Annotated in this window: 224 protein-coding genes (2 of these 224 running past the window's edge); 116 read left to right on the plus strand and 108 right to left on the minus strand. The window is 57.0% G+C overall.

The features are described 5' to 3' along the window. The 3 genes from Q0915_RS19160 to Q0915_RS19170 form a co-directional block, all read right to left on the minus strand. Positions 1–372 carry the 5' portion of a class III extradiol ring-cleavage dioxygenase gene (locus Q0915_RS19160; protein WP_299477303.1) on the minus strand. It extends 417 nt beyond the left edge of the window, so only the first 372 of its 789 coding nucleotides appear in the window; it begins with the start codon at positions 370–372; its stop codon lies off the left edge, out of view. A gap of 177 nt (positions 373–549) precedes the next feature. Next, a complete protein-coding gene (locus tag Q0915_RS19165; RefSeq protein ID WP_299477305.1) occupies positions 550–1,131 on the minus strand; it encodes an OmpA family protein in 582 nt (193 codons plus the stop codon). A 19-nt stretch (positions 1,132–1,150) separates the two neighbouring features. Then, positions 1,151–1,570 carry a hypothetical protein gene (locus tag Q0915_RS19170; RefSeq protein ID WP_299477308.1) on the minus strand — a complete coding sequence of 140 codons (420 nt, stop codon included), beginning with the start codon at positions 1,568–1,570 and terminating at the stop codon, positions 1,151–1,153. Positions 1,571–1,742: 172 nt separating this feature from the next. Here Q0915_RS19170 and dut point away from each other — a divergent pair, with 172 nt between their 5' ends. The 3 genes from dut to cysK all read left to right on the plus strand — a co-directional run bounded on the left by dut (position 1,743) and on the right by cysK (position 3,959). Next, positions 1,743–2,192, plus strand: a complete 450-nt coding sequence (dut, locus tag Q0915_RS19175; protein ID WP_299477311.1) for a dUTP diphosphatase — start codon at positions 1,743–1,745, stop codon at positions 2,190–2,192. Positions 2,193–2,203: 11 nt separating this feature from the next. Next, positions 2,204–2,863, plus strand: coding sequence for an HAD family hydrolase (locus Q0915_RS19180; RefSeq protein ID WP_299477314.1), 660 nt, complete (start codon positions 2,204–2,206; stop codon positions 2,861–2,863). A gap of 136 nt (positions 2,864–2,999) precedes the next feature. Next, the gene (cysK, locus tag Q0915_RS19185) at positions 3,000–3,959 is read left to right on the plus strand and encodes a cysteine synthase A (protein ID WP_299477317.1); all 960 of its coding nucleotides are present in this window, start codon (positions 3,000–3,002) and stop codon (positions 3,957–3,959) included. A 79-nt stretch (positions 3,960–4,038) separates the two neighbouring features. On the opposite strand, the gene Q0915_RS19190 is transcribed toward cysK, so the two are convergent. From Q0915_RS19190 to Q0915_RS19215, 6 genes are all read right to left on the minus strand, one after another. After that, on the minus strand, positions 4,039–5,838 hold the full coding sequence (locus Q0915_RS19190) for an NAD(P)/FAD-dependent oxidoreductase (protein ID WP_299477320.1): 1,800 nt from the start codon (positions 5,836–5,838) through the stop codon (positions 4,039–4,041). Positions 5,839–6,003: 165 nt separating this feature from the next. Continuing rightward, positions 6,004–7,752, minus strand: coding sequence for a sigma-54-dependent Fis family transcriptional regulator (locus Q0915_RS19195; protein WP_299477323.1), 1,749 nt, complete (start codon positions 7,750–7,752; stop codon positions 6,004–6,006). Positions 7,753–7,917: 165 nt separating this feature from the next. Further along, entirely contained in the window at positions 7,918–8,517 is a 600-nt protein-coding gene (locus tag Q0915_RS19200) for a GNAT family N-acetyltransferase (protein WP_299477326.1), read from the minus strand. Positions 8,518–8,528: 11 nt separating this feature from the next. Continuing rightward, complete coding sequence (locus Q0915_RS19205) at positions 8,529–8,846, minus strand: heavy metal-binding domain-containing protein (protein ID WP_299477329.1); 318 nt, start codon at positions 8,844–8,846, stop codon at positions 8,529–8,531. A gap of 122 nt (positions 8,847–8,968) precedes the next feature. Continuing rightward, the gene (locus tag Q0915_RS19210; RefSeq protein WP_299477332.1) at positions 8,969–12,442 is read right to left on the minus strand and encodes a hypothetical protein; all 3,474 of its coding nucleotides are present in this window, start codon (positions 12,440–12,442) and stop codon (positions 8,969–8,971) included. Positions 12,443–12,588: 146 nt separating this feature from the next. Further along, entirely contained in the window at positions 12,589–14,115 is a 1,527-nt protein-coding gene (locus tag Q0915_RS19215) for a YifB family Mg chelatase-like AAA ATPase (protein WP_299477335.1), read from the minus strand. A 68-nt stretch (positions 14,116–14,183) separates the two neighbouring features. On the opposite strand from Q0915_RS19215, the gene Q0915_RS19220 reads away from it, so the two are divergent. Then, the gene (locus tag Q0915_RS19220; RefSeq protein WP_299477338.1) at positions 14,184–14,753 is read left to right on the plus strand and encodes a hypothetical protein; all 570 of its coding nucleotides are present in this window, start codon (positions 14,184–14,186) and stop codon (positions 14,751–14,753) included. A 73-nt stretch (positions 14,754–14,826) separates the two neighbouring features. Here Q0915_RS19220 and Q0915_RS19225 read toward each other — a convergent pair whose 3' ends face one another. The 3 genes from Q0915_RS19225 to Q0915_RS19235 form a co-directional block, all read right to left on the minus strand. Then, a complete protein-coding gene (locus Q0915_RS19225) occupies positions 14,827–15,060 on the minus strand; it encodes a hypothetical protein (protein WP_299544391.1) in 234 nt (77 codons plus the stop codon). A gap of 111 nt (positions 15,061–15,171) precedes the next feature. Continuing rightward, positions 15,172–16,368, minus strand: coding sequence for an MFS transporter (locus tag Q0915_RS19230; protein ID WP_299477344.1), 1,197 nt, complete (start codon positions 16,366–16,368; stop codon positions 15,172–15,174). After that, positions 16,328–17,362: an L-histidine N(alpha)-methyltransferase gene (locus Q0915_RS19235; protein WP_299477347.1), complete on the minus strand. Its 1,035-nt coding sequence runs from the start codon at positions 17,360–17,362 to the stop codon at positions 16,328–16,330. The genes Q0915_RS19230 and Q0915_RS19235 overlap by 41 nt, the downstream gene beginning before the upstream one ends. 164 nt (positions 17,363–17,526) lie before the next feature. Here Q0915_RS19235 and Q0915_RS19240 point away from each other — a divergent pair, with 164 nt between their 5' ends. Beyond that, on the plus strand, positions 17,527–18,435 hold the full coding sequence (locus tag Q0915_RS19240) for a LysR family transcriptional regulator (RefSeq protein ID WP_299477350.1): 909 nt from the start codon (positions 17,527–17,529) through the stop codon (positions 18,433–18,435). A gap of 127 nt (positions 18,436–18,562) precedes the next feature. Next, on the plus strand, positions 18,563–19,384 hold the full coding sequence (locus tag Q0915_RS19245) for a cyclase family protein (RefSeq protein ID WP_299477353.1): 822 nt from the start codon (positions 18,563–18,565) through the stop codon (positions 19,382–19,384). 636 nt (positions 19,385–20,020) lie between these two features. On the opposite strand, the gene polA is transcribed toward Q0915_RS19245, so the two are convergent. The 4 genes from polA to Q0915_RS19265 form a co-directional block, all read right to left on the minus strand. Further along, positions 20,021–22,999 carry a DNA polymerase I gene (gene polA, locus Q0915_RS19250; RefSeq protein WP_299477356.1) on the minus strand — a complete coding sequence of 993 codons (2,979 nt, stop codon included), beginning with the start codon at positions 22,997–22,999 and terminating at the stop codon, positions 20,021–20,023. A 75-nt stretch (positions 23,000–23,074) separates the two neighbouring features. Further along, the gene (locus Q0915_RS19255) at positions 23,075–23,542 is read right to left on the minus strand and encodes a RidA family protein (protein WP_299477359.1); all 468 of its coding nucleotides are present in this window, start codon (positions 23,540–23,542) and stop codon (positions 23,075–23,077) included. Between the two features lie 125 nt (positions 23,543–23,667). Beyond that, a complete protein-coding gene (locus tag Q0915_RS19260) occupies positions 23,668–24,699 on the minus strand; it encodes an acyltransferase family protein (protein ID WP_299479096.1) in 1,032 nt (343 codons plus the stop codon). Between the two features lie 214 nt (positions 24,700–24,913). Then, the gene (locus Q0915_RS19265; protein ID WP_299477362.1) at positions 24,914–25,435 is read right to left on the minus strand and encodes an FxsA family protein; all 522 of its coding nucleotides are present in this window, start codon (positions 25,433–25,435) and stop codon (positions 24,914–24,916) included. Between the two features lie 257 nt (positions 25,436–25,692). On the opposite strand from Q0915_RS19265, the gene Q0915_RS19270 reads away from it, so the two are divergent. The 4 genes from Q0915_RS19270 (at position 25,693) to Q0915_RS19285 (ending at position 28,593) form a co-directional block, all read left to right on the plus strand. After that, on the plus strand, positions 25,693–26,415 hold the full coding sequence (locus tag Q0915_RS19270) for a Tim44/TimA family putative adaptor protein (protein WP_299477365.1): 723 nt from the start codon (positions 25,693–25,695) through the stop codon (positions 26,413–26,415). 107 nt (positions 26,416–26,522) lie between these two features. Continuing rightward, on the plus strand, positions 26,523–27,644 hold the full coding sequence (locus tag Q0915_RS19275; protein ID WP_299477368.1) for an MltA domain-containing protein: 1,122 nt from the start codon (positions 26,523–26,525) through the stop codon (positions 27,642–27,644). Between the two features lie 3 nt (positions 27,645–27,647). Continuing rightward, positions 27,648–28,217, plus strand: coding sequence for a Smr/MutS family protein (locus tag Q0915_RS19280; RefSeq protein ID WP_299477371.1), 570 nt, complete (start codon positions 27,648–27,650; stop codon positions 28,215–28,217). A gap of 4 nt (positions 28,218–28,221) precedes the next feature. Further along, positions 28,222–28,593: a helix-turn-helix transcriptional regulator gene (locus Q0915_RS19285; protein WP_299477374.1), complete on the plus strand. Its 372-nt coding sequence runs from the start codon at positions 28,222–28,224 to the stop codon at positions 28,591–28,593. Positions 28,594–28,666: 73 nt separating this feature from the next. Here the strand turns inward: Q0915_RS19285 and Q0915_RS19290 are convergent, their stop codons facing one another. The 3 genes from Q0915_RS19290 to Q0915_RS19300 are packed head-to-tail and all read right to left on the minus strand — an operon-like array spanning position 28,667 to position 31,349. Beyond that, positions 28,667–29,230, minus strand: coding sequence for a hypothetical protein (locus tag Q0915_RS19290; protein WP_299477377.1), 564 nt, complete (start codon positions 29,228–29,230; stop codon positions 28,667–28,669). Between the two features lies 1 nt (position 29,231). Beyond that, on the minus strand, positions 29,232–30,170 hold the full coding sequence (locus tag Q0915_RS19295) for a hypothetical protein (RefSeq protein WP_299477380.1): 939 nt from the start codon (positions 30,168–30,170) through the stop codon (positions 29,232–29,234). A gap of 3 nt (positions 30,171–30,173) precedes the next feature. Then, a complete protein-coding gene (locus Q0915_RS19300; RefSeq protein WP_299477383.1) occupies positions 30,174–31,349 on the minus strand; it encodes an ATP-binding protein in 1,176 nt (391 codons plus the stop codon). A gap of 248 nt (positions 31,350–31,597) precedes the next feature. On the opposite strand from Q0915_RS19300, the gene Q0915_RS19305 reads away from it, so the two are divergent. From Q0915_RS19305 to Q0915_RS19330, 6 genes are all read left to right on the plus strand, one after another. Next, complete coding sequence (locus Q0915_RS19305; RefSeq protein WP_299479099.1) at positions 31,598–34,432, plus strand: [protein-PII] uridylyltransferase; 2,835 nt, start codon at positions 31,598–31,600, stop codon at positions 34,430–34,432. A gap of 32 nt (positions 34,433–34,464) precedes the next feature. Further along, positions 34,465–36,027, plus strand: a complete 1,563-nt coding sequence (gene murJ, locus Q0915_RS19310; RefSeq protein WP_299477385.1) for a murein biosynthesis integral membrane protein MurJ — start codon at positions 34,465–34,467, stop codon at positions 36,025–36,027. Positions 36,028–36,148: 121 nt separating this feature from the next. Beyond that, complete coding sequence (trpS, locus tag Q0915_RS19315; RefSeq protein ID WP_299477388.1) at positions 36,149–37,228, plus strand: tryptophan--tRNA ligase; 1,080 nt, start codon at positions 36,149–36,151, stop codon at positions 37,226–37,228. A 217-nt stretch (positions 37,229–37,445) separates the two neighbouring features. Then, complete coding sequence (locus Q0915_RS19320; protein WP_299477391.1) at positions 37,446–39,845, plus strand: PAS domain-containing hybrid sensor histidine kinase/response regulator; 2,400 nt, start codon at positions 37,446–37,448, stop codon at positions 39,843–39,845. 311 nt (positions 39,846–40,156) lie between these two features. Next, the gene (locus tag Q0915_RS19325; RefSeq protein WP_299479102.1) at positions 40,157–41,095 is read left to right on the plus strand and encodes a GNAT family N-acetyltransferase; all 939 of its coding nucleotides are present in this window, start codon (positions 40,157–40,159) and stop codon (positions 41,093–41,095) included. 164 nt (positions 41,096–41,259) lie between these two features. Beyond that, the gene (locus tag Q0915_RS19330) at positions 41,260–43,524 is read left to right on the plus strand and encodes a PBP1A family penicillin-binding protein (RefSeq protein ID WP_299477394.1); all 2,265 of its coding nucleotides are present in this window, start codon (positions 41,260–41,262) and stop codon (positions 43,522–43,524) included. Positions 43,525–43,537: 13 nt separating this feature from the next. Here the strand turns inward: Q0915_RS19330 and Q0915_RS19335 are convergent, their stop codons facing one another. From Q0915_RS19335 to rph, 8 genes are all read right to left on the minus strand, one after another. Beyond that, the gene (locus Q0915_RS19335; RefSeq protein WP_299477396.1) at positions 43,538–44,086 is read right to left on the minus strand and encodes an AAA family ATPase; all 549 of its coding nucleotides are present in this window, start codon (positions 44,084–44,086) and stop codon (positions 43,538–43,540) included. A gap of 26 nt (positions 44,087–44,112) precedes the next feature. Then, positions 44,113–44,550: a hypothetical protein gene (locus Q0915_RS19340; protein ID WP_299477399.1), complete on the minus strand. Its 438-nt coding sequence runs from the start codon at positions 44,548–44,550 to the stop codon at positions 44,113–44,115. Between the two features lie 88 nt (positions 44,551–44,638). Next, complete coding sequence (locus tag Q0915_RS19345) at positions 44,639–45,376, minus strand: SprT family zinc-dependent metalloprotease (protein ID WP_299477402.1); 738 nt, start codon at positions 45,374–45,376, stop codon at positions 44,639–44,641. 134 nt (positions 45,377–45,510) lie between these two features. Continuing rightward, the gene (locus Q0915_RS19350) at positions 45,511–45,945 is read right to left on the minus strand and encodes a DUF2852 domain-containing protein (protein ID WP_299477405.1); all 435 of its coding nucleotides are present in this window, start codon (positions 45,943–45,945) and stop codon (positions 45,511–45,513) included. A gap of 275 nt (positions 45,946–46,220) precedes the next feature. Further along, entirely contained in the window at positions 46,221–47,795 is a 1,575-nt protein-coding gene (gene phaZ, locus Q0915_RS19355) for a polyhydroxyalkanoate depolymerase (protein WP_299477408.1), read from the minus strand. A 282-nt stretch (positions 47,796–48,077) separates the two neighbouring features. Then, complete coding sequence (gene hemW, locus Q0915_RS19360; protein WP_299477411.1) at positions 48,078–49,241, minus strand: radical SAM family heme chaperone HemW; 1,164 nt, start codon at positions 49,239–49,241, stop codon at positions 48,078–48,080. 5 nt (positions 49,242–49,246) lie between these two features. Next, a complete protein-coding gene (rdgB, locus tag Q0915_RS19365) occupies positions 49,247–49,885 on the minus strand; it encodes an RdgB/HAM1 family non-canonical purine NTP pyrophosphatase (protein WP_299477414.1) in 639 nt (212 codons plus the stop codon). A 12-nt stretch (positions 49,886–49,897) separates the two neighbouring features. Continuing rightward, positions 49,898–50,611 carry a ribonuclease PH gene (gene rph, locus Q0915_RS19370; RefSeq protein WP_299477417.1) on the minus strand — a complete coding sequence of 238 codons (714 nt, stop codon included), beginning with the start codon at positions 50,609–50,611 and terminating at the stop codon, positions 49,898–49,900. 167 nt (positions 50,612–50,778) lie between these two features. Here rph and hrcA point away from each other — a divergent pair, with 167 nt between their 5' ends. From hrcA to Q0915_RS19385, 3 genes are read left to right on the plus strand one after another with little or no spacing between them, the layout of a single operon-like run. Continuing rightward, positions 50,779–51,864, plus strand: coding sequence for a heat-inducible transcriptional repressor HrcA (gene hrcA / locus Q0915_RS19375; protein WP_299479105.1), 1,086 nt, complete (start codon positions 50,779–50,781; stop codon positions 51,862–51,864). A 55-nt stretch (positions 51,865–51,919) separates the two neighbouring features. After that, positions 51,920–52,723, plus strand: a complete 804-nt coding sequence (locus Q0915_RS19380) for a molybdopterin-synthase adenylyltransferase MoeB (RefSeq protein WP_299477420.1) — start codon at positions 51,920–51,922, stop codon at positions 52,721–52,723. Between the two features lie 54 nt (positions 52,724–52,777). Next, complete coding sequence (locus Q0915_RS19385) at positions 52,778–53,188, plus strand: carboxymuconolactone decarboxylase family protein (RefSeq protein WP_299477423.1); 411 nt, start codon at positions 52,778–52,780, stop codon at positions 53,186–53,188. 88 nt (positions 53,189–53,276) lie between these two features. Here Q0915_RS19385 and secB read toward each other — a convergent pair whose 3' ends face one another. Continuing rightward, positions 53,277–53,777 carry a protein-export chaperone SecB gene (gene secB, locus Q0915_RS19390; RefSeq protein ID WP_299477426.1) on the minus strand — a complete coding sequence of 167 codons (501 nt, stop codon included), beginning with the start codon at positions 53,775–53,777 and terminating at the stop codon, positions 53,277–53,279. A gap of 234 nt (positions 53,778–54,011) precedes the next feature. Between secB and Q0915_RS19395 the strand changes: the two genes are divergently transcribed. The 4 genes from Q0915_RS19395 (at position 54,012) to Q0915_RS19410 (ending at position 59,793) form a co-directional block, all read left to right on the plus strand. Then, positions 54,012–55,337, plus strand: coding sequence for an ActS/PrrB/RegB family redox-sensitive histidine kinase (locus Q0915_RS19395; RefSeq protein WP_299477429.1), 1,326 nt, complete (start codon positions 54,012–54,014; stop codon positions 55,335–55,337). A gap of 99 nt (positions 55,338–55,436) precedes the next feature. Beyond that, a complete protein-coding gene (locus Q0915_RS19400; protein WP_299477434.1) occupies positions 55,437–55,994 on the plus strand; it encodes an ActR/PrrA/RegA family redox response regulator transcription factor in 558 nt (185 codons plus the stop codon). Between the two features lie 102 nt (positions 55,995–56,096). Beyond that, positions 56,097–57,932, plus strand: a complete 1,836-nt coding sequence (locus Q0915_RS19405) for a hypothetical protein (RefSeq protein ID WP_299477437.1) — start codon at positions 56,097–56,099, stop codon at positions 57,930–57,932. Between the two features lie 172 nt (positions 57,933–58,104). After that, positions 58,105–59,793: a cache domain-containing protein gene (locus Q0915_RS19410; protein WP_299477440.1), complete on the plus strand. Its 1,689-nt coding sequence runs from the start codon at positions 58,105–58,107 to the stop codon at positions 59,791–59,793. A 59-nt stretch (positions 59,794–59,852) separates the two neighbouring features. Here the strand turns inward: Q0915_RS19410 and coaA are convergent, their stop codons facing one another. The 8 genes from coaA to hisB all read right to left on the minus strand — a co-directional run bounded on the left by coaA (position 59,853) and on the right by hisB (position 64,857). Continuing rightward, positions 59,853–60,818, minus strand: coding sequence for a type I pantothenate kinase (coaA, locus tag Q0915_RS19415; RefSeq protein WP_299477443.1), 966 nt, complete (start codon positions 60,816–60,818; stop codon positions 59,853–59,855). A gap of 39 nt (positions 60,819–60,857) precedes the next feature. After that, a complete protein-coding gene (locus Q0915_RS19420) occupies positions 60,858–61,181 on the minus strand; it encodes a phosphoribosyl-ATP diphosphatase (RefSeq protein WP_299477445.1) in 324 nt (107 codons plus the stop codon). Between the two features lie 24 nt (positions 61,182–61,205). Next, positions 61,206–61,985 (minus strand): imidazole glycerol phosphate synthase subunit HisF, encoded by a 780-nt coding sequence (gene hisF, locus Q0915_RS19425; RefSeq protein WP_299477447.1) that lies wholly within the window; start codon positions 61,983–61,985, stop codon positions 61,206–61,208. Beyond that, positions 61,982–62,725, minus strand: coding sequence for a 1-(5-phosphoribosyl)-5-[(5-phosphoribosylamino)methylideneamino]imidazole-4-carboxamide isomerase (gene hisA / locus Q0915_RS19430; protein ID WP_299477449.1), 744 nt, complete (start codon positions 62,723–62,725; stop codon positions 61,982–61,984). The genes hisF and hisA overlap by 4 nt, the downstream gene beginning before the upstream one ends. A 5-nt stretch (positions 62,726–62,730) precedes the next feature. Continuing rightward, on the minus strand, positions 62,731–63,018 hold the full coding sequence (locus tag Q0915_RS19435) for a DUF1330 domain-containing protein (RefSeq protein WP_299477451.1): 288 nt from the start codon (positions 63,016–63,018) through the stop codon (positions 62,731–62,733). Positions 63,019–63,094: 76 nt separating this feature from the next. Further along, positions 63,095–63,748, minus strand: a complete 654-nt coding sequence (hisH, locus tag Q0915_RS19440; protein ID WP_299477453.1) for an imidazole glycerol phosphate synthase subunit HisH — start codon at positions 63,746–63,748, stop codon at positions 63,095–63,097. Beyond that, a complete protein-coding gene (locus tag Q0915_RS19445) occupies positions 63,745–64,248 on the minus strand; it encodes a DUF2628 domain-containing protein (RefSeq protein WP_299477455.1) in 504 nt (167 codons plus the stop codon). Before Q0915_RS19445 ends, hisH begins: the two co-directional genes overlap by 4 nt. A 15-nt stretch (positions 64,249–64,263) precedes the next feature. Further along, positions 64,264–64,857: an imidazoleglycerol-phosphate dehydratase HisB gene (gene hisB / locus Q0915_RS19450; protein WP_299477457.1), complete on the minus strand. Its 594-nt coding sequence runs from the start codon at positions 64,855–64,857 to the stop codon at positions 64,264–64,266. 181 nt (positions 64,858–65,038) lie between these two features. Between hisB and Q0915_RS19455 the strand changes: the two genes are divergently transcribed. Both Q0915_RS19455 and pyrF read left to right on the plus strand, forming a co-directional pair. Beyond that, a complete protein-coding gene (locus tag Q0915_RS19455; protein WP_299477460.1) occupies positions 65,039–65,887 on the plus strand; it encodes an SDR family NAD(P)-dependent oxidoreductase in 849 nt (282 codons plus the stop codon). A gap of 69 nt (positions 65,888–65,956) precedes the next feature. Continuing rightward, entirely contained in the window at positions 65,957–66,685 is a 729-nt protein-coding gene (pyrF, locus tag Q0915_RS19460) for an orotidine-5'-phosphate decarboxylase (protein ID WP_299477463.1), read from the plus strand. Between the two features lie 100 nt (positions 66,686–66,785). On the opposite strand, the gene Q0915_RS19465 is transcribed toward pyrF, so the two are convergent. Further along, positions 66,786–67,871, minus strand: a complete 1,086-nt coding sequence (locus Q0915_RS19465) for an ornithine cyclodeaminase (RefSeq protein ID WP_299477466.1) — start codon at positions 67,869–67,871, stop codon at positions 66,786–66,788. A gap of 113 nt (positions 67,872–67,984) precedes the next feature. After that, entirely contained in the window at positions 67,985–68,926 is a 942-nt protein-coding gene (gene rocF / locus Q0915_RS19470; protein ID WP_299477469.1) for an arginase, read from the minus strand. A 127-nt stretch (positions 68,927–69,053) separates the two neighbouring features. Here rocF and Q0915_RS19475 point away from each other — a divergent pair, with 127 nt between their 5' ends. Together Q0915_RS19475 and Q0915_RS19480 are read left to right on the plus strand one after the other, a co-directional pair. Beyond that, positions 69,054–69,497 (plus strand): Lrp/AsnC family transcriptional regulator, encoded by a 444-nt coding sequence (locus Q0915_RS19475; RefSeq protein ID WP_299477472.1) that lies wholly within the window; start codon positions 69,054–69,056, stop codon positions 69,495–69,497. 83 nt (positions 69,498–69,580) lie between these two features. After that, positions 69,581–70,498, plus strand: coding sequence for a bifunctional helix-turn-helix domain-containing protein/methylated-DNA--[protein]-cysteine S-methyltransferase (locus Q0915_RS19480; RefSeq protein WP_299477475.1), 918 nt, complete (start codon positions 69,581–69,583; stop codon positions 70,496–70,498). Between the two features lie 190 nt (positions 70,499–70,688). Here the strand turns inward: Q0915_RS19480 and Q0915_RS19485 are convergent, their stop codons facing one another. The 6 genes from Q0915_RS19485 to Q0915_RS19510 all read right to left on the minus strand — a co-directional run bounded on the left by Q0915_RS19485 (position 70,689) and on the right by Q0915_RS19510 (position 76,043). Next, positions 70,689–71,051, minus strand: coding sequence for an endonuclease domain-containing protein (locus Q0915_RS19485; protein WP_299477478.1), 363 nt, complete (start codon positions 71,049–71,051; stop codon positions 70,689–70,691). A gap of 11 nt (positions 71,052–71,062) precedes the next feature. Then, the gene (locus tag Q0915_RS19490; protein ID WP_299477481.1) at positions 71,063–72,325 is read right to left on the minus strand and encodes a hypothetical protein; all 1,263 of its coding nucleotides are present in this window, start codon (positions 72,323–72,325) and stop codon (positions 71,063–71,065) included. A gap of 34 nt (positions 72,326–72,359) precedes the next feature. Next, positions 72,360–73,676, minus strand: coding sequence for a folylpolyglutamate synthase/dihydrofolate synthase family protein (locus tag Q0915_RS19495; RefSeq protein WP_299479108.1), 1,317 nt, complete (start codon positions 73,674–73,676; stop codon positions 72,360–72,362). A 148-nt stretch (positions 73,677–73,824) separates the two neighbouring features. Continuing rightward, entirely contained in the window at positions 73,825–74,799 is a 975-nt protein-coding gene (gene accD / locus Q0915_RS19500; protein ID WP_299477484.1) for an acetyl-CoA carboxylase, carboxyltransferase subunit beta, read from the minus strand. 81 nt (positions 74,800–74,880) lie between these two features. Then, a complete protein-coding gene (gene trpA, locus Q0915_RS19505) occupies positions 74,881–75,714 on the minus strand; it encodes a tryptophan synthase subunit alpha (RefSeq protein WP_299477487.1) in 834 nt (277 codons plus the stop codon). A gap of 158 nt (positions 75,715–75,872) precedes the next feature. Continuing rightward, positions 75,873–76,043, minus strand: coding sequence for a hypothetical protein (locus Q0915_RS19510; protein WP_299477490.1), 171 nt, complete (start codon positions 76,041–76,043; stop codon positions 75,873–75,875). Between the two features lie 263 nt (positions 76,044–76,306). On the opposite strand from Q0915_RS19510, the gene Q0915_RS19515 reads away from it, so the two are divergent. Continuing rightward, on the plus strand, positions 76,307–76,543 hold the full coding sequence (locus Q0915_RS19515; RefSeq protein WP_299477493.1) for a hypothetical protein: 237 nt from the start codon (positions 76,307–76,309) through the stop codon (positions 76,541–76,543). Between the two features lie 142 nt (positions 76,544–76,685). On the opposite strand, the gene trpB is transcribed toward Q0915_RS19515, so the two are convergent. Both trpB and Q0915_RS19525 read right to left on the minus strand, forming a co-directional pair. Next, positions 76,686–77,891, minus strand: coding sequence for a tryptophan synthase subunit beta (gene trpB / locus Q0915_RS19520; RefSeq protein WP_299479111.1), 1,206 nt, complete (start codon positions 77,889–77,891; stop codon positions 76,686–76,688). 41 nt (positions 77,892–77,932) lie between these two features. Next, positions 77,933–78,577 carry a phosphoribosylanthranilate isomerase gene (locus tag Q0915_RS19525; protein ID WP_299477496.1) on the minus strand — a complete coding sequence of 215 codons (645 nt, stop codon included), beginning with the start codon at positions 78,575–78,577 and terminating at the stop codon, positions 77,933–77,935. Between the two features lie 152 nt (positions 78,578–78,729). On the opposite strand from Q0915_RS19525, the gene Q0915_RS19530 reads away from it, so the two are divergent. Continuing rightward, positions 78,730–79,506 (plus strand): alpha/beta hydrolase, encoded by a 777-nt coding sequence (locus Q0915_RS19530; protein WP_299477499.1) that lies wholly within the window; start codon positions 78,730–78,732, stop codon positions 79,504–79,506. A 262-nt stretch (positions 79,507–79,768) separates the two neighbouring features. On the opposite strand, the gene Q0915_RS19535 is transcribed toward Q0915_RS19530, so the two are convergent. Further along, positions 79,769–80,056: a GIY-YIG nuclease family protein gene (locus Q0915_RS19535; protein WP_299477502.1), complete on the minus strand. Its 288-nt coding sequence runs from the start codon at positions 80,054–80,056 to the stop codon at positions 79,769–79,771. Positions 80,057–80,218: 162 nt separating this feature from the next. After that, positions 80,219–82,501, minus strand: coding sequence for an NADP-dependent malic enzyme (locus tag Q0915_RS19540; RefSeq protein ID WP_299477505.1), 2,283 nt, complete (start codon positions 82,499–82,501; stop codon positions 80,219–80,221). A 135-nt stretch (positions 82,502–82,636) separates the two neighbouring features. On the opposite strand from Q0915_RS19540, the gene mutS reads away from it, so the two are divergent. The 3 genes from mutS (at position 82,637) to Q0915_RS19555 (ending at position 87,193) form a co-directional block, all read left to right on the plus strand. Then, positions 82,637–85,357, plus strand: coding sequence for a DNA mismatch repair protein MutS (gene mutS, locus Q0915_RS19545; RefSeq protein WP_299477508.1), 2,721 nt, complete (start codon positions 82,637–82,639; stop codon positions 85,355–85,357). 83 nt (positions 85,358–85,440) lie between these two features. Then, a complete protein-coding gene (locus tag Q0915_RS19550; protein ID WP_299477510.1) occupies positions 85,441–86,628 on the plus strand; it encodes an MFS transporter in 1,188 nt (395 codons plus the stop codon). A gap of 55 nt (positions 86,629–86,683) precedes the next feature. After that, positions 86,684–87,193, plus strand: a complete 510-nt coding sequence (locus Q0915_RS19555; protein ID WP_299477513.1) for a hypothetical protein — start codon at positions 86,684–86,686, stop codon at positions 87,191–87,193. Positions 87,194–87,234: 41 nt separating this feature from the next. On the opposite strand, the gene Q0915_RS19560 is transcribed toward Q0915_RS19555, so the two are convergent. Next, a complete protein-coding gene (locus tag Q0915_RS19560; protein ID WP_299477516.1) occupies positions 87,235–87,747 on the minus strand; it encodes a DUF2244 domain-containing protein in 513 nt (170 codons plus the stop codon). A 22-nt stretch (positions 87,748–87,769) separates the two neighbouring features. On the opposite strand from Q0915_RS19560, the gene nth reads away from it, so the two are divergent. Together nth and Q0915_RS19570 are read left to right on the plus strand one after the other, a co-directional pair. Next, positions 87,770–88,585, plus strand: coding sequence for an endonuclease III (gene nth / locus Q0915_RS19565; protein ID WP_299477518.1), 816 nt, complete (start codon positions 87,770–87,772; stop codon positions 88,583–88,585). Next, complete coding sequence (locus tag Q0915_RS19570) at positions 88,582–89,118, plus strand: GNAT family N-acetyltransferase (RefSeq protein WP_299477522.1); 537 nt, start codon at positions 88,582–88,584, stop codon at positions 89,116–89,118. The genes nth and Q0915_RS19570 overlap by 4 nt, the downstream gene beginning before the upstream one ends. 20 nt (positions 89,119–89,138) lie before the next feature. Here the strand turns inward: Q0915_RS19570 and irrA are convergent, their stop codons facing one another. After that, positions 89,139–89,570 carry an iron response transcriptional regulator IrrA gene (irrA, locus tag Q0915_RS19575; RefSeq protein ID WP_299477525.1) on the minus strand — a complete coding sequence of 144 codons (432 nt, stop codon included), beginning with the start codon at positions 89,568–89,570 and terminating at the stop codon, positions 89,139–89,141. Between the two features lie 339 nt (positions 89,571–89,909). On the opposite strand from irrA, the gene fabA reads away from it, so the two are divergent. The 3 genes from fabA (at position 89,910) to fabI (ending at position 92,588) form a co-directional block, all read left to right on the plus strand. Continuing rightward, entirely contained in the window at positions 89,910–90,416 is a 507-nt protein-coding gene (fabA, locus tag Q0915_RS19580) for a 3-hydroxyacyl-[acyl-carrier-protein] dehydratase FabA (RefSeq protein WP_299477528.1), read from the plus strand. 125 nt (positions 90,417–90,541) lie between these two features. Further along, positions 90,542–91,765: a beta-ketoacyl-ACP synthase I gene (gene fabB / locus Q0915_RS19585; RefSeq protein ID WP_299477531.1), complete on the plus strand. Its 1,224-nt coding sequence runs from the start codon at positions 90,542–90,544 to the stop codon at positions 91,763–91,765. Positions 91,766–91,775: 10 nt separating this feature from the next. Next, positions 91,776–92,588 (plus strand): enoyl-ACP reductase FabI, encoded by an 813-nt coding sequence (gene fabI, locus Q0915_RS19590; RefSeq protein ID WP_299477534.1) that lies wholly within the window; start codon positions 91,776–91,778, stop codon positions 92,586–92,588. Positions 92,589–92,916: 328 nt separating this feature from the next. On the opposite strand, the gene Q0915_RS19595 is transcribed toward fabI, so the two are convergent. Together Q0915_RS19595 and Q0915_RS19600 are read right to left on the minus strand one after the other, a co-directional pair. After that, positions 92,917–93,303 carry a hypothetical protein gene (locus tag Q0915_RS19595; protein ID WP_299477537.1) on the minus strand — a complete coding sequence of 129 codons (387 nt, stop codon included), beginning with the start codon at positions 93,301–93,303 and terminating at the stop codon, positions 92,917–92,919. Between the two features lie 85 nt (positions 93,304–93,388). Next, complete coding sequence (locus Q0915_RS19600) at positions 93,389–93,886, minus strand: SH3 domain-containing protein (RefSeq protein WP_299479114.1); 498 nt, start codon at positions 93,884–93,886, stop codon at positions 93,389–93,391. Positions 93,887–94,174: 288 nt separating this feature from the next. Between Q0915_RS19600 and Q0915_RS19605 the strand changes: the two genes are divergently transcribed. Both Q0915_RS19605 and Q0915_RS19610 read left to right on the plus strand, forming a co-directional pair. Then, entirely contained in the window at positions 94,175–95,161 is a 987-nt protein-coding gene (locus Q0915_RS19605; protein WP_299477540.1) for a D-glycerate dehydrogenase, read from the plus strand. A gap of 18 nt (positions 95,162–95,179) precedes the next feature. Next, positions 95,180–96,061: an aminoglycoside phosphotransferase family protein gene (locus Q0915_RS19610; protein ID WP_299544395.1), complete on the plus strand. Its 882-nt coding sequence runs from the start codon at positions 95,180–95,182 to the stop codon at positions 96,059–96,061. Between the two features lie 50 nt (positions 96,062–96,111). Here the strand turns inward: Q0915_RS19610 and Q0915_RS19615 are convergent, their stop codons facing one another. Together Q0915_RS19615 and Q0915_RS19620 are read right to left on the minus strand one after the other, a co-directional pair. Beyond that, the gene (locus Q0915_RS19615) at positions 96,112–96,429 is read right to left on the minus strand and encodes a hypothetical protein (protein WP_299477546.1); all 318 of its coding nucleotides are present in this window, start codon (positions 96,427–96,429) and stop codon (positions 96,112–96,114) included. A 61-nt stretch (positions 96,430–96,490) separates the two neighbouring features. Then, entirely contained in the window at positions 96,491–97,030 is a 540-nt protein-coding gene (locus tag Q0915_RS19620) for a DOMON domain-containing protein (protein WP_299477549.1), read from the minus strand. A 91-nt stretch (positions 97,031–97,121) separates the two neighbouring features. Between Q0915_RS19620 and Q0915_RS19625 the strand changes: the two genes are divergently transcribed. Then, entirely contained in the window at positions 97,122–97,556 is a 435-nt protein-coding gene (locus tag Q0915_RS19625; protein WP_299477552.1) for a MarR family transcriptional regulator, read from the plus strand. Between the two features lie 40 nt (positions 97,557–97,596). On the opposite strand, the gene dnaQ is transcribed toward Q0915_RS19625, so the two are convergent. From dnaQ to Q0915_RS19650, 5 genes are all read right to left on the minus strand, one after another. Then, positions 97,597–98,310, minus strand: a complete 714-nt coding sequence (gene dnaQ / locus Q0915_RS19630) for a DNA polymerase III subunit epsilon (protein WP_299477555.1) — start codon at positions 98,308–98,310, stop codon at positions 97,597–97,599. A gap of 88 nt (positions 98,311–98,398) precedes the next feature. Beyond that, positions 98,399–98,986, minus strand: a complete 588-nt coding sequence (gene coaE / locus Q0915_RS19635; RefSeq protein WP_299477558.1) for a dephospho-CoA kinase — start codon at positions 98,984–98,986, stop codon at positions 98,399–98,401. Continuing rightward, positions 98,983–99,831, minus strand: coding sequence for a shikimate dehydrogenase (locus Q0915_RS19640; protein ID WP_299477561.1), 849 nt, complete (start codon positions 99,829–99,831; stop codon positions 98,983–98,985). Before Q0915_RS19640 ends, coaE begins: the two co-directional genes overlap by 4 nt. Then, positions 99,828–100,421 carry a Maf-like protein gene (locus Q0915_RS19645; protein ID WP_299477564.1) on the minus strand — a complete coding sequence of 198 codons (594 nt, stop codon included), beginning with the start codon at positions 100,419–100,421 and terminating at the stop codon, positions 99,828–99,830. The genes Q0915_RS19640 and Q0915_RS19645 overlap by 4 nt, the downstream gene beginning before the upstream one ends. A 31-nt stretch (positions 100,422–100,452) precedes the next feature. Continuing rightward, the gene (locus tag Q0915_RS19650; protein WP_299477567.1) at positions 100,453–101,295 is read right to left on the minus strand and encodes a pyruvate, water dikinase regulatory protein; all 843 of its coding nucleotides are present in this window, start codon (positions 101,293–101,295) and stop codon (positions 100,453–100,455) included. A gap of 425 nt (positions 101,296–101,720) precedes the next feature. Here Q0915_RS19650 and hemE point away from each other — a divergent pair, with 425 nt between their 5' ends. The 9 genes from hemE (at position 101,721) to Q0915_RS19695 (ending at position 111,971) form a co-directional block, all read left to right on the plus strand. After that, complete coding sequence (hemE, locus tag Q0915_RS19655) at positions 101,721–102,749, plus strand: uroporphyrinogen decarboxylase (RefSeq protein WP_299477570.1); 1,029 nt, start codon at positions 101,721–101,723, stop codon at positions 102,747–102,749. Positions 102,750–102,756: 7 nt separating this feature from the next. After that, on the plus strand, positions 102,757–103,185 hold the full coding sequence (hemJ, locus tag Q0915_RS19660) for a protoporphyrinogen oxidase HemJ (RefSeq protein ID WP_299477572.1): 429 nt from the start codon (positions 102,757–102,759) through the stop codon (positions 103,183–103,185). A 300-nt stretch (positions 103,186–103,485) separates the two neighbouring features. Further along, positions 103,486–104,751, plus strand: coding sequence for a transcription termination factor Rho (rho, locus tag Q0915_RS19665; RefSeq protein WP_299477575.1), 1,266 nt, complete (start codon positions 103,486–103,488; stop codon positions 104,749–104,751). 129 nt (positions 104,752–104,880) lie between these two features. Then, positions 104,881–105,453, plus strand: coding sequence for a GNAT family N-acetyltransferase (locus Q0915_RS19670; protein WP_299477578.1), 573 nt, complete (start codon positions 104,881–104,883; stop codon positions 105,451–105,453). Between the two features lie 475 nt (positions 105,454–105,928). Continuing rightward, on the plus strand, positions 105,929–107,278 hold the full coding sequence (gene mnmE, locus Q0915_RS19675; protein WP_299477581.1) for a tRNA uridine-5-carboxymethylaminomethyl(34) synthesis GTPase MnmE: 1,350 nt from the start codon (positions 105,929–105,931) through the stop codon (positions 107,276–107,278). Positions 107,279–107,569: 291 nt separating this feature from the next. Beyond that, positions 107,570–109,456 (plus strand): tRNA uridine-5-carboxymethylaminomethyl(34) synthesis enzyme MnmG, encoded by a 1,887-nt coding sequence (mnmG, locus tag Q0915_RS19680; RefSeq protein WP_299477584.1) that lies wholly within the window; start codon positions 107,570–107,572, stop codon positions 109,454–109,456. Beyond that, positions 109,456–110,112: a 16S rRNA (guanine(527)-N(7))-methyltransferase RsmG gene (gene rsmG, locus Q0915_RS19685; protein ID WP_299477587.1), complete on the plus strand. Its 657-nt coding sequence runs from the start codon at positions 109,456–109,458 to the stop codon at positions 110,110–110,112. The genes mnmG and rsmG overlap by 1 nt, the downstream gene beginning before the upstream one ends. Before the next feature lie 20 nt (positions 110,113–110,132). Beyond that, positions 110,133–110,957 (plus strand): ParA family protein, encoded by an 825-nt coding sequence (locus Q0915_RS19690; protein ID WP_299477590.1) that lies wholly within the window; start codon positions 110,133–110,135, stop codon positions 110,955–110,957. Positions 110,958–111,065: 108 nt separating this feature from the next. Further along, on the plus strand, positions 111,066–111,971 hold the full coding sequence (locus Q0915_RS19695; protein WP_299477593.1) for a ParB/RepB/Spo0J family partition protein: 906 nt from the start codon (positions 111,066–111,068) through the stop codon (positions 111,969–111,971). A gap of 177 nt (positions 111,972–112,148) precedes the next feature. On the opposite strand, the gene Q0915_RS19700 is transcribed toward Q0915_RS19695, so the two are convergent. From Q0915_RS19700 to leuS, 4 genes are all read right to left on the minus strand, one after another. Beyond that, positions 112,149–112,574, minus strand: coding sequence for a hypothetical protein (locus tag Q0915_RS19700; protein WP_299477596.1), 426 nt, complete (start codon positions 112,572–112,574; stop codon positions 112,149–112,151). Between the two features lie 174 nt (positions 112,575–112,748). Further along, positions 112,749–113,789 carry a DNA polymerase III subunit delta gene (gene holA / locus Q0915_RS19705; RefSeq protein WP_299477599.1) on the minus strand — a complete coding sequence of 347 codons (1,041 nt, stop codon included), beginning with the start codon at positions 113,787–113,789 and terminating at the stop codon, positions 112,749–112,751. Positions 113,790–113,813: 24 nt separating this feature from the next. After that, positions 113,814–114,392 (minus strand): hypothetical protein, encoded by a 579-nt coding sequence (locus Q0915_RS19710; RefSeq protein ID WP_299477602.1) that lies wholly within the window; start codon positions 114,390–114,392, stop codon positions 113,814–113,816. After that, positions 114,379–117,000: a leucine--tRNA ligase gene (gene leuS, locus Q0915_RS19715; RefSeq protein WP_299477605.1), complete on the minus strand. Its 2,622-nt coding sequence runs from the start codon at positions 116,998–117,000 to the stop codon at positions 114,379–114,381. Before leuS ends, Q0915_RS19710 begins: the two co-directional genes overlap by 14 nt. A 290-nt stretch (positions 117,001–117,290) precedes the next feature. Here leuS and Q0915_RS19720 point away from each other — a divergent pair, with 290 nt between their 5' ends. The 10 genes from Q0915_RS19720 to rimM all read left to right on the plus strand — a co-directional run bounded on the left by Q0915_RS19720 (position 117,291) and on the right by rimM (position 125,820). Further along, a complete protein-coding gene (locus Q0915_RS19720) occupies positions 117,291–117,962 on the plus strand; it encodes a YggS family pyridoxal phosphate-dependent enzyme (protein ID WP_299477608.1) in 672 nt (223 codons plus the stop codon). A gap of 438 nt (positions 117,963–118,400) precedes the next feature. Beyond that, positions 118,401–118,631, plus strand: a complete 231-nt coding sequence (locus Q0915_RS19725; RefSeq protein WP_299477611.1) for a hypothetical protein — start codon at positions 118,401–118,403, stop codon at positions 118,629–118,631. A gap of 288 nt (positions 118,632–118,919) precedes the next feature. After that, positions 118,920–119,912 carry a TRAP transporter substrate-binding protein DctP gene (gene dctP / locus Q0915_RS19730; protein ID WP_299477614.1) on the plus strand — a complete coding sequence of 331 codons (993 nt, stop codon included), beginning with the start codon at positions 118,920–118,922 and terminating at the stop codon, positions 119,910–119,912. A 98-nt stretch (positions 119,913–120,010) separates the two neighbouring features. Next, on the plus strand, positions 120,011–120,505 hold the full coding sequence (locus tag Q0915_RS19735) for a TRAP transporter small permease (RefSeq protein WP_299477617.1): 495 nt from the start codon (positions 120,011–120,013) through the stop codon (positions 120,503–120,505). Beyond that, a complete protein-coding gene (locus tag Q0915_RS19740; protein WP_299477620.1) occupies positions 120,502–121,776 on the plus strand; it encodes a TRAP transporter large permease subunit in 1,275 nt (424 codons plus the stop codon). The genes Q0915_RS19735 and Q0915_RS19740 overlap by 4 nt, the downstream gene beginning before the upstream one ends. A 20-nt stretch (positions 121,777–121,796) precedes the next feature. Continuing rightward, positions 121,797–122,669, plus strand: coding sequence for an isocitrate lyase/PEP mutase family protein (locus Q0915_RS19745; protein WP_299477623.1), 873 nt, complete (start codon positions 121,797–121,799; stop codon positions 122,667–122,669). Positions 122,670–122,937: 268 nt separating this feature from the next. Continuing rightward, positions 122,938–124,473 carry a signal recognition particle protein gene (gene ffh, locus Q0915_RS19750; protein WP_299477627.1) on the plus strand — a complete coding sequence of 512 codons (1,536 nt, stop codon included), beginning with the start codon at positions 122,938–122,940 and terminating at the stop codon, positions 124,471–124,473. Next, the gene (locus Q0915_RS19755) at positions 124,470–124,793 is read left to right on the plus strand and encodes a chorismate mutase (protein WP_299477630.1); all 324 of its coding nucleotides are present in this window, start codon (positions 124,470–124,472) and stop codon (positions 124,791–124,793) included. The genes ffh and Q0915_RS19755 overlap by 4 nt, the downstream gene beginning before the upstream one ends. 19 nt (positions 124,794–124,812) lie before the next feature. Beyond that, on the plus strand, positions 124,813–125,214 hold the full coding sequence (gene rpsP / locus Q0915_RS19760) for a 30S ribosomal protein S16 (protein ID WP_299477633.1): 402 nt from the start codon (positions 124,813–124,815) through the stop codon (positions 125,212–125,214). 48 nt (positions 125,215–125,262) lie between these two features. Beyond that, positions 125,263–125,820 (plus strand): ribosome maturation factor RimM, encoded by a 558-nt coding sequence (gene rimM, locus Q0915_RS19765; RefSeq protein WP_299477636.1) that lies wholly within the window; start codon positions 125,263–125,265, stop codon positions 125,818–125,820. On the opposite strand, the gene Q0915_RS19770 is transcribed toward rimM, so the two are convergent. Next, on the minus strand, positions 125,766–126,287 hold the full coding sequence (locus Q0915_RS19770; protein WP_299477638.1) for an antibiotic resistance protein VanZ: 522 nt from the start codon (positions 126,285–126,287) through the stop codon (positions 125,766–125,768). The genes rimM and Q0915_RS19770 overlap by 55 nt on opposite strands. A gap of 123 nt (positions 126,288–126,410) precedes the next feature. Between Q0915_RS19770 and trmD the strand changes: the two genes are divergently transcribed. Then, the gene (gene trmD, locus Q0915_RS19775) at positions 126,411–127,121 is read left to right on the plus strand and encodes a tRNA (guanosine(37)-N1)-methyltransferase TrmD (RefSeq protein WP_299477640.1); all 711 of its coding nucleotides are present in this window, start codon (positions 126,411–126,413) and stop codon (positions 127,119–127,121) included. Here trmD and Q0915_RS19780 read toward each other — a convergent pair. Beyond that, positions 127,118–128,263 (minus strand): helix-turn-helix transcriptional regulator, encoded by a 1,146-nt coding sequence (locus Q0915_RS19780; protein WP_299477642.1) that lies wholly within the window; start codon positions 128,261–128,263, stop codon positions 127,118–127,120. The genes trmD and Q0915_RS19780 overlap by 4 nt on opposite strands. A 565-nt stretch (positions 128,264–128,828) precedes the next feature. Between Q0915_RS19780 and rplS the strand changes: the two genes are divergently transcribed. From rplS to Q0915_RS19800, 4 genes are all read left to right on the plus strand, one after another. Beyond that, positions 128,829–129,299, plus strand: a complete 471-nt coding sequence (gene rplS / locus Q0915_RS19785) for a 50S ribosomal protein L19 (protein ID WP_299477645.1) — start codon at positions 128,829–128,831, stop codon at positions 129,297–129,299. A 247-nt stretch (positions 129,300–129,546) separates the two neighbouring features. Beyond that, positions 129,547–130,959, plus strand: a complete 1,413-nt coding sequence (gene leuC, locus Q0915_RS19790) for a 3-isopropylmalate dehydratase large subunit (RefSeq protein ID WP_299477648.1) — start codon at positions 129,547–129,549, stop codon at positions 130,957–130,959. Positions 130,960–131,256: 297 nt separating this feature from the next. Next, positions 131,257–131,814, plus strand: a complete 558-nt coding sequence (locus Q0915_RS19795) for an HNH endonuclease (protein ID WP_299477651.1) — start codon at positions 131,257–131,259, stop codon at positions 131,812–131,814. Between the two features lie 165 nt (positions 131,815–131,979). Beyond that, on the plus strand, positions 131,980–133,341 hold the full coding sequence (locus Q0915_RS19800; RefSeq protein ID WP_299477654.1) for a pilus assembly protein TadG-related protein: 1,362 nt from the start codon (positions 131,980–131,982) through the stop codon (positions 133,339–133,341). A gap of 62 nt (positions 133,342–133,403) precedes the next feature. Here Q0915_RS19800 and acs read toward each other — a convergent pair whose 3' ends face one another. The 12 genes from acs to Q0915_RS19860 all read right to left on the minus strand — a co-directional run bounded on the left by acs (position 133,404) and on the right by Q0915_RS19860 (position 142,515). Continuing rightward, complete coding sequence (acs, locus tag Q0915_RS19805) at positions 133,404–135,341, minus strand: acetate--CoA ligase (protein WP_299477657.1); 1,938 nt, start codon at positions 135,339–135,341, stop codon at positions 133,404–133,406. 198 nt (positions 135,342–135,539) lie between these two features. Continuing rightward, entirely contained in the window at positions 135,540–135,941 is a 402-nt protein-coding gene (locus Q0915_RS19810) for a DUF1761 domain-containing protein (RefSeq protein WP_299477660.1), read from the minus strand. A gap of 86 nt (positions 135,942–136,027) precedes the next feature. Beyond that, positions 136,028–136,654: an urease accessory protein UreG gene (ureG, locus tag Q0915_RS19815; protein WP_299477663.1), complete on the minus strand. Its 627-nt coding sequence runs from the start codon at positions 136,652–136,654 to the stop codon at positions 136,028–136,030. Then, complete coding sequence (locus Q0915_RS19820; RefSeq protein ID WP_299477666.1) at positions 136,651–137,400, minus strand: urease accessory protein UreF; 750 nt, start codon at positions 137,398–137,400, stop codon at positions 136,651–136,653. Before Q0915_RS19820 ends, ureG begins: the two co-directional genes overlap by 4 nt. Further along, entirely contained in the window at positions 137,354–137,839 is a 486-nt protein-coding gene (locus Q0915_RS19825) for an urease accessory protein UreE (protein ID WP_299477669.1), read from the minus strand. Before Q0915_RS19825 ends, Q0915_RS19820 begins: the two co-directional genes overlap by 47 nt. Continuing rightward, positions 137,839–138,441 carry a glutathione S-transferase family protein gene (locus Q0915_RS19830; protein ID WP_299477672.1) on the minus strand — a complete coding sequence of 201 codons (603 nt, stop codon included), beginning with the start codon at positions 138,439–138,441 and terminating at the stop codon, positions 137,839–137,841. Before Q0915_RS19830 ends, Q0915_RS19825 begins: the two co-directional genes overlap by 1 nt. Before the next feature lie 32 nt (positions 138,442–138,473). Further along, positions 138,474–140,186, minus strand: coding sequence for an urease subunit alpha (ureC, locus tag Q0915_RS19835; RefSeq protein ID WP_299477675.1), 1,713 nt, complete (start codon positions 140,184–140,186; stop codon positions 138,474–138,476). An 18-nt stretch (positions 140,187–140,204) separates the two neighbouring features. Then, positions 140,205–140,615 (minus strand): lysozyme inhibitor LprI family protein, encoded by a 411-nt coding sequence (locus tag Q0915_RS19840; RefSeq protein WP_299477678.1) that lies wholly within the window; start codon positions 140,613–140,615, stop codon positions 140,205–140,207. Next, positions 140,615–141,040, minus strand: a complete 426-nt coding sequence (locus tag Q0915_RS19845) for a lysozyme inhibitor LprI family protein (RefSeq protein ID WP_299477681.1) — start codon at positions 141,038–141,040, stop codon at positions 140,615–140,617. Before Q0915_RS19845 ends, Q0915_RS19840 begins: the two co-directional genes overlap by 1 nt. After that, positions 141,037–141,342, minus strand: a complete 306-nt coding sequence (locus Q0915_RS19850; protein ID WP_299477684.1) for an urease subunit beta — start codon at positions 141,340–141,342, stop codon at positions 141,037–141,039. The genes Q0915_RS19845 and Q0915_RS19850 overlap by 4 nt, the downstream gene beginning before the upstream one ends. Before the next feature lie 33 nt (positions 141,343–141,375). Next, complete coding sequence (locus Q0915_RS19855) at positions 141,376–141,678, minus strand: urease subunit gamma (protein ID WP_299477687.1); 303 nt, start codon at positions 141,676–141,678, stop codon at positions 141,376–141,378. 15 nt (positions 141,679–141,693) lie between these two features. Beyond that, positions 141,694–142,515: an urease accessory protein UreD gene (locus Q0915_RS19860; RefSeq protein ID WP_299477690.1), complete on the minus strand. Its 822-nt coding sequence runs from the start codon at positions 142,513–142,515 to the stop codon at positions 141,694–141,696. A 487-nt stretch (positions 142,516–143,002) separates the two neighbouring features. Here Q0915_RS19860 and Q0915_RS19865 point away from each other — a divergent pair, with 487 nt between their 5' ends. Then, positions 143,003–144,319 carry a D-alanyl-D-alanine carboxypeptidase family protein gene (locus Q0915_RS19865; RefSeq protein ID WP_299477693.1) on the plus strand — a complete coding sequence of 439 codons (1,317 nt, stop codon included), beginning with the start codon at positions 143,003–143,005 and terminating at the stop codon, positions 144,317–144,319. A 188-nt stretch (positions 144,320–144,507) separates the two neighbouring features. Next, positions 144,508–144,798: a hypothetical protein gene (locus Q0915_RS19870; RefSeq protein WP_299477696.1), complete on the plus strand. Its 291-nt coding sequence runs from the start codon at positions 144,508–144,510 to the stop codon at positions 144,796–144,798. Here Q0915_RS19870 and map read toward each other — a convergent pair. Then, positions 144,795–145,562 carry a type I methionyl aminopeptidase gene (gene map, locus Q0915_RS19875; RefSeq protein ID WP_299477699.1) on the minus strand — a complete coding sequence of 256 codons (768 nt, stop codon included), beginning with the start codon at positions 145,560–145,562 and terminating at the stop codon, positions 144,795–144,797. The two genes, Q0915_RS19870 and map, sit on opposite strands and share 4 nt — an antisense overlap. 1 nt (position 145,563) lies before the next feature. Beyond that, positions 145,564–145,770, minus strand: a complete 207-nt coding sequence (locus Q0915_RS19880) for a ParD-like family protein (RefSeq protein ID WP_299477702.1) — start codon at positions 145,768–145,770, stop codon at positions 145,564–145,566. A gap of 214 nt (positions 145,771–145,984) precedes the next feature. Between Q0915_RS19880 and Q0915_RS19885 the strand changes: the two genes are divergently transcribed. Both Q0915_RS19885 and Q0915_RS19890 read left to right on the plus strand, forming a co-directional pair. Beyond that, positions 145,985–147,169, plus strand: a complete 1,185-nt coding sequence (locus Q0915_RS19885) for a GTP-binding protein (RefSeq protein ID WP_299477705.1) — start codon at positions 145,985–145,987, stop codon at positions 147,167–147,169. Between the two features lie 37 nt (positions 147,170–147,206). Beyond that, positions 147,207–147,734, plus strand: a complete 528-nt coding sequence (locus Q0915_RS19890) for a DUF6653 family protein (protein ID WP_299477708.1) — start codon at positions 147,207–147,209, stop codon at positions 147,732–147,734. Positions 147,735–147,757: 23 nt separating this feature from the next. On the opposite strand, the gene tesB is transcribed toward Q0915_RS19890, so the two are convergent. Then, the gene (tesB, locus tag Q0915_RS19895; protein WP_299477711.1) at positions 147,758–148,624 is read right to left on the minus strand and encodes an acyl-CoA thioesterase II; all 867 of its coding nucleotides are present in this window, start codon (positions 148,622–148,624) and stop codon (positions 147,758–147,760) included. Positions 148,625–148,755: 131 nt separating this feature from the next. On the opposite strand from tesB, the gene Q0915_RS19900 reads away from it, so the two are divergent. The 5 genes from Q0915_RS19900 to Q0915_RS19920 all read left to right on the plus strand — a co-directional run bounded on the left by Q0915_RS19900 (position 148,756) and on the right by Q0915_RS19920 (position 152,514). Continuing rightward, a complete protein-coding gene (locus Q0915_RS19900) occupies positions 148,756–149,994 on the plus strand; it encodes a ubiquinone biosynthesis hydroxylase (RefSeq protein WP_299477714.1) in 1,239 nt (412 codons plus the stop codon). 67 nt (positions 149,995–150,061) lie between these two features. Continuing rightward, positions 150,062–150,934 carry an SDR family NAD(P)-dependent oxidoreductase gene (locus tag Q0915_RS19905; RefSeq protein WP_299477717.1) on the plus strand — a complete coding sequence of 291 codons (873 nt, stop codon included), beginning with the start codon at positions 150,062–150,064 and terminating at the stop codon, positions 150,932–150,934. A gap of 45 nt (positions 150,935–150,979) precedes the next feature. Beyond that, a complete protein-coding gene (locus tag Q0915_RS19910; RefSeq protein WP_299477720.1) occupies positions 150,980–151,177 on the plus strand; it encodes a twin transmembrane helix small protein in 198 nt (65 codons plus the stop codon). A gap of 33 nt (positions 151,178–151,210) precedes the next feature. Beyond that, positions 151,211–151,786: a cob(I)yrinic acid a,c-diamide adenosyltransferase gene (locus Q0915_RS19915; protein ID WP_299477723.1), complete on the plus strand. Its 576-nt coding sequence runs from the start codon at positions 151,211–151,213 to the stop codon at positions 151,784–151,786. A gap of 35 nt (positions 151,787–151,821) precedes the next feature. Continuing rightward, on the plus strand, positions 151,822–152,514 hold the full coding sequence (locus tag Q0915_RS19920; RefSeq protein ID WP_299477726.1) for a rhomboid family intramembrane serine protease: 693 nt from the start codon (positions 151,822–151,824) through the stop codon (positions 152,512–152,514). A gap of 5 nt (positions 152,515–152,519) precedes the next feature. On the opposite strand, the gene Q0915_RS19925 is transcribed toward Q0915_RS19920, so the two are convergent. Both Q0915_RS19925 and Q0915_RS19930 read right to left on the minus strand, forming a co-directional pair. Continuing rightward, positions 152,520–152,831 carry an RT0821/Lpp0805 family surface protein gene (locus tag Q0915_RS19925; RefSeq protein ID WP_299479116.1) on the minus strand — a complete coding sequence of 104 codons (312 nt, stop codon included), beginning with the start codon at positions 152,829–152,831 and terminating at the stop codon, positions 152,520–152,522. Between the two features lie 202 nt (positions 152,832–153,033). Further along, positions 153,034–153,258: a hypothetical protein gene (locus Q0915_RS19930; protein ID WP_299477729.1), complete on the minus strand. Its 225-nt coding sequence runs from the start codon at positions 153,256–153,258 to the stop codon at positions 153,034–153,036. 368 nt (positions 153,259–153,626) lie between these two features. On the opposite strand from Q0915_RS19930, the gene Q0915_RS19935 reads away from it, so the two are divergent. The 9 genes from Q0915_RS19935 (at position 153,627) to Q0915_RS19975 (ending at position 160,440) form a co-directional block, all read left to right on the plus strand. Next, positions 153,627–154,142 (plus strand): sigma-70 family RNA polymerase sigma factor, encoded by a 516-nt coding sequence (locus Q0915_RS19935; protein WP_299479119.1) that lies wholly within the window; start codon positions 153,627–153,629, stop codon positions 154,140–154,142. Continuing rightward, positions 154,139–154,843: a hypothetical protein gene (locus Q0915_RS19940; RefSeq protein WP_299477732.1), complete on the plus strand. Its 705-nt coding sequence runs from the start codon at positions 154,139–154,141 to the stop codon at positions 154,841–154,843. Before Q0915_RS19935 ends, Q0915_RS19940 begins: the two co-directional genes overlap by 4 nt. Positions 154,844–155,118: 275 nt before the next feature. Further along, positions 155,119–155,868, plus strand: a complete 750-nt coding sequence (locus Q0915_RS19945) for an electron transfer flavoprotein subunit beta/FixA family protein (protein ID WP_299477735.1) — start codon at positions 155,119–155,121, stop codon at positions 155,866–155,868. Between the two features lie 24 nt (positions 155,869–155,892). Continuing rightward, entirely contained in the window at positions 155,893–156,825 is a 933-nt protein-coding gene (locus tag Q0915_RS19950; protein ID WP_299477738.1) for an FAD-binding protein, read from the plus strand. 137 nt (positions 156,826–156,962) lie between these two features. Continuing rightward, positions 156,963–157,844: a 3-hydroxybutyryl-CoA dehydrogenase gene (locus tag Q0915_RS19955; RefSeq protein WP_299477741.1), complete on the plus strand. Its 882-nt coding sequence runs from the start codon at positions 156,963–156,965 to the stop codon at positions 157,842–157,844. 41 nt (positions 157,845–157,885) lie between these two features. Next, a complete protein-coding gene (locus Q0915_RS19960; protein WP_366525302.1) occupies positions 157,886–159,352 on the plus strand; it encodes an AMP-binding protein in 1,467 nt (488 codons plus the stop codon). An 83-nt stretch (positions 159,353–159,435) separates the two neighbouring features. Beyond that, positions 159,436–159,639: a hypothetical protein gene (locus Q0915_RS19965; protein ID WP_299477746.1), complete on the plus strand. Its 204-nt coding sequence runs from the start codon at positions 159,436–159,438 to the stop codon at positions 159,637–159,639. A gap of 300 nt (positions 159,640–159,939) precedes the next feature. Next, positions 159,940–160,200 (plus strand): hypothetical protein, encoded by a 261-nt coding sequence (locus Q0915_RS19970; protein WP_299477749.1) that lies wholly within the window; start codon positions 159,940–159,942, stop codon positions 160,198–160,200. Positions 160,201–160,233: 33 nt separating this feature from the next. Continuing rightward, entirely contained in the window at positions 160,234–160,440 is a 207-nt protein-coding gene (locus Q0915_RS19975; RefSeq protein ID WP_299477752.1) for a hypothetical protein, read from the plus strand. 175 nt (positions 160,441–160,615) lie between these two features. Here the strand turns inward: Q0915_RS19975 and Q0915_RS19980 are convergent, their stop codons facing one another. Next, complete coding sequence (locus Q0915_RS19980; RefSeq protein WP_299477754.1) at positions 160,616–161,278, minus strand: TlpA disulfide reductase family protein; 663 nt, start codon at positions 161,276–161,278, stop codon at positions 160,616–160,618. Between the two features lie 41 nt (positions 161,279–161,319). Here Q0915_RS19980 and argH point away from each other — a divergent pair, with 41 nt between their 5' ends. The 4 genes from argH to Q0915_RS20000 all read left to right on the plus strand — a co-directional run bounded on the left by argH (position 161,320) and on the right by Q0915_RS20000 (position 167,093). Then, positions 161,320–162,705 (plus strand): argininosuccinate lyase, encoded by a 1,386-nt coding sequence (gene argH / locus Q0915_RS19985; RefSeq protein WP_299477756.1) that lies wholly within the window; start codon positions 161,320–161,322, stop codon positions 162,703–162,705. Between the two features lie 108 nt (positions 162,706–162,813). Then, positions 162,814–163,029 carry a lipoprotein gene (locus tag Q0915_RS19990; protein ID WP_299477758.1) on the plus strand — a complete coding sequence of 72 codons (216 nt, stop codon included), beginning with the start codon at positions 162,814–162,816 and terminating at the stop codon, positions 163,027–163,029. A gap of 71 nt (positions 163,030–163,100) precedes the next feature. Next, the gene (gene lysA, locus Q0915_RS19995; RefSeq protein ID WP_299477760.1) at positions 163,101–164,375 is read left to right on the plus strand and encodes a diaminopimelate decarboxylase; all 1,275 of its coding nucleotides are present in this window, start codon (positions 163,101–163,103) and stop codon (positions 164,373–164,375) included. Between the two features lie 132 nt (positions 164,376–164,507). Next, complete coding sequence (locus Q0915_RS20000) at positions 164,508–167,093, plus strand: TIGR02302 family protein (protein WP_299477762.1); 2,586 nt, start codon at positions 164,508–164,510, stop codon at positions 167,091–167,093. A gap of 122 nt (positions 167,094–167,215) precedes the next feature. Here Q0915_RS20000 and Q0915_RS20005 read toward each other — a convergent pair whose 3' ends face one another. From Q0915_RS20005 to Q0915_RS20020, 4 genes are all read right to left on the minus strand, one after another. After that, positions 167,216–167,821, minus strand: a complete 606-nt coding sequence (locus Q0915_RS20005) for a VPLPA-CTERM sorting domain-containing protein (protein WP_299477764.1) — start codon at positions 167,819–167,821, stop codon at positions 167,216–167,218. 315 nt (positions 167,822–168,136) lie between these two features. Next, complete coding sequence (locus tag Q0915_RS20010) at positions 168,137–168,559, minus strand: nuclear transport factor 2 family protein (RefSeq protein WP_299477766.1); 423 nt, start codon at positions 168,557–168,559, stop codon at positions 168,137–168,139. A gap of 56 nt (positions 168,560–168,615) precedes the next feature. Beyond that, positions 168,616–169,053: a hypothetical protein gene (locus tag Q0915_RS20015; RefSeq protein WP_299477769.1), complete on the minus strand. Its 438-nt coding sequence runs from the start codon at positions 169,051–169,053 to the stop codon at positions 168,616–168,618. Between the two features lie 10 nt (positions 169,054–169,063). Next, on the minus strand, positions 169,064–169,459 hold the full coding sequence (locus tag Q0915_RS20020; RefSeq protein ID WP_299477772.1) for a nuclear transport factor 2 family protein: 396 nt from the start codon (positions 169,457–169,459) through the stop codon (positions 169,064–169,066). A 108-nt stretch (positions 169,460–169,567) separates the two neighbouring features. On the opposite strand from Q0915_RS20020, the gene Q0915_RS20025 reads away from it, so the two are divergent. After that, complete coding sequence (locus Q0915_RS20025; protein ID WP_299477775.1) at positions 169,568–170,473, plus strand: LysR family transcriptional regulator; 906 nt, start codon at positions 169,568–169,570, stop codon at positions 170,471–170,473. 131 nt (positions 170,474–170,604) lie between these two features. Here the strand turns inward: Q0915_RS20025 and Q0915_RS20030 are convergent, their stop codons facing one another. Continuing rightward, positions 170,605–171,582 carry a LacI family DNA-binding transcriptional regulator gene (locus Q0915_RS20030; RefSeq protein WP_299477778.1) on the minus strand — a complete coding sequence of 326 codons (978 nt, stop codon included), beginning with the start codon at positions 171,580–171,582 and terminating at the stop codon, positions 170,605–170,607. 179 nt (positions 171,583–171,761) lie between these two features. Between Q0915_RS20030 and Q0915_RS20035 the strand changes: the two genes are divergently transcribed. From Q0915_RS20035 to Q0915_RS20055, 5 genes are all read left to right on the plus strand, one after another. Further along, positions 171,762–173,000 carry an FAD-dependent monooxygenase gene (locus Q0915_RS20035; protein WP_299477781.1) on the plus strand — a complete coding sequence of 413 codons (1,239 nt, stop codon included), beginning with the start codon at positions 171,762–171,764 and terminating at the stop codon, positions 172,998–173,000. Between the two features lie 26 nt (positions 173,001–173,026). Beyond that, positions 173,027–174,115: a sn-glycerol-3-phosphate ABC transporter ATP-binding protein UgpC gene (gene ugpC, locus Q0915_RS20040; protein ID WP_299477783.1), complete on the plus strand. Its 1,089-nt coding sequence runs from the start codon at positions 173,027–173,029 to the stop codon at positions 174,113–174,115. A 64-nt stretch (positions 174,116–174,179) separates the two neighbouring features. Continuing rightward, a complete protein-coding gene (locus Q0915_RS20045; protein ID WP_299477786.1) occupies positions 174,180–175,499 on the plus strand; it encodes a sugar ABC transporter substrate-binding protein in 1,320 nt (439 codons plus the stop codon). Positions 175,500–175,571: 72 nt separating this feature from the next. Continuing rightward, positions 175,572–176,489, plus strand: coding sequence for a sugar ABC transporter permease (locus Q0915_RS20050; protein ID WP_299477789.1), 918 nt, complete (start codon positions 175,572–175,574; stop codon positions 176,487–176,489). 10 nt (positions 176,490–176,499) lie between these two features. Beyond that, the gene (locus Q0915_RS20055; protein WP_299477792.1) at positions 176,500–177,327 is read left to right on the plus strand and encodes a carbohydrate ABC transporter permease; all 828 of its coding nucleotides are present in this window, start codon (positions 176,500–176,502) and stop codon (positions 177,325–177,327) included. A gap of 180 nt (positions 177,328–177,507) precedes the next feature. Here the strand turns inward: Q0915_RS20055 and Q0915_RS20060 are convergent, their stop codons facing one another. From Q0915_RS20060 to Q0915_RS20070, 3 genes are read right to left on the minus strand one after another with little or no spacing between them, the layout of a single operon-like run. Then, positions 177,508–177,903 (minus strand): response regulator, encoded by a 396-nt coding sequence (locus Q0915_RS20060; RefSeq protein ID WP_299477795.1) that lies wholly within the window; start codon positions 177,901–177,903, stop codon positions 177,508–177,510. 2 nt (positions 177,904–177,905) lie between these two features. Beyond that, complete coding sequence (gene hpt / locus Q0915_RS20065; protein WP_299477798.1) at positions 177,906–178,472, minus strand: hypoxanthine phosphoribosyltransferase; 567 nt, start codon at positions 178,470–178,472, stop codon at positions 177,906–177,908. 2 nt (positions 178,473–178,474) lie between these two features. After that, complete coding sequence (locus Q0915_RS20070) at positions 178,475–179,449, minus strand: zinc-ribbon domain-containing protein (protein WP_299477801.1); 975 nt, start codon at positions 179,447–179,449, stop codon at positions 178,475–178,477. A gap of 195 nt (positions 179,450–179,644) precedes the next feature. On the opposite strand from Q0915_RS20070, the gene ftsE reads away from it, so the two are divergent. The 4 genes from ftsE (at position 179,645) to Q0915_RS20090 (ending at position 183,015) form a co-directional block, all read left to right on the plus strand. Then, the gene (ftsE, locus tag Q0915_RS20075; RefSeq protein ID WP_299477804.1) at positions 179,645–180,304 is read left to right on the plus strand and encodes a cell division ATP-binding protein FtsE; all 660 of its coding nucleotides are present in this window, start codon (positions 179,645–179,647) and stop codon (positions 180,302–180,304) included. A gap of 96 nt (positions 180,305–180,400) precedes the next feature. Next, positions 180,401–181,399, plus strand: coding sequence for an ABC transporter permease (locus Q0915_RS20080; RefSeq protein WP_366525303.1), 999 nt, complete (start codon positions 180,401–180,403; stop codon positions 181,397–181,399). 208 nt (positions 181,400–181,607) lie between these two features. After that, positions 181,608–182,180: a YdcF family protein gene (locus tag Q0915_RS20085; RefSeq protein ID WP_299477810.1), complete on the plus strand. Its 573-nt coding sequence runs from the start codon at positions 181,608–181,610 to the stop codon at positions 182,178–182,180. 58 nt (positions 182,181–182,238) lie between these two features. Next, a complete protein-coding gene (locus Q0915_RS20090) occupies positions 182,239–183,015 on the plus strand; it encodes a 1-acyl-sn-glycerol-3-phosphate acyltransferase (RefSeq protein ID WP_299477813.1) in 777 nt (258 codons plus the stop codon). A gap of 15 nt (positions 183,016–183,030) precedes the next feature. Here Q0915_RS20090 and Q0915_RS20095 read toward each other — a convergent pair whose 3' ends face one another. Beyond that, on the minus strand, positions 183,031–183,552 hold the full coding sequence (locus tag Q0915_RS20095) for a gamma-glutamylcyclotransferase (RefSeq protein ID WP_299477816.1): 522 nt from the start codon (positions 183,550–183,552) through the stop codon (positions 183,031–183,033). A 112-nt stretch (positions 183,553–183,664) separates the two neighbouring features. Here Q0915_RS20095 and Q0915_RS20100 point away from each other — a divergent pair, with 112 nt between their 5' ends. Next, positions 183,665–184,714, plus strand: a complete 1,050-nt coding sequence (locus Q0915_RS20100; RefSeq protein ID WP_299477819.1) for a DUF2125 domain-containing protein — start codon at positions 183,665–183,667, stop codon at positions 184,712–184,714. Positions 184,715–184,768: 54 nt separating this feature from the next. Here the strand turns inward: Q0915_RS20100 and Q0915_RS20105 are convergent, their stop codons facing one another. Further along, positions 184,769–185,230, minus strand: coding sequence for a GNAT family N-acetyltransferase (locus tag Q0915_RS20105; RefSeq protein ID WP_299477822.1), 462 nt, complete (start codon positions 185,228–185,230; stop codon positions 184,769–184,771). A 164-nt stretch (positions 185,231–185,394) separates the two neighbouring features. Between Q0915_RS20105 and Q0915_RS20110 the strand changes: the two genes are divergently transcribed. The 3 genes from Q0915_RS20110 (at position 185,395) to Q0915_RS20120 (ending at position 187,493) form a co-directional block, all read left to right on the plus strand. Next, positions 185,395–186,294, plus strand: a complete 900-nt coding sequence (locus tag Q0915_RS20110; RefSeq protein ID WP_299477825.1) for a DMT family transporter — start codon at positions 185,395–185,397, stop codon at positions 186,292–186,294. Between the two features lie 98 nt (positions 186,295–186,392). Continuing rightward, on the plus strand, positions 186,393–187,277 hold the full coding sequence (locus Q0915_RS20115; protein WP_299477828.1) for a CoA ester lyase: 885 nt from the start codon (positions 186,393–186,395) through the stop codon (positions 187,275–187,277). A 12-nt stretch (positions 187,278–187,289) separates the two neighbouring features. Further along, positions 187,290–187,493: a DUF1737 domain-containing protein gene (locus Q0915_RS20120; RefSeq protein ID WP_299477831.1), complete on the plus strand. Its 204-nt coding sequence runs from the start codon at positions 187,290–187,292 to the stop codon at positions 187,491–187,493. Between the two features lie 79 nt (positions 187,494–187,572). Here the strand turns inward: Q0915_RS20120 and Q0915_RS20125 are convergent, their stop codons facing one another. The 5 genes from Q0915_RS20125 to Q0915_RS20145 all read right to left on the minus strand — a co-directional run bounded on the left by Q0915_RS20125 (position 187,573) and on the right by Q0915_RS20145 (position 194,375). Beyond that, a complete protein-coding gene (locus Q0915_RS20125; RefSeq protein WP_299477834.1) occupies positions 187,573–188,346 on the minus strand; it encodes a sulfotransferase in 774 nt (257 codons plus the stop codon). Positions 188,347–188,656: 310 nt separating this feature from the next. After that, the gene (locus Q0915_RS20130; protein WP_299477837.1) at positions 188,657–189,628 is read right to left on the minus strand and encodes an ATP-grasp domain-containing protein; all 972 of its coding nucleotides are present in this window, start codon (positions 189,626–189,628) and stop codon (positions 188,657–188,659) included. Positions 189,629–189,642: 14 nt separating this feature from the next. Then, the gene (locus Q0915_RS20135) at positions 189,643–190,296 is read right to left on the minus strand and encodes an outer membrane lipoprotein carrier protein LolA (protein WP_299477840.1); all 654 of its coding nucleotides are present in this window, start codon (positions 190,294–190,296) and stop codon (positions 189,643–189,645) included. Positions 190,297–190,380: 84 nt separating this feature from the next. Beyond that, positions 190,381–193,155: a DNA translocase FtsK gene (locus tag Q0915_RS20140; protein ID WP_299477843.1), complete on the minus strand. Its 2,775-nt coding sequence runs from the start codon at positions 193,153–193,155 to the stop codon at positions 190,381–190,383. After that, on the minus strand, positions 193,152–194,375 hold the full coding sequence (locus Q0915_RS20145; protein WP_299477846.1) for an aminotransferase class I/II-fold pyridoxal phosphate-dependent enzyme: 1,224 nt from the start codon (positions 194,373–194,375) through the stop codon (positions 193,152–193,154). Before Q0915_RS20145 ends, Q0915_RS20140 begins: the two co-directional genes overlap by 4 nt. Before the next feature lie 170 nt (positions 194,376–194,545). On the opposite strand from Q0915_RS20145, the gene Q0915_RS20150 reads away from it, so the two are divergent. Further along, positions 194,546–195,205, plus strand: coding sequence for an SGNH/GDSL hydrolase family protein (locus Q0915_RS20150; RefSeq protein WP_299477848.1), 660 nt, complete (start codon positions 194,546–194,548; stop codon positions 195,203–195,205). Position 195,206: 1 nt separating this feature from the next. Here Q0915_RS20150 and Q0915_RS20155 read toward each other — a convergent pair whose 3' ends face one another. The 3 genes from Q0915_RS20155 to Q0915_RS20165 all read right to left on the minus strand — a co-directional run bounded on the left by Q0915_RS20155 (position 195,207) and on the right by Q0915_RS20165 (position 197,436). Beyond that, positions 195,207–195,719 (minus strand): hypothetical protein, encoded by a 513-nt coding sequence (locus tag Q0915_RS20155; protein WP_299477850.1) that lies wholly within the window; start codon positions 195,717–195,719, stop codon positions 195,207–195,209. 23 nt (positions 195,720–195,742) lie between these two features. After that, entirely contained in the window at positions 195,743–196,006 is a 264-nt protein-coding gene (locus tag Q0915_RS20160) for a DUF1674 domain-containing protein (RefSeq protein ID WP_299477852.1), read from the minus strand. Positions 196,007–196,185: 179 nt separating this feature from the next. After that, positions 196,186–197,436 (minus strand): glycosyltransferase family 87 protein, encoded by a 1,251-nt coding sequence (locus Q0915_RS20165; RefSeq protein ID WP_299477854.1) that lies wholly within the window; start codon positions 197,434–197,436, stop codon positions 196,186–196,188. A gap of 368 nt (positions 197,437–197,804) precedes the next feature. Between Q0915_RS20165 and htpX the strand changes: the two genes are divergently transcribed. The 6 genes from htpX (at position 197,805) to Q0915_RS20195 (ending at position 207,705) form a co-directional block, all read left to right on the plus strand. After that, positions 197,805–198,767, plus strand: coding sequence for a zinc metalloprotease HtpX (htpX, locus tag Q0915_RS20170; protein WP_299477856.1), 963 nt, complete (start codon positions 197,805–197,807; stop codon positions 198,765–198,767). Positions 198,768–198,907: 140 nt separating this feature from the next. Continuing rightward, positions 198,908–200,284, plus strand: a complete 1,377-nt coding sequence (locus Q0915_RS20175) for a transcription antitermination factor NusB (protein ID WP_299477858.1) — start codon at positions 198,908–198,910, stop codon at positions 200,282–200,284. A gap of 147 nt (positions 200,285–200,431) precedes the next feature. Beyond that, positions 200,432–202,189 (plus strand): heparinase II/III family protein, encoded by a 1,758-nt coding sequence (locus Q0915_RS20180; RefSeq protein ID WP_366525304.1) that lies wholly within the window; start codon positions 200,432–200,434, stop codon positions 202,187–202,189. Positions 202,190–202,508: 319 nt separating this feature from the next. After that, complete coding sequence (locus Q0915_RS20185; protein ID WP_299477860.1) at positions 202,509–203,174, plus strand: VPLPA-CTERM sorting domain-containing protein; 666 nt, start codon at positions 202,509–202,511, stop codon at positions 203,172–203,174. A 621-nt stretch (positions 203,175–203,795) separates the two neighbouring features. After that, positions 203,796–205,412: a bifunctional phosphoribosylaminoimidazolecarboxamide formyltransferase/IMP cyclohydrolase gene (gene purH / locus Q0915_RS20190; RefSeq protein ID WP_299477862.1), complete on the plus strand. Its 1,617-nt coding sequence runs from the start codon at positions 203,796–203,798 to the stop codon at positions 205,410–205,412. A 181-nt stretch (positions 205,413–205,593) separates the two neighbouring features. Beyond that, positions 205,594–207,705, plus strand: a complete 2,112-nt coding sequence (locus Q0915_RS20195; protein ID WP_299477864.1) for a methyl-accepting chemotaxis protein — start codon at positions 205,594–205,596, stop codon at positions 207,703–207,705. A gap of 20 nt (positions 207,706–207,725) precedes the next feature. Here the strand turns inward: Q0915_RS20195 and Q0915_RS20200 are convergent, their stop codons facing one another. Next, positions 207,726–209,120: an MFS transporter gene (locus Q0915_RS20200; RefSeq protein ID WP_299477866.1), complete on the minus strand. Its 1,395-nt coding sequence runs from the start codon at positions 209,118–209,120 to the stop codon at positions 207,726–207,728. A 77-nt stretch (positions 209,121–209,197) separates the two neighbouring features. Continuing rightward, a complete protein-coding gene (locus Q0915_RS20205) occupies positions 209,198–214,009 on the minus strand; it encodes an NAD-glutamate dehydrogenase (protein WP_299477868.1) in 4,812 nt (1,603 codons plus the stop codon). Positions 214,010–214,104: 95 nt separating this feature from the next. Here Q0915_RS20205 and Q0915_RS20210 point away from each other — a divergent pair, with 95 nt between their 5' ends. From Q0915_RS20210 to Q0915_RS20225, 4 genes are all read left to right on the plus strand, one after another. Continuing rightward, positions 214,105–214,671 carry a peroxidase-related enzyme gene (locus Q0915_RS20210; RefSeq protein WP_299477870.1) on the plus strand — a complete coding sequence of 189 codons (567 nt, stop codon included), beginning with the start codon at positions 214,105–214,107 and terminating at the stop codon, positions 214,669–214,671. Positions 214,672–214,760: 89 nt separating this feature from the next. After that, positions 214,761–215,711 carry an N-acetyl-gamma-glutamyl-phosphate reductase gene (gene argC, locus Q0915_RS20215; protein ID WP_299477872.1) on the plus strand — a complete coding sequence of 317 codons (951 nt, stop codon included), beginning with the start codon at positions 214,761–214,763 and terminating at the stop codon, positions 215,709–215,711. 53 nt (positions 215,712–215,764) lie between these two features. Next, positions 215,765–216,370 (plus strand): 3-isopropylmalate dehydratase small subunit, encoded by a 606-nt coding sequence (leuD, locus tag Q0915_RS20220; RefSeq protein ID WP_299477874.1) that lies wholly within the window; start codon positions 215,765–215,767, stop codon positions 216,368–216,370. Between the two features lie 377 nt (positions 216,371–216,747). Continuing rightward, complete coding sequence (locus tag Q0915_RS20225) at positions 216,748–218,598, plus strand: EAL domain-containing protein (protein ID WP_299477875.1); 1,851 nt, start codon at positions 216,748–216,750, stop codon at positions 218,596–218,598. Between the two features lie 66 nt (positions 218,599–218,664). On the opposite strand, the gene Q0915_RS20230 is transcribed toward Q0915_RS20225, so the two are convergent. The 5 genes from Q0915_RS20230 to Q0915_RS20250 all read right to left on the minus strand — a co-directional run bounded on the left by Q0915_RS20230 (position 218,665) and on the right by Q0915_RS20250 (position 223,490). Further along, entirely contained in the window at positions 218,665–219,531 is an 867-nt protein-coding gene (locus Q0915_RS20230; protein WP_299477877.1) for a formyltransferase family protein, read from the minus strand. Continuing rightward, on the minus strand, positions 219,524–220,651 hold the full coding sequence (locus Q0915_RS20235) for an SIS domain-containing protein (protein WP_299477879.1): 1,128 nt from the start codon (positions 220,649–220,651) through the stop codon (positions 219,524–219,526). The genes Q0915_RS20230 and Q0915_RS20235 overlap by 8 nt, the downstream gene beginning before the upstream one ends. Before the next feature lie 220 nt (positions 220,652–220,871). Beyond that, a complete protein-coding gene (locus Q0915_RS20240; protein ID WP_299477880.1) occupies positions 220,872–222,191 on the minus strand; it encodes an FAD-dependent oxidoreductase in 1,320 nt (439 codons plus the stop codon). Positions 222,192–222,274: 83 nt separating this feature from the next. Beyond that, on the minus strand, positions 222,275–222,781 hold the full coding sequence (locus Q0915_RS20245) for a cyclic nucleotide-binding domain-containing protein (protein WP_299477882.1): 507 nt from the start codon (positions 222,779–222,781) through the stop codon (positions 222,275–222,277). A 25-nt stretch (positions 222,782–222,806) separates the two neighbouring features. Next, complete coding sequence (locus Q0915_RS20250; RefSeq protein WP_299477884.1) at positions 222,807–223,490, minus strand: response regulator transcription factor; 684 nt, start codon at positions 223,488–223,490, stop codon at positions 222,807–222,809. A gap of 229 nt (positions 223,491–223,719) precedes the next feature. On the opposite strand from Q0915_RS20250, the gene Q0915_RS20255 reads away from it, so the two are divergent. The 5 genes from Q0915_RS20255 to ftsY all read left to right on the plus strand — a co-directional run. Beyond that, complete coding sequence (locus Q0915_RS20255; RefSeq protein WP_299477885.1) at positions 223,720–224,223, plus strand: L,D-transpeptidase family protein; 504 nt, start codon at positions 223,720–223,722, stop codon at positions 224,221–224,223. A gap of 76 nt (positions 224,224–224,299) precedes the next feature. After that, positions 224,300–225,193, plus strand: coding sequence for a neutral zinc metallopeptidase (locus Q0915_RS20260; RefSeq protein WP_299477886.1), 894 nt, complete (start codon positions 224,300–224,302; stop codon positions 225,191–225,193). A gap of 139 nt (positions 225,194–225,332) precedes the next feature. Then, positions 225,333–226,241 carry a diaminopimelate epimerase gene (dapF, locus tag Q0915_RS20265; RefSeq protein WP_299477888.1) on the plus strand — a complete coding sequence of 303 codons (909 nt, stop codon included), beginning with the start codon at positions 225,333–225,335 and terminating at the stop codon, positions 226,239–226,241. After that, positions 226,238–227,506, plus strand: coding sequence for a tRNA (N(6)-L-threonylcarbamoyladenosine(37)-C(2))-methylthiotransferase MtaB (gene mtaB / locus Q0915_RS20270; RefSeq protein ID WP_299477891.1), 1,269 nt, complete (start codon positions 226,238–226,240; stop codon positions 227,504–227,506). Before dapF ends, mtaB begins: the two co-directional genes overlap by 4 nt. Positions 227,507–227,535: 29 nt before the next feature. Further along, positions 227,536–228,342, plus strand: partial view of a signal recognition particle-docking protein FtsY gene (ftsY, locus tag Q0915_RS20275; protein ID WP_299477894.1) — the 5' portion only. Its footprint extends 519 nt past the window's final position; only the first 807 of its 1,326 coding nucleotides appear in the window; it begins with the start codon at positions 227,536–227,538; its stop codon lies off the right edge, out of view.

Consider the following 228,342-nt stretch of genomic DNA (forward strand, 5'->3'; position numbering starts at 1 on the left):
GGCGAGAGAAAGCGGCACCCACGCGCCGTGATCCAGGCCCCATTTACTGTCGAGTTCAACATCATAACCGGCGGCTTCCAGGTGTTTTGCAGCCTCGTCAACCTGGTCCTCGACCGCGTTGGCGGGATAGGAAATGTCGTAGAGTTCGGCGGGAAATCCCCGGAAATCATGATAGGTGCGCAGCGGGCCCGGTGCTGAAAGTTTCAGGCCATCCGTTTCCCAGTGGGCGGAAAGGATCAAGATGCCTTTTGGCTGATTTGCGTCATTCCCAAAGGATTTCAGAAAGCGGCTTGCGTCCGTGTCCGCCAGTGCCAGGGTCGGCGCGCCGTGGGCAAAAAAGACGGGTTGGATAGGGTCCTGGGCTGCTGTCATCGGTTCTCTACTTCACTCAACTGGCTTCCTGACTTCCAAGATAAGCCTGCTTTGGTGAACGAGAAGGTCACTTTTCGAAGAAGGGCTGTTCCGGATTCAGGAACAATCACACCTTCAAATAAATGCGCCGCTCCCGGGTTCATGAGAGCGGCACCGTATTTTGTACAGCGATCAGACTTAACGGTAGCCCACATTTATGAGCTGAACGCGCCGATTGATCCCCGAATCCGGCTTGGCTGGATCCCTGAGCTGTTCTTCGCCGAGGCCTACCGCCTGAAGATATTCGCCGGGAACCTGAAAAGTGGTCACCAGCGCTTCACGCACCGACTGGGCCCGCTTGATTGAAAGCTCGAGATTGTAATCGCGCGGGCCTGTCGCGTCGGTATGGCCGACGATGAAGAAAGTCTGCCCCTGGAGGTAGGGCGTGTGCAGGGCATCAGCGATCAGACCCACGGTTTCGTAGGATTCCGGCTTGATGCGGGCAGAGTTCAGATCAAACGTGATTTCGACATTGAACTGTCGCAGCGATGCAAGCTTGTCCCAAAGTGGGAGATTGGCTGGCGCATTCGCTCCGGGATATTTCTGGATGTTCTCAAAGGCTGCTTTTTGCAGTTCATCCGCGCTGACATCGACTTCCTGTTGAGCCCCTTGCAGCGAATTGATGATTTCGTTGCGGCTGAGTTTGGTCTGCGCAGACACACCAGACACGGTAACGGCAACGAAGGCAGCCGAAAGACCGGCGAGCAGATACTTTTTCATGATAGTCCCCCGGGAAACGTTAGCGGTATCCGGCCAGATCAATGGCGGTGTTGCATTTTTTGCCGACGGAAGGCTGCGCCTTCAGAAGGCAGCGCAGAACATGACCGGCACCCGGTTTCACGCCTTTGCAATATTGGGCTGCATCCCGCTGGCAGATCTTGGGGGCAGCGGCCTGCGCCGCAAGGCGTTCCTGAATGAGCGTAACCACAACTGCGCGGTCGGCATTGCATTTCTGGGAAACCTTGGCCTGGTTCTGGTCCAGGCACTTGCCGATACCATTGTTCGCCAGGGTCGCGGACTTGCAGTAGGTTTCTATGTCCTTGCCGCAACTTGCCGACAGGATCTTGATAGCCTCGGCAAAGCCCACTGTCTGCGCAAGAGCTGCTGGAGCCGTCGCCAGCAAGATACCCGTTGCGAATGCGAAAATCATGCGTCTCATGTTGCAAATCTCCCAACCAAGGCAACATTACGATGGGGCAGAGTGTTTCAGGAGCTCGCCTAAACTTCAAGGTGTTCGCAGAAAAATATATGAAGAAAAACAAACCCTTGCCAATCTTGACAAGTGCTGCCGAATATCGTCCCTCGTCTCAATTCAAAGTGGGGATCTACAGATGCGCGTAACACTGGAACTGAAACGCCTCGATCACGGCAGAGACCTGCCATTGCCCGCCTATCAATCGGACCTCGCAGCGGGGCTGGACCTTGTTGCGGCCGTCGCAGCGCCCGTCACGCTCGCGCCCGGCGCACGTGCCCTTGTTCCAACGGGATTGTCGATGGCCCTGCCGGCAGGTTTTGAAGCACAAATCCGGCCCCGATCCGGTCTCGCAGCCAAGCACGGTATCACCGTTTTGAATACTCCTGGAACAGTGGACGCGGACTACAGAGGAGAGGTGAAGGTCATCCTGATCAACCTTGGCGACGCTCCCTTTGAAATCGTTCGGGGCGAACGGATCGCGCAGATGGTTATCGCCCCTGTTCTGCAGGCGGCACTCGAAGAGGTTGACGAACTGTCTGACACGGCGCGCGGCAGTGGCGGGTTCGGTTCGACTGGGCGCGGTTAAAGGAATTCCGGATGGACCCAAGTCTTATCATTTTTGATTGCGACGGCGTTCTCGTCGATACAGAACGGCTGACAAACCAAACGATGGCATCGCTCGTCACTGACCTGGGCTTTCCGATGACAGGCCCGGAATGCCAGCAGCGCTTCATGGGGCGCCCCCTCGAGACTATCCAGGACATGATCGAGAAGCTGGTCGGCAAGACGTTGCCTGACGACTGGCCGGATCAGGTGCGAAAGCGCGATCTGGAGAGCTTCAAGGCCGGGGTCTCGCAGATACCCGGCGTTGCCGGTGTGCTGGATTATCTCGATACCAGGGGAACGCCGTATTGCGTCGGCTCGTCCGGCAAATACGAAAAAATGCATGCGACACTCGGCAGCTCCGGTCTCCTGGCGCGACTGGAAGACAAACTCTTTTCTTCGCAGGATTGCGAAAAAGGCAAACCCGCACCGGACGTTTTTCTGCTGGCAGCGCGCACAATGGGCAAGGCGCCGGAAGACTGCGCAGTCGTCGAAGACAGCCTTCCAGGCGTTCTGGCGGGAAGGGCGGCCGGAATGCGCGTTTTCGCATTTGTCCACGACCCCGCCTGTGACCGGACCGCGCTGCGGGGTGCGGGCGCAGTGCTCTTCGAGCATATGGAAGATCTGCCCGGCTTGCTCTTTTCCAACCCGTGAAGACTTTCTGCGAGACGATTTTACGCCTAGAGTTTCGCGGGATGAAAGCGCCCGGGGCACTTCAACGGACGGATTGAGGTGCCCTGGAAGAGATGACGCCGCAAAACCGGTGTCCGAGAAATCAGGGAGAGATGCCATGACAATGAAGACGAGCGGCCGGGGAAAAATCTATTCTTCCATTACCGAAACGATTGGCGACACACCGATTGTCCGGCTCGACAGGCTCGCCCAGACCCATGGCGTCAGGGGAAATCTTCTGGCCAAACTTGAATTCTTCAATCCGATCGCAAGCGTCAAGGACCGCATTGGCGTCGCCATGATCGAGGCAATGGAGCGGGACGGCAAGATCGCACCAGGAAAATCGACGCTTGTGGAGCCGACATCAGGCAATACCGGTATTGCCCTGGCCTTTGTTGCGGCTGCGAAAGGTTATCGCCTCATCCTGGTCATGCCGGAAACCATGTCGGTCGAGCGCAGAAAGATGCTGCTGATCCTTGGCGCAGAACTGGAGCTGACCGATGGCGCCAAAGGCATGAAGGGCGCAATTGCGCGCGCCGAGGAACTCGTGAGCGAGATCGATGGAGCGGTGATCCCGCAACAATTCGAAAATCCGGCAAATCCGGAAATTCACCGCAACACGACGGCGGAAGAAATCTGGAACGATACCAGCGGTGCCATCGACGTCTTCGTCTCCGGTATCGGCACCGGAGGGACAATCACAGGCGTTTCCCAAGTGCTCAAGCAGCGTAAACCGGATCTGCATGTGGTCGCCGTAGAGCCGACCGACAGCCCGATCCTGTCCGGCGGCGAGCCCGGACCTCACAAGATCCAGGGCATCGGCGCGGGCTTTGTACCCGGCGTTCTGGACACCGAGGTTTTCGATGAAGTCGCAACGGTCTCCAACGACGATGCCTTTGCCATGGCCCGGGAAGTCGCAAAGATGGAAGGCTTGCCCGTCGGCATCTCGTCCGGTGCTGCCCTCACCGCTGCGATCAGGGTCGGCCAGCGCGACGGCATGGACGGCAAGAATATCGTGGTGATTATCCCCTCTTTTGCGGAACGCTACCTGTCGACAGCCCTGTTCGAAGGACTTTGAGGCGTAGCATCCGCACTGCGCCCGAACGCGCAAAAACGAGGGGCGATTGCCCCTCGCTTTCCAATACCTCTCTTTCACATCACGACAGGTGATAGACCTCCTGAAGGCCATAGACAGGCGTTTCCAGTCCTTCCATCCGTGCTTTCAACTGCAGCGACAGGAATTGCGAATAGTGGCGCGACTGGTGGAGATTGCCGCCGTGGAACCATAGGGCATCCTGCTGGGTCGGCTTCCACATATTGCGCTGTTCGCCTTCCCACGGGCCCGGATCTTTGGTGGTGTCTGACCCCAGACCCCAGACCTTGCCGACTCTGTCGGCCTTTTCCTGTCCCATGAGATCGGCAACCCAGCCGTTCATCGAGCCATACCCTGTCGCATAGACGATGACGTCAGCTTCCAGTTTGGACCCGTCGTCAAGGACAACGCCGTCTTCGACCACTTCGGTCACCTGCCCCCGTTTCAACTTGATTTCACCGTCGATTATGAGCTGGCTCGCTCCGATATCGATGTAATACCCTGAACCCCGGCGCAGATATTTCATGAAGAGGCCGCTGTCGTCGTCGCCCCAGTCCAGCCAGAACCCGGCCTTTTCCAGTCCCTCGTAAAAATCCGCGTCCCGCTTTTTCATTTCAGCATAAGCCGGTATCTGGAATTCGTGCAGAATGCGGTAGGGCAGCGAGGCGAAGATCAGGTCGGCTTTTTCCGTTGTCATTCCGGCGCGTACAGCTTCTTCGGAGTAAAGCGCGCCCAGCCCGACATCCATCAGCGTGTCGGAGCGGACGATGTGCGTCGATGACCGCTGGACCATTGTCACGTCGACATCACTCTCCCAAAGCGCGGCGCAAATGTCGTGTGCCGAGTTGTTGGAACCGACGACAACGGCTTTTTTGCCGCGATAGGCGTCGGGTCCGGGATGCTTCGACGAATGATGCTGGTCACCGCGGAAGGTTTCCATGCCCGGGAACTGCGGCACATTCGCCTTGCCCGACATCCCGGTCGCCATCACAAGCTGCTTTGGCCGAAGCGTGATTTCCTCGCCGTTTCGTTCAACAACGATGGCCCATTCCTTCGTGGCCTCGTCATAGCTTGCCGACTTGGCGACGGTTTCGGTCCAATAATTCAGCTCCATCACCTTCGTATACATTTCCAGCCAGTCACCAATCTTGTCCTTAGGGCTGAAGATCGGCCAGTTTTCCGGAAACTTGATGTAGGGCAGGTGGTCGTACCAGACCGGGTCATGCAGGCAGAGCGACTTGTAGCGGTTGCGCCAGCTGTCTCCGGGGCGACCGTTCTTTTCGATTATGATGGTCGGAACGCCGAGTTGGCGCAGACGGGCTCCAAGGGCGATGCCGCCTTGGCCGCCACCAATGATCACGCAGTAGGGCTGGACCGTATGTCCCAGTTCCGCGTCTTCACGCTCGCGCTCTTCCTTCCAGGTCGGCCTGTGTTTGCCGGCACCGTGCTTGGCGCCCAACGGCCTCTGGAACCCTTTGGGCTCCTCATGACCCTTCAGTTCGACCATTGTCGTCAAGAGGGTCCAGATCTTGTCATCCTTCAAGCGAATCAGACCGAAACAACGCGCAAGCTTCGTCTCGAACTGGATCCAGGCCGTAATGATGCCGCCTTCCTCGGTCGGAACCTCGCCTTCGGCCAAAGTCCAGTTGCTGGGCGCAATCGTGCTCAGCTGCCGGGTAAGCATATCCCGGACCTGTTCCTTTCCCTCGACTGTCTTGATGTTCCATGTGAAGGCGACCAGGTCGCGCCAATAACAGTCGTCCTGAAAAAGGTTGACGGCTTCTTCGACGTTGCCGCCTTCCAGGGCGTCGCCGAAAGTCTTCAAAAAGGTCTCGGTCTTATGGACCAAAGGTGTATCGAGCATTCTTTTCCTCCCGTTTCATACCGGGGAGGATTGCAGAGAAGTCGGCCGGTTCGCCATGTCGTGCGTGTTGATTGATTAAGTAAAGCCGAAGAATCGTCTTCATCTGTTGCGCACGCAACAAAGTGCAACGCCGCATCGCAGGTCAAAATACGCGCAAAAGCACTGTCAGCGTCTGTTCGACAGACCGGCCTTTCGCATGCGGCGCAGGATTGTGGACCGATTGACACCAAGCCGCCGAGCGACGAGGGACATGTTCCAGTCACAGGCATCAAGCAACGCTTCAAGATCCTGTTCCGGCGGCTGCTCCACCGGTCCCGACACCACCGGCTGGGGCAGGTCCGGTAAATCGATGACATCGCCGTCGACAAGCGCCATGGCAATCTCCAGCGCCGTCGACAATTCGCGGATGTTGCCCGGCCAATGCCGCCCGTTCAATTCGGCGCGGGCTGCCGGTGACAGGCGATAGTCCCTGGGAGATCGTCTGAGCAGGCGTTCAACGAGCCAGTCAAAATCCTTCCTGTGCCGAAGTGGCGGGATGGAAATCATCGATCCGGCCAGCCTGAAGTACAGTTCCGGTCTAAGGCCTTGCAAATCAACCGGTTTGGCGGGGTCCTGTCGCATCGATGCGACTACTCGCAGGTCGCTTCGCGCCTCGAGCAGCGCAAGGAGGAGCGACTGACTTTCGTCATCCAGATCCTCGATACCACGCAAAAACAGGGTCCCTGCGCCCGCCTCTGCGATCGCGTCGACCTTTTCCTTTTTCAGCGCGGCGCAAAAGAGCGTGTGAAAGGCACGGTTGGCCGGTCCGAGCACATGAATTGCTCTTGCAAGATATTCCTTGCCGGTTCCGGTTTCGCCAACCAGCAGGATCGGCACCTGTGTCGCGGCCAACCGGTCCACCTTTGCGGCCAGCTGCGCCAGAACCGGATCCGGACCGCAGAAACCGCGCAAGGGCCCGGACAAAGCACCCGTGGTCTGCGGGCGCGGCCCTCTCGGAGTTTGCGGAGCGATCGCGTGACCGTAGAGACCGCGTCCATCCCGCAGGCGCAACACACGTTCTTCCGGCGGGCGTCCACGCATGAGATCGGGCATATCGTCGATGCTCATATCCATATGCTGGTCGATGCGCGTTCCGATGAGGTCGGCTGCATCCATTGCCCCAAAGCAGGTCAAGGCGCCTCGTGTCATGCCCGTGATGTGCCCGCTTTCGTCCAGCGCGACGGCAGCCTCGGGATCAACTTCCAGGAACTCCGCCGACGTTGAAAAGCGCAGAACCCATTCCCGGCGCTTCATGGCCATGAGATTTGCCATCTCAACGCGCCGCGCAGACGCCTTCACCAGGTTCATTGCCAGGTTCTGGCTTGACTTGGGGCTGGGTGAGCGCAGCAGGGAGACATCCAGAACGGCCGCGAGATTGCCACTCGTGTCGAAAATCGGTGCAGAGGTGCATGACAGCGGCGTGTGCGACAGCCCGAAGTGATCACCCTGGTGAATGGTGACCGCTTCGCCGGTCACGATACAGGACCCGACCCCGCAGGTTCCGGCCAGGTCTTCCGACCAGTCGGATCCGAGATAAAGCCCTGCCTGGCGCAGCTCTTCTTGAAATCTGGGGTCACCGAAAAAATCGACACTTATGCCTTTCGCGTCCGCCAGGATCAGGACGTAGTTTTGCCCCGCGACCTGCTTGAAGAGCGTTTGCAGGCCCGACCGGGCAGTCGCGATCAACCGTTCGGATTGTTCCTGATGCTCCCGGAGCCGCTGCTCCGTCACGATATGTGCCGGTTCTGGCCGCGTCGGATCCATGCCATAGGTCTGGACGCATCGCCGCCAGCTTTCGGAGACAAGTTCATCCCTGCCGGTTTCGTGTCCCCTCAGGACCCGGTCGATTTCGCTGACGTGTTCTGTGTCGCGCATGCCATCCTCCCGGGCAAAGCGCCTTAACGATAGACCGAGAGTGCGTAGATTCACAATGTCAGGGCGATTTTGGCGACAACTTTCGCTCGGAAGGGAGCTTACCGTCGTCTTCGGAATGACCGGCAGTACAAGTTTCCGGACCGGGCCTTCATACCTGCCAGACAGTCAAAGAGAACCCGAAATGATTTTCTCCATGCGGGTCGCCGACGAGAAATTGAAGACATGTCCAAGCAAACCGGTTTGCTCCACCGACACAGGTTCGAAACCCATGCGTTCGTAGAGCGACTTTGCTCTTGTGTTTTTGTCTATGACGTCGAGCCGGACACGTTTCAAACCGCGCTCTGCGGCCAATTCGAAAATGCTCTTCAGCAGAGCTTTGCCGATTCCCTGCCCGCGAGCAGATTCGCTTACAAAAATGCCGTCCATCAACAGACATCCGGGCTCAGTCTTGCGGTCGAGCAATTCAAGCAACAGGCCGCGCCAAAACCCTCCAAAGGGGCCATATGCGGCGCGAAGATCCGCGAATTCGCCGCCGGCAAACGCCCCTGCATCTGTCTTGAACCCGACAAGCCCCAATAGCGTTCCGTCCGGTGCGGTCGCGGAAATCGCGTAGTCCGGATCCAGGACGGCCTTGAGAAAGCCAAGCGCCTTTTCTTCCGGCCCAAGGACATTTTCAAGCTTCCCTCGAAACGCCGACCAGAAAAGCCTGGCCGCGGCGTCCCTTTGGCTTTCTGGAAAACCTGCTTTCAAGCTGAAGCCGGACACGCGCGCAGCAACTAGCGAAGCACGACCGCAGTGCCGGTTGCGCTGACCATGAGCATCGACCCGTTCTGGCCGACGGTTTCGTAATCCAGATCGACACCGATGACTGCGTTCCCGCCCAATGCCTGGGCTTGTTGGCACATTTCCTCGATTGCGATCTTGCGCGCCTTGGCCAGTTCTTCCTCATAGGCACCTGAACGGCCCCCGACAATATCGCGGATCCCGGCAAAAAGGTCCTTGAACAGGTTGGCGCCCAGGATAGCTTCGCCCGTCACCAGACCCCTGTAGTCGATATCCTTGCCCTGGACCGTGTTCGTCGTCGTCACCAGCATGCCGGTTTCCTTCAATTCAATGCAAATCAGATTAAGCCCGACATTTTTGCCTGATTAGAAGGGCGCTTTAAAGTGCGGAGTGCTGATTAGCGTCGTCTTTCCAACGCGACATGATGGATGAGCTATTCCCGCTTCCCCGTCACCCATTCAATTACAGAGAGGAACGGCTGCGCGATGGCGACCGCGCTTGCGACGGACGCATAGCCAAGCGTGGATTTGAGCCCGTAAATATCGACAAGACCGGACAGGCCGACACCCTGTTTGCGGAGCGACCCGCCGTCGAAAACCACGGTGCCGAGCGCGAGCAGGAACAGCACGATCGGAAGGACCCTCGCAAGCACTTCCAGACCGTTCACATTTCCGCCGCCGGTGGTGGCCCAATACAGAAGATGCGCACCCGTGATGACAAAACAAAAGGCGAGAGCTTTGACAAACCCGTCGCTGCCACGAATACGGTGGAATGTGTAACCGAACAGGAACCCGGCAACCGCCCAAAGCGTGAATGCGTTCAAGAATCGCGATGCAAAAGACAGGAACGGGGACGTTTCGCTGCTGGTTGCCAGGATATTGTATCCCGGATCGGTCAACACCCATTTCAGGAACGCAAGGACGCCTTGCGGGTTGTCGATCGTGCTTATCGAAGGGGCCAGCGGCAGAGCAAGTTGCATCACGAACGCAACAACAAGGCCGTAGAGCGCTCCCAAATAAGCATTTTCCAGCGGCGTGTCGCGCGGACCAAAATCAAGCACCCAGGCTTTCGCCTCTTCCGGAAGCATGCCAAGCGCCTCGCTGGCCTCACGTTTGCGCCAGGCCACCCGGTTGTTGCGGACCCGGTAGTCGAAATCGGAGATCTTGCCCGATGTAAGTTCCTTGCGCGCCGTTTCTGAAAGTTGGGCGCATAGCCGCATTTCCTTGCGATAGTCGAGCAGCTTTTTCGCGATGTCTGTCGGTCTGGACTCAATCAGCTTGTCGAATTGCGACGGGTTCAGCAAAAGCAGATTGAACGCAAACCAGCCCAGGACCATCAGGGGGACGATGCTGATCGGATTGAGCTGCCAAACGGCGACATAACCCGAAAACGCGGCTGCACACACAAGGAAGGTCACTGCCGGCGGGTTGAACGGATTGTCCGGCAGGACCCGCTTTCGATTGACGGACCAAAGGACCGAATATCCCGCCAGAAGCGCAATAACGGGGCCGTATTTCTGGAATGTGCCCATGAGCTGGTTGATTGCGCTGTTGAGCTGATACTGATCCAGCGATCCACGAGTTGCGAGCGGTGCAACAATGAAGATGGCCAGCAAGATGAGAGTTGGCCAGCGGAAAGAATGCTTGAACCAGCTTTCGCACTTACCCGGCAGGAGTACCTCGGCGATGCTCGCAAAGCCGTCAAGAATGAGGACGACCAGCACAAAGAGCATGATGTAAGGCGAGTATAGATCCCCGACCGCGACCAGCCAGCTGAACCCGGAAAACAAGAGGTTGTGTGTGTTTCGGTTCCATATCTCAACAAGTGCGACGCCCTGGTTCAGAAGATCGAACATGGGCGGCAGCAGGATCAGGAAGAAGATCAGCAAGGCCGTCCGAAACACACCCTTGCTGCTGCGGCGTGTGATGCTTCGTTGCACCAACCAGACCGTCATCCAGGACAACGCCAGGACACAAAACGACCAGTCCAGCACAGCGGCGATGAGCTTGAGCATGTAGGCCGGTGGACTTGCCAGAATGTCGGCGAATTGAGGAAATTGCATCAACCAGTTGAAAACCTGATGACTTAATCCAAGGTCCCGCAACCCACTTTGGTCACTGAGCAGATAGATACCGACTGCAATCAGCACCAGGGTCAGAACTCCGGCGATTATTTTGCGAACCACCGCCGGCGCAAGCAGGTTTCCATCCACGTTCATGAGCGCGGGCCGCATGAGAACCACTACCATCAGCGCAACAGGTGCCGCGAGGTTCTGCCCGAGAGCGCGATAGAAGGCCAGATCGGTCAACACGACATCCAGGCCTGACAAATCAAGCAGCCAGCGCGCGGTTTCCGTCATCACAGGCTGGACTGCGTAGGCAATCCCGAAAATCATGAGCGCATTCAGCCCGGCCTTGGCGCGAAGAGAGAGCGTTCTGTCGATCGATGCCGTTTCCGGTTGCGATACGACATAGCGCATCAGTGCGACAGGCAACACCGCCGCAAGGGCCCACATCAACCACAAGATACTTCCGGGCATCAGCTGAAACAGAGTTGTGGCATCCGCAAAAACGGAAATGGACGTAGCCGACGTTTCTGAGCGAAGCGCGTTTTCCGCTTCCCCGGTCCGGAACGGACCGAAGACGTGCAGGGACGTGACACCTCCGCCCAATGCGCCTGCCCAGCTCCGGCTTTGAGAGACGATCGCCGCTTCGGTCTTCCCGTAAATGTCCATATTGGCGCCGAAACCGTGCAAATCGAGCCGGTCTCCGGGCAAATGGGGAAAGCTTGCACCGCCATTCCCGCTCAGGCTGAACAGGGCTTCGTCAACGCTATAGCTCGTGGACAGGTAACTGCAGCCTGGTAACTGATCCTCCTGGCCAGCGGCTCCTTCCCTGACCTCTGCCGTCTTGTGTGTGCTTAGATAATCGACGTGATCATGGCGGCCAACCTGTGTCTGAAACAGGCGCGCCACCCAAATTTCACCAGACAGGAAGCGGCCCCTGGCGCGCATGGACGGCGCGCTGAGATAATGCTCCGCAGGCAAACAGGCTGACGCATCGACCCTTATCGTTCCCGTACCGGGGTCATTTGTTGCAACAAGCCGGCGAAAGAACGCCGGACGCCGTGTTCCATGCGCCGCGATCTGGACCGTTTCCGTTCCACCGGGCATTTCATAAAGCGCAAGGCCGGCAAGGTGGTCCCGATGATAGACATGCGTGTCATCCGCCGCGAAGACTTCGTTTGGGTCGAATGGCGAAAAGGGGGGAATGGCCGCCAGCCCAACCTCGCGCCCGTCCGGCAACGCCCAGGACCCAAGAGGGTGCGTTGCCTGCTCGCTCGCCGGCCCCGGGACAGCCATGGTGCTGAGTTCGACACGGCGCGGAGCAGCCCCAAAGAGTGGATTTCCGATTTCCCGGTGGTCCTGGCGAAGATCAAACGCCGCGTGCGAACTCAGCGAGCCGAACGGGAGCCAGAGACGGCTTTCATTCGTCGATACATGAACGACGTTGTGAAGCGGCTGCATTGGTACGTCATGAAACCTGACCAGCCGCGTGTGACTCTTGCGAACGGCAACTCTTTGATTGTTGACGAAAAGATGGACAGTTTTTCCCGGCGTGACAGCGACAATGAACGTCATGCGCTCATAACATTCCGTTGCCCTTTCGGGTGGAAGATAGGCCGACGTCACAAACAAAGGGCCGACATCGCTGCCAACGCTTCTCGCAACACGGCCACGGCACCGGTCCTCCGTTGCGACGATAATCGGTGCTTCCGCCCTAAGACCGATCAGCGTCTGAGCACGCCGGAAAATGGCCGTGTGCACTTCGAACAGGACAAGCAGAAGGACCGACGCCAAGACGGGCATGATCAAAGGGACAATATTCCGGCGCAATGCATGCAACATGTTTCGGCCTTTCGGCGCGCATGTTTTAAAAAACTCAATTAGCTAACGTTCGGTAAGGTTGCAGCAGAACGCAAGGAAAATCAACGTTGAGCACTGGCTAGCAGCTGCAGCAACTTTTAATTGTTTATCGGGTTGCGCTCATTTCACTAGGCTGCTTTTCGGGAAATGTCCTGTCCGCGGTAACTCAATGCTTCGGCGAGATGAATGCGGCCGACCCTGTCTTGCGCATCGAGATCTGCGAGCGTGCGCGCAAGCTTCAGAACACGGTGGTAGCCACGTGCGCTCAAACGCAGCTTCTCGGCGGCATCGCGCAAAAAGACCAGGCCCAGTTCATCCGGTTGAGCCATCGTTTCCACGACCGACGCCGGAGCCTGTGCGTTGGTGCGGCAGACAATACCAAGATCAAAGAAGCGCTTTTCCTGAATGCGGCGTGCATCCGCGACCCGCGCGGCAACCGCAGCCGATGGTTCGGATTCAGCCGGACCAATCAAATCGGACGCTGTGACGGCCGGTACATCGATCCTGAGATCGATGCGGTCCAGGAATGGTCCGGAAACACGGGCCTGGTATTCGCTGACACAGCGCTCTCCCCGGCGGCAGACATGACCGGGCTCACCCGCATGACCGCAGCGGCACGGGTTCATTGCGGCAATCAACTGGATGCGCGCGGGATAGGTGACGCGGTGGTTTGCGCGTGCAATCACGGCCTCACCCGTTTCCAGCGGCTGCCGAAGGCTGTCGAGAACCTGCGGATTAAACTCCGGCAACTCGTCAAGAAACAGAACGCCATTATGCGCCAGCGAGACTTCGCCCGGCCTGGCACGAAACCCCCCGCCCACCAGAGCCGCCATGGAAGCCGAATGATGCGGTGCCCGGAACGGGCGGCTGTCTGTCAGCTTGCCTTCCGCCAGTTCCCCGGCAAGCGAGGCAATCATGGAGACTTCAAGCAATTCGCGCGGCGTGAGTGGCGGCAATATGGACGGCAACCGGCTGGCCAGCATTGATTTTCCAGAGCCAGGCGGGCCGGTCATCAGCAGATTGTGACCACCGGCGGCAGCAATTTCGAGCGCGCGCCGCGCGGTTTCCTGTCCCTTGACCTCTGATAGATCGGGCAGCTGTCCGCCGGTTCCCTGCAGCTTGGCCGCCGGACGCGAAAGCACCTGTGTACCTTTGAAATGATTGGCAAGCTGGATGAGAGAGCGGGGCGCGAGGATATCCATGTCCCGGTCTGCCCAAGCCGCTTCGCTACCGCTTGCTTCCGGACAGATCAGCCCTTTACCGAGAGCGTTGGCGCCCATTGCCGCCGGAAGTACGCCCGCGACCGACGCCAAAGTGCCGTCCAGTCCGAGCTCACCCAGCACGACATATCCATCCAGGAACTCACCCGGAATGGCACCGATCGCAGCCATGACGCCGAGGGCGATCGGCAGGTCGTAATGCGATCCTTCCTTAGGCAGGTCTGCCGGTGCAAGATTGACGGTGACACGTTTGGCCGGAAGGGCGAGGCCGGACGCCGACAGCGCCGCCCGGACCCTTTCGCGGCTTTCGGCAACCGCCTTGTCGGGAAGGCCGACGATCGTAAAAGCGACCATGCCCGGTCCGACGTGTACCTGCACATCAACCGGAACGGCTTCAATTCCCTGAAAGGCAACAGTCGTTACCCGGCTGACCATGTCCCAATCCTCTACCCAGAGCTGTATTCTGACCGAAGCATAGGCAAGCGGGAGAATCAAGAACAAAAATGGAACAGCTGGCCAGGCGACGCGCGTTGATCCAGATTCAACTGGCTTTTGTGCGCGCTTCTTCCGCTGCCGACGTCTCGCAGGGGCATCCCGAGCGCCGGATACAACAGATCCTTCGTGGCCAAGGGCAAGCTCTGGGTAAAAAACAATGTGACACAGCTCACAACTGTGCGGGAATCGCCCCACACCAAGCATTCGCGGTGACATCCGTCACAGAAAACTCCGCGGCGCGAAGCCATGTCTATTGCACGACATCAAGGACAACAGGAGTAATCGAAATGCCACATTTTAAAACCTGGAACGACGGAATTTACCACGTAAACGCTGCGGAAGAGACCGTTCAACAAAACGGCCGTCCCGGCCAACTCGACGCGATCATGGACAACCTGAACGACGACCTCCGTGACGTTTTGGATGAATATTTTGACGAAGACGGTGACGACCAGTCCTGGGACCTGAGCGACGACGATTCATTCGATATGGAAGATATCGATGCGGTCCTGGACGCCGACATCGACGCAATTGCCGGCCTGGAAATGGGCGAATTTCAGGATGATTTCGCTTTTTGATCTGCCGCACATGAAAAATCGATGGGCACGCCGTTGAACCGGCAACGGTTGTTTGCCCGTGCGGTGCCGATTTTCAAGAAGCGTAGATGCGCACCGTGCCGCCGGTTCCTGAATAGCCGGTTGCACCCGCAAGAACCTGATCCAGATAGAGCGGCATCTGGAAATTTTCGCTGGTGGTCAGGCCATTTGCCTCCAACCACTCAGAAACAAGCTCAATCATTTTATCCGGGTCTTTTTCAAACATCGCCCGGCAGAGTTCCGTATCGAGCTGGAGTTCATCATCATTCGTTTTATTGGTAACGATCATAAGCACATCACATCGCAGAATACAATCATAGCGTGCTATTATGATGCCTGCTATCTCAGCGAAAGGCCAGCACATTGCAGTTATGTGCACCAGCGCCACCATAATTCGGTGTTATGGCTGAGCAGCTGGAACACCACGCTCCTTCGGACTGAACAGCGCAAGCCCGCAGCACAAAAGTCCCGAAACAACGAACAGCATCGGATGGCCCATCACCGGGATCGTGAATCCGCCCAGTACAGGCCCGACCCCCTGACCGAGCGAGATCAGAAAGAAGGTGAGGCCGAACCCGATAGACGGCGCTTCCCTGAAAATGCGCATGCTCCACATGCCGAAAAGCGCGGTCATCACGATGAAACCGGATCCGAAAAACGCCGAGGAAATGTAAATCCCGTGCGGAATTTCGATCAGATACGGCAGCGTGGCAACCGCGGAACCGACGACGAGCGCCAAAATCCAGTAAGTCCTTTGCAAGCCCCACCTGTTTACCAGGCCGCCTGCGAAGCAGCCGGTGACACCGGCGACGCCAAGCACGATCCAGAACAGGATCGCATCGTTCGACTGTCCAGTGAGCATCCACAGCAATTCAACGGCGTACGTCCAATAGACTGCGGAGAAAATTCCGAACAGGAACGCGGCAACAAACAGTGGCCTTGCGGCCCGTTGAAGCAGAAATCTCGGCGAAATGGCCGCCTTCGCATTGGCAGGCCGTGGACTGTGTCGCGGCAATGTCCAGTAATTCCAGAAGGTTATCGTCAGAGCAAGGCTTGCAAACAAAAGCCAGGCAAGGCGCCAGTCCCCACCGGCAAAAAGCGCCAGCGGACCTGCAAAGGCGACACCGAAACCTGTGCCGGAATTGATCCAGGCATAGATGGTGTTCTGACGGCTGGGTTCGGTATGTCTGACGATCACATCGGAAAAGGGAGGATACGCAAGACCGGGGCTGGTTCCGGCCAGGAACACACCGAAAGCCAGGGTCCAGGCGTCCGGAGCAACAGCAATCGTCGCCATACCCGATGCGGCGGCAAGACCGCCCAGCAAAATCGGGAGCCTCGGTCCGAACCAGGTCGACAATCCGGATCCGAGAAACGTCGCCATCAGGTAGCCGGCATACGACAGTCCCGCGATCAAACCGATCGTTTCAGTGGACAGGCCGAACTCCTGCCGGAACTCCGGGAGAAACAGGCCAAAACAGTATCTGGCCAGTCCATATGTCGCGGCAACGATCGCCAGTCCCGCCGCCGTCAGGCCACGGGCTCGCATCACATTTTCATACCCGGCGGGAGAGCTGGAAGTGAAGTGTCTCGTCATCGGTAAAGGTCTCGCCGGTAATCTCGAAATATCCGCCATGCTCTCTGTAATGACGATATTGTGTATGCGTGAGTTTCAGGCAGAAGTTGGATACGTGCAAGTTTCTTCCGTTGATTGTGCTCGAAAACTCTTCCCCAAGGACAGCGACATGCGTCATTTCGTTCTCACGAAACGGCACTGGCAGCAGAAAAAACCGGTTGAGCGTCGGGACGGAACTGTCGACATTTTGCTCAAAAGCAATCCTAGAAAACCGGCGCATGGCAGGGTGGGCATAAAAATATGGAATACGTCCCAGGTGCCTTGATGCGTATAGCTGGCTTTCGGACAGGAGCAGATCCCCAGGCCTTGCGATATTGCGCAACCAGTCATTGACGACGAACGGGTCGTCATTTCCTTCCTGGAAGCCAAGCATCGTGATGACTGCCGCCGGTGCGCCGTCCTCGACCACATTGCTCAGCCGGAACTCCTCAAAGGAACACGTCACGAACTCAAGCGGAAGATCCGGGAAACCAGCTTTAAGCGACTGGCGCATATGGGCGACCGACATCGGGTTGATGTCGACCGCGATGTAGCGGTCGATCACGACACCCAGATTGCGAAGTGTTTTCAAGATGAATCGGGTCTTGGTCGGTTCAGGTCCAAGTTCAACGTAAATCAGCGGTTTTCCAGCGAATTCCGATGCGATTTGGGCGCAGCTGCGGCACAGCGCGTCCTTGAAAGACGTACCGTCATCGCTCAAGCGGCCAAGCGTATCCGATTCAACTCCGGCCTCGTTCAACTGGCGCATGAGCTGGAACACCTCGTCCAGATGTCCCGTTGCGCGTGTCTCTTTTCCGGTATTCGTATATTTGACGCGATTGTCCTGCGTAACGATCCGATCAAGGCTGAACTCCGTATGGGAGGCAATGGCCCAATGCACCCTGGATTGCAGCGACGACGCGGGCGATGTCGCCACATCGAGATCAGGCTTGTCGACTTTGAACGCGAGAGTCATGACGGATACCCGTTTTGGTGAGAGGAATTCCCGAATTACGGGATTTTGACCCATACATAAAATTTATAATTGAAGAACTTCATAATAGAACGTTATGCTCCGGCCCAAGAGGAGATGCTGGCCGGGGCCCAGACCGGACCAGGACACAGGCGGGATGACGCACCATGACCATCGGCCGTTTCAATATTGAGTTGCTCGAAGCCTTCGTTGCCGTTGCGGAAGCGGGAAACGTCACGCATGCGGGCGGCAAGCTGAACCGAACACAGCCCTGCGTAAGCACGCAGCTCCGGCGCCTTGAAGAGCGGGTCGGCAAGCCGCTCATCGAGCGGACCGCACGCACCATGAACCTCACGCCTGCCGGACGCATACTTTATCAGCATGCAACGGAAATCCTGAAGTCGCACGAAGAAGCCCGGTTGAGACTGTCTGCACCGGAATTGACGGGTACGGTTCATGTCGGTTTGCCCGAATGGTTCGCGACTGGCCAGCTGCAATCCATTTTTTGCAATTTCGTGCGCATTCACCCGAACGTCAAACTTGAAATGACGGTCGCGGACAGCGCGACATTGCACGACATGCTGTCGGCCAACGAGATCAATCTCGCGATCGCCCTCGTAACCCCTGCCAAGCCGGAACCGGCCGGTGTCGTTGAGGAACAACTGCACTGGGCCGTCAGTGATGCCTGCACGCTGAGCGATCCGCTGCCGCTGATCCTGTTTCCCGAACCCTGCCCCTTCCGTGAAATCGCGTTCCGGGCGCTCGCAAGTGCGGGACGCCAATGGTACGAGCGGATCACAACAACGAGCGTTGCCGCGGCACAGGTGGCCGTTACCTCCGGCGCCGGTATCTGCTGTCTGCCGTCCGGCGCCATACTGGAAGGTTTCAAGCTCCTGAAGGATCAGGACGGGTTTCCATCGCTTCCCGCAACGCAGCTCGCCATTTATACGCCCTCCAAGGCCCAGTCGCCGATCGTCGATTACCTGGAAGAGCATTTGAGCGAACTGCTGCGCAACGCCATTGCGCCGCGCTCGGCACTTGCCGGCAAAAACCAGCCGGATTTACGGGTCGTCTGAGGCCGAAAGCTCCACGCCTTGAGCGCGAGATGAACCCTGCCAACATGGCATTGATAGAAATTTTGACTGGTAATTTTAACGGGCAGCATGCAGCATTTCCCCGGGTTAACTGTCGGAAGGATCTGTCATGTGTGATTTGTGCGTCATCAATTCCGTGAAAAACCGCATGTTGTCGCGGCGGGACTTTTTCAGGGCATCCGCTGTGAGCGCCGGTGTTGCGGCGGCCGTGGCAACCACAGGCGCGATGCCGGCCATGGCGCAGGCACCAGCTCAGATCACGGATATGACCCATGAGCTTTACGAGACCTTTCCGACCTATGGCGGTGACCAGCAGTTCTTCAAGGAAAAGATCTTCGATTTCGCCAAGGACGGTTTCAATCTCTACAACCTGACCATCAACGAACACACCGGCACGCATATGGACGCGCCGCTGCACTTTTCCGAGGACGGGCAGTCCGTCGCGGAAATCCCGGTCGAAAACCTCGTCGCACCGCTCTGCATAGTGGATATCAAGTCAAAAGCGACCGAGGACGCCGATGCGCAGGTTACGCCGGACGACCTGAAGGCCTGGATCGCCGCCAATGGCGACATTCCGGAAGGGGCCTGCGTCGCCATGAATTCCGGATGGGGCGTGCAGGTTCCGACCGACAAGTTCCGCAACGCCGATGAAAACGGAGTGATGCATTTCCCGGGCTTTCACCTGGAAGCCGCGCAAATGCTGATGGAAGAGGCCAACGTCGTCGGTCTTGCCGTCGACACGCTGTCCCTCGACTTTGGCCCGTCGCCTGATTTCGCGGTCCACTATGCCTGGCTGCCGAGCAACCGCTGGGGCATCGAATGCATCGCCAATCTCGATGCACTTCCGGCGAAGGGCGCGACGTTGATCGTCGGGGCGCCAAAATTCCAGGGTGGCACCGGGGGGCCGTCCCGCGTGATGGCGATGGTTTGAGCTTTTACCCTGCGCTGTCCCGGGCTCGACCCGGGACCTGGGCACATTGGAGTTCAACGTGGCTTGGGCGATCTCCGCTCACGCCGCGACGAGTGTTCGCAACAGTTTTTTTCTTGTCATTCCTGCGAAAGCAGGAAACCAGTAAACGCATGTCCTGCTGCCTAACGCACACAGGGAGTACTGGATCCCGGCCTTGCGCTTCGCGCCAGCCGGGATGACAACTTTCTGAGCCCTTAGCTTGCGAAGATGGCCTTGACCCCGGACCAGGTCCGGGACGGCGTTTTTGTTCACGCACCGCGTCCCATCCGAGAGCGACGTGCGACGTTGTAATGAGTGTGCAATTGGAGATGGTCCGCGGCCTGACCTGAGACCTAGGCATGTTGGAGTGTGCCACGGTTCAGGCGATCTCCGCTCACGCCGCGCCGAGTGCTCGTAACTGGATTTTTCTTGCCCTTCCTGCGAATGCAGTAATCCAGTAAACGCATGTCCTGCTGCCTAACGCACACAGGGAGTACTGGATCCCGGCCTTGCGCTTCGCGCCAGCCGGGATGACAACTTTCTGAGCCTTTATACCAAGTAGCCTTGGCCCCGGATCAGGTCCGGGGCGGCGCGTGCATGTGTGAGCTGCCGCTTTCGCTAGTGCGCCTCGTCCCAGTTATCCGCGGCACGGGCGTCCACTTTCAGCGGAACAGACATTTTCAGCACCGGATCGCAGGCGTTTTCCATCACGTCGCGGATCACAGGAAGCGTATCTTCGACCTGGGCATCGGGCACTTCGAAGATCAGTTCGTCGTGAACCTGAAGCAGCATCTGCGCGTCAAGCCTGGCTTCTGAAAGCCGGTCTTCCATGCGCACCATGGCGCGGCGCAGGATGTCGGCGGCAGAGCCCTGGATCGGCGCGTTGATGGCCGCGCGCTCGTAGAAGGAACGCATGTTGGGGTTCTTGGTATTGACCTCCGGATAATGCGCCTTGCGGCCGAAGATCGTGTTGACGTAACCGTCCGCGTGCACCTTCTTCTTGGTCGCTTCCATATAGTCGCGAATGCCCGGGAAGCGTTCGAAATACGTCTTGATGTAATCACCTGCCTCGCCGCGCGAGATGCCGAGCTGGTTGGCAAGGCCGAAGGCCGAAATGCCGTAGATGATGCCGAAATTGATGGCCTTGGCCTGACGGCGGACCATTGGATCCATGCCTTCGATCGGCGTTCCGAACATCTCGCTTGCCGTCATGGCGTGAATGTCGAGCCCGTCTTCGAACGCCTTTTTCAGCTGCGGGATGTCGGCCATATGCGCAAGAACTCGCAACTCGATCTGGCTGTAATCGGCCGAGACAAGCTTGTGCCCTTTGGTCGATACAAAGGCCTGCCGGATCTTGCGGCCTTCCTCGGTGCGCACCGGGATGTTCTGAAGGTTCGGTTCGGAAGACGACAGGCGCCCTGTCGTTGTCGCCGCAAGCGCGTAGGACGTGTGAACACGGCCAGTTTCCGGGTTGATGTAACCGGGCAGCGCGTCCGAATAGGTGGATTTCAGCTTGGAGAGCTGACGCCAGGCGACGATCTTCGACGGCAATTCATGACCTTCTGCTGCCAGATCCTCCAATACCTGAGCCGAAGTCGACCACGCGCCGGTCTTGGTTTTCTTGCCGCCGGGCAGCGCCATCTTGCCAAAGAGAATGTCACCAAGCTGCTTGGGCGATCCGATATTGAAGTTTTCGCCGGCCAGCTCGTAAATTTCCGATTCCAAGCCCGCCATGCCTTGCGCAAAATCGCCGGAGAGCCGCGACAGCATCTGCCGGTCGACGGATATCCCACGTTTTTCCATGCGCGCCAGGACGGGCACCATGGGCCGTTCGAGCGTCTCATAAACGGTTGCCATCCGATCACTGGCGAGGCGCGGCTTCAGGATCAGCCAGAGGCGCAGCGTCACGTCCGCATCCTCGGCGGCATAAGCGGTCGCCTTGTCGATCGGAACCTTGTCGAAGGTGATCATCGACTTGCCGGATCCGCAGACTTCCTTGAACGGGATCGGCTTGTGCCCGAGCCAGCGCTCGGAAAGCTCGTCCATGCCGTTGCCGCCCTTGCCCGCATCAACGGTATAGGAAAGCTGCATGGTGTCGTCATAGGGGCTGATGTCGATACCGTAGCGGGTCATCACCAGCCAGTCGTATTTGAGATTCTGCGCGATCTTCAAGACAGCCCTGTCCTCAAGCATCGGCTTGAGAACCTCCAGCGCCTCTTTCAACGGGATCTGGTCCGGCAGCAAACCGCCGCCGCCAAGAAGATCGCCTTCGCCGTCCACATGGGAGAGCGGCACGTAGCAGGCCGTGCCCGGCTCACACGATAGCGACAGGCCAACCAGGTCCGCCTGCATGGCGTCAAGCGACGTGGTTTCGGTGTCGAAAGCGACATAACCCTTCTCGAAGGCAATTTCGCACCATTCCTTCAGGCGTTCGACGGTCGTCACCGTCTCATATGCGCTTGAATCAATCGGGATTGCCTTGACGCTTTCCACACGCGCGTCGGCGACGGTCTGCGGCACCATCATGCCATCCGTGCCGGCCGCATCACCCGTCGCAGCCGTTCCCGTTCCAGCGGAGCTTTCCACGCGCTCGACCATCCGGCCCTTCTGATCGGGAACGTCCCAGCCGGGCACCTCGAAATCGGTCGGCTCGACATTGGCCACTTCGGCCCCGGTCTCTTCCGCCACACGCTTGGTCAGCGTGTTGAAGCCCATGGCCTTCAGAAACCCGACAGCCTTCGGGCCGTTAACATTCGTCACCGTCAGATGCGCAACGGGAACCTCGACCGGCACGTCCTGCTTGAGTGTGACCAGCTCTTTCGACACGCGCGCCTGATCGGCGAATTCAATGAGGTTTTCACGCCGTTTATTCTGCTTGATGGTTTCGGCCTGAGCGAGCAGCGATTCGAGGTCTCCGAATTCGTTGATCAGAAGCGCCGCGGTTTTCAATCCGATGCCCGGGACACCCGGGACATTGTCGACGCTGTCCCCGGCGAGCGACTGAACCTCAATGACCTTGTCGGGCCCGACGCCGAATTTTTCAAAGACTTCCGGTTCGCCGAAAACCTTGTTTTTCATCGTGTCGATCATGCCGACATTCGGTCCGATCAGCTGCATCAGGTCCTTGTCACCGGACACAATCGTGACCTGCGCACCCATGTCGGCTGCCTGACGGGCATAGGTTGCGATCAGGTCGTCGGCCTCAAAGCCTTCCTGCTCGATACACGGTACGGAGAATGCCCGGGTCGCCTCCCGGATCAGGCCGAATTGCGGAACAAGATCCTCCGGCGGTTCCGGACGGTTCGCCTTGTATTCGGGATAGATGCTGTTCCGGAACGTCTTCGAGGAGTGATCGAAGATCACCGCGAAATGTGTCGGTTCGTCACCCTCTTCCGGCGTCAGTCCTTCCTGCAAAAGCTTCCAGAGCATGTTGCAGAAGCCTGAGACAGCACCCACGGGAAGACCGTCGGGCTTGCGTGTCAGCGGAGGCAGCGCGTGATAGGCGCGGAAGATAAAGGTGGAGCCATCGACCAGAATGAGGTGGTCGTCGGCCGTGAGGGAGGAGGAGGAATCTTGCGTCGACATGGCGCGGATCATGCCCCGAGTAGGTCGGTGAGGGAAGAAGTAAATTATGCCCTTCGCAAGAAGGGAACCTGGATCGGGCCGCGACTGCTATTCACGAAATCGGAAGACCGCCTCGACTTCCACGCTGGCGTTGGACGGCAGGCTGCTGCTGCCGACCGCAAAGCGAACGTGATTTGCCTTTTCCCGCCCCAAAACCTCGGTCATCAGATCCGAAGCGCCGTTGACCACTTTGGGATGTTGGGCAAAGTCGGGTGCCGCATTCACAAATGCGCCAAGCTTGATAAGCCTTTCTATGCGCTCGAGATCCCCAAGAGCCGCCTTTGCGCGTGCCAGCAGATTTATGGCGCAGTAGCGGGCCGCTTCGTACCCATGCTCCAGGGATTGCTCGCTGCCAACTTTCCCGGTGATTGGCTTACCTTGCAAGTCCGCCGAAATCTGACCCGAAATGTACAGCAAAGACCCATCGGCCAGATAAGGTGCAAAGTTTCCAAGGGCAGGAGGGGCTGGTGGCAGCTCGATTCCCAAGCGTGCCAGGCTGGCTTCAATTTCGCTCATTTTTCTGAATATCCGACAAGGGGCAGGGACCGGAGGACCGAACTCCCCCGATGTCACGCACCCTACCCGCCGGCGCGTTTCCAGAAAAGCCCCCAGAGGTCTTCAGACGCCTCCAGGCAGACTTGTCACTCAGCTGCCTGCGGCTGATTTTTCCGGCCAAAGGTTCCGCCGAGATAAGCCCACTCCGGCCGTTTGAACAGGAACCAGCCCAGATTGGTCTTGCGGATCATCCAGAAGAGGATCATCGGGCTGACACAGGCAACGATCGTCACGATCAGGGAAGCCGTCCCGATATCGAGAACGCCGAGTTTCAACAGGACGACGCGCGTGACACCCATCGGGAAGAAAAACGCGAGATAGATGACGATGGAACTCTCGCCGAAATGGCGCAGGAAATTCATCTGGCCGGCTCTGACGATCAGGGCGCTGGTCAGGATGATTGCGCCTGCACCGGCGGCCCCAAGCGCAAGTGCGATCCCCGGCAGGTGCGCCCAGCCGAGATAGACAAGGCCGCCGTTCACGATCCCCCAGCCGATGAGGTAAGCGAGGCTGACATTGATGCGAGCGCGCGCCCAGTCAGCGAGCTTGAAGATCTGCGGCGCAAAGATGTAGCCGGCATAAAAATAGACGAAACGCGACGCGAACTCGTCGACAAGCAGCCAGCCGGTATGAATCGGGGCTATCTGCAGAAGCGCACCGGCCGCCAGCATTACCTGCCAGGGGACACGATAATCGTGCGCCAGTTTGCAGACGAGGAAGAAGACCGGCAGCATGTAGATGAACCAAAGGGTGCCAAAGGGCTGAACGAAGCTGAGGATATAGAATTCCAGCGTGCCGGCAGCCCCGAGATCCCCCATGAACACCGGCGCCTTGACCGCAAACTGGATCGTCATCCACAGCACGTAAAAGTAAGCAAAATGAACGACCTTGCGGTCGAGATAGAGTTTCCAGTCGCGCGTGATGACGTTGGAGAGGAACAGACCGGAGATCAGAAAGAAGTCCGGCATCCGGAATGGAGCGGCGAACGCGACAATGGTGTGCATCCAGCCGGTTCCACCAGCGGCGGCCTCCACACCCAGCACCGAATGCATCATCACGACGAAAATGATGCAGATGCCCTTGGCCGTATCGACCCAGTCAACGCGCCCGGCATTCATGGTTCGCACCTTTCGCTCCACGCGGCTTTCACCGCAGAATAAGCGTCAGGCGTAACCTCAACTGGTAAATATTACGCATACAGCCACTGTCACGTTTTAGTGACCTTGCTAATTCCGCTTCAGGGCAATGCTGCCTGAGTTTGCAGAGTTGGATCGTACCGGAGTTATCTGCGGTATCGAGCCTGTTATTTCGCGCAAACCAAACGACGGTGCCTCAAGGTTTTGCGTCGTCGGCCCCGTCGCGCCACGGGCTGATTTTCGGTTGGCCGCTGGTTGGTGCACCTGCTGAGCCGGCCTCATCCTTTTCCGACCAGTCGCCCTGATCGAGATCGACAACATGCTCATCGGACGGGTTGCGGGCCGCGCCGCCCTGTACGATCACGACGTTCGAGCGGGCTATGATAAAGTTCGCGAGCGCCGCGCGGACAGGCGGAATAAATAGCAAAAGACCGATAGCGTCTGTCACAAATCCCGGAATAAGCAGAAAAATGCTCGCCAGAACGATCATTGCGCCCTGCATCACCTCGTTGCCCGGCGCACGCCCGGCGTCGAGCTCGCTCTGCATGCGCATGAGCAGCGACAGACCCTGCTGGCGCAACATGATCGTGCCGGCCATAGCCGTGATGACGGTCAGGAGTATGGTCGGCAGTATACCAATCATATCGCCGACCCAGATGAAAACCGCGATTTCAATCAGGGGCAGCAATATGATGGCGGCAATGATATAAAGTCCCACGGGACCTCCATCGTCTGATAAGCTGTTTCGTCACAACTAGGGTATCGACCTATAACCTAGACATTCGCTCACAAAAATGCGAGCAGGCGCTTGCAGGAAAGATAATCATTGCAAAAATTTCAGTCTTGCTCTCGGGTCTGGATGCTGGTTCAAGAAGCCCCTAAATAAGGTGGTGACTGATATCGAGTGCGGACAGTACGCAGCTGAACATGCAAAAGGCGGCTTCAATTGCCTCCAAAGGGTAGCCGGAACGTAAGATGAATGAAATTTTCGACCCACTAAACCTCGTCCTCATGGGGCTCGCAGTGTTTATTCTGTTCAGACTGAGATCCGTCCTCGGCAAACGGACCGGCAATGAACGACCGCCGTTCGATCCCTATTCCAAGCCTGAACAGCCAAATGAGCAGGCCAATGGGCAGGACAACGTGATCCCGCTTCCAAACCAGACAGACCAGCCGACGGATACCGTCGCTGAGCAACCACATGGCGGCGACGTGGTGATCGACAAGGTTGCGCCGGAAGGGTCCGCGCTTAACAGCGCACTGAAGCAGATCCTGTCAGTCGACCGCAGTTTTGAACCCGAGGAATTCCTCGGCGGTGCGCGCGCCGCCTACGAAATGATCGTGATGGCATTTGCCGACGGCGACAAGAAAGCGCTCAATAACCTTCTGTCTCCGGAAGTCTACGAAGGCTTCGTGTCTGCCATTGAGGACCGCGAAAAGAGGGGCGAAACGATCGAGTCGACCTTTGTCGGCATCGACAAGTCGGAAATCGTCGAAGCGGCGCTGAAAGGCACGATCGCCCAGGTTACCGTCAAGATCCACAGCCAGCTGATCTCCGCCACCCGCGACAAGGCTGGTGAAGTCGTCGATGGCGACCCGGCGAAGGTTACGGAAGTGGTCGATATCTGGACTTTCGCACGCGACACCAACACGCGTGACCCGAACTGGAAACTGGTTGCAACTGAATCCGCCGAGTGACAATGCATCGGACGGATCGGAGAACGGCGGGGCCGTTCCTTCGTCAGTTTCCCACCCGACTGAGAGGCGCGGTTCTGGCCGCGCCGCTTTTCTTTGCAGGAGCCACCATGGCCATGCCGCAAAGCCCGGTTGTTCCAGACCACTTCCATAAAACCGATTTTTCCGAGCTGTCCGGCTGGATCGAAGACGATCAGCTCGGTGCCTTGAACGCTTTCCTCCGGTTTTGCGGTCATTCCAGCTCAGACATTCTGTCCGGCGCACTCGGCTACGGTCCCTCAAGCGTCGCAAATCTCTGCAAAACAGCGCAAGCATTGCCGATCCGGACAGCCGCAGACGCGAGGCGCTTCCTGGAAAGCAGGTTCACACCCTACCGTGTCGAGTCTTCCGGCTTCGTCACCGGCTACTTCGAACCAGAGGTTCCGGCATCGCGCACGCGCACGGATCACTTCGCGACACCTCTGCACCGGAAACCGGCCGGGCTTGAAGCCGTCAGCGCAGACAACAAGCCCAAAGACTGGCCGGATGATCTCAGCCACGGCAGGCGGCAAAGCAATACCCTCGTCAAAATGCCGGACCGGGCGGCGATCATGGACGGTGCAATCGATCACGAACAGCTGGAGCTTGTCTGGCTCGCAGACCCGATCGACGCCTATTTCATCCATGTTCAGGGATCGGCGCGGTTGCGTCTCACCGACGGCTCCGTGATGCGCGTCGGATATGCCGGCAAGTCCGGACATCCCTACACAGGCATCGGACGGCTTCTGGTCAAACGGGGCGAGGGCACACCGGAAGACTTCACGATGTCGGGCCTTCGGACCTGGCTATCGGCAAATCCGCATCAGCGGGACAGTCTCTTCAAGGAAAACCGGTCCTACATTTTTTTCCGCGAAGTTCACGAAACCACCCCTAAACAGGGTCCTGTAGGTGCTGCGGGATTGCCGCTGGTTCCAGGACGGAGCCTCGCCGTCGATCATGAGCAACTGCCATATGGTGCTCTCATATTCGTCAATGCCGGTTTCGAATCGCCTGAGACCGGAACGAAATCATTTGCGAGGCTCATGGTCGCGGACGATACGGGCTCCGCTATCAAGGGTCCTGCGCGCGGGGATATCTTTGTCGGATCCGGAGCACAGGCCGGTGAAATCGCCGGCGACATCCGCCACAAGGCAGCATTCACCATCCTGGTTCCGAACGAGCCTGCCCCGGGGCGAGAGACGGTGACAGACTGATTGATGACGAAGAGGGGCAAAAAAGGCAGCCTGTCACCTGAAGACAGGGAATTGTGGGGCAAGGTCGCGAAAACACTGACGCCGCTGCATCCGGAGCGGCTTGCGAACCTTGAAGCGGATGAGCCTGCGCCGGCAGAGCCTAAAACCGCGAAACCGGCAAAGCCGCCGCAGACGGCAACCGCCATAAAGGCGCCGGCTGCAGTGAAGAAACCACCTTCCCTGCCGCCGCTTCACCAGCTTGAAACCAAATACCGCCGGAAGATCGTCAAAGGCGTGAGGGCGATTGACGCCCGCATCGATCTGCACGGACTGACACAGCATCAGGCCCATGACCGGCTGCGCGGTTTTCTCTACCAGGCACAGGCGCGCAGTCACAAAGTCGTGCTGGTGATTACGGGAAAAGGCAGCGCCATGGAGCGCGCCTATATGGACGAACGCGGTATTTTGCGCAGAATGGTTCCCCAATGGCTGACGATGCCGGATCTTCGTCCGGTCGTCCTTGGGTATGAGGAGGCACATGCCAGCCACGGTGGGGCGGGGGCGCTCTACGTCCGGATACGAAAAAGAAGGTAGAACCGTGACACCGCTTGGAGCAAAAATTCGGGAACTTAGGTCAAAACGGGGCGTATCGCTGAAAGAAATGGCGGCAGCTCTTTCGGTTTCGAGCGCTTATCTGTCAGCGCTGGAACACGGCAAACGCGGTAAACCGACATGGTTTCTCGTCCAGCGGATCATCACTTATTTCAACGTGATCTGGGACGAAGCGGAAGAAATCCAGCGGCTGGCGGAACTGTCGGATCCCCGGATCACGATCGACACGGCAGGCATGCATCCAAAGGCAACGGAACTCGCCAATCAACTGTCGCTGAAGATCAACGTATTGTCCGAGGACTCCCTTCACGCCCTGCTGCACCAGCTTCGCGTGGCCGCAGCAAAGGACGATGTGTGAACGACTCGTCGATATTACGTAGTTTGCGCACAAATACGGCTCACAATTGAGTGGATCCAACGCTCTCCAACGCTTAGCAATCTGCTGAGGCTGGCTCCAACCGGCTGCCGATGCGGGAAAAGTACCGGGAAACAAGGACGTAAGTCACCCGGTTGTGTATGTTCGCCCGCGGCACAACATCGAAAGCCCAGTCGTTGCTTCGCAAATTGCGACCGAATTCCGAATTGACAATCAAATAGTGGTTTTCCGGAACCTTGATCAATGCCTTGTCACCAAATTGCGCTCGGGCGGCGACAAGCCAATCTTCCTTTGCAACAAATGTTCGTTCGTCGATCGCGTATCCATTGATACCTAGCGAAAAGGCTTGGCCTTCGGTGGCACTGACTTTGCGGATAAAGTTACGTTTGGGTTCGGTTCCGCTGAAGGTCACCATATCTCCGACGCAGACGGTCCAGGCAGCTTGTCTTGCATAGATCGTTTTGGTTTCCAATCCTTCGATAGTCCTGGCAAAACTCGTCGGAAGCGGATTGAACACATGTTGAAGGGCCGCGAGTACGGCAAGAAGGATAAGCCAGGGAATGACGCCCATCCAGGTCTGCCGGTCGATGTTTGGCCAACTGGTTGGTAATAGCTGCATTTTAGTATCTCTTCAGCTTTACTTCTTTCTTGCGCTCGTAAACAAACTTAAAATAATCTGGATATTGAATGAAGAAGTATGAAAACAAAAATCCATAAAATAAGTACCGACCATTCAACAATTCAAAATTCAAAAATATATTTATAATTTTTATAATAAAAATATGTGCCTCGAATCCGACAATACCTACGAATAGCATAAAGGGCACGGCTAGAAGCAGTCCAAAGTATGAATTTGCTAAATTGACAAGCATCACAACTGCATTCAGAAGATAGAACTGTGGCATATAGTATATGTAGCTCACAGCAATGAGAGCCCGCATATGCCTATCACCCGGCGAGAGTCTTAGCGCGAGATGTGCGAATTTCCGCGCCGTTGCCAACTTCCCCAGCTGCAAGCTGTTCTGAGCAAGTGTTTTGTTGAGCTCAAAGTTATCAGGATAAAACGGATGAGCATCTACCATATACTGCTGGGCACGGAATACATTGCACGTTTTATGGTAGAACAATCCGAGATTCAGTTTTTCCTCCGGGTCGAGATCATTATCACCCAAGTTTTCCAGATACTTGCTTAACTTCTGTGTCTTTCCACGCAAAGCATCCAAGCAAAACTGCATGTTTTCGATGCGGCCATAATGGTCCGGAAAATCTGCCTTGAATTTCTCAAGGACCTTTTTTGCTTCACGCTTTCGCCGCAGATGTGCGAGTGCGTCGAACTCCCACTCCCGCAGAATCACGTTTTCCGGATGCTGTCGAAGAACATCTCTGCAGATGCGAAGTGCTTCCTTGTAATTCTCCGCCTCCGATTCAATCTTGATCCGCAAGTTCCAGCAGCTGATATCGTCCGGCTTCTTTTCCAGGATCTCGTTGACGAGACGCCGGGCCCCATCGAAGTTTTTGGCTTCAAGCAAGGCTCGAGCTGTGTTGAGTGAATAGGCCACAGCTCACCTCGCATATTTTTTCAGGAAGACAGACAGATCGTCATACATGCCGCTCGAATTTGCATATTCCGCAAAATTTCGAGCCTGACCCAGCCATTCACCAACGGAGGACTTAACCTCCTGAGACGCTTCCTGGAAGTGCGCGGTTGACAAGGGAACAAGCGCCTCGACGGACGGGCTTTCTTCAATGGCAATATCGACCGCAGTGTCGACCAGGGCACTGAGATCAGCGCCTGAAAATCCTGTGCAACTTTCGATAATCCGCTCGATATCCAGGCTTTCGGAAACAGGCCGGTCTTTCAGAAGGCCATCCAGAATGAACTTTCGGGCGACCCGGTCCGGAGGCGGTACGAACAGCGTCCGGTCAAAGCGCCCCGGGCGTCGGAAGGCGGAATCGATCGACCAGGGCACATTGGTCGCCCCAAGAAAAAGAACGCCTTCATTGTCGCTAAAACCATCCATTTCGGTCAGCAACGCAGAGACCGTGGTATTGACCCTGGCACTGCTTTCAAACTGACGTTTTTGTGCCAGTGCTTCGATCTCATCAAAAAACAGGACAACCGGACGAGATGCTCGTGCCTCCTGAAAGATCTGCGCAATCCTCTTCTCGGCATTCCCGACATACTGGTCGAGAACGTCCGCCGCGCGAACATTTTGAAATGTCGCTTTGCATTCAAACGCAAGGGCACGCGCGAGCATGGTCTTGCCGCAACCGGGTGGGCCGTACATCAACACGCCACCACCGGCCTTTCGTTTGAACCGGTCGAACAACGCCTTCTTGTTCTGAAAGGGATTTATGATTTTGCGGCGCACTTGTTTCTTGACATTTTCGAGCCCGCCGATGTCGTCGAATGTGATGCTGACAGATGGATCCGAGACCGGAACAGAGGAACGATCCATGGGAATGACGTTGTCCGAAAGCTTCGGCGCCGGCACTTTGTGCCAACCTTCAGCCAACTCCAATGCATCCGCCTTTCTCAAAAGGGTGGCAGCCCTTGCTCTCAATTCCGCGTTTGAAACCAGACCCGGCTCAATCTGGCCGAGCCCATCAACGATGACGCTGCTGTCCGGAGCCTGTTCCAGTAAAACCAGTACGGCCCGCATCGCGCCATCGTTCGACCCGTTTTGAGCGACAAGGTCGATAAGCGATTGAATATCTTCAGGAATATCTCGCTGCAACTGGCTTCACCTCACTTGGCGAGAACGATACAGCACTCGCGAAGAATCCAACCCGGTTTTGATGTCGAGACCTTCTTAGAGCGATTTAGTAAAAAGAAACTTCAACTTAAGAGCGAAATGCAACGTTTGTTTTTTACGTGCCTCAATGACGACACTCAGATTTCCGTGTCCTTCCGGCGCGATCCCTATATAACCGCATCTGACCGCCGCCCGAGACGAATGACTTTTTGACGGACTTTCAAACACTCATGCACCCAAGCGAAGAAGATCTTGCCGGACTGATCGATTCTGACGACCTGCGGTCCCGTCTGAAAGCACTAACCGCCGACAGCGAGGGCGACGGGTCGGACAGCAAGATCAGGGCAAAGGTTCTTGGGCTGTTGAAGTCTGAGGTCAAATCCGCGCGCGACCGCGTGAAAGACAAACTGGACGAAGACGGCGGCGGGCTGCTCTGCGCGGCCCGGCTGTCACATGTTCAGGACGAGTTGATCCGCGTGATTTACGATTTTGCGGTTCAACATGTCTATCGGGTCAAGAACCCGTCAGCGGCAGAACGCATGTCGGTTGCCGCAGTTGGCGGGTACGGACGCGGAACACTTGCCCCGGGATCCGACATCGATCTCCTGTTCATCCTGCCTTACAAGCAGACCCCGTGGGGCGAGCAGGTGGTCGAATACATCCTCTATATGCTCTGGGACCTTGGCTTCAAGGTGGGTCATGCAACGCGCAATCTCGACGAGTGCATCCGGCTGGCAAAAGCGGACATGACGATCCGGACAGCTGTTCTTGAAGCGCGGTATATCTGGGGTGACGTTGAGCTTTTTGAGAGCCTTGTCAAACGCTTCGATTCCGACGTCATGAGCGGAACAAGCTCTGAATTCATCGCTGCAAAGCTGCTTGAACGCGACGAAAGGCACCGGCGCCAAGGAACGTCGCGCTACCTTGTGGAGCCCAACATCAAGGAAGGAAAGGGAGGCCTTCGGGACCTCAACACGCTTTTCTGGATTGCCAAATATCACTACCGGGTCGACCGTCAGTCCGAGCTCGTCAAGAAGGGTGTTCTCACACGGTCCGAATACGCAAGGTTCGTCAAATCAGAGGACTTCCTGTGGGCCGTGCGCTGTCATCTGCACTTTCTCACCGGGCGTCCGGAAGAACGCCTGGCGTTTGAATTCCAGCGCGAGATCGCGATCCGCCTCGGCTATACGCAGCATCCCGGCATGCGCGACGTCGAGCGCTTCATGAAGCATTATTTCCTTGTCGCAAAAGATGTCGGCGATCTCACGCGCATCATCTGCGCGGCGCTGGAGGAAGAACACGTCAAGGAACCCCGGGGCAAGGGGTTTTCCGGGATGATGCGGCGCCTACGCAGCGGGCGCATGACAGACAGCGTAAAACCGGTCAAGGGGGCCCCGGGTTTCGTTGTCGAGAACAATCGGCTCAATGTTACCAACGACAGGGTTTTCGAGAGCGATCCTGCCAACCTGCTTCGCGTGTTCCAGCTGGCTGACAAACACGACTACAATCTGCACCCAAGGCTGACGCGGCTGATCAGGCACTCGCTCAAACTTGTCGACAGCGACCTTCGAAACGATCCGGAGGCCAACCGACTGTTTCTGTCGATCCTGACGTCACGCAATGTTCCGGAAAAGATCCTGCGCAAGATGAACGAAACCGGCCTGCTCGGGCGGTTCGTGCCGGATTTCGGCAAAGTCGTCGCGATGATGCAGTTCAACATGTATCATCACTATACGGTCGATGAGCATCTCATCCGTTCGATTGGCGTGCTGGCGGAAATCGAACGCGGCAATTCCGGCGAAGATCATCCGCTTTCCACCGATCTGATCCTGCAGCTGCAAAACCGGAAAGTCCTTTATGTCACCATGTTCCTTCACGACATCGCGAAGGGACGCCCTGAGGATCATTCCATTGCCGGTGCAAAGGTCGCCCGCAAGGTCTGTCCCCGCCTTGGCTTGAACGATGCGGAGACAGAAACGGTCGCCTGGCTGATTGAGCATCATCTCGACATGAGCACCATCGCCCAGTCGCGCGATCTCAACGACCGCAAGACAATTACCGATTTTGCAAACACGGTTCAGTCGCTCGAACGCCTCAAGATGCTTCTTATCCTGACCGTTGCGGACATCCGGGCGGTGGGGCCAGGCGTTTTCAATGGTTGGAAAGGCCAGTTGCTGCGGACCCTCTATTACGCCACCGAGCCTCATTTGTCCGGCGGGCATTCAAAAATGTCCCACAAGGAGACGATCGAGGCGGCCAAGTCCGAGCTTGTGTCCAAACTCGAGCACTGGACCAAAAAGGACCGCAACGCCTATCTCAAGCGGCACTATGCAGCCTACTGGCTGCGCACCGAACCGGAGCGTTTGCTCACGCATGCCGAATTGCTGCACAAGGCGGACAAAGGCGACAAGCGGCTTGCTTTCGACGTCATTCCGCGTGCATTCGAGGGCGTTACCGAACTCAACATCATGGCGCCCGATCATCCGCGGCTTCTGTCGACCATTGCCGGAGCGTGTTTTTCGACGGGCGCAAACATTGTCGACGCGCAAATCGACACCACGACGGACGGCTTTGCCATTGATACGATTTTCATCGGCCGGGAACTTCCAGACGATGACGACGAGCGCCGGCGCGGAGAACGGATCACGCGACTGATCCGCACGACCCTGCGCGGCGATGAGCGTCTCCCGGAACCCGTGACGAAGAAAAACACGATGAAAAGCCGCGTCAAGGCGTTCAAGGTGGCGACCGAGATCCTAGTCAACAATTCCCTGTCGGACGACTACACGGTGCTGGAAATCTCCGGGCTCGACAGACCGGGTCTGCTTTACGATCTGACCAGGTCCATTGCGACACTCAACCTGAATATCGGTTCGGCCCATATTTCGACCTTCGGTGAAAAAGCCGTCGATGTATTTTATGTGACAGACCTGACCGGGCAGAAGATTTCCAATATCGGCCGCCAGGAAATCATCCGGGAACGCCTCGCAGATGCTGTCAAAGGCCGTCTGGAACTCGATCCGGCAGCGCCTGTGTCACGAAAAGTCCAGCGTCAGGCCTCTTGAATAGCCGGAAATTCGCACGGAGCCATTCCTGAATGAACCTTGTCCGCAACTTCACGACCGTCGGTGGTGCGACGATGCTAAGCCGGTTGCTTGGCTTCGTGCGGGACGTTCTGCTGGCAGCCGCGGTCGGGACGGGGCCTGTCGCCGATGCCTTTGCCGTTGCTTTCCGGCTGCCGAACCTGTTCCGGCGACTGTTCGCGGAAGGCGCCTTCAACTCGGCGTTCATTCCGCTGTTCGGGCGTGCTGTCGAGGAAGAGGGCGAGGAAGGCGCACGGCGCTTCGCAGGTGAAATCGGATCTGCGCTGCTGTTCTGCCTGCTGGTCCTGACCGCAATAGCGCAGATTTTCATGCCTTTTGTCGTTTGGGGTCTGGCGCCCGGGTTCGGTGCGGATGCCACCAAGTTCGACTTGACCGTGCTGATGGCGCGCATTGCGTTTCCTTATCTCGTCTTCATGTCGATGCTGGCCTTTGTCGCCGGCATCCTGAACACCTATCAACGCTTCGCCGCCGCCGCGTTCGCGCCTGTCATGCTGAACGTCGTGATGAGCATCGTGCTCGGCTCTGTCCTGCTGACTGGCGTGGAAGACAACGATACGCTCGGCATCATCCTGGCCACCGGCGTCACACTAGGCGGTATCGTCCAGTTGCTCGTCGTCATCATTGACCTCAAACGGCTTGGCTTTCGCATCCCGGTGTTTCGGCCGAGATATACAAAATCGGCGAAGCGCCTGCTTGTCCTCGGTATCCCGGGCATCATCGCGGGAGGGGTCACGCAGCTGAATATTGCCGTTGGAACGATCATCGCATCCTTGCAGGATGGCGCCAACGCGATGCTCTATTTCGCCGACCGTCTCTATCAGCTGCCCCTCGGTGTGATCGGGATTGCAATCGGGGTCGTTCTCCTGCCCAGTCTCACGCGGCAACTCCGGGCCGGCGAATTCAACGCCTACCAGACAAGTCTCAATCGGGCGCTCGAGATCTCGTTGGTCCTGACCCTTCCGGCTGCTGTTGCCCTTGCCGTCGTGCCGCATGAGATCGTTTCGGTCCTGTTCCAGCGGGTCCGTTTCGACCAAGCAGCTGTCGATGGCACGGCCGCTGCCCTGCTGGCGTTCTCATTCGGCCTGCCCGCCTTTGTCCTGAACAAGGTGTTTTCACCGGGCTATTTTGCCCGCGAGGACACCAAGACGCCGATGAAATTCGCCGCCGTCGGCATGGCTGTGAACGTGTGCCTGTCCATTGCCCTGTTTCCTGTTTTCAAGCATGTCGGGATTGCGCTGGCCACCACGCTGGCGGGATGGGTCAATTCAGGCCTCTTGATCGTTGTCTTATGGAAGCGCGGCCATTTCGTTCCCGATTTTGCACTCTTGCGCAGACTGGCCCTGGTTCTGGTGGCGAGCCTGCTCATGGGACTTACCATTCATTTTGCGGCTCTTTTCCTTGATCCCTACCTCACCAGCGGCTGGCTTGCCGTCCGTGCGGCGAGCCTTGCAGCGCTCGTCTTCACAGGCATCGCCGCATTCGTCTTTTTTGCCCAGGTCAGCGGCGGCGCGGATCTTCTCGGCATGGTGAGAACGTTGACACGGCGCAACACCTGAAGACGAAACACGGTTTCGAAGTGATTTGCGCTTGCATAGGCGCATATCCGGGCTTACACCCGGCGCGCCCAAACAGTCACAGCGCCCTTCCAACCGGCCGCACCAAATAAAGGGATCATGTATGACGGAGTTCCAGCCCCGTGTCTTTTCCGGCGTTCAGCCGACCGGCAATCTCCACCTTGGCAATTATCTGGGCGCGGTTTCGCGCTGGGTGCCGCTGCAGGACCAGATGCCGACGATCTTCTGTGTCGTGGACAGCCATGCCATTACCGCCGGGTTTCCAGACCCGAACGAGCTGAGCGAAGCAACCCGCGAAGTAACGGCTGCCTATATGGCCGCCGGCATCGATCCGAAGAAATCGATCATATTCAATCAATCGCAGGTGCGCGAGCACGCCGAACTTGCTTGGATTTTCAATTGCGTGGCCCGTATCGGCTGGCTCAACCGCATGACGCAGTTCAAGGAAAAGGCCGGAAAGAACAAGGAAAACGCCTCCGTCGGGCTGTTTGCTTATCCGAACCTGATGGCTGCGGACATCCTTGCCTATCGTGCAACGCATGTCCCGGTGGGTGACGACCAGAAACAGCATCTGGAGCTGACCCGCGACATTGCCGCAAAGTTCAACAATGACTTCGGCGACCGTATCAAGGATCTCGGGATCGGCGTGCCCAATCCGACACCGTCAAACGAGCTGCCCGAGCAACTCTACTTCCCCTTGACGGAGCCGATGATTGCCGGACCTGCCACGCGGATCATGTCGCTGCGGGACGGGACGAAAAAGATGTCGAAATCTGATCCGTCTGACCTGTCGCGCATCAACCTTACCGACGACGCGGACACAATCGCGAAAAAGGTCAGGAAGGCAAAAACCGATCCGGACGCGCTTCCGAGCGAAGTGGACGGCCTCAGCGAACGTCCGGAAGCCGACAATCTCGTCGGGATTTTTGCCGCGCTTCAAGGCACATCGAAGGAAGATGTGCTGAAGGACTTCGGCGGTCAGCAGTTTTCTGCCTTCAAGCCCGCCCTGTCTGAGCTTGCGGTTACGAAACTGTCTCCAATGACAGACGAAATGCGCCGCCTGATGGACGACAAGACCCAGATCGACACCGTCCTGAAAGAGGGTGCCGAAAAGGCTTCGGCCATTGCAGAGCCGGTCCTGAAAGACGTTCGCCGTATCATCGGATTTCTGGACGTCAGGTAACAAAATGCTTCGCCCTTGACCGCTATCAGGGCGAAGCAAACTTATGCACCTTATTGTCATTCCTGTTTTTTCGAACATTCGGGAGCACCTTTGCGGTCCGCTTCCGGAGGCCGCAGCACCGATGCTGAAGTTGCCGCACTGATCGCCTTCGTGAAACGGTTTCTAAAAGTTTAAGCGGCACTCTCTCCCCGTCAGGACCTTGCGGAGAGTAGCACCAGTGGCCAGTCAGAAGGGCGATCGCGCCACCGCGGAACAAAACAGCGGCGAATCGCATGCGCATAAGCAAACAGATCTGAGCTTTCAGGAAACAGCGCCTGCGCATGGTACAGGACATTCCACGGGAGAGGTAAACGACGCGGCAGGTCCTGATGTCGGACCCGGGCGCCGCGCAACTGACAAACCTGTCTCCGCGCCGAAGAAAACCTTGCAGCATCTGGCGGTTTTCGGGCTCGCCGTCGGTCTGCTGGCGGGTCTTTATCTCGTTTCCACGGACGGCCTGAACCGCTTCCTTGGTGTCGGTCTTGCCTTCTTTGCGGGCGGCCTTGCAGTCTGGCGCCTCCTGGCGGATGACCTCCATCGTTCGGTGGCGGCGCATCAGGTGAAGGACGAAAAGATCCGGCGTCTGATGGCGCGGATCGAGGAACTGGAAGACCGGGCCTGGGAACTTGGCGAATCGGACGAACGCCATGCAAGCATCCTTGCAACGCTCGGCGATGTTGTTGTCCGGCGCGACGCGGACGGCGTGATTACCTATGTCAATTCTGCTGCCGAAGATGTTTTCGGGCACTCCCACGAATTGCGCCCAGGCAATGCCCTGCAGCTGCCGACAGTCAGCAGAGATGATCCGCTGATGTCGGGAACCTCGCCGCAGGACGTGGCCCAGGCGAGCACCGGTTTCCAGGATCTGCACATCCTGACCGCCCAGGGCCCGCGCTGGTTCTCACGCATCGATGTCCCGGTCCGCGATACGACAACCGATCGGCAACTGGTGCAGACCGTTCTTCGGGACGTCACCGAGCGACGCATGATCGAGGAAGAACTGCTGGCTGCCCGGCATACGGCGGAGAGCTCGAATGAAGCGAAATCGCGTTTTCTCGCGACTGTGAGCCACGAAATCCGGACACCGCTCAACGGCATACTCGGAATGGCTTCCCTTTTGAGGGACACCCGGCTGACGAAGGAGCAGGGCGCCTATATCGATGCACTGGAAACCTCCGGTGAGACATTGCTGCTGTTGATCGACGAGGTTCTCGACTTCTCGAAGGTGGAAGCCGGAAAGCTCGACATTTATGCAGCACCGGTGAAGGTCGGAGCGCTGGCGGAAAGCGTTGTCGAACTGCTCGCCCCAAAAGCACATGCCAAAGGGCTCGAGATTGCAGCAATGGTCGACCCCGGTCTGCCGGACGAGATCACGCTTGATGCAACCCGTGTCCGCCAGATCCTCTTCAATCTGATTGGAAATGGCGTCAAATTCACTGACGAAGGCGGCGTTTCCGTAAAACTGACCGGGCGTGCTCAGGTCGCGGGTGGCAGTGTCCTGGAAATCGACGTTCGTGATACCGGCATCGGATTTGACGAGAGCGAGGCTGAACGCCTGTTCCGGGAGTTCGAGCAGGTAGACCACGGCCCTGCACGCAAGTTTGGTGGAACGGGACTAGGGCTCGCGATCGCACAGCGGCTCGCCCGCCTCATGGGCGGCTCGATTGCCGCGCGGCCGGGGTCTGAAGGTGGTGGCCATTTCACGGTTTGCCTGCCGATACCGGAGATCCTGTCGGGCAGTGCCGACCCGCGGCTCGCGTTGCTTGAGGACAAGACCATCGTCTTCATCAGCAACAGCCGGATCGAATGTCCGCTCCTTTGCGAACGGTTGATACAGCACAACGCCAAGGTGTCGGTGGAAGCGCCAGGCAGTGACAATCTGGATCACGCACTTGCCAAGGCGGATCTCCTTGTTGTCGACAACGCCGCACTGTCGGACAGCGGCGGCTGGCTGGCATCGGCCAGGCTTGCAGGATGCGATGCTCCGGCGGTCGTTCTGATTTCGCCAGCCGAACGCGATCGTCTCGACCATCTTCGCTCCGCCGGATATGCCGCCTACCTGATCCGGCCGGTCAGGATCGAAACCCTGATTCAGATCTTTTCCGGACTGTTTGGCGGTGCCATCGATGAACTTTCCTGGGATGCGGGTGCGCGGCCGGTCGAAAGCGGCGATGCCGCCCGACGCGCCAATGCACCGGCGCGGCCGCTGCGCCTGCTTGTCGCCGAGGACAACGACATCAATCGTCTCCTCGGCGAAGCGATGCTGCGTAAACTCGGCCACATCCCGAAGATGGTCGTGGACGGCGAAAGCGCGGTCGAAGAAGCGTCAGCCGGCACCTACGATGCCATCCTGATGGACTTGCATATGCCGGGCCTCGACGGATTCGAGGCAATTCGGAAAATTCGCGAGGATGAAACAGCGAAAGGACGGCCGTCCGTGCCGGTGCTGATTGTCACAGCGGACGTCATGCAGGATGCCCGCGACAAGGCCGCTGACGTAGGCGCCGCAGGCTATCTGACAAAGCCGCTTTCGGTCGAATCGATCTCGCAGGCGCTCGAATCAATCGGCCGCAACTGACACCGAGGCGACGTCGACAGGGCCGAAGACATAACCTTCCGGCCTTTTCGGATCTTTCGGCGAAAAGACTAAGCACTTCAGCAAATTTCACAAATTCCAAAGACTACGGTAAACTTGAGCTGTTCGGCAAAAGGAAGAAGCCCAATGTCATCCAGCTGTCGGAATAGTGTGTTCTACGGCAAGATCTATATACGCTGGCCACAACCGGGGCACGTGCTCCGGCAATGGCAAAAAGAACGGTGAAACAGGCGGAAACCTGTGAAACCGCACGGGGTGCCCCGTAAGGAATGCAAGAGGGTGGAATGTCCATAATGCGGCAAGGCCTTTTTTCTCCGAGAAAACTGGTGCGAAGGTTTACACCGGCGATGCGAACAAGCGTTGCCGCCACAAATACCGCACGCCCGGGTCCCCCCGTCCACACTCCGGTCAAGACCGGTGAAACCCTTGGCCGGATCGGTTCCCTCGAAGTGCGCATGGCCCGGAACTTCAAGGAAGTCAAAAAGGCGCAGCGGCTTCGCTACGAAGTTTTCTACGAGGAAATGTCCGCTACAGCCGACACGCATACGATTGCGACGCGTCGCGATGCAGATCCGTTCGATGCCTATTGCGATCACCTGCTCGTCGTCGATCATGCATCTCTCAAGCGCAACAAGCTCGGCCGGCTGAAGCCCGAGATCGTCGGAACGTACAGGCTCTTGCGTCAGGACGTGGCCGAACAGCACAGCGGCTTCTATACATCCGGCGAATACAATATCCGGCAGATCATCGAAACCAACCCCGGCAAACGCTTTTTGGAACTCGGACGGTCTTGCGTACTCAAGCCCTACCGCAACAAGAAAACCGTCGAGTTGTTGTGGCACGGCATCTGGTCCTATGTTTTGCGGCACAACATCGACGTAATGCTCGGATGCGCTTCAATCGAAGGCACCAATCCGGATGTCCTGGCACAGCAACTGTCTTTCCTGCACCACAACGCACGGGCACCGGAACAATGGCGGGTCCGGGCGGTCAAAGACCGGTATGTTGAAATGAACAGGATTCCGGCAGACCAGATTAATGCCAAAGCCGCACTCCGGGCCTTGCCGCCGCTTGTAAAAGGCTACCTGCGTCTTGGGGCATTCATTGGTGACGGCGCGGTGGTGGACCATCAATTCGGAACCACGGATGTGCTCATCATCATGCCCGTGTCCGAACTCAACACGCGCTACGTCAACTATTACGGTGCGGATGCCAGCAGGTACTCCAGCTGACCCTCCCCATTTTGTGCCCGGAAGGGCACAAGATCCCGGATTTGCGCAGATCTTTTGGCGTCTGAAACAGACCCGAGTCTTAACGCCCCCTTAAATTGCCGCATTCTAAGATCATCCCCGGGGGTTCCGGCATGTGCCGGCACAGATGACGGGACGGATGATCAATGGCGCCTCGGGCGAAACGCCAGCCACGGATTGAACCGACATTCGGAGAAGACAGCAGCAGCCTGCTGGACCTGCGGCTTGGGCCCCAGGATCGGACCTCCGCGCCCGCATCGAAGTCCGGTTCGAAATCCAAAGCTGGAAAAGCGGGCGGACGCAAAAAACCGTCGGCAAAAAAACGTGCGAAGACCCAGTCCGGAAAAACGCGAGCCAGTGCCGGTAATCGACGCGGTGGACGATCCGGTGCCAAGCGGCGCAGCAGGAAGCGCAGAACGAGACTTAAAGTTCCTGCTGCCGTCGGGCGCATTTTCAAGCGCGGTGTCTATTGGAGCGCGGTCGCTGGCATTTGGGGCGTTATCGCCGTCGTCTGTGTGATTGGCTACTATGCCGCCTATCTGCCGCCGACCTCTGAATGGCAGGTTCCGGCGCGGCCACCCAATGTCAAAATTGTCGCCATCAACGGCGACCTCCTGGCAAACAGGGGCGATACAGGCGGTGAAGCCGTCCGGCTGGAGCAACTGCCGCCCTATCTGCCCAATGCTGTCATTGCCATCGAGGACCGCCGTTTTCGCTCTCACTTCGGCATCGATCCGATTGGCCTCATGCGCGCCGCTTACACGAACGTGACTTCCGGCCGCGTTTCGCAAGGCGGTTCAACCCTCACGCAGCAGCTTGCCAAGAACCTGTTTCTTCAGCCTGACAGAACGATCAAGCGCAAAATACAAGAGCTTGTACTCGCGTTCTGGCTCGAGGCGGAATATTCGAAAGACGAAATCCTCGAAATGTATCTGAACCGTGTTTACCTCGGTTCGGGCGCCTATGGCGTCGACGCGGCGGCACGGCGTTATTTCGGGAAATCCGCGCGTCTCCTGACCGTGGCGGAAGCGGCCACGATCGCCGGTCTGCTCAAGGCACCATCGCGCTATTCACCCGCGCGCAATCCGGACCTGGCAGAAGACCGGGCACAACTCGTTCTGTCCGCAATGCATGAAGAAGGCTACATCAATTCAGGCGAAGCCAAAAACGCGATAGCGGCCCCTGCCAAGGCAATTCGGCGTTACACAACAGCCAGCGAAAACTACGTTGCCGACTACGTCATGGATGTGCTGCCTCATTTTGTCGGCTTGATCGAAGGCGACATCATCGTGGACACGACGATAGATCCCGCCATGCAGCAGGCCGCAGAGGGCGCTTTACGGTCTGCGCTTTCTGAAAACCGTCAGAAACTGGGTGTATCCCAAGGCGCAATAGTTACTCTGGACACGGCGGGGGCCATCAAGGCGTTGGTCGGAGGTGCGGATTACGCAAAGAGCCAGTTCAACCGGGCAGCTTATGCCAAACGGCAGCCAGGGTCGGCCTTCAAGCCCTTTGTTTATCTTGCCGCACTTGAAAACGGCATGACGCCCCAAACGGTCCGGCAGGACCAGCCGATCTCCATCAAGGGCTGGTCCCCGCAGAACTACACGAAAGAACACTATGGTCCGGTCACCTTGACCCGGTCGTTGAGCATGTCGCTCAACACCGTCGCCGCACGGCTTGCTCAGGAAGTTGGAACCGGCACCGTTGCCAACACGGCCAAGCGCCTCGGCATTACGTCCGACATGAACAGGAACCCTTCGATGGCACTCGGAACGTCGGAAGTCACGCCGCTAGAGATTGCATCCGCTTATGTTCCGTTTTCCAATGGCGGCTACGGCGTGCTTCCGCATGTGATCCGCCGGATCAAGACTGTTGACGGCAAAACGCTGTATTCCAGGTCCGGCGACGGACGCGGAAGGGTCGTTCAGCGGCGCAATGTCGGCGACATGAACCTGATGATGTCGGAAACGCTTTTGAGCGGGACAGGCCGCAAGGCGCGCCTCGACAGCGGCCGGCCGGCCGGCGGCAAAACCGGCACCAGCCAGGATTTCCGCGATGCCTGGTTCATCGGCTACACCGGAAATCTCACGACAGCGGTCTGGTTCGGCAATGACAACAATTCGCCGACCAAAAAAGCAACTGGCGGCAGCCTGCCGGCAGCGACCTGGAAAGCGGTGATGGATGCCGCGCATCAGGGATTGCCGGTTGCCGATCTGCCTGGTGTTCCGAATGTTCCGGTCAATGTCTCGGCACCGCGCAAACCGCAGTCACAGCAGCAAACCAACGTAAGCTCAGGACGCAACCCGATTCCGCCCGGCTCGATCGGCGGGGGTGGGGGAAGTAACGAGAGCACCGGAGAGCGCCGCGGACCTTTGAACCTGTTGAGGAACATTTTCGGCGGCGGCTAGTTTTCGACGCCGCTTATCGTTTCGACCTCAGTTCCTCAATCCAGCTTGCAATGCGGGTTGCTGATTCTTCGGCTGAAAGAAGCGTGGTGTTCAACAGCAGCAGATTTGGAACGTCCAATCCCGCCAGCGGCTTTGCCTGCTCCTGATTTCGTCTTGCCATTTCGGGGTCGCGAGGTTTGCGATGCCCGTCGCGCGCAGGCGAGCAGATCCGTTTTATGTTTTCGTCGAGATCGCAAGAGACATGCACAACACAAAATGGTGGCCGTTCTCTTCCGAGGGCCCAGAGGCGATCCCATTCCAGGTCCCCCCAATCGCTGTCACCCGCGATCACCGTCGTCAAAACGACCGGAACATCTTCTGGCAGCTCAAGTATCAGATCATGTGCAATGGCCTCGATTTTTTCGACTGTTTCCCGGAATTTTGGCGATTTGAACTCTGTCAAAGCAAAAGCGACATTGTACACTGAGTGAATATCGAGCAACCGCCCACCAAGTTTCTCGGCCAATAATCTGCCGATCGTCAATTTCCCTACGCCTGGATAGCCATTCAGAACGACAATCATTCAGCGGAAATCCTCGAAGCGATAGATCAACAGTCGTGGCTGTAGGTAAATACAAGCGTATCGGATGTGAACCGGCCTGTCGGACGGCACTGATTGTAGACTTCGCGCGTGCCGCTGACTGTGACCTGCAGCTGATCACCGCGCACAGGTCCTTCGACGTAATATTCCAAAGGCGTGCCGGGACAGAATTTCGAGAAAACGCGCGCCGTGCCTGCGTACCAGTTGCCGTTCTTGACGCCGTTGAACAGAAGCGTACCGCGTTGAACACCTGCCTGCCGCAGCACATCACGCGGGATCTCATAGGACAACCAGCGCTGATTACCCTGCGCCTGCAGGCGCATGATCGATCCGTTGTGGTTCCAGCAACTGTCCGCAAATGCCGAGCCAGCAAGCGGCCCGGTGAGTCCTGAGGCAAATAGCACCAGACCCGTCAGAATCCCACTTTTCAGACAGAAATCACGCATGGTTCGCCTCCCGAATTTCTTGACCCAAGGGAACCATATTCTGAAAACGTTGCCCATCCTTTTCTCAGGCCGGGCAACACCCTCGATGTTAGCCGAAGCCGTGAAGATAAAGGCCGTTCTCCTTGAGCCATCGGCGCGCGGAAGGCGTCTGCGGCGCGAGTTGTTCGCACAATCTCCAGAAACGATTGGAATGGTTCATTTCCTTCAGATGCGCAACTTCATGCGCAGCGACGTAGTCGAGAATTTCAGATGGCGCCAGGATCAGGCGCCATGAAAAAGACAGGCGGCCGTTGGACGCGCAGGATCCCCAGCGGCTTTTGGTATCGCGAATGCTGATTGCAGCAATTTTCTTTCCGATCCTGCCGGCATGATAATTTGCGCGTGCATCAAGATCCTTGCGCGCCTCATTCTTGAGCCAGGACGTCACCTTCCGCGGAATATGATCATCGGCGCCCGGCACCAGAAGTGCAGGTTCTCCGTCTTCCGAAAAGCCAGTTGTCACCAGCCCGCGCAATTTTCCCGTGCGCAGGATGATGTGATCTTCACCCCTTAGCGGAACCCGGTCGCCAGGACCGAAAGCGACATGCGCCGGTCGATCCTGCAAACGTTCGATCAGCCAATCGATATGCTGCCGCGCAAACCGCTCGGCTCTGGACACATCTCCGCCCTTGGGAACGGTCAGTACGGGTCCGGAACGATCTGCCGGCAAACGCAGAAGATACCGCTGTGCGCGCGGATTTGCACGCAACCGGATGCGAACCGCCTTCGTTTCTGTCTCAATCTCGATATGGTCTGGCAACTGTTGTTTGCCGCGGCGCAAAAGCATGGAGCAGGGTCCGGTCGAATCACTTGTGACCAGTTTAGGAAAATTCTCGTTAAGATAAAAATGACGAAAGCGGCGCTGGGTCAGCGCCGCTCTCGGTCAGGCCGTCCGGGACGGGTCTGGGAGGAAGGACCCGCTTAAGAGGGTGCGGCTTCGCCGCCACCGCTTGTGCGACCCCGGTTGGCCTTAGCCATGAAGCGATCGAATTCTTCCTGATCGCGTGCCCGGCGCAGTTCGCGCAGGAAGTCATCGAAATCGGCCCGCATCGCATCGAGCTTCGCGCGTTCTTCTTCAAGCCGCTTCAGCTCGCGTTCGCGGTAATCGTCGAACGCCACGTTTCCGGTCCGGGCATAGGCAGTGGTGTTTGACATCTGATCGAATGCTCCCTTCAGCTGGCTTCCGCGCCAATGGTCCTTGGCGTCGCGCGCCATACCCTCGAAACGATCACCCCACAAAATGTAGGCAAGCATGGCCAGTCCAAGTGGCCAGAACACCACAAACCCCAGCACCATCAGGCCGATCGTGACAGGCGTCCATGCAGGTTTAATCATGCAACTTTTGGTCGTCGTCATCATCCTATCCATTTAAGACATCCACGATTATCAGGTGGGCATTCCAAGCGATGGCTTCAAGGATTTGTGATGTCCAACACAGATGCAAAGACCACGGTCCTGTTTTGACAGTTTGCCGCACCTTCAAGATAACGCACTGATTTTATTGAGTGTTTAAACAAAAAATCGGATCATGATTTTCCCATGATCCGATTTGCAGATTTGTTTGATTTTTTGAGCGAATTGCCCAATCAGGCCGCGGATGGCGAGGTTCAACCGCGGCTTTCAGAGCGACTTCAGCCGACTGTTTCAGACAGCTGCCGCGCCTGCTCGATCCAGTTGTCGCGCGCAATCCTGCCACGAAAATCCAACTTTCCGTCGAGCGCTTCGATCTGATCCCCGGTCAAAGACGCAATCTGCCAGAAATGGAAGATCCCTGCCTCGTTCAGGGTTGATTCCAGTTTCGGACCGACCCCGCTGATCTCCTTGAGGTCATCGGCAGCGCCGTCAGGCTTCGCGAGCAGGATCTCCGCCAGTGAACCGGCGGCCGGTTTGGATTTTCGTGCCGGTTTGGGTGCCGCTTTCGGCTTCGCCGGTGCTGCCGGCTTCGCCACGGTCTTGACCGCTGGAGACTTGGGTCCAGCGCTCCTGTTGGACCGGATGAAGTCCATGACACGCGGTGCGATCTCCGCACGCCAGCGCGATCCGTTGAAGACGCCGTAGTGACCGACATTCGGCTGCTCGTAATGCGCCTTCATTTCGTCCGGCAAACTGGTGCAAAGGGCGTGAGCGGCCTGGGTCTGCCCCCGACCGGTGATGTCATCCTTCTCACCTTCGACGGTCAGGAGAGCTGTCCGCGTGATCTTGCTGCAATCGACAATCCGGCCATTGTGTTCCATCGTGCCTTCCGGCAACGCGTGCCTGATGAACACCGTTTCGACGGTCTGCAGATAGAACTCCGCCGTCAGGTCCATGACAGCCAGATATTCGTCGTAGAACTCCCGGTGCTTTTCAGCATTGTCTCCGTCACCTTCGACAAGGTGCTGGAAGAACTCCCGATGCGCGGTGACGTGCCTGTCGAGGTTCATGCTCATGAATCCGGACAGCTGAAGGAAGCCCGGATAAACATCGCGCATGAAACCGGGATGCGGGAACGGCACCTTCATGACAACGTTGTTCCTGAACCATTCGATCCCCTTTGAAACGGCCAGATCGTTGACAGCAGTCGGCGCGACCCGCGTGTCGATCGGCCCACCCATCAACGTCATCGTGGACGGTACATAGGGATCCTCACGGTCTTCCATGACGGCAACAGCCGCCAATACCGGCACCGAAGGCTGGCAGACGCCAAGGACATGTGCATCCGGTCCCAGGAAATGCAGCATCGAAATGATGTAGTCGATGTAGTCGTCGAGATCGAATTTACCTTCCTGGATCGGCACCATGCGCGCATCAATCCAGTCGGTGATGTAGACATCCGCATTTGGCATCAAAGCCTCGACCGTGCCCCTGAGAAGGGTCGCGTAGTGGCCGGACATCGGCGAAACGATCAGAACTTTCGGATCGTTGCGATGCGAAGTAACACCACGCTCAAAGCGGATCAGGTCGCAGAAAGGACGGCTCCAGACAACATTCTCGCGAACCGGGACGCGCACGCCTCCGACAGTCGTCTCCTTCAAGCCGAATTCGGGCTTGCCGTAGCGCCGCGTCGTGCGTTCCAACACTTCACAACCGGCAGCAATCTGGCGTCCGAAACTTGTGTGTGTCCAAGGATTAAGCGGGTTCTGGAAATAGAGCCTGGTCATGTCGGCAACCGCTCTGAACGGCGCCATGGCTGCATGGTTCAGCTCATAAAGATGATAAAATGGCAAAGGCGCGTCTCCTTGATTTACGAAGCCGCCGCCTGCCCCCTTGACGAAACTTGAATACATTTTTTTCGCGGCCCGCTTGTTATTGCACCATCTATTGCATCGCAGCAGGATAGCCACCCGGCAAGCCACCTGCAATACTGCTATTTGCTATGCAATTCAGGGCTTAAGCTGCCAAGCTGGCTGCATATCTCGTTTTGGCATCAAATCTGTTTGCGCCGCACAAGACAGATAGGGCATTTAAATCAAGTTGGTAGAATTATTTTCCCGGATCATATGCACCTGTCAGGCTGCAAGGTCCGCGACGACCGCATCGAGGACGAAAAACCCTTCTCTGGTCGCACGAATACGGTTATCCCCGAGTTCTTCCACCATTCCGTGTTCCAAAAGCGCCTTGAGGCGGCGCGGGTCGACGGACCGATGCGCATAAGCTTCATACCGGTTCAAATCAATTCCCTCCGCCAGGCGCAGGCCCATCAGAAGAAATTCATCGCCCTGTTCCTCTTCGTTCAAACCTGAATTTTCAATCAGGCCGTGTCCCCGGCTTTCAACATGATCGAGCCAGGTCTCCGGGTGACGCTCGGTGGAGGTTGCCAAACGGTTTGCACCCACGACAATCCGTCCATGTGCGCCTGGTCCCACGCCGACATAGTCGCCGTATCGCCAGTAAACCAGATTGTGCCGGCATTCTGCGCCAGGACGGGCGTGATTGGAAACTTCGTAAGCCGGCAGGCCCGCCTGCGTGGTTATTTCCTGTGTAAGCGCAAAAAACTCTGCACCCAGCTCGGGCTCGGGTGTCCGGAGCTTCCCTGCCTTATGCAGTGCAAAGAACGGCGTCCCTTCCTCGATCGTGAGCTGATAGAGCGAGAGGTGGTCCGCGGCCAGGGAAAGTGCTTCGGAAAGCTCACCGGCCCACGTATCCGGTGTCTGGTCTGGACGTGCATATATGAGATCGAATGAAAGCCGCGGGAAGGTGGCCCGGGCCGTCTCAATGGCCGAACGCGCGGTTGCTGCATCGTGCAATCGACCCAGAAGTCTCAGATCCTTGTCATTGAGAGACTGCACACCAAGGGAAACACGGTTCACCCCGGCGGCGCGATAGCCCCTGAACCGATCGGCCTCAACCGATGACGGATTTGCTTCCAGGCTGATTTCAACATCACTGTCGACCGCCCAACGGTCCGAAATTGCTTTCAGAACACGCTCTACCGTCGCCGGATCCATCAGAGACGGGGTGCCCCCGCCCAGAAAAATCGACTGAACGGTTTTGCCGCCCGTCAGATCGGCAAAATAGGACAATTCACGTTCGAACGCCGCTGCAAAGCGCTCCTGATCGACAGGCTGGTGGCGCACATGCGAATTGAAGTCGCAATAAGGGCACTTGGCCGCGCAGAACGGCCAATGAATGTAAATACCGAAACCACCGTCGGTCAGCCCTTGTGTCGTCACGTCGGCTATCCTTCCAGACATCCTTCTGAAAACAGTTCGAATGCCCGGGCGCGGTGTGAAAGAGGTTCCGAACCACGCGCCATGCCATGTTTTTCTTCAGATGACATTTCACCGAACGTGCGATCATGTCCGTCGGGCTGGAACATGGGATCGTATCCGAACCCGAGGTCGCCGCGTGGCGGCCAAACCACGTCGCCATGCACTTCGCCGCGGAAGAACTCCTGGTGCCCATCGGGCCAGGCAAGGCAGAGAACGGCGACAAAATAGCCGCGCCGGCTTACCTCTCCGCCGGACGCCTGCGTTTGCAGCTTCTCTTCGATGGTGCGCATGGCCATCGAAAAGTCCTTCTCCGGACCTGCCCAGCGCGCGGAATAGATTCCGGGATCACCATCGAGCGCGTCAACGCAAAATCCGCTGTCGTCGGCGAGAGACGGCAGGCTCGAAGCTTCCGCAGCCGCACAAGCCTTTATTGCCGCGTTTGCCTCGAAGGTAAGACCGTTTTCTTCCGGTTCGGGCAGGTCCAGCTCTGCAGCGGAGACGACCTCGAACCCGTAGGGAGAAAGCAACTCGTTGATTTCACGAATTTTTCCCTTGTTGTGACTTGCAACAACCAGTTTGCCTGGCTCGAGTTTCCGGTGGCTCATGCCGCTGGCTCCCTAGAGTATGGCCATCTTCTGAAGATCGACGAGCCGGGTAATTCCGGCCTTTGCAAGACCAAGCAGCTGGCCGAATTCCTCTTCCGAAAAGGGCGCTCCCTCGGCGGTGCCCTGGATCTCCACGATGCCGCCGGAGCCGGTCATGACAAAGTTTGCATCCGTTTCGGCGGTGCTGTCTTCGGCATAGTCCAGATCGAGCACCGGCATTCCCTCGTAGATACCGCAGGAAATGGCCGCAATATGATCCTTGAGGACTTCCTTGGTGACCATGTCGCGCGCGCGCATCCACTCAATACAATCGCGCAAAGCGACCCAGGCACCTGTGATGGATGCCGTACGCGTGCCGCCATCAGCCTGGATGACGTCGCAGTCCACGGAAATCTGGACTTCGCCAAGGGCTTCCAGATCGACGACCGCGCGCAGCGAGCGTCCGATCAGGCGTTGAATTTCCTGTGTCCGGCCCGACTGCTTGCCGGCGCTCGCCTCGCGGCGCATGCGGTCGCCCGTCGCGCGTGGCAACATGCCGTATTCCGCCGTCACCCAGCCACGGTTCTGTCCACGCAGCCACGGCGGCACTCTTTCCTCGACGCTTGCCGTGCAAAGAACGTGGGTGTCACCAAATTTGACGAGGCAAGACCCCTCCGCGTGTTTGGACACACTGCGCTCCAGGGTGACTGCCCGGAGTTCATCGGCTGCGCGTTTTGACGGACGCATGAATAATCCTTTCGACCTTCGCCTGAGACGACAAGTTCCTTGGGAAACGGGTGTCTGCCCGCAAATCTCCTGCGCCTTGTAGACCTCAAATTCATCCAAGGTAAAGGGCCTGCTTCACGCCGGACCTATTTTGCGCCTATATCTTGGGTGTAAGACCAAATGACCCGATCCATGAACCGGATCCTGCCAACGGAGACCGCGCCTTGAGCCTCAGCGACCTCGACAAGAGATCACGCGAGATTTTCCGCTCGATCGTCGAAAGTTATCTTGAGACAGGGGAACCTGTCGGGTCGCGGAATGTTTCACGCAATCTGTCGATGTCGCTCTCGCCAGCCTCGGTGCGAAACGTCATGTCGGATCTGGAGCATCTGGGTCTCCTTCATTCTCCGCATACAAGCGCCGGCCGCCTGCCAACCGAAATCGGGCTGCGGTTTTTCGTAGACGCACTGCTCGAAGTCGGCGATCTCACCGAGGCCGAGAGGCGTGAGATAGAGGTCCAGGTACGGGCATCCAATGAGGCCCATTCAACGGAACAGGTGCTGACTGAGGCCAGCCAGATGCTGTCCGGTCTTTCCATGGGCGCCGGCGTGGTTCTGACGCACAAAAGCGACACACGGTTGAAGCACATCGAATTCGTTCGCATCGAACCGCAAAAAGCCCTCGTCATTCTGGTCAGCGAAGACGGATCGGTCGAGAACAGGGTCGTCGATCTGCCGTCAAACCTGCCGTCATCCGCACTTGTCGAAGCAACGAACTATCTCAATGCCCAGATCCAGGGGCGCACGCTGTCGGACATAAGATCGGAACTGGAACGGGTTCGAGATGCGGACCAGGCAGAGCTCGATCAGCTGAGTCAGAAAGTTATCAGTGCCGGGCTCGCCGTGTGGGGTGGCGACAATCCCAGCGATCCGGGAACCCTGATCGTGCGGGGGCGCTCAAATCTCCTGACCGACCTCGACGCGGTTGAGGATCTGGAGCGGATCCGGCTTCTGTTCGACGACCTTGAGAACAAGAAGGACCTCATTCAGCTGCTCGGCCTCGCCGAAAAGGGAGATGGCGTGCGCATCTTCATCGGTTCGGAAAACAATCTGTTTTCGCTCTCCGGTTCTTCGCTGGTGGTTTCTCCCTACCGGGACGCCAATCAGCGCATTGTCGGCGTCCTCGGCGTCATCGGCCCGACTCGGCTGAACTACGCCCGCGTTATCCCGATGGTCGATTACACGGCGCGTCTTGTGAGCAAGATTTTAAAATAACAGCGCCCCAACAACTGCAGCAAAGTCACTCCAGTATTCACTCGCAGGATCCACCATGCTTTCCCAGGCTGAACTCGAACGGTACGCCCGCCACATCGTCATGCAGGAGATTGGCGGCGCCGGCCAGCAGAAGCTTAAAAATGCCCGTGTATTGGTGATTGGTGCCGGTGGCCTCGGAGCGCCGGTTCTGCAATATCTTGCGGCAGCCGGGGTCGGAACACTCGGGATCGTCGACGACGACGCGGTGTCGCTGTCCAACCTTCAACGGCAGGTCATTCACGATACGGACAAACTGGGGGAACCCAAAGTCGCCAGTGCCGCGGAAGCGATCGCCCGGCTCAATCCCAATGTCGCCGTTGAGCCGCACCCCACCCGGATTGCCGGTCACAACGCGCTGGCACTGATCTCTGACTACGACCTGGTGGTTGACGGCTCGGACAATTTCGAAACGCGCTATCTCGTATCCGACGCCTGTTTCTTTGCCAAGAAACCCCTTGTGACCGCTGCAGTCGGCCAGTTTGACGGGTCGATCACGACCTTAAAACCTTTCGAGAAAAACGCAGACGGCGAGTTGAACCCAACCTACCGCTGCCTGTTCCCGCGCAAGCCGCGCGCAGGCCTGCTACCGACATGTGCGGAAGCCGGCGTCCTGGGCGCGCTGACAGGTATTGTCGGCACCATGCAGGCCATGGAGGTGATCAAGGAGATCACCGGAACGGGCGAAGGACTGGTCGGAAGAATGGTCATGTTTGATGCGCGCAGCTTTCGGATGGAAACCATTCGCTACAAACGCTCGGCGAAAAATCCGCTGAATGGCGACGACCCCAGGAACTGGGCGTCCCTGCTGGAAGACGCTTAGAGCCGGCATTCGACCGATGGCGGAACAGACAGAAAAACCACACGAGGAGATACCATGGCAACGGTGAGGCTGATGACGGATGCCGAGGCTGACGCGATTCCTGCGGTCAAGGCCGTCTTCGACGATATTCGCGAAACACGCGGAACCAATTTCATCAACAATATCTGGCGCGCACTCGCTCGGGATCCGGAAACACTGAAGAGAACCTGGAGCCAGGTTAAATCGGTCATGGCAGTACCCGGCGCCCTTGATCCAAAGACGCGGGAGATGATCTACATCGCCGTATCGGCCGCCAATGCCTGCAGCTACTGCGTCCATTCACACACGGCTGCGGCGCGCGCCAAGGGCATGACCGACGCTGAACACGGCGAGTTGCTGCAGATTATCGGCCTTGCCTCAATGACAAATGCGCTGGTGACATCCCTTCAGGTTCCGGTAGACCCGGAATTCGAAGCCACTCAGTGAGCCGGAAATCTTCGCCTAAGAGCCATTCAGCAAAAAACCCGCACGGCAGAATTCGCGCGGGTTTCTGGAATTTCAGCACTTGTGAAATTCAGTTCGGCTTCTGCTCGCCCTCGGGCTGCTGCGCTGCCTGCTGGGCCATATTCTGACGGTAGAGCTGCGCGAAATCGATCGGATCCAGCATCAGAGGCGGGAATCCGCCGTTGCGGGTCGCTTCGGACAGGATGTTGCGCGCGAACGGGAAGATCATGCGCGGGCATTCGATCATGACGAACGGATGCATGTGCTCCTGCGGAACGCCCGTGATCTTGAACAGGCCGGAATAAACCAGTTCGACATTGAACATGACCATGTCCGGGCGTTCTGCCTTGGCTGTCAGTGTGAGGATGACCTCGAATTGATCGTCACCCATCTGCTGCGCACCGACATTGACGTTGATATCGAGCTTGGGTTGTTCGCCCTGCGCCAGGGACCGCGGCGCATTCGGGTTTTCAAACGACAGATCCTTGATGTACTGACCCAGGATATGCATGCCAGGTGCAGCAGCACCTTCTGTCTGCGGCTGCGCGCCGCCGTCATTCGTGTCGGTCATCGTGTTTCATTCCGTTTCGCGGTGCTGATCTGAGAGAAAGAGGTCAGTGCTGAACCGGACAGGATTGGCCCTCCACATGCGCCAATCCAGTCCAGTCCCGCACCATTATCCCTCCGGCTGGCCGCCGGCCCGCGTGAACCGGACAACCTCTTCTGCGGCTGGCTAACATCTCAAAACGGCGCGCACAAGTGCTATGGCCTTGTCAGCCGCCGGAATCCGATTCAAAAGATGCTTATGACGGAAGAGCCTGCCTCCAACATCAACCTGCCTCACAGGCAACTGAAACTCGACACGCTGGTCAGGCTCCGCTGGCTTGCGGTAGGCGGGCAGTCCGCTGCGCTGCTCATTGTTCATGTCGGGTTGGGTTATACGCTTCCTGCCGGACCGGCGTTCGCCATGGTGGCCCTGTCAGCCTGGGTCAACATTTTCCTGAAAATGCGCTGGCCATCCGCGATGCGCCTTTCCGAAAGGGCTGCGACACTTCAGCTGGCCTACGATATCCTGCAGATGAGTGGCCTTCTGTACCTCACAGGCGGCCTCGGCAATCCTTTCGCGTTTCTTCTCATGGCGCCCGTCATGGTTTCCGCAACCGGGCTGTCCGCGCGCTACACCTTTCTGCTCGGCGTGCTGGCAACCTTTTGCGCGAGCGTCCTGGCCGTTTTCCACCTGCCGCTGCCCTGGCCCGACACGGAAGATTTCAGGCTACCGGTGATCTATTCGGCCGGCATTTGGATTGCGCTGGTGCTGACACTCGGTTTCATGGCCGTCTACGCATTCCGGGTCGCGGAGGAAGCGCGGCAGCTGGCAGACGCACTGACCGCCACGGAACTGGTGCTCGCGCGGGAGCAGCATCTCAATGCCTTGGACGGACTGGCGACTGCTGCCGCTCACGAACTCGGGACCCCGCTTGCGACAATTTATCTTGCCGCAAAGGAATTGAGAGATGAATTCGAAGACGGTGACTACCGCGGTGAAGATATCGAGCTGATCCGTTCACAGGCTGAAAGGTGCCGCGAAATCCTGAAGCAGCTGACCAGTCTTTCGAGCGAGGAAGACCAGACGTATCAGCGCATGCCCGTTGCGCAGCTTCTGGAAGATGTCATCGACCCGCATCGGGGAACCGGTGTCGCCATTCATTCATCGATCGGCGGCAATGGCCCAGAACCTGTTGGAACACGAAACGCAGCGATCCGTTACGGTCTGGGCAATCTTGTTGAAAATGCTGTCGATTTTGCAAAGTCCAGAGTCGATGTCTCAGCTCAATGGGACGATGCCGCCCTGTCTATATCGATCCGGGACGACGGTCCGGGATTTTCCATCGACATTCTTGGAAAGATCGGCGATCCGTATGTCTCCGTGCGCAGTGGCAGATCGCCGCAAGGCAGCACCGGCGGAGGTCTCGGATTGGGCATCTTCATTGCCAAAACGCTGCTGGAACGCACTGGGGCGAAGCTACAGCTGGAGAACCAGGCGCCGCCTGGCAATGGCGCCCATATCCGCGTCAGCTGGCCGCGTTCAACATTCGAAGGCCGTGTTGGAGTGGACGAAACACCAATTTAGCCCCATAACGACAATAAAAGAGGATCAATCGACAGGTCGTTGTTCAACAAGACTCATCTGACCTGCACATAAAGACGTAAGATTTATCGGTAACGAGCCATGACGGACCATATGACATCTATAAATGGATCCGGAGACATGAGTCTTCTGATCGTCGACGACGACAAACCGTTTCAGCAACGCCTGGCGCGCGCAATGGAAAAGCGCGGTTTTGCGACTGAAACAGCGGACGGCGTTCAGGATGCGGCACTCAAGATCGCAAGAACAGCCCCGGCATATGCAATTGTCGATATGCGTCTGGAAGACGGTAACGGCCTCGATGTTATTGAAAAAATAAGACAAAAACGACCGGATGCCCGCGCGATCGTTCTGACCGGCTATGGCAATATCGCCACGGCTGTAACAGCGGTGAAACTTGGCGCGATCGACTATCTGGCCAAACCTGCCGATCCCGACGACATCGTTGCAGCGCTCGCACGCAAGCCGGAAGACAAGGCACAGCCGCCGGAAAACCCCATGTCCGCGGACAGAGTGCGATGGGAACACATTCAACGCGTCTACGAATTGTGCGACCGGAATGTGTCCGAAACCGCGCGCCGTCTCAACATGCACCGCCGCACATTGCAGCGTATTCTTGCGAAAAGGGCGCCACGCTGACCATCAGATGTGGTGAAACCGAATGCGGGGTTGCCCTTTCGACGCCACTTTGCCTAAGTAATCATCGATAAAAGTTACTTTTTGCTCCGATGGAGATCGTTCATGCGGCTTGCTGCTGCTCGCAGTTTTAATACGCCTGTTACCAAAACACGCCTGCTGGCGGCCTGCAGTATCGTATTCCTGACCTGCGGCACGAGCGCTCACGGGCAATCCGTCCCGGAAACGGTGCGCATCAACGTGCAGCCGGCGGAACCGGGAATACGCTCCATCGCGCTCGACAAGAAGTACCGGCCTATCATCAGCCGGGACGGCAATGGCGTCGTGATCGACACGATCGGCAGCGAGGATAAGCTGCCACCGTGCGACGTCAAACTCGAAGTTACTCTGGAAAACAGCCGCATTCTTCACCGGGACGCAAATCTGTGCAGCGGCGATACGCTTGTTGTGGATGTCACAAGCGATGGCAAGCCGGGCGCAACTGCCCGCATTGTCGGAACTTCGTCGGGTGTTTCGGCCGGACCCGTCGCCAGCGCACCAGCTGCAACGACGGCACCGCAAACGACGACAGCCGAGACCGAGACCCCGCAAACCGGCCAGGCCGACACACCGTCGATCACCGAAATCACGCCACCGCCCGACAATGGCGGCCTCGAACCGCTGGAAACGGTCGATACGCCGATTTCAACTGGCGATCCGAACGGCACCGAGACCGCAAGTCTCCCGCAAGACCAGATTGGGACCGAAACAGTGGCGACGCCTTCGGTCGGCGGCGCAAACGCATCTCCCGTCCTCGTTGCGCCGGCCAATGGCAGAGCCTGGGTTGCCGAACCCGGCAGTCAGCCCGGTTCCCCATCCGCGCTTCTGCACACCGTTCCGCAGACTGATGACAGAGATTTCCGCGCAGATTGCACCACGCAGTCCGGTTTCGCGAAAATCACGTTCCAGCAAGCACCGGCAGGACTTCAGGAAGGAATGCCTCAGGCCATCCGCGTGACGGCCGGTGACTATTCTGCAACCTTCAACGCATTCGGGTCATCGAATGCCAATGAAGCCGGTGTCTCTCTTCCCGAGGTCAATATCGAAATGACCGACCCGCTCTGGGAAGCCATGATCCGGCAGTCGGAGCTTTCCATTTCGGTCGAAGGACTTCCGGCCTATCCAGTTTCGCTCAATGGCAGTGCGAATCCGGTGCGCCTGTTTGTTGCGACTTGCGCATTGCCTCAGCAGATCGTCGGTGACGATCCATTTGGTGCCGGTGGACAGGAGGCCAATTCCGACCTTTCCTGCAACGAGCTTGGCCGCGTGCGCTCCGTGGAAGCAGTCCGCCCGGGCCAGATCGTGTTTCGCAACGCGAGCACTCAGCCGGTCGAAGTGCACTGGGTGGATTATCGCGGCGGCGAACGTCCCTATGCGCGTCTCGAACCTGGCCAGGTCCTGGATCAGCAGACCTACTTTTCCCACGCATGGACCGTACGTGGCGCGAGCGGTGAGTGCCGGGGTATCTACGTGACGCAAGCCCCATATCGTGAAGTCGTCATCAGCGGACAAGCGGGCTTCGGCGGCAACGGCGCAGGCGGTCTTGGCGTCCCCGCCGGGCAGGGCGGCGGCTTTCAGGGCGAGCAATTCGGCAACGGTTCCGGCCCCATTCCGCCGGGCAGCATTGGTGACACCAATCAACCGGGATTTCAGCAGCAGGCGGCCAGGACAAATGTTGCCGATTACCTTTGCACGGCCGGCATCGACCTGAATGTCGTGTTCTCGCCGGACGGCGCGACCGCGACGGTTGCCGAAATGGGATACGGCGCCGTTACTTTGCAGCGGTTCGGAAGCCCAAATACCTTCCACTATGAAGGACAGGGCCACATCCTGAAGGGTCAGCTACAGAATGCTACCTGGACGCGTCCCGGTCTGCGTGATGTGTTCTGCGCCCGAAGATAGATCGCGGGTATTTCTCTCAATATTACAAAATACTTACGCAGTTTTCGCAAGTGCGCACAGCCGAACCAATGCGTTTCAAAGGTTTCGTGTCAAATACCCAGGAATCTTAAGGCTTTGGTCAACTATTTCGGGACTTATTTCCTCAACGCAATCCGAGAGGAATCACCCCGCCATGTCTTTCGCACGCTGGCCCATCACCTGGAAAATCAGTCTGCCCATTGCGACCATTCTTGCAGTCACTGCAGCTATCTGCGTGATCAGTCTCAATAGCCTCTATTCGGCCATGTTCGATGAACGCATGGCGAAAATCGAGGAAATGTCGAATGGCGCAGTTGCTATTGCAGCCCACTATCAGAGCCTGGAAGAAAACGGCACGCTGACGCGTGACGAGGCGCAGGCGGCAGCCAAGGCTGCAATCGGCGCTATTCGCTATGAAGGCGACAACTACGTCTACGTTTACGACTATAAGGGCACCAACTTGGTCCACCCCAAGACGGCGCTCAATGGTACCAACATGATCGGCTTCACCGACAAGACGGGGGTGAAGATCGTTCAGGAGCTAATTAAGAAAGCACAAGATGGCGGCGACGTTCTGCTTTACTACTGGCCCCGTGCGAACAGTGAGATTGCGATCGCAAAATATGGCTGGGGTGCAGGCTTCTCTCCTTGGAACTGGATGGTGGGAACCGGCGTATACGTTGACGATCTGGAAGCTGCCTATTGGAGCGCGGCCACGACAATTATCGCGCTTGCGATTGCTGGTGCTTTTGTTGCGATCTTCATTGCAGTCATCGCTGTTCGGCAGACCGTCGGCCCACTTCGGTCGCTGACCGCAGACATGAGCACACTTGCAGACGGCGATACCGATATTGAAATACTCGGCACCGACCGGGGCGACGAAATCGGTCAAATGGCTTCTGCGATGGAAGTCTTTGTGCAGAACGAAACCAAGCGCCGTGCGCTTGAAGACCAGCAAAACGCTGCGCAGGAGGATGCGGCCCGCAATGGTGCAGAAATCCAGAACCTGAGCGGTGAATTCGATCGCCAGATCATGGATATGCTGAACATCATCGACGGCTCCGTTCAAAACCTACAGTCCGCATCCAGCGACATGACCGGCGTTGCCGCCCAGACGACCGAGCAAAGCGGTCTTGTTTCCAATGCATCGTCGCAGGCCTCACACAATGTGGAGACCGTTGCGGCAGCTGCGGAAGAACTGTCCGCGTCGGTCAACGAGATCCGCAGACAGGTCCAGTCCTCAAGCGAGATTGCCGCCAAGGCGGCCGGGGAAGCTGAATCGACCAACCAACGCATGAGCGGCCTGTCCGAATCGGCAAGCCGGATCGGCGAAGTCGTCACGCTCATCCAGGCAATCGCCGAACAGACCAATCTCCTGGCGCTCAACGCGACGATCGAGGCAGCCCGCGCTGGCGAGGCCGGCAAGGGCTTTGCGGTCGTTGCCGCGGAGGTCAAGGAGCTCGCCAACCAGACCTCCAATGCCACGGAAGAAATCTCGAGCCAGATTTCCGCCATCCAGGAAGAAACCGGTCATGCGGCCAGCGCGATTTCCTCGGTGACGGAGATCATCACCAACATGAACGAAATTGCGTCTTCGATCGCAGCCTCGATCGACGAGCAGGGCGCCGCAACGCAGGAGATTGCGACCAACGCCACCGAGGCGTCTCGCAGCACGGTGGAAGTAACCACCAACATCGAAAGCGTCGCATCCGCCGCGGAAAACACGCGCGATACTGCGGAGAAGGTTGATGCCTCGGCTCAGGAACTGCGTGAAAACGCCGTCCAGCTGCGTGGGCAGGTCGCGACCTTCCTCGACGAGGTCAACAAGCGCTCCGTCGCCTAAAACACCTTTGAAAACAAAAAATAGAACAAAGCCTGCGGTCACTTCGGCCGCAGGCTTTTTCACACTTTGCGCAAGGCAACCTTTGAAATCCGGTGGCTCGCATTCTTGGAGAGGATCAGATCAGCGCGCGGCCGGGTCGGCAGGATGTTTTCGCGCAGATTCACGAGGTTGATGTCGTTCCAGATCCGCGTTGCGGTCTCAACGGCTTCTTCATCGTTGATGCGCGAGTATTTGTGAAAGTAGGACCCGGGATCGCGGAATGCCGTTTCTCTCAGTTGCATGAAGCGATCAACATACCACTTGCTCAGCAGATCCTCATCCGCATCGATATAGACGGAAAAGTCAAAGAAATCAGAGACAAAGGGTACCGCGCGCCCGTCCTTGGGCAGTTCGCGGGTCTGCAGAACATTCAGGCCTTCGACAATCAGGATATCCGGCTTGTCGACGGTGACCGTATGGCCCGGCATGACGTCATAGTAAAAGTGCGAGTAGACAGGCGCCCGAACGTTACGTCTTCCAGCCTTGATGTCCGACAGGAACTTGAGCAACCGGGGCCGGTCGAAGCTCTCCGGAAACCCTTTCTTGGACATCAGGCCCTCGGCCTCAAGGATGGCATTGGGATGGAGAAATCCGTCCGTTGTGATCAGATCGACCTTCGGGCTTGCCGGCCAGCGGGCCAGAAGCTCGCGCAGCACGCGTGATGTCGTCGATTTTCCGACGGAAACAGACCCGGCAACGCCAATAATGAAAGGCGTCTTGCCGTCCCGGTGACCGAGAAAGTTCTGCGTTGCCTGGTGAATGCTTATCGTTGCCTCGGCATAGAAGGCCAACAGACGGGAGAGAGGCAGATAAATCGTCTCCACCTGCTGCATGGAGACCGGCGCGTTCAAGCCCTGAAGCTGCTCGACCTCATGCTCATCGAGTGTCATTGGCGTGTCGGCGCGCAGGCGAGACCACTGGCGTTCTGTGAACACCCGGTAGGGGGACAAATCCATGTCCAGAGCCGTTGCGACTTTCTGATCCATCGTCTCGCAGTTCCCGCTGCGGTGCCTTGCGGCAGACAATCACTCCTGTGGCCGGGAGGCCTTTTCCTCAAGTCCGGTCTGTCCCGTCCGTTTGCCCAATTCCGCCATGACGTCCGCCAACGGAACTTTGGATACATTCAGAACCACCAACAAATGATAAAGCACATCGGCAGCTTCCGCCGTCAATTCTTCCCGGTCTTCCCTCACAGCCGCAATCGCCGCCTCGACCGCTTCCTCCCCCAGTTTCTGGGCGCATTTGGCTACGCCCTTATTTACAAGTTTGCGTGTGTAGGACTTTTCATCGTCGCTCTTCGCACGTGCAGCAACTATGGCATCCAGAGCGTCGAGTGTGAACTTGGTCATTTGGCTAGAGCCCTGTTCGCAGATTCAGGCATCGAGGCGCATGGGAACGCCCGCATCGTCCATGTATCTTTTGGTTTCCTGGATGGTGTATTCGCCGAAATGGAAGATCGACGCTGCCAAAACCGCAGTCGCATGGCCGTCACGCACGCCCTCGACCATATGATCCAGTGTTCCAACGCCGCCGGACGCGATCACCGGCACGGGCACGGCATCGGCAATCGCCCGCGTGAGTGCGATGTTGTAGCCTGACTTGGTGCCGTCCCGATCCATGGACGTCACCAGGAGCTCACCGGCACCGAGCTCGACCACTTTTTTCGCAAATTCTATGGCGTCAATACCGGTCGGAGCGCGCCCGCCATGGGTGAAGATTTCGAATTTCTCGGGCTCGCCCGGATTGTTGACCTGCTTGGCATCAATGGAAACGACGATGCACTGGGCACCGAATTTTTCCGCCGCCTTGCGGACGAAATCCGGGTTTTTGACTGCCGCCGTGTTGATCGAAACCTTGTCTGCTCCGGCAATCAGAAGTTTGCGGATGTCTTCCACCGTCCTGACGCCGCCACCGACCGTCACCGGCATGAAGCAGGCTTCCGCCGTGCGCCGGACGACATCGTAGATCGTGTCCCGGCCTTCATGGCTCGCCGTGATATCGAGAAAGCAGAGTTCATCGGCACCGGCGGCATCATATGCCTTCGCGGCTTCCACAGGATCGCCTGCATCGACCAAATCGACAAAGTTGACGCCTTTGACGACACGGCCGTCCTTCACATCGAGGCAGGGGATGACACGGGCTTTCAAGGTCATGATGCTTTTTTCCTGGCACTCAGGATCAGGTCCATCGCTTCTTTCGGGTCGAGGCGCCCGTCGTAAAGCGCGCGGCCGGAGATCGCGCCTTCCAGAATGGCGCAGTCGGGCTCCAGAAGCCGGTGAATGTCGTCAATCGAGGCGAGACCGCCCGAGGCGATCACGGGAATGGTAACCGACCGAGCCAGCTCCAGGGTCGACGGAATATTCAGCCCCTTCAGGATCCCGTCCCGGTCGATATCGGTGTAAATGATCGCCGACACGCCGGCATCCTCGAACCGTTTTGCCAGATCCACTGCCGTCAGCTCGGAGGTCTCCGCCCAGCCCTCAACAGCGACATGGCCGCCTTTGGCGTCGATGCCAACAGCAACCCTGCCCGGAAACTTGCGGCAGGCTTCCTTGACGAGATCCGGGTCGCGCACGGCGACGGTCCCGAGAATGACCCGCGTGATGCCTCTTGAAAGCCAAGTTTCGATATGATCGAGCGTCCTGATCCCACCGCCCAGCTGAACCGGGTTTTTCGTCGAAGCCAGAATGGCATCAACAGCCGCACCGTTGACGCTCTCGCCGGCGAAAGCCCCATTGAGGTCAACCACGTGCAGCCACTCGAACCCCTGGGTTTCAAAGGCTTTTGCCTGAGCCCCCGGATCGTCGTTGAAAACGGTTGCCTGTTCCATATCGCCAAGCTTCAAGCGCACGCACTGGCCATCCTTCAGATCGATGGCGGGAAAGAGGATCATTCTCGTTACAGTCCTTCCACGATGACGATTTCGCCATCGGCAACTTTCTGGCGGATTTTTACCGCCTGCTGGTATTCGGGCGAGTTATAGCAATCGACCGCATGTTGGAAGCTTGGAAATTCAATCACGACGTTCCGTGCCCGTCCCGGACCCTCGATGGCATCGGTCTTACCGCCGCGCGCGAGGAAATTGGCGCCGAACCGCTCAAAGGCCGGCTTCGCCGTTTCGACATATTGCGGGTAGTTTTCCGGGTCGTGCACATCCACGCGCGCTATCCAGTATCCCTTGCTCACACGTTCTCTCCCGTTTGATTTCAAGTTCACTTGACGATGACCGCGTTGCCTTAAGCGGCGTACGCCTCACGTTTCTCTAGGGCGTCCAGTCCAGAAAATTTGCGATCAGGCCGAGGCCCAGCCGCTGGCTTTTTTCCGGGTGGAACTGAGTACCGATCATATTGTCCTTGGCGACCATGGCCGTGAAGGTTCCCGCATAGCCGAAGCTTGCGAGACGATCCGCCTCTTGGGTGCATGCAAAGTGGTAGGAATGCACAAAATAGGCGTGCAATCCGTCCGGACCCGTTGCCAGTCCCTTGAAGACCGGATGGCTTTCAGAGCGAACGTCGACAGTGTTCCAGCCCATGTGAGGGATCTTCAAAGAGGGGTCCGTCGGTTTCATCTCCGAAACGTCGCCCTCGATCCAGCCGAGTCCTTCGACGGTCTCAAATTCCAGACCGCGCGTTGCCATCAGCTGCATCCCGACACAAATGCCAAAGAAGGGCTTGCCCTGAACGCGAACGGTTTCATGAAGCGCATCCGGCATGCCGTCGACAGCCCACAGGCCGCGCTTGCAATCGGCGAAGGCCCCAACGCCCGGCAAGACAACCCGGTCGGCCTTCAGCACACGATCCGGGTCGGAAGTGACGATGACATCCGGCACGTGGGCATGGGCGCGGGCCGCACGCTCGAATGCCTTTTCCGCCGAGCGCAGATTGCCCGACCCATAGTCGATAATTGCGATTGTCATTGACGCGTCTCCGGCCCGAGGGTCAGGCCAACCACCTGTTCGCTGCCGATCCGCGGCACGATAGGATTACGGGCAGGAACCGGCTGATACGCCTGCTCAGGTTCAGCCGAAACCATCAAACCGGCTTCCTTATTCAAAAACCGAAGTTCCGCCTCGGCGGGATTTTCACCGTCAACGATCCCAATCACACGCCAGCCCTTGCGTTCAAGAGACCATCGGCGCAATGCCTGCGCCTCGAAGCCGAACAGCAGTGACACCGCTAACGCAGCTATACCCATAGCTTGCGAACCCAACGCGAACGCCAAGAGTTCAATTACCAGCGTGAGCGCCAGATAGCCGAGTAAAACCAGCCACATGCGATGTACCAGCAGCCAGATGAACGAAAAGATGAAAGCCAGCACCGAGAACCTGTCCGGGACGAACAGGAGACGATCGCTTTCACGTGGATCACCCGCCAGATCGTCAAATTCGGGTGGAGCCATGACAACGTAGGTACTCATACGCCAATCCGTTTTCTAGCCGCCCAGCTGGCCCTTCGTCGTGGGAACGCGGTCCGCCTGGCGCGGATCGATTTCGATGGCCTTGCGCAAAGTGCGGGCAACAGCCTTGAAGCAGGTTTCCGCGATATGATGGCAGTTAGACCCGTAAAGATTGGCAATATGAAGAGTGATGCCGGCATTCATGGCGAACGCGCGGAAAAATTCCTCAAACAGCTCGGTGTCGAAGTCTCCGACCTTGTCACGATCGAACGTCACGTCCCAGACCAGAAACGGTCGGCCCGACACATCCAGTGCACACCGCGTCAACGCTTCATCCATGGCAAGATGCGTGTCGGCATAGCGGGTGATGCCTGCCATGTCGCCCAGCGCCTTTGAAATTGCCTGGCCGAGCGCGATACCGGTATCTTCGACCGTGTGGTGAAAATCGATATGGGTGTCGCCCTCGGCGCGCACCTTCATGTCGATCAGCGAATGGCGCGACAGTTGTTCCAGCATGTGATCGAAAAAACCGACACCTGTTTGAACGTCATAGCTGCCCGTTCCGTCGAGATTTATGTCAACGGAGATGCGGGTTTCCTTGGTGTCGCGCGATACACTCGCTGTGCGCATTAGCTGCTGTCCTTGCTTTTAAGTGCGGAACCGGCGGTGTTGTAGCAGCCTGAACCGACTAATGAAATAGCGACGTGCAAGCAGAGCTTTGCGAGACCGCTCGACAAACGTGCCGATTTCGCCGACTTTTTGGTCTGATACAATGTTCGGTCCCAAAAGTTCGGTTTCAGGAGGCGCATTCATGTTCAAGGAAGCTGTTGCAGAAGGTGGCCTTGCGGTCGTGACCGGAGCCGCAAGCGGCGTCGGTCTTGCCGCGGCCACCCGTTTCGCCGAAGCGGGGCTTGGGATTATCCTGGCAGATCTGCCCGGACAGAAGCTGGACGCGGCAACAGAGGACGTTCGCAAGGCCGCGAATCCGAACGCCGCCGTGATCGCCGTTCCAACCGATGTCAGCGACATGGAACAGGTTGAACAGCTGGCGGAGACCGTGTTCAGAACCGGACCTGTTGCAGTTCTCATGAACAATGCCGGCATCGGCACGTCATCGAAGTGCTGGGAAAACTACGACGCCTGGACACGCATGATGGACGTCAATTTCTTCGGCGTGCTCAGGGGCGTTCAGGCGTTTACGCCGCGCATGATCGAGGCAGGACGCCCGTCGGTCATCATCAACACAGGATCCAAGCAGGGCATCACGACCCCGCCCGGCAACCCCGGCTACAACGCGACCAAGGCGGCCGTGAAAGTGCTGAGCGAGCAGCTTGCACATGAACTGCGGGAGGCAGGCGCACCGATTTCCGTACACCTCTTCGTGCCCGGCTTTACCTACACCGGCATGATTTCGTCTTTCCTGCCGGAAAAACCGGCAGCAGCCTGGACCAGCGAACAGACCGTTGACCACTTCATCGAGCGCATGACGACAGGCGACTTCTATATCCTTTGCCCTGACAATGATGTCGACAGCACACGCGACAAGCGCCGCGCCGAATGGGCTGTTGGAGACATCATCGAAAACCGGCCGCCTCTCTCCCGCTGGCATCCCGACTACAAAGAGGCCTTCGCGGAATTTGAGAATACCGGAAAGACGTAGTCTGGTCTTCCGACAACCGGAATGGTATGGACGGGGCGCTTTCCCCCTGTCCTGAAAGGAGCCCGCTCCATGCCGACCAGCCCGTTCGCCCCGAAGACCGCGCTTGATCGTTTGATGCTTCCCGTCGATGTCCCGACCCTCAAGGAAGCGGAAAAGCTTGTCAGCCAGACCGAGGGAAAGGTCGGTGTCTACAAGATCGGCATGGAACTGCAATTTGCCGGCGGACTCGAGTTTGCGCGAGATCTGGCGGCGAGTGGCAAGAAGATCTTTCTCGACGTCAAACTCAACGACATTGACAACACCATTACCAAGGCCGTGCAAAACGTTGCCAAGATGGGCATGACCTTCATGACGCTGCACGCCTATCCAAAGACCATGCGCGCCGCTGTCCGCGGACTGATGGAAGAGGGCAATCCGGACCTCTGCCTGCTTGGCGTCACGGTGCTGACGTCCATGGACGAGGACGATCTGGTGGCTGCAGGGTATCGCGGACCGGTTGCCGATCTGGTCGAAGCGCGTGCACGCGATGCGCGTGAAGCCGGAATGGGCGGCATTGTCTGCGCGGCGACGGAGGCCGAAAAGCTGAGGCCGATCCTGGGCGGAGACCTTGTTATCGTCACACCCGGAATTCGCCCGGCAGGGAGCGCAGCCGACGATCAGCGCCGGGTTATGACCCCGGCAGACGCAATTCAAGCCGGCAGCGATTACCTCGTCGTCGGGCGGCCGATCAGCAAGGCCGACGACCCGGGTGCTGCAGCAGATGCAGTGGTCGAGGAAATTACGGCGGCGCTACAGTAGTCTCTGATCCGACGATTGGACCTATCCCTGACGGCCGTACCCACAAAGAAAAAGCCACCGCAATCGCGGTGGCAAGTCAGGAAACGCGGTCTTTATTTTGTCATGCCGCTTGATTGTCGCCGGCAGCGGAGGACCGCAACACCATCCCGTAGAGGTCACGCGGATCGTCCGGATCTGCCAGCAGGTCCAGCTTCTCGAAATGGCCGGTCTTAGGCAGAAGATCGCGCACGTAGCGAAGCGCCGCGAAATCCTCGATTGCGAAACCGACGCTGTCGAAGAGGGTGATCTGGTTGTCTGAAGTCCGGCCGGGCGCCTTGTCCGCATAAACCTGCCAAAGCTCGGTCACCGGATGGTCTTCGGGCAGTTGCTGAAGCTCGCCTTCGATGCGCGTCTGCTCCGGGAGTTCAACAAAGATGTCGGAACGCAGGAGAATATCCTTGTGCAATTCCGTCTTGCCGGGACAATCGCCGCCGATCGCATTGATGTGAACGCCCGAGCCAACCATGTTGTCGGTCAGGATCGTTGCGTATTTCTTGTCGGCGGTCACCGTTGTAATGACCTGCGCGCCTTCGATGGCATCTTCAGGCGTCTTGCAGATGGTCACGTTCAGTCCGGAATTGGCCATGTTCCGCGCCAGCCGGATGCTGGCTTCCGGATCGATGTCAAATGCCCGGATCTCGGTTATTCCGAGCATTTCCTTGAAAGCCAGGCATTGGAAATCGGATTGGGCGCCATTGCCGATGATCGCCATCGTCTTCGATCCCTTCGGCGCAAGATATTTCGCTGCCAGAGCCGACGTTGCGGCGGTGCGCAGGGCCGTCAGGATCGTCATTTCGGTGAAAAGAACCGGATATCCGGTGGAAAGCTCCGAGAGCACGCCAAATCCGGTCACGGTCTGCAGACCGTCGCGAAAATTCTGCGGGTGTCCGTTGACGTATTTGAAGCCAAAGATCTCGCCGTCGCTGGTCGGCATGAGTTCGATCACACCTTGCGGAGCGTGCGCCGGAATGCGCGGTTTCTTGTCGAAGCTTTCCCAGCGCAGGAAGTCCTGTTCGATATAGTCAGCGATCCCGACAAGCGCCTTCTCCACGCCAATTGCGCGGATGTTGCGCATCATGTTGTCGACACTGACGAAGGGCACATAGGCCAATTCCGATGGCTTTGGATTGTGGTTCGCGGCGGTCATTTTATCTTCCTCCAGATCAACGGACGTTCAACTGGAACCGATTGAACATCCAAAAGTTGATCGATTCCAAAGTGATAGAGCATCTTCGTGTGTTCTCTTGAACACACGACGCTCTAGAAGCTTCGTGTCGGACGGTCGAAGACACGGCGCCCGAACAGGCTGCCTGTCAGGTCGACCATCAGGCGGGCGGTTTTTCCGCGGTCATCGAGAAACGGGTTCAGTTCGACAAGATCGAGCGAGGTCACCAGACCGCTGTCATGCAGCATTTCCATCACCAGGTGGGCTTCGCGGAAGGTCGCCCCGCCCGGTACGGTGGTTCCGACCGCAGGTGCGATTTCCGGATCCAGGAAATCGACGTCGAGGCTGACATGCAGCAGGCCGTTTACGGCTCTCACCCGGTCGAGGAACGGTTTCAGAAGCGATCCTATACCCTCTTCGTCAATCCGGCGCATGTCGCTGACACCAACACCTTGGCTGAGCAGCATCTCGCGCTCGGCGGTATCGATGGAGCGGACCCCAAGAATTTCGACATTTTCCGGACTAAGAGGGTGTTGAAGCGGTTCGCCAAGCAGACCGTCGAATCCGGGCAGGCCACAGGCGAATGCCAGTGGAGTACCATGGAGATTGCCGCTGTCTGTGCTGTCGAATGTATGAAAGTCGGAGTGCGCATCGAGCCACAGAATAAACAGCGGTCGGCCGCGTTCCGCTGCAGCGCGCGCGTGACCGGAGACTGTGCCTGCCGCCATCGCGTGGTCGCCGCCGAGGTAAATCGGGAAAACCGACTGCAGCCCGAGTTCGTGGGATTTGGCGTGAAGCGCCCGCGTCCAGCCGGCATAAGACCGGAAGTTCTTCAAAACGGAGTTTGGCGCCTGGAGCGCGCCAACGTCAGCACGTTGAAGGTTGCCATGGTCCAGAACGTCGTGGCCCAACGCTTTCAACTGCTCCAAAAGACCTGCCGTACGAAACGCATCGGGGCCCATCAGACAGCCTTTCTGGCCCGCTCCGTCATCAACCGGTGCGCCGACAAGCACGATTTTTTTTCTGGCAACGTTCACGGCTCACTCCATATGCTTTCGATCCGGCAAATGTGGGCAATGCCAGCGGCGGAGTAAATCCCGTGACTTGATCAAATGAGCAGTCTGTTTTATCAAATTGATATGCAAGGCTATTCAAAATGATAAAATGGACGATCTAGATCTTCGACTCATCTCGCTACTTCGTCACGATGGCCGCCGTTCGGTGTCCGATCTGGCAAGTGATCTGAAGGTGTCCCGCGCGACAGTCCGCTCCCGTATGGAAAAGCTTCAGGCAACGGGCGAAATCCTCGGCTACACCGCCGTCTTGCGCGATGATTGGCGTGATTTGCCGATCCGTGCCGTGACACTGCTTGTTGTCGACGGACACAATACGGACCCGGTGATCCGCGCCTTGGGAGCCATGACGGAAGTCCGCGCCATTCATTCGACCAACGGCAAATGGGACCTTGTTCTCGATGTCGCGACACGGGACCTTGCCGCCTTCGACGATGCGCTCAATCGCATTCGGCTGATCGAAGGCATCACTGGTTCGGAAACCAATTTGCTGCTCAACACGCGAAAGGGGCCGGCGGTCATGCCGAACCGATAGATCCTGAGCCTCGCAAAACGGGTCGCTCTTTTGCCGGACGCTTCCTAAAGTAAGATCGAAACCGAACAAGCGATGAGTTCGACATGACCAAGGCAATCGATCTTTCCAGCCTCACACCGAAACCGGAACCGATCTCGGTCGGCAAAGAAGCCGCTGAAAACTATGCTGTCGTTCGCCAGACCCTCAAGCGGATCACCGAAGACTGGCGCGAACAACCGACGCTCGAGCAGCTCGCCAAAGAAGCGGATCTGCAACCGATCCAGCTGCAGCGTGTTTTCTCGCGCTGGGCGGGCCTGACGCCCAAACAGTTCTTGCAGGCGATCACACTGGATCATGCCAAGGCGCTCCTGCGCGATTCCGCCAGCGTCCTTGACGCGTCTTACGAAGTCGGCCTGTCAGGGTCTTCCCGCCTGCATGATCTGTTCGTGACCCATGAAGCCATGACGCCCGGCGACTATCGAGCCCGGGGCGAAGGCCTGAAAATCGCCTATGGTTTCCATCCCTCGCCGTTCGGGCAGGTCCTGATCATGGCTACCGACAAGGGCCTCGCCGGTCTCGGTTTCGCCGATCCGGGGGAAGAACAAGCGGCCTTGGCTGATATGTGCGAGCGCTGGCCGTCAGCAAGCTACAGCCATGACCAGGATGCGACCGCTTCATATGCGAAGCGTGTCTTCGACCCCGCCAGGTGGCAAGAGGACCAGCCGCTCAATGTCGTCATGATCGGAACGGATTTCGAAATCAGGGTCTGGCAGACCCTGTTGAAGATTCCGATGGGTCAGGCGACGACCTACTCGGACGTTGCAGCGTCGATCGGCAAACCGAAGGCCTCGCGTGCCGTTGGATCCGCCGTCGGGCGCAATCCGATCTCGTTTGTTGTGCCGTGCCACAGGGTTTTGGCCAAGGGCGGCAAGATCGGCGGCTATCACTGGGGCCTCACCCGCAAGCGCGCGATCCTCGGCTGGGAAACCGGACTGGCAGGGCCGGTTCTGGAGTGTGTTTAGGCGAGCGAATTACCAGAAGGCTGGAACCCCCACCCCTAACCCCTCCCCACAAGGGGGAGGGGGATTAACCTCGACATGCGGCGCTGCCAGTCACTTGCTGAAACCCTCTTTGTTCAAATGTGTCGTATTGAATGGCAGAGCGTTGTCCCCCTCCCCCTTGTGGGGAGGGGTTAGGGGTGGGGGTACTTGCTTACTCCAGATCGAGTCTTCGTCTGATATCCAGCACAACGCCTTCAAGATTCTCAGAAACCTGTGCAGACGAATAGCGTACCACTTCAAAACCTTCAGAGCTAAGCCACGCATCTCGCTCTCTATCGTGATCTATTTGATCTGTCAGCGAATGCACATCTCCGTCAATTTCAACAATGATTTTGCGCGAGAAGATGGCGAAATCGGCGACATATGATCCAATTGGTGCTTGTCTTCGAACATGAACTCCTTCTGTTTTGAGTTCACGCAAAACGCGCCAAAGTCTCTTTTCGCCTTGCGTCTGGTTGAGCCTCAGACCATGGGCCAGGCGCCGAGTTCTTTCGCTGATTCGTGTCGGTGACAAGACATACCCACTTAGTGAACCGGCCCTTTCGGCATCGGATAGTTTCCGGTGATTTCCCAGCCGAAGGATGCGATGCGTTCGGCGGCGAGGGGCGTCAGGTCGCCGGTTATGAGGAAGTCGACACCTGAAGGCGGGAACGGCAACCCGGCCATGCCCTCGTGGATTGACGAGAAGGTGCGCGCAACGGTCTGGGTCCAGGCGACCATGTCGAGCGGCAGCACAACGGCTGCCAGACCGTCGCGCCTGATCGCGACCGGAATGCCGTTCACTTCCCGGATCTGTCCCAATCCGGAGATTGTCCGATTGTAGGTTTCCAGAAGGACAATGCGGCGCAGCTGGAAATAGGCGATGTCCCTGCTTTCGGCATCCGCCACCTTGGCTGCAACAAGATCAAGGTCCTGAACGCTCGGCATGGCCTGGAGCTGATAGGCCATGATGACTTTTTCCGACGCCGTATAGAACGGGTTCGCGGCAACTTTTGAAATTGTCTCTTCTGTCACACCGGCGTTTCGGAAAGCCGCCGCGGTGCGGTCTCCCAGTTCTGCCGGCGTGCTGTCGACAATCACGGTCCGGAAGCTGTCCGCCTGACGCGCCGCAGAAACGATCATGCCACCCGGCAACAGGGCGGTGATTGCCGTGACGGTCCAGCTTCCCGCTGTTGTCACGCTCGCCGTTTCGTTCAGTTTTTCAGATAAAGGTGCGTAGAAGGTATAGGGATCGACCCCAAGTTCCACGGCGAGTTCCCTTTCGGCCCGGGCCTGACCGGTAATAGCTTTGGCCAGATCCGCGGGCGAGCCGCCTTTTCCCGATACCGCTTCCTCAACGCCCTTGGTCAACCGGCCGAACATGCGGCCAACGCCCGACACGGTGCTCTTGGCGGTTCCGACCGGATCGGTCACGGTGCTTTCGACGAAATCGACGGGTTTCTTGGCAGCTTCCTTGAGACCATCCAGAAAACTGGCGTCGTTCTTCAGGCTTTCGAGCGCGACCAGGACCCTGATTTCCGCAAGACGTAACTTGAGAAGGCCGTCCCCTTCAATCTGTTCAATGCCTTGTTCCGTCTGCAATTGATAGATCCGCAGAAAGCCGTCGCTGCGGACCGGAGACAGGACGGCGTAGCCCGGACCGTTTTCCTTGCCCTGCAGAACAACCGCAGGATCCTGCTCGGGAGGCGTTTCGTATTGTTCTGAAAGGGCCCTCGCCGGGTGAATGCCAAGAGCGACGCCCAGCATGACGCCGGCAAGAACGGCACTGGATTTAGAGAACACGTGCATCCAACAGATCTCCTTTCGGGGTCCCGGCAGGATATCAGTCCGGAGCAGATCCGTTCCGCGCCAGGGCTTCGCCCGCGAGATAAAGCGAACCGCAGATCAGGATCCGGGGCGGTTCGCCGTCCTTTTTAGAACAAGCTGCCACATCCGCAAGCGCGGCGTCCAGTGATTGAAAGGGCGTTGCTTCCAACCCGGCACACCTTGCAAGATCCGCGAGCTCTTCCGGCGACCTGGCGGTTGTGGTCGAAGATATGGGTACCGTGCCCACGTGACGGACCAGACCATGGAAAGGCCGGAAGAAGCCGACGGGATCCTTGGTCGTAAGCATCCCGGCCACAACGTAAAGCGGGCGCGGCGAACGCTCCTCCTGTTCGCCCATGAACTGGGCAACGGAAACACCCGCACCGGGATTGTGGCCACCGTCAACCCAGACCTCGGCCCCTTGAGGGCACAGGTCCAGCAAAGGGCCGCTCATGATTGGCTGCAGGCGCCCGGGCCAATTGACGGACCTCAGGCCCAGCGCGATCATGTTCTCATCCGGCAGCAGTCCCGCTGCCTTGAGGGTTGCGATTGCAAGACCCGCATTGTCCAACTGATGCCCACCGCCCAGAACCGGCAACGGCAAATCGATGAGCCCGTCATCGTCCTGAAATGCCATGCGCCCCTGATCAGATTGCGCCACGAAATCCTGACCCAGGATCTTGAGCGCAGCACGAAGCCGCGCTGCACGCCGTATGATCGGAGGAAGAGCGTCTTCGGGTTGAGCGGCGGAGATCACCGGTATGCCAGCTTTGATGATACCGGCTTTTTCCTGGGCGATCGCCGCAATGTCGTCTCCCAGAAATTTTTCGTGATCCATCGAAATCGGCGTGATTACCGTGGCGACCGGATCTTCGACAACGTTGGTCGCATCAAGCCGGCCTCCAAGACCGACCTCCAGGAGGAGAACATCTGCGGGGTGCTCGGAATAAATCAGAAAGGCAGCCGCAGTGGTAATCTCAAAAAATGTGATTTCTTCCCCGCCGTTGGCCTCTTCACAGCGATGTAGAGCATCGTACAGGACGGGATCCGAGACGAAGGCCCCGTCTGTGCCAAGCCGGATGCGTTCGTTGAACGACACAAGATGCGGTGATGTGTAAACGTGGCAGCGCTTTCCGGAGGCTTCCAGAATGGCGCGCATCGTCGCCGTGACCGAACCCTTGCCGTTGGTCCCGGCCACATGGATCACCGGCGGAAGCCTGTGCTCCGGATTGCCCAGCGCATCCAGCAAACGGTGCATCCGTCCGAGGGAGAGGTCAATCTCCTTCGGGTGTAGCGCAAGCAGCCGATCCAGAATTTTAGTTATCTGATCCAGAGTGCCCTCCGAAGGGTCCTATATCCGGTTTTGCTCTTTACGGCCTTTAGGGGAAGGCTGTCGGCTTGACAAGCGGACCCGTTCGTTTTGTCGGAATATGCCGCTTTCGCGACACTATCAGGGAAATTCGGCGCTCCAGTCCAAGAGGTCAGCTGGCGGGTTCGGCTTCCCGGGCGTCCTTGTCTTCCTTGGGCGTCTCCTCAGCTGCTTCCTCTGCAGCTGTCTCTTCGACGGCCTCTTCGGGCTCCGCAGCCTCGAGTTTTGGGAGCTCCACTTCGCGCTTCATCAGGATACCGCAAATACGCGCGATTGTTTCCTTCAGTTCCTGACGCGAGACCACCATATCGATCATACCGTGATCCAGCAGGTATTCGGCGGTCTGAAAATCTTCCGGCAGCTTTTCGCGCACGGTCTGCTCGATGACGCGCCGCCCGGCGAACCCGATCTGCGCACCCGGTTCGGCAATGTGAACGTCTCCCAGCATCGCATAGGAGGCAGATACGCCTCCAGTCGTCGGATTGGTCAGAACAACGATATAGGGAAGGCCGGCCTCGCGAAGCATCTGCACACCCACCGTTGTGCGCGGCATCTGCATGAGCGAGAGAATGCCTTCCTGCATGCGCGCCCCGCCGGAGGCGACGAACATGACGAAAGGCGTGCCGTCTTCAGCTGCTTTCATCATTCCCGCGAGAATCGCTTCACCGGCGGCCATTCCCAGCGACCCTGCGATGAAATCGAAATTCTGAACGGCAATGGTCATGTCCATGCCGTTGACCTTGCCCTGGGCGACGATCACGGCTTCGTCTTCGCCGGACTTGGATCTCGCCTCTTTCAACCTGTCCGTATAACGCTTGGAATCGCGGAACTTGTGGGGATCCGCCTGAACCTCGGGAGTTTCGACTTTTGTGTAGTTACCATCGTCGAAAAAAGCCTCGACGCGCTTGCGGGCAGGCATGCGCATGTGGTGGCCCGAATTCGGTACGACCCAGAGATTGGCTTCCAGATCCCGATGAAACACCATTTCACCGGTTTCAGGATCCTTGATCCATAGATTTTCCGGGACTTCGCGCTTTTTCCAAAGGTCGCGAATCTTGGGGCGTACGATAGAGTTGATCCAGTTCACGTCACGCGCGTCCGTTTACTTGAGTAATGACTAGGCGAAGATATGGGGTTCGCCTGAAATCCTTCAATTTGATCGGCCCAATCAATTTGAGCGGGCGCGTTTGCAGCCCGCAGCCAGATCGGCGACAACATCGACAACCGCCTGAACGGTGCCTTCCGTTGCCTTGCCCGCCTCGTCCAGGCTGTCGCGAATTGCATTCACAAGGACGGAGCCAACGACAACGCCATCAGCGTCCTTGCCAATGACCGCTGCCTGGTCTGCGGTCTTGACGCCAAATCCGACAGCAACGGGGAGCTCGGTGTGCCCCTTTATTCGGTTGACGGCAGCCGTGACCTGGCCGGTATCGGCAATATTCGCGCCGGTAATACCGGTGACCGAAACGTAATAAACGAAACCGGAAGTGTTGGCCAGAACGGCCGGAAGACGTTTGTCGTCGGTCGTTGGCGTTGCCAGACGAATAAAATTCAGACCGGCCTCGAGCGCTGGAATACAGAGTTCGTCATCGGCTTCCGCCGGTATGTCCACGATGATAAATCCATCGACACCGGCTTCTTTGGCCACGTGGACGAACTTCTTCGGGTCACGCACGTAAATGGGATTGTAGTAGCCCATGAGGATAATGGGCGTGTCGTCGTCCTGCTCGCGGAACCTGCGCACCATGTCCAGCGTCTTGTCCATGGTCTGACCGGCCGCGAGGGCCCGCTGGTTGCCGAGCTGGATCGGAACGCCTTCCGCCATCGGGTCTGAAAAGGGCATGCCGAGCTCAATGACGTCGGCGCCTGCTCCGGGCAAAGCGTTGAGGACCGCCTGGGACGTATCCAGATCGGGGTCGCCTGCCGTCACAAAGGTGATCAAGGCGGGCCGGCCCGCCTCCGCACAAGCCTTGAAGCGGCGATCGATACGCGTTTCCGTCATGCAGCTTTTCCCCTGCCGCTTTCACGCGGCCCGTTTGCTCATTTCAATCACAGAGCGGTGTAGGGGAGCGGGCAAGCCCATGTCAATCAAGAACATGGCAATTGCGCAATAAGCTTAAATCCGAACGAAAACCTGAGCAGGTGCCCGGGTTTGCTTGCTTAGCGCTTATTGAAGTGCTTGTTGAATGCATAGCTGGAAATCTCGGTACGGTCGAGGCCAAGCTGTGCAAGTTCGGTTGAATTCATCCGGTTCAGGCGTTCAAACTCGTTCGCTGCGCGGCGAGCAGAGCGGATGTCGCGGACAAAACCTGTCAGAAGATCGATGTTCATTTCGTTTCCTTTCGTCCTGGTCGAACAGCGGAGCACCGCCATTCATGTCCTGCAGCGAACATAGACATTGCTGCACTGCAAACAACACACAAGAATGCAATGCAGCACCCCCATTACCGAATGGCTGCGTGTCCGCTGTCCTCCTGAAGCGGCTTATAAAAATGCATAGCTGGCTTAACTGACTTGCAGAAAATGCAGGTTCAAATGTGCACAAAGTGCGCTTATCTTGACCGAGATGAAATCAAAAAGATAAGGAGCTGAAAATGGCCCATTCTCTGTTCGAACCGGCTCCCACTCCGCTTCGGGAACTGATCTGGCAACGGGTCAGGGCATTCAACCTTGGAGGAAATCAAGACGCATCCGGCGACGCCGGGGCGGAGGCACAGACCGATCCGGCACTGCTGCAACAATCCGCGCAGCTCGATGCACGTGGCAGGCTGGCTCTTCTGGAAGCCGTGCTCACATCCAAACCCATCAAAAACAAAACCGCGCGTCTCTGACGCGCGGCTAAAGCATTTAGTGAATAGGCTGGGTCACCTGTCGCTGCCCGAAATCACGGATTTCAAAGCGAAAGGTGACGAGTTTTGTTTCAAGATTTTCCCGAAACGCTATTTCACAGTCCCTCGTGCGATTTGGCACAGGTTACATTTCGAAACCAAGCATCTGCCCGACGGCGAAAACGTCCTTGTCGCCGCGGCCGCACAGGTTCATGACAAGGATCTGGTCCTTGTCCATCTGCGGTGCCAGCTTGACGACATGGGCCAGAGCATGGGCGGGTTCCAGTGCCGGAATGATCCCCTCGACACGTGTCAGCATCTGGAACGCATCCAGCGCTTCATTGTCCATGATAGGGACATATTCAACCCGGCCGATTTCCTTCAGCCAGGAATGTTCCGGACCGATGCCGGGATAGTCCAATCCTGCGGAGATCGAGTGTCCCTCGAAAATCTGGCCGTCGTCATCCTGAAGGAGATAGGTTCGGTTGCCGTGCAGGACACCGGGCTTTCCAGCCGTCAGGGACGCGCAGTGTTCTTCGCCGACCAAGCCGCGACCGCCCGCTTCGACGCCGTAGATCTTAACGTCCTTGTCATCGAGAAATGGATGAAACAGACCGATTGCATTGGATCCGCCGCCGACGGCTGCCACAAGCGCATCCGGCAGACGTCCTTCAGCTTCCAGCATCTGCTCCCGCAATTCCTTGCCGATCACCGACTGGAAATCGCGCACCATTTCCGGATAGGGATGCGGGCCTGCTGCGGTTCCGATCAGGTAATAGGTATCTTCGACATTGGTGACCCAGTCGCGGAGCGCCTCGTTCATGGCGTCTTTCAAGGTGCCGGCACCAGCCGTCACCGGAACGATCTCAGCGCCGAGCAGTTTCATGCGGAAGACGTTCGGTTTCTGGCGCTCGACATCGGTTGCGCCCATGTAAACAACGCATGGAAGACCAAACCGCGCACACACCGTTGCCGTTGCAACGCCGTGTTGCCCAGCGCCTGTCTCTGCAATAATGCGGGTCTTGCCCATCCGCTTGGCAAGCAGGATCTGACCGAGGCAATTGTTGATCTTGTGTGAACCCGTGTGGTTCAGCTCGTCGCGTTTGAAATAGATCTTCGCGCCGCCCAGCTCTTCCGTCAGACGTTCTGCAAAATAAAGCGGTGAGGGCCGTCCGGTGTAGTGCTTGTTCAGGGTCTCGATCTCGGCGTGGAACGCCGGATCGTTCTTGGCATCCTTGTAGTGCTGCTCCAGATCGAGGATCAGCGGCATCAGGGTTTCGGCGACATAGCGGCCGCCGAATATCCCGAAGTGTCCACGATCGTCCGGACCCGTCCGGATGCTGTTCGCCATATCGTTCACGCGTTTACTCCTTACACCGGATCGTCCGGAAATCAGGCGCTTTTGGCCGCCGCCACAAAAGCGCGAATTAAGTCGCTGTCCTTGACGCCTTTCTCGCGCTCAACGCCGGACGAAACGTCGACCGCAGAAACGCCGCTCTGGCGAATTGCGTCGCCTACATTTGCCGGGTCAAGACCGCCCGACAGGAGGAAAGGCTTCTTAAGATCCAGGTCCTTCAGCAATGTCCAGTCGTAGGAGACCCCGTTTCCGCCGGGAAGCTCCGAATCCTTCGGCGGTTTTGCGTCAAACAGGATCCAGTCTGCAACAATAGAGTAGAATTCGGCGCGTTCCAGATCCTCCGGCGCCTCGACCGAAAGGGCCTTCATGACCTTGGTCCCCTGCATCACCTTTGCTGCAGCCAGAGCTTCCGGGGCTTCCGAGCCGTGAAACTGGATAATGTCGGGTTCGACAAGTTCCCGGATCCGCGACAATCCGTCCGGATCCATGTTTACTGTCACCGCAACAATCTCCGCCTTGCCGCGCGCCATGTCAGCCAGCTTGCAGGCCTTGCTCAAAGACACGTGCCGCGGGCTCTTGGGAAAAAACATCAGGCCAACCATATCCGCACCAGCGTCAAGCGCGGCTTCCATGGTCTCCTCGGTCGACAGACCGCAGATTTTGACTTGAATATCAGACATGGGATCGAGGTATCGCTGCTGTTGAGCGGTTTGTCAAAAGGGGATTTCAGGCTTATTGCCTCGCGTAAGCGCGTTAGGCGACGGCTCGGACCGGATCAAACTGGTTTCAGGTCCGGGCCGCCGTGCGCAGTAACAACCGAGAGCTGACATTCATGCTTCACTACAGCCAGTCCGGCGAGCGCGAACAAGCAACCATCGTTTTTCTTCACGCAGCCGGTTTTGACGGGCGGATCTGGAGGAAAACGCAGGAGCTTTTGCCTGACTTTAATTGCGTATGCCCGGATCTGCCAGGACATGGAAACTCCCGGCAGGTTCCCGTTCATGACTTCGATGCGGCGGCCGAGGAGGTGGCGAATCTCATATCAAGTCTTGGCAAAGGTCCGATACATCTCGCCGGGCTTTCCATGGGGTCGTATATCGGATTCCGCCTTATGGTCCGGCGTCCGGATCTTGTAAAAAACGCCGTTTTCAGCGGTTTTCAACATGATCCCATACGCGTTTCCGTTTTCATACGCGCCTTGATGCATGGGTCTTCCTGGATGATGAACTCCAAACGAAACCGCGAAAAAATGGCGCGGTCGCTTGGCGTTGCGGACGCGAGCCTTGTCAGCTTCAAGGGAAGCAAGCCCATCGCGACCTCGAGCACGATGCGGAAAATCACCTCGCTGGCGCTGAATTTCGACGTGTCGCCGGACCTTTCCAACGTCATGACGCCCACGCTCGTTCTCGCCGGTGAATCCGAGCACCCGGCAATCCTTTCATCGCTCTCCACGTTTCAATCCGAATTGCCGAACTGCGCTGCGCGGGTGATCCCCGGGCACGGCCACGGATGGATCGCCCGCGAACCCGAGCTCTTCGCCGATAGCCTGCGTGCCTGGTTCTCGGAAACCCCTCTTCCGGACGGTCTGACGACAATCGCAGAGGAGTGAGGGCGGTTAAGTGGCCATTTCGTCCAGCGAGGCCGGTCTACTTTTTAGAAAACTGGGCGCAGGCTCACCGATCCCGGATCTCCTTTCAGTCGTCCGGGATGACGAAATCAGTCAGAGCCTTCGTCATCCCGGCCAAGCGCAGCGCTGAGCCGGGATCGGAGAGCCCCTATGCCAACAGTTTGACGAGCAAATTCACGTTGCGATTTGTGCCCATCACTCCAGTTTCTCAGGGTCTCGGACGTTCGTTTCATGAATAGAAACATCATTGGTTCAATGTGAGATAAAGGTCTTCCCAGGCGGGATTCATCTTTTCGATCAAGTCGAACTTCCATTGGCGCCGCCAGCGTTTGATCTGTTTTTCCCGGGTGATTGCCGCGGCTATCTCCGGGTGGTTCTCGTACCAGACCAGTGTCCTGATGCCGTATTTTTCGGTGAAGCCCGGAACGAGGCCTTCACGGTGTTCGTATATCCGGCGCTTCAAATCCGTGGTGACGCCGGTATAGAGCGTTTCATAGGGTCGCGAGGCGAGAATGTAGACCCAGGCCGACAAGGGTTTTCCTGTTCAAAACGGTCTTCTGTGGCTCACCGATCCCGGATCTCCTTTCAGTCGTCCGAGATGACGATGTTGAGTTCAATTGTCCTTCGTCATCCCGGCCAAGCGTAGCGCTGAGCCGGGATCGGAGGGCCCCTGCGCCTCTTGTGATCTTCAACCCTAAGACACGTTGAATGCCGCAATTGCCGCCATGTTGACGATGTCGCTGTCCTTGGCGCCGATGGGCAGGATCTGGATCGACTTGTCGAATCCGGTCAGAAGCGGCCCGATGACCGTCGCGCCGCCCAGCTCCTGAAGCATCTTGGTGGAAATCGACGCGGAGTGGAACGCCGGCATGACAAGGACGTTGGCAGGGCCCGAGAGACGGCAGAACGGATAGGCAGACATCCGGTCCATGTTGAGGGCAACGTCCGCGGCCATGTCGCCGTCATATTCAAAGTCCACCCGGCGCCGGTCGAGGATTTTCACTGCCTCGATGACCTTCTCCGAACGCTCTCCGTGAGGATGACCGAAAGTGGAATAGGCCAGCATGGCAACGCGCGGCTCATAACCAAGCTTCCGGGCAACGTGCGCTGCTTCTTCGGCGATGTCGGCCAGCTCTTCGGAGTTGGGCATATCGATGACTGCCGTATCAGCAATCAAAACAGTCCTGCCGCGCACGAGCACGAGGGAAACGCCGATGACACGGTGACCCGGCTTTGGATCGATGGTTGCCTTTACGGTATCGAGCGCGACGGAATAGTTCCGCGTTAGGCCGGTGACCATGGCGTCGGCATCGCCGCGCGCGATCATGATGGCACCCCAGTAGTTCCGGTCGTTGTTGACCATGCGCTGACAGTCACGAAGCAGGTAACCCTTGCGCTGCAGACGGCCATAAAGATATTGCGCGTAGTCGGTATTCCGGTCGGACAGCCGCGCGTTTTGTATTGAGATGCCCGCGCGATCGATGTCAACACCGGCCTGTTCGGCCATGGACTGGATTTCGTCCTCGCGGCCGATGAGGATCGCCTCGCCGAGGCCCTGTGCAACGAATGCTGCAGCGGCACGGATGACCGGTTCTTCCTCGCCCTCGGCAAAGACGACACGCTTTGGCTGCTGGCGCACCTTGGTAAAGATGCGTTGCAACGTTCCGGCGATCGGGTCGCGTCTTGCAGAAAGCTGATGCTTGTAGGCTTCCATATCGACGATGGGCCGTTTGGCAACGCCTGAATCCATGGCGGCCTGGGCAACAGCGGGCGGAATGGCGTGGATGAGGCGCGGGTCGAAAGGCACCGGAATGATGTATTCAGGACCGAATTTCGGCCGGTTACCGCGATAGGCGGCCGCAACCTCGTCCGGAACTTCCTCGCGCGCAAGCTGGGCGAGCGCCTCCGCACAGGCCACCTTCATTTCATCGTTGATAGTCGTCGCATGAACATCGAGCGCACCCCGAAAGATATAGGGAAAACCGAGCACGTTGTTGACCTGGTTCGGATAGTCGGACCGGCCGGTTGCGACAATGGCATCGTCCCGGACGGCAGCCGCTTCTTCCGGCGTGATCTCCGGGTCCGGGTTGGCCATAGCGAAAATAATCGGATTTGGTGCCATGACACGCAACATGTCCGGCGTCAGTGCGCCTTTGACAGAGACGCCGAAAAAGACATCCGCCCCTTTCATCGCGTCATAGAGCGAGCGGTCGGAGGTTTCGATGGCATGCGCAGATTTCCATTGGTTCATGCCTTCGGCGCGTCCCTTGTAGATCACGCCCTTGGTATCGCACAGAGTGATGTTGTCGTGCGGAATGCCCATCGCCTTGACGAGTTCGATACAGGCAATGCCCGCTGCACCTGCACCGTTGCAGACGACTTTCGTGGTCTTCATGTCCCGCCCGGTCAGGTGTAATGCGTTGAACAATCCGGCGGCCGCAATAATGGCTGTCCCGTGCTGATCGTCATGAAAGACCGGAATGTCCATCAGCTCGCGCAGGCGTTGTTCGATAATGAAGCAATCAGGTGCCTTGATGTCCTCAAGATTTATTCCGCCGAAGGAAGGGCCTAGATAGCGGACCGAATTGACGAACTCCTCGACATCCTGCGTTTCGACCTCAAGGTCGATCGAATCGACGTCTGCGAAGCGCTTGAAGAGAACGGACTTGCCTTCCATCACCGGTTTGGAGGCCAAAGCGCCCAGATTTCCGAGGCCAAGGATGGCAGTACCATTCGAGATGACGGCGACCAGATTGCCCTTGGTCGTATAGTCGTAGGCGCGGCTCGGATCCTCCGCGATCGCGCGCACCGGCACCGCCACGCCGGGTGAATAGGCCAGCGACAGGTCGCGCTGCGTCGCCATCGGTTTGGTCGGCGTGACTTCCAGCTTGCCGGGGCGGCCCTGCTGGTGAAATTGCAGTGCTTCCTGGTCGGTGAAGCTGATACTTGTTTTCGGCGAAGACTTGTCAGTGGACATGGCGCAGGCGTTTCCTCTCGGTCGCACTTCTTAACGAGGCGGGACCCTGACCTTATCCCCTGGAAAATGAAGCCTCAAGCCGGGATGGCATAACCCTTTTGTGGAATGGCCGGCGAGGTTTGATACGTATTTGGCATGAGTGGACAGAGTGCGCAGAAGGTGGCCCCGGCGGATCATAAAGTAACGCCGATGATGGCCCAGTTCATCGAGATCAAAACCGCCAATCCGGACAGCCTCCTGTTCTACCGGATGGGTGATTTCTACGAGCTGTTTTTCGATGATGCCGAGATCGCCTCGCAGGCACTCGGCATAACACTCACCAAGCGCGGCAAACATCAGGGTGCCGATATTCCAATGTGCGGCGTTCCGGTGCATGCAGCGGACGACTATCTTCAGAAACTCATTGCCAAAGGCCACCGGGTGTCGGTCTGTGAGCAGACTGAAGACCCGGCGGAAGCGAAGAAACGCGGGTCGAAGTCTGTTGTCCGCCGGGACGTCGTCAGGCTTGTGACGCCCGGGACGCTGACGGAAGAACGGCTTCTGGATGCAGGCGCCAACAACTATCTGATGGCTCTGGCCCGCTTGCGCGGCGGCTCACTTGCCGGGGACGCGGTCTACGGTCTTGCCTGGATCGACATGTCCACCGGATCGTTTCAGGTTTCGGAGACCGACCATCAGCGTCTTGCAGCCGACCTGGCTCAAGTGTCCCCGAAAGAACTGATCCTGGCCGATAGCCTGTTGCAGGAAAGCGAAGTGCGTCTCCTTGCCGAACAGTCGGGCGGTGCCCTGTCACCGGTGCCGCGCGCGTTTTTTGACAGCTCCACGGCGACTGACCGTCTGGCCCATTATTTCGGCGTTAAGACGCTCGATGGTTTCGGTACGTTCAGCCGCGCGGAACTATCCGCGGCTGCCGGGATCCTGTCCTATATCGAACGGACACAATTGGGCGAACGCCCGCCGCTGGACCCGCCGGTGCGCGAAGCAGGCGCCGGGCGGATGCTGATCGATCCGGCAACGCGGGCCAATCTTGAGCTGACGCGTACGCTTTCCGGCGAAAAGCAGGGGTCGCTGCTCGCCACAATCGACCGGACCGTAACAGGCGGCGGATCCCGCCTGTTGGCAAGCCGTCTCGCCGGGCCCCTTGTGAATGTCGATGCCATCCAGCACCGGCACGACTCCGTTGCGTTTTTTCTCACCAACGAAATCATGCGGGAAGGATTGCGCCAGACTTTGAAGGGTGCGCCCGATATGGCGCGGGCGCTCTCACGGATTGCACTTAACCGGGGTGGCCCGCGCGATATTCTTGCGATCGCACAAGGACTTTCAGCTGCAAGAGCCGTGCTTGACCAGACCGGAAGCGGAGAGATACCTGCGGAAATCGCAGCGGCACGCGCAAGCCTGGAAATGGCACCACATGAGCTTGGCGCAGAGCTCGTTGCCGCCATCAAGGAAGAACCGCCTCTGTTGAAGCGGGACGGCGGCTTCGTCGCCACCGGCTACAATTCAGATCTTGATGAGCTGAGGTCGTTGCGGGATGAAAGCCGCAAGGTGATCGCAAAACTACAGGCGGATTATTCCGAAGAGCTTGGCCTGCGGTCACTCAAGATCAAGCACAACAATGTGCTGGGATGGTTCATCGAAGCGCCGACAGCCCAGACTGAGAAGCTGACTGCCGACCCTGCCAGGTTCATTCACCGGCAAACGATGGCGGGTGCGATGCGCTTCACCACCACGGAACTGGCCGATCTGGAATCCAAGATTGCAAGTGCCGGCGAGCGGTCGCTGTCGATCGAAATGGACATTTTCGATACGCTGGCCCAGGCAATCATCGATGCCAGCGATGCCATCAAGGCCGCTGCGCAAGGCCTTGGGATCCTGGATGTGTCGGCCGCTCTTGCCAAACTTGCTCAGGAAGAGAGTTACTCCCGGCCTCTTGTAGACGACAGCCGTGCATTTGACATCAAGGGAGGACGGCACCCCGTTGTGGAGCGAGCGCTCAAGATGTCCGGCGGTGACAGCTTCGTTGCCAACGATGCCGATCTGGGCCCGCAGTCGTCTGGCGAGACAGGCTGTATCTGGCTGATCACCGGCCCGAACATGGCCGGTAAGTCGACGTTCCTGCGCCAGAATGCCCTGATTGCGGTCCTTGCCCAGATGGGATCGTTCGTGCCCGCCGCGGAAGCGCATATCGGTGTTGTCGACCGCCTCTTTTCGCGGGTTGGTGCCGCCGACGATTTGGCGCGGGGTCGCTCGACCTTCATGGTCGAAATGGTCGAAACGGCCGCAATTCTCAATCAGGCGGGCGACCGGTCGCTGGTCATTCTCGACGAAATCGGGCGCGGCACGGCAACGTTTGACGGTTTGTCCATCGCCTGGGCAACGATCGAGCACCTGCACGAGGTCAACAAGTCCCGGGCGCTGTTCGCAACGCATTATCACGAGCTGACCGCGCTTTCTGCGAAACTCGACCGGCTGTCGAATGCGACAGTGAGTGTCAAGGAATGGAATGGCGAGGTTATTTTCCTGCACGAAATCGTCGCCGGAGCCGCCGACCGTTCCTATGGAATTCAGGTCGCGAAACTCGCGGGCCTGCCGGCCAGTGTCGTTGAGCGCTCCAAACAGGTCCTCAGCCAGCTGGAGGAGCAGGACCGGCGGTCGCCTGCGGAAAGCCTGATCGACGAACTGCCGCTCTTTGCCAACATTGTCGCGTCGCCACCTCCTGCTGCCGTTCAAGACGCAGAGCAGGACCCGCTTTCCAGTGCGCTCACGGACATCAATCCCGATGACATGACCCCGAGGGAAGCGCTTGAAGCGCTTTACCAGCTGAAAACACTACATGCGGGCAAGGATGATTGAATTCGCTTTTTACGTGACCTCTCCGAAAAGCCGGATTAGTCTGTCGATCCTTTCATAGCCCTCGAACGCGGCTCATTCCGGTCATGAATTCCCTCGCGCAATTGCCCCGGCAGGCATTGCTGATCCTGCTGCTGCAATTCACCAACAGTCTGGGCACGTCCTCGCTGATTCCGCTGATGAGTTTCTTCATCGTCGAAGGCCTGGGATCCTCCCCCTGGCAGGTCGGTCTTTATACCGGACTGGTCATGCCGCTCACGTTGATGGCAAACCGCTGGGCCGGTGAAAGGCTGGATCATGGCTTTCCGGTAAAGCGCCTGCTGCTCATCTCCATCTGCGCGTTCATTCTGGTAACGGCACTCCTTACCCAGGTCTCCAGCCTCTTGATGTTGATCCTGCTGGTCGCGCCGTTGATGGGGCTGAGCAATATGGGATCCGGCACGATCTTCACATTTTGCAGGCTCTATGCGGAACGCAACCAGCTGGACGTGGTGAGGGTCAATTCCTGGCTGCGAATGATGGTTTCCCTTGCCTGGATGATCGGACCGGCCGTGTCGTTCCTGCTGGTTTCCGAATTTGGATTTGCGACCGCGTTTGTCACTGCGTTCGGCGTGGGTGTGCTTTATCTCTTTCTCGGCTATGCCGCCGTCCCGCACAGCTTCAGATCGACCCGTCAAACGTCCGGCAACAAAGACACGTCACCGATCAATTGGGGCCTGTTGATTGCAGGAGCGACCTGCCTGGGATTCGTGATCACCAATACGCTTTTCGTCTCCGCCATGCCATTGTTCTTTGTGAAAGAAACCGGACTGCCGGGCTATACGCCCGGCCTGTCCCTCTCGGTCAAATGCCTGGTCGAGATCTTCGTGATTTTCGGGTCGGTTCGACTGGCTGAAACAATCGGTTTGCGCAAGGTCCTGCTCATTTCCGCAAGTCTGGCTGGGATCAGCATGTTCCTTTTTGCGGAAGTTACCGCCGTCTGGCAGGTCGTCGCGGTTTCCGTTCTGGAAGGCACCTATTATGGATTGTTTGCAGGCGTTTCGATCAGTTTCGTTCAAAGCTTTGCGCCGGACCGGCCGGGCCGGGCAACGGCGGTTTATATGAACAGCCTTTTCCTAGGCGGCATGATCGGCAGTGTATCTATGGGCATCATTGCGAGCGTGACCGACTTCAAGACAGTGCTCTACGTTGCTGCCTTCAGTTCATTTGCAGCGCTCGCCGTGCTTGTCGCCACTCAAAAGGTCAGACCAGCGCCGGTGGAAGACAAAGCCTAAGCACCACCGGCCTTTGCGACGGCGAGCGAAAATGAAACAAAAAAGGTCGGGGTACGTGACAAAGCTCAAAAGAGATCAGAATCTATTTCGACTAAAGGAGCTGGAAGAATGTCCTGTCCTCGAGTTTTCCTTGGATGCTGAACGCGCACGCATTGATTTAGTTGTTTTCACAGAACCGAATATACTCTCCAAGACTTTTGAGGAATACGCGGCGCACGCCAATTCAGAACTCTGCGACAGAGAGTTCGCAAGATTTAGGTTCTTTGACATAGGCGATTTTCAAAAGAAAAATGGCGCAAAACAATTTATCAACCAGACCCAGTTTCATGCGAATGGCTCGGGAGTGGACAATATCTATGGAATTTTTGTTTCAGGGGCAGGGAACAAATACAAACTTTCGGCTTGTTTAAGCCGTTTTGGTTCCATTGAATTCAGTTTTCATCGTATCCAATTCGAGTCTCGTCTGGCGCGGATACTCAATGAGGGAAACGATTTCCGTCACTACGATGTTATGACGAACGAGCCAATCGACTTCAGCAATCCATTTCTCGGAAGCAAGGACTAGTTCAGTATTTCTTCTTGCCTTGAGTCTGCTGGACTTCAAACTCAGCCAGCCTTCGCCACTGCGAGCGCATTGGCAATCGCACCGGCGAAACTGGTTCTGTCATCAGGATTGAGGAAGTTTCCGAGGTCAACGTTTTCACCGCGGCTGGTGAGCGTGATCTTCACGACGCCTTCGTCCTCGATGCGGTCTACCGAAAGCCGCACCCAGAAGGGATTGAACCTGAATTCCTGGAAGCGATTGCCCGGTCCAACCTTGCGGATGATCAGTTCGCTGCGGGAAACCACAACTTCCTCATGGGTTTTCGCGGAGCGATAGTTCATCCGGAAGGCAAGCCAAAGAAGGGCGATATCAAGCCCGAAGAAACCGAAGACGGGCCAGGCGCCAATACTCCAGAACAAAATACCGGCGACGAAACTGACGGCGCCGAAACAGAGCATCAATATCATGAAGCCGTTTGGGCCCAGCGACCTGTGCGGTGTCAGGATCGCGGTGAAAAAAGGCCGATCTTTGTCTTCCCCGGAACTATTCTCGGGTTTCGGATTGTTCTCGCTCATGAGGATTGATTATAGAGAGTTCATGACCCAAGCAAAGAGCTCAGCCAAACGCAAAGCCCCAAAACGGCCTGCAAAGGAAAAGCAGACCAAGAAAACAACGCCTTCCGTCGACAATCCCGGCAAGGTGCTGAAACGGTCGCGTTACAGCAAGGCCGAGGCCTTCGCCATCTTTAAAAGGTTTCACGCGGACAATCCGGAACCGGAAGGCGAACTTGACTATGTCAACGCCTACACGCTGCTTGTGGCGGTCGTTCTCTCTGCCCAGGCAACCGATGTGGGCGTCAACCGGGCAACCAAGAACCTGTTCCAGATTGCTGACACGCCCGAAAAAATGGTCGACCTCGGTGAAGATCGGGTGCGCGATGAAATCCGGACGATCGGGCTTTACAAGAACAAGGCCAAGAACGTTGTCCTGCTCTCCGAACAGTTGATCCGCGATCACAAGGGCGACGTTCCCGAAGACAGGGAAGCGCTTGAGAAACTCCCCGGGGTCGGCCGCAAAACCGCGAATGTCGTCCTGAACATCTTTTTTGGACACCCGACAATAGCAGTCGACACGCATCTTTTCAGGCTGGGAAACCGGATCGGGATCGCCCCTGGAAAAACGCCACTCGATGTCGAAAAGGCCATGGAAAAGGCGGTTCCGAAGGAATTTTCCCTTCACGCGCACCATTGGCTGATCCTGCATGGCCGTTACATCTGCAAGGCGCGAAAACCGGAGTGCAGGCGCTGTGTGATCTATGACCTTTGCAAAAGCCCGGAAAAGGAAAAGTTCGACGCCGTGCCGGAGATCGCCCTTCGCACCAAAGCGATGATTGAAAGGGAAAGTGCTGCGTGACCCTTCCTGACGGACCCTTTCCCCAGAGCGAACGCCTGGTCTTCCGCTTGCCGACTAAAGATGATGCCCCCTTCTACCGGCAGATGATGAACGAGCCTGACTATCATCGCTTCATCGCCGACCGGGGCATTCGAACCGACGCGGACGCTGCCGGCTACATTGAGAACAAGACGCTTGCGCATTTCGAAAAGCACAGGGTTGGTCTCTGGCTGGTAGAGCATAAGCAGACAGGTGAGCCGCTCGGAGCCTGCGGTCTCGTGGTGCGCGATGACCTGGATTATCCCGATCTTGGATATGCGTTTTGCGAGAAAAACCGCGGACAGGGCTATGCCCTTGAAGCCGCACAGGCGGTTTTGGATCATGTCAGGAAGAACACGAGCCTCGAGCGGCTCTGCGCGATAACGCATATAGAGAATGCGCGATCAGCCAGACTTCTGCTGAAATTGGGATTTGTTGCTGAAGGGCGCAGGTATCTCGCCACGTATGACGATATGTCCGACTATTTTCTGTTTCATTTCAACAGAAGCGCCTAGTCAAACCGCTGAGCTTCGGATCAGCGCTTTTCGCGGACGCGGACGACCACATCAACGCGAACGACTTCCATACCCTCAGGTGCCTGTGGGATCCGGTCGATGCCGACGCCCTCGCCTGGAATGTCGATCACGCGGTTCTCACCCTCGATGAAGAAATGGTGGTGATCGGATACGTTGGTGTCGAAATAGGTCTTGTTGCCGTCGATCGCGACTTCACGCAGCAAGCCTGCCTCGGTGAACTGGTGCAGCGTGTTGTAAACAGTCGCCAGTGAGACAGGAACGTCAGCCTCAACAGCTTCTTCGTGCAACAGCTCCGCTGAAATATGGCGGTCGCCCTTGGAATAGAGCAGTTCTGCCAGAGACACGCGCTGGCGCGTTGGCCGCAGACCCGCGGAACGCAGAATATCGGTCACATCCTTGCTGGTCGTTTCCATTGCGGTGTGTGTCGTCATTCCAATTCGATCCAAATCTAAGCTCTTGTTCCAGATGGTTGTTTTACGCTTACACCATCTTCATGAAGAACCTGTTTCAGCTGATATTTGCCTAGTTCTGCCATTTCTTGTGCCCAAGATGCAAGTTTTAACCGCAGGGCGCAACCAAAGTCGGCGGTAATATTTGGGCGAAACTTTCGCTCAAAACTTGCCAAATGGCCCGAAAAACGCTGAAATTTCGCTTATGCGACATCTTTCGGTCATGGTTCCCCTGTGTTAGGAAGGCGCCGCAAACAAGACGAAAAATCAAACCCGTTCCACTTAGGAACCATGGGTAGGAAGCAAGAAAACGGATCCTGAATGACCGAGCGCCGCTCCAGCTACGACTACGAAGATCTCCTCGCCTGCGGCCGCGGCGAGCTCTTTGGCCCGGGCAACGCCCAACTGCCTCTCCCGCCAATGCTGATGTTCGATCGGATAACCGAACTTTCCGAAACAGGCGGAGAGTTCGACAAGGGTTACGCGCGTGCGGAATTCGATATCAAACCGGATCTTTGGTTCTTTCCGTGCCACTTTCAGGGCAATCCCGTCATGCCGGGATGTCTCGGACTGGACGCTCTGTGGCAGCTGACCGGCTTTGTTCTCGGCTGGCTCGGACTGGAAGGGAAGGGCATGGCGCTTTCCACCGGCGAAATCAAATTCAAGGGAATGGTCACGCCCGACGTGAAACTCGTGGAATATGGCGTTGACTTCAAACGGATCATGAAAGGCCGTCTGGTCCTGGGGATAGCTGACGGCTGGCTGAAAGCCGATGGTGAGCAGATCTACAAGGCGACGGACCTGCGCGTCGGCCTGGCAAAGACCTGAGGCCCACATCATCGATCGAATTCAACCGGCGTTTCTTTTGGGGGACGCCGGTTTGCGCATTATGTAAGGCACGAGGCCGGCAAAGAGACCGCGCCGAACGCGCCGCGAAAAATTAGGAGACCGCAATGAGACGCGTTGTCGTCACCGGTATCGGAATCGTTTCATCCATCGGATCGAATAGCCAGGAAGTGCTTGCAAGCCTTCGCGAGGGCAAGTCCGGTATCCGCTTTGCACCAGACTACGCGGAGCACGGCTTTCGCAGCCAGGTGCACGGCATGCCGGAAATCGACATTCCGTCGCTGATCGACAAACGCCAGCTTCGTTTCATGGGAGATGGCGCCGCTTACAATTACATCTCCATGCAGCAGGCGATTGCGGACAGTGGTCTGGAGGAATCCGACGTTTCGAATACGCGCACGGGTCTGATCATGGGCTCGGGCGGACCATCGACCAAGAACCTGTTCCAGGCCCACAAAATCGTCATCGAAAAAGGGTCGCCGAAGCGAATGGGTCCTTTTATGGTGACGCGCGGCATGAGCTCAACCAACTCCGCGTGCCTGGCAACGCCCTTCAAGATCAAGGGCATCAATTATTCCATCACTTCAGCCTGCTCCACCTCGGCACATTGCATAGGCGCGGCGACGGAACAGATCCAGTTCGGAAAACAGGACGTGATGTTTGCCGGCGGCGGCGAAGAACTGGACTGGACCCTTTCCTGCCTGTTCGACGCCATGGGCGCCATGTCGTCCAAATACAATGACACACCGGAAACCGCATCTCGCGCCTATGATGCAACCCGCGACGGCTTCGTGATTGCTGGCGGTGGCGGCGTTGTAGTTCTGGAAGAACTGGAGCATGCCAAGGCGCGCGGCGCGAAAATCTACGCCGAAGTCACCGGCTACGCGGCCAACTCAGACGGCTACGACATGGTGGCTCCCTCCGGTGAAGGCGGCGAGCGCTGCATGCGGCTTGCCATCGAAACGCTTGAGGACCGCAAGGTCAACTACATCAACACCCACGGCACCTCGACTCCGGTCGGTGATATCGGAGAGATCGAAGCGATCCGGCGTGTGTTCGGCGAGGATCAGCCGCCAGCTTCCTCGACCAAGTCGCTGACAGGACACAGCCTCGGCGCGACCGGTGTGCAGGAAGCAATCTACTGCCTGCTCATGCTCCAGAACGATTTCATGACGGCATCGGCCAACATTGCTGATCTCGATCCGGCTCTCAACAAGGACGAAATCGTGACCGAACGTGTCGACAATGCCGGCCTGGACACCGTTCTTTCCAACAGCTTCGGCTTCGGTGGCACCAACGCCTCCCTCGCGCTGTCGCGCTACCACGGCTGAGGAGGCCGACATGTCTGATCTGATGAAAGGCAAACGCGGCCTGATTATGGGCGTTGCGAACGATCACTCCATCGCCTGGGGTATTGCCAAGACACTCGCCGACCACGGAGCGGAACTCGCATTCACCTACCAGGGTGAAGCCTTCGGCAAGCGCACCAAGCCATTGGCCGAGTCCGTCGGTTCTGAGATTCTGTTGCCGTGCGATGTCGAGGATATCGCGTCCGTCGACCAGGTCTTCGATACCTTGAAAGAGACCTGGGGCACGATTGATTTTCTGGTTCATGCGGTCGCGTTTTCCGACAAGTCGGAGCTGCGCGGAAAATACGCGGACACGACCCGGGAGAATTTCTCCCGCACGATGCTGATTTCGTGCTTTTCCTTCACGGAAATTGCCAAGCGTGCAGCGGACATCATGCCGAATGGCGGTTCGATCATCACGCTGACCTATGGCGGATCGACCAAAGTGATGCCGAACTACAACGTCATGGGGGTCGCCAAGGCGGCGCTTGAATCCTCCGTTCGGTACCTCGCGGTCGACTACGGCGAACAGAATATCCGCGTGAACGCAATTTCGGCCGGCCCGGTCCGCACGCTTGCCGGCTCGGGCGTCTCGGACGCGCGACTGATGTTCAACTTCCAGAAGCGCAATTCACCGCTTTGCCGGACCGTTTCGCTCGACGAAATCGGCGGGACCGGACTGTACCTTCTGTCCGACCTTTCCGGCGGTGTCACAGGCGAGGTTCATTTTGTGGACAGCGGCTACAACATCATGTCGATGCCGCGTCTGGACGAATTGAAGGCCCAGGAAAACCAGGTGGGCTAATCACTGCCGCGCAAAGCAATCAGGAATGAAAGGCGGTCACCGAGCCGCCTTTTTCAATTTGCAGACCAGTCCTTGTCCTGCGAGATCGCGCCAACAGCTTTGGTAATGATGGGCGCAGCGAAAACAGCCTCGATTCGAGGCTTGAGCCTTCTTACGGCAGTCATCCCCGACTTGATCGGGGATCCAATGGCCTCTTCATATGAAATCATGTCACCACGTCTTCCTGCAGACCTGAATCACGCAGAGGATAAACCGTGACCGCTCTGGGAACGAGTGGATCCCCGATCAAGTCGGGGATGACGCCAGAGGATTGCATGTGAGTAGATTCTCAATATTGAATCACGCGAACGTAGAGAACCGGCCGCCCGACACGCACAAGTGCTACGCCTTCATGCCCGAACAATGGCGCTCTTCGCTGGCTTTGGCACACCCAGACTTCATCGCCATCTCGCATCTCATTAAATATTGGAGACAGAATATCTCTTAGTTCTGTCAGATCCCGCACACGCTCTTGAATTTGAGGCAGACCCTCAAAGTGTTCGGCCAACCAGCTGGAGAGATCTTCTAAAGACACTTCCCGGATCAGCTCAAGGTCCTTCGGATAACGGTGCACATGGCGGTACGAAAAAAAATCGGACATGACCATCAAACTCGCCAACAATTGAGAATCAACGCAGCGCGCGGTCTCGAAGGATACGCAACGGACGCCGCGCAAGATCCCCATCCTCAGAGACGCCGCTAATGCGGCTCCTCAGCATAAGGTCATTGAGTGTCGGGTCCGGTGGTGACCATTGCTCCGCTCAATCTTCCAGAATCTCATCCGGATAGACGCCGAAGAGGCGGGTCTGGTCGAGCCAGCCGTCATATTGGTCGCCGTTGACGCGACACCAGCCGCCGGCGCATTCGGTGACCGAGGTCAGCACGAAGGGCTCAAGTTCCGCAACGATATCGGCATCGGAGCGGGAGCGGGCCCTGAGTGGGGTCCGGTCGTTCTTTTCCCATGGCGTCACCAGCGCGGTGCGGCGGCCGGACAGCAGGGAATGGAACACCCAGCCGACCTTACCCTCCCAGTCGCGAATGCGGCGCCAGTTTTCAAATTCCTGTATGATCTCGACCGGAAGACCGGACTGAACGAAGGTCCAGGCTATGGCATGCTCGCGTGACGGGCCGACCCGCACGTTAACCCGGTCCGATTTCAGACTGACGAAACGTGGAATGGGTAAACCTGACGCGCCGGTCGTCGTGCCTTGCGCTGCTGCGGGCGCCGTCAGCCAGGTCATGGCAAACAGGATTGTCATCACACACAGAATGTGGCGGCTGCCTGGAAACGAACGGGTCATATTATCCGGCTGTCCAATTGTTCTTGATCTTTGAGTTGCGTCAAATCTGTAACGAAAAAACTGCGTAAAAACCACCTTGCCGATTCTGGCTGGTGGGCAATACGCGGCGAATGAAACCGATCTCTTGTTTCTGCCGAACCATCTGGTAAGGAAAGGGTGTGGTCTCATGCGCTCGCGCAACGCGCAGCATCAAAGTGAATCCGTTGGGGTTAACAAATTCCCAACGTAGCGCGAAAGGCAGTTGGTATGGCGAAAAAGAAGCCTGTCGTTGTTGTGACCCGGAAGCTTCCGGAAGTGGTCGAAACCCGAATGCGGGAGCTTTTTGAAACGCGTCTCAATGAAAATGACAGACCTTTCAGCCAGGCGGAGCTTGTGGAAGCCGTCAGAAATGCCGATGTCCTGGTGCCGACCGTTACAGACCGGATCGATTCGTCGGTCCTCTCCCAGGCAGGTGAGAACCTCAAGCTGATTGCGAATTTCGGCAACGGGGTCGACAACATCGATGTCGTGACCGCCAACAATCGCGGTATCAATGTCACCAACACGCCGGGTGTGCTTACCGAAGACACCGCCGACATGACCATGGCACTGATGCTTTCGGTGCCGCGTCGACTTGCCACAGGCATCGGTGCCCTGGCTTCAGGCGATTGGGCAGGATGGTCGCCGACCTGGATGCTCGGACACCGGATCTGGGGAAAACGCCTCGGCATCATCGGCATGGGCCGCATCGGTCAGGCCGTCGCGCGCCGGGCGAAAGCATTCGGTATGTCGATCCACTACCATAACCGGCGCCGGGTCGCCGACGAGGTGGAGGAAGAACTGGAAGCCACCTACTGGGAAAGCCTCGACCAGATGCTCGCCCGCATGGATGTGGTTTCGATCCATTGCCCGCACACACCCGCAACCTTCCACCTGCTGTCAGCCCGCCGGCTGAAACTCCTGAAAAAGGACGCTTACGTGGTCAACACGGCGCGTGGCGAGGTCATCGACGAAAACGCGCTGATCCGCATGCTGGAAGCCGGCGATCTTGCCGGAGCGGGTCTGGACGTGTTCGAACACGAACCCGCCGTCAATCCCAAGCTGGTGAAATTGGAAAACGTGGTCCTGCTTCCCCACATGGGATCGGCCACGATCGAAGGCCGCATTGAGATGGGCGAAAAGGTCATCATCAACATCAAGACCTTCATGGATGGTCACCGGCCGCCGGATCGCGTTTTGCCGTCGATGCTTTGACATCCGTCCGGATTTCCTGTGGAGCCAGCTTCCAACGAAATGCGCGTAAAGGTTCCAGACCGACTATTCTGGCTGGAGAGGCTGGAAGGCGGACGTGCCTGGCTAGACAGTCTTCCGGACCTGATTTCGCGCGCTCGAGAACGTTTTCAGATTTCAGCTCTCGGACAGCCGTTCGAGGGCGGCAACGTTTCACTTGTCATCCCGGCCGAGCGCAACGGGGAAGAGGTTGTTCTCAAACTTCAGTTCGTTCACCGGGAAACCCGGTTCGAAGCTGACGCGCTCTCCCGCTGGGACGGCAATGGTGCTATCCGTCTACTCGACCATGCTCCGGAGCTCGGCGCGCTTTTGCTGGAACGCTGTCGTCCGGGTCAGCTTCTGGCCGAGTCTGAAGACGTTGACCAAATCGGCGTACTTTCGAACCTGCTCAAGAAACTGCTTGTCCCGGCAGACCAGCCGTTTACGAACCTGGCCGACGAGGCCGCGCACTGGCGCGCATCGATAAGGTCCGATTGGGAAAAAGCCGGAAAGCCATGCGACACGTATCTTGTCGACCTTGCCTTTGACGCCTTGGGTGAACTGACGAAGGACGAGACCGGCAAGGTATTGCTGCATCAGGACCTTCACGGCCACAATGTGCTTTCAGCCAACCGCGAACCCTGGCTGGTGATCGATCCAAAACCGCTGGTCGGCGATCCGGCTTTTGCCCTCAGTCCGATCGTTCGGAGTTTCGAATTTGGACATTCGAAACGCGACGCGCTTTACCGGTTGGATCGTTTGTCAGAGGAACTTGAATTGGACCGGGAGAGGGCCCGGCTATGGACAATCGCCCAGACGATGGCATGGGCGTTTGAAAGCGACTTTTCCCACCGCCATTTCGAAACATCACTCTGGTTGCTCTGAATGCAATCGACTCTCTCTGCGCGGAAGGCTGTACGAAAAATGCGGAAAGATCAAAACCCCGCCGCATTGCCGGGAACCAGCCGTGTAATTGTGCCTGCGGCCTCTCCCTCCGGATTGATATAAGTGAAGCTGCCCGGAGCGTAGGAAATCTTCCAGAACCCTTCCGGTCCGCCATCCCACTTCACATAGTAGCCGTCATCCTTCAGCGTCACTTTACCTTTCAGCGGAGCATCCGCTTTCGGCAGCTGCATGTGCGCCACGGTTTCGTTCGGGTAGTAGATGATAGCGTCCTCACCTTGACCGACATCAACGTAGTGCGTTGATCCGATCATTACGACTGCAAGCAGCTTTCCGGTAAGAATATCCATTAGTTAAGTCCTTTCGGTTTGTTTGCCTGATTGCTTGGTGAACATGCGCTGTTCGGCTGCCCTAAAGGGTTTTTCGAAAGTGCCGGCGCCATGTGGAGTGGTGGGAAAAGTCCCCGCTTTGAGACCAGGCCAGCATGATGTGCGTCTCGCTGCCCTCAGTCAGCCGGATGTTCGCCGGACCTGGAAGACGTGCAGGCAAATGAATCGAAACGCTTGTCTTTCCGACGTCGGACTTGCCTGAGCCGTCGATCAGGACTGACGGAAGACCGAGCTCTCCGACAGCGGCATGATCGAAGCCTGACGAAATTCGTTCACTCGACTGAAACCGGCCATTTTCCATCCGCATCATGACAAAATAGGCGTTCTTCAGGCCAGGTGACGAATTGAAACCAATCGCGAGCCAACCGTTCGTCGGAGCTGCCATCTGCGCATGAAGCCGCTGCTTCCGGAAGTACCAGCTGAATTCGACCCCATCTGAATGAATTCGCTTCTCCTGGCTGTTCCATTTGGTCGCTGCAATTGCGGAGGCCGTCCAGAAGAGAAGACATCCCGCCGCCCCGATGACCAGGAACCGCCGGTCCATGAAATGGAGATCGTACATCGTTTGCCTCCTGCGTAGTTGTCAAGTAGCTTGACTAAAGGCGATGATTCATTCTGTCAAGTAACTTGACGATATTAATCTGGAACGGAAAATGACGAAATACAAGAAGCCCGACCATGTCGGCTGGGATCTGTGGCAGGCAACAGCTATTTGGAAACAACGCTTTACCCAAGGCATGGTGGGACATGGCCATACCTGGTATGCGGAAGCCCGCGGCAGCCTCATGCAATTCCTGAGCGATGAAGGCATAGCGCAAACGACCCTTACGGAGCGGTCAGGACTGACCAAGCAAGCCGTTCAACAACATCTGGATGATCTGGCCGACGACGGAATCATACGCCGTGAACCCGACGCAGGTGACAAGCGCCGGAAGCTTGTTGTTCTGACGGAACAAGGCATGCGCGCCTTACGGGACGCGACATCCGTAAAGCTGAAAATCGAAAAGGAGTATGCGAATGCGCTCGGCGCCGAGAAGCTGGACACATTGAAGGCCGGTCTCAAAGCCATCATCAAGCTGGGTGCCTGATCCGGTAGGCCCGACCCGATTGTCAGTGTCTACGTGACCGTCAATTCCCGTATTTTTTCCAGAGGGCGTCGTCCCCAAGCCCTTCGACAAATGCCTTGTGTGCCGAAAATTCCTCTTCTGTCAGCCTGGCCGCAAGAGGTGTCGGGCGCGGTTTGGCATTGAACCTGCCGAGTTCCCCCGAAACAACTGACGGTCCGCCCGTCGACGCCGCCTCTTCCTCCGGCATAAGGCCGAGAGCTGTCTGGCGTCCGCCGATCAGCTCCAGATAGACTTCCGCCAAGATTTCCGCGTCGAGAAGAGCGCCGTGTTTGACGCGTCTTGAGTTGTCGATACCGTAGCGGGAACACAAAGCATCCAGAGAATTCGGGCCTGTCGGATGTTTGCGTCTTGCGATTTCAAGCGTGTCCAGGACCTGGGTGTTCGGGATCGTCCGCCGGCCTGCCCGATCGAGTTCCGTGTTGATGAACCCCATATCAAAAGCAGCGTTGTGGATGACCAGTGTGGCGTCGGCGACAAATTCCAGAAACTCATCAGCCACCGCGGCAAAAAGCGGCTTGTCGGAGAGAAACTCTTCCGAGAGCCCGTGCACACGGAACGCTTCTTCCGGCATATCCCGCTCTGGATTGATATAGACGTGATAGGAGTTTCCGGTCGGGATGTGGTTGATCAGCTCAACGCCGCCGATTTCCACCAGCCGGTCGCCACCTCTGGGGTTCAGTCCGGTCGTTTCCGTATCGAAGGATATTTCGCGCATTTTTTGCCTTTCGCCTCGATACCCACTGTGCAGCTCCGGTTTCAAGAGGCAAGACTGACCAGTTGTTTTCCCCGGTGTTCAGCCTTTCCTAAACGCGTTCGCCAAGTTCCTGCAGGATCTCGGCTACGCGCTGCTCCGCGGCCTCAAACCCGAGTCCCGTGTCGATCAGGAAGTCGGCCTTTTCCCGCTTTTCGGCATCCGGCACCTGTTTTTTCAGGATTGCTTCGAAACGCTCCGTCGTCATGCCTTGTCGGGACAGCACACGCTCTCGCTGGATATCGGCATCTGCTGTTACGACCACGATCACATCGACCCTGGCTTCAGCGCCTGTTTCGAAGAGAAGCGGAATATCCAACAGCACCATCGAGTGTCCGTCCAGTCTTACCAGATCCAGAAAGGTCCGTTCTTCCTCGTGCACCAGCGGATGAACAATCTCTTCCAGACGTTTCATCGCCTCCGGATTGCCGAGGACCTGTTTTGACAAAAGGGTTCGATCGACCTTGCCGTCTACCACTGTTCCCGGAAACGCATCGCTGATCAGAGGGACCGCGCTGCCTTCATAAAGGCGGTGCACGGCCGCGTCGGCATCATGCACCGGAATCCCGTGGGCAGCGAACATCTGTGCCGTGGTCGACTTACCCATGCCGATGGATCCGGTGAGCCCGATTTTGATCATGAGATGACTCCAAGGTCCTTCAGAGCAAGCGTTCGCAATTCATCGGTGACCTGCGGGCGCACGCCGAACCATCTTTCAAACGCGGGAACGGCCTGGTGCAAGAGCATTCCTATTCCGTCCACGGTCGGATTACCCCGTAGGGCGGCAGCTTTCAGGAGATCGGTTTCCAGGGGTGCGTAGACGATATCATTGACCAGCGCGTGTTTCGGCAAACCGGCCAGGTCGATCTCAAGCGGCGGCTTTCCGGTCATTCCAAGGGATGTCGAGTTCACCAGAAGATCTGTTTCTCCAAGGAGTGTCCCCAGCTCATCCCAGCCATGGGCAAACGTTCCGGCTCCAAACTCTTCCGCGATTTTCTGCGCTTTTTCGACAGTTCGATTGACGATATGCACTCTTGTGAATTTTCTGGAGAGCAACGCCCAGACTATCGCACGCGCCGCGCCGCCTGCGCCAAGCACAAGCGCGGATCCGGTGGAATTGTCCCAACCCGGTGCCAATTGGTCGAGATTGCCGAGAAACCCGAGACCATCGGTGTTTGCGCCACAAATTCTGCCGGTGTCGTCCAGCCACAGCGTATTGGCGGCACCCATTGCTTTTGCGGCACCATCCAGCCAGTCGCATACCTTTGCAGCCGTCTCCTTGTGCGGAACCGTAACATTTGCACCAATCAGGCCTGACGCGGAAAAGTTCCGGTAAAACTCTTCGGCAATCTCCGGGGCCACGTCGACACGGCCGTATTCCCCGTCTATGCCGAGTTCCTTTAGCCAATAGCCATGGATTAGCGGGGACCTTGAATGGGCAACCGGGTGACCGGTGATTGCCGCCTTTCTGGGAGAAGCGTTCATGTCTCCAAAACCTTCATCATCCGCAATTGGGCGAGCAACGGCAACAGAGGCAAACCGAGAATAGTGAAATAGTCGCCTTCAATTTTTTCAAACAGTTGCACGCCAAGACCCTCCAGCTGGTAAGCTCCAACGCTGGAGAGAACATCGTTTCCGGCAGCAGCCAGGTAATGACCGATGAACGCGGGGGTAAGCGCGCGCATTGTCAGACGCGCGGTCGAGACCTGGCGCCAGACCGCCTCGCCGTTCTGCGAGATCACAACAGCAGAATGAAGTTCATGGGTTTTTCCCGAAAAGGAGAGCAACTGCCGCCTGGCGGCTTCCATGTCTTCAGGCTTGGTGCGGCGTTTGCCCTCAAATGCGAGGATCTGGTCCGCACCGACCACAAGATCGCCATGCCTGCGCCCGCTGACGTCATTGGCCTTGGCCTCTGCCAGAACACTGGCGAGATCTTCGGGCGGAAATCCGGCTTCAAGGAGCGGGGCCTCGACCGCGCGTTCGTCGACATCAGAGGGGTCGACCTCGATCGCCAAACCTGCATTTTTCATCAGTTCAGCGCGGATCCTGCTTCCGCTCGCCAAAACGAGTGCCATGTTTCCTCTTTTGCCCTGCTGTGCGATCGCTTCAGACCGCTTTTTCCGTTTCTGATTTGAAATCCTTGAAAAGCGTCAGGATTTCTGCAGCTGTTTCTTCCACCGACCGGCGTGTGACGTCAATAAGCGGCCACCTGTGTTCGGAGCAAAGCCGGCGCGTCATCGTTACTTCCTGCGAAATTTCCTTCCGGTCGACATACGTGTCGTTGTAGCCATCGGAATTCAATGACAGGACCCGGTTCCGGCGGATCTGCTGAATACGTTCAACGGACGCGATCAGCCCGACAATCATCGGCCGTTTCAGTTTTTTCACGTGATCGGGAAGCGGTATCCCCGGAACCAGAGGCACATTAGCCGCCTTGATGCCCCGGTTGGCCAGATAAATGCAGGTCGGTGTCTTGGATGTTCTGGAAATTCCGATCAGGACAATGTCGGCTGATTCCAGATCGTCCCAAACCTGACCGTCATCGTGCAGCATCGTGTAGTTGAGCGCTTCCATTCGGCGGAAATACTCCGCATCCAGTTCGTGCTGGCCGCCCACGCGATGGGTCTGTGTTACATTAAGATAGGACTGGAATACAGCGAACACCGGGTCGAGAATGTTCACGAAGGGAACACCGAGTTCACGGCATTTTTGTTCCAGGCGATTGGCAATTTCATCGTCCACAAGCGTATAGAGCACGATCCCGGGTGCGTTTTCGATTTCCGAGATCACCCTGTCGAGCTGTTTTGACGAGCGGACCAAGGGGTAAACGTGCTCTATTTCCTGAACATTCTCATATTGCACCGTTGCCGCCCGTGCGACCGTCATCAGTGTTTCACCGGTTGAGTCGGACACAAGATGCAAATGAAAGTAGTGTCTCGACTTGTTCACGATATCATCCCCAGGGCTGTTGACGAATTGGGAGTCTCGTCCCGACTTGCGCAGGTGTCACGAAGTTTATGCCCGTTCAGCAAGAATTGTTAACAATGCATTAACGCGCGCAAACTGGATCCGAAACGAATATGGGTTGGTGTGAATTCACATGGAGACTGTGACATTTCGACAGACTATCCACGCGGACACAATTTCTTAACGAAAGGTAAACACTCCTTCAAGTGCCTGGAATCAATCTCTAAATTTGGTTATCGACTCTTGGGGAACGATTCAGCCGGTTCTTCGGGATAATTTTCCCGTCCCTGAATTTTGACTAAGTGCATTGTGGACAGAAAATGATCCCGGTAATCCACGCGCAAACAGAAAAAACAGATTCAAAATAAGAATCTTATTTGAATTGAAATGTGGGAAAGGTCCATCCGATGAAATCCGAAGACAGAGCCGTGATGCGGGTTCTCTCAGGAGAAAAACTCTGGCCACCTCCCATTTGGATGATGCGGCAAGCCGGACGCTATCTCCCCGAATACAGGGAAGTCAGAGCCAAAGCCAAAAACTTCCTGGATTTCTGCTACTCGCCGGATCTGGCAACAGAGGTCACTCTCCAGCCGATCCGCCGCTATGGTTTTGATGCAAGCATTCTGTTTTCAGACATCTTCGTCGTTCCCGATGCGATCGGGTATCCGGTTCGTTTTGAAGAAGGCCGGGGTCCGGTTCTGGAACCTTTGTCTTCCGATCTGATCGACCGTCTTGAACAGGATCGTGCCGAGGACCACCTGAAACCGGTCATAGAGACCGTTTCACGCCTTCGGGTGGAACTCCCAGCAGAGACAACACTGTTGGGCTTCTGTGGGGCTCCCTGGACCGTTGCGTGCTATTCCGTTGCAGGTCATACGACACAGGATCAGGTAGCGGCACGCGTTGGCGCTTATCGCGACCCGGATCTGATGCAGCGCTTTGTCGATCATCTTGTGACAGCGTCGATCCGGTACCTTTTGCGTCAGTTCGAGGCAGGTGCCGATGCGGTCCAGATATTCGACACCTGGGCAGGCGTTCTGGACGATGCCGGGTTCCGCCGTTGGTCGATCGAACCGACACGCCGGATTGTCGACGGGGTCAAGGCGCAGCGGCCGGATGCGAAAATCATCGGCTTCCCGAAAGCATCGTCAGCCCGTTTGAAGACATTTGTCGAGGGAACCGGTGTTGACGCGGTTGGATTCGATTGGACAGCGCCGGATCATCTGGCACTGGATATTCAACGGAACATTCCGATTCAGGGCAATCTCGATCCCATGCGTCTGGTCGCCGGCGGCACCGCCCTGGAAGACGGCGTCGCTCATATTCTGAAAACATTCGACAAGGGTCCGCTGATCTTCAATCTCGGGCACGGCGTAACGCCGGACGCGGATCCGGATCATGTTGCACGGATGGTCGACCTGGTACGCGAAGGGTGATGTTTCAATGGATTTGTTTTTGTGGGTGAAATCACTGCACGTTATTTCGATTATCGCCTGGATGGCGGGAATGCTCTATCTGCCACGCCTGTTTGTTTATCACGCGGATGCTGAGATCGGTTCGGAGCAATCCGAGACATTCAAAATCATGGAGCGCCGCCTCCTGAAGGCAATCATCAATCCGTCAATGATTGCAGCATGGATATTCGGGCTTTGGGCGGCCTATGAGATATCAGCGTGGCAAGACGGCTGGTTCCACGCAAAGTTTACCCTGGTCCTGATCATGTCGGGGGTCCACGGATATCTCAGCCGGTGTGTGAAAACATTTGCCGCAGACAGGAACACGCGATCGACACGATTCTACAGGATCCTCAACGAGGTGCCGACCGTGCTCATGATCGGCATCGTCATTCTCGTCATAGTCAAACCGTTCTGACGACGGATCAAGTGCGCAAGAACGAGGCAGTTGCTGGTTGACAGCTGCCTTATTCGTGTCGGCCCAAAGCTATCTGCGAGCCCAAAAAACCAGCAGATTTGCGGGCTTGCGATTCAACGCAAAACAACGTATCTTCCGCGCACTTCAATTCGGTGCAGTGTTTGTTTTAAGTCGATACGTTTCACCGAACAATCTGGATACATCTAAAAGTCTCTCAGATATTGTCTGGCCGGCCCATCTCATACGGCACAGACCTTACCTTCCAAATGAAATCCCAATAACAACCCTGACCCCAACTCGATGCGGGAAATGAAACTCAAAGATCTAAAAGAAAAAACTCCGACAGAGCTGCTGCAGGTTGCCGAGGAGCTCGAAGTCGAAAACGCCAGCACCATGCGTAAGCAGGAGCTGATGTTCGCTATCCTAAAAAATCTCGCCGCGCAGGATGTGGATATTATCGGAGAAGGCGTCGTCGAAGTCCTTCAGGATGGGTTCGGCTTTCTCAGATCCCCCGATGCGAACTATCTGCCAGGACCGGACGATATCTATGTCTCACCTTCGCAGATCAGGCGCTTTTCGCTCCGGACCGGTGACACAGTCGAAGGACAGATCCGCAGCCCAAAAGAAGGCGAGCGGTACTTTGCCCTCCTGAAAGTCAACACGATCAACTTCGAGGATCCGGAAAAGGCGCGGCACAAGGTTCACTTCGACAACCTGACACCGCTCTATCCCGATGAACGTTTCCGGATGGAAATCGAGGATCCGACAATCAAGGATCTGTCTTCCCGGGTGATTGATCTGGTCGCGCCTCTCGGCAAAGGCCAGCGTGCTCTGATTACGGCGCCCCCGAGAACCGGTAAGACCGTATTTCTGCAGAACATTGCGAAATCCATTACAAACAATCACCCTGAGTGCTATCTCATCGTCCTTCTGATCGACGAGCGTCCGGAAGAAGTCACCGACATGCAGCGCACGGTGAACGGGGAAGTTGTCTCATCGACATTCGATGAACCGGCATCACGCCACGTTCAGGTCGCCGAGATGGTCATCGAGAAGGCCAAGCGCCTGACGGAACATGGCCGCGATGTCGTGATCCTGCTCGATTCCATCACACGCCTCGGCCGGGCGTACAACACCGTTGTGCCGTCATCCGGCAAGGTTCTGACCGGTGGTGTCGATGCGAACGCACTGCAGCGTCCAAAGCGGTTCTTCGGTGCGGCTCGTAATATCGAAGAGGGTGGCTCCTTGACGATTATCGCAACAGCGCTGATCGATACCGGCAGCCGCATGGACGAAGTTATCTTCGAGGAATTCAAGGGAACGGGTAACTCCGAAATCATCCTTGACCGGAAGATCTCCGACAAGCGCGTCTATCCTTCGATCGACATTCAACGCTCCGGTACGCGCAAGGAAGAACTCCTTGTGCCGCATGAGCGTCTCAAAAAGACTTTCGTTCTGCGCCGGATCCTCAATCCGATGGGGACAGTGGATGCTGTGGAGTTCCTTCTCGACAAGCTCAAGCAAACCAAGTCCAACGACGAATTCTTCGACAGTATGAATACCTGATCCTGGTACCTGTCGGAATTTCAAAGGCGCGGATCTCCCGGGGTTCGCGCCTTTACTTTTTGTTAACGCTTTTGCTGCGCATCCGATGCGAACGCGCCGCCTGCAGCCATTTGAATCGGACCCGATCTGATGCCCGGAAAAATCTACCTAGAAACAGATCGACTGCTTCTGCGCGCCTGGCAGGACCAGGACGTCGAGCCGTTTGCAAGAATGTGCGCAGACCCGGAAGTCATGCGCTACTTCCCGGAGGTGCTGACCCGCGACAAATCGGAAGAACTTGTTTCCAGATGCATCGACAAGCAGGGGAAGGACGGATTTTGCATGGCGCCGGTGGAGGTCAGGGATACCGGCGAGTTCTTGGGATTTGTCGGATTGAGCAGGCCAACCTACGCTGCACCGCTTCCCTTTGATCCATGTATCGAGATCGGTTGGCGATTGAAGAAGTCGGCCTGGGGGAAAGGCTATGCGAGCGAGGCGGCCCGGGCCTGGCTTCGATTCGGCTTTGAAACAATCGGACTTGATGAGATTGTCGCATTCACAATTCCCGCCAACGCGCCTTCCAGAAAGGTAATGAAACGCATCGGAATGCAGCGGGATCACGAGGGAGACTTTCTTCATCCGTCTCTTCCTGCTGATCACCCGGTCGCGCCGCATGTGCTCTATCGGTTAGCGGCATCAGACTGGATCGCGCGTTACGGCTGATACAGTCGAAGATTCACGTGAAACACTGCGCGGGCGAATATTGACCGATTTCGATTCGTACCCGAACCGATGCCAGCAAACCCTGTTTCGGGAGCATTCGGTGTTTTCCTTGTGAGTCCATCGAGCCGGTTTTCCGGTCTCAGAATTCCCGATCGGAATGTTCACCAGCGGCTCTAGGTCTTTGGGGCGCATAGGCGCAGACGGCGGAAACAGCCCGGCATTGATTCACGTGAAACACCCATCATGTGTTTCACGTGAATCGGGTAGCTGCATAGCATTGAGATCGAATCGCCGGCGTAACATTGGGCAGTAATTTATGTTGGGAGTGGCACCAATGCTTTGGCCGTGCCATGAAGCGATGACCGGTTGCCCGCGCGAGAAGAATGTACCTTTGCGTTTCCCATGCCGTTTGTTATTGAGGCACAAGTGAAGCGTATCGGCACAGCGTCTGAAGTCTCCTTCCGGAACCATAACAATGTCAGAAACAATTTATGCACTTTCGAGCGGCGCAGTGCCGTCGGGCGTTGCCGTCATTCGCGTCTCTGGTTCAAGAACCAAAGCGGTTGTTGGCGCACTCTGCGGATGTGTACCGGAAGTGCGAAGGGCAACGCTGAGCAGATTGAGGGTCCCCGAAACGTCGGAAGTCCTCGATGAAGCGCTGGTTCTGTTCTTCGAGGGTCCAAAGAGCTTTACGGGAGAAGACATCGCGGAATTTCACTGTCACGGCGGCAAGGCTGTGGTTGCGAGGCTGCTTGAAATCCTGGGCGGGTTCGAGGATTGCAGGCCGGCAGAACCGGGTGAATTCACACGCCGCGCATACTACAATGGCCGTATGGATCTGACCGAAGTCGAAGGCCTTGCAGATCTTATTGCTGCGGAAACGGAAAGTCAGCGGAAGCAGGCTGTTCGTCAGATGGGTGGCGCGCTTGGAAGTCTATACGAGGATTGGCGCAAGCGGCTAATTCACATGCGGGCGATGATCGAGGCGGACTTCGACTTCGCGGACGAAGAAGATGTTCCGGGCAGCGTTGCGGATGAAGTCTGGCAGGACGCCGGAACGCTTCGTGCCGAGATTTCCAGCCATCTCGCGATGTCGAGAAGAGGGGAGCGCTTGCGGTCCGGATTGCAGGTGGTGGTGATGGGAGCTCCGAACGCGGGCAAATCAAGTTTGCTTAACGCCATTGCCGGCCGGGATGTTGCCATCGTGACCGAAGAGGCAGGTACCACACGTGACACGATTGAAGTTCATCTTGATCTTGCTGGGTATCCAGTCACGCTGATTGATACGGCAGGTCTTCGGGAAGCTGAAGGGCGAGTTGAACGGGAAGGAATTCGGAGGGCTCAGGTTAGGGGCCAGGAGGCGGACCTCATCCTCTGGGCAGTAGAACCAGATGGCGCGGAACTGGATGATCCCGTGTCCGGTTTGCCGGTTGATCTTGGCAATGCGATTCCGGTCTGGATCGTTCGAACCAAAAGCGATCTTGTGACTCTTCCGAAACAAGACTCTTCCGAAACGCTCAAGGAAATTGCTTGTTCTGACAAGGATGAGGACGGTATGGCCGCGTTGTTTAACGCATTAACCCGTTTTGCCGAGGAAACGATTTCCTTGAGCGAGGCACCTTTGGCAACACGCGAACGGCATCGACATTACCTTTCTGACTGCCTGGCTGCTCTTGATGCTGCCGCTGAGGCGGGGCATCTACCGGCTGAATTGCGCGCCGAGGATCTGCGTCGCGCGTCCGACTGTCTCGGACGGATTACCGGGCGTATTGATGTGGAAGATCTGCTTGATGTCATCTTCCGTGATTTTTGTATTGGTAAGTGATGTTTCACGTGAATCATTGAGGCGTAGCAATGATCGGTTCTGAACCGGAACATGTTTCACGTGAATCATGTACCTGCGGGTCTGAGGCTCTTCGACGTTTATGGAAAAGGCGTGAAAATTCGGCTTGAATTCCGCTTTGACCTGAAATCAATCCCGCCGTATAAGTCCTGCGAAGAAATGCCGGTTTGATCGGCACTATGATAGTCTGGTATTTACCGGCAACCGATCCCTTATCAAATTAGAATGTTGCCAGGTGCTTCCGCGAAGTGCTTGTGTGAACGGTGAGACTAAATGCATTCTTCGGACCTGGAATTCGATGTAGTTGTTATTGGTGGCGGGCATGCCGGGTGTGAAGCAGCTGCGGCTGCAGCGCGCGCGGGTGCATCGACAGCACTTGTCACGCATACATTCGACACCGTTGGAGTGATGTCGTGTAATCCGGCCATAGGTGGATTGGGGAAGGGGCACCTGGTCCGGGAGATCGATGCACTCGATGGATTGATGGGACGCGTTGCCGACAAGGGCGGCATTCAGTTCCGCATGCTCAACCGGCGCAAAGGGCCTGCTGTGCGCGGGCCGCGAGCGCAAGCCGATCGGAAGCTTTACCGTGAGGCGATGCAACACGAGATATCGGAAATCGAAGGTCTGTCGATTGTCGAAGGCGAGGCGCATAAAATTCTTTTTGCGACTGACGCGCCCGACCGGTCGGTGTCCGGCATCGAACTTGCGGATGGACGTGTAGTTGCGTGTGCTTCCATCGTTCTTACGAGCGGAACGTTTCTCCGGGGTCTGATCCATATTGGAGACAAGAAGATCCCTGCCGGACGATCCGGGGAAGCCCCGGCTATGGGACTGTCTCAGTCGCTTGAGGAAATCGGGTTTGAGCTGGGCCGCCTCAAAACCGGCACGCCGGCGCGGTTGGACGGGCGGACGATTCATTGGGACCGCTTAGATGAGCAGCCTGGTGACGAGGACCCGGTACCGTTTTCAACATTGACCGAGAAAATCGAAACGCCCCAGGTTCCTTGCCATATCACGCGCACCACACCTGAAACCCATCAGATCATTCGGGAAAACCTGTCCCGTTCCGCCATGTATTCAGGTGAGATCAAGGGAAGGGGTCCGCGCTACTGTCCGTCAATCGAGGACAAGATCGTGCGGTTCGGGGAACGGGACGGACATCAGATCTTTCTGGAACCGGAAGGGATTGATGATCACACCGTCTATCCGAATGGGATTTCAACATCGCTTCCGGAGGAAACGCAGCTTGCTTTTCTGAAGACCATTCCAGGTCTTGAAGATGTAAAGGTCATACAGCCCGGATACGCTATAGAATATGACCACGTTGATCCTCGCGAACTTCGGCCAACTCTGGAAGCCAAGCGTTGTGCCAGTCTTTATCTCGCCGGCCAGATCAACGGGACCACAGGATATGAGGAGGCCGGTGCACAAGGGCTTGTCGCTGGGGTGAATGCCGCATTCAGAGCGTCGGGCAAAGAGCCGTTCGTGATAGACAGGTCGCAAGGATATATTGGTGTGATGATCGATGATCTGGTGACACGCGGTATTACCGAACCCTATCGCATGTTCACGTCACGGGCTGAGTACCGTTTGTCGCTTCGCGCCGACAACGCAGATCAAAGACTGACCCCTCTCGGAATAGAGAGCGGCATCGTCTCGGAAACGAGACGCCTGGCATTTGATGCCAAGATGGAGAAGATCGCTCAGGCAACCAATCTTCTGAATGAACTGACGGTGACACCGTCCGAAGCCCAGAAAAAAGGCCTGCCTGTGAATCAGGATGGTATTCGGCGGTCCGCCTTTGATCTCTTGTCCTACCCGAATGTAACATTCGAGATGCTGCGTGTGCTTTGGCCGGAGTTGAGTGAGTTGGAAGAAAGTATCGCTGAACAGGTCACAACGGATGCTCTTTACGCGGTTTACCTCGATCGGCAGAAGGCGGACATCGAAGCGTTGAAGCGCGACGAAGCGTTGCGTATCCCCGATAGTTTCGACTACGAAGCGATTGTTGGGCTCTCCAATGAGGTCAAACAGAAATTGATCGACATTCGCCCCGCGACCCTGGGTCAGGCCTCACGGATGGACGGTGTGACACCTGCAGGCCTTACGCTCATTCTGTCTCATCTGAAGCGTCGGTCGCAACGTGGAGCTGCTTGATGAGCGGTGCTCCGGTGTTGAATGACAGTGGACAGGTTGTGTACAAGTTTGGGGATGTTTCACGTGAAACGTTGGATAGACTCCAGACTTATGTCGACCTGGTTCTCAAGTGGCAACCGGCGCAAAACCTGATCGCGCCCTCAACGATTCCGGATATCTGGACCCGGCATGTCGCCGACAGCCTTCAAACCTTCTGGAGTTTTCCAGAGGCCAGGACATGGGTTGATATTGGCAGCGGTGGTGGTTTTCCAGGTATTGTCACTGCAATCCTTCTTGCTGACGAACCGGGCGCTCATGTTCATCTGATAGAAAGCAACCAACGCAAGGCGGCGTTCTTGCGGACCGCTTTGCGTGAGACCGGATCCAGGGGTACAGTTCATCCGGGCCGGATCGAATCGGTTGCGAAAGAGTGGAAGTTTGGCGCTGTCGATGCGGTTTCGGGAAGAGCACTGGCGTCGCTTGATCTGCTGTTTCGATTGTCCGAGCCCTTTACTGCTCTGGGTGCAAAGGCTGTTTTCCACAAAGGTCAGGATTTTCAGAGAGAAGTTAATGAAGCCTCTGACGCTTGGAACTTCGATCTGGTAGAAAAGGAAAGCCTTGTAGATCCAACGAGCCGGATGCTTGTCTTTTCGAATATTTCAGCCCGGCCAGAATAGCCCAGGAAGGTGGTGTGGCAATGAGCATGCTTCCCGAAACACCGCGCGTTCTTGCGCTTGCAAACCAAAAAGGCGGCGTCGGTAAAACCACGACGGCGATTAATCTCGGGACGGCTCTTGCGGCAATCGGTGAAAAGGTTCTGGTCATTGACCTCGACCCGCAGGGAAATGCGTCCACCGGTCTCGGCATCGAACACCGCGATCGCGATTTGTCGACTTACGAAATCCTTAGCGGCGACTGCTCGCTCGCAGAAGCTGTCAGGGAAACTGCGGTGCAGCGACTGTGGGTCGCTCCGTCGACCATGGATCTTCTCGGCCTTGAGCTTGAGATCGCATCAACAAACGATCGTGCGTTTCGCCTTCGGAATGCAATCGAGAACCTGACCCGTTCGCGGTTGTTCCAGGAAGTCGGCTTCACCTATATCCTTGTCGACTGCCCGCCGTCGCTCAATCTGTTGACGATCAATGCCCTGTCTGCGTCGCATTCCATTCTTGTGCCATTGCAGTGTGAGTTCTTTGCCCTGGAGGGGCTTAGTCAGTTGCTGAGTACCGTCGAGCAGGTCAAGAACGCTCTCAACGGCGAACTCAGCATTCACGGCATTGTTCTCACCATGTATGACAGCCGGAACAATCTCTCCAATCAGGTTGTCGCCGATGTGCGTGAAACGATGGGCGATGCCGTCTACGAGACGATCATTCCGCGAAATGTTCGCATTTCCGAAGCACCTTCATACGGCAAGCCGGCTTTGCTCTACGATTTGAAATGCGCAGGCAGTCAGGCCTATTTGCGACTCGCATCCGAAATTATTCAGCGCGAGCGGGAGTTGCGCCGAGTGGCGGCATAACGTCGATTGGATTCGGTAGCGAATTGAAAAGCGCATGTGGCTGCGATTTTGAAAGACGTATCCTTTTACAAGGTAAATCGTTGAAATATAAGAAGAAAAAGGTGCGGTATGGCTGACAAGGACGGCAAGAACAAGCGTTTGGGCCGAGGTCTGGCTGCGTTGATTGGAGAATCCGCTCCTGAAGCGGTGGCGCCCTCCGAAAAGATCGTAAGGGATAGCCGGCGGGTGCCCATTGAGCACCTGGAGCCGAACCCGCGAAACCCCCGCAAGACCTTCACGGAAAAGGATCTGGCGGATCTGGCTGAGTCGCTCAAAGCCAAGGGTATTGTGCAACCGATCCTGGTCCGTCCCGCCGCGGGAAAGACCAATCGCTTCGAGATAATCGCCGGCGAGCGCCGATGGCGCGCGGCTCAGCGGGCGGGCCTGCATGACGCTCCCATTATCATTCGCGACGTCACCGATCAGGAAGCGCTTGAACTTGCGATTATTGAAAACGTTCAGCGCGCGGACCTCAATCCTATCGAAGAAGCGATGGGATACGACCAGCTGACGGCCGAGTTCAAATACAGTCAGGGTGAACTTGCCAAAGTGATCGGCAAGAGCCGCAGCCATGTCGCGAACACGATGCGGCTCCTGAAATTGCCCAACTCGGTCAAGGACTATCTTGCGGAAGGCCTGCTGACAGCCGGGCATGCGCGCGCGCTTATTACCGTTGACGATCCTGCCGCATTGGCGGAACTGATCGTCGAAAAAGGACTGACGGTGCGGGATGCGGAAAAGATCTCGCAAGATCCCGATGCTCTTGCGAAACTGAAGGGCGGCAAGGCTCCGAGCGAAAAACCGCAGAAAGACGCGGATACGAAGGCGCTTGAAAAACGTCTGACCGACACGCTTGGCCTGAAAGTGGTTGTCGGGCACAAGCCGGGCAAGGAGTCCGGTGATCTGAAGATCAAATATACGTCTCTCGAGCAGCTTGACGAACTGTGCAAAAAGCTGGGCGTCGAAACGCGGTAATTTCCTGATTTCAGTTCAGTTTTATCAAACAAGTCGCTCTGGCACTGGTTGAACTCATCGAGGTCTGATGAGGTAATTTCCGGATAGTAGGCCAGCACGTCTGAAGAACTTTGGCTTAGGCATGAGCCGCGAACGCTGCATGCGACTGCTGTGTTGTGAATCTCCAACTCAAAATAGTCAACTGACCTTAATGTCGATAATTTTGCGTCCGTCCATAATGCATTTGACGTTGTAACGTTTGGATTCACCTTCCAGAACATATGTAAGGCTAACGTCTTTACGATGGCTACCTATTACCCAGGGAGAATACATTCGCTCGATTGGTTTGAATATTCCTGCACGTGCTTTTTCATTACAGATCTGAGCTGCAAGATCCTTTGATATGACTTCTTGTTCTTTTTTCTTCTTTTCTTCTTTTTCAATGTCTCTCAGGGAAGCTTCTTGAGCCTTCAAAAGCGCGACGCATTGCGAAAACTCCGTTGTCCCGACGGTGAATTCATCGGCACAAATCAGCTCTGCTCTACTTGGTTTCGGTACTGAAGGAGAACCATCCGAGACACACCCGGACAGAACAAGGGACGCCAACAGGCAGAGTCGCTTCAAAACAGTCTCCAATTTTAGCTGAAAAAGGTCCGGCGGCAAACTGCCGCTAGTCTAGATTGAAAATTCTGGAGATACAATTTTCTGAACGTAATACTATCGAGGATGCAGCTAAAGCCTTCTCTTTTTGGGGTCTGGTAGAAAGTCAGAAAGGTCTTCAGGCACTTAGAGATCGCTTCAGCGCCGCTGAGCGCGGGCACGCGCGACCCGCCCCAAAGTGAGTAATGCTTCCGACAAGACAGGGACACCCAGCGGATCATTCAGCCTGGATACCCGGGTGGCTTCGCTCAGAATACGCATCGCCTTTTCGAGGTCTTGCAAAGACCAGATCCGAAGCTGTTGCGCAAATTTCGGTTTGCGGCTGAAGAAGATGGGCGGGCGCTGGCCATCGAGCACTCCCTGTGCATTCTTGCCTGCGTCGACATCGATACGCATCCGGTGCAAATGCTGAAAGTGCTTCAGTGCCTGATTGGCAATAATCGACGCCTTTGATCCAGCATCGGACAGGCGTTCAAGACCGTGGTCGAGTGTTGCAATGTCGCCCGTTGCGGCCGCGTCAATGAGTTCCGACATCTCAAAGGCAGAGGCATCGCCGATAATTGCCTCGATATCCTCGCTTTCAATCCGGCCTTTGCCGAGCGCATAGAGGCACAGCTTCTTGAGCTCTCCGCGGCTCGCCATTCTGTCTCCGCCAAGAAGACTGTGAAGGGCGGACCGCGCCTCGCGCGTGATGGTCAAACCGGCTTCGCGGGTCTCTTCATCAATCAACTGATCAATACCGCGGTCATTGTCCGTATAGCACGGTAGAGCGACCGCCCGCCTGTGACCTTCAACGATCTTGCGCAGACCGACGCCTTTCTTGATGTCTCCCCCTTCCAGAACGACAAAGGTCTGCCAGTCGTCAAGCTTGAGAACGGGGTCAAGCGCCGGGGCAAGGTTTTTGCCGCCAGCATCCTTGACCCAGACAATTCTCCGGCCGCCAAAGAGGGGAATTGTCAGCACTTCGTCGATCAATCGATTCGGATCCGAGCTGATGTCTGCGGCATCGATCTTGACCAGGTTAAAGGGGTCACTATCGCCTTCCGAGGCCTTCGCAACCAACCGGGTCGCTCTTTCGGAAACCAGTCCCGTATCCGGACCGAAGATCAGGACAACAGCCCCCTGATCCGGCGGGTTCGCGACGAAACGGTCAATTTCGGCAGCTTTCAGAAGTGTCACAGGCAGTTGTCTCCTGCCGGATGGTCAGGACCGGCTGGCAAAATAGCCGGCCAGACGTGTGGCGATGTCATCCGCCACGGCCTTTGCAACCCGCTCCTGTGCATCGCGTAACGCGCGCTGGTTGGCAAAGCGTTGGCTGGAAAAGTCGTAGGAAGCCGACCGGAAGGTTTTGCCGGTTGTCAGTGTTTCATCAGTTTCGATGTCGCTCATGACGAATGTGGAATTCATCGTGATCGTGAAGGCGGAGGGCACGTCCGCGAATTGTTCAATGGCAACCGCTGCGTTGTTGAGATCGACGAGAATCTCAAGTCGGTATTTCTTCTCCTCGGACCCGGCACCGCGTTCCAGCCTGAATGTCAGCTCGTTGTAAAGAACCCTGGCGGAATCCGCGTTGGCGAATCGTGCTGAAATGTCATCGATATCGATTGCCGCCAGTTCTGCGGCAACAGGGGAAGACTGTGCGCCGAAGTCGCCTGTCGTGCTGGTCCCGTAGAGCGGCCGAACCTGGCAACCGCTCAGAAAAACAGCCATTACGAAGGCACTGCAAAGCGCCAAGCGCCGCAAGTTGTTTTCGCCTTTCAACATGGTGCTAAACAACGACATTCACGATCCTTTGCGGCACGACGATCAGTTTCTTCGGCGCGTTGCCGTTCAGCGCCTTTCGAACGAAATCCAAGGTCAACGTAGCTGCTTCGACCTCCTCTTTGGAAGCTTCTTTTGCGATTTCCAGTTCACCGCGCCGCTTTCCATTGATCTGGATCGGATAAATCACCGAATCTTCGACCAGAAGCTCCGGATCTGCGGCCGGCCACTTTGCCTCCGAAATCAGATTGTCATGCCCGAGTGCCGACCAGCACTCCTCTGCAAGGTGAGGCATCATGGGTGCCATCATCTGAACGAGATAGTCAGCCGCCTCGCGAACGGCAAATTCCGTCGCGGCATCTTCGATACCGTCACTGACAGTCTTGCTGATCGTGTTTACCAACTCGTAAAGACGGGCAACCGCCCTGTTGAAACCCAGCGATTCCAGATCGTTGGAAACGGCGGCAAGTGTCTTGTGGCTGGCGCGGCGAAGGTCGAGTGCCTTTCCGGACGTCTCCGGTGCAGTGCCGCTGCGCGGTTCGCTCCTTTGCGATATGTCACCGATCAGACGCCACACACGCTGCACGAAACGCCAGGCACCCTGTACACCGTCTTCTGTCCAAATGACGTCGCGTTCCGGCGGACTGTCCGACAACATGAACCAGCGCGCCGTGTCAGCGCCATAGGTATCGATGATATCGGTCGGGTCGACGGTGTTTCGTTTGGACTTCGACATTTTTTCGATGGAACCGATGGACACTTCTTCCCCGGTTTCCAGGAGTGTCGCGCGGCGGTTTCCGTCAACGTCTTCAATCTTGATCTCGGCAGGTGAAATCCAGGAACCGTTCGCCCCTTCGCCCAGGCGATAGGTTTCGTGCGTGACCATGCCCTGGGTGAACAGGCCTTTGAAGGGTTCCTTCAGATCGAGGGCCCCTACCTTCTGCATCGCTCTGGTAAAGAAACGGGAATAGAGCAGATGCAGGATCGCATGCTCGATGCCGCCGATATACTGGTCCACCGGCAACCAGCCATTGGCTGCCTCCGGGTCAGTCGGCTGGTCGCAGTTCGGCTCCGTGAAGCGGGCGAAGTACCATGAGGAATCCACGAACGTGTCCATCGTGTCGGTTTCCCGCAGCGCGGGTTTCCCACACTTCGGACATGTCGTGTTGCGCCAGGTCGGATGACGGTCGAGCGGGTTTCCCGGCTTGTCGAAATTGATATCTTCCGGCAGTTCCACCGGCAGGTTTTCATCCTTCTCCGGAACGACGCCGCAGTCCTCACAATGAATGACCGGGATCGGGCAGCCCCAGTAGCGCTGGCGCGAGATGCCCCAGTCGCGCAGACGATAGTTGATCTGGCGTTCGCCTTGCGTCGCGCCATCGATGGCGATGGATTCCAGCTTTTCCGCGATCGCTTCCTTTGCATCAGGAATGGACATGCCATCCATGAAATCCGAATTGAAGATCGTGCCCTCATCGGTAAAGGCTTCAGTGCCAATCTCGAACGTCGCGGCATCTGCATCCTTCGGCAGCACAACCGGCTTGACCGGCAGGCCATACTTGCGGGCGAAATCGAGGTCGCGCTGATCATGCGCCGGGCATGCGAAAATCGCGCCTGTGCCGTAATCCATCAGAATGAAATTGGCGACATAGACCGGCAGCTCCAGAGAGCTGTCGAGCGGATGTTTTACCCGCAGACCAGTATCGATGCCTTTTTTCTCTGCCTTTTCAATAGCTTCTTCGGACGTGCCGATGCGCTTGCATTCATCGATGAAGCTTTTGATTTCCGGATTGGTTTCCGCGAGTTTCGCAGAGATCGGGTGATCCGGTGACAGACCCATGAACGATGCGCCAAACAACGTGTCTGGACGCGTCGTGAAAATCTCCAGAGTCTTGTCGCCAGTCGGTGCCGGCGACGTGAATTCAAACCGGACACGCAGGCCTTCCGAGCGGCCGATCCAGTTCTTCTGCATCAGGCGAACCTTGTCCGGCCAGCGATCCAGTGTGTCGATTGCCTCCAGAAGGTCTTCCGAATAGTCGGAAATCTTGAAGAACCATTGGGTCAGTTCACGCTGCTCGACCAATGCACCTGAGCGCCAGCCGCGGCCGTCGATCACCTGTTCGTTTGCCAGGACGGTCATGTCGACCGGGTCCCAGTTTACCTTCGCATTTTTGCGATAGACCAATCCCGCTTCCAGAAAACGCAGGAACAGACGTTGTTGCTGAGTGTAGTAAGCGACGTCGCATGTCGCGAATTCGCGGCCCCAGTCGAGCGACAGACCCATGATCTTGAGCTGATCGCGCATCGCGGCAATGTTCTCGTAGGTCCAGTCCTTCGGATGGACCTTGTTCTGCATGGCGGCATTTTCCGCCGGCATTCCGAAGGCGTCCCAACCCATCGGATGCAGAACGTTAAATCCCTTGGCACGCTTGAAACGCGCAACAACGTCACCCATGGCGTAGTTGCGCACATGTCCCATGTGAATACGGCCGGACGGGTAGGGGAACATTTCTAGGACGTAGTATTTTTCGCGGGGATCGTCGTTTTGCGTGACGAAGACGTCCTTGTCGTTCCAGACTTTTTGCCAGCGCGCTTCAACCTCGCGCGCGTTGTACCGTTCCGTTGCCATCAAATGTGCCGTTTGTTCTTGCCGCCGGATGAGCGGAATTCCTGAATGATAGATTGCCGGACTGTCACCAGAAATCCGCGTCCGGGTCAACATGTCCGACAAGAAAGACCCTTAGGATGACTGTTTATTTCGCATTGCCGCATTCGTAAAGCCAAACGCTCGCGAACTCCGCAAAGCCTATCATCAATGGTTGCGCCGGAGACATTTCGGATTCAGCCTCTTGAGAATTCGGATCAGCAGGGCGTAAACAACGAACAGTCACCGCGTTGATCGCCAGGAAGGAAAGAAGAATGACGTCCGCCGAAAACCGTCTTTATGAAGTTCAGGCTGAGATTCGCGCTGCGGAAGCGGAATTTCTGCGTCCCGACGGTTCGGTCAAGCTGATCGCGGTTTCAAAAACATTCGCCGCCGATCAGATACGACCTGTTCTCGAAGCTGGCCAGCGGGTCTTCGGTGAAAACCGGGTGCAGGAAGCCATGGGCAAATGGCCCGGCTTACGAACTGATTTCGATGACATCGAGCTTCACCTGATCGGGCCGCTGCAGTCCAACAAGGCCAGGCAAGCCGTGTCGGCCTTTGATGTCATTCATACCGTCGACCGCCCGAAAATTGCGCGGGCACTGAAGGCCGAGATGGAAAAACAAAGTCGTCCTCTGCCCTGTTTCATCCAGGTAAATACCGGCGAAGAGCCGCAAAAGGCCGGAATTCTGCCAGCCGATGTCGATGGGTTCGTCGCCGAATGCCGCAATGACGTCGGCCTCGATATCATTGGCTTGATGTGCATTCCGCCAATAGACGAAGCGCCTGGCGAGCATTTCGCCCTGCTGCAGAAGATCGCCGAACGTAATGGTCTTGACCAATTGTCTATGGGAATGTCCTCCGACTATCCGGTGGCAGTTGGTTTCGGGGCGACACATGTCCGGGTCGGATCCGCCATATTCGGTGTGCGAGACAAGGTGTGAGTGTTTCGGGCGTCATTATTTTCGAGACGTCGGTTCAGCCTATTCGCGAATCGATCTGAGAAATCAAGGACTGAAGCTCTCATTTCAAGTCACTCACCTCGAAAGATAAATAAGTTCAGAGCAAACTATGTTTAAATTCGAAATATTATAGACTTTATATTACTAGAATTAAGCCGTGTTCACGCCGAAAACTTTCAATGATGTCATGAATATGACTGACCTATGGCTGAATACGATGCATGGCCACAACAATGCCGCGAAGGTTCCCAAGAGCAGCCCTTTGCCGGTCGCGATCTCAGATCACAGTCTGTCCTGTTCCGGTTCGGCAGGTCGCAGGGGCGTGGCGGATGGACGGAACATAAGGCGGACGTCCCCTACGTCTATTTCTAACCAAGAGACGGGGCGATCCGACCAGAACCAACACTTGGAGGTTTAATTATGTCCAAACGTCTTACCGCTGCTCTTCTCATCGGTGCTTTCACTGCTTCTTCCGCAGCGCTTGCACAAGGCATGTCATTTGAGACGATCGACAGCAATCAGGACGGCTTTGTGAGCTTTGACGAGATCACGACTGCTGTTCCGGATATGTCGGAAGACGTTTTCAAGGCTGCTGATGCGAATCAGGACAACCTGCTCGATCCGGCTGAATTTGCAGCGGTTCAGCCATAATTCGGCTTCGGGCGATCCTCCCCCCGTAAGCTGCGCTTGCAGTGGGGTTGCCTGATAAAGACCACTGCCGGTACGGTCACACCGGCGGTGGTTCTTTGTTTTTGAGGAATTCGCGCATCAAACCCGTTTCTGATGCCGCGTCAGCTTTTTTTCCGTCGGGCATTGCGCTGCCTACGGGTGTTAAGCTCAATTGACTGGTGAGTTTTAGTCACCCTTTGTACCAACCTTGGCTTGTTGACCGCCGATTGCTCCTTTGCAAGACTGTTCGTCTATACTTGGGAGGAAATCATGAAATCACTTGCATGGGCACTTGGTGCAGCCGTTGCGCTCGGCCTGTCTTCAGGCGTTGCGCTGGCGGCCGATACGACACTGCGCATCTCATTGCAGCTGCCGCTGAAAAGCCATCTCGGTCAGAACCTGCTTCTTTTCAAGGAAGAAGTTGAAAGCAAATCGAACGGTGAGATAGCCGTCGAGATCTATGATTCCGCCCAGCTTTATAAAGACAAGGAAGTTCCGGCAGCTGTCGGCTCCGGCGCGATTGAAATGGGTGTCGCCTCGTTGACGCGCTATGTCGGCGATATCCCCGCGGTCGACATCTTCTACCAGCCATTTCTGTTTGACACCGAAGAGAAGGTGCGCGCAGCAGTCGCTCCGGGGTCGCCCGTGCGCGGTCCTCTGGACGAGGCAATAAAAGACACCGGTTCCACGGTGCTCTGGTGGCAGGCCTATGGCGGTGCGATCATGCTGTCCAAGGAAGGACCTTTGAAAACACCGGCGGTCATGCAAGGCAAGAAGGTGCGCGTGTTCGGTAAAACGCTCGGTGATTTTGTGACGTCCGCCGGAGGAGCGCCAACGCTGATTTCCGGCTCTGAACAGTATCTTGCTTATCAGCGTGGCACTGTCGACATCGGCATGACCGGCGTTTCGGGCGTTAAATCCCGGAAGCTCTGGGAGGTGATGGACACCATCTCGGTGACCAATCACGCTGATATTGAATTCATCGTCGTCGTGAATACGGATTTCTGGGATGGCCTGCCGGACGAGCACAAGGCGATTATCCAGGCCGCCGCCGTCATGGCGGAAGACGACGTCCGCAACCGGATGTCGGAAATCGAGGCAGCCGCATACGCAGCGGCCGAGGAAAACGGGATGACGGTCTACAGGCCAACCGCCGAGGAAATCGAAGCGTGGAAGGCCGTTAGCCAGCCGGTTTACGACACATATACGGAAAAGGCCGGCGACCTTGGCAAAAAGGTCATGGATGCGGCAAAGGGTCTTTGACGATCACTTGACGTGAAAGCGCTTCGCATCCGCCGGATGCGGAGCGTTTCGGCATCGCGAACTTAAAGTCCCACCATCAACAGTCTGCTTGGGTACCAATGAGAGCGTTTTATGCGCTGCTTCGGGCACTTGCCGGAACAGCTGCCTTTTTGTTTAGTCTTGCCGGTTGCATGCTGACCTATGAGGTGTCCGCCCGCTATCTGTTTGTGGCTCCGACGATCTGGGCGGCAGAACTTTCGCAGCTCTGTTTGATTTGGGGAAGCATGATCGGCATGCCCTGGCTCCTGAAAACCAACCAGCACATTGCGGTTGATGCACTGACGGTCAGGCTCGGTAAAACGGCGCAGCGCATGTGCCGGATCCTGGCCATGAGTGCGATTGCCCTTTTCAGCACACTGGTTGCCTGGAAGGGTGGCGAGATTTTCTTCGACTCCTTCGAACGGGGCCGAACGACCGGATCGATGCTCGATTTGCCCACCTGGGTTGCTGAACTTGCCATTCCAGTCGGATTTGCTCTGGTACTTGTGCAGGCGCTGATCGAGCTTTTTTCCGCCGTGAGGTGGGGTGATGCGGAAAGCGGTGCCGCTTCATGACGACACTCCTGATCCTGGTCGCGCTGTTCGCGCTTCTGCTTATTCGGGTACCTGTGGCCTTTGCACTTGGCGGCCTTGGTCTCGCGATGCTCGTTTTTGGCGGTTTTTCGCCTTTGATGGCGCCACAAGCCATTCTCTCAACGCTGGACGGCTTCATCCTGCTGGCCGTGCCATTGTTTCTGCTGATGTCCAACATTCTCCTGAAAGGCGGCGTGGGCAGGGACCTTTTTGCGGCCGTTCATGCGTGGGTGGGCCATTGGCCGGGCGGGCTTGCGGTTGCGACAATTCTCTCCTGCGCCATCTTTGCCGCTATCTCGGGCTCTTCCGTCGCAACTGCCGCGACGATCGGGACAGTGGCCATTCCAGAAATGATCAACCGGGGATATGAACGCCGCTTCGTTTACGGTCTGCTGGCCGCGGGCGGGACACTGGGCATTCTGATCCCGCCCTCAATCCCGATGATTGTCTACGGTTTTGTCACGGAACAATCCGTCATCTCGCTGTTTCTGGCCGGTATCGGGCCGGGCATAATGCTCGTTGTGCTGTTTGTCGTTTTTGCAATGGTACATGCCCGCTGGCTGGGCGGATATCGGGCTGAACCTGCCGCCAGTGCCGAAGAGCGGTTCTGGAGTTCTTTGCGTGCGCTTCCTTCGGTCGTACTTGCTGCTTTTGTCATCGGCGTGATCTATACCGGCGTTGCAACGCCGACCGAGGCAGCGGCAATCGGATTCGCCGTTGCGCTGGTCATCACGGGGGTCGTGCTCAGAACTCTTTCCTGGCAAGGTTTGAAGGAAGCCGCCTACGATTCCATGGTGACGACCGTGGCCATCCTTCTGATCGTCGCCGGAGCCAAAGTCTTCGGCAAGGCAATTACGCTTTACCGGATCCCACAGGAAATCTCGATGTTCATCGGTCAGAACATCGATACGCCGCTGGCTTTCATCCTTGTGGTCTCGGTGGTGCTTCTGATCATGGGACTTGTCTTCGAGGCCCTTTCGATGGTCCTCATCATGACACCGGTGCTGTTGCCGGCGGCCATGCTTCTCGGTTTCGATCCGATCTGGTTCGGTGTCTACATGGTGATCATGGTCGAGTGCGCATTGATCACGCCGCCGGTCGGCCTCAACCTCTATGTCATTCAATCGGTTGCGAAATCGAGCCTCGCGGATGTCTCCAGAGGTGTCCTGCCTTTTCTGGCGCTTATGCTGTTTTCGGTCGCGATCTTGTATGTCTGGACCGATATCGCGCTTTATATTCCCTTCAAATTCTAACTCTTGTGAAAGAGGTGAGCATGCCGTCCCAGGCAGACAAACTCCGGACACTGCTTGAAGCAAAGAAACTGCATGTCATGCCGTGCTGTTTCGATGCGCTTTCGGCAAAACTGATCGAGCAGGCGGATTTCGACCTGACCTTCATGTCGGGCTTTGCAACTTCGGCGTCGCGGATCGGTCAGCCCGACCTTGGTCTGATGTCTTACGGAGAAGTTCTTGATCACCTCGGAAACATAACGCAAGCGGTGAATTTCCCTGTCATTGCCGACGGGGACACGGGATACGGCAATGCCATGAATGTGCGCCGGACGGTTTCGGGTTTCGCAAGGGCCGGAGCTGCCGCGATCATGATCGAGGATCAGCTGTCGCCGAAGAGATGTGGCCATACCCCAGGCAAAGAAGTCGTGTCGCGCGACGAGGCTTTCGATCGTATCCGAGCCGCCAGCGATGCCAGGGAAAGTGGGGCTGACATTCTGATCCTGGCGCGGACCGACGCGCGTCACGAACACGGACTGGGCGAAGCGATTGACCGTGCGGCCCGCTTCAAGGAGTTGGGCGCAGACATTCTCTTTGTCGAGGCTCCGAAGACGGTGGCGGAAATGGAGACAATCTGCCGGGAGCTGCCGGGACCGAAGATGGCCAATATTGTGGAGGGCGGTGAGACGCCCGAACTGCCCCACAAAGAGCTGGAAGACATGGGATTTGCGATCGCAGCCTATCCCTTGACCCTGATGGCGAGTGCCATGAAGGCAATGACGGAGACGCTGGCTAAACTCAAGTCGGATTCTGACAGGACACACCTCATGATGGATTTCATCGAGCTTCGCGACCGGATCGGCTTCAATGACTATTATGAACAGTCCGCACGTTATGAAACCTCCCGCAGGTCGTAAGCTTTTTGGCGGGTCGGCAAGCCAGACGAAACTTGACTCCTGCACCCCATTCAGGCATAGACCCGCGAACTCCAGATGAGTGACTGACAATCTGAACCGCCGACCGGGACCCGAAAAGGTGTAAAGAGATCCCGGAGGCTAACACCCGACAGCGCGATGCGCCCTCGGGTGCCGAACTGCTTTGCATAGGTAATTCGGTTGGATCTGAAAGTCGGTTGCCCATATGGTTCGGGAGATTTCCCGAAAGCAATGACCTAAGGACCCCTTTATGTTTGAAAGCCTGTCCGATCGACTAAGCGGAATTTTCGACAAGCTCACCGGCCGTGGTGCGCTGTCGGAAAACGACGTGAACGAAGCGCTGCGCGAGATCCGCCGCGCGCTGATCGAGGCTGATGTTGCCCTGCCGATTGTTCGCTCCTTCACTGACAAGGTGCGTAACCGTGCGGTTGGTGCCGAAGTGGTCAAGTCTGTCACGCCGGGCCAGATGGTCGTGAAAATTGTTCACGATCAGCTCGTGGAAATGCTCGGGGCCGAGGGTCAGCCCATTGACCTGAACGCGCCCGCACCGGTCGCGATCATGATGGTCGGTCTGCAAGGTTCCGGTAAAACCACCACCACGGCCAAGATCGCCCGGCGCTTTACACAGCGCGACAAGCTCAAGGTGTTGATGGCGTCGCTCGACACGCGCCGGCCTGCTGCCCAGGAGCAGCTCAAGATTCTCGGCGAGCAGAATGAGATCGACACTCTGCCGATTATTGAAGGACAAGGACCGGTCGAAATCGCAAACCGGGCGATGTCGGCTGCCAAGCTCGGCGGGTTCGACGTTGTCCTTCTCGACACTGCGGGCCGGATTCATATCGACGAACCGCTCATGATCGAGATGGCCGATGTAAAGTCCGCGGCGCAACCTCACGAGATTCTGCTGGTCGCCGATTCACTCACCGGTCAGGATGCGGTCAATCTGGCACAGAGCTTCGATGAACGTGTCGGTATCAGCGGCATCGTGCTGACCCGGATGGACGGTGACGGACGCGGCGGCGCTGCCTTGTCCATGCAGGCGGTCACCGGCAAACCGGTAAAACTCATTGGTACAGGTGAAAGGTCCGACGCGCTCGAGGATTTTCATCCAAAACGGATTGCCGACCGGATCCTTGGCATGGGGGACATTGTCTCCCTGGTTGAAAAGGCTGCGGAGGCCATTGATGCGGAACAGGCCGCAAAAATGGCCAAGAAGATGCAGAAGGGTCATTTCGACCTGGAAGATCTGGCCGAACAGCTGAAACAGATGGAAAAACTCGGTGGTATGTCCGGAATGATGGGCATGCTGCCGGGCGTCGGCAAAATGAAAAAGCAGATGGAAGCCGCGAATGTCGATGACAAGATGTTCAAGCGCCAGATCGCCATCATTCAGTCGATGACGCCCAAGGAGCGGCAGAAACCGGACCTGCTCAAGGCGAGCCGTAAAAAACGGATTGCCGCGGGATCCGGGGTCCAGGTCGCGGAAGTCAACAAACTTCTCAAGATGCATCGCCAGATGGCGGACATGATGAAAAAGATGGGCAAGGGCAAAGGCATGCTGGGCAAGCTGATGGGCGGCCTCGGTGGCGGGATGCCCGATGTCGATCCGAAACAGCTCGAGGAAATGGCCAAATCAGGTCAGTTGCCCGGTGGTATGGACCTGCCGAAAGGTCTGCCGGGTGGCTTGGGCGGCGCCGGTCTGCCCCCGGGAATGCCGGGCCTCCCAGGCCTTGGCGGTTCGAAGTTGCCCGGTCTTCCCGGCATGGGGAAAGGCAAAAAGCGATGAGCAATGCCGAAATCCAGCTGGGCCAGAGCGCTGCGGTCGAGGAGCTGAAAGCGCTCAGATCTTCCATCGACAATATCGATGCAGCACTCATCAATATGCTCGCCGAAAGGTTCAAGTGCACCCAGAAGGTGGGTGTTCTGAAAGCCAATAACGACCTGCCGCCGGCGGACCCGGCGCGCGAGAAAATTCAGATCGAACGGCTAAGACGGCTCGCCGCAGAGGCCAATCTCGATCCTGACTTTGCCGAGAAATTCCTGAACTTCATCGTTCGCGAAGTGATCCGGCACCATGAAGCCATTGCCGCAAAAGCCGGCAACTGAAGAAACTGGAGATCTAAAAATGGCTACGAAAATTCGCCTCGCACGTGGCGGTTCCAAAAAGCGCCCGTACTACCGTATTGTAATTGCAGACATTCGTTCACCGCGCGACGGCCGGTTCATCGAGAAAGTCGGAAGCTACGATCCGATGCTGCCGAAAGATTCCGAAGACCGCGTGAAGCTTGACGTCGAACGTATTCAATACTGGCTCGGCAACGGCGCAAAGCCGACCGATCGCGTTCATCGTTTCCTTGACGCTGCAGGTCTCCTGAAGCGCGAGCCGCGCAACAATCCGAAAAAGGCTGAGCTTGGAGCAAAAGCCAAGGAGCGCCTCGAAGCCAAGCGTCAGGCTGAAGAAGAAGCTGCAGCTGCCGCTACCGAGGCAGCAAATGAAGGCGCTGCCGAAGAAGCAGCTGCTGAATAAGCTTCAAACCGGAAGCGATGCCGATTTGCTGGAAAGAGTGCTGCTGACATGAGCTCACCGGGCGATCAGAAAGTCCTGATGGCAAAAATCGGCGCCGCCCATGGCATTCGCGGGGAAGTGCGGGTCAAGCCCTTTGGGGATGATCCGCTTTCCTTTGCCGATTATGGCGTCCTGAGCGATAAGAACGGTTCACGAACCTTCAAGGTCGAAAAAGCCCGCGTTCAGAAGACGGTGGTCATCACCAAGTTCAAAGAGGTGAAGGACCGCAATCAGGCAGAAGAGCTGAACGGTGTCGAACTCTATGTCGATCGCGCACAGCTGCCCGATCCTGAAGAGGACGAATTCTACTATTCGGATCTCAATGGTCTGAGCGTGCTCGATAATGATGGCACGCATCTTGGGAAAATCGTGGCTGTCCAGGATTTCGGCGCCGGTGACCTGCTGGAGATCCGTCCCAAACGCGGACGCACTTTCTATATTCCCTTCACCAAAGCTTTCGTTCCGGAGATCTCGTTTTCAGACGGTTATGTGAAAGCGCAGTTGCCCGAAGACTATTTTTCCGAAGAGGGTTCTGAGGAGTCCGAAGCGGTTTCCCCGGACAAGTAGCGGATCGGTACCGGTTGCAATCCCATGCTTCCGAGGTTCAGATCTTCCTCCGGTTCCTTGACAGCCTCAGTGACTTCGGAGCGCAGAAGTGCGATGAGCGCGACAACGAGCGCAACACCAATCCCGTTTGCCACGAGATCTGGCAGTGACATCGCGTGATGTGGCAGAAAACCCTGTGCAAGTTCCCCGGCCATTCCCATGCCAAAGGCAACCACGGCCGAAATCCTGAGCCGGCAGCAGAAAAGCGCGTGTATTGACAACGTCAACAGGGCGAAGAAACCGATGTGAATGACCTTGTCATAGGGGTGTCCCACGCCGGTTTCAAAGACCAGTCCCACCAGAATCCCGAAGGTCATCAGCGCGACGAGCGGCACGACCCGGCTGAGGGAAATGTCGAGATAGTGCTGGTCGACACGTTTTTGAATGATTGCTGGAAGCCTGAAACGCAGAACTGGGACCTGAAACACGGGAATAGACCTGATTGAAACGCTCTTGCCAGCATGAACGGGGGGCCTTAATCAGTTCTTTCCAAGCCGTTAGTCTTCGCCTGAGAGGCGGCACTTTCAAACAACAGGGTTAACACGGTCTTTATGCCCTTTAGCGCCACAATCCTCACGCTCTATCCGGACATGTTTCCCGGACCACTCGGGCAGAGCCTGTCGGGACGGGCGATGGAGAAAGGGTTGTGGCAGCTTGAGACAAGCCAGATCCGCGACTTTGCGACGGACAAACACCGGAGTGTCGACGATACGCCGGCTGGCGGAGGTGCGGGCATGGTGCTTCGCGCGGACATTCTTGCGAAAGCGATCGATTCCGCAGCGCCTGCTGAAGATCCGAGACCGCGGTTTCTGATGAGCCCGCGCGGACGACCGTTGACCCAGTCGCTCGCTCATGAGCTTGCTTCGGGACCTGGTGCGATTATTGTCTGTGGCCGTTTTGAAGGTATTGACCAGAGGGTTATAGACTCCAGGAGACTGGAGGAGGTCTCGGTTGGAGACTACATCCTTTCTGGTGGCGAAATCGCCGCGATCACAATGCTGGATGCCGTTATCCGCCTGCTTCCAGGTGTCATGGGCAATATGGAAAGCGCAGAGACGGAGAGTTTCGAGACCGGATTGCTTGAACATCCGCATTACACCCGTCCGGCGGACTTCGAAGGACTGCCGATTCCGGATGTTCTGAAGTCCGGCAACCATCAGAAAATCCATGACTGGCGCATGTCCGAGGCGGAGCGCCTGACCCGCGAACGCCGGCCGGATCTTTGGGATGCCTACATGGCCGATGAGGACGACGTGGACTAGGTCTGGTCGCCGCTTTCGCTGAGCTTCGCCAGGATCTGTGTTCCGCGCCGCACGATGTCCGACTGTGAACGGGCACCGGTTTTCGACGTCGCGCTTGCCAGGTGGTTTCTTGCCGTATTGTAGGAAATCTGCAGAATTTCCGCGGCTTCCTTCAACGAGTAGCCAAGAATAAGCTGCTGGACGACAAGGCATTCCCGATCGGTCAATCCGAACGCGGCGGACAGGATCCTTCTGGAAGGTTTGGGCGCTTCGGAAGGATCGAAAATTGTTACAAGCAGCGGCAGGCTGGGCGTCAGGAAAGGTGCGAAACCCGGATGGATCTGGTCTTTGTGCCGGATGGGCAGCACGAAAAAGAACGGGCCCCCGCGACTTTTGCCGGACAATGGAACCGGTCCGACCGGCGACGATGTTTTTGAGGCCTTGTCGAGTGCGGCCTGGAGCGCGGCCTGATTTTCTGATTTGCTCGCGCTCAATCGGACCATGCGGTCAATATAGATCAGTTCGTTGTCACGAAGCACACAGTCCGCCTCGGCGTTGAAATAGGCCACTTTGCGATCCGGGGTCACGAGCAGAGCCGCTGTCGGTATCCTGTTGAGCCAGAATTCCGGATCTGCCGGCACGGTCTCTCGCTTGGCAATTTCCAGCAGCAGTCCGAAAGCATTTTGCAGGTGCGGCCTTAAGAAACCGAACAGGTCCCGAACGTGCTGCTCCTCGCGCAGTTTCATTTTTTTCGGCAGGTTCGCCGCGACAAAGGCGGAATCTTCGCCGTGACGGTGCAGGATGATGCCAAAGGCGCGATTGATATCGCCGTGATCCTTCAGGAACTCGTGATAAAAATCCGTCATTTCGACGTCCGCCGTCGAAATGTAGTCGCCCGTGAACGCCACTTTGGCGGGATTGCATCTCAAGGCAATCGGTGGGAACGGATTCGCCGAAACAGCGTTGCTTAGCCGGAATTCCGCACCTTCGCCGTGATTGTACATGGCGCAGTCGTAAACACTGTTTTCATAGACGCACTGTGCCTGATACGAAATTGGCAGATCCGGGTATATGGTTGCAAGATCAGAAAGCACACTAGTAAGCCCACCATCCAGCAAAGCAGCGCTATAGAGTTTATGCAGTAAACTGGAGTGGTCCTTCATCACATGACGATTCCTCTAGTCAATGAGATAAGACTTTACCGTAATCAATAAACTTTATTTTATAAATACCGTAAATGACGCCGTGACATTTTTTTTAAAATGTGATATAAGTGTTATATTGCAACTAAAAATGCTTTTGAAGTTGTAAAAAACCGAAGAAGTATGGAAAGAATTACTTTAGGCAATGCAGAGCATCAGCAGCGGCACTTGTGCCGCTGCTTTTGTTGTTAAAACTAACCATGTATTTGTTTGAAAAACTATTACACTTTCGGTCGGAAGATCCGGAGCATTTTCAAGCCGGTCACTGAGAGTGTTATCGACCAGCCGACCATCGATTGTGAATTCCCAAAAACCGCATGACAAAAACAGGTTTATGCTGTATACGCCCGCGGAAGCTGGGTGAAAAACGGGTCTGATTTGTCCAGATCCGGTCATCGACAGGCCGCACATGGTCCAAAAGCCGATGAAACCAGCTTATATGCACCATGGCCCAAAGAAGGCGAATACGTTTTCCAGTTAAAGGGAAACGCTCTGGCCTCTTTGTAATTGAAAAGGGAAAAACGCCATGAACATTATCGAGCAGCTGAATGCTGAGGAAATGGCGAAAATCGAAGAAAAGCGCAAGCTTCCAGAATTTTCTCCAGGTGACACTGTCCGTGTCAACGTGAAAGTCACCGAAGGTAACCGTACCCGTACACAGGCTTACGAGGGTGTCTGCATCGCCAGGTCCGGCGGCGGCATCAATGAGAGCTTCACGGTTCGCAAGATTTCTTACGGCGAAGGCGTTGAGCGTGTCTTCCCGATCTACTCCCCGATGCTGGAAGGCGTTGAAGTCGTTCGCCGCGGCAAAGTCCGCCGCGCGAAACTTTACTATCTGCGCGACCGTCGTGGTAAGTCCGCCCGCATCTCCGAAAACACCAACGTTCGCTCCAAGCGCCTCAATGAGGAAGCGCGTGCGGAAGCCATCGCCGTCAAGGCAGCAAAGGCTGAAGCCAAGAAGGCTGAGCAGGAAGCTGCCGAGAGCGCTGCAGAATAAGCCGGCCGACAAGCTGAATTTTCGAAAGGCGGTCCAAGTGACCGCCTTTTTTGGTTCGTGCGGGTCAGTCAAGGTCAGTTGAATTCAGCTCAACCCCGCAATACTTGACGTTTTGGCGGAGCTGCGTCATTCACTAGCCTGAATTCAAAGGCACTGCTTGACGGCCTTTAACCGCCCAAAAGAATGACCCGGAAAAGCGCGCTCGGACGCAGGCGCAGCAGATCCGGTTGAAAACGAGGAGAGACCCATGGCGAAGGCGCGCACGCTTTACGACAAAATCTGGGACGACCACGTCGTCGACATGCAGCCGGACGGTACCGGGTTGCTGTATATCGACCGCCATCTCGTCCACGAGGTCACGAGCCCGCAGGCTTTTGAAGGGCTGCGGATGCACAGCCGCAAGGTTCGCAGTCCGGAAAAAACGCTTGCCGTCGTGGATCACAACGTTCCGACAACAGACAGGCGTCATGGCATCGACGATCCGGAATCCGCACTGCAGGTGGATACGCTTGCGAAAAATGCCGCCGAATTCGGCGTCGAGTATTATTCCGAACTGGATATGCGACAGGGTGTCGTTCACATCGTCGGCCCGGAACAGGGTTTTACCCTGCCTGGCATGACAATCGTCTGCGGCGACAGCCACACGTCAACCCATGGCGCGTTCGGTTCCCTGGCCCACGGTATCGGTACCTCCGAGGTGGAACATGTTCTGGCAACCCAGACCCTGATCCAGAAAAAGGCCAAGAACATGCTGGTCAAGGTCAACGGCAACGTGCCGGACGGCGTGACAGCAAAGGACATCGTGCTCGCGATCATCGGCAAGATCGGAACAGCTGGCGGCACAGGATACGTCATTGAATATGCCGGAGACGCGATCCGGTCCCTGTCCATGGAGGGGCGGATGACCGTGTGCAACATGTCCATCGAGGCAGGTGCACGTGCCGGTCTGATCGCGCCGGACGAAGCCACATTCGAATATGTGAAGGGCCGTCCCAAGGCACCGAAGGGTGAGGCCTGGGACATGGCGATGGCGTACTGGCACACACTGCACACGGATGCGGATGCCTATTTCGACAAGGTCGTCGAGCTCGACGCGGCAAATCTGCCACCAATCGTCTCTTGGGGATCCTCACCGGAAGACGTCGTTTCCGTTGAAGGATTTGTTCCGGATCCGGATGAGATCGATGACGAGAACCGTCGCGATTCCAAAAAACGCGCTCTTGACTACATGGGATTGGAACCCGGCACGAAAATCACCGACATCAAGATCGATCGGGCGTTCATCGGGTCTTGCACCAATGGCCGTATCGAAGACCTGCGCGCCGCCGCTGCCGTTATCGGAAATCACAAAGTCGCACCGCATGTCGACGCCATGGTGGTGCCCGGGTCCGGGCTTGTGAAGGAACAGGCCGAAGAGGAAGGTCTTGATCTGATCTTCAAGGAGGCGGGCTTCGACTGGCGCGAACCGGGCTGTTCCATGTGCCTGGCGATGAATGCCGACAAACTGAAGCCGGGTGAGCGCTGCGCCTCGACCTCGAACCGGAATTTCGAGGGACGTCAAGGACATAAGGGCCGAACCCATCTGGTGTCACCGGCAATGGCGGCCGCTGCTGCGATTGCAGGGCATTTTGTCGACATTCGCGAGTGGACCGTGAATTGATTCGATTTCCCCCACCAGATGCAAATGACGATTGAGGGCGCCACGGGCGCCCTTTTTCTTTTCACGCGCAAAAACGTCATACCGGCGATGCTGTTTTGGATATTCGGCAAGCGATTCATGGATTTATGAAAAATGCCTTGCTGAAAAACACCTTTCAACACGCTGGGACAGAAATGATTTTAACGGGCTTCACAAGACTGTCACCTCGGCACTACAATACTCCTGTCACAAAAGGACATGTTCCGCTGTCCGATTGACCGGACAACGGACAATCAGAGAAGGTGTGAGGAGCGGAAGGTGACAATAGCGGTTTCGCCTGGAGCCCATCCTGCGTTGGTGCTCAATGCGGATTATCGGCCCTTGAGTTACTACCCATTGTCCTTGTGGTCGTGGCAGGACACGATCAAGGCTGTGTTTCTCGATAGGGTAAACATCGTTGCAGAGTATGACGCGGCGGTTCGAAGTCCGAGCTTCGAGTTCCGATTACCGAGCGTCGTCTCGCTCAAGACATTTGTAAAACCCAGCCGATACCCCGCCTTCACCCGCTTCAACGTCTTCCTTCGCGACAAGTTTCAGTGCCAATATTGCGGCTCCAAGTCTGAACTGACCTTCGATCACCTCGTCCCGCGCTCAAAAGGTGGCCTGACCACTTGGGACAACGTTATCACCGCCTGCTCCCCCTGCAATCTGCGCAAATCAAACAAGTCCTGCAAGCAGCTGAACATGTGGCCAATGCACATGCCGTTCCAGCCGACAATCCAGGATCTTCACAACAACGGCCGCGGGTTCCCGCCCAACTACCTGCATGAAAGCTGGATGGATTTTCTTTATTGGGATACGGAACTCGAGCCGTAACCAGAAATTCACTGTCGACATGTGGTCTAGCGATGAAGCATGTTACCAGCTTCAGGCATGTATTATTTATGCCTGTTAAGACTTCTTTTACTTCTTTTAAAAGGTTCATTTAAGAATTTAGGTACTTTTCTGTAATAACTGTCTCTTGAGAGCTGTGAGGCAGTCATGAAGAAACAACGTATTCAAATCATCCAGAACCTGGCACTGCGTTTCCGAGGCGACCGCGATGCAGCGGTTATCCCGCTTTTCGGCATCATGCTGATCATCATCATTGTGATGGCCGGAGCTGCCGTGGATGTTTCAAGGGTCGTCAACGCGCGCGAAAAACTTTCTTATGCGCTTGACGCGGCGGCCCTTGCTGCAGCGACAGATCTGTCGACCCAGGAACTGACGAACGACGAGATCAAGGACGTCATCACGGATTCCTTCAACGCGAACCTTGCTGACGCCGAGTTCCTTGACGAAGCAATTGAAAATCTCGCCTTTTCCGTCGATCCCGACAACGGTCTGATCACCGTGAGTTCCACCGCCACGATGAACAACCTGTTCATCGATTTCGGCGGCTACGGCAAGACAGCGTTCGGTCCGGAAGCCTTCACTTTCGGCACCAACTCGCAGGTGACCTATTCCCGCTTTGACGTTGAAATGGCAATGGTGGTCGATGTGACCGGATCCATGGGCTGGGCACTCAACGATCTCAAGGATGCATCGGAATCAGTAATCAATATCCTCATTCCGGATAGTTCAACGGAAAGCAAGGTCAAGATTTCACTCGTGCCCTACAGCGTCGGCGTCAACATGGATACATATGCATCCACCGCGACGGATGGTGTCAGCACTCGCTGCGTGACCGAGCGCTCGGGCGATGAACAATTCACCGACGCCAGCTACACAGTTGAGCCGGCAGGAGACGGATCGGGAACGTATCGGAGCCAGGATTGCTCGGATTCTGTTCTTCAACCGCTGACGGACGACCGTGACACGCTCATGGACGCAATCGACGATCTTGAAACGGAAGGCTACACCGCCGCGCAGACCGGCATTGGCATCGGCTGGTACACGCTATCTCCAAACTGGAAGGATCTTTGGCCCGCCGAATCCCAACCAGCCGAATATTCCAATACGGAAGTGCTGAAATTTGCGCTGATCATGACCGATGGTGCATTCAACACGTATTACGACAAAGAGACGCTCACCTACGCAGAATGCGACAGTTACTATATCGGTAGCCGAAAATACAAAGGCACGTGTCTCAGTGGAACGAATGACTACTGGATCGAGAAGCCCCAGGGTGGCTATTCGGGTCAGCCGTCGCAACGTGCCCTGTCGCTCTGCAGTGCCATGAAAAACGCAGGCATTACGATCTACACGGTCTATTTCGGAACTGCGACAAGTTCGAGCCAGGCCAGGGTGATGGAAGAATGCGCCGACACTGGCAAGTACTATGTGGCAACGTCGTCGGACGACCTCATTGCCGCGTTCTCGAACATCGCCAAGAAAATTCAGCAGGTATACCTGTCACAGTAAGTGATGAGATCAAACGCAAAAAAAGCCCGCCATCAGGCGGGCTTTTTCGTTTCTGACCGGTCTCAGTCCCGGTTCTGCCTGTTGTCGATCAGATCGTCGACAACAGTCGGGTCCGCAAGCGTCGAGGTATCCCCAAGGCTTTCGAAGCTGTCTTCGGCGATCTTGCGCAAGATCCGGCGCATGATCTTGCCGGAACGCGTTTTCGGCAGGCCGGGTGCGAACTGGATCAGGTCCGGCGAGGCGATCGGACCGATTTCCGTCCGCACGTGTTTGACCAGCTCCTTTTTCAGCTCGTCTGTCGGCTCTTCGCCTTCCATCAGCGTTACATAGGCATAGATGCCCTGCCCCTTTATGTCGTGCGGATATCCGACAACCGCGGCTTCGGATACCTGCGGATGGGCCACAAGCGCGCTTTCAACCTCTGCCGTACCCATCCGGTGTCCGGACACATTGATCACGTCATCCACGCGGCCCGTGATCCAGTAATAGCCGTCCTCGTCCCGCCGGCAGCCGTCGCCAGTGAAATAAAGACCCTTGTAGGTCGCGAAGTAAGTCTGCACGAACCGCTCGTGGTCGCCATAGACCGTGCGCATCTGGCCAGGCCAGCTGTCCTTGATGACCAGGTTGCCTTCGGTCGCGCCTTCAAGGAACTTGCCTTCGGCATCGACGACGGCGGGCTGAATGCCAAAGAACGGCCGTGTCGCGGAGCCGGGCTTCAGGTCGGTTGCGCCTGGCAACGGTGTGATCAGGATGCCACCGGTTTCCGTTTGCCACCAGGTGTCCACGATCGGACAACGACCCTCGCCAACAACGTTGTAATACCAGGTCCAGGCCTCCGGGTTGATCGGCTCGCCGACCGACCCGAGCAACCGCAATGATTTTCTGGACGTGGCGGTAACGTGTTCGTCGCCTGCCCCCATAAGGGCGCGAATGGCGGTGGGCGCGGTATAGAAGATGTTGACGTTGTGCTTGTCGCATACATCCCAGAACCGGCCAGGACCGGGATAGGTCGGAACACCTTCGAACATGAGCGTTGTCGCGCCATTGGCGAGCGGCCCGTAGACGATGTAGCTGTGCCCCGTAACCCAGCCGACATCCGCCGTGCACCAGTAGATATCGCCTTCATGATAGTCGAAGACATATTCATGGGTCATCGAAGCATAGACGAGATAGCCGCCTGTGGTATGCATCACGCCCTTGGGTTTGCCCGTGGACCCGGACGTATAAAGAATGAAGAGCGGATCCTCGGCATTCATCTCCGTCGGTTCGCACTGATCGGACACCCTGCCAGCCTCTTCGTGGTACCAGACATCGCGCCCATCCTGCATTGCGATCTCACCACCGGTGCGCCTGACCACGATAACGCTGTTCACCGGCGCTTTTTCCGCAGCCTTGTCGACATTTGCCTTCAGCGGAACCTTGCGGCCGCCGCGCAGTCCTTCATCCGCGGTGATGACGCAATCGGATTTGCAATCCTCGATGCGCTGGGCGAGGCTGTCGGGAGAAAATCCACCAAAAACAATGGAATGAACCGCCCCTATCCGCGCACATGCCAACATTGCGTATGCAGCTTCCGGGATCATGGGAAGATAGATCGTGACGCGATCGCCCTTCTTGACACCCTGGCCGTGAAGCACATTGGCGAACCTGTTCACTTCTTTGGAAAGTTCGTTGTAGTTGATGATCTTGTGTTCGTTCGGGTCGTCCCCTTCCCAGATGATCGCCGGCTGATCGCCGCGTTTCTCCAGGTGCCGGTCCACGCAGTTGGCTGAGACGTTGAGCGTGCCGTCCTCATACCATTTGATCGAGACACTGTGGTAGTCGTAGGAGGTGTTCTTGACCTTGGTGTAGGGCTTGATCCAGTCGAGGCGCTTGCCGTGTTCGCCCCAAAACGCGTCCGGATCTTCGACGGAGCGCTGGTACATTTCCAGATACTTGGCGTTGTCTACATGTGCACGCGCGGCGACGTCCGCGGGAACGGGGAATACAGACTCAGACATTTGAAAACCTCCCGAAACCATATTGGCCGACGGGGTTGCCACATCCTCACCCCCCACCGGCTTGTTTGCTGCGGGCCATTATGCTGATGACCCCATAGGGCGTCCAGAACCAAACTTTAGTCCTTTAGTCGCCGAGTCCTTGGTCTAATGCGTTCAAATACGTAGTGAATTAGGCTTAAGCCGTCAGACCAATGACCCTTATGAAGCGAACCAGCCGATCACGATCGCCTGTGCGACAAGAACGCCAAGCCAGTGTCCGCCGTCGATAACCGTCAGGCTCCAGGGCCGGCCCTGAAAGCGGTGGTTGATGATCTGTGTCGTCATGACGATGCCAACCCAGATCATAAGCGCCGATATGATCCCTGTGCGAATTGACGTTTCGCCGGTGTGATAAATGATGCCTGCGAAGACGAAGGCCATCACCAGTTGGCAGGCAAACGTAATGCCGAGCGTGACCGGATCCGGCTTTGTCTGGTCTTCCGTCAGGCTGGCGGCTTTCATCCAGGCCTTACCGAGGACACCGTACCAGATCGATCCGAAAATGAAGGAAGCAACAGCAGCTGCTGCCACTGCGATGAGATTTACGCCGTCAAACATCATGGGTCCGCCCTCCGCATTTTTACGGTGTAGGTTGGAAGCAAACGGATGAAAGATCAAGCTTGTGGTTGTGCCAAGGCAGGTTCAAGTCAACCCGCCCGGATTTCAAGTCCGCCTTTTTCGACGATGAACTCGACAACCGGAGCCAGCCCGTCTCCCGCCTTGGTGTTTGCAAAGACAAACGGCCGGTTCTTGCGCATCTTCCTGGCATCGCGATCCATCACGCCAAGGTCTGCACCGACATAGGGTGCGAGATCGGTCTTGTTGATGACCAGGAGATCGGAACGGGTAATGCCCGGCCCGCCTTTGCGGGGAATTTCCTCTCCCGCGGCAACGTCGATGACATAGATTGTCAGGTCGGCGAGTTCCGGCGAGAAGGTTGCCGCGAGATTGTCGCCGCCCGATTCAATCAGGATCAGATCGAGATCCGGAATGGAGTTCGTGAGATCCTCGACAGCAGCAAGGTTGATCGAGGCATCTTCCCGTATCGCGGTGTGTGGGCAACCGCCTGTTTCCACGCCGCGGATGCGTTCGCTCGAAAGCGCCTGCGAGCGCACCAGGGCCTCGGCATCTTCGCTTGTGTAGATGTCGTTGGTGATTACAGCCAGCGAATAGCTGTCGCGCATTGCCTTGCAAAGCCGATCGGTCAGCGTTGTCTTTCCGGCACCGACGGGTCCGCCAATACCGACGCGCAGGGGGCCGTTTTGAGAGTTCATGAACGAAAGAGCCTCGAATACTGAGTTTCATGTGCCATGGAGGCGATATCCGCCAGAAAAGTCGTGCTGCCCAGGTCGTCAATCCCGGATGACAGCGCATCTTCGGTGACTTTGGAAATCACCGGTTCCAGTTTCGCCAGCACACTTTGACCGTCATTCTGTCCAAGAGGTACCGTGCGGATTGCAGCGGAAACGATATTGGCGGAAAAGGCCTGCAGATAGGCCACCAAGGCAGCCCGCGTTGGAATATCATGAGCCGAACAGACCAGACCGACCGAAACAGGATAGGGCCAGGCATCTCTATCGGCGCCCGCCAATTCCTTGAAGAGCACCGCCGCCGCGCCGTCTTGTGGTTGCCAGCTCATTTCGACGGCGCGCATGAAGGCGGTTCCCTGCGCGCTGGCCTCAAGATAACGTTCGCCTGACGGCTGCAGAGCGAGGCCGAGCTCTCGCAGGTCTTCGACTGTCTGCCGATCTCCACTGCGGGCTGCGTTGCAGGTTTCGCTCAACAGGATGGCATCCGTTCGCCCTGCGCCTTGGCGGAGGATATCCTGCAACCAGGCCTCAAGCTCGACCGAATTGGTGATATCACCCTGCTCAACGACCTGTTCCAGGCCATGGCTATAGGTGAAGGCGCCAATCGGGAACGCGGGCGAGAGAAAGGTGAGCAGCCGGTAGAGAGCGGCAGGGTTCATAGGATCAGTCATGGCTGTGACCGTGGGAGTGGTGCCCGTGATCGTGGCCATGAGTTTGTCCGTGACCATAAGCACCCCCTTCAGGGTCGAAAGGTGCGGATATCGGGGTCAGGCGTCCGCCGAGCTTGGCGACCATGTCCTCAATAACGTGATCCCTCCGAATTCGGAGCGTTTTGTCCGCCAGCTGGGTCGGGAGATGGCGATTTCCCAGATGCCAGGCAATCCGGACAAGATGCGCCGTGTTGTCGGCTTCGATTTCCACCAGATCTTCTGCTTCAGCCAGGACCTCGACAATTTTTCCGTCTTCCAGCTCGAGCCCGTCACCGTGATGCAAATGTATGGCGTTCGGCTGATCCAAAAGGAAAGTCAGACCACCTGCCCCGGTGAGCACAGCGCGTCTGCGATACCGGTCTTCCCGATCCAACGTTATGCGGTCGGCCGGTTCGCCGGTCCAGGTTTTTGCCGCGTGAATGGTTCGGACACGGATCATTATGCTGAGTCAGCCTTTGTCTTCATTGCCTGGAATGCGGGCCGCTCCCGGAGGCGTTTGAAATAGTCGTAGACCGGTCCTTCCTTCGGCAGGTCAAATTTCGCTGCAACTGCCCAGCCGGAACAATGACCAATGATGATGTCCGCGATTGTGAATGTTTCCCCCATGACATGGGGGCCCTCTCCCAGTCTTTGCTGCAAAGTGGCCAGGCCGCGCTGGAACTCCATCTGGCAGACGGTTTTTATTTCCGGGACGCGCACATCTTCAGGAAGGATAAATGTGTTCTTTGCGGCCGTCCAAAGCGCGCCTTCCAGGACATCGACACCAAACTGGGTAAAACTGTCCTGTTTCGCCCGTTCGACCGTGCCGGCGGGAAACGTAAACTTGCCGTGCTTGTCGGCGAGATAGGTACAGATGGCCACGGATTCTGAAATGACGCTTTCGCCATCGACCAGAAGCGGAACCTTGCCGCTTGGATTGAGCGCGCGCGCCGTTTCGGATTGTGGCATAGCCGGATCGATCTCGTAAGGCTCTCCAAGCTCTTCAAGCAGCCACATCACCCGCATCGCGCGGGTGCGCGGGAATCCGATGATCTTGTACATTTTTTGCTCCCAAACGATTGTTCGTCAGGACCTTAGAACAGGAAATAGCGTTGTGCCATCGGCAGCACTTCAGCCGGCTCGCAGGTCAGAAGCTCGCCGTTGGCACGCACTTCATAGGTCTCGGGATGAACCTCGATGTCGGGTGTCGCATCGTTGAGGATCATGGATTTCTTGGAAATGCCGCCACGCACGTTCTTGACCGGTAGCACGAGGCTGTCGAGACCGATCTTCGAACCGATATCCGTGTCGTAAGCAGCCTGGGAAACAAAAGTAACCCGGCTTTCGGTCATCGCCTTGCCGAACGCGCCGAACATCGGCCGGTAGTGAACGGGCTGTGGCGTCGGGATCGAGGCATTCGGGTCGCCCATGGGGGCCGCGGCAATCGTGCCGAGTTTCAGGACCATGTCCGGCTTCACGCCAAAAAATTTCGGATCCCAAAGCACAAGATCCGCGAGCTTGCCGATTTCAACAGACCCGACATGCTGGTCCAGCCCGTGTGCCACGGCAGGATTGATCGTCATCTTGGCCATGTAGCGTTTCACACGGAAATTGTCGTTGTCGCCGGTTTCCTCCGAAAGGCGGCCGCGCTGGACCTTCATTTTGTGTGCGGTCTGAAGCGTTCTGATGACCACTTCACCCACGCGGCCCATCGCCTGGCTGTCGGACGCGATGATCGAAAATGCGCCCATATCGTGAAGAATATCTTCAGCGGCGATGGTTTCCTTGCGAATGCGGCTTTCGGCGAAGGCGACATCTTCCGGGATGGAACTGTCAAGGTGATGACAGACCATCAGCATGTCGAGATGTTCTTCAAGCGTGTTTACCGTGTAAGGCCGGGTCGGATTGGTCGAGGATGGCAGCACGTTCATCTCACCGCACACCTTGATGATGTCCGGCGCGTGACCGCCGCCTGCGCCTTCAGTATGGAAGGCGTGGATCGTCCGGTTCTTGAACGAGGCCGTCGTGTTTTCGACAAAGCCGGACTCATTCAATGTGTCGGTGTGGATCATCACCTGAACGTCGTACTCGTCAGCAACCGACAGGCAGGTATCGATGGCGGCCGGGGTCGTGCCCCAGTCCTCGTGCAGCTTTAGCGCACATGCACCCGCCATTATTTGCTCTTCAAGGGCTGCCGGCAGCGACGCGTTGCCCTTGCCGGCAAAGGCGAGGTTCATGGGAAAGCTGTCCGCCGACTGAAGCATCCGGGTGATGTGCCAGGGACCGGGAGTGCAGGTTGTCGCGTTGGTACCGGTGGCCGGGCCGGTGCCGCCGCCCAGCATCGTTGTCACGCCGGACACCAGCGCCTCGTCGATCTGCTGCGGGCAAATGAAGTGGATGTGCACATCGAGTGCGCCGGCGGTCAGGATCTTGCCCTCGCCCGCAATGGCCTCGGTGCCCGGTCCGACAACAATGTCGACTTCAGGCTGGACATCCGGGTTGCCCGCTTTGCCGATGCCGACGATGCGACCGTCCTTGAGACCTACATCCGCCTTCACGATGCCCCAGTGATCGACGATCAGGGCATTCGTAATCACCGTGTCCACCGCACCCGCGGAACGCGGTGCCTGCGACTGGCCCATGCCATCGCGGATAACCTTGCCACCGCCGAACTTCACTTCTTCGCCGTAAGTGGTGAAGTCCTTTTCCACCTCGATGATGAGATCCGTGTCGGCAAGGCGCAGCCGGTCGCCTGTCGTCGGTCCGAACATGTCCGCATAGGCGGCGCGTGGCATTTTATAGGCCATGGTAGCTCCTGTTGGCGATCAGTCGGTGTAGTCTTCGAGCGTCGCTTGCAAATCGTCTGTTCGCTGCATGGTCATCACGATCATGCAGTTGCGGTAGAGTTCATTCCCACGGGTGCCACCCTTGTAGGGGAAACTGTAGGCATTGCAGTCTTTCTCGCGGAAAGTGATCCACGCGGATTGTGCTTCCTCCAGCGCGGCAGGACTGCCTTTAAGGTGCTCAGGAAGGTATTCATCAATCGCAACAACTTTGGCATGAAGCTTTTCATATGCCTCTTCCATGCTGGTATTGGCATCATTGAGCGCTTTTTCTGCGCAGTATGTGCGCTCGTTGTTGTTTAGCGGATAGCCGCAATCGATATTTTCCTGCGCCGATGCGAGCGGTGCAATGAGAGCGCAGAAAAGCGTCGCGGCGCAAAGCTGAAGGCGCATCAGTTTCCGAGTCCCTTGTTTAGGTCTTGCAGTTCGCCGACGCGGGCACGGGTCAGGTCGGCGCGGCAGGTGTAGATGAGTTGTGGCTCCAGCGTCCCGCCGCGGGCAAGGTAGCCGTATGCGGCGCAAGCCTTGTCACGATAGGGAATCCAGGCGCGCTGGGCATCGCGCAACGCATCGGCCGCACCTTTCAGATTGTCGGGCAGATAGCTGTCCGTTTCACGCATCTTGGCCATGGCGATCCCATAGACCTTGTTCAGCGCCGCATCTGCCTGCATCCAGTCCTGCTCGGCGCAATAGGTCATCTCAACCTGGCTCACCGGATTGCCGCAGTCGATGGCGGTCTGTGCCTGAACCGGCGCGCCGCTCAGCACAGAAAGGACCGATCCGACAAGCGCTGCGGATGCCTTGACAGGGGCATTCATAATTGGCCCATGACCTTCTGATTGAAACCGTAGACGGTCCGGTTGCCCCGATAAGGCACAAGCGTTACCGATCTTGTCTGGCCCGGCTCGAAACGCACGGCGGTCCCGGCGGGAATGTCGAGGCGCATGCCCCTGGCTTTTTCGCGATCGAAGGAAAGGCCTTCGTTCGTTTCAGCGAAGTGATAGTGGCTGCCGACCTGCACGGGTCTGTCGCCGGTGTTGGATACGTCAAGTTCAACGGTCTCAAGGCCTGCATTCAGTTCGATTTCGCCGTCAGCAGGAAAGATTTCGCCGGGTATCATCGCTGTCTCCTGGAACAATGCGCATTGAGAAAATTATCGGATCGGCTCGTGGACGGTGACGAGTTTTGTCCCGTCCGGAAAAGTGGCCTCAACCTGCACGTCATGGATCATTTCCGCAACGCCTTGCATGACCTGTTCGCGCGTCAGCACGGTGGCGCCCGCAGCCATCAGATCGGCGACCGAGCGGCCGTCTCTCGCGCCTTCCACGACAAAATCCGTGATCAGCGCGATTGCCTCGGGGTGATTGAGTTTGACACCCCGCTCCAGCCTGCGGCGTGCGACCATGGCGGCCATTGAAACGAGCAGTTTGTCCTTCTCACGGGGAGTAAGGTTCACGACAAGTCCTCCAAGCTAGCAATACCAGACGCGCGGCAAGTCAGCCGCACGGTATCCGGTCAAAAAGGAAATCAGCGCATTTCGCAAATCGCGCGCGTCGCCCGATACGAACCGCGCCACCAGCAGATCGTTCCAGGCACTGACGGCGAAACGCGTCTCGTTCAAAGGTAGAGCGTCCAGCACGGCGCGCGCAAGGGACAGACGGTCACCGGCGTCTTCCGCGCAATCGACGAATGTCGCAAATACGTGTCCGCCCGCTGCAGTCGCGGAGCCGCGCAGAATTTCTCCGGGTGCTCCGTCTACGCGAATGTCGTCGGCGAACACCAACTTGCCTGCGCGCCGGATACGCCATTTATCTTTGAAAAACAGCCTTTCGATGCTTTCTCCCATAGCGGTGCGTCCAAGGACGACGGTCTCAAGCATCATCAAGCGCGCATCCGGGGCGAGATCCGCATTGAGCGTTCGCGACAGATTGGAACGGTCGAAAAGCAACGTTTCCTGAGGTAGCCATTCGAGTGTCGCTCCGGCGCCGACACATAGCGATCCTGTCACTTTTGCGGATCCATCATTGCTGCGATATGCGCGCTCGGCGGTCTGGCTGGTCACAATCGCGTGTGCCTCGTCATCGATTGTGACGTTGTATTCCAGTTCGTCCCCTCCGGTGAGCCCGCCGGCGGTGTTGATCAGTACGGCCGTTGGCGCCCCTCCATAGATCCGCGGCATCCGGACTTTTGCCGAGCCCTTCTGGTAAAGGTCTGCAAGTCGGGTGGTTCCCGTGCGCGCTGAAAAACGGATACGGGCAACTCCTCTGACACGCTGCAGAGGTTTAGCTTGCACGCTCAAATCTGATGCTGGCGCAGCATCATACATATTGTTTCCGCCCCCGGGGTTCCGCCGGTTTTGTTGCCACCGGCATGGTGGTCCCATTGTGTCACCGGGCTAAAGTTTGATGCATCCCGGATCATTCTTCCGGCGATATTAGCAAGGGCCGGGCCAAAAAAGCATCTTTTCGACGTTTGGCGGAAACAGGGCGGAAAGTGTTGGTATATTTGCGGAGCTGACCTTATGCGCCGGGCAAATTGTACAAAAAATAAGCAGGTGCCTAAATCACATTCATCTTCTGAACAACAACAAGGGGTTGCTCTTGGCGACATGTTCCGGTTTTTTAGTAGGTACATCAACAAGGCAAGCAGTCCTTAACCCGTGTGCGTTTTTATAGCGGTGTGACCAGCGAGGGATGCGCGTGTTTTCAAGCCCAATTGGCCGCCTGACAGTTTTTTTTCTTGTTCTTTTCGGTTTCGTCGCGGGCCCGGGGACCGAGCCAGTGCGCGCGGATATCGGGGCCTTTATCCTGATAGACGCCAAGTCGGGAAATGTTCTTGAGGAGAAGAACGCCACCCAAAAGTGGTACCCGGCGTCCCTGACCAAGATGATGACGGCCTACGTCACCTTCAAGGCAATCCGCGAAGGGCGCGCGACGCTCAATTCTGCGGTCATTCAATCAAAAAACTCTCTGTCGGAACCGCCCAGCAAAATGGGCTTCAAGGTCGGTACGCGATTTACGATCGATACCGCCCTTAAAATCATCCTTATCAAGTCCGCAAATGATGTCGCTGTGGCTTTGGGCGAAGCGGTCTCCGGATCGGAGGCAGCGTTTATCGCTGCGATGAATGCGGAAGCCAGGCGGCTTGGTATGACCAATACACGGTTCACGAACCCGCACGGTCTGCCGGACAACGGACAGGTCACGACGGCACGCGACATGGCCATCCTCGCGATGGCACTCCGCAGGGACTTTCCTGAATCCAAGAGTTTTTACAATCATCCGGGCATTCGCTTCGGCAAAAAAACGCTGCGGTCCGCAAACCGGGAGTTTCTGCTCCGTGTCCCGGGCGCAAACGGGATGAAAACGGGATATATCTGCAACTCCGGCTATAATGTTGCAGCGTCTGTTTCCCGCCGCGGCCGCACGTTGATTGCGATTATCCTTGGCGCCGGTTCCGGGCTGGAAAGGACGGCTTTCGCGCGTCAGCTCTTCGACAAGGGTTTCAAGAAACGCCGCGGAGGCAGGAATGTCGCCAGTCTGACCGGAACGTCCGGCAATCCGCCCGCAAATGGCTATTGCCGCCGCAACAAGAGCCCTGGTGCCAAGGCCTATGTGGCTCGTTTCGACATGAAAAACGAACCTTCCGGCGGCTTCCTTTTTTTCAGAAGCGCAAACGACAAGCAGCTGAAGAAAGTTGACGAAAGCGGGTTCACGCTCGCGAACGGCAAGCCGGACTGGGCGAAGATTCTGGACCGGACACTTGGGCCTCGCAAAATCGCTTACCGCCCGTTGCAGGTCGGTCTCGGCAGCCCGACCGGTTCTCCGAAGGCCTCCGGGGCGGTTGCTGGATCGGGAATTCCTGCCAGCGACATACCGGTGCCATCCGCCAATCCGGTCCGACGCGCCGAAACCCAGATTCGTGAGAAACTGCAAAACACAGCCCAAGGCAGCAGTTCAGGGGCGATTTCGCAAGCTTCGGCCGCCGCGGTTCCGCAGGCAACGGCTGATGCGCCCACGCAGGCGGCGCCCGGCTCCATATTCCGCAAGGGCCTCGATTTTACGGTACCCGTTCCCGCGCCCAGTCCGCGCAAGTGAGCTTGTTCAAGACTTTAAGGACAGCCGACCGATCGCCGGCGAACGGTTAACCGTTTATTTACGCTAGTCCTTAACACTGCAGTAAGCATTGTTCCGAAGAGGGCCGACCATCGCGACCGTTTACCAGGCATTCGATGGGGCACTTCAAAGAGAGCGAGTGGACACAAGAGAGATCGAGAGATCGCATCATGATTGAACCGAGATCGACAGCCACCATCAGGGCACTTGCAAGCCTCGCTGAACTTTCTGCAGATCAGCTTGAGGAAGGAGCGTCAATAGACGAGGTCGTTGCCACCCTTCGCAAAGCGGCCGAAGCCGTGCGTCTCGTTATCGATACAGATGACCTGGATGACGACGACCTCGAGGAATCGGATCTCGCGCAGGACCTGACTCCCATGGACCTGTCTACAGATGGTGACGAGCGGGACGATTCCGAAGATACCGAAACCGAGGATGAAAGCATTCTGAACGCCAGCTAGCGTCTGACTGTTTCATCGTTTCGAAGAGTAAAGACCTCTGCCCCGGATTCAATGACCGCAATCGTGTGCTCAAATTGAGCGGACAGCTTCCCATCTTCTGTCAGGACTTCCCATCCATCGTCCCCTGCGGTGACCTTGCGTGTCCCCTGGTTGATCATTGGCTCGATTGTGAAAACCATGCCTTCGCGCAACTTCAATCCAGCGCCGCGACGCCCAAAGTTCAGAACTTTGGGCTCTTCGTGCATTTCGCGGCCGATGCCATGCCCGCAATAATCGCGAACGACTGAATATCCATTCCGTTTCGCGTGTCTTTCGATCGCAAAGCCGACATCGCCCAGATGGGCGCCCGGCCGCACCGCTTCGATTCCCTTCCAGAGCGCCTGGTAGGCAACGCGTACGAGCCTTTTTGCTGCTGGCGACGCATTTCCGACGACATATGTCTTGCTCGAATCGGCAATGAAACCGTTCTTTTCGAGTGTGACATCAAGGTTGATGATATCGCCGTCGCGGATAATCGCAGTCCGACCGGGGACACCGTGACAGACAACGTCGTTAATCGAGCTGTTCAGGACATATTCGAAACCGTACTGACCTTTGCTCGCCGGGCGTGCCTCTAGAGTGCCTGCGATAAAGCGCTCTACAAGATCGTTGACCTCCAGCGTCGACAAGCCGCTGAGATCCATCGTGTCCAGCATTTCAAAGACGGATGCCAACAGCCTCCCCGACACGCGCATCAATGCCAGTTCATCAGGTGTCTTCACCACGTCAGGCGGCCGTCTTGTCCGACTGGGGGATGTCGGCGGCTTCCAGTTGCATCTTTATGATATCGCTGAACGACAAGGTCGGGTTTGCTTCGGCCAGCATTCCGATCTTCATCCAGAACTCGGCCTGTGCATTGATGGACCTGCACATGACGCTGCTGGCGCGGCGGATATCATCATGCAGGTCTTCGCCGATCTTTACGATGCCCATGTCCTTCTCCATATACTAAACATAAATGGTTTATATACGATTCGTATATGAACATCAATATGCATCAGGACCGCGTTATGTCATTACATTTCCCCTTTGCCGCAAAGCCGAAAAAGTGATAGCGGTTCGACAGCCAAACACCGCAAGGTGCCTTGGCTGTTCCCGTCAAGTGATTGGAAACACTGCGGGATGGCATTCAAAGGAGACGCGTTTCATGGTTTCCCCCGGTCCTTCCGGAAAAAAAGGCCCCAAACCTCCCATTCCCTTGTCGGTTCTGACAGGCTTTCTCGGATCGGGAAAAACCACTTTGTTAAACGAGATCCTGAAGGACCCGGCGATGGCCAACACTGCGGTCATCATCAACGAATTCGGTGAAATCGGCCTGGATCACCTCTTTGTCGAACAGGCTGGAGAGGGGATTGTCGAACTTTCTTCCGGATGCCTTTGCTGCACGATCCGCGGTGACCTGGTGACCACACTTGAGAACCTGCTGCGTCATCTGGACAACGGCCGCACCGAACGTCTCGACAGGGTGATCATTGAAACCACCGGTCTCGCGGATCCCGCGCCGATCCTCCATACCATCATGCTGCATCCTTATCTCGTGATGAGATACCGTCTTGACAGCGTGGTCACCCTGGTTGACGCGATCAATGGCCACTCAACTCTCGACGAACACGAGGAGGCGCGTAAACAGGCGGCTGTTGCTGACCGGATCGTGTTCACGAAAACGGATTTGCTCGAAAAAGACCAGGATCGTTCAGTATTCGAGGCCCTCCAGCACAGGCTCTATGGCCTGAACCCTGGTGCTCATCGACTGAATGTGCGGTCCGGCGAAGTTCAGGCAGATCGACTTTTCAATGCCGGCCTTTATGACCCGAAGAGCAAGATACCGGACGTAGCAGCCTGGCTGAATGAGGAAGCCTTTGCCGAGACCGCGCATGCTGATGGGCACGGGCACCACCATCATCACCATGATGACGACCATGGGCATTCACATGATGTCAATCGGCACAGCGAAGCAATACGCGCCTTCACGCTGGCTACCGATCGTCCCGTTTCCGCTTCCGCGCTGGAAATGTTTCTCGATCTGCTGCGTTCGGCACACGGCCCGAAGCTCCTCCGGGTGAAGGGCATTGTGCAACTGGCTGAAGATCCGGAAAGACCGGTCGTCATTCACGGCGTTCAACATGTGTTTCATCCACCGGCAACGCTGGACGCCTGGCCGGATGACGACAGGCGGACCCGCATGGTGTTCATAACAAAGGACCTGCCTGAAGGGTTCGTCAGAAAGATGTTCGAGGCTTTTTCAGGTGCCCTGCTTCCCGATACGCCGGATCCAAAGGCCATGACGGACAACCCGTTAGCGGTCTCCGGGTTCACAAGCCCGATAAGCTGAACCGCCGGGTCCTGCGCCGGAGATTGAAGGGTGTTCCATGGATCTGTTTCAAGGCGCCGAGTCTCTCATGAGGATGAGCGCCGGCACGTGGGCGCGCCATGCCAATCCGTGGAGTGTCTACACGCGTCTGGCTGCCAGCCTGCCCACTTTCCTTGCCATCTGGAGCATTCACTGGATTGGTTGGCTGGCCATTTTGCCAATTGGTTTCATGGCAGTTTGGACTTTCCTCAATCCGCGGATCTTTGCAGCACCTGCAAACGCCGAGAGCTGGGCTGCGCGCGGCGTCTTGGGAGAGCGTGCGTTTTTGAACCGAAAGAAGATCCCGATACCACCCGAACATCTTTTGTTTGGTTACCTAACCACCGGGTGCTGCGGTATGTTCATGATCGTCGTCGTCTGGGCGTTTTTTGCCTCCATGTTCTGGTGGGCATTGACAGCTTGGCTGGGGGTCGTGCTTTCGAAAGTCTGGTTTGTCGATCGCATGGCCTGGCTTTGGAACGACGTCAAAGGATCTCACCCGGTCTACATCGCCTGGGCAAATGCCGACTGGTCGAAAACACTCTGAAACCGGACGTACGCTAAATTGTGTCAGTCCTTCTTGCGCAGTCTGATCAACCCTTCCTGGGCTGTGGAGGCAACCAGTTTGCCTTCCATTGTGAACAGTGAACCTCGATTCAAGCCGCGCGAGCCGGATGAGGATACGCTGTCAGTCGCATAAAGCAGCCATTCATCCGCGCGGAACGGATGATGAAACCACATGGCGTGATCGAGACTGGCGGCCTGGATCTTCGGACTGAATACGGATGTTCCGTGAGGGAACAGGGACGTGTCGAGAAGTGTCATGTCGGATGCATAGGCGAGCACGCATTGATGAATGCGTTCGTCATCGGGAAGCCTGTCAGTTGCGCGCACCCAGACATACTGTTTCGGCGGCAGGGGCTTTTTGCTGAAGTAATGCGTCAGCTCGACAGGCCGCATTTCAATCGGCCGCTCGCGCTCCCAGTAGCGCCGGACGTTTTCCGGCGCGACCGCAAGGAATTTGTCCTTCATTTCCTGATCGCTCGGCAACTCGTCCGGCTTCGGAACGTCCGGCATGTCGATCTGGTGTTCAAGCCCCTTTTCCTGCAGCTGAAAAGATGCGGACATGGAAAAGATCGCCTCGCCATGCTGGATTGCAACGACCCTTCGCGTGGTAAAACTGCCGCCGTCCCTGATCCTGTCGACTTCGTATATGATCGGAACCTGCGGGTCACCGGGGCGGAGAAAATATCCATGCAGGGAATGAATGTGCCGCTCTTCCACGACCGTCCTCGAAGCCGCCACGAGCGCCTGGCCAATGACCTGGCCGCCGAAGACGCGTTGCCAACCAACTTGCGGACTGCGACCACGGAACAGATTGCTTTCCAGCGGTTCCAGGTCAAGTATCTGGAGAAGATTGTCGACGGCCGTGTTCATCGGTGTGATCCCTGTTACATGAAGCAGCGTGGGCCGCTGCTGGAAATAACGAAACAGATGCGCACTCTTGGACGGGACATGACGTTAAAGTCAAGATGCCTTTGGGGAAGCTGAAGGCCGGGAGAATTGCAGTGGCGAAGAAAAAGGAAAAAGCAGAGATGTTCGACGTCGTGATAGCGGGCGGAGGGTATGTCGGGCTTTCGTTGGCAGTTGCGCTGAAACAAGGCGATCCTGGTCTGAAATGTGCCATCATTGACCCGAAACCCATGGACCAGCTGCACAGGGATCCTCGCGCATCGGCCATAGCAGCTGCCGCTTCCCGCATGCTGACCCAACTGGGCATCTGGGACAAGATTGCGAACGAAGCTCAGCCCATCAATGAAATGATCGTCACGGACAGCAAATTGCGGGACGCTGTGCGCGCGGTGTTTCTGACATTTGACGGAGAGGCGACGGAAGGTGAACCGTTCGCGCACATGATGCCAAACGGCGTCATGATGCCTGCGCTGTTCGAAGCCGCAAACGCCTTGGGTGTTACGTTCTTTGCACCTGGAACGGCTGAGACCTTTCGGACTCTGGCCGACCATTCCGAGCTTGAGCTTCAGGACGGCACGACCCTGAAAGGCCGAGTGCTGGTCGCTGCCGATGGTGTCCGTTCCAAACTGCGCGATCTTGCCGGTATCCGGACCGTGAACTGGGACTACGGCCAGTCGGGGATCGTAACGACTGTCAAGCATGAGCGGCCGCATAACGGCCGGGCCGAAGAGCACTTTCTGCCCGCGGGCCCGTTCGCCATCCTGCCGTTGCCAGGAAACCGGTCCTCGCTTGTGTGGACCGAAAAGACTGCGGACGCGGAAAGGCTGGTACGGTCGGACGAATTCACTTTCGAGCTCGAGCTGGAACGGCGCTTTGGCCACCATCTCGGCAAGCTGGAGGTCGAAGGCCCGCGGCGCGCCTATCCACTTGGCCTCAAACTCGCACGCGATTTCGTGAAGCCGAGATTTGCGCTGATCGGGGATGCGGCACACGGTATTCACCCGATTGCGGGTCAAGGCCTCAATCTTGGCTTCAAGGATGTGGCAGCGCTGGCAGAAGTGCTGGTAGATGCGCGCCGCCTTGGCCAGGATATCGGTGGCTTTGACGTTCTGGAGAGATATCAACGCTGGCGCAGGTTCGACACATTCCAGATGGGTGTGGTGACAGACGTGTTGAATCGCCTCTTTTCCAACGACAATGACATGCTGCGGGCCGTGAGAGACCTGGGTCTCGGACTGGTCGACCGGATGCCGCGTCTGAAAAACCAGTTCATCAAGGAAGCGGCAGGCTTTGCCGGTCCGGTTCCAAAATTGCTTTCCGGGGAACCAATCTGATAGGACTTGCAGAGCCAGCGGCGGCCGTGCCGCCCGTTTTGGTTTTTAGCGATTGGATCTGCGCTGAATGAGTGACTTGCCTGAGGGTTATACTGCGCCCCGCTCCATTCTGATCACCGGATGCTCGTCGGGTATTGGCGCGGAGGCAGCGCATATTCTGCGCGGCAGGAACTGGCGGGTTATTCCAACGGCGCGAAAGCAAGAGGATGTCGACAGGCTGGCGGCTCTCGGTTTCGAAGCGCTTCGGCTCGACTATGAGGATCCTTCGAGTATCCGCGCGAGCGTCGATGCCGCGTTGAGCCTGACGGAAGGCAAGCTTGACGCAGTGTTCAACAACGGCGCCTACGCCGTTCCAGGAGCTCTGGAAGACATTCCAACGGATGCACTCAGGGCTTTGTTCGAGGCAAATTTTATCGGCTGGCACGATCTGACGCGTCAGGTCATCCCGGCAATGCGTGCGAATCGATCGGGACGCATAGTTCAATGTTCTTCGGTTCTCGGTTTTGTCGCGCTCAAGTTTCGCGGGGCCTACACCGCATCCAAATTTGCGGTCGAAGCGTATACGGACACATTGCGGCAGGAGCTCAAGGGCAGTGGATTGCATGTGTCGCTTATTGAACCGGGACCAATCGACACCCGGTTCACACAGAACACGCTCGCCAATTTCGATCGCTGGATCGGGGAAGAGGGGTTGAAGTCTTCCGTTTTCGCGGAGACGTACAAAAAACGGCGTGTGCGCATGGAATCGGGCGAACCCGGTCCTTTCAAGCTGCCGGCGGGTTCCGTCGTGAAACGGCTCATACATGCAGTGGAAGCCAAGCGGCCGAAAGCGCGATATCATGTTACCGTTCCGACAACCGTCATGGCTGCCGCGAAGCGTGTGCTTCCAACCGGGCTTCTCGACACATTCTGTATAAGGGCCGCTGACGCGGAAGAATAACAAAGGGCACGACGCATCCAAGTGGTGGCCCGACGAGGAAATGAAATGGCGGAATTCATCAATATTCTCATTCCCATCGGCATGGCCGCGGTGGCGATCGTGCTATTGCTAGGAATCTGGAACATGTTCAGAAACGGGCCCGCAAACCGGTCGCAACTGCTGATGCGATGGCGGGTTGGATTGCAGTTTCTGGTAGTTGTCCTCGTCATGGGTGGGCTCTACTTCTTCGGTTCGGGCAACTGAAACGAGAGCGCTGATGCGAGGGGATGGGAAGAAATGGTTGTTTTGAACAAGATCTACACAAAGACCGGTGATGACGGCACGACCGCATTGGGAACAGGGGAACGGCGGCCAAAGAACGATCTTCGGATTGAGGCCTACGGAACGGTCGACGAAACCAACGCGGTGGTTGGTCTGGTAAGGCTTCATGTTGCCGACACAGCACCTGCTATCGACAATGTGCTGAATCGAATCCAGAACGACCTTTTCGATCTCGGCGCCGATCTGGCGACTCCCGAAACAGATCAGGACCTCGGGTACGAACCGCTTCGCATCACGGACAGCCAGGTGACTGCGATCGAAGCCGCCATTGATGACCTGAATTCAGATCTTTCTCCGCTCAGATCCTTCGTTTTGCCAGGCGGAAGCGCAGCGTCCACTCATCTTCATCTTGCCCGAACAGTTTCACGCCGCGCCGAGCGGTTGATGGTTGAGCTTTCTTCTGTGGAAAACATCAATCCGGCGGCCGTTCGCTACATGAACCGCCTGTCGGACTACTTTTTCGTGGCTTCGCGTTACCTGAATGACAAGGGCGAGAACGACGTTCTCTGGGTCCCGGGCAAGAATCGCTAGGACGACGCGCATGTGGGCAGGGGTTTCATAGCGGCATGTTCATTCCGCTTCACGATCACAATCAGCTGGAGCATGTTCCGCGGCCCTATGTGAACCTGGCACTCATCGCGGTGAACGTGATCGTTTTTTTCGTTCTTCAGGATGCGGGCAACTATCAAACCGTCAACGCATCATCGATATCGCACGGACTGATCCCGGTCGTCCTGTTCGATATCCGTGAACTGGCGCCACAGTTTCAGGTTCTGCCCGACTGGATGTCACTGATTACCTATGCCTTTCTGCATGGCAATTTCATGCATCTCATTGGAAACATGCTGTTTTTGTGGGTTTTTGGTGACAATGTGGAAGACGCAATGGGGCACGGCCGCTATCTTGCCTTTTACATCATCTGCGCAATTGTTTCCGGATTGGCCTACGCGTTGCTCGATTTGAATTCGGACATGCCGCTGATTGGCGCTTCAGGCGCGGTGTCCGGTGTCGTTGCGGCCTATCTGATGCTTCATCCAAAGGTCAAAGTATGGGTTCTGGCCCTCGGACGCATACCCTTGCGTCTGTCTGCGCAATGGCTGCTCGGCGCGTGGGTGCTATACCAGATCTACAATGCCGTTGCTTTTCCTGAAAGCCAGGTGGCCTGGATCGCCCATGTCGGCGGCTTGGTTGCGGGAGCGATTCTGGTGGTGTTTTTCAGACGCAAAGGCGTGCCGCTATTTGACAAAAATCTTGGCTAGGTGGCTCAGGCGGATTTCCAGACCGCATTTCCGGTACGACACGCCACGCCTTCGCGGTTCAGGGACTTTCCGGATGCAAGCACAATGCTTTCGGTGTAGGAACGGCAATACGTTCCTTCCGATGTCTTCCATGTTTTGAGGGGGGTAACCGAGCCACTGACGCCGCTTTGAGGATTTTGCCAGCGCGTCGCTTGGCCTGAAAGAGACTTTTCAAGCGCTGTTTGAAGCTTTTCATTGGCGATTGTTTTGTCAGACGTCTGCAAAGTAGACGAGACTGTTGGAACAAGCGGTTCCGTTTTCTCCTGAGCGGAGATCATTGTGCAAGAAGGTGTTGCTGCCAAACACGCTACCGCAAGCACGACCCTTGCTGGGAGCAAATTACCGTAATTTCGCAATTGGATCCCGCCTCTTGGATCTAACGCCAGCCGTTCTGTATCGCCTCCCTTTCTTGGCTTCTGGACAAAGCACCGCCGGAAGGCTCACTGTCGCCCCTGAACTGGGCGCCCCCAAAGATACGATCTACCAGACCGTCAGATCTAGACTTTTCTGAGGCAGATTGTTTTGAATTTCCACCGGAATTTGATTGAGCCTGTCGTTGCGCTTCTTTGCGTCTTTCATCAGCAGAGCTTTCACCGCCCCCACCGGAGCCGCCGCTCGCGCCGCCTCCGCCTGAACCACCACCCGAATTGCCGCCTGAACCACCGCCGGAGCCGCCCCCGCCTTTTCCGCCGCCGGAGCTGCCACCGCCACCATCTCCGGATTGCGCAGCCGCGGCGATGGTGTCTTTCATGTCAAACAAGGGGCTAAAGAAGACAAAAGAGAACACCAACGCCGAGGCCGCAACGCTCGGCAGAACGCGGAACATCGCAGAGAGGCGGTCTTGCAATGAATTCTGACGAGCGTGTTTCATTAGTTTCCAGCTTTTCGGCAATTTGTTATCTTGTCTTTGCACAGGAGTGGACTATTCCTCTCGCACACACAACACGCGGCGTTCTCACTTCTTCCGCAACATAAATCAAAAAAAGTCGGGATTGAAAGATCAGTTTACGTGTTGTCCCTCTGAGAGCGGTTTTGCGGAGAACTTCTTGTCTGATGAAGCACTGAAAACGGAGATGATCCGTTTGCTCCCAAAGTTGAGGAGTTTTGCGCTAAGATTGTGCCGGAACCCGGATCAGGCGGATGATCTGGTGCAAACAACGTGCGAGCGTGCGATCCGGTCACTGGACCAGTTCGATCCTGCAACCCGTCTCGACAGCTGGATGTTTCGTATCCTGCAGAACCTTTATTTTAATTCTGTGAGGGACGGTGCCAATCGGGCCCGTTTGTTTGATTTGGCAATGATGGATTTTGAAGAAAGTTATGATGGCGCCAAGGCAGCTGCCAGCAGCCTCGAGTTGCAGAAAGTTCAGTCTTTCATAGGGCAGCTTGAGGAAGACAACCGCGAGGTGCTGCTGAAAATAGCCATCGAGGGGCAAAGTTATAAGGATGTTGCCGCAGAATTGGGCGTTCCGATCGGGACGGTAACCAGCCGATTGGCCAGGGCCCGCCTGAAACTGAGAGAATTTCTTGAAGCGAACAATGCTTCGACCGGGGTCACATTACGCAGCATGCCAGGAGGTGTGTCATGACGTTTCACGAAAAGCGCGAACAGATCGTGTTGGCGGAAAGTATCGGCAAGATCCTTGATGGGGAAGCAAGCGCCGAAGAGCGCGGCGACCTGCAGAAGGAAATTGACGTATCGGACGGAGGCGCAAGCCTCATGCGCTCTCTGGCAGAAGACAATGCGCTTTTGCAAAGCGCGATACCGGCGGATGTTCCAGAAGCAAGCATGGCGCGTTTCCGCGACATGATTGATCAGGAATTCGAAAAACGCGACGTGGTTCCGCTGCCACGGTCGCAACCGTTCTGGTCAAGCCCGATGGTGCAGATCGCTGCAAGCGTGGTGCTTGTCGCCGGAACGTTCCTGTTCACCGCATTCTGGATGCAGTCGCGCATGGATAATGCCGTGGCGTCTCTTGCGGCACACATGGAAACGGAACGCATTCTGCTTGCGCAGACCGTGCAGGAAGCTCTGGAAACGCGTGTCAGCGGCGAACCGGTCTATATTGGACAGGAAGGCGCGTGGACAGACGTTCTCACCCCGATCAAGACCTATAAGAGCAAGAGCGGACACTGGTGCCGCGAGTATGTGCGCCAGACAACGTTTGGCGGTCTCGACCTGACCATTCAAGGCACCGCCTGCAGAGACGAAAACGGTACCTGGACAACCGTGTTCGCTGAGCCTGTTTCGGATAAGTTCTCTCCCCAAACCGAAGAAACCGGCATTTAACGTAATTTCAGAGGCTTCGTGGAAGACGGTGGGTTGCTTTCCCACCGTCGTAAAACGCCTTGGATTATCATCATTGCGACGCATGTTTTTCCATGCCCGGCAATTTCTGGCGTTGCGCCCAATAGCGTAATTGACAGCTGCCCTGCTGGTAAGTACCGTCCCGCGCCATGCGCCACGATTGGCTAGTTTCCGCCGTTTGTGACCAAAGGTCGCATCAGCGGACGCACCAGGTAATGCGGTGCGGTGCAAACCGCCCAGGAAGAGGTTGAGACCAAATGAAGATCCTTGTGCCCGTTAAGCGGGTCATCGACTACAACGTGAAAGTCCGCGTCAAGGCGGACGGTTCGGGCGTCGATCTTGCCAACGTCAAGATGTCGATGAACCCGTTCGACGAAATCTCGGTGGAAGAAGCCCTGCGCCTCAAAGAGGCGGGCAAGGCAAGCGAAGTCATCGTTGTGTCCGTCGGTCCGCAGCAGGCGACCGAAACTCTGCGGACGGGTCTGGCAATGGGGGCCGATCGCGGCATCCTCGTGAAGACAGACGAGACCACAGAACCTCTGGCCGTCGCAAAGATCCTCAAGGCGATCGTGGAAGCCGAAGAGCCTGGACTGGTCATCGTCGGCAAACAGGCGATCGATGACGACTGCAACCAGACCGGACAGATGCTGTCTGCGCTTCTGGGCTGGAGCCAGGGAACGTTCGCGTCCAATATCGATCTTGGCGAAGGCACAGCGGATGTGACCCGTGAAGTCGATGGCGGTCTGCAGACGGTTAAGCTGAAACTTCCGGCGATTGTGACCACGGACCTTCGGCTGAACGAACCGCGCTATGCGTCCTTGCCGAACATCATGAAGGCCAAGAAAAAGCCGATCGATGAGAAAACGCCGGAAGACTACGGCGTCGATATCTCACCCCGACTCACCGTTGTCACGACGAGCGAACCGCCGGCACGCGAGGCAGGCATCAAAGTCGGGTCGATTGGCGAATTGGTCGACAAACTGAAAAACGAGGCCGGCGTCCTTTAGGGCCCGTCGCAGGAGGAAGAAAAAATGACAACACTTCTTGTGGCCGAACATGCCGGCGGCGCATTGAATGACGCAACCGCCAAGGCCCTGACCGCTGCTGCAGCGCTCGGATCCGACGTTCACGTGCTGGTCGCCGGCAAGGGCGTTCAGGGCGTTGCCGAAGAGGCTGCCAAGCTGAGCGGCGTTGCAAAAGTTCTGATCGCGGAAAGTGATGCGCTTGAGCATCAGCTTGCCGAGCCCACGGCCGACCTGATTGTCGGCATGGCCGATGATTATGGTGCAATCGTTGCGCCGGCAACGGCAAACGGCAAGAATACGCTGCCCCGCGTCGCTGCCCTTCTCGACGTGATGCAGATTTCCGACATCACAGCCGTGATCGACGCGGAGACGTTTGAACGTCCGATTTACGCCGGAAACGCGATCCAGACCGTCAAGTCCGGTGACCCGAAGAAAGTCATCACTGTCCGCACATCCACCTTCGCAGCAGCAGAAGAAGGCGGCTCCGCCGCCATCGAAACTGTTGCCGGCAATGACGGATCGGGTCTGTCGGAGTTTGTCGGTGAAGCACTATCGAAATCGGATCGTCCGGAACTCACATCGGCGAAGATCATCATTTCCGGTGGCCGTGCACTCGGTTCGGAAGAAAAGTTCCAGGAAGTGATCATGCCGGTCGCCGACGCGCTTGGCGCTGCGGTCGGTGCGTCCCGCGCAGCCGTTGATGCCGGTTATGCCCCGAACGACTGGCAGGTCGGGCAGACAGGCAAGGTCGTTGCCCCTGATCTTTATATTGCCTGCGGCATTTCCGGTGCGATCCAGCACCTTGCGGGCATGAAGGACTCCAAGGTGATCGTGGCGATCAACAAGGACGAGGAAGCGCCGATTTTCCAGGTGGCGGATTACGGTCTTGTTGCCGATCTGTTCGACGTATTGCCCGATTTGAAGGCTGCCGTAGAGTAAGACCTGCGGCAAATTGATCACGAACCCCGGGGTGAATGCGAGTTTTCGCTCCGGGGTTCTTGCTGTTCGGCTCAAGACTTGCCAAAAATAGCCGCGACCCGGTCGGCCGGGATGTGTCTCATATACGGAAGTTCAGGATGGCAGTCGAAATCAAAAAAATCGGCGTGATTGGCTCAGGTCAAATGGGCAGTGGTATTGCGCATGTTTGCGCACTTGCCGGCTTCGACGTTGGATTGAGCGACATTTCGATGGAGCGAATCGAGTCCGGGCTTGCCTCGATCAACGGCAATATGGCGCGCCAGGTAAGCAAATCCCTGATTGCGGAAGAGGAGCGTACGGCCGCACTCGACCGGATTAAGCCGGTGGAGGAACTCGATCTTCTGGCGGACGCAGATCTGGTGATCGAGTCCGCGGTTGAAAATGAACAGGTCAAGCGCAAGATCTTCGCGCAACTGTGTCCGATCCTGAAACCTGAAGCCATTCTGGCGACGAACACGTCGTCAATCTCGATAACACGCCTGGCGGCAACAACCGACCGGCCGGAGCGTTTCATCGGCATTCACTTCATGAACCCTGTGCCGATCATGGATCTGGTCGAACTGGTGCGCGGAATCGCCACGGAAGACGAAACGTTCGAGGCTTCAAAGCAGTTTTGCGTGCGTCTGGGCAAGCAGATTGCGGTGGCTGAAGATTTCCCGGCCTTCATGGTCAACCGCATTCTTCTGCCGATGATCAACGAGGCAATTTATACGCTCTATGAGGGCGTGGGATCGGTCGAATCAATCGACAAAGCCATGCGGCTGGGGGCAAACCACCCGATGGGCCCATTGCAACTTGCAGATTTCATCGGCCTCGACACCTGCCTTTCGATCATGCAAGTGCTGTATGAAGGCCTTGCCGACACGAAATATCGTCCTTGCCCGCTTTTGGTGAAGTACGTTGAAGCCGGTTGGCTTGGGCGCAAGACACAGCGCGGTTTTTACGATTATCGTGGTGAGACGCCTGTCCCGACCAGGTAAAGTTTATGAATCTTGCCCGATTTTGCCTGGCTGGAGCCGATGTGGACCCAGCAAAAGTCGCGCTGGAGGTCATCGGGCCGGGAGGTGAGGTTCACGAAACCTGGACCTTTGGGGTGCTCAAAGAGAAAGTCCTGTCTGTTGCGGCCGGTCTGCGGTCCGCGGGCCTGACAACCGGTGACCGGATCCTTCTGAGAATCGGGCATAGCAGCGATTTTCCGCTGATGTATTTCGGAGCAATCGCCGGCGGATACGTTCCTGTCCCCACATCCGGTCAGCTGACCGAAGCTGAAGCGACCGGTATTCTCGCCGATAGCGGTGCGAAGCTCGTTCTGCACGACGGGTCCGTGCTGCCTCCCGACGCAGGCGACATACCCGTTTGGGGTGCCCCCCAGATAAACGACCTCAAATCCTCAAAACCTGGCACGTTTGCCGATTCCGGCGACGACGATCCGGCCTTCCTGATCTATACATCGGGAACAAGCGGCACGCCCAAGGGTGTCTTGCATGCCCATCGCGCCGGACAAGCCCGTCTGTCGGCGCATGAGGGCTGGATCGGATTGCGCGAAGATGACCGGCTCTTGCATGCCGGCGCTTTCAATTGGAGTTACACTCTCACCGTCGGGCTCATCGATCCATGGATCAAGGGCGCGACCAGCGTCATTTACCAGGGGCCGCGTGATCCGGCGGTTTGGCCAGACCTTCTTGAAAGCAGCAACGCGACACTCTTCGCCGCGGTTCCAAGTCTCTATCGAAGGATCCTGAAATACGGAGATGTCACTCAATCATCGTTTCCGTCACTACGCCACGGTCTGACGGCAGGTGAAGGGCTTTCGGCGGAACTCTACGGGGATTGGCGGGCGCGGACCGGCCGCGAGCTTTATGAAGCGCTCGGGATGAGCGAAGTTTCGACCTATCTGTCGAGCGGGCCTTCCGTGAGGGTGAAACCGGGTGCGACCGGCAAACCGCAGCCTGGCAGAAAGGTCGCCCTTTTAAGAGACGACTCAGACAAAATCGAATTTGCGGAAGCGAACGAGACCGGGTTGCTCTGCGTTCATCGGGAGGAGTTGGGTCTCATGCTTGAATACTGGCAGCGTCCAGAGGAGACCAAGGCCGCGTTTCACGGTGACTGGTTCGTCACCGGTGACCGGATGCGTGCCGATTGCGACGGATACTTCTGGTATGAGGGCCGCGCCGACGATCTGATGAATGCTTTCGGCTACCGGGTCGCTCCGGAAGAGGTTGAGCGTGTGCTCGCAGCGCACGGAAGCGTGCACGAAGTTGCAGTGACGGAAACCGAAGTACGGCCGGATGTCAGCCTGATCACGGCTTTTGTCGTCCCGCGTGATCCGACCGCTTTTGATGCGGACGACCTCGGCGCCTACGCGTCACGTCATCTTGCGGACTACAAGCGGCCGAAGGTTTACAAGGTCCTCGAACAACTTCCCAGGACTCCATCGGGCAAGGTGCGGCGCAAGGATCTGGGACGTGCGGACGTGAAAAATCCCTAAAATTCCACTTGGCAAAAAAAGAAACTGTTTACGCTTGCTTAAGTGTGAAACCGGTAGGGTGCTCCTAGGTTTGGGGAGTATCCATGGACAGCGCAGGCATAGCCGGCACATTTGCAGCAACGTCACAGGCGCAGACTAACCAGGTGCTGCAGTCTGAAATGCTGAAGATCGCTGCGCAACAGGACGCGAACATCGTTGCCCTGCTTCAGGAAGGTGCGTCCAATCTGCAATCATCTCAAGCAGCACCGCCCCCGGGTCTTGGTGCCACAGTCGACGTGACAGCCTGACGCCTGGCGCGCGCACCGATTTCGTTAATCTGCCTCGATATTTTTACCTGAAACATGAGCGTTCGGCTTTCCCGCGACATTGCATGCCTCTGTGTGCGTGGAAGACCCGATCAACACAGCAATCCGAATAGTTGATTTATCTCAGTCTTCTAAGCGATTTTGTTTTCGATTTTAAATAAATTTTCTCAAATACATTAGGTTTGTGTAGATTACGCTAAACATTTACGGCTGGAATTTACAATTCAATTCAGTCATCTGGTGCACAATGCATACAAGTCGCACCTTGTCTCAGGATCTATGATGACTGAAGTCGCAGCACATTCAACCGCCCGGGCCTTCCAGCCTGCTCTCGGTACGCCCCGTACCGAGAAGGTCGCTGAGCAGGTAAAGGTCCTGAGCGCGCGACAGTCTGAGGCTGCGGCCGAGGCAGTGCAGCGTCAGGCGGAGTTCAGCACAAAACGCGCTGAGTTCCTGAGCGACCAGGCACAGAAGCTGGAGTCGCGTGCCCAGACACGCAACCCGGAGAACGGCCTTGGAGGCCGTCTGGACATCACCGTCTAGAAAGATCGACGAAACGATAAAGGAGTAACGGGTTTGACGAGTGTTTCAGATAGCACATCAGCTTCCTACGACGTTGCAAAGACAAGAAACGAGTTCGCCCTCAACGCCGTCAAGGACCAGGCTGATCAGGAACGTCAGGTCGCCGACCGATTGAACGAAGCGCAGGCAACGCAGGAAGAAGACCGCCGCGAGGCCCGCAAGATCCCGGGCCTTGGCGAGGCCGTCGACATAACAGTCTAGCCTCGCATGAAGACAATCTGTCGAATCAAGGACGCAAGCCTGCGTCTTTCATGGTCTCCGCGGCAACACGTGCGTATTCGCCAACGAACGCGTGGCCTGGAGTTTTTCCGATTAAATTCAACTGCTTGAGTTTATGCTGCTGCAAGTGCGGTCGGAAGCCGGACCTGTTTGACTGTCAGGCGCCCTCTTTCCCTCTTGCGCTTTGAATAAGGTGTTTTGCCTCGCCAGATGCCCATTCGGCCGGACCGTACATGGTTCCGATTTCGCAACCCTCCGGATCAATCAGAATGGTTGTCGGCAAGCCCGTTGCGCGGCTAACCTTTCGCAATTCCTTCAAAAGACCGTTTGAGCTGTCCTGATAAAACGTCAGGTTCGAGATACCTATCTCCTGAAGGAAGTCCTTCGGTTTGTCCGGACCGCCCCGGTCGAGGCTCACGGCGACGACCTCGAATGTCGGGTCTCCCAGATCCGCCTGGAGTTGATCGAGTGCCGGCATTTCCTCGCGGCAAGGCGCACACCAGGTTGCCCAGAGATTGAGAAGGACGGTTTTGTCCTTGAAGTCCGCAAGCGAGATGGTTTCGCCGTCCGAGCCCTTGAATGTGAGCGCGGTGAGGTCAAGTGGCTGGCTTGCGGGCAGGAATGCGGCCACTTCTCCCTTTGCAAACGGTTTTGCGGAGGCTGCGGCAGATAGCGCTGCCGTACAGCTTTGCGCACCGGCAATATTGCCATTCGGACCGGCGATCACGTATAGAGCCGCTACAGCGGCCACCGCGCCTGCGAGCCCTGCGGCAATCATGCCGCGTCTGGAGCTCCTGACGGGTTCGGTTGGCTTATTCATTCGTTCACACCTCGCAAGGGGCGCCTTTTAAAGGACAGGACATGAGCAATCGCATGTGGGGAGGCCGGTTTGCCGAAGGACCGGACGCCATCATGGAGGAAATCAATGCCTCTATCGACTACGACCGGAAGCTATATAGGCAAGACATTGACGGCTCGAAAGCCCATGTGCGCATGCTCGCTGAAAAAGAGATTGTTACCCGCGACGATGCCGACAAGATCGTCGAGGGTCTAGACACAATTCTGTCAGAAATCGAAAAAGGCGACTTCAAGTTTTCGCGCGGGCTTGAAGACATTCACATGAATATCGAAGCGCGTCTGGCCGAGTTGATCGGGCCGGCAGCCGGCAGGCTGCATACCGCGCGCTCGCGGAACGATCAGGTGGCGACCGATTTCCGTCTTTGGGTCCGAGACACGCTCGACACGCTTGACGAGCAGTTGGGCGAACTGATGCAGGTGCTTGCGACAAAGGCGGAAGCCCATGCGGCGGATGTCATGCCTGGTTTCACGCATTTGCAATCCGCTCAGCCCGTGACGTTCGGTCATCACCTGTTGGCCTATGTGGAAATGTTTTCCCGCGATCGCGGCCGCGTTCGGGATGCGCGCAAACGCATGAACGAGTGCCCGCTTGGTTCGGCAGCTCTTGCCGGAACGTCCTTTCCGATCGATCGGAAAATGACCGCCGAGGCGCTCGGGTTCGACCGGCCTGCCGCGAATTCACTGGATGCGGTTTCGGATCGCGACTTTGTCATCGAAGCGTTGGCGGCTGCCTCGCTCACCGCGATGCATCTGTCGCGATTGGCGGAAGAAATCGTTGTCTGGTGCTCAGCTCAATTCGGATTTGTGAAATTGTCCGACAAGTTTTCGACCGGCTCGTCGATCATGCCGCAAAAGAAGAACCCGGACGCAGCTGAACTCGTGCGCGCCAAGACCGGCCGTATCTACGGATCGCTGCAGGCGCTGCTGGTCATGATGAAGGGGCTTCCCCTCGCCTATTCAAAGGATATGCAGGAAGACAAGGAACAGGCGTTCGACGGTCTTGCCAGCATTTCCCTCGCGCTTGCGGCGATGACAGGCATGGTGCGCGATCTTGAGCCGGTTACAAAAAGCATGAAGAAAGCTGCGGGTTCGGGCTATTCCACTGCAACCGATCTGGCAGACTGGCTTGTTCGTGTGCTCGGTATGCCGTTCCGAGACGCTCATCATGTAACGGGCCGGATTGTCGGTCTCGCTGTCGAAAAGGGTATCGAACTGCACAAGGTTCCGCTCGAACACATGCAGCAGGTCGACCCGAAAATTACAGAAGAGGTCTATTCGGTGCTATCGGTCGACAAGTCGGTCCGCAGCCGGACAAGTTTTGGGGGAACAGCGCCGGTCAACGTGCGCAAGCAGGCGCGCCGCTGGCTCAAAGACCTTGCAAAGGCATAGCAAGAACGCGGCCAAAAGCGCATGACGCCTTCAACCGGCCTTGCCGAATGGAGCGCGCCATGCGAGGAGAGAACTGCAGATATGAATTCCAGGAAGGGCACTTAGCGAATGACGACCCGGTTCAAGATCCTGGCGCTGATCGGTCTCTGCCTGAGCCTGACCCTTGCGGGGTGTGGCCGCAAAGGCGATCTGGACGTCCCTGGCACACCAACGGCACCTGAAAACAGCGCGGCCGATCCGGCCGATACGGCTGCAGTTGCGGCCGCTGAGATCGAACCGGAAGTTGATGAAGACCCGTTCTTTCTGGACTTCCTCATCAATTGAAACCGGTATGTTGCGGTTCCGTGCGCGCACCCTGATTTTTAAGAAAACACGACAGCTTGGCGAGGCAAGTCTTGCATCATTTCAATTACAGGAACGGAGCGCTCTACGCTGAAGACGTCGCGGTCGAGGACATCGCCCGCGAAGTCGGGACGCCGTTCTATTGCTATTCGACCGCGACACTGACCCGTCACTATCAGGTGTTTTCTTCAGCTTTTGACGAAATCCCGTCGCTTGTCTGCTATGCGATGAAGGCGAATTCCAATCAGGCGGTCCTGGCGACGCTCGCAAAGCTGGGCGCCGGCATGGACGTGGTATCCGAGGGTGAACTGCGCCGTGCACGCGCCGCAGGTGTGCCCGCCGACCGGATCGTGTTCTCGGGCGTCGGAAAAACCGAAGCGGAGCAGGCCTACGCACTGGAAGAAGACATCTTGTGCTTCAACGTGGAATCGGAACCCGAGTTGCACCAGCTTTCGCGTGTCGCAAGCGAAATGGGCCGGACCGCTCGCGTTTCCATGCGCATCAATCCGGATGTCGATGCCAAGACCCACGCCAAGATCGCGACCGGCAAAGCGGAAAACAAATTCGGCATCCCCTGGCAAAGCGCCCGTGATGTCTACGCACAAGCGGCAAGCCTTCCGGGCATCAAGGTCACCGGTATCGATATGCATATCGGCTCTCAGATCACCGAGCTGGAGCCTTTCGACAACGCGTTTGCCCGCCTCGGCGACCTGATTTCGGACCTGCGTGCGCACGGACACAAGATCGACCATGTCGATCTAGGCGGCGGCCTCGGCATTCCCTATGTCAGCGACAATGACCCGCCACCGCACCCTGACGCCTATGCCGAGGTGGTCAAGAAACACGTTCGGGAGCTTGACTGCACGGTGATGTTCGAGCCGGGTCGCCTGATAGCAGGCAACGCGGGAATTCTGGTCACGAAGGTCATTTACGTAAAGGAGGGCGGCGACAAGACTTTCGTCATCGTGGACGGCGCGATGAACGACCTGATCCGGCCGACCCTTTATGATGCTCACCACGAAATTCGCCCCGTTCAGGAAGACGACGGTAAGAGAGAGCGAATCAGGGCGGATATTGTCGGACCCGTCTGCGAGACGGGCGACTTTCTGGCGCAAGACCGGGACATGGCAAATGTGTCAGCTGGGGATATTCTGGCGATCTATTCTGCAGGCGCCTATGGTGCCGTGCAGTCCAGCACATACAACACACGGTTACTGGTCCCCGAAGTCCTCGTAAACGCTGATCAATTCGCTGTCGTGCGGCCCCGGCAAAGCTATGAAGAGCTCCTTGGCCTGGACCGGATACCGGACTGGCTCAAGGCTTCGTGACGAAATCTGTCCGCAATTAGTTGATCCAGACTGTTGCCGGATCGCCTCCGATGCCTCACCTTATAGGATGGTGGGCCATTTCCGTAGCCGTGCACTGCCCTTACTGCTGCGGGATACGAACCGGAGGTGCCTTTGAGCTCGAAAGACAGCGATCAGGATCCCGAACGGCATTCTAATCCGGACGCGTCCGGCTGGCGCCGGTTTATCCAATCACGCCTTGATACGCTCATAAAGCAAAGCCGCTCGGCTCTTTTCGTTGAGCGCGTCTGGCGCGCCTTGATGCCCGTTCTCGTCGTGACAGGAATTTATGTCGGGCTCTCATGGCTGGGATTGTGGCTGGTGCTTCCCGTCTGGCTGGGTCTGGCGGGGATCGTGTTGTTCGCGGCAGCGCTGGTCTGGGCGTCCGCCGATCTGTTCCGGTTGCGCTGGCCGTCGCGCGAAGACGGGCTGTCTCGCGTTGAAAAGTCGTCCGGGCGCAGCCACCGGCCGCTGACCGCCCTTGAAGACGAGCTTTCAGTCGGAAACGAAAACGCGGAAAGCCGTGCCATCTGGGCGCTTCACCAACGCCGGACCGCCGAAGCCGTCGCATCGATCCGCTCCAAGGCACCGGATCCGCAGGCATACCGTCGCGATCCCTGGGCCTTGAGGGTTCTTGCCGCCAGCCTGCTGATTATCGGATTCACGACGGCAAGCGGCGATCATCTCGGACGGCTTGCTTCGGCGTTTCAAAACCCGTTCAAGACCGTGGAACCGCCAAGCCGGCTTGATGCATGGGTCACGCCGCCGATCTACACCAGCGAACCACCGGTTTACCTGACAGGCGAAAGCGCACAGCTGCGCGATCCGGGCGCGCCTGTTTCGGTGCCTGAAGGGTCGATTCTGGTCGTAAGGTCGCAAGGTGCGCGCGAGGTTGGAATGACGTTTGCCGGGCCGTTCGACACGGAACCGCGCGTCGTTGAGCCGGATGAGACATCGGAAGACACTGATGCGGAGCTCGCCAAGCTCCTGCCCGTCGAACGGCGCCTTACGCTCGAAACGACAGGTGTCGTCGAACTCCTGGATGGCGAGGAACCGTTCCTGACGTTCGTTTTTGATGTCAGACCGGACGATGCTCCGGAAATCCGATTGACGGACGATCCTGAGGAACAGCTCAGCGGCGCGCTGAAATTCTCCTATCTGGTGAATGATGATTACGGCGTGGTCTCCGCGGAAGCGCGCATTACGCCGCTTCCCAATCCGGACCACCAGGACCGTGTTCCGCGCCCGCTGGTCGATGCGCCGCAGTTCCCCTTGTCGCTGCCTGCGCGCACCGGGACGGCAAAGACCGCTGAAACAATCCGCGACCTGACATCGCATCCCTGGGCAGGCTCGGATGTCGATCTGACGCTTCTGGCGCGCGACCAGGCATCCCAGGAAGGCCTTTCACCCGCTTATCGCATCACGCTGCCGCAGCGCCGGTTCAGCAAGCCTCTGGCACGGGCCGTTGTAGAGCAACGGCGGAACCTGGCCCTTGACGCTCAGAACCATGCGCAGGTCATTACCGCCATGGATGCGCTGATGCTTGCCCCGGACCTCTTCGATATCAGGGCGCGCAATTATCTCGGGATGCGGTTTGCCTATGGCGAACTGGTCCAGGCGCAATCCGATGAGGATCTGAAGGCGATGCTGCCGCTCCTCTGGGATCTCGCGCTTTCCATTGAAGACGGTGACCTCTCGGCTGCAGAAAGAAAACTCCGCGATGCACAGGAGGCCTTGCGCAAGGCGCTTGAAGAAGGTGCGAGTGATGAAGAAATTGCCAAGCTGACTCAGGAGCTGCGCGAAGCACTCAACGAGTACATGCAGGCCCTTGCCGAGCAGATGCGGCAGAACCCGCAAGCCATGCAGCCGTTTGACGGCAACCAGCAGACCCTCAATCAGCAGGATCTGAGCGAGATGCTGGACCGCATCGAGGAGCTGGCACGCACAGGGTCGCGCGACGCGGCGCGGGAACTTCTGGCCCAGATGCAGCAGATGCTTGAAAACCTGCAGGCCGGCCGTCCGCAGATGATGCCAAATGGCATGAACAGCGAGATGATGGAAATGCTCAACCAGCTGGGTGAAATGATCCAGCGGCAGCAGCAGTTGATGGACGAAACCCATAATTTCAACCAGGACCAGCAACGCCAGCGTGGTGGCCAACAGCAACAGCAGCAAGGACAGCAGCAGCAGGGTCAGGGCCAGCAACTGACCCAGGAGCAACTCGAACAGATGTTGCAGCAGCTGCAACAGGGTCAGGGCAATCTGGCGCAACAGCTGCAGGAGCTAATGGAACAGCTCGGCCAGAACGGTATGGGCCAGAATGAAGCGCTCGGTCAGGCCGGGGAATCCATGGGCGACGCACAGCAGTCCCTCGGCGAAGGTCAGGGCCAGCAGGCGCTTGGCCAGCAGGGAGATGCACTCGACGCGCTCCGGCGCGGCGCGCAGAGCATGACCGAGCAGATGATGGGTCAGGGCGAAGGTGCCGGCAACCCGAACGGACCGTCGCCGATTGATGAGGATCCGCTCGGACGCCCGCGCAGAACGGAAGGGCCCGATTTCAATAACCGTGTCCAGATCCCGGACGAGATCGACGTCCAACGTGCCCGGCGTATCTTGGAAGAACTGCGCAGGCGCTTTTCCGACCCGTCCCGGCCCCAGCTCGAACTGGACTACCTGGAGCGGCTCCTGAAGCGGTACTGAGCGCCATGGAAGATGATCTGTCGCGCTCTGATGCTTTGACAGTCTGAATTGATTGGCAGAATCAAAACGCCCCGGAAATTCATCCGGGGCGTTTTGCATTCAGGCGAACGGCAATAGCGAGCCTAGTCTGGCCTGCTAAACCTTCGAGCCAATCCCAGGGCCCCGATCCCGGCAAGCAGGAGTGGTAGCGAAGCCGGCAGCGGGACCGGGACGGGTGTCCTGCCGCTGATGAAGCTTCCCTCGTCTCCGTGGCGGACCGGGGAACAGTTCCCGCAATCGACAAACCCGGTGCTGGTGAGCGAGAACTGGTTCACGGTATCTGCCACCAGGGGTAAAAGAGCGACAGCCGTATCGAGAACGTCGAGACCGCTGAAGCCAAGACCGAGACGCAATACCCGCTCGCGGTCCGGCCCGGGGAGATAGGTCACATCGTCGGTTTGAAACTGGATGAAGCTGAAGCCGTTTTGCGTGAAAGCCGAGGCAACGTGGCCCGCGCTGTCATTGCTGAAGGTTTCTCCCGGCAGAACGTGTCCGCCGCTGAACAGTCCTCCGGAGACGGTTATGTTCCAGGCGGTGGCAGCGTTGAGGTCGCTGTCCCAAACGAAGTTGCCGACAGCCGTCCCATTGTCCTCGAACTGAAGGTCCAGCTGCCACGTGACCGGGGCTGCCTGGGAAGAAACCGCCCAGGTGCTGAAAATGATTGCCTTAAAAAGTGTCCTGAGTATCACGATGCTCTCCGTCGCCGTAAGTGTTGCTTTGTTGCGGCCTCACTTCAGAACGCGACAAAATTCTGCTGTTTCCTGGACCCGTTTGAGCCCAAGATTGATCTTTTTCTCCAGACCAAAGCCGACCAGATGAGCTGAAAACGCTCGCGCTCGATCGATTTCGCTTTGCCAAGATCCGACAGTAATTTCGCGGACTGCTGAGTGGATGGCCTTGCCAATCGCCACGGAGACTAGGGTTTTCGTTTCCGCTCCAGAACCCGAATCGCGACATAGGGGCTTTGCAATTCTGCACGACGCCCCAGAGGGCAAGTGTTCCCGTTAGAGACCCGCCGCTCCTGCAGATGTTTCTGTCTTGAGCAGAGGCGGGCCGTAGGGACAGTCGATCAGGTATCCCCAGCCGCCATTGGCGAGCCGTTTTGCCACCTCGGTGGACCGGCCTTCGGCTATTACGGTGCCGTCCGGAGCCAAGACGCGCCAGGTCGCGCACAACATGGCCGTATCTCCGACGATCACTTCGCTGGTGACGTTGCTTTCAATCCTGGGCCTGACCTCAAGCAGCTCCTCGAACGCGGCGCGTGCACCGGCAATCCCGGATTTCGGGGGCTGGTCCGGCGGGAAGAAGATCAGGCAGTCGGGGTGAAACATCGACACGATGCCATCTATGTCGCCGTCCTCAAGGTAAGCACTCACGCAGTCGGCAATGTCTCTTGGCCGGTGCGCAATTCTGCCGGGTATTGTCATATTAAAGTTCCTGATCTGTATTGAGAGGGGGAGGCCAAGCCGCGTGTGCGTTGGTCCTAAAAATCAAACGGACCGGCTTCCCGGATCTTGTCGGGTAACCAGGTTTCATGGATGTGGAGCCATTTGAATGGCGGACCTGGTTGCAGCACCGCGCTGGTAACGCGCGCATTGTTTGGAAGGTTTGACGCGAATGCACCTGCCTGCCACTCGGTATAGGTGGCCAGAACCATGTCGCCGCTTCCATGCCTCACAAAGACGTCCCGGATTTCAATTCTGAAGTCCGTGTTCGAGCCGTATCCGTTCTCGAACATCTCCTTGAGTGCGTCGTAGCGGTAGACTTGCCCTTCCGGGGAAATGAAGGTCACGTCCCGATCGAACCGCGCTAGAAGGCACGGCTCCAGTTGATCGCGCGCTATCGTTCCGGTGAACCATTGGACAAAGAAGTCATGCGCATCGACGATTTCGTTCCGGATGTCATCCAGGAGTGTGCTCATGGTGGGTCCCTCAGGTCGCGTTGCGCTCGCCATTGTTGTCGATATCGAGCAGCAGTTTCCAGGATCCATCAGGATGTTTGCGATATGTCAGGACAAGCCGTCCCGCGCCGCCGCCTTTCCGGCCTGTTTTCTTTTCCGTAAACTCGACTGTGAAATGGCCGACCATCAGCGCCTGATCGCCATAGACCTTGAAATGTTCGATTTCGAAGCCGGATCTGAATGTGTTGGCTTCGATGCGAGGCCCGTATTTGTCCCGGATGGCCTGAATGCCGACTGTTGTCGGTTGACGTTCGTTGCAGACGACGACCTCAGGATCGCAGGTCTTGACCATGCGCTCCAGATCGCCGCTATCCAGTCCTTCCATCCAGTCGTTAAGCGCTGCCATTACGGCGTCTTTGTCGTCCATGTCTGTTCTCCTTCGTTGGTGTGACCGTTCTCTTGCCAGTGAAAATAAGAATGTGATACTGTAAGAAAAATACCTATTAATCTTACAGTTTGATCGAAAAAGCGAACAATGAGGCGCAATCAGCTCAGCGACATGTCCGTGTTCGTCGAAGTGGCCCGTGTGAAGGGCTTCAGGGCGGCGGCTGAAAACCTGAAGCTCAAGGCAGGATCTGTCAGCGAGGCCGTGCAGAGGTTTGAAGACCGGCTGGGTGTGCGTTTGTTTGAACGCTCAACACGCTCTGTTGCGCTGACGCCGGCAGGCGAACAGCTTTACCGTCGGAGCCTGCCCGCAATTACGGACTTGGAAACAGCGATACGCGAACTCGACGCGCTCAAAGACACAGTTGCCGGAACCCTGCGTATTTCCGCGCCCTACAGCGCGGGCGCGTTTTTTCTGGACGATCTCGTGAGCGAATTCGCGTTGCTCCATCCCGATGTTGCGGTCGAACTGATTTACGACGATTCGAAGGTCGACCTGGTCGAGGCAGGTGTCGATGTGGCGATCCGGTCCAACACCCTTCTGGAGCCGGATACCCACGCTCTGCCGATTGGCCCCGAGCTGCGCATGGCAATTGTCGCTTCCCATTCTTATCTGGAGCGGGCAGGAGTTCCGACGTCTCCCGAATACATTCTTGATCACGAGGGAATTTGCTTTGCTTTCGGCCGCGGTGACCGGCTGGCTCCCTGGATGTTCGACGGCAAGGACGGCCTTTACAGCGTGATGCCCCGGCCGCGCATGGTCGTAAATGATCTCAGGGCGCTTTTGACCTATGCCCGCGCGGGCCTTGGCCTTGCTTATGTCTATGCCGACATGGCGGAAGCAGATCTTGCAACAGGCGATCTCATTGCCGTTCTGTCCGGAGCAGTCCCCTCTTTGCCGCGGTATTCACTGAACTATCGCAGTAAAAGACATATGCCGCGCAGGCTCCGGGCTTTTATAGATCTAGCGAGGAAGACCCGCAGGAAGTCGCCGTGATCCTGTGACTTTTTAGCCTGATGAGTTTTCAAGCATGGCAAAGCCGTTTGAGGTACATGAGCGGTTGAACGAATTGCACCGCGCTCTTGGTGATCAGAGTGGTGACGCCACGATCATCGCTGCAAGAGACTTCACCCTGTTTCGCCTTCGATCAGTTCAAATCCCATGTCCCACCGAAGGCGCACAGGCGTGTTGGAAAGTTGCTGGAGAATATTGCGGGCTGCGCGGCGTCCGGTCTCGTAGCGGTTGGTGAGGATAGTTGTCAGACGCTTCGGCAGGTTCTGTCCACTTTCAAGTCCGCTGAACCCTGCAATAGCCAGACGATCGGGAACTGAGATTCCGGCTTGCAGACAGTGCATCAAGCCGCCGGTTGCTGCAGTGTCATTGGAAAAGAAAACGGCATCGCGATCCGGTGCTTGTTCGAGGAGCCGTATCAGCCCGCTTTTTCCGGATGCCAGGTTTGGGGGACGGTTGAAAAGATCCGGTGCGAAAATGCCGAAGCCGTGACGTTCCAGTTCGGCCTTGATGGCCTGAAAGCGGATTGCTGCGGCATAGTCACTCTCGTTCCAGCCCACATACCCAAATCGCCGGTATTTTTTTGTGACCATATATGCGGCCAATGCCCGGCCGGCTTCGGTGTGATTGAGCCCCACACACATTTCTATCGGGTCTTCCGGCAGGTTCATGATTTCCACAACCGGAATGTCGGCATTCAGCAGCACATTGCGGGTTTTCGGCGAGTGACGAACGTTAGACACCACAAAGCCAGCCGGGCGCCAGGACATCATCGAATAAACGAGTTCTTCTTCCTTCGCGATGCTGTAGTCGGAAACGCCGACAACGGCTTGATATCCTTCCCGGTCCAGCATCTCCGAGATCCCGCTCAAGACTTCCGTGAAGACATGATTGGACAAGGACGGAATGATCACGGCGACCTGGTTGGATCGCGCCGTTGCGAGCGATCCTGCCATCCGGTTTTCGACATATCCCAGTCTGTCGATCGCAGCCAGAACCGTCTTCCTGGTTCCAGCCGAGACAGTGCCGGATTTACGCAGAACCCTTGACACGGTCATTTCGGAAACGTTGGCCGCTTCTGCTACGTCCTTCAAAGTTCTACGTTTTCTAATTTTAGTCAATGGAACTTACCTAATTGTTAGCGGCAAACAATCTAACAATAGAACGCCCCTTGAGGCTTGTATAGAGTTTCAAAAAGAGGTTGGGGCGCGGGACGGAAAACGCACTCAAAAATCGCCAGGAAGTAAAACCAAGGGTCTTGGAACAAGGACACATGAGTGAATTTGGGAAGTTGAAAATAGCGATTGTCGGCGGGTCTCTATCAGGCTGTATTGCGGCAACGCTGCTCTTTCGCGCCGGACACGAAGTCACCGTCCTGGAGCGGTCGCGCAGCGGCCTTTTGGGACGTGGCGGAGGGCTGACCACATCGCGCACCGTTCTTGAGGAACTCAAGTCACTCGATCTGCTTGACGCCGGCTTTGCGGCTTCTCCGTTCCACACGCTGAAAATGTCGAAACTGTCGGAAGAAAACGCATATGTCGGCCGCTGTCCGCTGACCCGGCCAATCGACATGCATTGCGTCAACTGGGGAGGCTTCTGGCAGAATCTGCGTAAACGCGTTCCGGATGAAATCTATTTCCAGGGAAAGACCGTCTCGCAGGCGGAGGAAACGGATGGGTGCGTATCACTGACCTTGGAGGATGGCAGCACGGAAGCATACGACCTTGTGGTCTTTGCCGACGGCTACCGGTCCGCAGGCCGGAAGCTTCTGTTCCCCGATATCGACCTGTCTTATCGCGGCTATTTCGTCTGGCGGGGGGTGCTGCCGGAAAGTGAAGTGAACGACTCCGATCCGTTGAACGATCATCCACGCTATTCCTACAAGAATATCGATGGCAGTTTCGTGTCCTTCATCATCCCTGACAGCAGCGGCTCAATGATCCCCGGCGAGCGCATCATCAACTGGGCCGCCTATATTCCGTTGCCTGCCGAAGACCTGCCGGAGTTCATGCTGGACAATGACGGCCAGGCGCGGAGCGGGTCCATTCCTTCCGGGGCCATGCGCCCCGAACAGGACACTGACCTCAAGACGCTGATGACGGAGCAATTGCCAAGCTACTACGGCGAAATTCTCAACAAGTCTCAGGGCAATCAGATCCAGCTCATCTACTCCTGCGCATTGCCTGCCTACCGCAAAGGGCGCATGTGCCTCGTCGGCGACGCCGGCATGATGGTGCAGCCGATGACCGGCGCCGGTGTCTTCAAGGGGTTTTCGAATGCCCTCGACCTGGTCGACGCGCTCGGCAGCGGCAAGGATCTCGACAGTGCCCTTGAAAGCTGGTCGATCCGCCAGACACGCGTTGCCCACCGGATGCTCGAGATGGGCCACGAAATGGAGCAGGCCTTTATCTGGAACACAATCGATTTGGCCAAAGCGAGCCCGGAGGAATGCGAGCTTTGGTGGGAGAAATCCATCCGGGTGCCGGAGGAGTTTTCATACTTTGCCACATAAGGCTTTGTGGAATTGGGAGGAATGGAATGAGCGGGGTGTCCCTGCAGAATGTAACCAAATCGTATGGAAGTCTGACGGTTATTCCCGACCTGTCCCTTGATATTGCGGAAGGGGAATTCGTTGTGTTCGTTGGTCCGTCCGGATGCGGCAAGTCGACGACATTGCGAATGATTGCGGGCCTAGAAAAGGTCTCCGGCGGTCAGATTTTCATCGGTGGGCGCGACGTTACCTGGGAACGGCCCAAGTCACGCGACATAGCCATGGTGTTTCAATCCTATGCGCTTTATCCGCACATGAACGTGGCGGACAACATGTCGTTTGCGCTGCGTCTGGCCGGCACACCGAAGTCTGAAATCAACGAGCGTGTCCGGCGGGCGGCCGACATGCTCGAACTGACCGACTATCTGCACCGGAAGCCGCGTGACCTGTCAGGCGGCCAGAGGCAGCGTGTCGCCATGGGGCGTTCCATTGTACGCGACGCCTACTGCTTCCTGTTTGATGAACCCCTCTCGAACCTGGATGCAAAGCTGCGCGCATCGATGCGCACCGAACTTGCGTTGCTGCACAAGCAGCTTGAGCGCACGATGGTCTACGTCACGCACGACCAGATCGAAGCCATGACAATGGCAGACCGGATCGTGATCATGAAAGACGGGGTCATCCAGCAGGTCGGGACGCCCAAGGATGTCTATAACACTCCGGTGAATACGTTTGTGGCAACCTTCATAGGCTCTCCATCGATGACACTTCTGCCTGGAGAACTGTCCGAACAATCCGGGTCCATGCGCATTCACGGCAGCGGGTTCGAACTGCCCATCCCCGACAGGCTTAAGTCCCGCGCGGGCGCAAGCCCAACCAAGGCCGTCACCATGGGAATGCGGCCTGAACACTTTGCCGCAGAAGCCAGAACCGAGGCCTTCGCACCCGTCAATCTGGAGGTCAAGGTGGCCGAATACATCGGCTCCAGCCAGTTCCTTGCGGCAAATCTGGGCGGGCAGGATGTAACGGCCGCGGTCGAAGTCGGACCGGAAGCCGACCTTCTGGGGGACGGCCAATATTACTTCGATACATCAAGACTTTACCTGTTTGACCGGGAGACGGGTCAGGCACTTTAAGCGCTGCTGAGCATCAAAGTCAGCCGCAGGCAATTGCAGTAGTAATTCAGGGAGGATGAAGACTATGAGGCATGTTTTGAAGAAAGGGCTGCTGTCGATGGGAGCTTTTGCTTTCGTCACCGCGGCTGCATTCGCGAATCCATATGAAAAATTCGAGGGAACCACGATCGTTGTCTCTTGGCCGGCACTGAGCCACTTCAAGAAAGCCGAGGATCTCGTCGCAGAGTTCACCGAAGAGACCGGTATCGAGGTAGAGATTGACGCGCTTCAGTATCTCAAGCTTCGGGACAGGCAGCTGTTGGAAATGTCCAAGAACGAAGGCGAGTATGACGTTGTCAGCTGGGTTGTCATGTGGAAGGGCGAATACGTTTCCAAAGGCTTGCTGACACCGCTCTCCCAGTTTTACACGAGCGGGTCTCTGGTCGATCCTAACTATGACCTTGACGATATCGCTGATGCCTATTTGCAAAATGGCGGTGTCGTCGGCGGAAAGAAAGGTTATATGCCCGGTAAGTCCGGCGCGATGTACGGTGTGCCCTTCGGGGCGGAAACTTCGATCCTGGCCTATCGCAAGGACATATTTGAAGAACAGGGACTGAAAGTTCCCGAGACCTATGACGAGTTGCGCGATGTGATGCAAAAGCTCCACGAAGCCGGCATTCCCGCGCTCACCTCCCGTGGTAAAACCGGGCACCAGATTACCGCTGCCTGGCTATTGCACCTGGCGCCGCTTGGCGGGAAAATCTTCGACGATCAGTGGAACCCGGTCATCAACTCGCCCGAAGCTGTCGAAGCGGCGCAGGTCCTGCGCGAAGTTGCGCAGACAGGGCCAAAGGGCATTCCGACATTCGGCTTCGGCGAGGCCGCCGCGGCCTTCCTGCAGGGCGAAGCGGCGATGCATCTCGATACGCTCAAGATTGCCGCCATGTCCCGTGATCCGAAATTGTCGAAAATCGACGGCAAGGTGGGCTACGCTCTCCATCCGGTCGGGAGCCGCTGCGGATCGGAAACCGGCGGTTTTGCGGCCGGAATTCCGGCCAATGCACCAAACAAGGAAGCCGCTTTCCTGTTTCTGCAGTACATGACCTCCAAAGCAGGCGACCAAAGGATGGTTGAGCTTGGCGGCGATCCTGTTCGTATTTCAACGCTTAAGAACAACGCCGACAAGTTCGACGAATACGCCGTTGTCGCGGAACAGCTGCCGTGCGCAGATCCCGACTGGCGGCCGCTGATACCGGAATGGAACGAGCTCAACATTGATGTTCTCGGTCAAGCGTTGACGGAAGTGATCACAACGGACAAGCCGATCCAGCCCATCATGGACGCTGCCAACGAAAAGGCACGGGCCATCATGGAGCGCGAAGGGTACTACCTCTGGCAGTAATGCATCAGCTGCGGGGAAAACTCCCCGCAGTTTTCTTCCGATGAAGCATTTCGACAACGACAGGATCCGCCGGTGACCGTACTCACCCAATCGCGCAAACCGCGTTTTGCCGCGGAAACGATGACGCCCTATACGTTTATCACTCCGGCAATTCTTGTCATACTGGGCGGTCTTCTCTATCCGGTTTTCATGGCGTTTTACCTGTCGTTCTACGACTGGGAGATCGGTCGCGATCTCGCCAAAGCTCCGTTTATGGGCGTCGACAACTTTGTACGGATGGTGCAGGACCCCCAGGTCTGGGAAGTTCTTTGGGTGACCCTGCGGTTCGGTTTCTGGACAATAACCATTGAAATGACGCTCGGCGTGGCCTTGGCCCTCCTTTTGGAAAAACCCATTCGGGGCGCTTCGTTCTTTCGGACGATCTTTATCCTTCCGCTGATGGTTTCGCCGGTGGTTGTCGGCCTGATCTGGCGGTATCTGTTCGATGCGCGCATTGGCTGGATCAACTACTATCTGGGGGCCTTCTTCGGTATCGAGCCGCAAGTCTGGCTCGGAGATGCCGACCTGGCATTCTTTGCCATCGTCTTCACAGACATCTGGCAATGGACTCCCTTCATTTTCATCATTGTGATCGCGGGACTACAGGCCCTGCCGTCCGAGGTGGTGGAAGCGTCCACCATCGACGGTGCGAATTGGTATCAGCAGGTTTTTCTGGTGAAGCTCCCCATGATCAAATCGATCCTGGTCATCGCCTTGCTGATGCGCCTGATCGACGTGTTTCGCGGTCTTGAGGTGATGCTGATCATGACCGGAGGCGGGCCAGGCAGAGCAACGGAATTGCTTTCGCTCCACATCTACAACAGGGCGTTCGACACGCAGCAGCTCGGCTACGCGTCGGCCATCTCGGTGCTGCTGATCCTGATCGTCTTCGCAATCAGCACGGCGATCCTGACCATGGCCAATCCCATGAAGTCCAAGTCTGACGTTTAAGGACCTGAAAATGAACGACACATTCCAGCGTCAGCTTTATCACTACAGCGCCTTGATCTTCCTGGCGCTGATCGCGCTCGCACCGATCTGGGTGATGGTCGCCACTTCATTTAAGGACGACGTTCTTGTTCAGGACGGTACGCCCCTTTGGTTTTTCTTTCATCCGACACTTGAAAACTACGAGTACATTCTGACGCGCGGCAAGTTCGACCGCTACCTGACCAACTCGATCATTGTCGGCGTTGCCTCGACAATCATTACCTTGCTGCTGGGCGGCTTTTGCGCATACGCACTTGCCCGCCTGGATTTCAAGGGCCGTGCACTGATGGCAAATTCCACACTTCTGGTGCGCATGGTCCCGCCGGCAGTGTTGGCTGTACCTGCTTTTGCCTTCGTGACATTGACCGGTGTTGACAGCGATCTGGCCGTTCTCACGTTTTTCTATACCGCGCTGAACCTGCCTTTCGCGATCTGGCTGCTGTTCGGCTTTTACAAGCAGATTCCCGTTGAATTGGAAGAAGCGGCCATTGTCGATGGCGCGTCGCCGCTGCAGGTCTTCTTCAAGGTGCTCTTTCCGCTCATGACATCGGGGTATGCTGTCGCGGCAATTTTCACGTTCCGCATCGCCTGGAACGAATTCATTCTGGCTCTTCTTCTGACCGGCAGAACAACCCGTACGCTGCCTGTAGGAGCGGCCGGGTTTATCACCGACACGGGCATCGAATGGGGGCGGATCATGGCGATGGGCACGTTGATCGTCATCCCGCCGTTGCTCTTCACCTTTTTCGCGGCACGCCAAATCATTGCGGGCATGACAGCAGGCGCTGTTAAAGGTTGAGTGCGGGAGCTTATTGGTCAAAGATTTAGTCTGACGGAACCAATCAGCGTCAGGTTTGGAGCAGCGGACACATTCTTGTCGTTCCGGATTGTCCGGAGCCCGTGTTTCCGCCGAGCCGGTAAAATGCATGTGAAATCGTGAAATGCCTAAAGGTCTCCCGCAGGAGACCGAGCCGCTGCCTCAAGCGTATCGGCGCGTATCCTGTGGCAGTTCACCGGCGATTGCATCGCGCACAGCCTTGCGGATATCGACGAGGGAAAACGGTTTGGTGATCACATCGTGAACCAGCGCATCCAGTCCGTTTGCCCTTTCGCGCTGATCGGCGAAGCCGGTCATCAACAATATGGGCATGTCCGGGTGATCGCGCGCGGTGTGAAGAGCAAGCGCGATCCCGTCCATGACGGGCATCTTGATATCGGAGACTAGGAGATCGAACTGACCTTTTTCGCGCGCCAGAACTTCAACGGCTTCGCCGCCGTCTTCGGCTATGTCCACCGCATGTCCGTCAAGTTCCAGAGCGCGTTTTACAAAGCTCCGGACCGCGTCATCGTCTTCTGTAAGAAGAATGCGAGCCATGCTCACTCTCCTGTCTTGCCGTCAGCCGCGGCTTCGTCTTCGGAAGCAACGACGTATCCAATAAAGGGCAACTGCCGCCACGCATGGCCCATATCCATACCGTATCCGACGACAAACTTATCTGGACAGGCAAACCCGACATAGTCTGCAGATATGGCAGCTTTGCGGCGCTCCGGTTTATCCAGCAACGCCGCTATCTTTACGGAGCGGGCATCACGCTCGATCAGTCGCTCGCGTGCAAAAGCGAGAGTTCGTCCCGATTCCAGAATATCATCCACTAAAATGATATCGCGGTTGTTAACGTCGCTTTCAACATCGCGCAAAATACGGATGTTCTCGGAACCTTCAGTGCCGGCACCGTATGAGGACAGGTGAATGAACTCCATTTCGGGTTCCAGCCCGGCACGATGCATCGCGCGGACAAGATCGGCTGCAAAGATAAAACTGCCCTTCAGAACGGCAACCACCAGAAGGTTTTGCGGATTTCCTTCGGCGATCTCTTTCGCCAGTGCCGCCACACGCATTGCGATGGCATCTTCGTCGAAAAGAGTTCGAATATTGGCTGTCATGGTCACTCAAGTACTATCTGGCGTTTGCCGCGGTCAATAAAACGAACCTGGATGTCGGAAGCCTCTTCCGGCGGGTCTGCCAGAATTGTTCTGAACCGGGTTTCGTCCAACCCGTTTAGCGCTTTTGTTCTCGGTTCGACAGTCCAGGCATATACTTCCTGAAGATCCGAATTGCGAATCGACAACCGGACAGCAGGCACCGCATTGGTCTCGTCTGCGAGATTACGGATTGACCCCTCAACCACAAGAACCTTTTTGCCGGCCTCGATTTCGGAGAATGTCCGCAGGTTCCGGAACTCCAGACCGCGCAAGTTTACCTCAAAACCGATGATCTGGAACAGACTGGCAAGATCCGGCGATTGCTTGACCATGCTGTCTCTCATGAAGACAAAGGAAGCCAGAGCACCAAGGGCAAGTGTAAAAATCAGAATTCCGCCTAACCGGCGAAAGTTCCGTCTTGCAACCCAGGAGAGGATGGCGCCGATATGATTGCGGCGAAACTTGTCCGGATTGACGACGATCTTCGGGCGCTTTGCCCGGGACTCGACGTCTTCCGGGGCGTCTGCTTCGCCCTCTGCTTCATCATCGGCAAGATCAGCGCTGAATTTGTCTTCATCTGTGTTTTCGCTCTCGTCTTCCGATGGAGAGGAAAATTCCACGTCATCACTAGTGTCGGCATCACCAGCGTCGGCATCGCTGTCGTCAGTGGCTGTCTCGTCCGTTGCCGCATCTTCGTCGGTGTCGGCCTTTGCGTCCGCCGCCCAGTCCGCCTCGTCCCTGGCCGCTTCCTCGCTTTTCTGGTCTGTGTCCGCTCCGGCGTCGGTGTCCTCAAAGGAATCTGGGCCATCGTTGTCGTTGTCCGGCGAAACGAACCAGCGATTACCGCATTTGGCACATTTGACGCTCCGGCCTTGCGAGCCGACCGCCTCTGCCTTGATTTCGTAGGACGTACTGCAGTCCGGACATGTGATCTTCATGCGGGAAGACCTTTCGTCATGGCATGCTCAAGCGCTATTCTGATGTGACCGACCGGGCCGAAATCCGGCATGAAATTCTGGACAAATGCCAGCAAATCCAATGACGGGCTTTCAGGTTTCTAAAGGACCTTTATATGATTAATGGACCGTTAACGGCCTGGCTATAGCGTCTGTCCATCAACAGGAGACATGTGTGTGATCCGCTTTGAAAATGTCGGATTGAGATACGGCATGGGACCGGAAATCTTGCGGGACCTGACTTTCCAGGTCGAGCCGCAATCGTTCCAATTCCTGACCGGGCCGTCCGGGGCCGGCAAAACCAGCCTGATCAGGCTTCTATTCATGTCCCTTCGCCCGACGCGCGGGCTCATCAAGGTGTTCAATCGCGACCTGAGCGTGATCGACAAACAGGAATTGCCGAAACTGCGCCGCAAGATCGGGGTCGTGTTTCAGGATTTCCGGCTGCTGGATCACCTGACCACATATGAAAACGTCGCGCTGCCTCTGCGCGTGGTCGGGAAACCGGAAAGCGAGTACCGTTCAGATGTGGTAGATCTTCTGAAATGGGTGGGCCTTGGTGACCGGATGCATGTGCTTCCGCCCGTCTTGTCGGGCGGGGAAAAACAAAGGGCGGCAATCGCACGCGCGTTGATCACACGCCCTGAAGTTCTGTTGGCTGACGAGCCGACCGGTAACGTGGATCCACCGCTTGCACGCCGCCTATTGCGTCTTTTCATTGAGTTGAACAAACTCGGCACTTCCGTTGTGATCGCAACGCACGATATTGCCTTGCTGGAACAGGTCGATGCACGGCGCATGGTCCTGGCTGACGGGCGTCTGTCGATTTTTGACTAGTCTGATCCGGGAAACGAACGGTCCACGGCGGCAAACACACAACCAGGCATCACGATGGCGGAACCAGACGAAACAGAATCAGAGCAGGCGCCCGCCGTGGAAGTTAAACCACCAAAGCGTCCTGCAGGGGCGAAACGTTCCCGGAAAAAATCCGCGCCGAAGCTGAAAAAACAGGACCAGGGCGATGAAGCAAAGCTTCGTCCGGCTGCGGCGATCGTGCCACCGCAATCCGTTGCCGGACGTGCGCTGACGCTCGTGGTCGCGATCATGAGCTTCCTCGCATGCCTGACAGTGGGAGCGGTTTCCATCGTCTGGGATGCGGCCGACGCCTGGCAAAACGATCTGGTCCGTGAAATCACGATCCAGATAAGGCCGACCGAAGGCGTTGATATGCTTCGCGAGATCGACAAGGCTGTTGCGCTGGCTCAGGAGTTTCCCGGCGTTGGGTCTGTTCGCGCCCTTTCGGATGCCGAAACAAAAGCCCTGCTGGAGCCCTGGCTGGGCGAGGGATTGCAGCTCGACGGTCTCCCCGTTCCAAGACTCATTCAGATCACCGTCAGTGATCCTGCCCGGCTTGATCTGCCACAGCTGCGTAATTCCGTTTCCCAACAGGTTATCGGAGCCAGTGTCGACGACCACTCGATCTGGACGTCGCGTCTGTCGGCAATGGCAGGCGCTGTGGTCGCCGGCGGCTTTGCGATCATGGTCCTTGTGCTCGGCTCCATGGTCCTCAGCGTTGTCTTCGCCACACAATCGGCCATGGCCGGAAACAAGGATGTTGTGTCGGTGCTTCATTTTGTCGGCGCCGAGGACGGGTTTATCGCGCGCGAGTTCCAGCGCCATTTCCTTCTTCTCGGCCTGAAAGGAGGCGTATCTGGGGGTGCCGCCGCGATATTCACATTTGTCGTTCTGGATCTGCTCACACGCCAGGGTTCGGGCCAGGCGAGCTCGGATCAGGTGTCCGCGTTGTTCGGTTCTGTCTCCGTCAGCCTGCCAGGTTACTTCGGCGTATTTGCCGTCGTGTTTCTCGTTGCAATCCTGACGGCGGGCACATCTGGCATCGCGGTCAAGGCACATTTGGCAAAAGTGGATTGATTTTAGTGAGGAATGCCGTGAAATTGGCCGAATCAGACATCACAATCGCGACATGTTGAACTCAGAGACCGTCATAGACTCTGCTTCGGGTAAAAGCGCTCAAGCCCATACAGGGCGCGGCGTGGCGTCGGCGCTTGCACATTCCGCGAAGGACGACAAAACTGAGATCAGATCCGGCAGGCGAAAGAAGCGATTCGGGTTACGGCTTGTGTTTGTAGCAGTTCTGGCCGCTCTATTTGCCGGCATCGCGGGACAATTCCTTTATTTCGCGCACCAGATTGCAACCGCAAAAGTGCCCCGTTCGGCGAATGCAGACGCAATCGTTGTGCTGACCGGCGGTCAGGCACGGGTCAATGAAGCCGTGCGGCTGCTTGAAGAAGGTCATGCCAACAGATTGTTGATTTCCGGCGTTCATCCGGGAACGACGCGAGAACAGCTTGCCGCTGTCACGGCATCCGACATGCCATTGGAAAAAGCGAGTGTCGACCTCGACAGAGTTGCGTTGAATACCGCGGGAAACGCGACTGAAACTGCAAATTGGGTACAGAAAAACGGGTTCACGTCGCTCCTCGTCGTTACAAGTGCTTACCACCTCCCGCGGGCGAAGGCCGAGTTGTCCGACGTGTTGCCTGATGTCGACCTCATTGCCTATCCCGTATTCGCAAAAGACCTGAACCTCGATACCTGGTATCGGGAGCCGACAACGATCCGTCTTCTCATGCGCGAATATGTGAAGTATATCCTCGCCAGACTTCGCAACACCGTGAAGGCCATGAGCTGACCGCAATCACCGCATGGCCGTATGGTGACCTTGCCCGCTCACTTCTTCTTCTGGTGCCATGCTTCTTTTGCGTTCCACTCTATTTCAGATCCTGTTCTATTCGGTCACCTTGGTCGAAATGATCCTGTTTTCACCGGTCATGTTGCTGCCGCGAAAATGGGGCTGGCCGATCGTACCCTTCTGGTCACGTACATTGATTTGGCTCATGCGCGTGGTCGCCGGCATCAAGGTGGAAATCCGTGGCCGGGAAAATCTCCCCAAAGGCGGATACATTGCCGCGATGAAGCACCAGTCCGCTTGGGAAACGGTTGCGTTGATTCCATTGTTTTCCAGCCCAACCTTCATCTTGAAACGGGAGCTGCGCTGGATTCCGATTTTCGGATGGTACACGGCGAAATACCGGCAGATCCCCATCAATCGGGGCAAGCGTTCCGAAGCACTGGCCGCAATGATGGAAGCAGCAAAGGACGCGATCGCCGAAGGGCGCCAGATCATGATCTTTCCGGAAGGTACGCGCCGCCCCGCCGGGGCCGAGCCGAAATACAAATACGGTATTGCGCATCTCTACCGGGATCTGAAATGCCCTGTTGTGCCCATCGCACACAATGCCGGGCTCTACTGGCCGCGGTCATCGTGGAAAGTATATCCCGGAACAGTGATTGTTGAGATCCTGCCGCCTATCGAGACTGGCCTTACACCGGATGCGTTTCACGCAAAGCTGGTGCAAACGATCGAAAGCGCAAGCGACAAATTGATTGAAGAAGCCAGGACGGCGTCCGATCCCTCGCCGGTTCTCAAACAGGTCGATGCGACACGGAAAAGTCAGCCTGCCTGAACCGACGAGAGCGACTTAAAGGTTCTTCAGCTGTTGCGCGAGCCAGGCGAGATTGGTGTCGGCGATGCCCATTTCTTCAAGGTGGGCGGCTGTATTGATCACATATTCAGGATTCTCGCCGGATTTGCCGACGGCTCCATCGACGATTTCGAGCTGTCGTTCCAGCGGCAGCGCGCCGGCGTATTGAGGATGTGCGTGATCAACCATATAGACCAGCGCCTGTACATTCTCGCCGCTGTCGAGTTCGATGGTGTGCCAATGCTCCTTGTAGACCATTGTGGTCTGTTCGCGGGCACGGAGATAGTCGAGTGTGTTCGACCAGGTGTCTTCCGCCACCTGGTAGGCCATGCCGCGGCAAGCGCCGCCATTGTCGAGACCGAAGACAAGGCCCGGCCGCTCCTGGGTGCCGCGGTGTACCCAGGAATAGACACAAAGCGCCCTGTGAGCGCCGCGCAGCAGGGCTGGTTCGGAGCGCAAATGATCAAAACCCGGGTTCCACATCAATGACCCGTAGCCAAACACCCAAAAATTGCTCATATCGTCCTGTCTATCATTGTGCCGGTGGCCGAGATACCAATACCTGATTGATGTTTCAATGAAGGTCGCCGGGCAACCCGATAAAAGAGCGCATTCAAGAGTGATAGAGACAGTGTCAGATCCCGAAAAAAAGCCAGCCAAGCCGACGCGTCGCCGGTACCTCGTTCTGATTGGCGCCATCATTCTCGTCATGGCCGGATGGTCAGCCGCGTGGGCTTATGGAAGATCCGTTCTGGCGGATCAGATCGATCTTCAAATGAAGTCGATTGCGCGCAACGGCCTGGAGGTTTCCTGCGCGGATCTGGCGATCGCGGGGTATCCCTTCCGTTACGAGGTCTATTGCCGGGATCTGGTTTCCCGCGACCGTAGGGGCGCAGCCGGATCGCTAGGTGCGCTCAACGCAGTCGCACTGATCTACAACCCCTGGCACATCATACTGGAAGCCAAGGCACCGGCGGCAATTGCCGAGCCGCTCAGCGGGCTTCTGGGTGAGGTGCGATGGGAGACCGCCCGGGCGAGCATCAAGTTTTCAGATACATCACTGGGTGCCTTCGACGCCGTTTTGCAGAAACCGGAAGCGGCTTTCGAAAATGCTGCCTCGGAAGGTCTCTTCGCCGCGGACAAGGCAGAAGTTCATTTGCGAACAACGCCGGAGCAAACCGATGCGGTCGACAGTTTCGTCTCCGTTGATGCGTTGCAGCTGAAATCGATTCCCGAACTTGGCGAAAAAATCGACATGCGTGGGCATTTGCAGGTTTCCGGCGGTTCCGCGCTGCTCGCGGGCGCCAACCTTGCCAGCCTCGTACAGGCCTACGATGGTCAGCTCCCCGTCAAACTGGTCCTCCTGGAAACCGTTATCGGCAAAAGCAGTCTTGGCGCCGCCGGTGATCTGGTCGTCAATGGAGATGGGACGCTTTCCGGTCGGCTCGATGTTACGATCGGAAATGCCGACGGATTGCTCAGCGCCTTGAAACCGCTGTTTCCGCCGCAAGGCGACAGCTACGCCCTGGTCCAGAATGTGATCCAAAGCCTGAAGGCCGCGGAAACCGAGGTCAATGGCGTACGGTCGATAGCCCTGCCGGTAACCATAGAGCGGGGTGTCGTGCGCGTCGGATTTCTTCCACTGGGCCGTGTCCCGCCACTTTATGCGGCAGGAACCTGATCGCTTTCCAGCAGGAACCGTGCTGGAAGCTGCCTGTCTCAGACGGCTTCCGGGCTAGTCGCCGGCAATCCTGTCTATCGGGATCACGTAGCTCTTGCGATGGTCTGGTTCGGCGATTTTTTCATAAAGTGCGACCGCCGGTGCATTCTTGCCGGGGACGATCCATCTCAGATGCAGCCAGCCACGTCTTTGGCCTTCGCTCACGAGTTCGTCGATGATCTTTTTCCCAAGCCCCTTATTGCGATGGTCCGGGTGGACGTAAATCTCGTCCAATTGACCGATCCGGAGCCCGGTAATCAATTCGGGCAGGTCGAAATAGACGCCGAATCCGATCAGATCGCCGTCAACGAACGCTCCCAGAACTTCGGCGGTTTTGTCGCCCAGAATTCGTTCGGCGTAATATTCGTCGGGCCGTCTTGGCGCGCCGCGCTTGAGCGCTTGGGCGTTTTCGGCGATGAGTGGCGCGAGCTTATGGGCGTCTTCCGGCCCAAGGGCTCTGATTTCCGCAGTTGTCATGGAATCCCCGGATATCACAGGTCTAAGGTGTCGCCCCAACATGTCCCGAAACAGGAGCCGGGATCAAGGACTTGAATCAAATTCTGCTAGGACGATTGTCAGTCACGGGTTATTGCGCGATTCGTGTCGCACATGGGTAACGTTTCATTTGAGGACAGGAATTGATGGCGGCAGCAGATCGTGTCCGCGCGACCGCAATTGGATTGAGCGCGGTTCTGATGTGGGCAACGCTTGGGCTCTTTGGGGCAGGGTCCGGAAAGGTGCCTCCCTTTCTTTTGAATGCGCTCTGCTTCGGGCTTTCAGGGAGCCTCGCGCTTGTCTGGCTGGCGTTGTCGGGAAAACTCGTGTTGCTGCGGCAGCCGCTGAAAGTATGGGCTTTCGGTACAGCCGGATTGTTCGGGTTTCATTTCTTCTATTTCACCGCGATACGGAACGCGCCGCCGGTGGAAGCAAACCTCATCAACTATACCTGGCCGCTTCTGATTGTGCTTTTTTCAGCACTTTTGCCCGGTGAACGGTTGCGGATACACCATGTTATCGGGACAATCCTGGGCCTTGCCGGTGCCGCGCTTCTGGTGGGCGGTGGCGGGGAAGTTCAGTTTTCCGGCGCATTTGCAATCGGTTACGCGGCAGCTGTTGCCTCTTCCCTTTTCTGGTCAAGCTATTCGGTTCTTTCACGAAAGCTTGGCGCCGTGCCGAGCGAGGCGGTTGCAGGGTTTTGTCTGACGACAGCCTTTCTGTCGGCGATTTGCCATTTGGCCCTTGAAGAAACCGTGCTGCCGGCCAGTGCGCTGGAGTGGGCTTCAGTCGTTGCCCTCGCGCTCTTTCCGGTCGGCCTCGCATTTTTTACATGGGACATCGGCATCAAGCGTGGCGACATCCAGGTGTTGGGGGCGGCGGCTTACTCTGCACCGCTGCTTTCAACGCTTCTGCTGATTGCCTTTGGGTTCGGCAGCCTGACACTTTCCGTAGGTTTTGCCTGCATTGCCATCACTCTTGGCGCTGTTGTCGCGGCAAAAGACATGATATTCGCGAGCGCGCGCAAAAGGCGCATGCCGAAATGAGGACCATGAGACACATTCCCCCTTCGGTGAATTTCTCCCGGCCCCGCAAACCACTAGGGTAGAGGTCGTTCCGTTTTGCTGTTCCTTAGGATGACCCGATGACGATACCGATCAGACCGCGCCGTTCCGCTCTCTACATGCCGGGTTCCAATGCCCGGGCCCTGGAAAAGGCCAAAAGCCTGGATGTGGACTGCCTGCTTCTGGATCTTGAAGATGCCGTCGCGCCGGACGCCAAAGATCTGGCACGGACGCAAATTGGCGATGCGGTTGCCGCCGGTGGTTATGGCGAACGTGAAATCGTCATCCGGATCAACGGCCTTGATACCCCGTGGGGCGAAACAGACCTTCAGATGGCCGTGAAGTCCACGGCAGATGCGATACTGGTGCCGAAGGTCAATGCGCCGTCGGATCTGCAGCGTGTGGCCCATATGCTGTCTCTGCACAACGCGCCCAGCAAACTTCAACTCTGGGCAATGATGGAAACACCTGAAGCCATGTTGAACGCTGCGGCGATCGGCGCATGCGGCAAGGATCCCGAAATCAGGCTTTCCTGTTTTGTCATGGGAACGAACGACCTTGCCAAGGAAACGCGCGCACGTCTGACACCCGGACGGGCGGCGATGATGCCCTGGCTGATGACATGCGTCGCGGCGGCGCGCGCCGGCGGCATCGACATCCTGGACGGGGTCTACAATGCATTCCAGGACGAGGAAGGATTTGCGTCCGAATGCGCGCAAGGGGCGGATATGGGCATGGACGGCAAAACACTGATACATCCCAAACAACTTGCGCCGTGTCACGCCGCATTCAGTCCTTCCGTGGATGACGTCGCCTGGGCACGCAAGATCAACGACGCATTTGATCTTCCGGAAAATGCGAACAAGGGTGCCATTCAGGTAGACGGAAAGATGGTGGAACGGCTACATGCCGACATGGGCAAACGGGTGATCATGATCGCCGACGCCATTGCCGCACGTGCATAACAGGACCAGACGATGAAGCTTTACAGGTTCATTACCGGCGTAGACGATAGCGAATTCTGTCACCGGGTTACCCAAGCGCTCAACAAGGGATGGGAGCTTTCCGGATCGCCGACGCTTACCTATGACGCAACGCGGGGCGCAACTATCTGTGGTCAGGCCGTCACCAAGGAAGTGGACGGGGAGTATTCCCGGGACATGAAGCTCGGCGACTATTGAGCGGTATTTGAAATGAAGTTCTGCGACCCGGACAGATCCGGGTCACAGTCTGTTGGCGGAACTGCTGGTGTCCCGGCTGCTAGTGTTTCAGCTTCGTTTCGAGCAATTTCGCGACTTCGGCAGCCTCGAAGGGTTCCTTGAGAAACTTGAACAAAGGCTCAAGTTTCTCCGCACCTTCAAGGTAGTCTTCGTAACGAAGCTGGTAACAGACGTCCTTGTTGTTCGCCGCGTAAGACTTTGTAAGGTCCTCGAAATTTTCCCATTTCCGTCTGACGTCGGATTGGTCCTGCTTTTTCCAGAACGAGGACTTGACGACGTTTTCGAAAGTCCGGTTTTGAAATATGAACCGGCTCTTCGGGAAATAGGTGAGGATCGTGTCCAGGAACTTCGAAAAGTACCTCGGATCGTTGTGGTATCGGATTTCCTTGAAGCCGAGAACACGGGCGTCGCCCTTCGGGCAAAGAACCTTGGAGACAAATGTATCGAAGAGGCTCAAGGCATATTCGTCGACATCGACATCTTCCATGCCGTACCAGGGATCGAGTGATGTGCCCACCATCTTGCCGAAATAGGGACGCTCGCTGGAGATGATGGATCGCTGCGGCTCCTGGCGCTGCTGAAAGTTCCCTTCTCCCCGGATTGCCGTTATCGACCGCGACAAATGAACGAGCGCATTACAGTTTTCGCCCCGCACGAAGTAACCCGGGAGCGAGTTCAGCAAATGCTGCGTCAAGGTCGAGCCTGACCTTCCAAACGCCACCACAAAGACATAGCCGTCCTTTGGAAAATACAGCGAAGGATACTGTCTGTGCAGTTGAAAACTGTCCTCCCGTAATGGCACTACATTCGACATCGCTTTGACCTCCTGAATGGGCGCATGACCCGGAACATACCTGTTGGTCCTGCACCTGACCCCAACCTTGCGCGCGATCGTTCTTGGCCAGTTCACCGAATTTCACCTGCAAGAAGCCGGCTTCATGGCGTCCGTTGGTTCGTGATTACGATCGACGGCAGCTGAAAAAAGAACCATCAATAGTGGCTGTTTTTTGATGAAAGGAACAATTACAAAGATTAGAGAGAGATTTTTTCTTCTAAACAGTGAATGCATACAAAGTATTGATAACATAAGTCAAAAATATATTTATATTAGTTTGAAAATTGGATTATTTCTTCAGCATCGCGTCGAATACAGCAGCATAAATCTGCTTAACGGTCTCCGTCTCCTCTGGTCCCCGCCTGTAGAGGTTGTTCAATCCGGGCGCTGCATTCACTTCCAGTACGATACCAGCCGTATCAGGGCGGCGCTCATCTGGAACAATCAGGTCAACGCCGGCATATCGCAGGCCGAGCGTTTTTGCCGACAGGCGCGCCAGTTTATGAATTTCAGGTGAAATTTCGCTCGTGACGATCTTCGCCGATCCGCCGGAAGACAGATTGGAAACAGGCAGTAGCGAAACCCTCTGACCGGCCACAGGAACGCTTTCCAGCATCAATCCCTGTAGAGACAATTCGAAATCGATCCGCCCGTCCGCAGGGTCTATGCGGCTGTGGGAATCGACCAACTCGGCAAGACTGCTTTCGCCGTCACCCGTGACCTCAGGAGCCTTTCTTTCGATGGCGCAAAGGACGTCTCCGTCAAGAACGATGATGCGCAGGTCCCTGCCCCGGATTTCTTCCTGAACGAGCAGCCGGTCATGACGCTTTGCCAGGATGTGCAGCGCGTTCTGGAGCGTGTGGTAGGTGTCGGCACGCATGACGTCGCGGCCTTCCTGTCCGGTATTCGGCTTGACGAACAGTGGAAACCCTTGCTCTTCAGCAAAATCGAGAACGGCGTCGGGTGGCCTCCTGCCGTCGCGGATGTCGGAACAGATGACAAGATGGCTTGCCGGTACGGCGATGCCAGCGGCGTGCAGAAAACGGGCGGTGTAGGACTTGTCGTTACAAATCTCGGCACAACCGAGCGCGTTGAGGTCGAACCGCGTTCCCTTGAATAACCAGCGCCTGCCGGTTTTGTCTTCAATCAGACCCGCGTGGCCATGCGCATCGCCGGCTGTCAGATTGAGGCCATGCTTGGCGCAGTAGTCTTCGAGCAGTTCAAAAACGATTGTCCGATCAGTGGAGCTGATTGTGTCCAACGGCTCCAACCCGGTCAATTCCGGCCCTTGCGCTGATTGGCGTTCGCCAGATAGTCGATCTTGAATAGATCCGGATTGGTCGGTGCGTTGGACACGACGTTATAGACCGCGACAGACGTGTCGTAGCCCTGCTGATCGGTGACAGTCCATTGCTTCAAGGAAAAGTTGTCGGTGTCGAAAATGAGCGTCAGCGTTCCGGAGTTGAACTTGGTCTTGTCCAAAATCGTGACTGTGATCAGATCCTTCTCGACAAGGACGTTGGTGACGTTGGTGTCTTTCTCAAGATCAATCGCGTCGGACAAAAGAAAGCGCAAAGGCGTCTGTCCAAGCGGCCAAATGTCCTGTGTGTTTAGCTTGCGATCGCGTACGGAGACAGATTTGCCATCGGCGACGATATCAAGCACCGACGGCTTGTTATAATAAAACCGCACCTTGCCGGGGCGGGCCATGTAGAACTTCCCGTCGGACTGACTGCCGTCCGGTCCGAACTGGATGAAATCGCCGTGCATGGTTTTCACGGAGTTGAAATAGGTGCTCAGTTGCTGAAGCGTCTTCTGCTCCTGGTCCGTCAGCGCCTGTGCCGGAAGCAGCAAGGTCAGAATCAGGCCCGCGGACAGGAGCGGACCGCCAATGTGTCGGGCGAGGCGAAGAGCAAAGCGTTTCAGCATGATGCAATGTCCTAAATCGTTATTTGCCGCAAATAGTATAGCGTAGCTATGGAGCGTGTGTGGCAAAGCTTTGGCAATCGGGACTTAAAACTCTTCTTCAACGCCGTTTTGCACGAGAATTTCCCGCTTTCCGGCATGGTTCGCCGAACTGATGAGCCCTTCCTGCTCCATGCGTTCTATGAGCGAGGCTGCCCGGTTGTAGCCGATCGACAAGCGGCGCTGGACATAGGACGTCGATGCCTTCTTGTCGCGCAGGACGATTGCGACGGCCTTGTCGTAGAGCTCGTTGCCTTCACCGCCGCCGGCGAGACCGCCACCTGCGTCATAGGGACTTTCCGTTTCGTCTTCCTCTTCCGTGACGGCTTCCAGATACTGCGGCGTGCCCTGGACCTTGAGGTGCTTGACGATGTCTTCCACCTCGTCGTCGGCAACGAACGGGCCGTGGACACGCTGGATGCGGCCGCCACCTGCCATGAACAGCATGTCGCCCATGCCGAGAAGCTGTTCGGCCCCCATCTCGCCAAGGATCGTGCGGCTGTCGATTTTCGACGTGACCTGGAAAGAGATACGCGTCGGGAAATTCGCCTTGATCGTGCCGGTGATAACATCCACGGACGGACGCTGCGTCGCCATGATCAGATGGATACCGGCCGCACGGGCCATCTGTGCCAGGCGCTGGATGGCTCCCTCGATATCCTTTCCGGCAACCATCATGAGGTCAGCCATCTCGTCGACGATCACGACGATGTAAGGCATTGCCTCGAGCGGCAGCTCCTCGTCCTCGTAAATTGGCTGTCCAGTGTCGCGGTCGAATCCGGTCTGAACAGTACGGGTGAAGCTTTCGCCCTTTTCGAGCGCCTGCTTTATCCGGGTGTTGTAACCGTCGATGTTCCGCACACCCATCTTGGACATCTTCTTGTAGCGGTCCTCCATTTCGCGGACCGTCCACTTAAGCGCAACAACCGCTTTCTTGGGATCCGTCACGACGGGCGTGAGAAGATGCGGAATGCCGTCATAGATGGAAAGTTCGAGCATTTTCGGGTCGATCATGATCAGTTTGCACTGCTCCGGTGTCAGCCGGTACAGCAGGGACAGGATCATGGTGTTGATCGAAACCGATTTACCCGAACCGGTCGTACCGGCAACGAGCAGGTGCGGCATGCGGGCAAGGTCTGCAACGACGCTTTCGCCATTGATGGTCTTGCCAAGTGCCAGGGGAAGCTTGGCCTTGGACTTCTCGAAATCCTGAGCTGCGATCAATTCACGGAGAAACACGGTTTCACGCCGTGCATTTGGCAATTCGATACCGATGGCGTTCTTGCCGGGAATAACGGCAACACGCGCGGAAATCGCCGACATCGATCGCGCTATGTCATCTGCAAGGCCGATGACGCGGGACGATTTGATCCCGGGCGCAGGTTCCAGTTCGTAGAGCGTGACCACCGGGCCCGGTCGCACCTCGATGATCTCACCACGGACACCGAAGTCTTCAAGAACACCTTCCAGGATACGGGCGTTTTGCTCCAGCGCGTCGGCGGAAAGTCCGGGCACTTTGCCGCCGGCCTTTGGTTCGGCAAGCAGGCGCAATGGTGGCAGCTCGTATTCTTCCGGCGCGCCCAGGAAGGATGGCTGGGCTTCCTCGATGGCGCGTTTGCTCTGTTTCGGCCGCGGCGCCGGCGGAATAACCCTGCCCGCCTGCGGTGTGGGTTGTTCGGCCGGTGCGGGCATCTGTCCGGGTGCGGCAATTCCGACGGGCATTGCGTGTTGACCCGAAACCGGTCCCTTTTCGATCAGGAGTTCGTCGGGTTCGAAGCTCTCTCCGTCGTCTTCATAAGGTTCGTCGGCATATAGTCCGTCCGGATCCTCGTCCTCTGAGTGACTTCCGCGATCGTAGAATTCATCAAGCCCGTCGTCGTCCCGCGGCATAAGTTTGCCGGCAATCGCGCGGCGGAAGGCCGAAAGACGGCTGCCTCGCCTGCCGGTTTCGTATTCAACCGGGTCATCCGTGTCGTCATCGTCCCAGTCATCATCTTCTTCAGGGGCGGTTCGCGCGCGTTTCAACCCGGTCATCCGGCGCAACTGAGCCGTGCCCTGCAATCGCAAGTGTTCGATCTGACCCACAAATGCGCTGAAGAAGACCGACAGTCTGGACTCGCTCTCTTCGTCTTCCAGACCGAGTTCTTCTTCAATCGACCTGCCATGTCCCTTGGCGGCGCGCGCCGGTTTGCCGCGCTCTGTTGCCGGTTCGTCGTCGATCCGATCCTTTGCTCCAAGCCAACCGGCAGCGGACAACAGGAAGAAAATCGCCGGTACGCCAAGACCAAGTCCGCCCACGATGGTCGCGGCTCCACTTGTCATATTGGCGGTGATGACCGCGGGAACCTGGTGAACGGTGTCGCCGAAAAATCCACCCAGTCCGGTTGGCAGCGGCCAGCTGTCCGGCACAGGCAGAGCCGCCAGGGCGCCGGCGGCAAGACTGGATCCGACCAGCCAGAAAAAGAGACGTTTCTTGCCGATACCGAGAGCGTGTCCGGCCAGGAGCCGCCAGCCCCAAAGTACGAGCGGGATCAGAAAAACAGCGGTCGCAAGACCGATCGTCTGCATAAGTATGTCTGCGATGATCGCGCCCGGAGCTCCGAGCGCATTGCGCACGGTGCCATCGGTTGCGTGGTTAAAGCTCGGGTCGTTGACCGACCATGTTGCAAGCGACGCCGCAAGCATCGCGGCAGCCGCAATGATGCCGAGCCCGCAGGCGCCCACGAGGTTGCGGCGCAGGAAACGTTTGATCGGGCTTTCGGTGTCCAGCAGATCAACGGCGGATCTTCGGCCATTGCTGCGCACTGCGCTTGCCCTTCTCATGCCTGTTCTCCCAGCCAGTTTGCCATGCGCTCCAAAGCGGCTTCCGTCTGCTGCAAAGGCGCTGTCAGTCCCACACGGATGAAATTGCGTCCCGGATTGCTGCCGTCCGACTGATCGGAAGCCAGAAATCCTCCTGGTACGACCTTCACGCCAATGTCGCGCCAGAGGCGTTTTGTGACCGTGACCCCGTCAGCCCATTTTCCGACATCAAGCCAGAGGAAAAATCCACCCTCCGGGGTGACTGGACCCATTTGAGGAGCAAGAAGCCGTTCAGCAACCTCAAATTTTTCATTGTAGAGACGCCGGTTCTCCGCAACGTGTGCCTCGTCCTGATAGGCACGGACGGCGACTGCCTGCGCCGGAAGCGAGACTTGAGGCGCGGCGAGGCCGCGGAACTTTGCCCATCTTCGCAGAAAATCCGAATCACCGGCGGCAAAGCCGCATCTCAGGCCCGCCAGGTTGGAACGTTTCGACAGCGAATTCAGGACGATGATGTTCTCAAAACCCGTTCCCATGGCCTTTGCGGCCTCGAGAATGCCAGGCGGCGGTGTGTTGCGGTAAATTTCCGAGTAGCATTCATCGGCAAAGATAAAAAAGCGATGCTTGCGTGCAAGGCCGATCAGCTGCTGCCAATATTCCAGACTGGCCGGATAACCCTCCGGGTTCGTTGGCGAAGCGACGTAAAACGCAACGGTTTCATCCAGGAGATCGGAATCCAGACTGTCGAGATGAGGCAGGAAGTTGTTCCCCGGCACCGCATCCAGCAGCACCGCGCGGGCGTCGGCGACATGCGCTGCGGCCGCGTATGTCTGGTAAAACGGGTTCGGCAAAACGACGACCGGATGATCCAATCCCTTGTCCAGCTGATCCCGGGCTGCGATTGCACCGAATGACAGACCTTCGCGCGAGCCGTTCAGGGGCAGCACGCCGTCTTCCGGATCGATCATGCCGCCAAGCGAGTATCTGCGATCGAGCCAGCCTGCTACGGCATTCCGGAAGTCCTGAGACCCCTTTATGGGCGGATACCGGCGGAAATCACCAATGTTTTCAGCAAGAACGCTCGCCGTAAACTCCGGAATTGCATGCTGGGGCTCGCCGATTGTCATGATAATCGGATCGAGACCGGGTGACTCGCCGTCCAAAAGCTCGGCAAGACGCTGAAATGGATTGGAGCTCGGCAAAACAGCGCCGCGCGTGTAGGCTTGAAGGCTGGCAGTCATGTAATTTCCGGCGATCATTACGCATTACTTTGACCAGACCCTATCGCCCTCTTGGTAAATCTCTGATTAACCAAGGACGAGAACTGAGGTTCCAATCAACGCAATTGCCTGTGCCGCGCTTCTTTTTTATGGTCTTTTTCAAGAGCGCTCATTGGTCAAAAAGGATTTTCATGACCGCACACAAAGACCCGGTATCCGTCGTTTGTTTCGGTGATTCCCTTACCTGGGGGTTCAATCCCCTGGACAAGTCCAGATACAGTCATGAAGTCCGCTGGACCCGCAGGCTGCAGCACGAACTTGGACCATCGTTTCATATCATCGAAGAAGGCGTCAACGGCCGCACCACCGTCTTTGAGGACCCGACACGGGGCGACAAAAACGGCTTGGCGCATCTTGCCACGGTGCGCAAGACGCATATGCCGATCGATATCCTGATCATCATGCTCGGTTCGAACGATCTTCAGGACCGGTTCAACATGAGTGCCGATGCGATCGGGCTGGCGATGGGCAGGATCCTGTTTGCGGCGACGCAGGCAACGGACGACGTGGAAGGCCGCGCGCCAAAGGTCCTTCTGATGGCACCGCCGCCACTGGGCGACTTCACCGGTCTCGAATATGAAGGTCTTTATTCCAATGCGCACGGGGGCGCCCAGTCACGGCGTCTCGCAGAGGTTTATGCGCGCCTTGCGGAGCAATACGGCACCGCTTTTCTGGATGTCGGGAAGCACATGAATGCGAGCCCGGTCGATGCCATACATTTCGAGGCAGCGCCACAGGCAAATCTGGCCAAAGTCATTGCAAATGAGGTCCGAGGGCTGGCCGGCATCTGATTTAGACCTTGAGTTTTTCCAATGCCTTTCGAATGCGCACTTTTACCGAGCCAGCCGTCTCGTATGCGCCAGACCGTTCCAGCGTTTCAATCGCACGGGATCTGTGACCCGGGAACCGCAGGGCAAATACGGCCAACGCGTAGTGGGACCAGGCACGCAAGAACTTGTTTTCAGATGTCAGTCCGCTGTCGATCATCTGCCTGAGGGGGTCTTCCAGATGTTCCGGGATTTGCAAATGCTCGAAATACTGAAGAAAGTGCAGTCGGGCTTCCCAGTCGGTTAGCTTCGGCGCGAAGGCTGCGTGTCTCGCTGCTAACTGTTCCGGAAGCCCGCTTCTGGATTTTGCCACGTAATGCTTCAAAAGCCACGTTGCGCCGCGCTCACACTCCTCAATCTCGCAGAGCTCAACCAGGTGAATGGTGAAGTCCGGTTCTGTCGCAAAGCTTGAGTAGGCATGCTCCAGCGGCGCGGTATCCTTACCGTCCCACTTTCGGAGAATCCGGGCGAGATGCATGCGCATGAGCTAGGGGCAGGCCCTCAAAAGTCGACCGTCAGGCCCTTGATCTCCCAATCATCGTACCGGGTCGGTTCCAGTCCGCCGCGGCCGTTGATCTCATCCGGCATGGCATCTTGTTTCGCGTCGATCTGTTTCCGGCGCTCGTCGGCCTCTAGAAGAGCGCGCTGGGCGGCAGGTGGGAGGTCCTCGAAACGTTTCTTCGGCTCCACAGCGGTTTCTGTCTTCAGCGAAGGAGCTTCACTCTGGCTGTAGCTCTCGGTCGGTTCTTTCTGGTCGTGCGTCATGTTAGCTATTGGCTGGCTGCATGTTTCGGTTATGTCGTCCTGATTATCTTATATAAGGCATGATTGCCGGATTTGGCAGTGGGCGAATTCCAGTATCGGTATTGCTCGATTGGGCTCACAGCCGTGAATATTCGGCCGCGGCGGGCAGCCCCGCGCAGTTTACATTCCGTCCGATTCGGTTATGCCCGACTGTGCGCGGCTTCAGGTGCCGCGAGCGGCAATTGGGTGTGCCGTGGTTGCCTGTATCTGACAAGCAGGAAGAAACCGGCTGGAACCGCGGCTACCAGCAAAAATACCAAGGTCGCATGGGTCCCCAGGGTTGAAGGTAAGATCGACAGGAGCAACACATAGACAAAAGGTTGCATCCAGGTAATGCCCACCAAAAACTGCAACTCCATTGGCCAGTCAGGCAGCGACCTGGCAACGAAAAGTACGCCCGCGGCAAACAGGGGCCAGCTGTAGTACAGAAAGGACGGTGCAACGATGGTGCTGAGCAGCAAAACAAACCCGATACGCAACTCATAAGGCAAGCGGGAAGGCAGGCGGAGTGTGCAGATCACGCCCAGTATGATTGCTGCAAAGACGAGCGCCGCTCTCAAACCCATATCGACATGCATCCTGCCCAAAAAAGACCGGAGCGAGGTGTCCCATTCCAGGGCCGTGAGTGCGTAGGCCTGATAAAGGGGCGTTGTGAAGGACGACATATAGCTCAGCAAAACATTTGGTCCGTAAAGGGCAAGTGAGAGGCCCGTCAGCACCAACGTGCCGAGTGTTGCCCAACCGATGCATCGCCAAGCGCCAATGCTGACCAAAAAGAAAGGAACAAGAAGCCCGTATTGCGGCTTAATTGTCGCGACGGCGAGCGACAAGCCGGCCAGAATGGGGCGTTGCTTTGCGTGAACAAGAGCAAAAACAATCAATGTTATTATAAAGATAGAAAGATTTAGCCGTAGAAGGATCTGAACCGTTCCAACGGAGGCTGCAAACAGCGCGGACACGGCCAGATTAAACCCCGCAAGCCGTGGAATCGCGAAGAGCGCTATCAGAGTCATTCCCAATACGATGATTTTCAGCGTGGCGAAATCCATCCAGGAAAAAACATGAAAGAGTGGGAGGGCATGCGGCGGATTTAAGAAAATCAGGTCTGATAGCCGTTCCGACAACCCGTCCCGGAACAACTCCGGATCGTAGACGTCCGCCGCTGATCCGGCATTGGACATCTCAGAGGCCCGATGAAACGCTGAGAGGTCCTCGACGCGTGCATCCTTCAGGGTTCGCGGAAAGTCAAAAACGGCGGACCTGACAGTCCACAAGGCTTGCAGCGTACCAAGCGCCGATATGATCAACAGCCACAAAAACGCGGGCCCGCCGAGTGTGTTTTTGACGGTTTTCGAGTGCCAGAACGGCAACAGGCTGCGAGCAGAAGACAAGGCAAAAATTCCTTTGTAAAAAATCAGGAGAATACAAACGGCGCAAAAACCTTAAGTTGCGCAGAAATCTAAAAAATGAGTTAAACTTAAGGTTGTGCAATTGAAAGTTGATTGAAAAAATCAGACGAAACGTCCGGCCGTGCCCAATGGACTTTTGCCACCCCGATCTCGTCGCAATAAGCGTTGTGCCTTTGTGACAAGGAAATCAGTCACGGAACCTGCGTGTCTCCATGGATTACGTCTTTGTAAGGCTCTTGTTGCGCAACTTGCCAAGCCTGGCTTCAATACCCATCTTCAGTCAGGATTTTGACTTGATCGGCGCCAATGCGCGCCGGTGACAAAAGGACAGGAAACGGACACAGGCACTAATGAACTACATTCGTACGGCAATGCTGCTGGCGGCAATGACCGCCCTCTTTATGGGAATCGGCTTCATGATCGGCGGACAGGCGGGCATGATGATTGCCTTGGCCATCGCAGCCGCAATGAATGTGTTCAGCTATTGGAATGCGGACAAGATGGTCCTGCGCATGCATCATGCACAGGAAGTGGATGAGCGATCCATGCCTGATTTTTACCGCATGGTGCAGCGGCTGGCGCGAAACGCGGACCTGCCGATGCCCAAGGTGTACATCATCAACAATCCGCAGCCGAATGCCTTTGCCACCGGGCGTAACCCCGAGAACGCGGCGGTCGCTGCCACGACCGGTCTCTTGAATATGCTGACACCGGAAGAGGTTGCCGGCGTTATGGCGCACGAACTGGCGCATGTGAAGAACCATGACACCCTGATCATGACGATCACGGCGACGATCGCCGGTGCCATTTCAATGCTGGCCAACTTCGCGTTCTTTTTCGGCGGGAACCGGAACAATCCGCTTGGTATTGTCGGCATGCTGTTGATGATGATCGTGGCACCGATGGCGGCAATGGTCGTTCAGATGGCGATTTCAAGGACCCGGGAATATGCAGCCGACAGGATGGGCGCGCAGATCTGCGGCGAGCCTATGTGGCTAGCCTCCGCCCTCGGCAAGATCGCCGGCGGTGTCGAGCGCATTCACAATCCCGATGCTGAAGCAAACCCTGCGACGGCGCACATGTTCATCATGAACCCGCTGTCCGGCGAGCGCATGGACAATCTTTTCTCGACACATCCGAACACGCAGAACAGGATCAACGAGCTGCAGAAGCTCTCAAGCAGCGGTCTTGGAACGGGCGGATCTGCATCGTTTGGCGATGCCGGTTCTGCGCCGCAGTCCGGTCCATGGGCGGGAATGGGCTCGCGGCCAGGGTCGACCAGGCGGGACGCTCCCAAAGGTCCTTGGGGCTGACAGACACTCCTGCGCAGAAAGAAACCGCTTTTCTGCGCGAATGGTTGGCCTTAAAAGGAGGGAAACGCGCCGCAGCCGGATATCCGGTTCGCGGCGCTTGGTTTTTGCTGCTGGAAAGCAGCGCCGAACAGGAACAGTCTTTGAAAAGTCGTGCAGCCAAGACGTCCGGATCGCCCGGCAAAAATGAAGCTGAACAAGCGGAAAAGCCCGGGTTTGCCGCCCGCAAGGTCGCGGCTGATATCCTTGGAAATGTCGTTCACAAAAAGAGGCCGCTCGACGGAGAAACAGATATTGCCTCGGGGCATTCGGGGTTCCGCTCACTTGCCGGCAATGACCGGTCGCTCGTTCGGGCGATTGTCGGAGCCTCGCTGAGGCATCGCGGCGAAATCTCGGAAATCGTTGACCGACTGCTGGACCGTCCGATCCCCGAAAAGACCGGCAGGGTTCTGGACATCCTGCATATTGCCATTGCGCAGATGCTTTTCCTGGAAATTCCGGACCGGGCTGCGGTTTCGCTGGCAGTCGATCATGCGGGCCTGGACCGCAGGGTTCGGCCCTACAAGGGACTTGTGAACGGTGTTCTTCGCCGCCTTGGCAGGGAAAAGGAAGACCTTGTTTCCGACCTTGACGCCGAGGTGCTGAATACTCCCGATTGGCTCTGGGAAAGCTGGCAAACTGCCTATGGCGAAGACACAGCCCGGGCCATTGCGCGTGCACATCAGAGCGAAGCTGCGCTCGATCTGACCGTCAAATCGGATGCGGAAGGCTGGGCGAATACTCTTGGAGGTCAGGTCGTAGGCGCGGGCAGTGTCAGGCTCAAGAACAAAGGAGCGGTCGACACGCTTGCCGGATATGATGATGGGAAATGGTGGGTCCAGGACGCAGCGGCAGCGCTGCCGGCCCGGCTTCTGGGCGAGGTGCGCGGCCTCCAGGTGGCTGATCTATGTGCTGCTCCCGGCGGCAAGACCGCCCAGCTTGCAGCTGCGGGCGCCGAGGTGACGGCCATCGACATTTCGAAGGGCCGTCTTGTTCGTCTGAAAGAGAACATGGTCAGGCTCGATCTTCAGGTCCGGACCGTTGTGTCTGACCTTCGCGCATTTGAACCGGAAGAACCGTTCGACGCACTGTTGCTCGACGCTCCGTGCAGCGCGACCGGCACAATCCGGCGTCATCCAGATGTTGCCTGGATCAAGAAACCATACGACATTGAAAAATTGGCTGAAATCCAGCGAGAATTGCTCGACAGGGTGTTGGCGTGGGTCAAGCCGGGTGGTTTGCTTGTCTATTGCACGTGTTCGCTCGAGGCCGCCGAAGGAGAACATCAGGCAAGTGCCTTTTTGGAGCGTAATACCGGCACTGTCGAGCTGGAACCGGTTCAGGCAAGTGAGATCGGAGAACTTGACGACGTCATTTCAACGGAAGGGTATTTGCGGTGCCTGCCGAACCACAGGGCCGCGTCGGATCCTCTAACCCTCGGCATGGACGGGTTCTTTGCCGCCCGATTCAGGCGGTCTTAACGTGACATAAACTGTTCATTTGCAATGTTTCTATAAATGAAATGCTAACCTTAATGGTCTGTTTCAGAATTGAAGAGGGCTAAGCAGCTCTAAAACCGGAGAATTCACTATAGTTGCGCGTAGGCCATCAGCGTCGGGGATGGTTTGGTGAATATAGCAAGCCTCAATGAAAGAAGCCGAGTCTGGCGTCTTGTGGCCCTGCATATCTGGCACCGTACCCTGAAATGGATGCATGGCGGACCTTTCTTCCGCCTGCAGCCGTTTTCTGCTGTGCCTGCGCGTCTGTTGATCGCGCCGCAGGACCTGCGGACAGCCGACGAAACCAATGCGGCTGATATCTATGGAGGACGGTTTCTTTTTTCCGGACACCTGGTGGAAACGCAGGGCCGTTCGCCGTTTGAGCTGAACGCCGTTCACGAGGATTGGCAGCGCGAACTGCACAGCTTTGGCTGGTTGCGGGACTTGCGCGCATCAGACAGCCAGATCGCGCGCCAGAACGCCCGTGTGCTGGTCGAAGACTGGATGAAATATTGCGGCCGACGGCATCCGATCGGCTGGGAAGCGCCGGTCGTGACAAAGCGCATTTTGGCTTGGCTCGCCCATTCGCCCTTCATCCTTCAAGACGGCGATCACGAGTTCTATCGGAATTTCGTCAAATCACTCGCGCGGCAAGTCCGTTATCTTAGACAAACCATCAATGAAACCGAAGACGGTGTCGTGCGGCTGCGTGCATCGCTTGCCGTCGCTTCCGCCTGCATTTCCATGGCTGGCCAGGGCCGATTTGCGCGCCAGAGCATTCGCCGGCTTGAGCATGAACTGACCCGACAAATTCTTCCAGACGGTGGCCATATTTCCCGCAATCCAAGAGCTCTGATCGATATTCTGGCTGATCTCTTGCCTGTCCGTCAGGCCTTTGTGGCACAAGGACTGGAAATGCCACCGGCCATGCTGCAGTCCGTCGACCGCATGATGCCAATGCTGCGCTTCTTTCGCCATGGCGACGGCGCGCTCGCCCATTTCAACGGTATGGGATCCACTCCAAGCGATCTGGTCGCAACTATCCTGGCCTATGATGACGCCCGCGGTGCACCGCCCCTGAATGCGCCGCATTCCGGTTATCAGAGACTTAGCGGGTCCAATTCCGTGGTCTTGATTGATGCCGGGCCCGTCCCCGCCCTTGGCGTTTCCGGTGATGCGCATGCCGGATGCCTGTCCTTCGAATTTTCGTCCGGAACAAACCGGATCGTTGTCAATTGTGGTGTGTCGACCAAGTCCAATCCGATCTGGCGCAAAGTAAGCCGATCAACCGCGGCACATTCGACGGCGACGGTCGAGGATACGTCGTCTTGCCGCTTTCTCTCCGAAAAACCCTTTGGGCGGCTGCTCGGTACGCCGATCCTGTCAGGGCCATCGGTGGTCGATCTGGAGCGCGAGGACGATCAGGCAGGCAGCCGTATCACAGCGTCCCATGACGGGTATGCGGCAGAATTCAGTGTTGTCCATGAGCGTGACTTGCGCCTGTCCGGCGATGGAACGGTGCTCGACGGCATCGACACGTTGCGGGCCGTTGGACCTATCGACCCCGAGCACCGCTACGCGCTTCGTTTCCATCTGCATCCTGGCCTGCGGACATCCATGCTGCGGGGCGGTTCTGCGGTCCTGCTCGTCTGCCGTGACGGCGAGGCGTGGGAATTTGAAGCGCCGGGATGCGAATTGTCGCTTGAAGAAAGTATCTACCTGTCGGACGTATTCGGGCACCGGAAAACCGACCAGATCGTGGTCATGGGTTCGCTTCAGGAAGCTCCGTCGGTCGGATGGCAATTCCGCAAGACGGCCACCGCCAAATTGAGCCGCCGCGGGACCAGCGAATTCGACGATTTTGGTGAATTGCCCCTCGAAGACTAGGGCGTCCCAACTCCCTGACACGCCAGTTTTCCCGTGTAGCGGCATCAAAGCGGATACGGGTATCCGTCGCTTGGGGACCCCCTCCGCTGACGCGATACTGATGTCATAGCGCTCCCTGTCATACCGACACCGCAATGTGAAGACTTGCAGCGGCCCGCTGGCAACGCTCAAGAAATCGCGTCCTGAAACACGACCATTAGAATGGTGTGGCGCAATTTGGCGGAAATCGAGGGCACGTTGTCGGGATTGTCAGAAATTTCTTCACTAGTCTAGCAGCACTTAAAAAAGCAGTGTTTGTACAAAAATTATGAGGGAAGATATGAGAAAGGTTGTAAAAATATCTGCAATTATTGCAGCTAATCTGTTGTTCATTGCTTCTGCGCATGCGGCCACTATTGATTTGGTTTCAAATGGATATTTCGAAGCCGGCAACATTGGCTTCAATTCAGAACACACATTTGTCACATCGAATTCTCCTGCGGGCCAATACACGGTTGGCACTGATCCGAAAGCATTCAATGGTAACTTCAGCAGCTTTGGAGACAAGACGAGCGGCTCCGGCAATATGATGATCATCAACGGTTCTACGTCCGTTGGAACGGTGGCCTGGGAACAAACAGTGGGGGTTACTGCTGGCCAGACTTATGAGTTTTCGATCTGGATCGCCAACGCCTTCACCAGCGGAAACAGCTTGCTTGACCTTGTCGCAAACGGCGTAAACGTTGGATCGGCCAACACCACACAGGGTGTCACTGGTGTATGGGAGCAATTTAGTGGGAGTTGGACGGCAAGTACTTCAGGCAACATAGCCATTCAATTGATTGAAAACAGTACGGCTTTTGGCGGAAACGATTACGCTTTGGATGATATTTCTTTCACCACTGATATGAGCGCGGCGACGCCGGTGCCGTTACCTGCTTCAGCTTGGCTACTGATTACCGGTCTGGCGGGCGTTTTTGGACTAAGCCGCAAGAGACGCGCCTAAAGCCAGCCCCATTAGCACACCGCGACCCCTGGCCCGGTAAAGGTCAGGGGTCACCTTAAGCGGCGATTCGAGTGGCTTCAATCGGGGGGGCCTCGTTTTGGTTTTGTTGATCTGACCTCTACGTAGGGAAAATTCAGGCCCCTTTTGAAGTATTTGTGCCGCTTTCGATTATCGCACAGACAACTCGCATGTGTTTCGGCCATCTGGGAGCTGCAAGCGCAAAAAATACCGCGGAAACGCAAGCCAGAAAACAAACTTCAGTTTTGCCCGAGAACCCACGCGTCCAGCCTTGCCTTGCAAAGGGACGATCTCGGCTCGGACCAAATTGCTACGCGCGAACGACCGTTTCGTTGATTTGCGCCGTGTTGCAGCCAAAGGCGTGTCGCCTTCGCACGTGAATATTGCACCGACGCAGTTCAAAGAAGATCACGGCAAAGTCCCTAACTCAGAAATCACCTGTCGTCTCGCAAGTGTCCGGTGACCCACTGGAGGCAGATATCCAATTTTATGAGTACTCGGCCTAGCCTGCGTCACGCCCATCTCAAGAACCTTCCGAATTGCCGTAAGACGTGTTAGGGCGACGTCGAGCTCCCTGATCGTTCCCATTTGCGAGGCAAATTCATGGCCATTGTGTCCAAAGCCGTTCCCGTTCCCGAGCTGGTACCTGTCAAACGCGCACTTCTTTCCGTTTTTGACAAGACCGGCCTCGTAGCGTTTGCAAAAGCGCTTTCTGAACGCGGTGTCGAGCTTGTGTCGACAGGGGGGTCCTACAAGGCCTTGAAAGACGCGGGGCTGAGTGTGCTTGATATCCCGGAAGTAACCGGGTTTCCCGAGATCATGGATGGCCGTGTGAAGACGCTACATCCAAAGGTGCACGGAGGACTTTTGTCGATCCGCGATGATCAGGACCACCAGGCGGCAATGAAGGCGCACGGAATTGCCGGCATAGACCTCTTCTGCGGCAATCTTTATCCGTTTGAAGATGTGGTGGCCTCCGGAGCCGACTACGCAACAGGTATTGAAAATATCGACATTGGCGGGCCGGCCATGACCCGTGCTGCGGCCAAGAACCATGCCTATGTAACGGTCGTGACCGATCCGGCAGACTATGACACAGTGATCTCCGAGCTTGATGCGAATGACGGCCAATCGCCGATCGCGTTGCGTAAACGGCTCGCCCTGAAGGCCTTTGCCCGCACGGCTGCCTATGACGCTGCCGTTTCCAACTGGATGGCAGCCCAGCTCGAAGAAGCAACACCAGCGCACCGGGCGGTCGGCGGCGAACTGGCTGAAGTCATGCGCTATGGTGAAAATCCGCACCAGACTGCCGGATTTTACACGACCGGCGAAAACCGGCCCGGTGTTGCCACAGCCCGCCAGCTGCAGGGAAAAACACTCTCCTACAACAATATCAACGACACGGACGCCGCGTTTGAACTCGTCAGTGAATTTGATCCTGGGCGCACGCACGCAGTCGCCATCATCAAGCATGCAAATCCTTGCGGTGTCGGCGAAGGCACCAGCCTGAAGGAAGCTTATGAAAAGGCATTGCGCTGCGATCCGGTCTCCGCTTTTGGCGGTATCGTCGCCTTGAACGGGATACTGGACAGCGCCGCGGCGGAAGAAATCGTCAAGACGTTTACCGAAGTGATCATTGCCCCGGATGCGGACGACGCGGCGCGCGAAATCATTGCATCGAAGAAAAACCTGCGGCTTCTCGTCACGGGTGGGTTGGCGGATGCCCGCGCGGACGGCCTCTTCGTCAAGTCGGTGGCCGGCGGTCTTCTTGTCCAGTCCAGGGACAATGGCGTTGTTGATGACCTGGACCTGAAGGTCGTTACCAAACGCGCACCAAGCGAACAGGAACTTGCAGACCTGAAGTTCGCGTTCCGGGTGGCAAAGCATGTGAAATCGAACGCTATTGTCTATGCCAAAGACGGTGCAACCGTTGGCATTGGTGCCGGTCAGATGAGCCGTGTGGATTCGGCCCGGATCTCCGCCAGGAAGGCGCTGGACGCGACGGAAGCTGCCGGTTTGAGCGAACCTCTGACAAAGGGCTGCGTTGTTGCCTCCGATGCCTTCTTTCCATTTGCGGACGGATTGCTGTCTGCAGCCGAAGCAGGCGCGACTGCCGTCATCCAGCCAGGTGGTTCTATGCGCGATGATGACGTCATCGCCGCCGCCGATGAAGCGGGTCTTGCCATGGTGCTCACAGGCATGCGTCACTTTAGGCATTAATGACGGGAGTCGTTCACACTGAGCTGCCTAACAAGCTGAAAACGCTGTAATTTCTGACGATGACGGGCGACGAAATATCGCGTTGCACAAAAGAGCTTGTTAACGTCCTGCGGGTAAGTTGCGCTCAATTGCATTCGGCCAGCGAGTCGGTCGAATTCTTGCTGATCGCGGAGATTACCCGGTGTTTAAGAAAGCTAAGGTCACCACAAAGCTCATTGGTGCGAGCGCAGTCACGCTGACGGTTGCGCTGGCAATCGGCATCAGTGCCATCGGATGGCAGGCTTCGCGCATTACGGGCGAACTCGCGCGCGAAGAAGCGGAAACGGTTGCACGTGAACAAGTGCAGTTCGTTCAACGCGGGCTTGAAAAGGGTCTCAAGTCGGCACAGTCGCTCGCCAGCGCACTCGGCGGCCTGAAAGCGGCAGGCGCGGTCGATCGGGAGGCGTGGAATTCGGTTGTCGAAACTCTTGCCAGGGACAACAAGGATCTCTCCGGGGCCTGGGGCGTTGTCGTGGAAGACCAGCTTGATGGCAAAGACAAGGAATTCGTCGGTAACGAGAAATGGGCGACCGGCGGCGAATGGCAGCCTTACTTCTTCCGCAAAGCGGACGGCAGTCTCGCCTACCGGCCAATCGAAGAAATCGATGTCGGTGATCTGAGCGATGAAGGCGAGCTCTGGTTCAACGGGGCTTATGTTAGCAAACGGGATTACATGACCGAGCCCTACAGCTGGGAAGCGGACGGCAAGACCGTGACCGGGGTTTCCTTTAGCGTTCCGATCCGTGACGGGTCGAAGGTGATCGGTGTTGCTGGCGGCGATATCTTGCTGACGCCGTTGTCCGAAGTGCTTGGCCAGCAAAGACCATTGAAAACGGGTTCGGTTCAGCTGCTGTCGCAAAAGGGCACCTGGATCGCACATGCCGATCCGGCAATCCTTGGCAAGAGCTGGGAAGAAGGACGCTCTGACGCTGATCTCGCCGTCAAGGCAGACGTTCTGAATGCGGTTCAAAACGGTACTCGCTACACATATACAGGCTATTCCAACTCGCTTGGTGCCGATGTCTACCGGGTCGTTTCGCCTGTCACAATTGGAGGGACGGATGCCAAGCTTGCGGTTGTGGTCAGCGTTCCGCTTGAAACCTTGCATGCCGCATCCAGCCAGATCCTGACCATGATCATCGGGGTCGGTGTCGTCCTGCTGATTGTCGTTGCCCTGTCAACCTACTTTGTCGGCAACAGCATCGTCCGCCGGCCGCTCGAGCGGGCCGTTGGAAGCATCCAGGCGCTGATTGACCGGCGCTATGACGAAAAAATCGAAGATACGGACCGCGAAGACGAGATCGGCCAGATCAGCAAGGCGCTGGAGGTCTTTCGCGAGAAAGCCCGTCAGGCGGAAGCGCTGGCTGTGGAGCAGGAAGAAACCCAGCGGCAGCAGTTGGCGCGGGCCGAGCGGATCAGCGACCTGTCGCAGGATTTCGATCGCCAGATTTCCGAGCTGACCGAAACCGTCATGACGCAGGTCCAGGATCTGAACGCAGCTTCCGTGACACTGACGGCCGGTGCTGACGACACCAGCGAAAAGAGCACGACCGTTGCCGCTGCTTCCGAAGAGGCTTCGTCCAACGTGGAAACCGTCGCCTCGGCAGCTGAAGAGTTGATGGCGTCGGTCGGTGAAATTTCGCGTCAGATGTCACAGTCTTCCGAAATTGCTTCCCATGCGGTCGAGCAGGCACAATCGACCAACAGCAAGATCGAAGGCCTTATGGAGGCCGCCAACCGGATCAGTGAAGTGCTGAAGCTGATCACTGATATTGCCGAGCAGACAAACCTTCTGGCGCTCAATGCCACAATCGAGGCGGCGCGTGCCGGCGAAGCCGGCAAGGGATTTGCTGTCGTTGCCGCCGAAGTGAAGGAGCTTGCGAACCAGACGGCCAAGGCAACCGAGGAAATCTCGACGCAGATCCAGTCGGTGCAGACAGAAACCGCCGGGTCCGTGGAAGCCATCCGGGGAATCTCGGAAACCATCGAGAAGATGAACGAAATCTCCTCGAGCATTCAGTCTTCGGTCGAGCAGCAGGGCCTTGCGACCGACGAGATCGCCCGCAACATTCAGGAAGCATCCAACGGAACCCAGGAAGTGGCGCAGAATATTGTGAAGGTCGCTGCGTCGGCAGACGATACCGGCAATGCGGCCCGTCAGGTCAGCGCTTCGGCAAATGTTCTGCAATCGGAGGCCGACCGGCTGAAGCAGGAAGTCGTCGGTTTTCTGGACAATGTACGCCAGGTCGCCTGACCCGACTGCACTTGTTCACGTCAAGGCGCGCCGGTCTGTCCGGCGCGTTTCTCTTTGACGGAAAACAGAAGCGCCAGGCCGACGGCGAAGAAAACGAGAATGACAGACATGCCTGCCGGCTGACTGTTGAAGAGTGCGGTTACAACGCCAACGGTAAGTGGTGCCAGGAAACTCGTGACTTTGCCGGAGAGTGCTAGGAGGCCGAAATACTGGGTCATGTGCTCATGCGGCGCCAGGCGTATCAACAGGCTTCGGCATGACGCCTGCAAGGGCCCCGAGACTGCGCCGATCAGCGCTCCCAAGCCGATAAAGACCTGTTCCGGCAGCGACGCGAACAGCGCGCCTTCCGGGGCCGCCTTCGTCTCGATGACAAAAAAGACCGTGGTTTTGTCGACCGAGATCATGCCGAGCCCGCAAATCATCAGGACGATCAGCGAAAAAATGATGACCGGCTTTGCTCCGAAACGATCATCCAACGGACCGCCCAAAAGGAGACCGATCGTACCGGTAATCGTCAGAATGATTCCGAATGTACCGATTTCGATTGAGCTCCAGCCGAGCTGTCCTGCTGAATAGATCCCGCCGAATGCAAACAGGGCGACGAGACCGTCCTTGAATATCATGTTGGAGACGAGGAACAGGAAGATATTCCGGTTCGAGCGGGCCTTGGCGATGCTGTCGGAGAGTTCCTTCAGACCCTTGCGGATCGCGGGTCCGATCCTGGCCTGACGAGGAGCGTCCGGAACAAACAGAAACATTGGCAGCACGAATATCAGGAACCAGATGACGGAAAACGGACCCACTGCCCTGTCGCCCTCTTGGGTTTTCGGGTCCAATCCGAATATCGGTTCAAATCCCAACAGAGTCCTGCCCGTCTCGGGGCTCGCGGCCAGAAATCCGAGTGCTATTACCAGCGTCACCAGTCCGCTGACATAACCCATTGCCCAGCCAAAACTCGACAGGCGTCCGATTTTGTCATGAGGAACGAGCGACGGCATCATGGCGTTGTTGAAGACCGTGGCAACCTCTATGCACAGGGTTCCGATGGCAAATGCCACCAAAGCAATCGCGATGCTGTGCTGGCCTCCGGGGGCTGCATACCAAAAAGCCCAGCAACAAATCAGAAACGGCACAGAAAATCCGAATATCCAGCGCTTCCGGCGTCCGGTGGCGTCTGCAATCGAGCCCAATACCGGTGCAAGTAAGGCAATCCCGAGCCCGCCGGCAGCTGTGGCAAAGCCCCAGAGCGACTGTCCTTCTTCGGGGGTACGCGCAAGCGTGGATGCAAAATAGGGGGCAAAAACGAAGGTTGTTACCAGCGTGAAGAAAGGTTGAGCGGCCCAGTCGAACAAAGCCCAGGACAAGACCGCTCGTCGATCCGTCTTCTCGGGATAAGCACCGGAAACAGCAGACATTTCAATCCCTTCTTGTCGATTGAAAAGCCGGCAGCAGAACTGCCGGCCTTCGAAATCCTGCTTCCGGCGTCAAGACATCAATCGGAACTGCATATTTCGGCAAGCAAACCGGCAGCGACCGTAAACTTGGACACGCTCAGGCCGCCGTCGAGAATCTCGGTGACCGCGTGGTGCCGGCTTGCGGCCTCGTCTTCGTGCTCTTCGAGCCATTGCGCGAAGCTGCCCGCCCGGATCGACGCACTCGCCAAGGCCCGGTGCGCGGAGAAAAGGATGGCGCGGGCGCGATCGAGGGCCAGACCATCGTAATAGTCACGGACCTCCAGATTGCTCGCCATCTCATGCATGTTGCCGATCTTGAAGTGGTGGGCAACCTGATAGTAGGCCGTTGCAGCGGTATCAAGATCGGCTTCGGTTTCCTCCGAAACGATGACGATGTCCGGTATCGCCTGTTCAGCCAGAAGCCAGGCAATCCTGCGCGCAAGCGTTTCGGGAACGCCTTTCGAAACATATTCGGCAGCACGCTCGTTCAATACCGCGGCAGGTTCTTCCGGCAGCAGGCTCTCCAGGCGCTCGCGCAGGTTCGATATCCCGCTGCGGAACCGTTCGACCACAGCGGAAAGACCCTTGTCAAAGGCGACGTTTCGTTTGAACCAGACGACGCGTTCCAGAAGCAGCGACTGGATCTCGGTGTAAAGATCGAGCTGCAGGCCGCCGTCGATTTTCGTGTCGAGTGCGTCGATTTCAGTGTTGAGATCGGTCAGGTCGAAACTGTTGCGTACGGCAACGAACCCTTGTGCGATTTCCGTCGGCGTGGCTCCGGTCTGATCCATCAGGCGGGTCAGGAACGTTGCTCCGCCCCTGTTGATCATGGAGTTGGCCAGCATCGTAGCGATGATTTCGCGCCGCAGCCGGTGCCCGCTGATCTCGTCTTCATAGGTCGTCGCCATCTGAGCGGGAAAGTAGCGGAACAGCTCTCTGGCGAGATAGGTGTCATCCGGTACGGTGCTATCCAGAAGCGCGTCATAAAGCGTGATCTTGGCATAGGCGAGCAGGACGCCAAGCTCCGCACGAGTCAGAAGCTGGCCGGCCTTGCGCATCTCCCGCAGTGTTGATTCGTCGGGAAGCTGCTCGACCACGCGGTCCAGATGGCCCGCCTGTTCCAGTTGACGCATCATGCGGACCTGAAAGCCGAAATCCTCCAGTCCTCGCAGTTCGGTCATGGAAATCGCCAGTGTCTGCAGGTAGTTGTTTCTGAGCACCAGGTCGGCGACTTCGTCGGTCATGCCTGCGAGCAACACATTGCGCTGCTCTAGGGAGAGTTTTTCCGACTTTACCGCTGCACCAAGGGCGATCTTGATGTTGACCTCCATGTCCGAGGAATTCACCCCGGCCGAATTGTCGATCGCGTCGGAATTGCAGCGCCCGCCCTTTTTATTGAACTCGATCCGGGCCAGCTGGGTGAGACCCAGGTTCGCCCCCTCACCGATGACCTTTGCGCCGACATCAGGTGCCGTGATCCGGATCGGGTCATTGGCCCTGTCTCCCGCGTCCGCATCGGTTTCCGTTGTCGCGCGGATGTAGGTGCCGATGCCGCCGAACCACAACAGATCGACATTCATCTTCAAGATGGCGGTCATGACCTCCTGAGGCGTTGCCGCGGACTGTTCGAGCCCGAGCAGTTCCTGGATCTCCGGGCTCAACGGAATGGACTTCAGTTGACGCGAGAAGATGCCGCCGCCCTTGGAAATCAGGTCCGTGTTGTAATCGTTCCAGGATGACCGGCCGAGGTCGAACATGCGCTTGCGTTCGTCCCAAGTTTTCGCGGGATCGGGATCCGGATCGATGAAAATGTCCCGGTGGTCGAAGGCGGCAACCAGCTTGGTTGCCTTTGACAGCAGCATGCCGTTGCCGAAAACGTCGCCCGACATGTCGCCGACACCGGCCGCTGTAAACGGGTCGGTTTGAATGTCGCGGTTCATCTCGCGGAAATGCCGTTTAACCGCCTCCCAGGCACCACGCGCCGTGATGGCCATTTTCTTGTGGTCGTAACCTGCAGAACCACCGGAGGCAAACGCGTCTCCCAACCAGAAATGCCGGCCTTCGGATATGCCGTTTGCCGTGTCTGAAAAAGTCGCCGTGCCCTTGTCGGCGGCTACGACCAGATAGGGATCGTCCACGTCGAAACGCTGCACACGCTCCGGCGGCAGAATAGCGTCTTCATCCAGGTTGTCCGTAACGTCCAGAAGCGCATTGATGAAGATCTTGTAGCTTTCCGTGCCTTCCTTGAACCAGGCCTCCCGGTCGTTAATAGGCGGCAGGTTTTTGGGAACGAAGCCTCCCTTTGCACCAACGGGAACGATCACCGCGTTCTTGACCTGCTGTGCTTTCACCAGACCGAGGACTTCTGTCCGAAAGTCCTGTGGCCGGTCCGACCAGCGAAGGCCGCCGCGCGCCACCATGCCGAAGCGAAGGTGGACGCCTTCGACGCGTGGGCTGTAGACGAAAATCTCCCGGAAGGGCCTGGGCTGCGGAAGGTCGTCGATGCGCCGGCTGTCGATCTTGAAGGAAAATGTCGGCTTTGGCTGACCTTCCTTGTCGAGCTGATAGAAGTTGGTGCGCAGAACCGAACCGATCGCATTCTGGAAACGGCGCAGGATGCGGTCGTCGTCGAGGCTCGAAACCTCTTCCAGATCGGCTGTCAGCTCTTCTGCCAGTCTGTCCGAGCCGAGGTCGCGATCCTTTTCCGTGACGTCCGGGTTAAAACGCAGGTGGAACAGTTCCACCAGCTTCGCCGTGATCACCGGATAATTGTTGAGCGTGCGCCACATGTAGTCTTCGGAGAACGGAATGCCGGCTTGGCGCAGATATTTCGACAGGGCTCTGACCACGGCCACGTCGCGCCATGCAAGATCGGCGGTCATGACCAGCCGGTTATAACCGTCGTTTTCGGCGTGCCCTGTCCAGATCGCCATGAACATGCTTTCAAGGCGGGTCCGAAGCTCCTGCGGTAGGTCAAAATCGTCGCCGGAATGACTTTCGAGGGTCATTTCATGGAGATAGGACATGGGTGTGTCTGCGGGCGTAACACGGTATGTCCGCTCGTTGATCACCTTGAATCCCATGTTTTCAAGGAGTGGCACGCGGGCCGACAACGGGATCGGCGAGCCGCAATGATACACCTTCAGGGACAGCCGGTTCTCGGTCGACCCAGGTGGTCTGTGAAAGGTAATTGTTGTGTCGTCGAGGCCGGTCAAGGTCTCGAGCTTGACGATGTCGGACAAGGCGGACTGGGCGTTGTAGACTTCCTTGTAGCCGCCATGGAACGAGAGTGCATAGCGTTCGGCAAGCTGCCGTGCCTGAACGGGTGGAAATTCCTTGGTCAGGGCATCGCGAACGTTGTCGGACCAGGTGCGAACCATGTCCGCAACGGCGTTTTCGAGTTCCTCCTGCTCGGGTTTGGGCGTTTCGCCCTTGTCGCGTCCGATGATGTAATGCACGCGAGCGAGCGGGCCTTCGAGATAAGTCACATACCATGCGGACAGGCGGCCTTCGTAGACCGAGGCCAGATAGGTGCCGATGTTGATTCTGACTTCGGTCGAATACCGGTCGCGCGGAACAAATACGAGGATTGAGACGTAGCGATCGAACTTGTCCGGCCGTGAAAGAACACGGATCCGCGGGCGTTCGTCCAGTTGCAGGATCGCAATGGAGAAATCGAAAAGGCGTTCGCGCTCGATCTGGAACAGTTCGTCGCGCGGGAAGGCTTCAAGCACATTTCTGAGCGCGCGCCCCGAATGACTTTGCGAGCCGTAGCCCGCGCGTGCCAGAACGCTCGCCACCTTGCGGCGCAAGAAGGGGATCGTGTTAGTCGGCTCGGTGTAGGCCGTTGAGGCGAACAATCCGACAATCCGCAATTCGCCGGTCAGATTGCCGTCGTCATCGTAGATCTTGGCTCCGACATAATCCATATGGACGCGCCGGTGAACCGTGCTGCGCACATTGGCCTTGGCGATGATGAGCGGTTCCGGGTTCTTCAGGAATTCGCGTATCTCAGGCGTGATCTGAACATACTCCGAGCCACGTCTCAGGACGCGGACATCCGGATCGGTGAGCAGGCCGAGACCGGTCCCTTCGGACGGTGAGAGTTCTCCTTCGTCAACACCGCCCTCAAATTTGTATTCGCGCATGCCGAGGAAAATGAAATTGTTTTTCTCCATCCACTCCAGGAAGTGAATCGCTTCCCACAGATCGTCGCTGCTTCCGGGGATCTGGGTGGTCTTGAAAGTGTCGATGGCCTCCGCCAGACGTTCCTGCATCGGCTTGAAGTCATCAACGACAGACCGTACCGAGGTGAGGACGGTGTCGAGCCGTTCCTGAAGAGCGTTGCGGGCTTCTTCAGAATCGATGCGCGTGACATGAATGTGGATGAGGCTTTCCTGCCGATCCTTGCGCTTCGGAGGTTTCTTGCGTGCGACCGCCGAGAGCAACTTGCCCTTGTCGTCCCGCTCGACAATGAAGATCGGATGCAGCACCAGGTGCACGTCCAGTTTGCTGTTCTGCAATTCGTCCATCACCGAATCGACCAGGAACGGCATATTGTCGTTGACGACTTCGATGATCGTCAGGTTGTCGATCTTCGGATTCTTCTTAGCAGTTGCCGGATTGGTGATGCTGACCCTGTGCGTGCCAAGCGCGTGATCCTGAAAATCCAGCCAGGCTTCCCGCACGAACCCGGTTAATTCGTCTGACGTATACGCCACAAGATCTTCAGCCGCGGCGCGATCGAAAAATGCGCTGGCAAATTCCGCCAGGGCAGGATCCTCTTTGGTCAGGCCAGCGTAGACTGCGTCGATGAGCTTGTGTTTCTCGACGTCGTGTTTGTCCGGCATTTTAATCCCCCCTAGGCGATCTTAGTTGTGGCTCGGCTGCGTGATGTGATTTTGTATTGCAGCTATTGAAAAACCTTCATGACGGGAGAGGCAAATTGTCAAGTGAAGTCACCGCCTTGCAAATCGATTCAAACGAAACTTTGAGCGAAAAAACACAAGCCTATTTCGATTTGTGCGAAGAGAAGCTGGGATTGGTGCCCAATGTGCTGAAGGCGTATTCCTTTGATGATACGAAATTGCGCGCATTCACCGACATGTACAACGATCTCATGCTGGCAGAATGCGGTCTCACCAAGCTTGAGAGGGAGATGATTGCCGTTGCGGTATCTGCCGTCAACCGTTGTTTCTATTGTTTGACGGCCCATGGCGCTGCCGTCCGGCAATTGTCGGGCGATCCGGTTCTGGGTGAACTGATGGTCATGAATTACCGGGTGGCCGACCTAAGCGATCGGCAACGCGCCATGTTGGATTTTGCCGTGAAACTGACAGAACGGCCCTCAGACATCCTTGAAAGCGACCGCCAGGCCTTGCGCGACGCTGGCTTCAGCGACCGGGATATCTGGGATATTGCGTCGGTGGCCGCCTTCTTCAACATGAGCAACAGGGTTGCTGCAGCGAGCGACATGCGGCCCAATGATGAGTATCACTCAATGGCACGTTGAGGTCTCATCGCGCTTGTCATCGGTGACAAGCGCGCCGATTGGGTGTATGACGCTGTCGATTTTGTTCAGCTTGAGGAGAGGAATGGGCGATGGTTGCGCGCGTATTCATTGATGGTGAAGCCGGTACGACGGGTCTGCAGATCCGCGAGCGCCTTGCCATGCGCCGCGACATTGAGCTGCTCTCCATCCCGGAGGAGAGCCGGAAAGATCCGGCCGCGCGGGCGGGCTATCTGAACAAGGCCGACATTGCCATCCTGTGCCTGCCCGACGCGGCGGCGCGGGAAAGCGTGGAGCTGATCGAAAACGACACGACCCGTGTGATCGATGCTTCCAGCGCGCATCGGGTGGCCGATGGCTGGGCCTATGGCTTCGCGGAAATGGATGCCGACCAGGGTGGCATCATTGCCGCAGCGATGCGGGTCGCCAATCCGGGATGCTGGCCCCAGGGCCTGATTGCTTCCGTTCGTCCGCTGATCGCGGCCGGATTGCTGCAAGCGGATTTTCCCCTGACCTATCATGGCGTTTCGGGATACTCCGGCGGCGGCAAGGGCATGATTGCCGATTATGAAGGTCGCGGCACGGATGCGAATGTGTTCGCGCCCTATGCACTCGGCTTCAATCACAAGCACTTGCCGGAAATGACCGCCTATACGCTGGCTGACGCAGCCCCGCTCTTCACGCCGGCGGTTGGAAACTACTACAAGGGTATGCTGACCGTCGTTCCGCTGAACCTTGCCGGTCTGGACAAGGTTCCAAGCGGAGCGGAGTTGCACGCTGCGCTCGCCGATCATTTTGCTGCGGCGGAAAACGGCTTCGTCGAAGTTGCTCCGCTCGAGCCGTTGGAACGTGCGGATTTTCTGGATCCGCAGGCCGTCAACGACACAAATCTGTTGCGCTTGCACGTCTTTTCAAATGATGCGCGTGCACAGGCGACGATCATTGCGGTCTACGACAATCTGGGCAAAGGCGCTTCCGGTGCAGCGGTGCAGAACCTCAATTTGATGCTCGGCGTCGATCAAGCCACAAGCCTTGCGGCCTGACATGCCCGCTTGTGGCGATGATGCGAGAGCGACCTTTCAGGAGACAGAACACCATGGAAAAATTTGAAACCCTGACCGGTGTCGCGGCGCCGCTTCCGTTCGTGAACATTGACACGGACATGATCATTCCGAAGCAGTTTCTGAAGACGATCAAGCGCACGGGTCTCGGCACTGCCCTTTTTCATGAGATGCGGACCAATGACGACGGTTCGGAGAATGTCGACTTTGTACTCAACAAGGCGGCGTACCGTGACGCCAAGATCCTGATTGCGGGCGATAATTTCGGGTGCGGATCGTCTCGCGAGCACGCGCCCTGGGCGCTTCTGGATTTTGGTATCCGTTGTGTGATTTCAACCTCGTTCGCGGACATCTTCTACAACAACTGCTTCAAGAACGGCATTCTGCCGATCGAGGTATCTGAAGACGAACTCGAAACCCTGCTGCACGCATCTGAACGCGGCGCCAACTTCACGCTGACGATCGATCTGGAAAGCCAGGAAATTCGCGGCCTTGAAAGCGGCGACATCGCCTTCAAAATCGATCACTTCCGCAAGCACTGTCTGATCAATGGTCTGGACGATATCGGCCTGACCATGGCGAAGGAAGAGCAGATCGACACCTTCGAGGGCAAGCTGGGTGAGGCACGCCCCTGGATTTGATTTAAAGCCCGGGCGATGTCAGTGAGGTCATCGCCGCCGCCAAGCTTATCATCGTGGGTAAACATATTCGGTGTCCCCTTCCGTTTTCCGGAAGTGGGGCACTTTTCGTTTGGAGGATTTGATGCTCGCAGCAAATGAAAACTGTTGCGTATTTGGCTAAGGACTATTTTGAGTTGTCGTAATAATGAATAGATTGGCAATTTTCTCAAGGCCTCATGAAGAAAAAATAAAATTTGAAAAGAATTTCTGGTAGATTAAATACTTAATGATACTCTTTTAAGTGTGAAAAATAGCTTGAACGCTACAGAGTGATTTAAATTATCATTTGCATAATCTATTGATGCTCTTCTGTTGGCGTGATGAAACGAGGCGCGCCGTTGATACCGACGCACATTTTTGAGCAGATCAAGGACAAAAGCAGCGAGGGACTCGCGCTGGCATTGGCGTCTGACCATGACGGCGCCATCATGTATCTTCAGTGGTGCAACAAGGCCTTCACCAGAATTACAGGTTATGAGCTCGAAGAGGTTGTCGGGGAGCGCGGGACGATCCTGATCGGTTCGAGCGTGGAACAGGGAAGCCACCTGGTCATCATTGAAAAGCTGATGAACTGGGAGCATTTCTCGGTCAAGACCCTTAACAATCGCAAAGACGGGCAGGAATACCGGCAGCAAATGAGTTGGACGCCGTTGTCGGATACGGAAACCGGCGCGCGGTGGTGGCTTTGTTCGCTGATTGAACTGGAAGACGCACCGGTGCGCCGCAGTGCCCGCCGAACACCAATGGCTGCGAGCCATGATCAGGGCATGGCCGCAGATTACGCAGAGAAGCTGCGCCACCTGGAAAAGGAAAATGCGCGGCTCTATGAACTTGCGAAAACCGTTGCCAAGGAGTCCAACGAAGATCCCCTGACCGGCCTATCCAACCGGCGGCACCTCGAGGTCGAGTTGAAGTCCTGGGTTGCAGCTCTTCAGAACGGCGGTGCCGAGTTTGCGGCGTTTTATGTCGATCTGGACCGGTTCAAATCCGTCAACGATACGCTGGGACACGATGCCGGTGACAGGTTGCTCCTGTCGGTAGCCGATCTGCTGCGACGGTTGACCAGCGAAAGGGACCTGGTTGCCCGTATCGGAGGGGATGAATTTGTTATCCTGAGACCGCTGGGGAACAGTGCGCTTGAGATCAGCAGTCTTGCCGATTCGATTGTGCAGGAAATGCACGCGCCGTTTACGTTCGAGGGCAAATCGACGTTCTGCAGCGCGAGCGTTGGCGTGGCGATTGCCAAGGCGACAATGGAAATTCCGGAGGAGGTGATCGCGGATGCGGACACTGCGCTCTATCACGCCAAATCGAACGGCAAGGGACGTTGGTCTTTCTTCACCGAAGAGATGCACGCGGAGGCCATTGCGACGAAGAAGCTTGTTTCCGACCTGCTGGTTGCTTGTGAAAAGCGAGAATTCGTCCCTTATTTTCAACCGCTTATCGATTCTGGTACCGGCAAGATAACCAGTGCGGAAGTTCTGGTGAGGTGGTTGCATCCGGCGTTAGGCTTGTTGCCGCCCGCTGCATTTCTCGAAACAGCTGCCAACATGGGGATCCTGAAGCGGATTGACGAAATCGTCTTCAGCACACTTCCCGAAACGCTGGCGTTTCTCGATGCAACAGGCGTCGACCTACCGCGCATTTCAATCAATCTTTCCGCCGGGCGGCTGGCGGACCCGACCCTCATTCACGACATCAAGAGATCAGGAATTGATCCTGAAAGACTGATAATCGAAATACTCGAGTCGGTTTACCTCGAGCGTATCGGCGATGTTGTGAACTGGACCTTGAGCGAACTCAGGGAACTGGGGGTGACGATTGCGCTCGACGATTTTGGAACGGGACATGCGTCTGTCCAGGGTCTGTTGAAGATCCGGCCCACCGTCCTGAAGATAGACCGTCAGTTTATCCAGCCGATTGTAGAAAACGAAACGTCGCGAGCCTTGGTGGCCTCGATTATCGGTATCGGGAAAAGCCTTGGTATGAGCATTGTCGCTGAGGGTGTGGAAACCGAACAGCACGCGCTTTTCGCAAGCCGCATGGGATGCGATTTGCTGCAAGGGTTCTATTTCGGCAAACCCATGAGTGCTGACGATTTGCGGGAAAATCTGGCCGCGACAAAAGGCGAATTCTGGCGTCCAAAAACGACGCTGGCTGGATTCAGGCACTCCAATATTTCGCTTTGAACCCAAGGCCGGAAGAGCCCGCGTGCGCGCCCGGTCGATTTGCTGGAACCGATTCCAGTCAGGCACTCACGCATTTCTTTGAAGACAGCCACGCATGCGTTGGATCAGCTCGGAGGCCGGCGAATACCCGATGTGTCCGCTATAGCGATAGTGTTCAAGCTCAGCCCTGACGTCATCAGAATAAGTCACCTGGAAAGGCGGAAAATCACGCCCCTTGTCGATCAGTGTTTCGAGCAATGCCTTGACGAGTACCGGATAGGCGAACAGGCAGAACTTGAAGCCGATCTGAAGCGGATTTGCCGGCAGAACTCCATTGCAGTCATGAAAGGGAAGGCCAGGCGTTTCGACGATAACACGGCCGTCGTCAAAACGGGAATCGAGTTCGTGTAGGACGACTTTTCCCAGGTGCCCGTTTTCCTGTTTGAGACCGGCTTCAATCGTATCAAGAAAGGGCCGGGGACCACGGATACCATGCTGTGTGTCAGACGGGTGCACGTTGAACGCGCCCATTTTCGGAGCGTGCAGAAAGTCCTCCGGGATGAGTTGGCCATAGAATGCGGAAAGAACGATGTCCGGCTTGCTGATCGCAAGCCAGTCCTGCAGGGGCTTTGCGTGAATTGAGCCGGAAAAAAATGCGATCTCTTTTTCGATGCAATAGGAACGGGTCCGCTCGTAAGATTGAGCGCATTGATCCGGAGTGTAATGCTGCCACAGACGTTTCTTCGCGCTTATGCGCGCATTCGGGTCCGTGATCGCATCTGTCGCGACCCCCGCCAGAACGAGCGGGTCCTTGCGGGTTGCGTTGATCTCATCGATTGCTGCGATGCAGGCAAAAAGCGGTACGTCACTGGCAAGCAGCAGGACGCGCGTGCCGAGCTCGATGCCTTTTCCGGAGGGAATGCATTCGCCCCAATCCTCCGCTTGGCTACTCATCACCGGCAAGACGGGTCCGGTCGCCCCGGTCCTTGATCGAGCCCTGATTGTACCAGGGATTGCCGGAGGCGTTGGAAATCAACTCATAAGACGGTTTTTCGTCGATCTCCGACAGATGTGCGGCAACGCTCGCGAAGAAATGCAAGGTGTGCAGCGACGTATCGAGAAGCGGACCGCCGGGCGCCTTGAACTCGTGAACATCGACATTGCCTGCGGAAGGACAAGTCGACAAAAGCGACTTCATCGCCGCAACGCGCTCTTCCTCGAATGCGTGGCCTGAAGGGGTGCGCAGTATGAGGATCGAAAGAGGACGCGACGTCGGTCCGACCGCAGCTATCTGGCTGTGAGTGAATTCATGTATGAGATTGGCCGCAATGTTCACCATAGCGATCTCGTTGAAATACATCCTGATCAGCTTTACGACCGATTCATCCCAAACCGGATTTGAAAGAACAAGCAGGTCCCGGCCGACAAGACGTTCGGCCAGAGCGGCAGCGCCCGACAGATCTTCATGGTCAGAGAGGAACTGTCCCGCCCGCTTAAGAAGACTGTCGCTCGTTTCGCTCAGGATCCCCAATTCACGGCAGATTGCCGTGGCGCTCGCAAAAAATTCCACGGCACTGAACAGAGGATATTCCGGGTCTTCTTCCGCAAGCTGCCACTGAAAGGCCGCGTGGCCGTCAGCAAGCGCGCGGGTCTCCAATTCGTCGCCGCCCTTACCCGATGACCAGACGACAATGTTCTTCGTGCGTGCGGCAAGATAGTCGTAGGCGATCAGAGGCTCCTGCGATGACCCGCTGTAGGAACACAAAACGAAAACTGTGTGCGGATCGGCGATGGACTCATCGTTGAAGTACCAGTCCAGGCGATAGTCGTTGATCACGCGGGCTTCGACGTGGCTATGTTCGGCAAAAAGAAACAGGCGCAGGAGGTCTCCCACAACGGCGGAACACCCCATTCCCATCATGACGATCCGCCGGATCTTGTTTTTTCCCGCATGGGGGTAGGGTCTCAGGCAGCGGTAACTTGCCGTGCGAGTCACTTGCTCAGCCATCTTTGCGTTGAGCAGCTTGAACCGTTCTACCCTGTCGCCGAGGGGGCCGGATGGTGTGTCACTCATTCTGTGGGTACTCCCATGCAAATTTTCCTTGTGCCGCGAAACTGTCGCCAATGGCTCCCGTCTCGGCTGCGCTCCTTAAAAGCGCTTAGCCGGGAGTTGGGAATGAAATGTGGCGCAGAACAGCCGGAGGCCGTTAGACTTTCGTTCCAATGGTTTTGGTGGATGTGGCTGCAATCAGATGCGCAGGGGTGCGCGGCAAATTTCCGTACCTTCCGGCCGTTCATTCCGCGGCGTCCGATTGAGCTATGGACTGTTTCAGACGATTGATCCCCTGTTCGCGCAGAGATGAGATCAGAGCCTCGATGGAGACGTCCTGCACGTTGATCCCCTCTTTAAGCGCGAGCCCTGCAGCTGTCCCGGCCGCCTGTCCCATCGCCATGCATTGGGGCATTCCGCGCACGGAGGCGAAGGCTGCGGGATCTGCTGACAGTATCCGGCCCGCAAACATCAGGTTCTCAATTCTTTCAGGGAGAAGGGACCGGAAGGGAATTGTGTAGAAATCACCGGCCTCGATCGCCGCATCGTGGGTCATGCCACCATCCGACCGCATGACATCGTCTATGGGATTGTCACAGGCAACGATCCCGTCCGGAAACTTTGTCGCTCTCGCGAGGTCTTCACCTGTAACACGATAGACACCTTCCAGTTTGCGCGTTTCGCGCACGCCGACCGTCGGCGACAGCATCGACATGTGGGCATTCTGAAAACCGGGCACATCATCACGCAGAAACTGCGCCAGTTGATGACAGCGTCGGCGGCCTTCCTGGGTTGCCCTGCCGACGGCAACGGGATCGGTGCCGTCCACGCCACGTATATGAACCGAATTGCAGAACACCGTGCCGTCGTGAAAACCGCGCATGAGGTAGAGTTTGGCCAGATCGGCGTGGAGCCGCCCCTCTTCGATGCCTCGTGCCGCATATCTTTCAAAGTATGGATCAGGGTCGGCGAACGCAGCGTCCCAGTCCACGCCGACCATGTGAAAAGAAATCGTGACCGCCATCATGTTCCCGGATGCGTCTCCAAGCGCAAAGGGAACGCCGGCCTTCGCCGAAACATCACCGTCGCCGGAACAGTCGATGACAATGCCCGGGGCGACCGTGAACGGGCCGTTCCTGTCGCAGCACGTAACGCTCTCAATCCGGTCGCCTGTCATGTGCGGTTCAAGCGCGGTTGACCCCAACCTGACCAGAACACCTGCCTCTTCCAGCATCTCGAACATTGTGAGTGTTGCAATGTCGTGGTCGTAGACGATTTCGGGACCGAAATTTGCCAAGGTGCACGGTCGCTTTTGGGCAGCGGGGGGATCCATCGCGGAAAGCCGTCCCGTCAGCTCCTCGATCAGCCCCCCGATGATCCGGTCGACTGGATAGCCGCCACCCCAGGGCATGCCGGGACAAAATGCCATGACACCGCCGATTTTGGTTGTTGCTTCAAGCAGTGTTACGCGCAAGCCCTGACGCCCGGCGGCGACTGCGGCGCCGAACCCGGCCGTACCGCCGCCAATTACGAGAACGTCGGTCTCAAATTGTCGGTCTGTCATTGGTTCGGCCTTTGAAGAAGATGCTCTTATGTCCTGCTGCCAATTTCGAACATTTGAGATGCAGACTTCCGGCAAGCAGGACTTCACTCACCCTTGGCGTCGTCGCGCACGCGCCGTTCGGCGTTGAGCTGTTCAAGCTCCGCCATCTTGTCGCCGATCGGCCTGAGGGCGGCGATCGTTGCGCGGTATTTGAGGGAATGCTGTTCGAAAAGCCGTTGTGCGAGTTCAGGATATTCCTGGATCATGCGCTTGAAGAGGGCGCGCCGGATCCGGATGATGCTCACCGGACCTTCGGCGTCGGCGCGGCAGGGGCGCCTGCATTCGGTCAGAAGGGCCGTCTGGCCGAGAAGGGTGCCCTTGCCGACGCGGTCTACTTCTTCAAATCCGTCTTCGGCTTTCTTCAAAAGCACGACAGTGCCGTTTGTGATTACCAAACCGCCATCGGCCCGCTCGTCTTCGTCAAAGAGGCGCTGGCCATCCTGGTAATCCATGCTTTCGGCGCTGAACGCCAGCAATCGGAGCTGATCGTCCTGAAAGTCCGAAAGCATCGGGATTTGTTTGAGAATCGCAATGTCTTGGGCAAGGCTCATGCCCAAGATTTACGCTGATTACCGGTTAGGGCACAAGCTTATATCCACCGGCTTCTGTGACAAGAAGCTCGGCGTTGGACGGATCACGCTCGATTTTTTGACGCAGGCGGTAGATATGCGTCTCCAGGGTGTGAGTCGTGACGCCTGAATTATATCCCCAGACCTCGTGCAACAGCACGTCGCGCGTCACGGGCTTTTCACCAGCGCGGTAGAGGAATTTGAGGATCGACGTTTCCTTTTCCGTCAACCGGACCTTGCTGCCGGCATCGTCCTGCATGACCTTTGCGGCCGGACGGAAAGAGTAGCGTCCGATGGCAAAAGTCGCGTCCTCGCTCTGCTCGTGCTGGCGAAGATGCGCACGCACACGGGCCAGAAGCACCGCGAACTTGAACGGTTTGGTGACATAGTCGTTGGCGCCCGCTTCGAGGCCCAGGATCGTGTCACTGTCTCCATCATGCCCTGTGAGCATAATGATCGGCGCTTTGAAGCCGTTTTTGCGCAATAGCTTTACGGCTTCCCGGCCGTCGATATCCGGCAGACCGACATCCATCAGAAGCAGATCGACGTGCTCGTCCTTGGCAAGGCCGATGCCCGAAGTGGCCGAGTCCGCCTGTATGGTTTCGAACTCGTCATACAGCGAGAGCTGTTCGACGAGCGCTTCGCGCAGTTCGGTGTCATCATCGACAATCAAGATCGTGCGGGCGGTCATGGGTGCGGTCCTCGCCAAAAGTCTCAAACTGATCACGTCAACTTGTGCAAACTACACATGCGTGTTCCTGCCTCTATGTGCGTGGGAAATTCTCGCCGCACAAGCAGGTGTTCGTCAATTCTTCTTCACGCGGGGTTTAGGTCTGGTTTATCAATGCCTTCAATTGGAAAAAAGGAAGGTCAGTCCCACGCGCATGGTTAACACTTGTAAATCGGCGGATTCGCTGGACGTGCGCGCTCTGCCGCATGACAGGACAAAGGGAATATTGACATTCGGCGCGATCACGGTTCCGTGTGCTCTGGGGAGGTCGGGCCTTCTTGTCCGCAAAAAAGAAGGGGATGGCGGAACTCCGGTGGGTTCCTTTGAGCTTCTCCATGTCTATTACCGGCCGGACAAAGGCCTGCCGCCGAAAACGACGCTGCCGGTTGAGCCGCTGACGCCCTCTTCCGCCTGGTGCGACGACCCGGCCGCTCATCTTTACAACCGTCCGGTCTCGTTACCCTTCAACTCAAGCCATGAGATAATGTGGCGCGACGACCGGCTTTACGACATTGTTGTCGTCCTCGACTGCAACATGTTTCCCGCGGTGAAGGGCAAGGGCAGTGCGATCTTTTTTCACATCGCGCGCGAAACCTATACGCCGACGGAAGGGTGTGTCGCCGTTGCGCCCGAACACATGAAAATGCTGCTTGAGAAAATCAGGCCGGGTGCGCGCATGTGCATCCGCCTTTGAAGGCGTCATTTTACATATGTGTTGCCGCCTGTGTCTGCTATTGAAAAAGCAGCTGAGGTAATACGGAAGCTGACCCATGCGCTGGAAAGGCCGCCGCAGAAGCACCAACATCGATGATCGCCGCGGAAGACGAAGCCGTTCCCGTATGCGCATGCCCGGTGGCGGCCGCGTGCGCGCTGGCGGCGGTATTGGACTGACGGGTCTCATTGTCGTTGTCGGTATTGCCTGGCTGATGGGTGTCAACCCGCTCACGGTGCTCAGTCAGCTTGAGGGCGGCGGATCATATGCGCCGGAATACCAAACCCAGGCACCGCGCTCGACGGCGGATGATGAGACGGCGCAGTTCGTGTCCGTTATCCTCGCCGATACGGAAGATACCTGGGGCACCATTTTTTCCAGGCATGGTGGCGACTATCCCGAACCAACGCTCGTTCTCTTTTCAGGGTCCGTTTCGTCTGCTTGCGGTTACGCCAGTGCAGCAACCGGTCCGTTTTATTGCGGGGCCGACGACAAGCTGTATATCGATCTCTCCTTTTATCAGCAGCTCGCCAACCAGCTGAATGCGCCTGGCGATTTCGCGCAAGCCTACGTGCTGGCTCACGAGGTTGGACACCACATCCAGAATGTTCTTGGCATATTGCCGGAATTCCACAAGACGCGCCGCACGCTCAGCAAGACGGAGGCCAACGCGCTTTCCGTGCGCGTCGAACTGCAGGCGGACTGCTTTGCAGGCATATGGGCACACTTCGCCGCCCGCCAGCGTGGTTTCGTGGAAGAAGGGGATATCGAAGAGGCGCTGAACGCAGCGAGCCGGATCGGTGACGATACATTGCAGCGCCAGGCGCAAGGCTTCGTCGTGCCGGAAAGTTTCAATCACGGAACATCGGCGCAAAGAGCAAGGTGGTTCCGTAACGGATTTGAAGCCGGCTCTCTGGACGCATGCGACACGTTCGGGGCAACACGTCTCTAGGCCTGTCTGACCCTTGTTGACTGCATGGCTGGTCTGAGCGCAGGACCCACTGGAAATTCAACGCATTTTCGGCCATATAAGGTCAACTGATCGCGACATGGCGATCATTCTCTCAAATTGATCAAGAAGTGCACCCGTTATGGCGTCTGACATCAGACCCTTTTTGAAGATGAATGGCCTTGGCAACGATTTCGTGGTCTGGGACGCGCGCGCGCAGCCGCTGCGCTTGTCCAACGAGGTTATTGCCAGACTGGGCGACCGGGACATCGGCATCGGTTTCGACCAGATGATCACCGTTGAAAAGTCTGCACTAGGCGTCGATGCCTTCATGCGCATTCACAATCAGAATGGCGGCGAAGTGTCGGCTTGCGGCAATGCGACCCGCTGTGTCGGCCGATTGCTTATGGAGGAAGCGGGCAAGGATCTTGTGACGATCGAAACCAGTGCAGGCCTATTGCACGCATTCGACAGTCCGGGACCTTTCAATGTCACCGTCGACATGGGCGCTCCACGTCTTGCATGGGACGAGATCCCGCTCGCGGAGGAATTCGCCGATACGCGCGCAATTGAACTCCAGATCGGCCCGATCGATGATCCGGTGCTGCACACGCCTGCTGCGCTCAGCATGGGAAATCCGCATGCGATTTTCTGGGTCGACGATGTCGAGGGCTACGAACTGGAACGCTTCGGCCCGCTTCTTGAGCATCACCCGATTTTCCCCGAAGGAGCCAATATCTCCTTGGCTCATGTCTTCGACGAAAACCAGATACGACTCAAAGTCTGGGAACGAGGCGTTGGTCTGACCCTGGCTTGTGGAACGGCTGCCTGCGCCGCCGGTGTTGCGGCCGCGCGTGACAGCAAGACGGGTCGAAAGTCGACAATCCATCTTCCTGGCGGGCCGATCGGTATCGAGTGGCGCGAAAGCGACGGCCACGTTCTCATGACCGGCCTGACGGAAGTCGAGTTCGAGGGTGAAATCGATCTTGAAACGCTGGAGTGGCGCAGGATCGGGTCGGGTGATTCAACGGAGGCCGGAGCGGCTTCATGAGCATCGATGTCGTAACGTTCGGGTGCCGGCTCAATTCTTATGAGTCCGAGGTGATGAAGCGCGAAGCGGAGGCAGCCGGTCTTCAGGACGCGATCCTCATCAACACCTGTGCAGTCACCAATGAAGCGGTCCGTCAGGCGCGGCAAGCAGTGCGCAAGGCGAAACGCGACAACCCTGACGCACGCGTAATTGTCACGGGCTGCGCGGCCCAGACGGAAGCTGAGACCTTCTCCGGCATGGAAGAAGTCGATCTTGTACTCGGCAACACCGAAAAGCTTGAACGCAAATCCTATCAGGACGTGGCTGCCTTCGGGATCTCGGACACCGAGAAAGTCCGTGTCAACGACATCATGAGTGTCGAGGAAACTGCTGGTCACCTGATCGACGGGCTAACGGGCCGTGCGCGCGCGTTCGTGCAGATTCAAAACGGCTGCGACCACCGCTGCACCTTCTGCATCATTCCCTATGGCCGCGGTAACTCGCGGTCTGTCCCAATGGGCGTTGTGATCGACCAGATCCGGCGGCTCGTTGAAAATGGTTACAACGAAATCGTCCTGACCGGCGTGGATATCACGTCCTATGGCGCGGATCTTCCGGGCACGCCGAAGCTGGGAACGCTGACGGCCAAGATCCTGAAAATGGTGCCGGACCTCAAGCGGCTCCGGCTTTCCTCGATCGATTCGATTGAAGCCGACAACGACCTGATGCGGGTGATTGCCGAGGATGATCGCCTGATGCCGCACTTTCATCTCTCGCTGCAGGCCGGCGATGATCTCATCCTGAAACGGATGAAGCGGCGGCATTTACGGGCGGACACAATCCGTTTCTGCGAGGATGTGCGGCGATTGCGGCCGGATGTGGTCTTCGGTGCAGACATCATCGCGGGTTTTCCAACCGAAACCGAGGCGATGTTCGAGAACTCCCTCAAGATCGTCGACGAATGCGGTTTGACGCATCTCCATGTGTTTCCGTTTTCCCCGCGCCCGGGAACGCCTGCGGCGCGTATGCCCCAACTGGACCGGTCAATCGTCAAGGGGCGGGGCGCACGGCTCCGCGCCAAGGGCGAAGAGGCCCTGACCAATCATCTGGCGGGGGAAATCGGCAAAGTCCGCCCTGTCCTGATCGAGAAGGAAGGCCTGGGGCGGACTGAACAATTCACGCAGGTCGAACTTGCCGGCGGGCACGCCGGAGAGATCGTCAACGTTCGTATTGTCGGTCACACCGGGCGGCATCTTCTGGGCGAAGCTCTTTCCAAGGCTGCCTGACTGGCGGCGAGATCCTTTTAGGCGGTTTCATGAGCGAGAAAAAACGCGGATTTCTGGGTCGGCTGTTCGGCGGCAAGGAAGCCCCGGTGGAACAACCGGAGGAAACCGTCGAAAAGAGTTCGGCCGAAGCCGATCACCAGGAGCAAGCGGAAGAAAATCCGGTTGGTGCTGCGGAACCCGAGCTCACAACTGAAATGGAAGTCAAGCCGGTTGCCGCTCTGGACGAGCCACTGAAGACATTCGGGCTCGATGGCGGTCCGGGTATCGTGCCGGAGTTTTCCGCAAAGCAAACACCTTTGCCCGCGGATGATTTCGTTTCGACCGACGTCGGATCGGAACCGGATATCGACACACCTTTGGAGGAACCCCAGCCAGCGGCGGAGATTGTCGAGCCTGAAGAGGCTCCCTCAGAGCCGTCCATTGATCCTGAAGAGCCCAAGCTCTCCTGGTTTCAGCGGCTGAAAAAAGGCCTGTCGCGGTCATCGGCCTCGCTTACCGAAGGCATCTCGTCCATCTTCACCAAGCGCAAGCTGGACGCCTCCATGCTCGAAGAGCTGGAGGACATCCTGATCCAGGCGGATCTTGGCGTCGACACGGCAATGGCAATAACGGACCGGCTGTCCGATGGCCGGTACAACAAGGAAATCTCACCGGAAGAAGTGCGGGAAATCCTGTCGCAAGAGGTCGAGAAGGTCCTCGAGCCGGTAGCCCAGCCTCTCGACCTTGATATGGGCAAGAAACCGCACGTGGTCCTGATGGTTGGTGTCAATGGCACCGGCAAGACCACGACGATCGGCAAACTCTCCAAGAAGCTCCGCTCAGAAGGCAAAAAAGTC

This window comes from uncultured Roseibium sp. (assembly GCF_947494555.1).
Lineage (GTDB): Bacteria > Pseudomonadota > Alphaproteobacteria > Rhizobiales > Stappiaceae > Roseibium.

What these genes read in the sequence shown, in the direction of transcription:
- Q0915_RS19165 (WP_299477305.1), bottom strand. Translation starts at nt 1,131, where the DNA reads ATGAAAAAGTATCTGCTCGCCGGTCTTTCGGCTGCCTTCGTTGCCGTT.
- Q0915_RS19170 (WP_299477308.1), bottom strand. Translation starts at nt 1,570, where the DNA reads ATGAGACGCATGATTTTCGCATTCGCAACGGGTATCTTGCTGGCGACG.
- dut (WP_299477311.1), top strand. Translation starts at nt 1,743, where the DNA reads ATGCGCGTAACACTGGAACTGAAACGCCTCGATCACGGCAGAGACCTG.
- Q0915_RS19180 (WP_299477314.1), top strand. Translation starts at nt 2,204, where the DNA reads ATGGACCCAAGTCTTATCATTTTTGATTGCGACGGCGTTCTCGTCGAT.
- cysK (WP_299477317.1), top strand. Translation starts at nt 3,000, where the DNA reads ATGACAATGAAGACGAGCGGCCGGGGAAAAATCTATTCTTCCATTACC.
- Q0915_RS19190 (WP_299477320.1), bottom strand. Translation starts at nt 5,838, where the DNA reads ATGCTCGATACACCTTTGGTCCATAAGACCGAGACCTTTTTGAAGACT.
- Q0915_RS19195 (WP_299477323.1), bottom strand. Translation starts at nt 7,752, where the DNA reads ATGCGCGACACAGAACACGTCAGCGAAATCGACCGGGTCCTGAGGGGA.
- Q0915_RS19205 (WP_299477329.1), bottom strand. Translation starts at nt 8,846, where the DNA reads ATGCTGGTGACGACGACGAACACGGTCCAGGGCAAGGATATCGACTAC.
- Q0915_RS19210 (WP_299477332.1), bottom strand. Translation starts at nt 12,442, where the DNA reads ATGTTGCATGCATTGCGCCGGAATATTGTCCCTTTGATCATGCCCGTC.
- Q0915_RS19215 (WP_299477335.1), bottom strand. Translation starts at nt 14,115, where the DNA reads ATGGTCAGCCGGGTAACGACTGTTGCCTTTCAGGGAATTGAAGCCGTT.
- Q0915_RS19220 (WP_299477338.1), top strand. Translation starts at nt 14,184, where the DNA reads ATGGAACAGCTGGCCAGGCGACGCGCGTTGATCCAGATTCAACTGGCT.
- Q0915_RS19225 (WP_299544391.1), bottom strand. Translation starts at nt 15,060, where the DNA reads ATGATCGTTACCAATAAAACGAATGATGATGAACTCCAGCTCGATACG.
- Q0915_RS19230 (WP_299477344.1), bottom strand. Translation starts at nt 16,368, where the DNA reads ATGACGAGACACTTCACTTCCAGCTCTCCCGCCGGGTATGAAAATGTG.
- Q0915_RS19235 (WP_299477347.1), bottom strand. Translation starts at nt 17,362, where the DNA reads ATGACTCTCGCGTTCAAAGTCGACAAGCCTGATCTCGATGTGGCGACA.
- Q0915_RS19240 (WP_299477350.1), top strand. Translation starts at nt 17,527, where the DNA reads ATGACCATCGGCCGTTTCAATATTGAGTTGCTCGAAGCCTTCGTTGCC.
- Q0915_RS19245 (WP_299477353.1), top strand. Translation starts at nt 18,563, where the DNA reads ATGTGTGATTTGTGCGTCATCAATTCCGTGAAAAACCGCATGTTGTCG.
- polA (WP_299477356.1), bottom strand. Translation starts at nt 22,999, where the DNA reads ATGATCCGCGCCATGTCGACGCAAGATTCCTCCTCCTCCCTCACGGCC.
- Q0915_RS19255 (WP_299477359.1), bottom strand. Translation starts at nt 23,542, where the DNA reads ATGAGCGAAATTGAAGCCAGCCTGGCACGCTTGGGAATCGAGCTGCCA.
- Q0915_RS19260 (WP_299479096.1), bottom strand. Translation starts at nt 24,699, where the DNA reads ATGAATGCCGGGCGCGTTGACTGGGTCGATACGGCCAAGGGCATCTGC.
- Q0915_RS19270 (WP_299477365.1), top strand. Translation starts at nt 25,693, where the DNA reads ATGAATGAAATTTTCGACCCACTAAACCTCGTCCTCATGGGGCTCGCA.
- Q0915_RS19275 (WP_299477368.1), top strand. Translation starts at nt 26,523, where the DNA reads ATGGCCATGCCGCAAAGCCCGGTTGTTCCAGACCACTTCCATAAAACC.
- Q0915_RS19280 (WP_299477371.1), top strand. Translation starts at nt 27,648, where the DNA reads ATGACGAAGAGGGGCAAAAAAGGCAGCCTGTCACCTGAAGACAGGGAA.
- Q0915_RS19290 (WP_299477377.1), bottom strand. Translation starts at nt 29,230, where the DNA reads ATGCAGCTATTACCAACCAGTTGGCCAAACATCGACCGGCAGACCTGG.
- Q0915_RS19305 (WP_299479099.1), top strand. Translation starts at nt 31,598, where the DNA reads ATGCACCCAAGCGAAGAAGATCTTGCCGGACTGATCGATTCTGACGAC.
- murJ (WP_299477385.1), top strand. Translation starts at nt 34,465, where the DNA reads ATGAACCTTGTCCGCAACTTCACGACCGTCGGTGGTGCGACGATGCTA.
- trpS (WP_299477388.1), top strand. Translation starts at nt 36,149, where the DNA reads ATGACGGAGTTCCAGCCCCGTGTCTTTTCCGGCGTTCAGCCGACCGGC.
- Q0915_RS19325 (WP_299479102.1), top strand. Translation starts at nt 40,157, where the DNA reads ATGCGGCAAGGCCTTTTTTCTCCGAGAAAACTGGTGCGAAGGTTTACA.
- Q0915_RS19330 (WP_299477394.1), top strand. Translation starts at nt 41,260, where the DNA reads ATGGCGCCTCGGGCGAAACGCCAGCCACGGATTGAACCGACATTCGGA.
- Q0915_RS19335 (WP_299477396.1), bottom strand. Translation starts at nt 44,086, where the DNA reads ATGATTGTCGTTCTGAATGGCTATCCAGGCGTAGGGAAATTGACGATC.
- Q0915_RS19340 (WP_299477399.1), bottom strand. Translation starts at nt 44,550, where the DNA reads ATGCGTGATTTCTGTCTGAAAAGTGGGATTCTGACGGGTCTGGTGCTA.
- Q0915_RS19345 (WP_299477402.1), bottom strand. Translation starts at nt 45,376, where the DNA reads ATGCTTTTGCGCCGCGGCAAACAACAGTTGCCAGACCATATCGAGATT.
- Q0915_RS19350 (WP_299477405.1), bottom strand. Translation starts at nt 45,945, where the DNA reads ATGACGACGACCAAAAGTTGCATGATTAAACCTGCATGGACGCCTGTC.
- rdgB (WP_299477414.1), bottom strand. Translation starts at nt 49,885, where the DNA reads ATGAGCCACCGGAAACTCGAGCCAGGCAAACTGGTTGTTGCAAGTCAC.
- rph (WP_299477417.1), bottom strand. Translation starts at nt 50,611, where the DNA reads ATGCGTCCGTCAAAACGCGCAGCCGATGAACTCCGGGCAGTCACCCTG.
- Q0915_RS19380 (WP_299477420.1), top strand. Translation starts at nt 51,920, where the DNA reads ATGCTTTCCCAGGCTGAACTCGAACGGTACGCCCGCCACATCGTCATG.
- Q0915_RS19385 (WP_299477423.1), top strand. Translation starts at nt 52,778, where the DNA reads ATGGCAACGGTGAGGCTGATGACGGATGCCGAGGCTGACGCGATTCCT.
- secB (WP_299477426.1), bottom strand. Translation starts at nt 53,777, where the DNA reads ATGACCGACACGAATGACGGCGGCGCGCAGCCGCAGACAGAAGGTGCT.
- Q0915_RS19395 (WP_299477429.1), top strand. Translation starts at nt 54,012, where the DNA reads ATGACGGAAGAGCCTGCCTCCAACATCAACCTGCCTCACAGGCAACTG.
- Q0915_RS19400 (WP_299477434.1), top strand. Translation starts at nt 55,437, where the DNA reads ATGACGGACCATATGACATCTATAAATGGATCCGGAGACATGAGTCTT.
- Q0915_RS19405 (WP_299477437.1), top strand. Translation starts at nt 56,097, where the DNA reads ATGCGGCTTGCTGCTGCTCGCAGTTTTAATACGCCTGTTACCAAAACA.
- Q0915_RS19410 (WP_299477440.1), top strand. Translation starts at nt 58,105, where the DNA reads ATGTCTTTCGCACGCTGGCCCATCACCTGGAAAATCAGTCTGCCCATT.
- coaA (WP_299477443.1), bottom strand. Translation starts at nt 60,818, where the DNA reads ATGGATCAGAAAGTCGCAACGGCTCTGGACATGGATTTGTCCCCCTAC.
- Q0915_RS19420 (WP_299477445.1), bottom strand. Translation starts at nt 61,181, where the DNA reads ATGACCAAGTTCACACTCGACGCTCTGGATGCCATAGTTGCTGCACGT.
- hisF (WP_299477447.1), bottom strand. Translation starts at nt 61,985, where the DNA reads ATGACCTTGAAAGCCCGTGTCATCCCCTGCCTCGATGTGAAGGACGGC.
- hisA (WP_299477449.1), bottom strand. Translation starts at nt 62,725, where the DNA reads ATGATCCTCTTTCCCGCCATCGATCTGAAGGATGGCCAGTGCGTGCGC.
- hisH (WP_299477453.1), bottom strand. Translation starts at nt 63,748, where the DNA reads ATGACAATCGCAATTATCGACTATGGGTCGGGCAATCTGCGCTCGGCG.
- Q0915_RS19445 (WP_299477455.1), bottom strand. Translation starts at nt 64,248, where the DNA reads ATGAGTACCTACGTTGTCATGGCTCCACCCGAATTTGACGATCTGGCG.
- hisB (WP_299477457.1), bottom strand. Translation starts at nt 64,857, where the DNA reads ATGCGCACAGCGAGTGTATCGCGCGACACCAAGGAAACCCGCATCTCC.
- Q0915_RS19455 (WP_299477460.1), top strand. Translation starts at nt 65,039, where the DNA reads ATGTTCAAGGAAGCTGTTGCAGAAGGTGGCCTTGCGGTCGTGACCGGA.
- pyrF (WP_299477463.1), top strand. Translation starts at nt 65,957, where the DNA reads ATGCCGACCAGCCCGTTCGCCCCGAAGACCGCGCTTGATCGTTTGATG.
- Q0915_RS19465 (WP_299477466.1), bottom strand. Translation starts at nt 67,871, where the DNA reads ATGACCGCCGCGAACCACAATCCAAAGCCATCGGAATTGGCCTATGTG.
- Q0915_RS19475 (WP_299477472.1), top strand. Translation starts at nt 69,054, where the DNA reads ATGGACGATCTAGATCTTCGACTCATCTCGCTACTTCGTCACGATGGC.
- Q0915_RS19480 (WP_299477475.1), top strand. Translation starts at nt 69,581, where the DNA reads ATGACCAAGGCAATCGATCTTTCCAGCCTCACACCGAAACCGGAACCG.
- Q0915_RS19490 (WP_299477481.1), bottom strand. Translation starts at nt 72,325, where the DNA reads ATGCACGTGTTCTCTAAATCCAGTGCCGTTCTTGCCGGCGTCATGCTG.
- trpA (WP_299477487.1), bottom strand. Translation starts at nt 75,714, where the DNA reads ATGACGGAAACGCGTATCGATCGCCGCTTCAAGGCTTGTGCGGAGGCG.
- Q0915_RS19510 (WP_299477490.1), bottom strand. Translation starts at nt 76,043, where the DNA reads ATGAACATCGATCTTCTGACAGGTTTTGTCCGCGACATCCGCTCTGCT.
- Q0915_RS19515 (WP_299477493.1), top strand. Translation starts at nt 76,307, where the DNA reads ATGGCCCATTCTCTGTTCGAACCGGCTCCCACTCCGCTTCGGGAACTG.
- trpB (WP_299479111.1), bottom strand. Translation starts at nt 77,891, where the DNA reads ATGGCGAACAGCATCCGGACGGGTCCGGACGATCGTGGACACTTCGGG.
- Q0915_RS19525 (WP_299477496.1), bottom strand. Translation starts at nt 78,577, where the DNA reads ATGTCTGATATTCAAGTCAAAATCTGCGGTCTGTCGACCGAGGAGACC.
- Q0915_RS19530 (WP_299477499.1), top strand. Translation starts at nt 78,730, where the DNA reads ATGCTTCACTACAGCCAGTCCGGCGAGCGCGAACAAGCAACCATCGTT.
- Q0915_RS19540 (WP_299477505.1), bottom strand. Translation starts at nt 82,501, where the DNA reads ATGTCCACTGACAAGTCTTCGCCGAAAACAAGTATCAGCTTCACCGAC.
- mutS (WP_299477508.1), top strand. Translation starts at nt 82,637, where the DNA reads ATGAGTGGACAGAGTGCGCAGAAGGTGGCCCCGGCGGATCATAAAGTA.
- Q0915_RS19550 (WP_299477510.1), top strand. Translation starts at nt 85,441, where the DNA reads ATGAATTCCCTCGCGCAATTGCCCCGGCAGGCATTGCTGATCCTGCTG.
- Q0915_RS19560 (WP_299477516.1), bottom strand. Translation starts at nt 87,747, where the DNA reads ATGAGCGAGAACAATCCGAAACCCGAGAATAGTTCCGGGGAAGACAAA.
- nth (WP_299477518.1), top strand. Translation starts at nt 87,770, where the DNA reads ATGACCCAAGCAAAGAGCTCAGCCAAACGCAAAGCCCCAAAACGGCCT.
- irrA (WP_299477525.1), bottom strand. Translation starts at nt 89,570, where the DNA reads ATGACGACACACACCGCAATGGAAACGACCAGCAAGGATGTGACCGAT.
- fabA (WP_299477528.1), top strand. Translation starts at nt 89,910, where the DNA reads ATGACCGAGCGCCGCTCCAGCTACGACTACGAAGATCTCCTCGCCTGC.
- fabB (WP_299477531.1), top strand. Translation starts at nt 90,542, where the DNA reads ATGAGACGCGTTGTCGTCACCGGTATCGGAATCGTTTCATCCATCGGA.
- fabI (WP_299477534.1), top strand. Translation starts at nt 91,776, where the DNA reads ATGTCTGATCTGATGAAAGGCAAACGCGGCCTGATTATGGGCGTTGCG.
- Q0915_RS19600 (WP_299479114.1), bottom strand. Translation starts at nt 93,886, where the DNA reads ATGACAATCCTGTTTGCCATGACCTGGCTGACGGCGCCCGCAGCAGCG.
- Q0915_RS19605 (WP_299477540.1), top strand. Translation starts at nt 94,175, where the DNA reads ATGGCGAAAAAGAAGCCTGTCGTTGTTGTGACCCGGAAGCTTCCGGAA.
- Q0915_RS19615 (WP_299477546.1), bottom strand. Translation starts at nt 96,429, where the DNA reads ATGGATATTCTTACCGGAAAGCTGCTTGCAGTCGTAATGATCGGATCA.
- Q0915_RS19620 (WP_299477549.1), bottom strand. Translation starts at nt 97,030, where the DNA reads ATGTACGATCTCCATTTCATGGACCGGCGGTTCCTGGTCATCGGGGCG.
- Q0915_RS19625 (WP_299477552.1), top strand. Translation starts at nt 97,122, where the DNA reads ATGACGAAATACAAGAAGCCCGACCATGTCGGCTGGGATCTGTGGCAG.
- dnaQ (WP_299477555.1), bottom strand. Translation starts at nt 98,310, where the DNA reads ATGCGCGAAATATCCTTCGATACGGAAACGACCGGACTGAACCCCAGA.
- coaE (WP_299477558.1), bottom strand. Translation starts at nt 98,986, where the DNA reads ATGATCAAAATCGGGCTCACCGGATCCATCGGCATGGGTAAGTCGACC.
- Q0915_RS19640 (WP_299477561.1), bottom strand. Translation starts at nt 99,831, where the DNA reads ATGAACGCTTCTCCCAGAAAGGCGGCAATCACCGGTCACCCGGTTGCC.
- Q0915_RS19645 (WP_299477564.1), bottom strand. Translation starts at nt 100,421, where the DNA reads ATGGCACTCGTTTTGGCGAGCGGAAGCAGGATCCGCGCTGAACTGATG.
- hemE (WP_299477570.1), top strand. Translation starts at nt 101,721, where the DNA reads ATGAAATCCGAAGACAGAGCCGTGATGCGGGTTCTCTCAGGAGAAAAA.
- hemJ (WP_299477572.1), top strand. Translation starts at nt 102,757, where the DNA reads ATGGATTTGTTTTTGTGGGTGAAATCACTGCACGTTATTTCGATTATC.
- rho (WP_299477575.1), top strand. Translation starts at nt 103,486, where the DNA reads ATGCGGGAAATGAAACTCAAAGATCTAAAAGAAAAAACTCCGACAGAG.
- Q0915_RS19670 (WP_299477578.1), top strand. Translation starts at nt 104,881, where the DNA reads ATGCCCGGAAAAATCTACCTAGAAACAGATCGACTGCTTCTGCGCGCC.
- mnmE (WP_299477581.1), top strand. Translation starts at nt 105,929, where the DNA reads ATGTCAGAAACAATTTATGCACTTTCGAGCGGCGCAGTGCCGTCGGGC.
- mnmG (WP_299477584.1), top strand. Translation starts at nt 107,570, where the DNA reads ATGCATTCTTCGGACCTGGAATTCGATGTAGTTGTTATTGGTGGCGGG.
- rsmG (WP_299477587.1), top strand. Translation starts at nt 109,456, where the DNA reads ATGAGCGGTGCTCCGGTGTTGAATGACAGTGGACAGGTTGTGTACAAG.
- Q0915_RS19690 (WP_299477590.1), top strand. Translation starts at nt 110,133, where the DNA reads ATGAGCATGCTTCCCGAAACACCGCGCGTTCTTGCGCTTGCAAACCAA.
- Q0915_RS19695 (WP_299477593.1), top strand. Translation starts at nt 111,066, where the DNA reads ATGGCTGACAAGGACGGCAAGAACAAGCGTTTGGGCCGAGGTCTGGCT.
- Q0915_RS19710 (WP_299477602.1), bottom strand. Translation starts at nt 114,392, where the DNA reads ATGTCGTTGTTTAGCACCATGTTGAAAGGCGAAAACAACTTGCGGCGC.
- leuS (WP_299477605.1), bottom strand. Translation starts at nt 117,000, where the DNA reads ATGGCAACGGAACGGTACAACGCGCGCGAGGTTGAAGCGCGCTGGCAA.
- Q0915_RS19720 (WP_299477608.1), top strand. Translation starts at nt 117,291, where the DNA reads ATGACGTCCGCCGAAAACCGTCTTTATGAAGTTCAGGCTGAGATTCGC.
- Q0915_RS19725 (WP_299477611.1), top strand. Translation starts at nt 118,401, where the DNA reads ATGTCCAAACGTCTTACCGCTGCTCTTCTCATCGGTGCTTTCACTGCT.
- dctP (WP_299477614.1), top strand. Translation starts at nt 118,920, where the DNA reads ATGAAATCACTTGCATGGGCACTTGGTGCAGCCGTTGCGCTCGGCCTG.
- Q0915_RS19735 (WP_299477617.1), top strand. Translation starts at nt 120,011, where the DNA reads ATGAGAGCGTTTTATGCGCTGCTTCGGGCACTTGCCGGAACAGCTGCC.
- Q0915_RS19740 (WP_299477620.1), top strand. Translation starts at nt 120,502, where the DNA reads ATGACGACACTCCTGATCCTGGTCGCGCTGTTCGCGCTTCTGCTTATT.
- Q0915_RS19745 (WP_299477623.1), top strand. Translation starts at nt 121,797, where the DNA reads ATGCCGTCCCAGGCAGACAAACTCCGGACACTGCTTGAAGCAAAGAAA.
- ffh (WP_299477627.1), top strand. Translation starts at nt 122,938, where the DNA reads ATGTTTGAAAGCCTGTCCGATCGACTAAGCGGAATTTTCGACAAGCTC.
- Q0915_RS19755 (WP_299477630.1), top strand. Translation starts at nt 124,470, where the DNA reads ATGAGCAATGCCGAAATCCAGCTGGGCCAGAGCGCTGCGGTCGAGGAG.
- rpsP (WP_299477633.1), top strand. Translation starts at nt 124,813, where the DNA reads ATGGCTACGAAAATTCGCCTCGCACGTGGCGGTTCCAAAAAGCGCCCG.
- rimM (WP_299477636.1), top strand. Translation starts at nt 125,263, where the DNA reads ATGAGCTCACCGGGCGATCAGAAAGTCCTGATGGCAAAAATCGGCGCC.
- trmD (WP_299477640.1), top strand. Translation starts at nt 126,411, where the DNA reads ATGCCCTTTAGCGCCACAATCCTCACGCTCTATCCGGACATGTTTCCC.
- Q0915_RS19780 (WP_299477642.1), bottom strand. Translation starts at nt 128,263, where the DNA reads ATGAAGGACCACTCCAGTTTACTGCATAAACTCTATAGCGCTGCTTTG.
- rplS (WP_299477645.1), top strand. Translation starts at nt 128,829, where the DNA reads ATGAACATTATCGAGCAGCTGAATGCTGAGGAAATGGCGAAAATCGAA.
- leuC (WP_299477648.1), top strand. Translation starts at nt 129,547, where the DNA reads ATGGCGAAGGCGCGCACGCTTTACGACAAAATCTGGGACGACCACGTC.
- Q0915_RS19800 (WP_299477654.1), top strand. Translation starts at nt 131,980, where the DNA reads ATGAAGAAACAACGTATTCAAATCATCCAGAACCTGGCACTGCGTTTC.
- acs (WP_299477657.1), bottom strand. Translation starts at nt 135,341, where the DNA reads ATGTCTGAGTCTGTATTCCCCGTTCCCGCGGACGTCGCCGCGCGTGCA.
- Q0915_RS19810 (WP_299477660.1), bottom strand. Translation starts at nt 135,941, where the DNA reads ATGATGTTTGACGGCGTAAATCTCATCGCAGTGGCAGCAGCTGCTGTT.
- ureG (WP_299477663.1), bottom strand. Translation starts at nt 136,654, where the DNA reads ATGAACTCTCAAAACGGCCCCCTGCGCGTCGGTATTGGCGGACCCGTC.
- Q0915_RS19820 (WP_299477666.1), bottom strand. Translation starts at nt 137,400, where the DNA reads ATGGCCACGATCACGGGCACCACTCCCACGGTCACAGCCATGACTGAT.
- Q0915_RS19825 (WP_299477669.1), bottom strand. Translation starts at nt 137,839, where the DNA reads ATGATCCGTGTCCGAACCATTCACGCGGCAAAAACCTGGACCGGCGAA.
- Q0915_RS19830 (WP_299477672.1), bottom strand. Translation starts at nt 138,441, where the DNA reads ATGTACAAGATCATCGGATTCCCGCGCACCCGCGCGATGCGGGTGATG.
- ureC (WP_299477675.1), bottom strand. Translation starts at nt 140,186, where the DNA reads ATGGCCTATAAAATGCCACGCGCCGCCTATGCGGACATGTTCGGACCG.
- Q0915_RS19840 (WP_299477678.1), bottom strand. Translation starts at nt 140,615, where the DNA reads ATGCGCCTTCAGCTTTGCGCCGCGACGCTTTTCTGCGCTCTCATTGCA.
- Q0915_RS19845 (WP_299477681.1), bottom strand. Translation starts at nt 141,040, where the DNA reads ATGAATGCCCCTGTCAAGGCATCCGCAGCGCTTGTCGGATCGGTCCTT.
- Q0915_RS19850 (WP_299477684.1), bottom strand. Translation starts at nt 141,342, where the DNA reads ATGATACCCGGCGAAATCTTTCCTGCTGACGGCGAAATCGAACTGAAT.
- Q0915_RS19870 (WP_299477696.1), top strand. Translation starts at nt 144,508, where the DNA reads ATGATTGAACCGAGATCGACAGCCACCATCAGGGCACTTGCAAGCCTC.
- Q0915_RS19880 (WP_299477702.1), bottom strand. Translation starts at nt 145,770, where the DNA reads ATGGGCATCGTAAAGATCGGCGAAGACCTGCATGATGATATCCGCCGC.
- Q0915_RS19885 (WP_299477705.1), top strand. Translation starts at nt 145,985, where the DNA reads ATGGTTTCCCCCGGTCCTTCCGGAAAAAAAGGCCCCAAACCTCCCATT.
- Q0915_RS19890 (WP_299477708.1), top strand. Translation starts at nt 147,207, where the DNA reads ATGGATCTGTTTCAAGGCGCCGAGTCTCTCATGAGGATGAGCGCCGGC.
- tesB (WP_299477711.1), bottom strand. Translation starts at nt 148,624, where the DNA reads ATGAACACGGCCGTCGACAATCTTCTCCAGATACTTGACCTGGAACCG.
- Q0915_RS19905 (WP_299477717.1), top strand. Translation starts at nt 150,062, where the DNA reads ATGAGTGACTTGCCTGAGGGTTATACTGCGCCCCGCTCCATTCTGATC.
- Q0915_RS19910 (WP_299477720.1), top strand. Translation starts at nt 150,980, where the DNA reads ATGGCGGAATTCATCAATATTCTCATTCCCATCGGCATGGCCGCGGTG.
- Q0915_RS19915 (WP_299477723.1), top strand. Translation starts at nt 151,211, where the DNA reads ATGGTTGTTTTGAACAAGATCTACACAAAGACCGGTGATGACGGCACG.
- Q0915_RS19920 (WP_299477726.1), top strand. Translation starts at nt 151,822, where the DNA reads ATGTTCATTCCGCTTCACGATCACAATCAGCTGGAGCATGTTCCGCGG.
- Q0915_RS19925 (WP_299479116.1), bottom strand. Translation starts at nt 152,831, where the DNA reads ATGATCTCCGCTCAGGAGAAAACGGAACCGCTTGTTCCAACAGTCTCG.
- Q0915_RS19935 (WP_299479119.1), top strand. Translation starts at nt 153,627, where the DNA reads ATGATCCGTTTGCTCCCAAAGTTGAGGAGTTTTGCGCTAAGATTGTGC.
- Q0915_RS19940 (WP_299477732.1), top strand. Translation starts at nt 154,139, where the DNA reads ATGACGTTTCACGAAAAGCGCGAACAGATCGTGTTGGCGGAAAGTATC.
- Q0915_RS19945 (WP_299477735.1), top strand. Translation starts at nt 155,119, where the DNA reads ATGAAGATCCTTGTGCCCGTTAAGCGGGTCATCGACTACAACGTGAAA.
- Q0915_RS19950 (WP_299477738.1), top strand. Translation starts at nt 155,893, where the DNA reads ATGACAACACTTCTTGTGGCCGAACATGCCGGCGGCGCATTGAATGAC.
- Q0915_RS19955 (WP_299477741.1), top strand. Translation starts at nt 156,963, where the DNA reads ATGGCAGTCGAAATCAAAAAAATCGGCGTGATTGGCTCAGGTCAAATG.
- Q0915_RS19965 (WP_299477746.1), top strand. Translation starts at nt 159,436, where the DNA reads ATGGACAGCGCAGGCATAGCCGGCACATTTGCAGCAACGTCACAGGCG.
- Q0915_RS19970 (WP_299477749.1), top strand. Translation starts at nt 159,940, where the DNA reads ATGACTGAAGTCGCAGCACATTCAACCGCCCGGGCCTTCCAGCCTGCT.
- Q0915_RS19980 (WP_299477754.1), bottom strand. Translation starts at nt 161,278, where the DNA reads ATGAATAAGCCAACCGAACCCGTCAGGAGCTCCAGACGCGGCATGATT.
- argH (WP_299477756.1), top strand. Translation starts at nt 161,320, where the DNA reads ATGAGCAATCGCATGTGGGGAGGCCGGTTTGCCGAAGGACCGGACGCC.
- Q0915_RS19990 (WP_299477758.1), top strand. Translation starts at nt 162,814, where the DNA reads ATGACGACCCGGTTCAAGATCCTGGCGCTGATCGGTCTCTGCCTGAGC.
- Q0915_RS20010 (WP_299477766.1), bottom strand. Translation starts at nt 168,559, where the DNA reads ATGACAATACCCGGCAGAATTGCGCACCGGCCAAGAGACATTGCCGAC.
- Q0915_RS20015 (WP_299477769.1), bottom strand. Translation starts at nt 169,053, where the DNA reads ATGAGCACACTCCTGGATGACATCCGGAACGAAATCGTCGATGCGCAT.
- Q0915_RS20020 (WP_299477772.1), bottom strand. Translation starts at nt 169,459, where the DNA reads ATGGACGACAAAGACGCCGTAATGGCAGCGCTTAACGACTGGATGGAA.
- Q0915_RS20025 (WP_299477775.1), top strand. Translation starts at nt 169,568, where the DNA reads ATGAGGCGCAATCAGCTCAGCGACATGTCCGTGTTCGTCGAAGTGGCC.
- Q0915_RS20035 (WP_299477781.1), top strand. Translation starts at nt 171,762, where the DNA reads ATGAGTGAATTTGGGAAGTTGAAAATAGCGATTGTCGGCGGGTCTCTA.
- ugpC (WP_299477783.1), top strand. Translation starts at nt 173,027, where the DNA reads ATGAGCGGGGTGTCCCTGCAGAATGTAACCAAATCGTATGGAAGTCTG.
- Q0915_RS20045 (WP_299477786.1), top strand. Translation starts at nt 174,180, where the DNA reads ATGAGGCATGTTTTGAAGAAAGGGCTGCTGTCGATGGGAGCTTTTGCT.
- Q0915_RS20055 (WP_299477792.1), top strand. Translation starts at nt 176,500, where the DNA reads ATGAACGACACATTCCAGCGTCAGCTTTATCACTACAGCGCCTTGATC.
- Q0915_RS20060 (WP_299477795.1), bottom strand. Translation starts at nt 177,903, where the DNA reads ATGGCTCGCATTCTTCTTACAGAAGACGATGACGCGGTCCGGAGCTTT.
- hpt (WP_299477798.1), bottom strand. Translation starts at nt 178,472, where the DNA reads ATGACAGCCAATATTCGAACTCTTTTCGACGAAGATGCCATCGCAATG.
- Q0915_RS20070 (WP_299477801.1), bottom strand. Translation starts at nt 179,449, where the DNA reads ATGAAGATCACATGTCCGGACTGCAGTACGTCCTACGAAATCAAGGCA.
- Q0915_RS20090 (WP_299477813.1), top strand. Translation starts at nt 182,239, where the DNA reads ATGCTTCTTTTGCGTTCCACTCTATTTCAGATCCTGTTCTATTCGGTC.
- Q0915_RS20095 (WP_299477816.1), bottom strand. Translation starts at nt 183,552, where the DNA reads ATGAGCAATTTTTGGGTGTTTGGCTACGGGTCATTGATGTGGAACCCG.
- Q0915_RS20105 (WP_299477822.1), bottom strand. Translation starts at nt 185,230, where the DNA reads ATGACAACTGCGGAAATCAGAGCCCTTGGGCCGGAAGACGCCCATAAG.
- Q0915_RS20110 (WP_299477825.1), top strand. Translation starts at nt 185,395, where the DNA reads ATGGCGGCAGCAGATCGTGTCCGCGCGACCGCAATTGGATTGAGCGCG.
- Q0915_RS20115 (WP_299477828.1), top strand. Translation starts at nt 186,393, where the DNA reads ATGACGATACCGATCAGACCGCGCCGTTCCGCTCTCTACATGCCGGGT.
- Q0915_RS20120 (WP_299477831.1), top strand. Translation starts at nt 187,290, where the DNA reads ATGAAGCTTTACAGGTTCATTACCGGCGTAGACGATAGCGAATTCTGT.
- Q0915_RS20125 (WP_299477834.1), bottom strand. Translation starts at nt 188,346, where the DNA reads ATGTCGAATGTAGTGCCATTACGGGAGGACAGTTTTCAACTGCACAGA.
- Q0915_RS20135 (WP_299477840.1), bottom strand. Translation starts at nt 190,296, where the DNA reads ATGCTGAAACGCTTTGCTCTTCGCCTCGCCCGACACATTGGCGGTCCG.
- Q0915_RS20140 (WP_299477843.1), bottom strand. Translation starts at nt 193,155, where the DNA reads ATGAGAAGGGCAAGCGCAGTGCGCAGCAATGGCCGAAGATCCGCCGTT.
- Q0915_RS20145 (WP_299477846.1), bottom strand. Translation starts at nt 194,375, where the DNA reads ATGACTGCCAGCCTTCAAGCCTACACGCGCGGCGCTGTTTTGCCGAGC.
- Q0915_RS20150 (WP_299477848.1), top strand. Translation starts at nt 194,546, where the DNA reads ATGACCGCACACAAAGACCCGGTATCCGTCGTTTGTTTCGGTGATTCC.
- Q0915_RS20155 (WP_299477850.1), bottom strand. Translation starts at nt 195,719, where the DNA reads ATGCATCTCGCCCGGATTCTCCGAAAGTGGGACGGTAAGGATACCGCG.
- Q0915_RS20160 (WP_299477852.1), bottom strand. Translation starts at nt 196,006, where the DNA reads ATGACGCACGACCAGAAAGAACCGACCGAGAGCTACAGCCAGAGTGAA.
- htpX (WP_299477856.1), top strand. Translation starts at nt 197,805, where the DNA reads ATGAACTACATTCGTACGGCAATGCTGCTGGCGGCAATGACCGCCCTC.
- Q0915_RS20185 (WP_299477860.1), top strand. Translation starts at nt 202,509, where the DNA reads ATGAGAAAGGTTGTAAAAATATCTGCAATTATTGCAGCTAATCTGTTG.
- purH (WP_299477862.1), top strand. Translation starts at nt 203,796, where the DNA reads ATGGCCATTGTGTCCAAAGCCGTTCCCGTTCCCGAGCTGGTACCTGTC.
- Q0915_RS20200 (WP_299477866.1), bottom strand. Translation starts at nt 209,120, where the DNA reads ATGTCTGCTGTTTCCGGTGCTTATCCCGAGAAGACGGATCGACGAGCG.
- Q0915_RS20205 (WP_299477868.1), bottom strand. Translation starts at nt 214,009, where the DNA reads ATGCCGGACAAACACGACGTCGAGAAACACAAGCTCATCGACGCAGTC.
- argC (WP_299477872.1), top strand. Translation starts at nt 214,761, where the DNA reads ATGGTTGCGCGCGTATTCATTGATGGTGAAGCCGGTACGACGGGTCTG.
- leuD (WP_299477874.1), top strand. Translation starts at nt 215,765, where the DNA reads ATGGAAAAATTTGAAACCCTGACCGGTGTCGCGGCGCCGCTTCCGTTC.
- Q0915_RS20230 (WP_299477877.1), bottom strand. Translation starts at nt 219,531, where the DNA reads ATGAGTAGCCAAGCGGAGGATTGGGGCGAATGCATTCCCTCCGGAAAA.
- Q0915_RS20235 (WP_299477879.1), bottom strand. Translation starts at nt 220,651, where the DNA reads ATGAGTGACACACCATCCGGCCCCCTCGGCGACAGGGTAGAACGGTTC.
- Q0915_RS20240 (WP_299477880.1), bottom strand. Translation starts at nt 222,191, where the DNA reads ATGACAGACCGACAATTTGAGACCGACGTTCTCGTAATTGGCGGCGGT.
- Q0915_RS20245 (WP_299477882.1), bottom strand. Translation starts at nt 222,781, where the DNA reads ATGAGCCTTGCCCAAGACATTGCGATTCTCAAACAAATCCCGATGCTT.
- Q0915_RS20250 (WP_299477884.1), bottom strand. Translation starts at nt 223,490, where the DNA reads ATGACCGCCCGCACGATCTTGATTGTCGATGATGACACCGAACTGCGC.
- Q0915_RS20260 (WP_299477886.1), top strand. Translation starts at nt 224,300, where the DNA reads ATGCGCTGGAAAGGCCGCCGCAGAAGCACCAACATCGATGATCGCCGC.
- dapF (WP_299477888.1), top strand. Translation starts at nt 225,333, where the DNA reads ATGGCGTCTGACATCAGACCCTTTTTGAAGATGAATGGCCTTGGCAAC.
- mtaB (WP_299477891.1), top strand. Translation starts at nt 226,238, where the DNA reads ATGAGCATCGATGTCGTAACGTTCGGGTGCCGGCTCAATTCTTATGAG.